General features: G+C 55.8%; 191 protein-coding genes, 11 tRNA genes, 9 rRNA genes, 1 pseudogene and 1 riboswitch (1 of these 213 cut by a window edge). Of the genes and pseudogenes, 74 read left to right on the top strand and 138 right to left on the bottom strand.

Going from position 1 to position 230,686, the window contains the following annotated elements; all coding sequences use genetic code 11:
• Positions 1-425 carry the 5' portion of a cyclic-guanylate-specific phosphodiesterase gene (gene pdeH, locus AC1VYI_RS02570; protein ID WP_023309584.1) on the bottom strand. Its footprint begins 349 nt before the window's first position, so the window shows 425 of its 774 coding nt (coding positions 1-425); the start codon lies at positions 423-425; its stop codon lies beyond the left edge, outside the window.
• 229 nt (positions 426-654) lie between these two features.
• On the opposite strand from pdeH, the gene kdgK reads away from it, so the two are divergent.
• A complete protein-coding gene (gene kdgK / locus AC1VYI_RS02565; protein ID WP_134867046.1) occupies positions 655-1,584 on the top strand; it encodes a 2-dehydro-3-deoxygluconokinase in 930 nt (309 codons plus the stop codon).
• Positions 1,585-1,647: 63 nt separating this feature from the next.
• Here the strand turns inward: kdgK and AC1VYI_RS02560 are convergent, their stop codons facing one another.
• The 9 genes and pseudogenes from AC1VYI_RS02560 to bcsR all read right to left on the bottom strand — a co-directional run bounded on the left by AC1VYI_RS02560 (position 1,648) and on the right by bcsR (position 17,523).
• Positions 1,648-3,141 carry a M16 family metallopeptidase gene (locus AC1VYI_RS02560; protein WP_134867045.1) on the bottom strand — a complete coding sequence of 498 codons (1,494 nt, stop codon included), beginning with the start codon at positions 3,139-3,141 and terminating at the stop codon, positions 1,648-1,650.
• Between the two features lie 227 nt (positions 3,142-3,368).
• A complete protein-coding gene (locus tag AC1VYI_RS02555) occupies positions 3,369-4,655 on the bottom strand; it encodes a dicarboxylate/amino acid:cation symporter (RefSeq protein ID WP_023309587.1) in 1,287 nt (428 codons plus the stop codon).
• 159 nt (positions 4,656-4,814) lie between these two features.
• Positions 4,815-6,821: a biofilm formation regulator HmsP gene (hmsP, locus tag AC1VYI_RS02550; protein ID WP_047743411.1), complete on the bottom strand. Its 2,007-nt coding sequence runs from the start codon at positions 6,819-6,821 to the stop codon at positions 4,815-4,817.
• Between the two features lie 119 nt (positions 6,822-6,940).
• On the bottom strand, positions 6,941-10,423 hold the full coding sequence (gene bcsC, locus AC1VYI_RS02545) for a cellulose synthase complex outer membrane protein BcsC (RefSeq protein WP_134867044.1): 3,483 nt from the start codon (positions 10,421-10,423) through the stop codon (positions 6,941-6,943).
• Positions 10,405-11,511: a cellulose synthase complex periplasmic endoglucanase BcsZ gene (bcsZ, locus tag AC1VYI_RS02540; protein WP_134867410.1), complete on the bottom strand. Its 1,107-nt coding sequence runs from the start codon at positions 11,509-11,511 to the stop codon at positions 10,405-10,407. The genes bcsC and bcsZ overlap by 19 nt, the downstream gene beginning before the upstream one ends.
• Positions 11,512-11,517: 6 nt before the next feature.
• Positions 11,518-13,938: a cellulose biosynthesis cyclic di-GMP-binding regulatory protein BcsB gene (gene bcsB, locus AC1VYI_RS02535; protein ID WP_134867043.1), complete on the bottom strand. Its 2,421-nt coding sequence runs from the start codon at positions 13,936-13,938 to the stop codon at positions 11,518-11,520.
• Positions 13,939-13,948: 10 nt separating this feature from the next.
• On the bottom strand, positions 13,949-16,564 hold the full coding sequence (bcsA, locus tag AC1VYI_RS02530) for a UDP-forming cellulose synthase catalytic subunit (protein WP_045404776.1): 2,616 nt from the start codon (positions 16,562-16,564) through the stop codon (positions 13,949-13,951).
• Positions 16,561-17,323, bottom strand: a pseudogene (gene bcsQ / locus AC1VYI_RS02525) (cellulose biosynthesis protein BcsQ). Before bcsQ ends, bcsA begins: the two are co-directional and overlap by 4 nt.
• 11 nt (positions 17,324-17,334) lie before the next feature.
• A complete protein-coding gene (gene bcsR / locus AC1VYI_RS02520; RefSeq protein ID WP_134867041.1) occupies positions 17,335-17,523 on the bottom strand; it encodes a cellulose biosynthesis protein BcsR in 189 nt (62 codons plus the stop codon).
• A 175-nt stretch (positions 17,524-17,698) separates the two neighbouring features.
• On the opposite strand from bcsR, the gene bcsE reads away from it, so the two are divergent.
• The 3 genes from bcsE to bcsG are packed head-to-tail and all read left to right on the top strand — an operon-like array spanning position 17,699 to position 21,124.
• Positions 17,699-19,261 carry a cellulose biosynthesis c-di-GMP-binding protein BcsE gene (gene bcsE / locus AC1VYI_RS02515; RefSeq protein ID WP_047743400.1) on the top strand — a complete coding sequence of 521 codons (1,563 nt, stop codon included), beginning with the start codon at positions 17,699-17,701 and terminating at the stop codon, positions 19,259-19,261.
• Complete coding sequence (gene bcsF, locus AC1VYI_RS02510) at positions 19,255-19,452, top strand: cellulose biosynthesis protein BcsF (protein WP_024908822.1); 198 nt, start codon at positions 19,255-19,257, stop codon at positions 19,450-19,452. Before bcsE ends, bcsF begins: the two co-directional genes overlap by 7 nt.
• Positions 19,445-21,124, top strand: a complete 1,680-nt coding sequence (gene bcsG / locus AC1VYI_RS02505) for a cellulose biosynthesis protein BcsG (protein ID WP_023309595.1) — start codon at positions 19,445-19,447, stop codon at positions 21,122-21,124. The genes bcsF and bcsG overlap by 8 nt, the downstream gene beginning before the upstream one ends.
• A gap of 48 nt (positions 21,125-21,172) precedes the next feature.
• Here the strand turns inward: bcsG and AC1VYI_RS02500 are convergent, their stop codons facing one another.
• From AC1VYI_RS02500 to pepQ, 12 genes are all read right to left on the bottom strand, one after another.
• Positions 21,173-22,165, bottom strand: a complete 993-nt coding sequence (locus AC1VYI_RS02500) for a family 8 glycosyl hydrolase (protein ID WP_047173989.1) — start codon at positions 22,163-22,165, stop codon at positions 21,173-21,175.
• Between the two features lie 16 nt (positions 22,166-22,181).
• Positions 22,182-23,144, bottom strand: a complete 963-nt coding sequence (birA, locus tag AC1VYI_RS02495; RefSeq protein ID WP_126797261.1) for a bifunctional biotin--[acetyl-CoA-carboxylase] ligase/biotin operon repressor BirA — start codon at positions 23,142-23,144, stop codon at positions 22,182-22,184.
• A complete protein-coding gene (gene murB / locus AC1VYI_RS02490; protein ID WP_134867040.1) occupies positions 23,141-24,169 on the bottom strand; it encodes a UDP-N-acetylmuramate dehydrogenase in 1,029 nt (342 codons plus the stop codon). Before murB ends, birA begins: the two co-directional genes overlap by 4 nt.
• Before the next feature lie 124 nt (positions 24,170-24,293).
• Positions 24,294-24,409: ribosomal RNA gene (rrf, locus tag AC1VYI_RS02485) — 5S ribosomal RNA — on the bottom strand.
• Positions 24,410-24,481: 72 nt separating this feature from the next.
• Positions 24,482-27,386: ribosomal RNA gene (locus AC1VYI_RS02480) — 23S ribosomal RNA — on the bottom strand.
• A 181-nt stretch (positions 27,387-27,567) separates the two neighbouring features.
• Positions 27,568-27,643, bottom strand: a tRNA-Ala gene (locus AC1VYI_RS02475).
• Between the two features lie 42 nt (positions 27,644-27,685).
• A tRNA-Ile gene (locus AC1VYI_RS02470) sits at positions 27,686-27,762 on the bottom strand.
• Positions 27,763-27,831: 69 nt separating this feature from the next.
• A 16S ribosomal RNA gene (locus AC1VYI_RS02465) occupies positions 27,832-29,373 on the bottom strand.
• The 16S, 23S and 5S rRNA genes sit together here with 2 tRNA genes alongside, the layout of an rRNA operon.
• A gap of 354 nt (positions 29,374-29,727) precedes the next feature.
• On the bottom strand, positions 29,728-30,273 hold the full coding sequence (hemG, locus tag AC1VYI_RS02460) for a menaquinone-dependent protoporphyrinogen IX dehydrogenase (RefSeq protein ID WP_134867039.1): 546 nt from the start codon (positions 30,271-30,273) through the stop codon (positions 29,728-29,730).
• Positions 30,274-30,283: 10 nt separating this feature from the next.
• Positions 30,284-31,735 (bottom strand): Trk system potassium transporter TrkH, encoded by a 1,452-nt coding sequence (trkH, locus tag AC1VYI_RS02455; RefSeq protein WP_023309600.1) that lies wholly within the window; start codon positions 31,733-31,735, stop codon positions 30,284-30,286.
• Positions 31,736-31,776: 41 nt separating this feature from the next.
• Positions 31,777-32,391: an IMPACT family protein gene (locus AC1VYI_RS02450; protein WP_023309601.1), complete on the bottom strand. Its 615-nt coding sequence runs from the start codon at positions 32,389-32,391 to the stop codon at positions 31,777-31,779.
• Entirely contained in the window at positions 32,391-33,722 is a 1,332-nt protein-coding gene (gene pepQ, locus AC1VYI_RS02445) for a Xaa-Pro dipeptidase (protein WP_032662849.1), read from the bottom strand. Before pepQ ends, AC1VYI_RS02450 begins: the two co-directional genes overlap by 1 nt.
• Before the next feature lie 190 nt (positions 33,723-33,912).
• Here pepQ and fadB point away from each other — a divergent pair, with 190 nt between their 5' ends.
• Both fadB and fadA read left to right on the top strand, forming a co-directional pair.
• Positions 33,913-36,102 carry a fatty acid oxidation complex subunit alpha FadB gene (fadB, locus tag AC1VYI_RS02440; RefSeq protein WP_134867038.1) on the top strand — a complete coding sequence of 730 codons (2,190 nt, stop codon included), beginning with the start codon at positions 33,913-33,915 and terminating at the stop codon, positions 36,100-36,102.
• 9 nt (positions 36,103-36,111) lie between these two features.
• Positions 36,112-37,275 (top strand): acetyl-CoA C-acyltransferase FadA, encoded by a 1,164-nt coding sequence (fadA, locus tag AC1VYI_RS02435; RefSeq protein ID WP_008501515.1) that lies wholly within the window; start codon positions 36,112-36,114, stop codon positions 37,273-37,275.
• 125 nt (positions 37,276-37,400) lie between these two features.
• Here fadA and fre read toward each other — a convergent pair whose 3' ends face one another.
• Both fre and ubiD read right to left on the bottom strand, forming a co-directional pair.
• Positions 37,401-38,102 carry an NAD(P)H-flavin reductase gene (gene fre / locus AC1VYI_RS02430; protein ID WP_008501516.1) on the bottom strand — a complete coding sequence of 234 codons (702 nt, stop codon included), beginning with the start codon at positions 38,100-38,102 and terminating at the stop codon, positions 37,401-37,403.
• Between the two features lie 42 nt (positions 38,103-38,144).
• Positions 38,145-39,635: a 4-hydroxy-3-polyprenylbenzoate decarboxylase gene (ubiD, locus tag AC1VYI_RS02425; RefSeq protein ID WP_161496003.1), complete on the bottom strand. Its 1,491-nt coding sequence runs from the start codon at positions 39,633-39,635 to the stop codon at positions 38,145-38,147.
• 173 nt (positions 39,636-39,808) lie between these two features.
• On the opposite strand from ubiD, the gene rfaH reads away from it, so the two are divergent.
• On the top strand, positions 39,809-40,300 hold the full coding sequence (gene rfaH, locus AC1VYI_RS02420) for a transcription/translation regulatory transformer protein RfaH (RefSeq protein WP_023309605.1): 492 nt from the start codon (positions 39,809-39,811) through the stop codon (positions 40,298-40,300).
• Here rfaH and tatD read toward each other — a convergent pair.
• From tatD to udp, 9 genes are all read right to left on the bottom strand, one after another.
• Complete coding sequence (gene tatD / locus AC1VYI_RS02415) at positions 40,297-41,079, bottom strand: 3'-5' ssDNA/RNA exonuclease TatD (RefSeq protein ID WP_134867037.1); 783 nt, start codon at positions 41,077-41,079, stop codon at positions 40,297-40,299. The genes rfaH and tatD overlap by 4 nt on opposite strands.
• Positions 41,080-41,120: 41 nt before the next feature.
• Complete coding sequence (gene tatC / locus AC1VYI_RS02410) at positions 41,121-41,891, bottom strand: Sec-independent protein translocase subunit TatC (protein WP_023309607.1); 771 nt, start codon at positions 41,889-41,891, stop codon at positions 41,121-41,123.
• Positions 41,892-41,893: 2 nt separating this feature from the next.
• The gene (gene tatB, locus AC1VYI_RS02405; RefSeq protein WP_045357155.1) at positions 41,894-42,436 is read right to left on the bottom strand and encodes a Sec-independent protein translocase protein TatB; all 543 of its coding nucleotides are present in this window, start codon (positions 42,434-42,436) and stop codon (positions 41,894-41,896) included.
• A gap of 3 nt (positions 42,437-42,439) precedes the next feature.
• A complete protein-coding gene (gene tatA, locus AC1VYI_RS02400) occupies positions 42,440-42,694 on the bottom strand; it encodes a Sec-independent protein translocase subunit TatA (protein WP_023309609.1) in 255 nt (84 codons plus the stop codon).
• A gap of 76 nt (positions 42,695-42,770) precedes the next feature.
• Positions 42,771-44,411 carry a ubiquinone biosynthesis regulatory protein kinase UbiB gene (ubiB, locus tag AC1VYI_RS02395; RefSeq protein ID WP_023309610.1) on the bottom strand — a complete coding sequence of 547 codons (1,641 nt, stop codon included), beginning with the start codon at positions 44,409-44,411 and terminating at the stop codon, positions 42,771-42,773.
• On the bottom strand, positions 44,408-45,013 hold the full coding sequence (gene ubiJ, locus AC1VYI_RS02390) for a ubiquinone biosynthesis protein UbiJ (RefSeq protein ID WP_134867036.1): 606 nt from the start codon (positions 45,011-45,013) through the stop codon (positions 44,408-44,410). The genes ubiB and ubiJ overlap by 4 nt, the downstream gene beginning before the upstream one ends.
• Before the next feature lie 13 nt (positions 45,014-45,026).
• On the bottom strand, positions 45,027-45,782 hold the full coding sequence (gene ubiE / locus AC1VYI_RS02385; protein WP_023309612.1) for a bifunctional demethylmenaquinone methyltransferase/2-methoxy-6-polyprenyl-1,4-benzoquinol methylase UbiE: 756 nt from the start codon (positions 45,780-45,782) through the stop codon (positions 45,027-45,029).
• Positions 45,783-45,848: 66 nt separating this feature from the next.
• On the bottom strand, positions 45,849-47,306 hold the full coding sequence (gene rmuC / locus AC1VYI_RS02380; RefSeq protein WP_134867035.1) for a DNA recombination protein RmuC: 1,458 nt from the start codon (positions 47,304-47,306) through the stop codon (positions 45,849-45,851).
• Positions 47,307-47,445: 139 nt separating this feature from the next.
• On the bottom strand, positions 47,446-48,207 hold the full coding sequence (gene udp, locus AC1VYI_RS02375) for a uridine phosphorylase (RefSeq protein ID WP_003860792.1): 762 nt from the start codon (positions 48,205-48,207) through the stop codon (positions 47,446-47,448).
• 255 nt (positions 48,208-48,462) lie between these two features.
• On the opposite strand from udp, the gene AC1VYI_RS02370 reads away from it, so the two are divergent.
• Positions 48,463-49,269, top strand: coding sequence for a dienelactone hydrolase family protein (locus tag AC1VYI_RS02370; RefSeq protein ID WP_023309614.1), 807 nt, complete (start codon positions 48,463-48,465; stop codon positions 49,267-49,269).
• Positions 49,270-49,353: 84 nt separating this feature from the next.
• Here the strand turns inward: AC1VYI_RS02370 and metE are convergent, their stop codons facing one another.
• A complete protein-coding gene (metE, locus tag AC1VYI_RS02365; protein ID WP_226484421.1) occupies positions 49,354-51,615 on the bottom strand; it encodes a 5-methyltetrahydropteroyltriglutamate--homocysteine S-methyltransferase in 2,262 nt (753 codons plus the stop codon).
• A 237-nt stretch (positions 51,616-51,852) separates the two neighbouring features.
• Between metE and metR the strand changes: the two genes are divergently transcribed.
• Positions 51,853-52,806 (top strand): HTH-type transcriptional regulator MetR, encoded by a 954-nt coding sequence (gene metR / locus AC1VYI_RS02360; RefSeq protein ID WP_023309616.1) that lies wholly within the window; start codon positions 51,853-51,855, stop codon positions 52,804-52,806.
• Here metR and AC1VYI_RS02355 read toward each other — a convergent pair.
• From AC1VYI_RS02355 to pldB, 3 genes are all read right to left on the bottom strand, one after another.
• Positions 52,694-53,593 (bottom strand): carboxylate/amino acid/amine transporter, encoded by a 900-nt coding sequence (locus tag AC1VYI_RS02355; protein WP_134867032.1) that lies wholly within the window; start codon positions 53,591-53,593, stop codon positions 52,694-52,696. The genes metR and AC1VYI_RS02355 overlap by 113 nt on opposite strands.
• Positions 53,594-53,675: 82 nt before the next feature.
• Complete coding sequence (gene yigL / locus AC1VYI_RS02350; protein ID WP_023309618.1) at positions 53,676-54,476, bottom strand: sugar/pyridoxal phosphate phosphatase YigL; 801 nt, start codon at positions 54,474-54,476, stop codon at positions 53,676-53,678.
• Between the two features lie 31 nt (positions 54,477-54,507).
• Positions 54,508-55,500 (bottom strand): lysophospholipase L2, encoded by a 993-nt coding sequence (pldB, locus tag AC1VYI_RS02345; RefSeq protein ID WP_029741832.1) that lies wholly within the window; start codon positions 55,498-55,500, stop codon positions 54,508-54,510.
• Between the two features lie 110 nt (positions 55,501-55,610).
• Between pldB and rhtB the strand changes: the two genes are divergently transcribed.
• A complete protein-coding gene (gene rhtB / locus AC1VYI_RS02340) occupies positions 55,611-56,231 on the top strand; it encodes a homoserine/homoserine lactone efflux protein (protein WP_045357175.1) in 621 nt (206 codons plus the stop codon).
• On the opposite strand, the gene rhtC is transcribed toward rhtB, so the two are convergent.
• The 3 genes from rhtC to pldA form a co-directional block, all read right to left on the bottom strand.
• Positions 56,228-56,848, bottom strand: a complete 621-nt coding sequence (gene rhtC, locus AC1VYI_RS02335) for a threonine export protein RhtC (protein ID WP_025757538.1) — start codon at positions 56,846-56,848, stop codon at positions 56,228-56,230. The two genes, rhtB and rhtC, sit on opposite strands and share 4 nt — an antisense overlap.
• A 61-nt stretch (positions 56,849-56,909) precedes the next feature.
• Positions 56,910-58,739, bottom strand: a complete 1,830-nt coding sequence (gene recQ / locus AC1VYI_RS02330; protein ID WP_047345452.1) for an ATP-dependent DNA helicase RecQ — start codon at positions 58,737-58,739, stop codon at positions 56,910-56,912.
• 90 nt (positions 58,740-58,829) lie between these two features.
• A complete protein-coding gene (gene pldA / locus AC1VYI_RS02325) occupies positions 58,830-59,699 on the bottom strand; it encodes a phospholipase A (protein ID WP_045357184.1) in 870 nt (289 codons plus the stop codon).
• A gap of 163 nt (positions 59,700-59,862) precedes the next feature.
• Between pldA and yigI the strand changes: the two genes are divergently transcribed.
• Together yigI and rarD are read left to right on the top strand one after the other, a co-directional pair.
• The gene (gene yigI, locus AC1VYI_RS02320; RefSeq protein ID WP_008501538.1) at positions 59,863-60,330 is read left to right on the top strand and encodes an acyl-CoA thioesterase YigI; all 468 of its coding nucleotides are present in this window, start codon (positions 59,863-59,865) and stop codon (positions 60,328-60,330) included.
• A 51-nt stretch (positions 60,331-60,381) separates the two neighbouring features.
• Positions 60,382-61,278: an EamA family transporter RarD gene (gene rarD, locus AC1VYI_RS02315; protein ID WP_047743377.1), complete on the top strand. Its 897-nt coding sequence runs from the start codon at positions 60,382-60,384 to the stop codon at positions 61,276-61,278.
• A gap of 83 nt (positions 61,279-61,361) precedes the next feature.
• Here rarD and corA read toward each other — a convergent pair whose 3' ends face one another.
• The 8 genes from corA to lptM all read right to left on the bottom strand — a co-directional run bounded on the left by corA (position 61,362) and on the right by lptM (position 68,294).
• On the bottom strand, positions 61,362-62,312 hold the full coding sequence (corA, locus tag AC1VYI_RS02310) for a magnesium/cobalt transporter CorA (protein ID WP_008501540.1): 951 nt from the start codon (positions 62,310-62,312) through the stop codon (positions 61,362-61,364).
• Positions 62,313-62,463: 151 nt separating this feature from the next.
• Complete coding sequence (gene ysgD, locus AC1VYI_RS02305) at positions 62,464-62,520, bottom strand: YsgD/CorL family protein (RefSeq protein ID WP_212743980.1); 57 nt, start codon at positions 62,518-62,520, stop codon at positions 62,464-62,466.
• 149 nt (positions 62,521-62,669) lie between these two features.
• A complete protein-coding gene (uvrD, locus tag AC1VYI_RS02300; RefSeq protein ID WP_023333805.1) occupies positions 62,670-64,832 on the bottom strand; it encodes a DNA helicase II in 2,163 nt (720 codons plus the stop codon).
• A 79-nt stretch (positions 64,833-64,911) separates the two neighbouring features.
• Positions 64,912-65,628, bottom strand: coding sequence for a 5-amino-6-(5-phospho-D-ribitylamino)uracil phosphatase YigB (yigB, locus tag AC1VYI_RS02295; protein WP_023309624.1), 717 nt, complete (start codon positions 65,626-65,628; stop codon positions 64,912-64,914).
• Entirely contained in the window at positions 65,628-66,530 is a 903-nt protein-coding gene (xerC, locus tag AC1VYI_RS02290) for a tyrosine recombinase XerC (protein ID WP_023309625.1), read from the bottom strand. Before xerC ends, yigB begins: the two co-directional genes overlap by 1 nt.
• Positions 66,527-67,234: a DUF484 domain-containing protein gene (locus AC1VYI_RS02285; protein WP_134867031.1), complete on the bottom strand. Its 708-nt coding sequence runs from the start codon at positions 67,232-67,234 to the stop codon at positions 66,527-66,529. Before AC1VYI_RS02285 ends, xerC begins: the two co-directional genes overlap by 4 nt.
• Positions 67,231-68,055 carry a diaminopimelate epimerase gene (dapF, locus tag AC1VYI_RS02280; RefSeq protein ID WP_134867409.1) on the bottom strand — a complete coding sequence of 275 codons (825 nt, stop codon included), beginning with the start codon at positions 68,053-68,055 and terminating at the stop codon, positions 67,231-67,233. Before dapF ends, AC1VYI_RS02285 begins: the two co-directional genes overlap by 4 nt.
• Before the next feature lie 35 nt (positions 68,056-68,090).
• Positions 68,091-68,294 (bottom strand): LPS translocon maturation chaperone LptM, encoded by a 204-nt coding sequence (gene lptM, locus AC1VYI_RS02275; protein ID WP_045403858.1) that lies wholly within the window; start codon positions 68,292-68,294, stop codon positions 68,091-68,093.
• Between the two features lie 135 nt (positions 68,295-68,429).
• On the opposite strand from lptM, the gene cyaY reads away from it, so the two are divergent.
• A complete protein-coding gene (gene cyaY, locus AC1VYI_RS02270; RefSeq protein ID WP_023333807.1) occupies positions 68,430-68,750 on the top strand; it encodes an iron donor protein CyaY in 321 nt (106 codons plus the stop codon).
• Between the two features lie 95 nt (positions 68,751-68,845).
• Here the strand turns inward: cyaY and cyaA are convergent, their stop codons facing one another.
• Positions 68,846-71,389, bottom strand: coding sequence for a class I adenylate cyclase (gene cyaA, locus AC1VYI_RS02265; protein WP_023309629.1), 2,544 nt, complete (start codon positions 71,387-71,389; stop codon positions 68,846-68,848).
• A 350-nt stretch (positions 71,390-71,739) separates the two neighbouring features.
• On the opposite strand from cyaA, the gene hemC reads away from it, so the two are divergent.
• From hemC to AC1VYI_RS02240, 5 genes are all read left to right on the top strand, one after another.
• Positions 71,740-72,681 carry a hydroxymethylbilane synthase gene (gene hemC, locus AC1VYI_RS02260; RefSeq protein WP_032667978.1) on the top strand — a complete coding sequence of 314 codons (942 nt, stop codon included), beginning with the start codon at positions 71,740-71,742 and terminating at the stop codon, positions 72,679-72,681.
• On the top strand, positions 72,678-73,418 hold the full coding sequence (gene hemD, locus AC1VYI_RS02255) for a uroporphyrinogen-III synthase (RefSeq protein WP_134867030.1): 741 nt from the start codon (positions 72,678-72,680) through the stop codon (positions 73,416-73,418). The genes hemC and hemD overlap by 4 nt, the downstream gene beginning before the upstream one ends.
• Before the next feature lie 20 nt (positions 73,419-73,438).
• Complete coding sequence (gene hemX, locus AC1VYI_RS02250) at positions 73,439-74,635, top strand: uroporphyrinogen-III C-methyltransferase (RefSeq protein ID WP_045357194.1); 1,197 nt, start codon at positions 73,439-73,441, stop codon at positions 74,633-74,635.
• Between the two features lie 2 nt (positions 74,636-74,637).
• Positions 74,638-75,837 (top strand): protoheme IX biogenesis protein HemY, encoded by a 1,200-nt coding sequence (gene hemY, locus AC1VYI_RS02245; protein ID WP_134867408.1) that lies wholly within the window; start codon positions 74,638-74,640, stop codon positions 75,835-75,837.
• 172 nt (positions 75,838-76,009) lie between these two features.
• Entirely contained in the window at positions 76,010-77,221 is a 1,212-nt protein-coding gene (locus AC1VYI_RS02240) for an MFS transporter (RefSeq protein ID WP_226484423.1), read from the top strand.
• 507 nt (positions 77,222-77,728) lie between these two features.
• On the opposite strand, the gene AC1VYI_RS02235 is transcribed toward AC1VYI_RS02240, so the two are convergent.
• The 17 genes from AC1VYI_RS02235 to trxA form a co-directional block, all read right to left on the bottom strand.
• Positions 77,729-77,805 (bottom strand) — tRNA-Pro (locus tag AC1VYI_RS02235).
• Positions 77,806-77,850: 45 nt separating this feature from the next.
• Positions 77,851-77,936 (bottom strand) — tRNA-Leu (locus AC1VYI_RS02230).
• A 22-nt stretch (positions 77,937-77,958) separates the two neighbouring features.
• Positions 77,959-78,034: transfer RNA gene (locus AC1VYI_RS02225), tRNA-His, on the bottom strand.
• Between the two features lie 67 nt (positions 78,035-78,101).
• A tRNA-Arg gene (locus tag AC1VYI_RS02220) sits at positions 78,102-78,178 on the bottom strand.
• A gap of 102 nt (positions 78,179-78,280) precedes the next feature.
• Positions 78,281-79,666 carry a bifunctional threonine/serine APC transporter ThrP gene (gene thrP, locus AC1VYI_RS02215; protein ID WP_158513740.1) on the bottom strand — a complete coding sequence of 462 codons (1,386 nt, stop codon included), beginning with the start codon at positions 79,664-79,666 and terminating at the stop codon, positions 78,281-78,283.
• Between the two features lie 197 nt (positions 79,667-79,863).
• Entirely contained in the window at positions 79,864-80,604 is a 741-nt protein-coding gene (gene wecG / locus AC1VYI_RS02210) for a lipopolysaccharide N-acetylmannosaminouronosyltransferase (RefSeq protein WP_045357198.1), read from the bottom strand.
• Between the two features lie 12 nt (positions 80,605-80,616).
• Positions 80,617-81,969 (bottom strand): ECA oligosaccharide polymerase, encoded by a 1,353-nt coding sequence (wzyE, locus tag AC1VYI_RS02205; protein WP_134867029.1) that lies wholly within the window; start codon positions 81,967-81,969, stop codon positions 80,617-80,619.
• Entirely contained in the window at positions 81,966-83,045 is a 1,080-nt protein-coding gene (locus tag AC1VYI_RS02200) for a TDP-N-acetylfucosamine:lipid II N-acetylfucosaminyltransferase (protein ID WP_226484425.1), read from the bottom strand. The genes wzyE and AC1VYI_RS02200 overlap by 4 nt, the downstream gene beginning before the upstream one ends.
• Complete coding sequence (gene wzxE / locus AC1VYI_RS02195; RefSeq protein WP_134867028.1) at positions 83,042-84,292, bottom strand: lipid III flippase WzxE; 1,251 nt, start codon at positions 84,290-84,292, stop codon at positions 83,042-83,044. Before wzxE ends, AC1VYI_RS02200 begins: the two co-directional genes overlap by 4 nt.
• A 1-nt stretch (position 84,293) precedes the next feature.
• Positions 84,294-85,424 carry a dTDP-4-amino-4,6-dideoxygalactose transaminase gene (gene rffA, locus AC1VYI_RS02190; protein WP_023309640.1) on the bottom strand — a complete coding sequence of 377 codons (1,131 nt, stop codon included), beginning with the start codon at positions 85,422-85,424 and terminating at the stop codon, positions 84,294-84,296.
• A 4-nt stretch (positions 85,425-85,428) separates the two neighbouring features.
• Positions 85,429-86,106 (bottom strand): dTDP-4-amino-4,6-dideoxy-D-galactose acyltransferase, encoded by a 678-nt coding sequence (rffC, locus tag AC1VYI_RS02185; protein WP_134867027.1) that lies wholly within the window; start codon positions 86,104-86,106, stop codon positions 85,429-85,431.
• Entirely contained in the window at positions 86,103-87,365 is a 1,263-nt protein-coding gene (wecC, locus tag AC1VYI_RS02180; RefSeq protein ID WP_134867026.1) for a UDP-N-acetyl-D-mannosamine dehydrogenase, read from the bottom strand. The genes rffC and wecC overlap by 4 nt, the downstream gene beginning before the upstream one ends.
• A complete protein-coding gene (gene wecB / locus AC1VYI_RS02175; protein ID WP_024907964.1) occupies positions 87,362-88,492 on the bottom strand; it encodes a non-hydrolyzing UDP-N-acetylglucosamine 2-epimerase in 1,131 nt (376 codons plus the stop codon). Before wecB ends, wecC begins: the two co-directional genes overlap by 4 nt.
• 56 nt (positions 88,493-88,548) lie before the next feature.
• Positions 88,549-89,595: an ECA polysaccharide chain length modulation protein gene (wzzE, locus tag AC1VYI_RS02170; RefSeq protein WP_047652205.1), complete on the bottom strand. Its 1,047-nt coding sequence runs from the start codon at positions 89,593-89,595 to the stop codon at positions 88,549-88,551.
• 13 nt (positions 89,596-89,608) lie between these two features.
• Positions 89,609-90,712, bottom strand: coding sequence for a UDP-N-acetylglucosamine--undecaprenyl-phosphate N-acetylglucosaminephosphotransferase (gene wecA, locus AC1VYI_RS02165; protein WP_023309645.1), 1,104 nt, complete (start codon positions 90,710-90,712; stop codon positions 89,609-89,611).
• Between the two features lie 242 nt (positions 90,713-90,954).
• Positions 90,955-92,214 carry a transcription termination factor Rho gene (gene rho / locus AC1VYI_RS02160; protein WP_008501566.1) on the bottom strand — a complete coding sequence of 420 codons (1,260 nt, stop codon included), beginning with the start codon at positions 92,212-92,214 and terminating at the stop codon, positions 90,955-90,957.
• Between the two features lie 345 nt (positions 92,215-92,559).
• Complete coding sequence (gene trxA / locus AC1VYI_RS02155) at positions 92,560-92,889, bottom strand: thioredoxin TrxA (protein ID WP_006179218.1); 330 nt, start codon at positions 92,887-92,889, stop codon at positions 92,560-92,562.
• Positions 92,890-93,033: 144 nt separating this feature from the next.
• Here trxA and rhlB point away from each other — a divergent pair, with 144 nt between their 5' ends.
• Both rhlB and gppA read left to right on the top strand, forming a co-directional pair.
• A complete protein-coding gene (rhlB, locus tag AC1VYI_RS02150; protein ID WP_134867025.1) occupies positions 93,034-94,302 on the top strand; it encodes an ATP-dependent RNA helicase RhlB in 1,269 nt (422 codons plus the stop codon).
• Between the two features lie 6 nt (positions 94,303-94,308).
• Positions 94,309-95,793 (top strand): guanosine-5'-triphosphate,3'-diphosphate diphosphatase, encoded by a 1,485-nt coding sequence (gene gppA, locus AC1VYI_RS02145; RefSeq protein WP_023309647.1) that lies wholly within the window; start codon positions 94,309-94,311, stop codon positions 95,791-95,793.
• 59 nt (positions 95,794-95,852) lie between these two features.
• Here gppA and rep read toward each other — a convergent pair whose 3' ends face one another.
• Positions 95,853-97,877 (bottom strand): DNA helicase Rep, encoded by a 2,025-nt coding sequence (gene rep / locus AC1VYI_RS02140; RefSeq protein WP_226484427.1) that lies wholly within the window; start codon positions 97,875-97,877, stop codon positions 95,853-95,855.
• A gap of 112 nt (positions 97,878-97,989) precedes the next feature.
• On the opposite strand from rep, the gene ppiC (AC1VYI_RS02135) reads away from it, so the two are divergent.
• Complete coding sequence (ppiC, locus tag AC1VYI_RS02135; protein ID WP_023309649.1) at positions 97,990-98,271, top strand: peptidylprolyl isomerase PpiC; 282 nt, start codon at positions 97,990-97,992, stop codon at positions 98,269-98,271.
• 50 nt (positions 98,272-98,321) lie between these two features.
• Positions 98,322-98,603, top strand: coding sequence for a peptidylprolyl isomerase PpiC (ppiC, locus tag AC1VYI_RS02130; protein WP_023309650.1), 282 nt, complete (start codon positions 98,322-98,324; stop codon positions 98,601-98,603).
• A 93-nt stretch (positions 98,604-98,696) separates the two neighbouring features.
• Here the strand turns inward: ppiC (AC1VYI_RS02130) and ilvC are convergent, their stop codons facing one another.
• Positions 98,697-100,172 (bottom strand): ketol-acid reductoisomerase, encoded by a 1,476-nt coding sequence (gene ilvC, locus AC1VYI_RS02125; protein WP_021242831.1) that lies wholly within the window; start codon positions 100,170-100,172, stop codon positions 98,697-98,699.
• Between the two features lie 152 nt (positions 100,173-100,324).
• Between ilvC and ilvY the strand changes: the two genes are divergently transcribed.
• Positions 100,325-101,215 carry an HTH-type transcriptional activator IlvY gene (ilvY, locus tag AC1VYI_RS02120; protein WP_109846500.1) on the top strand — a complete coding sequence of 297 codons (891 nt, stop codon included), beginning with the start codon at positions 100,325-100,327 and terminating at the stop codon, positions 101,213-101,215.
• Here the strand turns inward: ilvY and ilvA are convergent.
• The 7 genes from ilvA to ilvL form a co-directional block, all read right to left on the bottom strand.
• On the bottom strand, positions 101,212-102,756 hold the full coding sequence (gene ilvA, locus AC1VYI_RS02115) for a threonine ammonia-lyase, biosynthetic (protein ID WP_024907958.1): 1,545 nt from the start codon (positions 102,754-102,756) through the stop codon (positions 101,212-101,214). The two genes, ilvY and ilvA, sit on opposite strands and share 4 nt — an antisense overlap.
• Positions 102,757-102,758: 2 nt before the next feature.
• Complete coding sequence (ilvD, locus tag AC1VYI_RS02110; protein WP_023309653.1) at positions 102,759-104,609, bottom strand: dihydroxy-acid dehydratase; 1,851 nt, start codon at positions 104,607-104,609, stop codon at positions 102,759-102,761.
• Positions 104,610-104,669: 60 nt separating this feature from the next.
• On the bottom strand, positions 104,670-105,599 hold the full coding sequence (ilvE, locus tag AC1VYI_RS02105) for a branched-chain-amino-acid transaminase (RefSeq protein ID WP_023309654.1): 930 nt from the start codon (positions 105,597-105,599) through the stop codon (positions 104,670-104,672).
• Positions 105,600-105,617: 18 nt separating this feature from the next.
• Positions 105,618-105,881 carry an acetolactate synthase 2 small subunit gene (ilvM, locus tag AC1VYI_RS02100; RefSeq protein WP_023309655.1) on the bottom strand — a complete coding sequence of 88 codons (264 nt, stop codon included), beginning with the start codon at positions 105,879-105,881 and terminating at the stop codon, positions 105,618-105,620.
• The gene (gene ilvG / locus AC1VYI_RS02095; RefSeq protein ID WP_045357220.1) at positions 105,878-107,524 is read right to left on the bottom strand and encodes an acetolactate synthase 2 catalytic subunit; all 1,647 of its coding nucleotides are present in this window, start codon (positions 107,522-107,524) and stop codon (positions 105,878-105,880) included. Before ilvG ends, ilvM begins: the two co-directional genes overlap by 4 nt.
• A 2-nt stretch (positions 107,525-107,526) precedes the next feature.
• Positions 107,527-107,577: a peptide IlvX gene (gene ilvX / locus AC1VYI_RS02090; protein WP_166792073.1), complete on the bottom strand. Its 51-nt coding sequence runs from the start codon at positions 107,575-107,577 to the stop codon at positions 107,527-107,529.
• Between the two features lie 86 nt (positions 107,578-107,663).
• Positions 107,664-107,762, bottom strand: coding sequence for an ilv operon leader peptide (ilvL, locus tag AC1VYI_RS02085; RefSeq protein WP_001311244.1), 99 nt, complete (start codon positions 107,760-107,762; stop codon positions 107,664-107,666).
• 341 nt (positions 107,763-108,103) lie between these two features.
• Between ilvL and AC1VYI_RS02080 the strand changes: the two genes are divergently transcribed.
• On the top strand, positions 108,104-109,624 hold the full coding sequence (locus AC1VYI_RS02080) for a YifB family Mg chelatase-like AAA ATPase (protein ID WP_134867024.1): 1,521 nt from the start codon (positions 108,104-108,106) through the stop codon (positions 109,622-109,624).
• Positions 109,625-109,654: 30 nt separating this feature from the next.
• Here the strand turns inward: AC1VYI_RS02080 and AC1VYI_RS02075 are convergent, their stop codons facing one another.
• A complete protein-coding gene (locus AC1VYI_RS02075) occupies positions 109,655-109,993 on the bottom strand; it encodes a MaoP family protein (RefSeq protein ID WP_023309658.1) in 339 nt (112 codons plus the stop codon).
• A 118-nt stretch (positions 109,994-110,111) separates the two neighbouring features.
• On the opposite strand from AC1VYI_RS02075, the gene hdfR reads away from it, so the two are divergent.
• Positions 110,112-110,933, top strand: a complete 822-nt coding sequence (gene hdfR / locus AC1VYI_RS02070) for an HTH-type transcriptional regulator HdfR (RefSeq protein WP_023309659.1) — start codon at positions 110,112-110,114, stop codon at positions 110,931-110,933.
• Between the two features lie 98 nt (positions 110,934-111,031).
• On the opposite strand, the gene AC1VYI_RS02065 is transcribed toward hdfR, so the two are convergent.
• The 9 genes from AC1VYI_RS02065 to btuB all read right to left on the bottom strand — a co-directional run bounded on the left by AC1VYI_RS02065 (position 111,032) and on the right by btuB (position 119,398).
• Positions 111,032-111,107 (bottom strand) — tRNA-Trp (locus AC1VYI_RS02065).
• A 54-nt stretch (positions 111,108-111,161) separates the two neighbouring features.
• Positions 111,162-111,238 (bottom strand) — tRNA-Asp (locus tag AC1VYI_RS02060).
• A gap of 55 nt (positions 111,239-111,293) precedes the next feature.
• Positions 111,294-111,409, bottom strand: a 5S ribosomal RNA gene (gene rrf, locus AC1VYI_RS02055).
• Between the two features lie 72 nt (positions 111,410-111,481).
• Positions 111,482-114,386, bottom strand: a 23S ribosomal RNA gene (locus AC1VYI_RS02050).
• A gap of 181 nt (positions 114,387-114,567) precedes the next feature.
• A tRNA-Ala gene (locus AC1VYI_RS02045) sits at positions 114,568-114,643 on the bottom strand.
• A gap of 42 nt (positions 114,644-114,685) precedes the next feature.
• Positions 114,686-114,762, bottom strand: a tRNA-Ile gene (locus AC1VYI_RS02040).
• A 69-nt stretch (positions 114,763-114,831) separates the two neighbouring features.
• Positions 114,832-116,371 (bottom strand): 16S ribosomal RNA (locus AC1VYI_RS02035).
• 383 nt (positions 116,372-116,754) lie between these two features.
• Positions 116,755-117,606, bottom strand: coding sequence for a glutamate racemase (gene murI / locus AC1VYI_RS02030; protein ID WP_023309660.1), 852 nt, complete (start codon positions 117,604-117,606; stop codon positions 116,755-116,757).
• Positions 117,551-119,398 carry a TonB-dependent vitamin B12 receptor BtuB gene (gene btuB, locus AC1VYI_RS02025; protein ID WP_134867022.1) on the bottom strand — a complete coding sequence of 616 codons (1,848 nt, stop codon included), beginning with the start codon at positions 119,396-119,398 and terminating at the stop codon, positions 117,551-117,553. Before btuB ends, murI begins: the two co-directional genes overlap by 56 nt.
• A gap of 66 nt (positions 119,399-119,464) precedes the next feature.
• Positions 119,465-119,640, bottom strand: a riboswitch (cobalamin riboswitch).
• Positions 119,641-119,744: 104 nt separating this feature from the next.
• Between btuB and trmA the strand changes: the two genes are divergently transcribed.
• Positions 119,745-120,845: a tRNA (uridine(54)-C5)-methyltransferase TrmA gene (gene trmA, locus AC1VYI_RS02020; RefSeq protein WP_134867021.1), complete on the top strand. Its 1,101-nt coding sequence runs from the start codon at positions 119,745-119,747 to the stop codon at positions 120,843-120,845.
• 90 nt (positions 120,846-120,935) lie between these two features.
• Here trmA and AC1VYI_RS02015 read toward each other — a convergent pair whose 3' ends face one another.
• Both AC1VYI_RS02015 and fabR read right to left on the bottom strand, forming a co-directional pair.
• Positions 120,936-121,295 (bottom strand): YijD family membrane protein, encoded by a 360-nt coding sequence (locus AC1VYI_RS02015; RefSeq protein WP_045355521.1) that lies wholly within the window; start codon positions 121,293-121,295, stop codon positions 120,936-120,938.
• A gap of 9 nt (positions 121,296-121,304) precedes the next feature.
• A complete protein-coding gene (gene fabR, locus AC1VYI_RS02010) occupies positions 121,305-121,943 on the bottom strand; it encodes an HTH-type transcriptional repressor FabR (RefSeq protein ID WP_008501784.1) in 639 nt (212 codons plus the stop codon).
• A gap of 196 nt (positions 121,944-122,139) precedes the next feature.
• On the opposite strand from fabR, the gene sthA reads away from it, so the two are divergent.
• Positions 122,140-123,540 carry a Si-specific NAD(P)(+) transhydrogenase gene (gene sthA, locus AC1VYI_RS02005; RefSeq protein WP_008501785.1) on the top strand — a complete coding sequence of 467 codons (1,401 nt, stop codon included), beginning with the start codon at positions 122,140-122,142 and terminating at the stop codon, positions 123,538-123,540.
• Here the strand turns inward: sthA and oxyR are convergent.
• Complete coding sequence (gene oxyR, locus AC1VYI_RS02000; protein WP_023309664.1) at positions 123,523-124,440, bottom strand: DNA-binding transcriptional regulator OxyR; 918 nt, start codon at positions 124,438-124,440, stop codon at positions 123,523-123,525. The genes sthA and oxyR overlap by 18 nt on opposite strands.
• A gap of 490 nt (positions 124,441-124,930) precedes the next feature.
• Here oxyR and ppc point away from each other — a divergent pair, with 490 nt between their 5' ends.
• Positions 124,931-127,582: a phosphoenolpyruvate carboxylase gene (ppc, locus tag AC1VYI_RS01995; RefSeq protein ID WP_023309665.1), complete on the top strand. Its 2,652-nt coding sequence runs from the start codon at positions 124,931-124,933 to the stop codon at positions 127,580-127,582.
• A 95-nt stretch (positions 127,583-127,677) separates the two neighbouring features.
• Positions 127,678-128,526 (top strand): helix-turn-helix transcriptional regulator, encoded by an 849-nt coding sequence (locus tag AC1VYI_RS01990; RefSeq protein WP_032667980.1) that lies wholly within the window; start codon positions 127,678-127,680, stop codon positions 128,524-128,526.
• Here the strand turns inward: AC1VYI_RS01990 and AC1VYI_RS01985 are convergent.
• The 5 genes from AC1VYI_RS01985 to AC1VYI_RS01965 are packed head-to-tail and all read right to left on the bottom strand — an operon-like array spanning position 128,513 to position 133,473.
• On the bottom strand, positions 128,513-128,869 hold the full coding sequence (locus tag AC1VYI_RS01985) for a PTS fructose-like transporter subunit IIB (protein WP_023309667.1): 357 nt from the start codon (positions 128,867-128,869) through the stop codon (positions 128,513-128,515). The two genes, AC1VYI_RS01990 and AC1VYI_RS01985, sit on opposite strands and share 14 nt — an antisense overlap.
• A gap of 2 nt (positions 128,870-128,871) precedes the next feature.
• The gene (locus tag AC1VYI_RS01980) at positions 128,872-129,747 is read right to left on the bottom strand and encodes a [formate-C-acetyltransferase]-activating enzyme (RefSeq protein ID WP_063408244.1); all 876 of its coding nucleotides are present in this window, start codon (positions 129,745-129,747) and stop codon (positions 128,872-128,874) included.
• Complete coding sequence (locus tag AC1VYI_RS01975; RefSeq protein WP_134867020.1) at positions 129,713-132,007, bottom strand: formate C-acetyltransferase; 2,295 nt, start codon at positions 132,005-132,007, stop codon at positions 129,713-129,715. Before AC1VYI_RS01975 ends, AC1VYI_RS01980 begins: the two co-directional genes overlap by 35 nt.
• A 51-nt stretch (positions 132,008-132,058) precedes the next feature.
• On the bottom strand, positions 132,059-132,379 hold the full coding sequence (locus tag AC1VYI_RS01970) for a PTS fructose-like transporter subunit IIB (protein WP_023309670.1): 321 nt from the start codon (positions 132,377-132,379) through the stop codon (positions 132,059-132,061).
• A gap of 14 nt (positions 132,380-132,393) precedes the next feature.
• Positions 132,394-133,473 (bottom strand): PTS fructose transporter subunit EIIC, encoded by a 1,080-nt coding sequence (locus AC1VYI_RS01965; protein WP_023309671.1) that lies wholly within the window; start codon positions 133,471-133,473, stop codon positions 132,394-132,396.
• Positions 133,474-133,778: 305 nt separating this feature from the next.
• On the opposite strand from AC1VYI_RS01965, the gene ptsP reads away from it, so the two are divergent.
• The 3 genes from ptsP to gldA are packed head-to-tail and all read left to right on the top strand — an operon-like array spanning position 133,779 to position 138,073.
• Positions 133,779-136,280 carry a phosphoenolpyruvate--protein phosphotransferase gene (ptsP, locus tag AC1VYI_RS01960; RefSeq protein ID WP_134867019.1) on the top strand — a complete coding sequence of 834 codons (2,502 nt, stop codon included), beginning with the start codon at positions 133,779-133,781 and terminating at the stop codon, positions 136,278-136,280.
• Between the two features lie 14 nt (positions 136,281-136,294).
• Positions 136,295-136,957 (top strand): fructose-6-phosphate aldolase, encoded by a 663-nt coding sequence (gene fsa / locus AC1VYI_RS01955; RefSeq protein WP_023309673.1) that lies wholly within the window; start codon positions 136,295-136,297, stop codon positions 136,955-136,957.
• Between the two features lie 12 nt (positions 136,958-136,969).
• Positions 136,970-138,073 (top strand): bifunctional L-1,2-propanediol dehydrogenase/glycerol dehydrogenase, encoded by a 1,104-nt coding sequence (gldA, locus tag AC1VYI_RS01950; protein ID WP_045404252.1) that lies wholly within the window; start codon positions 136,970-136,972, stop codon positions 138,071-138,073.
• A gap of 83 nt (positions 138,074-138,156) precedes the next feature.
• Here gldA and katG read toward each other — a convergent pair whose 3' ends face one another.
• The 3 genes from katG to argE all read right to left on the bottom strand — a co-directional run bounded on the left by katG (position 138,157) and on the right by argE (position 142,794).
• On the bottom strand, positions 138,157-140,337 hold the full coding sequence (katG, locus tag AC1VYI_RS01945) for a catalase/peroxidase HPI (protein WP_047743346.1): 2,181 nt from the start codon (positions 140,335-140,337) through the stop codon (positions 138,157-138,159).
• A 147-nt stretch (positions 140,338-140,484) separates the two neighbouring features.
• Complete coding sequence (gene metF / locus AC1VYI_RS01940) at positions 140,485-141,372, bottom strand: methylenetetrahydrofolate reductase (protein ID WP_134867018.1); 888 nt, start codon at positions 141,370-141,372, stop codon at positions 140,485-140,487.
• A gap of 270 nt (positions 141,373-141,642) precedes the next feature.
• On the bottom strand, positions 141,643-142,794 hold the full coding sequence (gene argE / locus AC1VYI_RS01935) for an acetylornithine deacetylase (RefSeq protein ID WP_134867017.1): 1,152 nt from the start codon (positions 142,792-142,794) through the stop codon (positions 141,643-141,645).
• Positions 142,795-142,882: 88 nt separating this feature from the next.
• Here argE and argC point away from each other — a divergent pair, with 88 nt between their 5' ends.
• The 3 genes from argC to argH all read left to right on the top strand — a co-directional run bounded on the left by argC (position 142,883) and on the right by argH (position 146,118).
• The gene (argC, locus tag AC1VYI_RS01930; RefSeq protein ID WP_134867016.1) at positions 142,883-143,887 is read left to right on the top strand and encodes an N-acetyl-gamma-glutamyl-phosphate reductase; all 1,005 of its coding nucleotides are present in this window, start codon (positions 142,883-142,885) and stop codon (positions 143,885-143,887) included.
• Positions 143,888-143,893: 6 nt separating this feature from the next.
• Entirely contained in the window at positions 143,894-144,670 is a 777-nt protein-coding gene (gene argB, locus AC1VYI_RS01925) for an acetylglutamate kinase (RefSeq protein ID WP_100245666.1), read from the top strand.
• 74 nt (positions 144,671-144,744) lie between these two features.
• Positions 144,745-146,118 (top strand): argininosuccinate lyase, encoded by a 1,374-nt coding sequence (gene argH / locus AC1VYI_RS01920; protein WP_045404247.1) that lies wholly within the window; start codon positions 144,745-144,747, stop codon positions 146,116-146,118.
• Between the two features lie 60 nt (positions 146,119-146,178).
• On the opposite strand, the gene AC1VYI_RS01915 is transcribed toward argH, so the two are convergent.
• Positions 146,179-148,611 carry a bifunctional aspartate kinase/homoserine dehydrogenase II gene (locus AC1VYI_RS01915; RefSeq protein WP_134867015.1) on the bottom strand — a complete coding sequence of 811 codons (2,433 nt, stop codon included), beginning with the start codon at positions 148,609-148,611 and terminating at the stop codon, positions 146,179-146,181.
• A 2-nt stretch (positions 148,612-148,613) separates the two neighbouring features.
• Positions 148,614-149,774: a cystathionine gamma-synthase gene (gene metB, locus AC1VYI_RS01910; RefSeq protein WP_134867014.1), complete on the bottom strand. Its 1,161-nt coding sequence runs from the start codon at positions 149,772-149,774 to the stop codon at positions 148,614-148,616.
• Positions 149,775-150,050: 276 nt separating this feature from the next.
• Here metB and metJ point away from each other — a divergent pair, with 276 nt between their 5' ends.
• Complete coding sequence (gene metJ, locus AC1VYI_RS01905) at positions 150,051-150,368, top strand: met regulon transcriptional regulator MetJ (RefSeq protein ID WP_007369220.1); 318 nt, start codon at positions 150,051-150,053, stop codon at positions 150,366-150,368.
• A gap of 47 nt (positions 150,369-150,415) precedes the next feature.
• Here metJ and rpmE read toward each other — a convergent pair whose 3' ends face one another.
• Positions 150,416-150,628, bottom strand: coding sequence for a 50S ribosomal protein L31 (gene rpmE / locus AC1VYI_RS01900; RefSeq protein ID WP_003862040.1), 213 nt, complete (start codon positions 150,626-150,628; stop codon positions 150,416-150,418).
• Between the two features lie 200 nt (positions 150,629-150,828).
• On the opposite strand from rpmE, the gene priA reads away from it, so the two are divergent.
• The 7 genes from priA (at position 150,829) to rraA (ending at position 158,794) form a co-directional block, all read left to right on the top strand.
• Positions 150,829-153,024, top strand: a complete 2,196-nt coding sequence (gene priA, locus AC1VYI_RS01895; protein ID WP_047743338.1) for a primosomal protein N' — start codon at positions 150,829-150,831, stop codon at positions 153,022-153,024.
• Positions 153,025-153,143: 119 nt separating this feature from the next.
• The gene (gene cytR, locus AC1VYI_RS01890; protein ID WP_023309683.1) at positions 153,144-154,169 is read left to right on the top strand and encodes a DNA-binding transcriptional regulator CytR; all 1,026 of its coding nucleotides are present in this window, start codon (positions 153,144-153,146) and stop codon (positions 154,167-154,169) included.
• 93 nt (positions 154,170-154,262) lie between these two features.
• Positions 154,263-155,258, top strand: coding sequence for a cell division protein FtsN (gene ftsN / locus AC1VYI_RS01885; RefSeq protein WP_226484431.1), 996 nt, complete (start codon positions 154,263-154,265; stop codon positions 155,256-155,258).
• Positions 155,259-155,352: 94 nt separating this feature from the next.
• Complete coding sequence (gene hslV / locus AC1VYI_RS01880; RefSeq protein WP_008501802.1) at positions 155,353-155,883, top strand: ATP-dependent protease subunit HslV; 531 nt, start codon at positions 155,353-155,355, stop codon at positions 155,881-155,883.
• 9 nt (positions 155,884-155,892) lie between these two features.
• Positions 155,893-157,227 carry an HslU--HslV peptidase ATPase subunit gene (gene hslU / locus AC1VYI_RS01875; protein WP_023309685.1) on the top strand — a complete coding sequence of 445 codons (1,335 nt, stop codon included), beginning with the start codon at positions 155,893-155,895 and terminating at the stop codon, positions 157,225-157,227.
• A gap of 68 nt (positions 157,228-157,295) precedes the next feature.
• The gene (gene menA / locus AC1VYI_RS01870; protein WP_023309686.1) at positions 157,296-158,216 is read left to right on the top strand and encodes a 1,4-dihydroxy-2-naphthoate polyprenyltransferase; all 921 of its coding nucleotides are present in this window, start codon (positions 157,296-157,298) and stop codon (positions 158,214-158,216) included.
• A 92-nt stretch (positions 158,217-158,308) separates the two neighbouring features.
• A complete protein-coding gene (gene rraA, locus AC1VYI_RS01865; RefSeq protein ID WP_023309687.1) occupies positions 158,309-158,794 on the top strand; it encodes a ribonuclease E activity regulator RraA in 486 nt (161 codons plus the stop codon).
• Between the two features lie 83 nt (positions 158,795-158,877).
• On the opposite strand, the gene zapB is transcribed toward rraA, so the two are convergent.
• Positions 158,878-159,117, bottom strand: a complete 240-nt coding sequence (gene zapB / locus AC1VYI_RS01860) for a septal ring assembly protein ZapB (RefSeq protein WP_010436935.1) — start codon at positions 159,115-159,117, stop codon at positions 158,878-158,880.
• Between the two features lie 399 nt (positions 159,118-159,516).
• Between zapB and AC1VYI_RS01855 the strand changes: the two genes are divergently transcribed.
• The 4 genes from AC1VYI_RS01855 to fpr all read left to right on the top strand — a co-directional run bounded on the left by AC1VYI_RS01855 (position 159,517) and on the right by fpr (position 163,858).
• Positions 159,517-160,362 carry an MIP/aquaporin family protein gene (locus tag AC1VYI_RS01855; RefSeq protein WP_014885705.1) on the top strand — a complete coding sequence of 282 codons (846 nt, stop codon included), beginning with the start codon at positions 159,517-159,519 and terminating at the stop codon, positions 160,360-160,362.
• A gap of 21 nt (positions 160,363-160,383) precedes the next feature.
• Positions 160,384-161,892, top strand: a complete 1,509-nt coding sequence (gene glpK / locus AC1VYI_RS01850; protein WP_023309688.1) for a glycerol kinase GlpK — start codon at positions 160,384-160,386, stop codon at positions 161,890-161,892.
• 112 nt (positions 161,893-162,004) lie between these two features.
• Positions 162,005-163,015, top strand: a complete 1,011-nt coding sequence (gene glpX, locus AC1VYI_RS01845; RefSeq protein ID WP_063408234.1) for a class II fructose-bisphosphatase — start codon at positions 162,005-162,007, stop codon at positions 163,013-163,015.
• Positions 163,016-163,111: 96 nt separating this feature from the next.
• A complete protein-coding gene (fpr, locus tag AC1VYI_RS01840; protein WP_482876463.1) occupies positions 163,112-163,858 on the top strand; it encodes a ferredoxin--NADP(+) reductase in 747 nt (248 codons plus the stop codon).
• On the opposite strand, the gene AC1VYI_RS01835 is transcribed toward fpr, so the two are convergent.
• Positions 163,859-164,278 (bottom strand): DUF805 domain-containing protein, encoded by a 420-nt coding sequence (locus tag AC1VYI_RS01835; protein ID WP_023309691.1) that lies wholly within the window; start codon positions 164,276-164,278, stop codon positions 163,859-163,861. It lies immediately after the preceding gene.
• 112 nt (positions 164,279-164,390) lie between these two features.
• Between AC1VYI_RS01835 and AC1VYI_RS01830 the strand changes: the two genes are divergently transcribed.
• Complete coding sequence (locus tag AC1VYI_RS01830; protein WP_226484433.1) at positions 164,391-164,987, top strand: DUF1454 family protein; 597 nt, start codon at positions 164,391-164,393, stop codon at positions 164,985-164,987.
• Between the two features lie 111 nt (positions 164,988-165,098).
• Entirely contained in the window at positions 165,099-165,866 is a 768-nt protein-coding gene (gene tpiA / locus AC1VYI_RS01825; protein WP_134867012.1) for a triose-phosphate isomerase, read from the top strand.
• A gap of 99 nt (positions 165,867-165,965) precedes the next feature.
• On the opposite strand, the gene AC1VYI_RS01820 is transcribed toward tpiA, so the two are convergent.
• The 6 genes from AC1VYI_RS01820 to cpxP form a co-directional block, all read right to left on the bottom strand.
• A complete protein-coding gene (locus AC1VYI_RS01820) occupies positions 165,966-167,270 on the bottom strand; it encodes an SLC13 family permease (RefSeq protein WP_226484435.1) in 1,305 nt (434 codons plus the stop codon).
• 73 nt (positions 167,271-167,343) lie between these two features.
• Entirely contained in the window at positions 167,344-168,087 is a 744-nt protein-coding gene (locus AC1VYI_RS01815; RefSeq protein WP_134867011.1) for a CDP-diacylglycerol diphosphatase, read from the bottom strand.
• Positions 168,088-168,194: 107 nt separating this feature from the next.
• On the bottom strand, positions 168,195-169,184 hold the full coding sequence (locus AC1VYI_RS01810) for a sulfate ABC transporter substrate-binding protein (RefSeq protein ID WP_023309695.1): 990 nt from the start codon (positions 169,182-169,184) through the stop codon (positions 168,195-168,197).
• 232 nt (positions 169,185-169,416) lie between these two features.
• On the bottom strand, positions 169,417-170,379 hold the full coding sequence (pfkA, locus tag AC1VYI_RS01805; protein ID WP_023309696.1) for a 6-phosphofructokinase: 963 nt from the start codon (positions 170,377-170,379) through the stop codon (positions 169,417-169,419).
• Positions 170,380-170,553: 174 nt separating this feature from the next.
• Positions 170,554-171,447, bottom strand: coding sequence for a CDF family cation-efflux transporter FieF (fieF, locus tag AC1VYI_RS01800; protein ID WP_023309697.1), 894 nt, complete (start codon positions 171,445-171,447; stop codon positions 170,554-170,556).
• Positions 171,448-171,599: 152 nt separating this feature from the next.
• Positions 171,600-172,106 (bottom strand): cell-envelope stress modulator CpxP, encoded by a 507-nt coding sequence (cpxP, locus tag AC1VYI_RS01795; RefSeq protein ID WP_023309730.1) that lies wholly within the window; start codon positions 172,104-172,106, stop codon positions 171,600-171,602.
• A 150-nt stretch (positions 172,107-172,256) separates the two neighbouring features.
• On the opposite strand from cpxP, the gene cpxR reads away from it, so the two are divergent.
• Together cpxR and cpxA are read left to right on the top strand one after the other, a co-directional pair.
• On the top strand, positions 172,257-172,955 hold the full coding sequence (cpxR, locus tag AC1VYI_RS01790) for an envelope stress response regulator transcription factor CpxR (protein WP_006179159.1): 699 nt from the start codon (positions 172,257-172,259) through the stop codon (positions 172,953-172,955).
• The gene (gene cpxA / locus AC1VYI_RS01785) at positions 172,952-174,325 is read left to right on the top strand and encodes an envelope stress sensor histidine kinase CpxA (RefSeq protein WP_023309731.1); all 1,374 of its coding nucleotides are present in this window, start codon (positions 172,952-172,954) and stop codon (positions 174,323-174,325) included. Before cpxR ends, cpxA begins: the two co-directional genes overlap by 4 nt.
• A gap of 101 nt (positions 174,326-174,426) precedes the next feature.
• On the opposite strand, the gene yiiM is transcribed toward cpxA, so the two are convergent.
• A complete protein-coding gene (yiiM, locus tag AC1VYI_RS01780; protein ID WP_023309732.1) occupies positions 174,427-175,101 on the bottom strand; it encodes a 6-hydroxyaminopurine reductase in 675 nt (224 codons plus the stop codon).
• Between the two features lie 194 nt (positions 175,102-175,295).
• On the bottom strand, positions 175,296-175,916 hold the full coding sequence (gene sodA / locus AC1VYI_RS01775) for a superoxide dismutase [Mn] (RefSeq protein WP_004203668.1): 621 nt from the start codon (positions 175,914-175,916) through the stop codon (positions 175,296-175,298).
• 288 nt (positions 175,917-176,204) lie between these two features.
• Between sodA and rhaT the strand changes: the two genes are divergently transcribed.
• Positions 176,205-177,239 (top strand): L-rhamnose/proton symporter RhaT, encoded by a 1,035-nt coding sequence (rhaT, locus tag AC1VYI_RS01770; protein WP_023309733.1) that lies wholly within the window; start codon positions 176,205-176,207, stop codon positions 177,237-177,239.
• Here rhaT and rhaR read toward each other — a convergent pair whose 3' ends face one another.
• Both rhaR and rhaS read right to left on the bottom strand, forming a co-directional pair.
• Positions 177,240-178,088, bottom strand: a complete 849-nt coding sequence (gene rhaR / locus AC1VYI_RS01765; RefSeq protein WP_023309734.1) for an HTH-type transcriptional activator RhaR — start codon at positions 178,086-178,088, stop codon at positions 177,240-177,242.
• A 73-nt stretch (positions 178,089-178,161) separates the two neighbouring features.
• Positions 178,162-178,998, bottom strand: coding sequence for an HTH-type transcriptional activator RhaS (gene rhaS / locus AC1VYI_RS01760; protein ID WP_134867009.1), 837 nt, complete (start codon positions 178,996-178,998; stop codon positions 178,162-178,164).
• 300 nt (positions 178,999-179,298) lie between these two features.
• On the opposite strand from rhaS, the gene rhaB reads away from it, so the two are divergent.
• Genes rhaB through rhaM form a run of 5 tightly spaced genes read left to right on the top strand, consistent with a single transcriptional unit; the run spans position 179,299 to position 184,397 of the window.
• Positions 179,299-180,768 (top strand): rhamnulokinase, encoded by a 1,470-nt coding sequence (gene rhaB, locus AC1VYI_RS01755; protein WP_134867008.1) that lies wholly within the window; start codon positions 179,299-179,301, stop codon positions 180,766-180,768.
• Positions 180,765-182,024 (top strand): L-rhamnose isomerase, encoded by a 1,260-nt coding sequence (rhaA, locus tag AC1VYI_RS01750; RefSeq protein WP_134867007.1) that lies wholly within the window; start codon positions 180,765-180,767, stop codon positions 182,022-182,024. The genes rhaB and rhaA overlap by 4 nt, the downstream gene beginning before the upstream one ends.
• 36 nt (positions 182,025-182,060) lie before the next feature.
• A complete protein-coding gene (gene rhaD / locus AC1VYI_RS01745) occupies positions 182,061-182,891 on the top strand; it encodes a rhamnulose-1-phosphate aldolase (protein ID WP_023309738.1) in 831 nt (276 codons plus the stop codon).
• Positions 182,892-182,937: 46 nt separating this feature from the next.
• Positions 182,938-184,086, top strand: a complete 1,149-nt coding sequence (gene fucO, locus AC1VYI_RS01740; RefSeq protein ID WP_134867006.1) for a lactaldehyde reductase — start codon at positions 182,938-182,940, stop codon at positions 184,084-184,086.
• The gene (gene rhaM, locus AC1VYI_RS01735; protein ID WP_063408695.1) at positions 184,083-184,397 is read left to right on the top strand and encodes an L-rhamnose mutarotase; all 315 of its coding nucleotides are present in this window, start codon (positions 184,083-184,085) and stop codon (positions 184,395-184,397) included. The genes fucO and rhaM overlap by 4 nt, the downstream gene beginning before the upstream one ends.
• Here the strand turns inward: rhaM and AC1VYI_RS01730 are convergent.
• From AC1VYI_RS01730 to AC1VYI_RS01715, 4 genes are all read right to left on the bottom strand, one after another.
• Positions 184,385-185,662 (bottom strand): MFS transporter, encoded by a 1,278-nt coding sequence (locus AC1VYI_RS01730; RefSeq protein ID WP_226484437.1) that lies wholly within the window; start codon positions 185,660-185,662, stop codon positions 184,385-184,387. The genes rhaM and AC1VYI_RS01730 overlap by 13 nt on opposite strands.
• A gap of 44 nt (positions 185,663-185,706) precedes the next feature.
• On the bottom strand, positions 185,707-187,830 hold the full coding sequence (locus tag AC1VYI_RS01725; protein ID WP_134867005.1) for an alpha-galactosidase: 2,124 nt from the start codon (positions 187,828-187,830) through the stop codon (positions 185,707-185,709).
• A 104-nt stretch (positions 187,831-187,934) separates the two neighbouring features.
• A complete protein-coding gene (locus AC1VYI_RS01720) occupies positions 187,935-188,930 on the bottom strand; it encodes a LacI family DNA-binding transcriptional regulator (RefSeq protein WP_226484439.1) in 996 nt (331 codons plus the stop codon).
• A gap of 17 nt (positions 188,931-188,947) precedes the next feature.
• Complete coding sequence (locus AC1VYI_RS01715) at positions 188,948-189,496, bottom strand: helix-turn-helix domain-containing protein (protein WP_023309744.1); 549 nt, start codon at positions 189,494-189,496, stop codon at positions 188,948-188,950.
• 102 nt (positions 189,497-189,598) lie between these two features.
• On the opposite strand from AC1VYI_RS01715, the gene AC1VYI_RS01710 reads away from it, so the two are divergent.
• Both AC1VYI_RS01710 and AC1VYI_RS01705 read left to right on the top strand, forming a co-directional pair.
• Entirely contained in the window at positions 189,599-190,258 is a 660-nt protein-coding gene (locus tag AC1VYI_RS01710; RefSeq protein ID WP_023309745.1) for an AzlC family ABC transporter permease, read from the top strand.
• On the top strand, positions 190,258-190,581 hold the full coding sequence (locus AC1VYI_RS01705; protein ID WP_047174098.1) for an AzlD domain-containing protein: 324 nt from the start codon (positions 190,258-190,260) through the stop codon (positions 190,579-190,581). The genes AC1VYI_RS01710 and AC1VYI_RS01705 overlap by 1 nt, the downstream gene beginning before the upstream one ends.
• A gap of 39 nt (positions 190,582-190,620) precedes the next feature.
• Here the strand turns inward: AC1VYI_RS01705 and AC1VYI_RS01700 are convergent, their stop codons facing one another.
• Both AC1VYI_RS01700 and fdhD read right to left on the bottom strand, forming a co-directional pair.
• On the bottom strand, positions 190,621-190,833 hold the full coding sequence (locus AC1VYI_RS01700) for a YdgH/BhsA/McbA family protein (RefSeq protein ID WP_023309747.1): 213 nt from the start codon (positions 190,831-190,833) through the stop codon (positions 190,621-190,623).
• 114 nt (positions 190,834-190,947) lie between these two features.
• Complete coding sequence (gene fdhD, locus AC1VYI_RS01695) at positions 190,948-191,784, bottom strand: formate dehydrogenase accessory sulfurtransferase FdhD (RefSeq protein ID WP_023309748.1); 837 nt, start codon at positions 191,782-191,784, stop codon at positions 190,948-190,950.
• 372 nt (positions 191,785-192,156) lie between these two features.
• On the opposite strand from fdhD, the gene fdnG reads away from it, so the two are divergent.
• From fdnG to fdhE, 4 genes are read left to right on the top strand one after another with little or no spacing between them, the layout of a single operon-like run.
• Positions 192,157-195,207, top strand: coding sequence for a formate dehydrogenase-N subunit alpha (gene fdnG, locus AC1VYI_RS01690; protein WP_094935278.1), 3,051 nt, complete (start codon positions 192,157-192,159; stop codon positions 195,205-195,207).
• 12 nt (positions 195,208-195,219) lie between these two features.
• A complete protein-coding gene (gene fdxH, locus AC1VYI_RS01685; protein ID WP_008501831.1) occupies positions 195,220-196,122 on the top strand; it encodes a formate dehydrogenase subunit beta in 903 nt (300 codons plus the stop codon).
• Entirely contained in the window at positions 196,119-196,754 is a 636-nt protein-coding gene (gene fdoI / locus AC1VYI_RS01680; protein ID WP_023309750.1) for a formate dehydrogenase cytochrome b556 subunit, read from the top strand. The genes fdxH and fdoI overlap by 4 nt, the downstream gene beginning before the upstream one ends.
• On the top strand, positions 196,751-197,680 hold the full coding sequence (gene fdhE, locus AC1VYI_RS01675) for a formate dehydrogenase accessory protein FdhE (protein ID WP_134867004.1): 930 nt from the start codon (positions 196,751-196,753) through the stop codon (positions 197,678-197,680). Before fdoI ends, fdhE begins: the two co-directional genes overlap by 4 nt.
• 39 nt (positions 197,681-197,719) lie before the next feature.
• On the opposite strand, the gene AC1VYI_RS01670 is transcribed toward fdhE, so the two are convergent.
• Both AC1VYI_RS01670 and AC1VYI_RS01665 read right to left on the bottom strand, forming a co-directional pair.
• Entirely contained in the window at positions 197,720-198,091 is a 372-nt protein-coding gene (locus AC1VYI_RS01670) for a type II toxin-antitoxin system VapC family toxin (protein WP_134867003.1), read from the bottom strand.
• Between the two features lie 2 nt (positions 198,092-198,093).
• Positions 198,094-198,336, bottom strand: coding sequence for a ribbon-helix-helix protein, CopG family (locus tag AC1VYI_RS01665; protein ID WP_134867002.1), 243 nt, complete (start codon positions 198,334-198,336; stop codon positions 198,094-198,096).
• A gap of 199 nt (positions 198,337-198,535) precedes the next feature.
• Between AC1VYI_RS01665 and AC1VYI_RS01660 the strand changes: the two genes are divergently transcribed.
• Positions 198,536-199,456: an alpha/beta hydrolase gene (locus tag AC1VYI_RS01660; RefSeq protein WP_134867001.1), complete on the top strand. Its 921-nt coding sequence runs from the start codon at positions 198,536-198,538 to the stop codon at positions 199,454-199,456.
• An 8-nt stretch (positions 199,457-199,464) separates the two neighbouring features.
• Here AC1VYI_RS01660 and fabY read toward each other — a convergent pair whose 3' ends face one another.
• From fabY to AC1VYI_RS01630, 6 genes are all read right to left on the bottom strand, one after another.
• Positions 199,465-200,406, bottom strand: coding sequence for a fatty acid biosynthesis protein FabY (fabY, locus tag AC1VYI_RS01655; RefSeq protein ID WP_023309755.1), 942 nt, complete (start codon positions 200,404-200,406; stop codon positions 199,465-199,467).
• A 44-nt stretch (positions 200,407-200,450) separates the two neighbouring features.
• On the bottom strand, positions 200,451-200,888 hold the full coding sequence (gene dtd / locus AC1VYI_RS01650; RefSeq protein WP_008501836.1) for a D-aminoacyl-tRNA deacylase: 438 nt from the start codon (positions 200,886-200,888) through the stop codon (positions 200,451-200,453).
• Positions 200,885-201,766 carry a virulence factor BrkB family protein gene (locus AC1VYI_RS01645; protein ID WP_045355564.1) on the bottom strand — a complete coding sequence of 294 codons (882 nt, stop codon included), beginning with the start codon at positions 201,764-201,766 and terminating at the stop codon, positions 200,885-200,887. The genes dtd and AC1VYI_RS01645 overlap by 4 nt, the downstream gene beginning before the upstream one ends.
• A complete protein-coding gene (yihX, locus tag AC1VYI_RS01640) occupies positions 201,760-202,359 on the bottom strand; it encodes a glucose-1-phosphatase (protein ID WP_134867000.1) in 600 nt (199 codons plus the stop codon). Before yihX ends, AC1VYI_RS01645 begins: the two co-directional genes overlap by 7 nt.
• An 88-nt stretch (positions 202,360-202,447) precedes the next feature.
• Positions 202,448-202,918, bottom strand: a complete 471-nt coding sequence (locus tag AC1VYI_RS01635) for a hypothetical protein (RefSeq protein WP_196351334.1) — start codon at positions 202,916-202,918, stop codon at positions 202,448-202,450.
• Positions 202,915-203,658, bottom strand: a complete 744-nt coding sequence (locus tag AC1VYI_RS01630) for a winged helix-turn-helix domain-containing protein (protein WP_134866999.1) — start codon at positions 203,656-203,658, stop codon at positions 202,915-202,917. The genes AC1VYI_RS01635 and AC1VYI_RS01630 overlap by 4 nt, the downstream gene beginning before the upstream one ends.
• Positions 203,659-204,205: 547 nt before the next feature.
• Here AC1VYI_RS01630 and AC1VYI_RS01625 point away from each other — a divergent pair.
• The gene (locus AC1VYI_RS01625) at positions 204,206-204,823 is read left to right on the top strand and encodes a helix-turn-helix transcriptional regulator (RefSeq protein WP_196351335.1); all 618 of its coding nucleotides are present in this window, start codon (positions 204,206-204,208) and stop codon (positions 204,821-204,823) included.
• 71 nt (positions 204,824-204,894) lie between these two features.
• Positions 204,895-207,804 carry an autotransporter outer membrane beta-barrel domain-containing protein gene (locus AC1VYI_RS01620; protein WP_134866997.1) on the top strand — a complete coding sequence of 970 codons (2,910 nt, stop codon included), beginning with the start codon at positions 204,895-204,897 and terminating at the stop codon, positions 207,802-207,804.
• A 54-nt stretch (positions 207,805-207,858) separates the two neighbouring features.
• Here the strand turns inward: AC1VYI_RS01620 and typA are convergent, their stop codons facing one another.
• On the bottom strand, positions 207,859-209,682 hold the full coding sequence (typA, locus tag AC1VYI_RS01615) for a ribosome-dependent GTPase TypA (protein WP_032639914.1): 1,824 nt from the start codon (positions 209,680-209,682) through the stop codon (positions 207,859-207,861).
• A gap of 378 nt (positions 209,683-210,060) precedes the next feature.
• Between typA and glnA the strand changes: the two genes are divergently transcribed.
• The 4 genes from glnA (at position 210,061) to AC1VYI_RS01595 (ending at position 214,337) form a co-directional block, all read left to right on the top strand.
• On the top strand, positions 210,061-211,470 hold the full coding sequence (gene glnA, locus AC1VYI_RS01610; protein ID WP_023309763.1) for a glutamate--ammonia ligase: 1,410 nt from the start codon (positions 210,061-210,063) through the stop codon (positions 211,468-211,470).
• Positions 211,471-211,641: 171 nt separating this feature from the next.
• Positions 211,642-212,691, top strand: coding sequence for a nitrogen regulation protein NR(II) (gene glnL, locus AC1VYI_RS01605; RefSeq protein WP_045355570.1), 1,050 nt, complete (start codon positions 211,642-211,644; stop codon positions 212,689-212,691).
• 11 nt (positions 212,692-212,702) lie between these two features.
• Positions 212,703-214,115, top strand: a complete 1,413-nt coding sequence (glnG, locus tag AC1VYI_RS01600) for a nitrogen regulation protein NR(I) (RefSeq protein WP_023309765.1) — start codon at positions 212,703-212,705, stop codon at positions 214,113-214,115.
• A 111-nt stretch (positions 214,116-214,226) separates the two neighbouring features.
• Positions 214,227-214,337 (top strand): YshB family small membrane protein, encoded by a 111-nt coding sequence (locus AC1VYI_RS01595; RefSeq protein WP_023333898.1) that lies wholly within the window; start codon positions 214,227-214,229, stop codon positions 214,335-214,337.
• 72 nt (positions 214,338-214,409) lie between these two features.
• Here AC1VYI_RS01595 and hemN read toward each other — a convergent pair whose 3' ends face one another.
• Together hemN and yihI are read right to left on the bottom strand one after the other, a co-directional pair.
• On the bottom strand, positions 214,410-215,783 hold the full coding sequence (hemN, locus tag AC1VYI_RS01590; protein ID WP_047174089.1) for an oxygen-independent coproporphyrinogen III oxidase: 1,374 nt from the start codon (positions 215,781-215,783) through the stop codon (positions 214,410-214,412).
• Between the two features lie 188 nt (positions 215,784-215,971).
• Positions 215,972-216,487 carry a Der GTPase-activating protein YihI gene (gene yihI, locus AC1VYI_RS01585; RefSeq protein WP_023309767.1) on the bottom strand — a complete coding sequence of 172 codons (516 nt, stop codon included), beginning with the start codon at positions 216,485-216,487 and terminating at the stop codon, positions 215,972-215,974.
• Positions 216,488-217,065: 578 nt separating this feature from the next.
• Here yihI and yihA point away from each other — a divergent pair.
• Complete coding sequence (gene yihA, locus AC1VYI_RS01580; protein ID WP_047174088.1) at positions 217,066-217,695, top strand: ribosome biogenesis GTP-binding protein YihA/YsxC; 630 nt, start codon at positions 217,066-217,068, stop codon at positions 217,693-217,695.
• A 97-nt stretch (positions 217,696-217,792) separates the two neighbouring features.
• Here the strand turns inward: yihA and spfP are convergent, their stop codons facing one another.
• The 3 genes from spfP to AC1VYI_RS01565 all read right to left on the bottom strand — a co-directional run bounded on the left by spfP (position 217,793) and on the right by AC1VYI_RS01565 (position 221,400).
• Complete coding sequence (gene spfP, locus AC1VYI_RS01575; RefSeq protein WP_071892919.1) at positions 217,793-217,840, bottom strand: small protein SpfP; 48 nt, start codon at positions 217,838-217,840, stop codon at positions 217,793-217,795.
• Between the two features lie 166 nt (positions 217,841-218,006).
• Positions 218,007-220,799 (bottom strand): DNA polymerase I, encoded by a 2,793-nt coding sequence (polA, locus tag AC1VYI_RS01570; RefSeq protein WP_023309769.1) that lies wholly within the window; start codon positions 220,797-220,799, stop codon positions 218,007-218,009.
• Between the two features lie 337 nt (positions 220,800-221,136).
• Entirely contained in the window at positions 221,137-221,400 is a 264-nt protein-coding gene (locus tag AC1VYI_RS01565) for a hypothetical protein (protein WP_223825995.1), read from the bottom strand.
• Between AC1VYI_RS01565 and AC1VYI_RS01560 the strand changes: the two genes are divergently transcribed.
• The gene (locus AC1VYI_RS01560) at positions 221,297-222,148 is read left to right on the top strand and encodes an acyltransferase (RefSeq protein WP_231106821.1); all 852 of its coding nucleotides are present in this window, start codon (positions 221,297-221,299) and stop codon (positions 222,146-222,148) included. The genes AC1VYI_RS01565 and AC1VYI_RS01560 overlap by 104 nt on opposite strands.
• A gap of 23 nt (positions 222,149-222,171) precedes the next feature.
• On the opposite strand, the gene dsbA is transcribed toward AC1VYI_RS01560, so the two are convergent.
• The 3 genes from dsbA to AC1VYI_RS01545 form a co-directional block, all read right to left on the bottom strand.
• Positions 222,172-222,795 carry a thiol:disulfide interchange protein DsbA gene (dsbA, locus tag AC1VYI_RS01555; protein ID WP_032662678.1) on the bottom strand — a complete coding sequence of 208 codons (624 nt, stop codon included), beginning with the start codon at positions 222,793-222,795 and terminating at the stop codon, positions 222,172-222,174.
• Between the two features lie 27 nt (positions 222,796-222,822).
• The gene (locus AC1VYI_RS01550; protein WP_134866995.1) at positions 222,823-223,809 is read right to left on the bottom strand and encodes a serine/threonine protein kinase; all 987 of its coding nucleotides are present in this window, start codon (positions 223,807-223,809) and stop codon (positions 222,823-222,825) included.
• Positions 223,810-223,884: 75 nt separating this feature from the next.
• Positions 223,885-224,154, bottom strand: a complete 270-nt coding sequence (locus AC1VYI_RS01545) for a YihD family protein (protein ID WP_003861904.1) — start codon at positions 224,152-224,154, stop codon at positions 223,885-223,887.
• 68 nt (positions 224,155-224,222) lie between these two features.
• Here AC1VYI_RS01545 and mobA point away from each other — a divergent pair, with 68 nt between their 5' ends.
• Both mobA and mobB read left to right on the top strand, forming a co-directional pair.
• Entirely contained in the window at positions 224,223-224,807 is a 585-nt protein-coding gene (gene mobA / locus AC1VYI_RS01540) for a molybdenum cofactor guanylyltransferase MobA (protein WP_063408680.1), read from the top strand.
• Positions 224,804-225,307 (top strand): molybdopterin-guanine dinucleotide biosynthesis protein MobB, encoded by a 504-nt coding sequence (gene mobB, locus AC1VYI_RS01535; RefSeq protein ID WP_045405302.1) that lies wholly within the window; start codon positions 224,804-224,806, stop codon positions 225,305-225,307. The genes mobA and mobB overlap by 4 nt, the downstream gene beginning before the upstream one ends.
• Before the next feature lie 100 nt (positions 225,308-225,407).
• Here the strand turns inward: mobB and rrf (AC1VYI_RS01530) are convergent.
• From rrf (AC1VYI_RS01530) to AC1VYI_RS01515, 4 genes are all read right to left on the bottom strand, one after another.
• Positions 225,408-225,523, bottom strand: a 5S ribosomal RNA gene (gene rrf / locus AC1VYI_RS01530).
• Positions 225,524-225,595: 72 nt separating this feature from the next.
• Positions 225,596-228,500, bottom strand: a 23S ribosomal RNA gene (locus AC1VYI_RS01525).
• A 193-nt stretch (positions 228,501-228,693) separates the two neighbouring features.
• Positions 228,694-228,769: transfer RNA gene (locus AC1VYI_RS01520), tRNA-Glu, on the bottom strand.
• 85 nt (positions 228,770-228,854) lie between these two features.
• Positions 228,855-230,396, bottom strand: a 16S ribosomal RNA gene (locus AC1VYI_RS01515).
• Positions 230,397-230,686: the final 290 nt, after the last annotated feature.

The following is a 230,686-nucleotide window of genomic DNA, read 5'->3' as shown; positions in this document are numbered from 1 at the left end:
AGGCGGACATGCTCCACCAGCTCAAAGCGCATCCACGGCAGGGTGGCGATCAGCTCCTGCAATTTTGCGTTCTGACGCAGCGCCAGCAGGGTTGGACCATCGACGTTTACTGAGGCGAGGATATCGTGCTGTTCGAAAAAAGGTTGCTTCGTCGCCAGCATACGAAGCTGCTCTTCCAGCACGTCCAGACGCTGGCGAACGGCAACTTCGGCAAAATAGCGATCCGGCGCGATGCGCTGAGTAGGGTTTGAGGGATGCGTAACGACGGTCAAAATTTCAATTGCCATCAGTCGACCATCTGTTCGGTAGATCGGCTGATAGGTGTACGCACGCTCACATTGCAGCCAGTAGCGATGCTCCTGCAAGTTCTCAATACTTGCCTCAGGCGTAGTGCTCAGCCGCTGGATAACCTGCTCTGACTTCATTTCAGATGTCCTGTTGTTGGGATAGCCTTTCTGGACTCGTCACAGGATTATCGGCGCGACAATTGAGAACTTTATGTTCAATTCACCGGGAAAATGAAATTAAGATGACAGAAATGCGCGGGAACACGCGCTGGCTCAAATAAAATAATGGAACGTTGTTTTAATATAGTTGACCGGTTAATTCACTCAGCGCACACTGCTGATAATTCTTCTGTTCAGGTTCACGACTATGTCCAAAAAAATTGCCGTGATTGGCGAATGCATGATTGAGCTGTCACAAAAAGGCGCGGAAGTCAGCCGCGGATTTGGTGGCGATACGTTAAACACGTCCGTTTATATTGCCCGTCAGGTTGCACCTGAGGCGCTTACCGTGAACTACGTGACCGCCCTGGGCACGGACAGCTTCAGCCAGCAAATGCTGGAGGCCTGGCAGAGTGAACATGTTGAAACGTCGCTGATTCAGCGTATGGAGAACCGCCTCCCTGGGCTTTATTACATCGAAACCGACAGCACCGGCGAACGCACGTTTTATTACTGGCGTAACGAAGCCGCGGCCAAATTCTGGCTGGAGAGCGACGCGGCAGCGGCCATCTGCGAAGAGCTCGCGACCTTTGACTACCTCTATCTGAGCGGCATTAGCCTGGCGATCCTGAGCCCTACCAGCCGTGAAAAGCTGCTCTCGCTGCTGCGAGAATGCCGTGCAAACGGCGGCAAGGTTATTTTCGATAACAACTACCGCCCGCGCCTGTGGGCCAGCCGCGAAGAGACGCAGCAGGTCTATCAGCAGATGCTGCAGTGCACCGACATCGCCTTCCTCACGCTCGACGATGAAGACGCCCTGTGGGGTGAGAAACCGGTAGAGGAGGTGATTGCACGCACGCAGGCGGCAGGCGTGAGCGAAGTGGTGATTAAGCGCGGGGCGGATTCATGCCTGGTCGCGGTGGCGGGCGAAGCGCTGGTTGACGTGCCGGCGGTGAAGCTTGCCAAAGAGAAAGTGATTGATACCACGGCGGCCGGTGATTCATTCAGCGCGGGCTATCTGGCAGTAAGGCTGACGGGTGGAACGCCGGAAGCGGCGGCACAGCGTGGTCACCTGACGGCCAGCACGGTGATTCAGTATCGCGGGGCGATTATTCCGCGCGAGGCGATGCCTGTTTAAGTCAGGTGCGGGCTGATGCCCTCACACTAACCCTCTCCCACAGGGAGAGGGAATGTTTAAGCATTACTGCCCCTGCGGAATATCCGTCGCGTCCGGATGTAAATCATCGGACGTGGCGGCCTGCGCTGGCTGCGGCGCGGTAGCCATAATGGAATCCCAGGTTTTCTGAAGTTCCTTCATGTCATATTCCGGCTCGCCCTTCGGCTGCAGGAGGATCAACGCCATCTCCTGCGACAGCTGCTGACGGAGGTCCTGATTGAGCATATCGACGGTCAGACCGTTCAGGAAGTCCTGACGCAGTTTCTGGTACTGTTCCGGCGCAATGTCCACCACCTGGTTCTGCAGAGAGCGAATACGCTGGCTGATCAGAATGTCGGTATCGGCGCGAGCGTAGGTCGCAAACAGCTTCTGCAGCTCGAGTTTTTTCTGCGCCACGAGAGCGTTGAATTCCTCTTCGGAAAGCCCCTCTTTACGCACTTTTGCCAGTTCTTTTGCGACCACGCCCAGATTGGCATTCAGCTTATCGCCCGGCGACTCAACGTTGATGGCGCACTGCGCACGCTGGAACAGCACGCGGCAGTCAAAGCCAAGACCGATATTCTTCACGTTGTTCTTGCTCAGCGTCTGCTGAACGTGCCAGAACAGCGCTTCACGCGCCAGATCGGCACGCCAGTAGCGCAGCATCGCCGCGGACTCGCGGATGGGCTGCCAGGCGTTATCCCACATGACGGAGAGGCGATCCTGACGCACGGCGTCCGTCATAATGCTGACAGGCTCTGCACGCAGCGGAGAGAGCGTCGGAACAGGGGCTGGTGTTTCACGCTTGCCTTTCAAATCACCAAATGCTTTGTTGATCTGCTCCACCACCGCGCGGCTGTCCACGTTACCGACCACGATCAGCGTCATCGCATCCGGGGTGTACCACTTCTGGTAGAACGATTTTACCTGTTCGGCGTCTACCGGCTGTTTCAGCGGTTCGGCCGGGTCATGTCCCAGTAACGTTGAGCCTTTCAGGCGGTAACGCCACCAGCCCTCTTTGGTATCTCCAGGCCAGGTCGCCACCATATCGCTGTTGCTCAGCGCATAGTTGACGGTGTCCGGCGTAATCGCCAGATTGCCAGAGGCATCGGAGAGATACGTAAGTGCTTCTTTTAGCAGATCGTTACGGTTATTAGGCAGGCTCAGGTTAAACATGGTGTAGTCATACGAGACCACCGCCGGAGGGAGCGGGCGTTTCGGATCGATGGCCTGCTGCCAAAGCGAACGCACCTGAACCGCTTGCAGGCTGCCGCTCTGCGTGAGCGCCAGCCGGGGAATAAAATGGCTAAAACCGGTTTGCTGAGTGCTTTCCGCGAGGGAACCGGTATTAATGGACAGACGGATTTCTACACGGTCACTGGGACGTTGCGGAGTGGCTAAAACCTGCCACTGAAAACCGTTCGCTAATGTCCCTTGTTGCCAGGCCGGGTCTGGCTGGAGCGCATCTGCCTGCACATAACTGGCTGCTGCCATCATCAGCAAACCGCCGGTTAAGAGTCGAATTTTTGTGCCCTGCATGTGAACCCCTGATCAACATTCCTGGTTAAAAAAGAGTGTTTCGCGACGCGCTTCACTCTTAAAGATGACGATGAAAACACGTCGATTAGACCGCGCGTTCGGCAAAACGTCACGGTCAGAAGTGAAATATACCCAAAAAAAATCTTGTCGAATTATGACAGGTACGAACAGTTATTATGCGCAGGAGCCCGCATCCCGACAAGGGAATACGGGCATTTGTGACAAGATTAAGAGGTTAAGCCAGGATTTTTGCTGTCAGTTGAACGATTATTCAGAGTATCGTCGAGCTTTTTGTGATCCAGCTCTTTCACCCATTTCGCCACCACCACCGTTGCCACGCCGTTACCCACCAGGTTGGTTAACGCACGCGCCTCTGACATGAAGCGGTCAATACCGAGAATCAACGCCAGACCCGCCACCGGCAGGTGACCCACAGCGGAAATAGTAGCAGCCAGCACGATAAATCCGCTGCCCGTGACCCCTGCAGCGCCTTTAGAAGAGAGCAGGAGCACCACCAGCAGGGTAATCTGGTGGAAAATATCCATATGGCTGTTGGTCGCCTGAGCGATAAACACGGCCGCCATCGTCAGGTATATCGAGGTACCGTCCAGGTTGAAGGAGTAGCCCGTCGGGATCACCAGCCCGACCACCGATTTACGGCACCCCAGCTTTTCCATCTTGTCGAGCATACGCGGCAGCGCCGATTCTGAAGAGGAGGTCCCCAGAACAATCAGCAGCTCTTCGCGGATGTAACGGATAAATTTGAAGATGTTGAAACCCGTCGCGCGGGCGATGGAGCCCAGCACCACGACCACAAAAAGGATACAGGTGATATAGAAGCAGATAATCAGCTGACCCAGCTGCACCAGCGTACCGACGCCATACTTACCGATGGTAAAGGCCATCGCGCCGAAAGCACCAATCGGCGCCAGGCGCATGATCATATTGATGATGCCGAAAATAACCTGCGAGAAGCTTTCGATCACATTAAAGATAAGCTGGCCTTTGCTGCCCAGACGGTGCAGGGCAAAACCAAACATCACGGCAAACAGCAGAACCTGCAGGATGTTTCCGCTGGCGAACGCGCCAATGACGCTGCCCGGGATTACGTCCAGCAGGAATGCCACCACGCCCTGATCCTTCGCCTGCTCGGCATACACCGCGACCGCTTTGGCATCCAGCGTTGACGGGTCTACGTTCATCCCCGCGCCCGGCTGCACCACGTTGACGATGATCAGACCGATAATCAGCGCAAGGGTACTGACCACTTCAAAATAGAGAAGCGCCACTGCACCGGTACGACCGACCGCCTTCATGCTTTCCATGCCAGCGATGCCCGTCACGACGGTACAGAAGATCACCGGAGCGATGACCATTTTAATGAGCTTAACGAACGCGTCGCCAAGCGGTTTCATTTGCGCGCCCAGCTCAGGGTAATAGTGACCCAGCAGAATACCGATGGCGATGGCTGTCAGGACCTGGAAATAAAGACTTTTGAAGAGTGAGGTTTTCATAAGGTGTCCTTGGGAAGAAAAACCACAGGCTTTGTAAGGTTATGGTTAACCTGCGGCTTTAAAATAACACCCACATAACAGGACAGAAATAAACTCAGTTCAAATTTGAAACACAAATGTTAAGAACTTTGAGCTGGCTCGCACAAGCCAGCAACAAAATTACACTTTTGCGTTATTGTCAGCACCAGAAAGGTATCGTTCTTCAAAGACATCCGAAGGAACAGCAGGGGCAAAAAGGAAGCCTTGTCCGCTCTCCACGCCCGCCTCTGCCAGCCAGGCGCGTTGCGCTTCGGTTTCAATTCCCTCGGCAATAAGATGCAGATTGAGGCTGCGCGCCATCTGGATAATCGCCTGCACCATGCTGCTGTCGCCCGGCAGACCGTCGACAAACGCTTTATCAATTTTGAGCACATCCACCGGAAGGGTTTTCATGTGCTGAAGCTGACGCAGCCCGGCGTACCCCATGCCAAAATCGTCCAGCGCGATGCGAATGCCGGCATTACGCAGCGGTTTCAGGATCGCGACCGCCTGATTAGGGTCGTCGATGCGTCGGCTCTCCGTCACTTCAAGAGTTAACGTATCAGGCTTGATTCGGTAACGATGGATCAGCTCCAGCATCTCTGAAACCATGGTCGGGTGCATAAGCTGCAGGGCAGACAAATTGACCGACAGCGGCAGCGTCACGCCGCGCTCCTGCCAGGCGGCAAGCTGACGGCAGGACTCTTCCAGCACCCAGTAGCCGACGGTAACCATCAGGCCGCAGGACTCAATGCGCTCAATCAGCCCTTCCGGCAGCTCCCATGAGCCATCCGGCTGCTGCACGCGCAGCAGTGCCTCGGCGCTTTTCACTTCTCCCGTCAGCAAATTCACCTGCGGCTGTAGCCAGAGGGCAAACTGGCGGTTATCCAGCGCGGTCAGGATGTCGCTCTCTTCTGTCAGGCGCTGCTGCGCCTTTTCCATCTCTTCCGGCGCGAAGAACTGGATCTGATTTTTGCCTTTGCGCCGGGCGGTGAATGCCGCCGAGAACGCGCGATGATAAAGCTGCTCTGCCGTTAAATCGCCATAGTACATCGCAATACCGATACTGGCGCTTGGACGAAGCTGGATACCCTGAATGGGCAACCGCTCATTAATGACAGTGAGTACTTGCTGACCTAAAGTGATCGCATGCCAGGGTTCTTTTACGCCGTTGGCAATCACCACCAGGTCGTAACCGCTGACCTGGGTCAGCACCATGCGCGGGGCCAGGACAGACTTCACTTTTTCGACCAGAGTCAGCAGCAGCATTTCGCGCTGGCTCTCCTTGAGCACGCCAGCCGTGTCCTGCAGGGTTTCACAGGCGATAACCATCAGCGCCGTAGTTTGCTGACGAGCAACGGTCTGCTCCAGCATCGCCATCAGGAAGGCTTTATTAGGAAGCTCCGACACCGGGAAGCGCGTGGCGCTGCTGTTTAACTCATCCTGCTGGCGCTGGATGCGCTGCTGGTTGAGGTTGTAGCTGCGCACCAGCATACCTATCTCATCGTCATGATGCAGACGCGGGAGCTCAAGCTGATGCCCCATCTGATCCTGCGGCGCAAGCGTATTCAGCTCGCGGGCGATACGGCGCAGCGGATGAACAATCAGCCGGTTAATGCACCAGGTGAGCGCCACGCTGAGAATAAGCGTCATAAGTAAGCAAGTGGTCACTAACGTAACCACCCAGCTCATGACGAATTTATACATGCGGTAGGAGTCCGCCTGTAATACCAGGTAGGCCAGCGGCTGCGGGTTGGCAGGGCGTTCGAGCGAATAAACGGGCAGCGAAATTTGCACCGGCAGTTCAAACAGGCGCATCACCATCATCGGGACGGGACGCTCCGGGATAAAGCTCATCCGCAGCGCCTGAAACTGGTTGGGCAAGACCACATCGGCGCGGCTCACGACGCCAGCAGGCTGAATGCGTTTTAAAATGGTTTCCGCTTCGGGAATATCCCCTTTCAGGATAGAGGCAGAGAGCGGGCCGCGCACCGAGCGGGCGATACTTTCTAACTGCGAAGCCGTGTTATAGCGATTCTGCTGTACGGAATGAAACAGCAAAATTACGCAGAAGAGCAGTACAAACAGCATGGTGACGGCAGAAACCATCGCCATCTGTTTGATTGTTAAGGAACGGCTGACACGCAAAATGACTCTCCACAAAACTCGAAGCGCAGGGCGCGCCAGGGTGTAAACCTGGCGCGCCTGAGTATACCCGATTGCCGCGCTATTAAGAGAGACTTACAAATGGATTAAGGAAAATCCGATTACCAGTCCGCGTAAGGGATAAGCGGCTGCGGCGGTAAGTCCATATCGCCCTGCCAGCCTGCAGCAGAGTAACGCACATAGATCAGCGCATGGCTTGGGGTATAGTCTTTCGCTTCCTGAATATCCACGCCCATGCCCACAAACCAGTTGGACGTTACGCGGCGTTCGATAATGGCCCGCGCGGTATAACCCGTGCCTGAGGAGCTGCTGCCGGTTTCCATCGCGCCCCGGTCGGTATAGCGGTCTGGCTCATCGGTCGGGATCAGGTTCTGAATCGGGTAGCGCAGCTCGTCTTTGGTTTTAGAGTGAGACCAGGACACCGAGCCACCCAGTTCCCAGGACCAGTTCTCCGTGCGTTTACGCCAGGTCACCGGTAGTGCGAAGGAGACATACTCCTGCGGGCTGTAGTAGCCGCCCTGACCCAGGGTATAACCGCTCAGGTCTTTGTCATAGTGCCAGAGCATATTGGAGACGCCGACCGTCAGGCGCTCGTTGTTTTTATTAATGAGCTTGTAGTAGTAACCCGTCATCCAGCGGACGCGCCAGTTATCTTCCACATTTTTACCCGTCAGCGTTTCCGCGTTCAGGCTTGACCAGACGCCGTTCGCTTCCCCTTTGTCATAGCTCATGCTTACGCCGCCACCGGTGGCACGTACGCCGCCCCAGGTGGTGCCGGTGTTAGTATCTTTTTGCCCGGCGAACGCCAGCAGGGAGCTGGAGATTGGGCGGCGATGGGCGTTAACGGTATAGCCGATGGGGCCCAGATCGCTGCTGTAGCTGATACCGCCCACCACGTCGACGACGTCAAAGCCCATTGGCGTAGTGCCAATATCCATCGCCCAGGTTTTATTCTGCCAGCCGACGGCGACGCTTGCGCCATTGTCGGACTGATGGGTGTTGCCGCTACACGGCGTTTCGTAGCAGGTCCCCCATTTTGGATCGTAGGTCCCGTTATTGTTATCAAATGAACCGGCGTCCATGTTGACCAGATCGCTTCTGAAGAACATGCGCCCGTCAGACAGCGGGGCATCCACCTGCAGCATGGTGGTGTGCGCTTTCAGGTCGGAATAGCCGCCCGTTCCGCTGGAACCCCAGTAGTCGTGCTGCAGCGTGACGTTAACATCCTGCTGACGGTACAAGTCACCGGCATCACTGCGCACGCCGCGCTTCAGCCAGTCGTCCTTTTCATCGTTACGCGTCAGACGAGTGAAACTGTCGTTGTCGGCCGGACGCGTCGTGGTGATGCCCGTCGACACCATCGCGTCTTTATAGGTTTCCAGCGCCTGCTGAGGCTGACCGTTTTGCGCCTGGAAACGCGCGGCATCACGTAACACCAGCGCGTTTTCCATGGAGCCGGGCTGCGATTTAGCCTGCGGAATGATTTTGTTGAAGGTCTGTTCTGCGGCGGCGGAATCGCCCAGGCCTGCCTGCGCCATCGCGATCCGGCGCTGCATGTTGAGCGACAGCGGCTGGCCGTTTTGCGCGGCGGGCAATTTCGCCAGCTCTGCGCGCGCGGCATCTTTGTCACCCTGCGCGCTGTAAATCTCGGTCAGGCCGAGGATCGCGTCTTCGTTCTGCGGTTCACGCTGCAGAACGGCGCTGTACGTCGTTTTCGCCGACGCCAGATCGCCGCGCTGCTGCGCCCAGTCCGCCAGCGTCAGGTCGATGCGGGTGGAGGTCGGCTGCTGACGCAGAAGGTTTTCCGCCTCCTGCTCTTTGCCGCTGTCGCGCAGACGGTTGGCGGTTTCCAGCACCTGGTTGCTTTGCAGGCGGTCGGCAAGTTCCTGAATATTGCCGTTCCACTGGCTGCGCGGCAGCGTGTCCAGATGCGCCAGCGCGGCGCGGTCCTGATCGTTGCCGGAAAGATAGAGCCCGCTGGCGTACACCTGATCCGGGTCGGACGGTTTCTGTCTGGCAAGTTGACGCATCAGGGTATCCGCCTGGCTGCGCTGACCCGCGCTGTAGAGATCGCGCGAGAGACGATAGGTTATCCACACGTCGCCGGGAGAGAGCGCCAGACGACGACGCTGAATCTCTGCCGCCTGGGCGTATTTCCCCTGATTTTCCAGCTGTTCTGCCTGAGCGGAGAGCTGCTCGTTGGTCAGGCTGCGTTCAATATCATCAATGCTCCGGCGCTGGCTGGCGGAGAGAGACTGGATAAACTGCGAGGCCTTCTCCGGGGACTGGGCACGGTAAATATTGGCCAGGCCGCGGACCGCATTGCTGTTGCCGCTGTCCATACGCAGCGCCTGGCGATAGTAACGTTCCGCCGCGTCGTTATCTTTACGCGCCGCGGCGGCATCGCCCAGCCCCAGCACGGCATAACTGTCGGTATTGTCGATACCGCGCGCCTGCTGATAGTAACGCTCCGCCTGCGCAGGGTTATTCGCCTTCAGGGCCGCATCGCCCTGCTGGATCAGCAGCCAGTAGCGGTTGACCTTCAGCAAACTGTCCCATTTACCCCGGTTATCGCTCTGGGGATCGAGGGCTATCGCCTTTTCAAACTGCGCCACCGCGCGGGCGCGGTCGCCTTTCTGGGAATAGGCCTGGCCAAGGGCGCCTACCGCTTCACTGTCGGCATGGTTGGCGCTGACGGCTTTTTGCAGCTCAGCCACCGCCTTACTCCCCTGCCCGGCATCCACCGCCGCCAGCCCTTCCGCTTTCGCGCGGAACGCCGGGTCAGCGAGCTGTTTTTGCTGTTCTTCGAGCTGGGCACGCGCCGCCACGACGCTATCACCACTGCTGAATATGCTCAGGTATTTTTGCAGCGCGCTGACGCTGGCGCTGCTGGCAGGCTGGCCTTTGATTTGGTCATACCACATATCAGACGCCTGGCTGCGCCCGTTGGTCGATTTAGCCATCTCCTGCAATACCGCAAAGCCTTCATCACGGCGTCCGCTCTGGAACAAAAGCTGGGACAGCGTCGCCTGCAGCTGCGTATTTCCGGGGCTGCTGGTGTTGATTTTCTTGAGCTGGTTAATGGCCGCATTCCGGCGAGCAGGATCTTTCGCGACCACATTCCAGTATTCCGTCGCCACGTCGCCGCCCGGCGGGTTGCCGTCAAACAGCTTGTCATAGGCTGCAATCGCCTCCTGCGTGTGTCCCGTTGTGGCGAGCAAACGCGCCTGCTGGAGCTGCTGGCGGCCATCCGGGGTGGACAGCAGCATCGTGTTGCGTGATGACTGGTATGCACTTGAGCCCGGCGCGATCCCTTTCAGACGATCCAGCTCTTTTTGCGCACCGGCGTTATCGCCCTGGCGCAGCAGGTAGCGAAAGCGTGCGGCAATGACGTCAGGGTTGTTCGGGTCAATCAGCTCCAGACGATAAAGCGACTGACGAACCAAATCCTCACGCTGTGTCGATTCGCCCAGCCGAACCTGTTCCAGCAGCTGTTTCTGCTGCGGAGAGTTGGCGGCCTCAGCCATCGGCATCAGTGCCAGGCCAAGCGATAAAGTGAGTAGATTTACTGTGAACTTGCGCATTCCTGGCCCCAATCCGGTATTAATTCACCTTTTGCGGTGAAGCGAAAACGATGCTGATCCCATCCTTGCCCAAAGAGAGTCAGCACGTAGCTGTAATAGGCATTATTATCGGGAAAATGGTCTGCAACGCGCTGGCGCTGAACCGCCTGGGCATCACGTTGTTGTAAAAACGGCAGCATGGCGGCAGAGAACCCGACCGGACCATTCCCGGTGCGTTTACCCGTCGCCACATCCACTTTCTCCGGCGGCACACCCCGTTTCATTGTCTTTGCCACCATCGGCTGAAAGCGCGTCAGCAGCCGGGCTTTCTGAGGATCTTTATCACTCATCATTCCCACCCAGAGATAAACGCGGATGGCATCGTAGCCGCCCACCAGCGATTTATCCTGCTGTAACCGCCAGCCTTTGTTTTTCTGATACTGAACCCAGTCCGGCGAAAAACCTTTCGGCGCGCTCTCCAGCAGCAGACGCTGATTGGTTTCACGAAGCTGGGTCCACGGGGTACCAAAACGCGTGAAATAACTCGCTAGCTGCGGAGGAAGATAGCTGGGGTTAAAACGCCAGACGTTTTCATCGGCAAAACCGACTTTACCGGGAAGCAGCATTGCGCCGAGCCCCGGCACTTTCACCACTTCCTCACTGACAATGCGTTTCAGCAGCGCCTTACCCGTGCGGGTATAGTCCGGATGTTTCCACAACCGGCCCGCTTCGAGCAGAGACCAGGCGATCCAGACATCGGCGTCAGAGGCGGAGTTGGTATCAATCACCGCCCACGTCTCTTTATCTTTCTGGCCCCATAGCCAGGCGGGCAGGTTGTCGTTGAGATTGCCGCTGGCAAGATTATCTCGCGTCCAGGTCAGCAGCTGGTCAAACGCGCTGCGATCGTTCGCCGCAAGGGCAAAGAACAAGGCGTAGCTTTGCCCTTCCGAGGTCGTAATTTTGCGCGTGTCGCTGGGATCAACGACACGCCCGCCCTCACTGATGTAGTCCTTTTTAAACTGCTCCCAGGCAGGCCAGGTACAGGCGGCGCGAAGAGGAAGCGCCGCCAGCATCACCGCTGCTAATACACACCAGCGAAAGGCTTTCATCACATCTTACTCATCCGGGTTCAGACGACGACGGCTGATGATTCGCAGCAGACGCCACAGCACCCATGCCAGCAAGACCACGCTGACCGCCGCCAGGATGGCGAGCAGAACCGGATGGTTAGCCAGCGCATACCACAGGCGTTCGAACCACGGCAGATGGCCCACGTAGTACACGTCGCCCACGCGCAGGCTATTGACGCCGGACTCACGGATCACCGAAACGGAACCAAACATCGCGGCACGTTTACCGCTGTCGTTCATGGCCGTATTGAGCAGTTCATACCCGCGCGGGCTATCCGCCAGGAGAGCCACCACGCTACGCTGTTCGTTGTAAGGTGACTGGAAGCCCACCACCGCGGCCATTGCCCCCTGAGACGTTACGGTCGTCTGCGCGCTGGCCTGACGGTCGTTCACATCCGGCATAATGCTCGGGAACTCGGTCTGGCGCAGCGGCGTGTTAACCCAGGACTGGGCCGCTTTCACCAGCAGATCGATGCGTTTGTCATCCTTCAGCTTGTCCGGAATGGTACCGATCACCATGATGTCCGCGTCTTTGTTCTGAATCTGGCTGCCATCGTCCGTCAACGTGACGTTAATCGCCGGTAATCCCGTCTGTCCTCCAACGGTCGCCATGGTATCCAGCAGGGTCGTTACCTGCCCTTCAGTTGGCGCTTTTGGCATTACTACGATGGACTCAGAAAGATCGGCCATGCGGCTGAACGGGAAGCCCGCGTTAGCAAAAGCGCGCAGATCCGGCATCGCCAGGAAGTGATAGTACTTCGAGAAGTCGATGGTCGACTCATCGCCAATCACAACGTGGTTCTGTACAGGCTGGAAGGTGATGCAGTTTTCCGCCGAGCCGCCAGGCATCGGGTTCATGTACTGGAAGTCAAAGCGCAGCTGGTTTATCGCGCCGAGCTTCAGTGCCGGGATGGAGACATCCGTTTTACCGTCCAGCAGCCCCTGCAACACCGGCAGGCGAAGCATCAGGCGGTTAGTATCCTGCGTGCTTTGCAGGCTAAACGATTGCAGGAACTGGTTGTTCAGGCTGATATCCATGCGCGAGCTGTCTTTGGTCGCTGGCGCGGTATAGCGGTAGTTCAGATTGATATCAATGCCGTTGGTGCGCAGCAGATACAGATCCGGCGGCAGATTCAGTGACAGGCTAATCGGCGCTGGCTCAAGCCCCGTCGCCTGCAGCTGTTCTTCATAGGTTTTCAGCTCGCCAAATGTCACCGCACGGTCGGTACGCACCCAGTTTGGCGCATCATAAGGTTTACGCGCCAGCAGCGGTTTCACCTCATCCACCACCACGCTGTTGCCGCGGAACAGGACGTTGCCCTGGGCAATGGCTTTTGCGGCCTGCACCAGATCTTTATCGTCGCGGCCAAAGACCACCAGCAGCTTCACGTACGGGTTTTCCGGGTGGCTTATCATCTCAACGGTTGGCGCTTTGACGTCCGGATGATCGCGCAGGAAGGCCGGGCGTTTCGCGTTGGTCGCAAACACAATGGCATTTCTGTCCGGCAGTTTGTCATACATCGCCGGGAAGCTCTGTCCACGCCAGCCAGCACGTGAACCAAACCAGGACGCCACAATGGTGGCCGCCAGCTGCTCGGTCACGTCCGGGGATGATGCAAACACCATCGGCAGCGTGAGCGGACGGTTATCACGCGGATCGAAGAAAGGAACCGGGAATGCCGAGAGATCGTTTTTCAGCGCCAGCGACTGGTAGGTCATCTGCAGCGAGGAGTTACGTCCGACGTCCATCCACAGCGTGTTGCTGGCCGGGTTTTCGCAGACGTCGCGGTAGTGACCGACAAATTCCAGACGGATACGGTTAAAGTCGGTGATGAACAGCGGGTTGATCGGCACCTGAGCCTGGGTTTTCTTGCCCAGCTGCTCTTTGGTGACCGGCAGTACGTCCATCAGCTCATCATTCAGGTAAACCTTCAGCTGAGACTGCGTCGGCAGCAGGGACGGGGACGGCGTGTATTCCAGGTTCAGCACCGCATTAGAGACGACCTCATCGCTGCGCATGCCAAACTCAATGCCGCCGTTAGGGTTGATGCCGCGCAGCACCATACTGCCCGGAGGCGGTGCAATTTGCGCGAAGGTCAGCTTCACGTCCCGCGACGGCGCATTGTCCGCAACGACGGGCGCATTCGCCCCCCGGACGCCAGGCATCACCTGCCCGATGACCTGGCCGTCTGCCGGCAGGGTGTTCCCCTCCGTTGGCTGGTTCGGCACGATATTTTCTGTTTGACCAGGTGCCGCGGTGACAACCGGATCGGTTGCCTGCGCGACGACAGGTACCGTTGGCGCAGGCGTTGCCGCTGCGTTATCAGGAGCTGCGTTAGCCATTGTTGCGGGGAGGACATTCATCCCCATTGCCACTGCACATAACCAGGAAAGTTTTGTTTTCATCGCGTTATCATCATTGTTGAGCCATAACCGGGTCCGCCTGCTTCGCCTCATCCCGCTCAGGACGACGAGGAATGAACGACACGACCCAGGAAACCAGCGAAGTAAGTGACCGGAAAATTAATTTCACCGACGACGGGGCGAATTCTGCAAGGTGACGATAGCCACGGAACCCCAGCTTCAGAATATCCAGCAGGCTTTCCAGAGGTTTATCTTCCGGGAAGCTGTCCTGCCAGAGAGCCCACGTATCCGCGCGGGCAAACGTACACTGCACAAAATCGATATGTTGCTTTTTGGTCAACGGCATCAGCTGCAAACCGACTTCATTGCCCGCCACGCGCACAACCTGCGTCGGGAAGACATACTCCTGCTGGCCGCGCTTAAGCAGCAGGTTAACTTTCTGGCCTTCCAGCACCTTCGCCTGGCCGTTGATTTTGATCCCCAGACCACCGTCAGAGAAGTCGTGCACGGTACAGGAGAAGAGATGGCCATCTTCACGGGCGATCGCCGCAGGCATGCAGATTTCAACGCGATGCGCACGACGGACCTGTTTACTCTCCACCGACACCGCTACCGCGCCGCCGAGGATAATCAGGTTGTAGAAGACCCAGGCCATACTCACAAAGACGGTCAGGATTTCGTTTTCCGGGCCGTAGAAGTAACGCCAGATACCGGCGATGACGCCAACGATATTCAGCAGCACCAGGAAGATATACGGCCGGGAGATCACCCAGTCGACGTACTCTTCTTCCACCAGGCCGCCCTTCGCGGTGACGTTGAATTTCCCTTTGTGCGGGTTAATCAGCGCCACCATCGTCGGCGGCGCGATGTACCAGGCCAGCACCGTTTCGTAGATTTCACTCCAGAAGGAGTGGCGGTATTTACCCTGTATCTTCGAGTTCGTCAGGCTCGCGTGGATCATGTGCGGCAGAACAAACAGCGCAATCATCAGCGCCGGGGCGTAGATGATATAAGCGTGAAGGAGCAGGAACGCCAGCGGCGCGGTCAGGAAGATCAGCCGCGGAATACCGGATAAGAAGTGGAACATGGCGTTGACGTAGCAGAGACGTTGCGCCAGCTTGAGCCCTTTCCCAATCAGTGGGTTATCGAGACGGAAAATCTGCACCATGCCGCGCGCCCAGCGAATACGCTGACCAATGTGCGCCGACAAAGACTCCGTTGCCAGACCGGCAGCCTGCGGAATACGCATATACGCCGAGGTATAGCCACGACGGTGCAGGCGCAGAGAGGTGTGCGCATCTTCAGTGACCGTTTCGACGGCGATACCGCCAATTTCATCCAGCGGCTTACGGCGGATAACCGCACAGGAACCGCAGAAGAAGGTGGCATCCCACATGTCGTTCCCGTCCTGCACCAGGCCATAGAACAGCGTGCCTTCGTTCGGGGTTTTGCGGAAGCGGCCAAGGTTACGTTCAAACGGATCTGGCGAGAAGAAGTGGTGCGGCGTCTGCATCATCGCCAGCTCTTTCTCCTTCAGGAACCAGCCCATGGTCATCTGCAGGAACGAGCGCGTCGGCACGTGGTCACAGTCAAAGATCGAGACAAACTCTCCTGTGGCATACTTCAACGCGTTGTTGATGTTCCCGGCTTTCGCATGCTCGTGAGTCGGACGGGCGATGTACTCGACGCCAACCTCCTCTGCGAACTGGCGGAACGCCGGACGGTTGCCGTCATCCAGGATCCAGACCTTGAGCTTGTCTTTCGGCCAGTCGATGCCCAGCGCGGCATAAATGGTGTTTTTCACCACGCTCAGATCTTCGTTGTAGGTTGGTACAAAGAGATCAACAGACGGCCACTGCGCGGTGTCTTTTGGCAGCGGAACCGGCTGGCGGTTGAGCGGCCAAATGACCTGGAAATAGCCCAGCACCAGCACGATCCAGGCGTAGGTTTCGGCAAATAGCAGCACCAGGCCGCATACCAGGCTGACCGGGTCGTCCCAGTTCAGGGTTGAGGTATAACGCCACCAGATGTAGCGACAGGAGACGGTCAATGACAACACAATCAGCATCAGCGCCGAGAAGCGGCCCGGAATACGGCGGACCAGCAGCGCCACGCCCCACAGCAGGATCAGGAAGGTGAACTGCGCCAGAGGGTTGAAAGGCTGCGTAATACAGACCAGCGCCAGAATAAGCGAGAACACGACGATCACGCCGAGGATAAAACGCCGCAGGCCCGGATGAAGATGCCCGAGCTCTTTATGGTTATCCAGATGGCTGGTCTTATCACTTACGCTGTTGGGCAGTCTGTCCAGCCACTGGTGGTAGCGCTCACGTAACTGCTGGACGCGGGAGAAGCTGCGCCAGTGCGGCGTTATTTTCTCTGAGCGGGATGACGTGACCACCAGCCAGATGGCCTGAATGAGATAGCGCGCCGGATCCAAAGGACGCGGCCGGTTGGGATTAATGTGCGGATATAGCTCACCGTGCCGGGCACGTATGCGCTGCCAGCGCGGGTGTTCGAGTGGAATAAACATCCAGGCCAGAATCATCCAGAAGCAGCCGAGCGCGGCGCTAAATGCCGAAGCACCGTGCCGGCGGAAATGCCGGTAATGTTCGCTCAAACGCGAACTGACCGGTGGGATGAGTAACCAGCTGGCGAGACGACTCATACAGAACTCCCTGCATGCTCCGCCCTGTTGGCGAAGTTCAGCAGACACCAGTTAGCCAGCGTCAGGATCTCTTCTGCCGCCAGTGAATCGCTGCGGTATTCGCCGAGCGGTTGCTTAGACGCAAGGCATTCCGCCATCCCCTCATCACGATGGATGACAATAGGAAGCAGACGACGCTGGCTTTGCAGCCAGACCTGATACAGATCGTCCTGAATCTGGCTGCCAATGCGCAAATCGTTAATCAGAAGATGAGCGTTCTGAGGCAGCCCCTGCTGATGCAGGCGGATATGGCAGTTCGCATCGACGTTGACGATGGAAAGTATATGATCGCACTGGGCGATAAGCTGTCGGGTCAGCGTGCCGGCGCCGTGCGGCAGATCCAGCAGGATCCAGCAGGATCCACTTGTAGTGTCCCTTTTCTTTCAGGGTTTGCAGCGCCAGCGTGAATTGCGAAAACAGGCGCTGATACGCGGCTTCATTCTCGCGTTCCGTGGTGGTCAGTTGCCCAAACGGCAGCAGATCGAGCTGGGAGGTAGAGCGCATCCCTGCATCCTGCCAGTCTTTATCATCAAGCAGTGCCCGGGCCCAGCCCTCTTCACGAGAAAAGTCGACGTTAAACGACATACGCAACAAATTATCGGCGCAGGCGTCAATAACCAGCACCGATTCACCTAAAAGCTGTAATGACCACGCCAGCGCCGCGGTAACTGATGTGGTACCCACACCGCCACGGACACCCTGTAATCCGAGTATGGCCATCAATGGCTCCCTTATTGTTGATGGGCGAATTCAGCTAATAACGGCCAGCGTTTAATAGCCGCGGCCAACTGTTCCCGCTGGGAAATATCGGTGTAATCTATTTCAGGTAAAGAAAAGGCCTGCGTCAGCGCCAGAAAATCGTTTTGGAATGTGTAACCCAGAGTCGAGTCGACTGGGGTTACAGGTTCGTTATTATCCATTCTTTTTCCATCCCTTTAAGGAAAATCGCACGCTAAAGAAGTTGCGGAGCCTCCTGCCCTGACAAATTTCATTTACATGCTAAATCTGATGTTCTTTAATTTCAATGTTAGGTTTATTTCTATGCTTTCGCTAGTAAACTGAGATACAGATAAATTAGACGAAAAGAGGGACACCGTGGACTCCATATTTTCTATTGGCATCCAGTCATTATGGGACGAATTGAGCCACATGCCAGTCGGAGGAGTCTGGTGGATTAATACGGACCGTAATGAAGATGCTATCAGTCTGGTAAACCAGACAATTGCTGCTCAGGATAAGGATTCCCGCGTGGCCGTCATTAGCATGGGCGAAGATCCGAAGAAAATTATTACGCTCGAAAGTGGTCGCGGCCCCCAGACGGTGCGATTATTTTCCATGACATCGGAAGCCGATAGTCTATACTTTTTGTCCCGCGACGTTCAGTGCTCTATTGATCCCGATCACTATTTAGTGATTCTGAAATGCGCAAATAACGTCCTGCAAAATATGCCCGCTGAAAAACTGCTGCCGTGGCTGGAAAAAATCAATAAATGGGCAAAATTTCAAAATTGCACGCTATTGATAGTCAATCCCGGCAGTAATAATGACAAGCTGTTTTCACTTTTAATGGGCGAATATCGCTCCCTGTTCGGTCTGGCAAGCGTTCGTGACCAGGCAGGCAGCTATCTCTACGATATTGCCTTCTGGTGTAATGAAAAAGGCGTGAGTGCCAGGCAACAGCTTACGCTGAAACATATCGAGGGCGTGTGGCACCTGGCGCAGCAGGAAGAAACCGTGGTGCAGCCGCGCAGTGATGAAAAACGCATCCTGAGCCATATCGCGGTTTTAGAGGGGGCACCCGCCCTGTCGGAAAACTGGACGCTGTTTGAATCTAACGAAGCCCTTTTCCATGAAGCCCGCACAACCCAGGCGGCAACTCTTATTTTCTCGCTGATGCAGAATAACCAGATTGAGACGCTGGCACGGCAAATCCACACCTTACGCCGCCAGCGCGGAAGTGCGTTGAAAATCATCGTGCGCGAAAATAATACCAGCCTGCGCGCCACCGATGAGCGCCTGCTTCTGGGCTGCGGCGCCAATATGGTTATTCCATGGAATGCGCCGTTGTCACGCTGCCTGACGCTTATCGAAAGCGTTCAGGGCCAGCAGTTTAGCCGCCACGTACCGGAAGATATTTCCACGCTGCTCTCCATGACGCAGCCGATGAAACTGCGTGGTTACCAAAAATGGGATACCTTCTGCGACGCCGTGGGCAACATGATGAACAACACGCTTCTACCTGCTGATGGAAAAGGGGTTATGGTTGCCCTGCGTCCTGTACCGGGTATTCGCGTTGAACAGGCTCTCACCCTATGTCGCCCGAACCGTACAGGGGACATCATGACCATTGGCGACAATCGCCTGGTGCTGTTTTTGTCCTTCTGCCGGGTAAACGATCTCGATACGGCGCTTAACCACATCTTCCCCCTGCCTACAGGGGATATTTTCTCGAACCGTATGATTTGGTTCGAAGATAATACGATTAGCGCGGAGCTGGTGCAGATGCGTGCGCTCCAGCCTGAACAATGGGCCAAACCGCTCGCAATCAAGAGCGATGCCAAACCGATCCTCAATGCCAGACATGATGGACACGTCTGGCGTCGGGTTCCGGAACCCCTTCGCTTATTAACAGACAACGCGGAGAACGCATCATCATGAACATCAGCGATATCATTCAACTGGTTATATTCTGTGCGCTGATCTTTTTCCCGCTTGGCTACTATGCGCGCCATTCCATACGCCGTATCCGTGATACGGCCAGAGTGCTGTTTATTAAACCTCGCTATGTAAAACCAGCCGGAACACTGACACGGGCATCACACGTCAAGGCAGACCGAAAGCATGACTAATTCTACCTATACCGCTTCGTCACCCTCGCCGCTCTGGCAATACTGGCGCGGCCTTTCCGGCTGGAACTTCTACTTTCTGGTGAAGTTTGGCCTGCTGTGGGCAGGCTATCTGAATTTCCATCCCCTTCTCAACCTGGTGTTTATGGCCTTCCTGCTGATGCCGCTACCGAATATCAGGCTACATCGCTTGCGCCACTGGGTCGCTATACCTGTCGGCTTTGCGCTGTTCTGGCATGATACCTGGCTACCGGGGCCGGACAGCATTATGAGCCAGGGGTCGCAGGTGGCGGGCTTTAGCGCCAGCTATGTCCTCGATCTGACCGAGCGCTTTATTAACTGGCAGATGATTGGCGCGGTGTTTGTGCTGCTGGTTGCCTGGCTGTTCCTGTCACAGTGGATCCGCGTCACGGTGTTTGTCGTCGCGATTATGATCTGGCTTAACGTGCTGACGCTGGCTGGGCCGAACTTTTCGCTGTGGCCTGCCGGTCAACCGACCACCACGGTGACTACCACAGGGGGAAGCGCGGCGGCAACCGTCACAACAGCAGGCGATACGCCTGTGGTGGGCGATATCCCAACCCAGACCGCACCGCCGACCTCAACCAACCTGAACGCCTGGCTCTCCAGTTTCTATACCGCGGAAGACAAGCGACAGACTAAATTCCCGGATGCGCTGCCGGCGGATGCTCAGCCGTTTGAACTGCTGGTGATCAATATCTGCTCTCTCTCCTGGGCCGACGTGGACGCCGCCGGTTTGATGTCTCATCCGCTGTGGTCACACTTCGATATTCAGTTTAAAGATTTCAACTCTGCCACCTCGTACAGCGGCCCGGCGGCGATCCGCCTGCTGCGTGCAAGCTGCGGTCAGACATCGCATAAAAACCTGTATCAACCCGCCGGCAACCAGTGTTATCTGTTCGATAACCTCGCAAAGCTGGGCTTTACGCAGCACCTGATGCTGGGGCATAACGGCCAGTTCGGTAACTTCCTGAAAGAGGTGCGCGAACAGGGCGGCATGCAGGCACCGCTGATGGATCAAACCGGTCTTCCTGTCTCTCTGCTGGGCTTCGACGGTTCGCCCGTTTATGACGATACTGCCGTCCTGCAGCGCTGGCTGCAGACCATCGAAAAAGACAGTAATCCGCGCAGCGCGACGTTCTTTAACACCCTGCCGCTCCACGACGGTAACCATTTCCCGGGCGTGAGCAAAACGGCTGATTATAAAGTGCGTGCGCAGAAGTTCTTTGACGAGCTGGACGCGTTCTTCACGGAGCTGGAAAAATCAGGCCGTAAAGTGATGGTGGTTGTGGTGCCTGAGCACGGTGGTGCGCTGAAAGGTGACAGAATGCAGGTGTCGGGTCTGCGTGATATCCCAAGCCCGTCCATCACTAACGTGCCTGCAGGCATTAAATTCTTTGGGATGAAGGCACCGCATCAGGGCGCACCGATTGAGATTACACAGCCAACCAGCTATCTGGCGATCTCAGAACTGGTTGCCCGCGCCGTTGACGGGAAGCTGTTTGTGGAAGATAGCGTGAACTGGGATCAGCTCACCAGCAAACTGCCGCAAACGGCAGAAGTCTCAGAGAACGCTAACGCGGTCGTCATTCAGTATCAAAACAAACCTTACGTTCGCCTGAACGGCGGGGATTGGGTACCGTATCCGCAGTAACACGGTATGACGTCCCTCTTCCCATCGGGGAGAGGGACAATGTCGACATTATTGCTGGGCGATCCACACCAGCATTTTCAGACTTGCTGAATAGTAGTCGTCTTTAGCGGTGATTTCGGGTTCACCGGAAGACTGCCCCATCGTGAAATCACGTACAGCCAGCAGGCCGCCTTCCATCATGTAGGGCGCATATTCGTTGGTCGTCACGTTAACCCAGGCGGGCGTTTGTTCCCGGGGGAACTGTCCGAACCAGGCCTTCCACGGCGTCAGCAGCGGGCTTTGCTTATCAGACCAGGCAACGTACAGCGGAACACGAATCGCGTCATAGCTCATTCGCGGTGGCCAGCCTTTTGCAGGAGCCAGCTTGCCACCTGATGCCAGTGAAACCCAGTCAGTGGGCAGATTCGCTTTACCCGAACCCATTTTCCCCAGCAGGCGTTTCCCGTCCTTAATCAAATCGCGCCAGACCGGCAAATGACTGCGTCTGGAGAAGGCCTGCCAGGCCGGAAACACGAAATAGGAAGGATTGAGGACCACTTCACCCTCAAGCTTAAACCCCTGGACGCCGGGCAGCATTACGCGGTAACCGGCATAGCGGATCACGCTGTGGTCAATCAGTGCTTTTGTAATTGCATCCGATGCGGCGCTGTAGCGTTTGTCATGCCAGCGGGCGTCGGCTTTCAGCAACGCCCAGGCAATCAGCACGTCGCCATCGGCAGCGTTGTTTTTGTCGGCGACCGGGTTGGACTCTGCGGGATTATAGCGCCAGTAAAACAGACCATTTTCTTTGTTCTTCAGCTGACTGTCTGTCCATTGCCAGAGCTTATCGAACGTGGCTTTATCGTCGTTGGCCACCGCCATCAGCATGGCAAAACCCTGACCTTCCGTATGCGACACGCCGCCATTACCGGTATCAACAATACGGCCTTCCGGTTTGAAAAAGCGGGCCTTGTAACTCTCCCAGGCCCGATCCGCATGAGAGAGAGGCGAGAACAGCAGACTCATCATGACGGCCAGCGTTGCGCACACGGGTTTTCGCATAATTAACTCGATCCGGTTATTCGGCACTTCGCAGTGAAATCTCACCGCCCATCCAGGGTTTAATCACGCCATCCTGCTCCAGGAGCAGCGCGCCCTGTGCGTCAATACCGCGTGAAGTCCCGTAGATCTCTTTATCACCAATCAGCAGTTTCACCGGGCGGTTAATGAAGTTATCCAGCTTTTCCCAACGAGACAGGAACGGTGCCAGCCCTTCCTGCTCAAAAAGCGTGAGTGAACTGCGCAACTCTTTAATCATACGCACGGCAAGGGTGTTACGATCGATGACGATCCCCGCCTCCTGGAGGTTAGTCCAGGCCTGATTCACCACATCATTTTGTACATTGCGCATCACCATGTTGAGGCCTGCGCCAATGACGATTTGCGCCGCATCGCCCGTTTTTCCCGTCAGTTCGACCAGAATGCCGGCAAGTTTACGATCGTTGAGGTAGAGGTCATTAGGCCACTTAACACGTACCTTATCCGCCCCCAAATCGTGCAGCACTTCCGCCATGACGATGCCGATGACCAGACTCAGGCCAATAGCAGCGGCCGGGCCCTGATCGAGTCGCCAGTACATAGACAAATAGAGGTTAGCGCCAAATGGCGAAAACCATTTGCGACCGCGACGGCCGCGACCGGCCTGTTGATATTCAGCAACGCAGGCATCGCCGGATGTCAGCTCAGGCAAACGATCCAGAAGATACTGGTTCGTCGAATCAATCACCGGCAGCACCGCAACATTGCCGTGTCCGATCTGGCTGCGGATCGTTTCTTCATTCAGCAATTGAATCGGCTCCGGCAGGCTGTAGCCTTTTCCAGGAACCGTGAACACATCAACACCCCAGTCGCGAAGCGTATGGATATGTTTATTGATAGCAGCACGGCTCATGCCAAGCTGTTCACCCAGTTGCTCGCCAGAATGAAACTCACCGTCAGCAAGGATGCCAATCAGGGTTAAGGGAATGGTATTGTCCTTCACGCGATAGTCTCCACGGCATTAACTTCACCTGTGCAGCCAATGAAGCGAACTTCTGGCTCCAGCCAGACGTTAAATTTTTCGCCCACACGTTGACGAACATAATGAGCCAGCTGTACAACATCATCGCTGGTCGCATCGCGTTGATTAATCAGCACCAGAGCCTGCTGCTGGTGAACGGCAGCACCGCCTACTGAAGTGCCTTTAAGCTGGCATTGATCGATAAGCCATCCCGCGGCAAGCTTCACGCTGCCATCCGCCTGAGGGTAATGTGGCGCGGCTGGCCATCCTTCAAGAAAGATTTTTGCATTTTCGCTGCTGATAACCGGGTTTTTGAAGAAGCTTCCAGCGTTTCCGTTTACTTTTGGATCGGGAAGTTTGGTCATCCGCATATGGCAAACGGAATCAAAAACGTCGCGGGCGGTTACGGTAGCCGGATCGAGACGCGTTAAATCCCCGTAGGTCAACACGGGCTGCCAGTTCTTCGACAGGCACAGACCCACGGCGACAATCACGTAGCGATCCTGATATTCATGTTTGAAGATACTGTCACGATAGCCAAACTGGCACTGTTCCGCCGTTAAACGTTTAGCCGTTCCGGTCGCCAGTTCGATGCAGTCGACATATTCGCAGACATGTTTCAGTTCGATGCCGTAGGCACCGATGTTTTGAATTGGTGACGATCCGGCGCAGCCTGGAATAAGCGCAAGGTTTTCCAGGCCCGGCATCCCTTTTTCGAGGGTGAATTGCACCAGATGATGCCAGTTTTCACCGGCCCCCACGTGCAGGTGCCAGCTATCGGCACGCTCTTCAACATCAATCCCCATGATGCGGTTAACGATTACCGTTCCCGCAAAATCATCGAGAAACAGGACATTACTTCCTTCGCCCAGAATCAGTACGGGTTCGTTATTTTCAGTTGCGCTTTGCCATGCATCCAGCAGTTGCTGTGCAGTATCGGCACGTACAATTTGTTTAGCATTGCGTTGAATGCCAAAGGTATTCCAGGGCTTAAGGGAGTGGTTCATAGACGCTATCCTGATGCAAAAACGCAGGTAGTTTACCGTATAAGCAGGGCGTTGGGGGATTAGTTTGTGCAGCGTATAAACGCAAAAAGGCCATCCTTTCGGATGGCCTCTCTACTTATTTGATGCCTGGCAGTTCCCTACTCTCACATGGGGAGACCCCACACTACCATCGGCGCTACGGCGTTTCACTTCTGAGTTCGGCATGGGGTCAGGTGGGACCACCGCGCTAAAGCCGCCAGGCAAATTCTGTTAATCTGTATCAGGCTGAAATTTGATTGTGTCGTCTCTTCGCCGAAACAGCTTCGGCGTTGTAAGGTTAAGCCTCACGGTTCATTAGTATCGGTTAGCTCAACGCATCGCTGCGCTTACACACCCGACCTATCAACGTCGTCGTCTTCAACGTTCCTTCAGGACCCTTAAAGGGTCAGGGAGAACTCATCTCGGGGCAAGTTTCGTGCTTAGATGCTTTCAGCACTTATCTTTTCCGCATTTAGCTACCGGGCAGTGCCATTGGCATGACAACCCGAACACCAGTGATGCGTCCACTCCGGTCCTCTCGTACTAGGAGCAGCCCCCCTCAATTCTCCAGCGCCCACGGCAGATAGGGACCGAACTGTCTCACGACGTTCTAAACCCAGCTCGCGTACCACTTTAAATGGCGAACAGCCATACCCTTGGGACCTACTTCAGCCCCAGGATGTGATGAGCCGACATCGAGGTGCCAAACACCGCCGTCGATATGAACTCTTGGGCGGTATCAGCCTGTTATCCCCGGAGTACCTTTTATCCGTTGAGCGATGGCCCTTCCATTCAGAACCACCGGATCACTATGACCTGCTTTCGCACCTGCTCGAGCCGTCACTCTCGCAGTCAAGCTAGCTTATGCCATTGCACTAACCTCCTGATGTCCGACCAGGATTAGCTAACCTTCGTGCTCCTCCGTTACTCTTTGGGAGGAGACCGCCCCAGTCAAACTACCCACCAGACACTGTCCGCAACCCGGATCACGGGTCTACGTTAGAACACCAGCCATTAAAGGGTGGTATTTCAAGGACGGCTCCACGCAGACTGGCGTCCACGCTTCAAAGCCTCCCACCTATCCTACACATCAAGGACCAGTGTTCAGTGTCAAGCTATAGTAAAGGTTCACGGGGTCTTTCCGTCTTGCCGCGGGTACACTGCATCTTCACAGCGAGTTCAATTTCACTGAGTCTCGGGTGGAGACAGCCTGGCCATCATTACGCCATTCGTGCAGGTCGGAACTTACCCGACAAGGAATTTCGCTACCTTAGGACCGTTATAGTTACGGCCGCCGTTTACCGGGGCTTCGATCAAGAGCTTCGCGTTGCCGCTAACCCCATCAATTAACCTTCCGGCACCGGGCAGGCGTCACACCGTATACGTCCACTTTCGTGTTTGCACAGTGCTGTGTTTTTAATAAACAGTTGCAGCCAGCTGGTATCTTCGACTGATTTCAGCTCCACCCGCAGGGGCTTCACCTACATATCAGCGTGCCTTCTCCCGAAGTTACGGCACCATTTTGCCTAGTTCCTTCACCCGAGTTCTCTCAAGCGCCTTGGTATTCTCTACCTGACCACCTGTGTCGGTTTGGGGTACGATTTCGTGTTACCTGATGCTTAGAGGCTTTTCCTGGAAGCAGGGCATTTGTTACTTCAGCACCGTAGTGCCTCGTCGTCACACCTCAGCGTTAAAAGGTACCGGATTTACCTGGAACCTCCGCCTACATGCTTAAACCGGGACAACCGTCGCCCGGCTAACATAGCCTTCTCCGTCCCCCCTTCGCAGTAACACCAAGTACAGGAATATTAACCTGTTTCCCATCGACTACGCCTTTCGGCCTCGCCTTAGGGGTCGACTCACCCTGCCCCGATTAACGTTGGACAGGAACCCTTGGTCTTCCGGCGAGCGGGCTTTTCACCCGCTTTATCGTTACTTATGTCAGCATTCGCACTTCTGATACCTCCAGCATGCCTCACAGCACACCTTCAACGGCTTACAGAACGCTCCCCTACCCAACAACGCATACGCGTCGCTGCCGCAGCTTCGGTGCATGGTTTAGCCCCGTTACATCTTCCGCGCAGGCCGACTCGACCAGTGAGCTATTACGCTTTCTTTAAATGATGGCTGCTTCTAAGCCAACATCCTGGCTGTCTGTGCCTTCCCACATCGTTTCCCACTTAACCATGACTTTGGGACCTTAGCTGGCGGTCTGGGTTGTTTCCCTCTTCACGACGGACGTTAGCACCCGCCGTGTGTCTCCCGTGATAACATTCTTCGGTATTCGTAGTTTGCATCGGGTTGGTAAGCCGGGATGGCCCCCTAGCCGAAACAGTGCTCTACCCCCGAAGATGAGTTCACGAGGCGCTACCTAAATAGCTTTCGGGGAGAACCAGCTATCTCCCGGTTTGATTGGCCTTTCACCCCCAGCCACAAGTCATCCGCTAATTTTTCAACATTAGTCGGTTCGGTCCTCCAGTTAGTGTTACCCAACCTTCAACCTGCCCATGGCTAGATCACCGGGTTTCGGGTCTATACCCTGCAACTTAACGCCCAGTTAAGACTCGGTTTCCCTTCGGCTCCCCTATACGGTTAACCTTGCTACAGAATATAAGTCGCTGACCCATTATACAAAAGGTACGCAGTCACACCACAAGGGTGCTCCCACTGCTTGTACGTACACGGTTTCAGGTTCTTTTTCACTCCCCTCGCCGGGGTTCTTTTCGCCTTTCCCTCACGGTACTGGTTCACTATCGGTCAGTCAGGAGTATTTAGCCTTGGAGGATGGTCCCCCCATATTCAGACAGGATACCACGTGTCCCGCCCTACTCTTCGAGTTCACAGCCTGTGTGCTTTCGTGTACGGGACTGTCACCCTGTACCGTGCGACTTTCCAGACGCTTCCACTAACACACAAGCTGATTCAGACTCTGGGCTGCTCCCCGTTCGCTCGCCGCTACTGGGGGAATCTCGGTTGATTTCTTTTCCTCGGGGTACTTAGATGTTTCAGTTCCCCCGGTTCGCCTCGTTAACCTATGTATTCAGTTAACGATAGTGCAACGAATTGCACTGGGTTTCCCCATTCGGACATCGCCGGGTCAAAGGTTCATATCACCTCGCCGGCGCTTTTCGCAGATTAGCACGTCCTTCATCGCCTCTGACTGCCAGGGCATCCACCGTGTACGCTTAGTCGCTTAACCTCACAACCCGAAGATGTTTCTTTCGATTCATCATCGACTTGCGAAAATTTGAGAGACTCGAACACACCATTTAAGATGTGTCGTTTCAATTTTCAGCTTGATCCAGATTTTTAAAGAGCAAAACTTCGCAGTGCACCTTTTCAGGTTCACTCTGAAGTTTTCTTGGGTTCGCAGTAAAAGATGGTGGAGCTATGCGGGATCGAACCGCAGACCTCCTGCGTGCAAAGCAGGCGCTCTCCCAGCTGAGCTATAGCCCCATCGTTTATAATCTCTGTACCGCTCATCCTTTAAAAGGAGTTTGGTAGGCCTGAGTGGACTTGAACCACCGACCTCACCCTTATCAGGGGTGCGCTCTAACCACCTGAGCTACAAGCCTGCAGAGATTTTTACTGCTGTTTTTCATCAGACAATCTGTGTGAGCACTACAAAGGCAGGTTCTTTAAGGTAAGGAGGTGATCCAACCGCAGGTTCCCCTACGGTTACCTTGTTACGACTTCACCCCAGTCATGAATCACAAAGTGGTAAGCGCCCTCCCGAAGGTTAAGCTACCTACTTCTTTTGCAACCCACTCCCATGGTGTGACGGGCGGTGTGTACAAGGCCCGGGAACGTATTCACCGTAGCATTCTGATCTACGATTACTAGCGATTCCGACTTCATGGAGTCGAGTTGCAGACTCCAATCCGGACTACGACGCACTTTATGAGGTCCGCTTGCTCTCGCGAGGTCGCTTCTCTTTGTATGCGCCATTGTAGCACGTGTGTAGCCCTACTCGTAAGGGCCATGATGACTTGACGTCATCCCCACCTTCCTCCAGTTTATCACTGGCAGTCTCCTTTGAGTTCCCGGCCTAACCGCTGGCAACAAAGGATAAGGGTTGCGCTCGTTGCGGGACTTAACCCAACATTTCACAACACGAGCTGACGACAGCCATGCAGCACCTGTCTCAGAGTTCCCGAAGGCACCAAAGCATCTCTGCTAAGTTCTCTGGATGTCAAGAGTAGGTAAGGTTCTTCGCGTTGCATCGAATTAAACCACATGCTCCACCGCTTGTGCGGGCCCCCGTCAATTCATTTGAGTTTTAACCTTGCGGCCGTACTCCCCAGGCGGTCGACTTAACGCGTTAGCTCCGGAAGCCACGCCTCAAGGGCACAACCTCCAAGTCGACATCGTTTACGGCGTGGACTACCAGGGTATCTAATCCTGTTTGCTCCCCACGCTTTCGCACCTGAGCGTCAGTCTTTGTCCAGGGGGCCGCCTTCGCCACCGGTATTCCTCCAGATCTCTACGCATTTCACCGCTACACCTGGAATTCCACCCCCCTCTACAAGACTCTAGCCTGCCAGTTTCGAATGCAGTTCCCAGGTTGAGCCCGGGGATTTCACATCCGACTTGACAGACCGCCTGCGTGCGCTTTACGCCCAGTAATTCCGATTAACGCTTGCACCCTCCGTATTACCGCGGCTGCTGGCACGGAGTTAGCCGGTGCTTCTTCTGCGGGTAACGTCAATCGACAAGGTTATTAACCTTATCGCCTTCCTCCCCGCTGAAAGTACTTTACAACCCGAAGGCCTTCTTCATACACGCGGCATGGCTGCATCAGGCTTGCGCCCATTGTGCAATATTCCCCACTGCTGCCTCCCGTAGGAGTCTGGACCGTGTCTCAGTTCCAGTGTGGCTGGTCATCCTCTCAGACCAGCTAGGGATCGTCGCCTAGGTGAGCCGTTACCCCACCTACTAGCTAATCCCATCTGGGCACATCTGATGGCAAGAGGCCCGAAGGTCCCCCTCTTTGGTCTTGCGACGTTATGCGGTATTAGCTACCGTTTCCAGTAGTTATCCCCCTCCATCAGGCAGTTTCCCAGACATTACTCACCCGTCCGCCGCTCGCCGGCAAAGTAGCAAGCTACTTTCCGCTGCCGCTCGACTTGCATGTGTTAGGCCTGCCGCCAGCGTTCAATCTGAGCCATGATCAAACTCTTCAATTTAAGTTTGATGCTCGTGAATTAAACTTCGTAATGAATTACGTATGTTCACTCAGAGACTTGGTATTCATTTTTCGTCTTGCGACGTTAAGAATCCATGTCACTTTGAGTGCCCACACAGATTGTCTGATAAATTGTTAAAGAGCAGTGCCGCTTCGCTTTTCGCTGCGGCGCGGGGTGTGCATATTACGCTTTCCCGCTTCAGAGTCAAGCGATTATTTTTGCTTTTCTCTGCTGACCCGGCGGCGTGTGTGCCATTGTTCCGTGTCAGTGGAGGCGCATTATAGGGAGTTATTCCGACGTGACAAGCACAAAATACAAAAAACTTTTCGTTCGCTCACTTTTCAAACTTAACGCTTATTTATGTCGCGAATCGCCCGTTAAATGTGCGACTTCTCGCGCAAAACTGGCCACCTGCGACCAGTCGGTATAAACCACTTCTTTACGCGTATCGGTTTCACCCCCGGTCATCTTCATAATCAGGCGGATCATAAAGCGGTCATACCAGCGGTAGCGAGGGTAGCGCAGAGCGCCGGCAAAGACGGCGCACAGGTCAGGCTGCCACGGCGAGCTGAGTAAAAACTTGCGCGTGTAGCTGTTGGTCTGCGGCGTACGCTTCTCGGCTTTACGTGCGACAAGATTGACCGAGTAAAAGGCACCGGGCAATTTGTTGAGCACCGCCGTGTGCTTTTTCACAAAGCGATCCAGCGCCGGATGGAAATGCCCGTAACGAATTGACGCGCCAATTACCACGCGATCGTACTCCTGCCAGGCTATCTGCTCCGCACGGTTCAGGTTCACCACATCAGAGTAAATACCCAGCTCTTTTAATTCCGAAGCCAGATAAGCGGCAATCTCACGCGTTTGTCCGTCTCGCGTAGAGAAAAGAATCAATGTTTTCATCAACGGCTCCTTACTCGCGCCAGAATGTAGGGGTGAACAGCACCAGCAGCGTAAAGACCTCAAGACGACCAAACAGCATATTGGCGATGAGGATCCATTTCGCGACCGGGTTCATGCTGGCAAAGTTATCCGCCACAACGCCCAGACCGGGCCCGAGGTTATTCAATGTTGCTACGACGGACGCAAAGGCGGAGAAATCATCCACCCCCGTCGCAATAATAGCCAGCATACTGACGATAAAGACCAGCGCATACGCCGAGAAGAACCCCCACACCGCTTCGAGGATACGTTCCGGCAGCGCGCGGTTCCCCAGCTTAATGCTGTAAACCGCGTTCGGGTGGACCAGGCGCTTCAGCTCACGGTTGCCCTGCTTAAACAGCAGCAGAATACGAATTACCTTCAGGCCGCCGCCCGTAGAACCCGCACAGCCCCCGATAAATGCCGAGCATAACAGCAGCACCGGCAGGAACAGCGGCCAGCGCGCGATACTGTCCGTGGTAAACCCGGCGGTCGTCGCCATTGATACCACCTGGAAGAACGCCTGATTTAGCGTGGTCAGCGCGGAGTTGTAGACATCATGGAACCACAGCACCAGGGTACAGATGATTACCAGCGTAAGCTGGACGCCAATAAACATACGGAACTCCGGGTCACGCCAGTACACCTTCAGGCTGCGCCCGCTCAGTAAAGAGAAGTGCAGACCGTAGTTACAGCCTGAAATCAGCAGGAAAATGGCAATAATGGTGTTAATCGTTGGACTGTCGAAGTAGCCGACGCTGGCATCGTGGGTGGAGAACCCGCCGATAGCGATCGTCGCAAAGCTGTGTCCGATGGCGTCGAAAGCGGGCATCCCGGCAAACCATAGCGCTAGCGCACAGGCCACCGTCAGTAATACATAGATAAGCCAGAGGGTTTTCGCCGTCTCGGCAATACGCGGGCGCATTTTGTTATCTTTCAGCGGCCCGGGCATTTCAGCGCGATAGAGCTGCATGCCGCCAACGCCCAGAATAGGGAGAATAGCCACTGCCAGGACGATGATCCCCATCCCCCCGAACCACTGCAGCATCTGACGATAAAAGAGAATGGCGTGCGGGAGTGAATCCAGCCCCACCAGCGTCGTCGCCCCGGTGGTTGTTAAACCGGAGAACGATTCAAAAAAGGCATCCGTAATGCTCAGGTTAGGCTGTTCAGAGAAGATAAAGGGCAGCGAACCGACGCTCCCCAGCACCGTCCAGAACAGGACCACAATCAGAAATCCTTCGCGAGATTTCAGTTCACCTTTCTGACGACGGTTTGGCCACCACAGCAGCGAGCCGATCGCCAGCGCGACAAAGAAGGTCTGGGTAAATGCCCGCCCCGCGCCGTCCCGGTAGATAAGCGCCACCAGTCCTGGGAGAATCATCGTCCCGGAAAAGAGTATGACCAGCAGTCCAACGATTCGGGTTATGGCACGAAAATGCATCTCTGCCGCTTCCTTTGGTATTCAAAAAAGTGAGGTGGGGATTATTCTTCAATCGGCAGCAATTGCAACGAACCACGACTAAAATCAGCCAGTTTTGCTGAAAAAGCAGCCAGCTCCGCCTGCGGAAGCGCCACGCGTAATTTCACCATTGCCTGATATTCACTGTGCGCGATGACGCCGTTAAACTGTTTGAGCAGCGTTTCAATGCCCGATAGCTGAGCGTAATCGCACAACAAAGTATATTCGGTGAGCGGCGTTTTGCGGATAGTTGTGAGCATATTCAGTGCCTGCTGAACTCCGCCGCCATAGGCTTTCACCAGCCCACCCGTGCCTAACAGGATGCCGCCGTAGTAGCGCACCACCACGGCGGTAATTTCACCCACGCCGCTGCCCATCAGCTGCGAAAGCATGGGTTTACCGGCCGTGCCCGCCGGTTCACCGTCGTCGGAAAACCCCAGCTGTTGTGAATCATCCGGCGGCCCTGCCACCCACGCCACACAGTGGTGACGCGCGTCAGGATGTTCAGCCCGAACGGATTCGACAAACGCCTTTGCCGCCTCTACGCCGTCGGTATGCGCCAGCAGCGTAATAAAGCGGCTTTTCTTGATTTCCTCAACAAAGGTGACCGGTTCAGCCGGTATCAGCCAGCTTTCCATCAGGCCAGCTTCAGGTCTCGCGTCATATTCTCGATACCGTTTTCGTGAACCACCACGTTATCTTCGATGCGAATACCGCCAAACGGCTTCAGCGCGTCAATTTTTTCCCAGTTGAAGTGTTTGCTGAACTGGCCTTCACGCCACGGCGCCAGCAGGGATTCGATAAAGTAGATCCCCGGTTCAATCGTCAGCACCATACGCGGCTCCAGAATACGGGTGCAGCGCAGGTAAGGATATTTAGACGGTGCCGCCAGGTGCGTGCCGGTGTCATCCTGCATAAAGCCCGCAACGTCGTGAACCTGCAGGCCCAGCGGATGGCCGATACCGTGCGGCATGAATGGCCCGGTCAGATCGTTCTCGACCATCGCTTCTTCGCTCATGTCTTTCACAATCTGATGTTTACGCAGCAGTTTTGCGATGCGCTGATGGAACTGGATGTGGTAATCCACATAGCTAGTTCCCGCCTTCATGGTGGCAATCAGCGCCAGCTGTTCATCGTTTACGTCTTTAATCAGCTGCGCGAAATCGGTATCCGCATTCGCCGCCCAGGTACGGGTCAGGTCGGCCGCGTAACCGTTGTACTCGGCGCCTGCGTCAAGCAGGAAGCTGCGCATCTCCGACGGAACATGGTGATCCAGTTTGGTGTAATGAAGCACAGACGCGTGCTCGTTCAGCGCGACGATATTGCTGTACGGCACGTCGGTATCACGGTGGCCCGTCGCGGTCAGATAGGCCTGATTGATGTCGAACTCGCTCATCCCCGACTGGAACGCTTCGTGCGCGGCACGGTGGCCATTCACCGCCGTTTTTTGCGCTTCACGCATGCAGTAAAGTTCGTAGTCGGTTTTATAGGCGCGGTAATAGTGCAGGTAATCCAGCACGCCTTTCGGATTGAGTTTGTCTGCCGGAATATCCAGACCCAGCGCGCGCTCCGGAACAGGGCCAATGTAGCCGATGTTGCCTCGCGCGGCAGGCAGCTGGCTACCAATACCGTCCGCTTTCGGCAGTGCAATCACATCAATCTCTTCCGTCCAGAAAGAGGTCGGCAGCGGTTCTACGTTGTGCCAGTAATCGACCGGCAGGTAGAACCACAGTTTCGGCTTGTTCACGCCGTCTACCAGCAGCCAGCAATTTGGAACCTGAGTCACCGGCACCCAGGCTTTGAACTGCGGGTTCACCTTAAACGGATAAGCGTGGTCATCCAGAAAGGTATTCATCAGCTCGCCGGAGTGGATCAACAGCGCATCCAGCTTGAAGCGGGCCAGTACATCGCGGGTACGTTCCTGTAGGGTAACGATATGATTTTTATAAAGCGAAGCCAGTGAGTCCATCATTCTTCCTTTCGTTTTTTTGACCTCAAGTCATCGCATCTTAGCACACCTCACTCCGGCTGCGTGATTTCCACCGACCGTGATCAATGCAGCATTTTCTTAATGAGTAATTTGCATTTTATTAACATAAATCCCACACTCCGATTCATCTGGTATGACCAGATCCAATTGCTGGATTCAGGAGACTGACATGCTCTACAAAGGCGACACCCTGTACCTCAACTGGCTGGAAGATGGCATTGCCGAACTGGTGTTCGATGCCCCCGGCTCAGTGAACAAGCTTGATACCGCGACGGTGGCCAGTCTTGGCCAGGCGCTGGATGTTCTTGAAAAACAACCTGAATTAAAAGGGCTGCTGCTGCGTTCGAACAAAGCGGCCTTTATTGTCGGTGCCGATATCACCGAGTTTCTTTCGCTGTTCCTGGTCCCGGAAGAACAGCTGAGCCAGTGGCTGCACTTTGCCAACAGCGTCTTTAATCGTCTGGAAGATCTGCCTGTCCCGACTATTTCCGCCGTTAACGGCTACGCGCTGGGCGGCGGCTGCGAATGCGTACTCGCGACCGACTACCGTCTGGCGACGCCGGACCTGCGCATCGGCCTGCCGGAAACCAAGCTGGGCATCATGCCGGGCTTTGGCGGCTCCGTGCGTATGCCGCGCATGCTGGGTGCCGACAGCGCCCTTGAGATCATTGCCGCAGGTAAAGATGTCGGCGCAGAACAGGCTCAGAAAATCGGCCTGGTCGACGGCGTCGTGAAGCCAGAGAAACTGGTTGAAGGTGCGCTCGCCATTCTGCGTCAGGCCATTAACGGCGATCTCGACTGGAAAGCCAAACGCCAGCCGAAGCTGGAACCGTTAAAACTCAGCAAGATTGAAGCCACCATGAGCTTCACCATCGCCAAAGGCATGGTGATGCAGACGGCGGGTAAACACTACCCGGCACCAATCACGGCGGTGAAAACCATTGAAGCAGCTGCTCGTCTCGGACGCGATGAAGCGCTGAAGCTCGAAAATCAGAGCTTTGTCCCTCTGGCGCACACCAATGAAGCTCGCGCGCTGGTCGGTATCTTCCTCAACGATCAGTTCGTGAAGGGTAAAGCCAGGCAGCTGACCAAAAACGTTGAGACGCCAAAACATGCGGCGGTACTCGGCGCGGGCATTATGGGTGGCGGCATCGCTTACCAGTCGGCCTGGAAAGGCGTGCCGGTAGTGATGAAAGACATCAGCGAGAAATCCCTGACGCTGGGCATGACCGAAGCGGCCAAGCTCCTGAATAAACAGCTGGAGCGCGGAAAAATTGACGGGCTGAAGCTTGCAGGTGTGATCTCCACCATTCAGCCCGTGCTGGAATACAGCGGTTTCGACCGCGTGGACGTCGTCGTTGAAGCGGTTGTCGAAAACCCGAAAGTCAAAAAAGCGGTGCTGGCAGAAACGGAAGACAAAGTTCGTCCTGAGACCGTGCTGGCTTCAAACACCTCCACCATTCCAATCAGCGAACTGGCGAGCGTGCTAAAGCGTCCGGAAAACTTCTGCGGGATGCATTTCTTCAATCCGGTACACCGAATGCCGCTGGTCGAAGTGATCCGTGGGGAAAAAACCTCTGACGAAACCATCGCTAAAGTGGTGGCATGGGCAAGCAAGATGGGCAAAACGCCGATCGTTGTTAACGACTGCCCGGGCTTCTTCGTCAACCGCGTGCTGTTCCCTTACTTCGCCGGCTTCAGCCAGCTGCTGCGCGACGGTGCGGACTTCCGCAAAATCGACAAAGTGATGGAAAAACAGTTCGGCTGGCCGATGGGCCCGGCGTATCTGCTGGACGTGGTCGGCATTGATACCGCCCACCACGCTCAGGCGGTGATGGCGGCAGGCTTCCCGCAGCGCATGCAGAAAGATTATCGCGACGCCATTGACGCTCTGTTCGACGCTAGCCGCTTCGGCCAGAAAAACGGCCTGGGCTTCTGGCGCTATAAAGAAGACAGCAAAGGCAAACCGAAGAAAGAAGAAGATGCCGTGGTGGATGGTCTGCTGGCCGACGTTAGCCAGCCAAAACGCGACTTCACCGACGATGAGATCATCGCCCGCATGATGATTCCAATGATTAACGAAGTGGTGCGTTGCCTCGAAGAAGGCATCATCGCCAGCCCGGCGGAAGCGGATATGGCGCTGGTATACGGCCTGGGCTTCCCTCCGTTCCACGGCGGCGCGTTCCGCTGGCTGGACACGCTCGGCAGCGCCCGCTATCTCGATATGGCTCAGCAGTATCAGCACCTCGGCCCGCTTTATGAGGTGCCGGAAGGGCTGCGTAACAAAGCGCGCCATAACGAACCCTACTATCCAGCAGTTGAGCCAGCCCGTCCGGTTGGCGAGCTGAAAACGGCTTAAGGAGTCACAATGGAAAAGGTTGTCATTGTTGATGCGATTCGCACCCCGATGGGCCGTTCAAAAGGCGGCGCGTTCCGTAACGTGCGTGCGGAAGACCTCTCCGCGCATCTGATGCGTAGCCTGCTGGCGCGTAACCCGGCGCTGGATCCTGCTGCGCTGGACGATATCTACTGGGGCTGCGTGCAGCAGACCCTGGAGCAGGGCTTCAACATCGCCCGTAACGCGTCGCTGCTGGCGGAGATCCCGCATTCGGTTCCGGCCGTCACCGTGAACCGTCTGTGCGGTTCGTCAATGCAGGCGCTGCACGACGCGGCGCGCATGATCATGACCGGTGATGCGCAGGCCTGCCTGGTGGGCGGGGTCGAGCACATGGGCCACGTGCCGATGAGCCACGGGGTCGATTTTCATCCTGGCATGAGCCGTAACGTGGCGAAAGCCGCGGGGATGATGGGCCTGACCGCCGAGATGCTCTCTCGTCTGCACGGCATTAGCCGTGAAATGCAGGATGCCTTTGCCGCGCGCTCTCACGCTCGCGCATGGGCCGCCACGCAGTCTGGCGCCTTTAAGAATGAGATCATCCCGACCGGCGGCCACGACGCTGACGGCGTACTGAAGCAGTTCAGCTACGACGAAGTCATCCGCCCGGAAACCACCGTAGAAGCGCTTTCTACCCTGCGCCCTGCGTTTGATCCGGTCACCGGTACGGTAACGGCAGGTACTTCGTCGGCACTGTCCGACGGTGCCGCCGCGATGCTGGTGATGAGCGAAAGTCGCGCCCGCGAGCTGGGCTTAACCCCTCGCGCTCGGGTACGTTCGATGGCGGTCGTGGGCTGCGATCCTTCAATCATGGGTTACGGCCCGGTTCCGGCCTCGAAGCTGGCGCTGAAAAAAGCGGGATTAACCGCCAGCGACATCGACCTGTTTGAAATGAACGAAGCGTTCGCCGCGCAGATCCTGCCGTGCATTAAAGATCTGGGGCTGATGGAGCAGATCGACGAGAAGATTAACCTCAACGGCGGCGCGATCGCCCTCGGTCACCCGCTGGGCTGCTCCGGAGCGCGTATCAGCACAACGCTTATCAACCTGATGGAACGCAAAGATGCCCAGTTTGGTCTGGCAACGATGTGTATCGGGCTGGGTCAGGGTATCGCGACGGTGTTTGAGAGAGTGTAAATCAGGAAAAGTATCTCAAAGCCAATGACGTCAGAACGAACGCAGCCAACGCAGTTATGGCGTCATTGGCGAAGAGAAAGAGTTTAGTTGCCGTTCTTCCCGCCTGTCAGGGGCGGGTTTTTTATTTAAATGAAGGCAAACGCATCGCCAAACAGGCGGTCTTCACGCGCGTCACGTTCGTTACAGAACAGGTCGCGGGCAATTTTCGCCATCTCAAAACGGCCAGCAATGTAGATATCGTGCCCTGCCAGCGTGCCGTGATCCTGCAGCACCGCCGTCAGCACCGTCCCGCTACGACCACGCCAGCCCTCTTCCGGCTGCTCAACCACCGGCTCAATGCGCAGGTTAGGATGGGTTACGCTCAGCGCTTCCAGCTCTGATAGGTCGTACAGATGTTTCTCTTCGCGGCCACCCCAGTAAATGGTGATGTCGCGGTCAGGGTTACGCGCCAGTGCTGTCAACAGAATAGAGCGCACATAAGAGAAGCCCGTACCGCCAGCGATCAGGATCAGCGGACGGTCTTCGTCATCGCGAAGCCACGCGTCACCGTGCGGAATATCCACCACGATTTCACGTTCCTTCAGGATCCGATCCATCACCGCCATCGCATACAGGTTAAGCTCTGACGCACCAATATGAAGCTCAATAAATTCCTGCTCCGCTGGCGTTGAGGCCATAGAGAAAGGACGCTTATCACGCTCATCCATCACAACCATCAGGTACTGACCCGCGCGGAAAGAGAATGGCGCTTCTGGCACTAAACGGACGCGATATACGGTGTCGGTGATGGCATCTACCGAGGTCACTTTACAGCTTAAGGTTGTCATTCGCTCTCTCTGTCGGGAAGTCTATAGGGCTTAACGGTTAGCTCAGGGTTTACCGTTATTCATTATGGCCAGCTCGTCCCAGATCGCGTCAATTCGCGCGGTCACGGCAGGATCTTTTTTGATCGGGCGCCCCCATTCACGGTCGGTTTCGCCAGGCCATTTATTTGTGGCATCCAGTCCCATCTTTGAGCCAAGACCGGAAACCGGCGAGGCAAAATCCAGGTAATCTATCGGCGTGTTTTCGACTAACACCGTATCGCGCGCCGGGTCCATTCGCGTGGTAATGGCCCAGATTACGTCATTCCAGTCGCGGGCGTTAACGTCATCATCGCAGACAATAACAAATTTGGTATACATAAACTGGCGCAGGAAAGACCATACGCCCATCATCACGCGTTTAGCGTGACCAGGATACTGCTTCTTCATCGTGACCACCGCCATGCGATACGAGCATCCTTCAGGCGGCAGATAAAAATCAACAATTTCCGGGAACTGCTTTTGCAGGATTGGCACAAACACTTCATTTAGCGCCACGCCCAGCACCGCCGGTTCGTCCGGTGGACGTCCGGTATACGTAGAGTGATAAATCGCATCTTCACGCTGCGTAATGTGCGTCACGGTAAACACCGGGAAGTTATCCACTTCGTTGTAATAGCCGGTGTGGTCGCCATAGGGGCCTTCTGGCGCCATTTCACCCTGCTCGAGGTAACCCTCCAGCACAATTTCCGCACTGGCCGGAACTTCGAGATCGTTAGAGATACACTTCACGACTTCGGTTTTCGTTCCGCGCAGCAGGCCTGCAAACGCATATTCAGAGAGCGTATCCGGCACGGGCGTGACGGCTCCCAGAATGGTGGCCGGATCGGCGCCTAAGGCGACAGACACCGGGAAACGCTCCCCCGGATGCGCAGCGCACCACTCCTGGAAATCCAGCGCGCCGCCGCGATGCGACAGCCAGCGCATAATGAGTTTATTCTTGCCAATCAACTGCTGGCGGTAAATACCGAGGTTTTGCCGCTCTTTGTGCGGGCCGCGCGTAACGGTCAGCCCCCAGGTTATCAGCGGAGCGGCATCTTCAGGCCAGCACTGCATAATAGGGATTTTGGTCAGATCAACCGCATCGCCTTCCAGCACTTTCTGCTGGCACGGCGCGCCGCGCAGGCGCTTGGTAGGCATGTTCAGCACCTGCTTAAACTGCGGCAGCTTGTCGAACAGATCGCGGAAGCCCTTCGGAGGCTCCGGCTCTTTCAGAAACGCCAACAGTTTACCGACTTCACGCAGCGCAGAGACGTCTTCCTGCCCCATTCCCAGTGCAACACGACGCGGTGTACCAAACAGGTTGCACAGCACCGGCATGGAGTAACCTTTCGGATTTTCAAACAGTAATGCGGGGCCACCGGCACGCAGGGTGCGGTCAGCAATTTCTGTCATTTCCAGATAAGGATCGACAGGAAGTGTAATACGTTTGAGTTCACCCTGCTTTTCCAGCAGCGTCAGGAAGTCGCGGAGATCGTGGTATTTCATGCAGTTAATCATGGCCTCTCTGTAAGCGCTTCATTATACGGCGTAAGCCTGCTTGATGCTGTAATTTTGTTAAACAAGCGTGAACTTATGCGTTCTGTTCCGTTTTCCCCCATTATAATCAACTTAGCGATCCCGCCAGGGTTTTGATATGCTTGCGCCCCGAACTAAGGGAAAGAGTGATTATGCAGGCCTGGTATTTACTGTATTGCAAACGCGGGCAACTTCAGCGCGCGCAGGAACATCTTGAACGTCAGTCTGTCAATTGCCTGACACCCGTGATCACGCTTGAAAAAATGCAGCGCGGGAAGCGCACAACCGTCAGTGAGCCGCTGTTCCCGAACTACTTGTTTGTGGAGTTCGACCCGGAAGTCATCCATACCACCACCATCAGCGCAACGCGCGGCGTCAGCCACTTCGTTCGTTTTGGTGCCCATCCGGCAACGGTTCCGTCGACGGTCATTCATCAGCTGTCGATTTATCAACAGCCTGAGGGGATCACCGACCCCGAAACCCCTTACACGGGCGATAGCGTCGTGATTACCGAAGGCGCTTTCGAAGGCCTGCAGGCGATTTTTGCCGAGCCGGACGGGGAAGCGCGCTCTATGCTGTTGCTCAATCTGCTGAACAAGCAGGTGCTGCAGAGCGTTAAAAACACCGACTTCCGCAAGCTTTAAACGTTTATCCTGAACAGATTACGCACGTTGTCATCCGTCTGCGCCGAAAGCCAGTGCGGATCCTCTCCGCGCCACTTCGCGACGCTCTCAACAATGTGCCCCAGATACGCGGGCTCATTCCGCCGCGATGCAGGTTTGGATTTCATATCGCGCGGTAGCAGATAAGGCGCATCGGTTTCGAGGAGCAGCCGGTCAGCCGGGATTACTGGCAACAGCTCACGAAGTTCAAGCCCGCGGCGCTCATCGCAAACCCAGCCGGTAATACCCAGATAAAGCCCTCGCTTCAGGCAATCCAGCGCTTCCTGCCGTGAACCGGTGAAGCAGTGCAGTACCGCGCCGGGCAGTTTCTCCAGCCACGGATCCAGAAGCGCCAGGAAACGCTCATGCGCGTCGCGGCAGTGCATAAACACGGGCATTCCAAGCTCTGCTGCCAGCGCAAGCTGGGCAGTAAACGCCTTTTCCTGCTCTTCAGGCGTGGAAAAGTTACGATTGAAATCGAGACCGCATTCGCCGATCGCCACCACTTCTGGCATTTTCGCGAGACTGTAGAGGGTGTCGCCACTTTCCGCTGTCCACTGGCTGCTGTCGTGAGGATGCACGCCAGCGGTAGACCAACAGCGATCGTAGCCTTGAGCCAGCTGCTGCGCCTGCTCGCTCTCATGCAGGTTGGTGCCCGTCAGCAGCAGTCCTTTCACCCCGGCGGCAAACGCGCGCGCAACCACCTCATCACGATCTTTCGCAAACTGCGAGCTGGTCAGGTTGAGTCCGATATCAAACATGCAAATCCCCATATAACAACCGCCCTGACGGGCGGCTGATTTTACTCTTCAGTGGTCTTGTCGGACGTATCGTCTTCGTCATCCGCTCGACGCCCTTTACCCACGTAGAAACGCGAGAAGAATACGCCGACCTCAAACAGACAATACATCGGTATGGCCAGCAGCGTCTGGGAGAACACATCCGGCGGTGTCAGCAGCATGCCGACCACGAAGGCACCCACAAGGATATACGGACGCTTCTTACGCAGGTCATCCGGGGTCGTTACTCCTACCCAGCAGAGCAGCACAATAGCCACCGGCACTTCGAATGCCACGCCAAACGCCATAAACAGCGCCATCACAAAGCTGAGGTAGCTGGCGATATCCGTCGACACCTGGACCCCTTCCGGCGCGGTATGCGTCAGGAAGCCGAAGGCCAGCGGGAAGACGACGAAATAGGCAAACGCCATGCCGATATAGAACAGCAGCGAGCTGGACACCAGCAGCGGGATCACCAGCTTGCGTTCATGCTTATACAGCGCTGGTGCCACAAACGCCCACACCTGGTAAAGAATGACCGGTGCAGAGGCAATCAACGACACCCAAAAGGTCAGCTTGATGGGGGTAAAAAACGGAGAAGCAACGTCTGTTGCAATCATCGTTGCGCCCAGCGGCATCTGCTTGATCAGCGGCGCAGAGACCACCTGATAGATATCGTTGGCAAAATAGACCAGGCACAGGAATATGAGCAAAACCGCAATAATGCAGTTTAACAGGCGCTTACGCAGCTCAATGAGGTGCGTAATCAGCGGTTGAGTATCATCTACTGCCATGTTTACGCTTTATCACTCGACGAGGGGGATGATTCGGAAACGGACGCAGCGGGCTTCACTTCCGCCGCTTTTGCCACTGACTCTTCTGGCTGCGCCTGTTTTTTCAATTCGGTTTCGTGCGGCGTCTGTTCTGGTGCGGCAGCCTGATGTTCAGCACTGGCAGGCGTTACGCCCTCGCGCTGCTCCTCGCTGCCCTTAACCACCGGGTTATGGATGGTGTTCGCTTCATCGCTCGCTTTTTCAGGATCGTTAACGCTATAGGAACGCTTCATCGATTCCGCCGCTTCGCGCAGCTCATCCATTGACGCTTTCAGTTCCGGCGTCAGGTTATCCATGCTCGCCTTCTCGACCTTTTTCAGGCTTTCCTGAAATTCCTGCAGCTTAAGCTCCTGCGCCAGTTCATTCTGAACGGTCGATGCCAGCGATCTCAGCGCACGAACCCAGCCCGCAACGGTTTTCACTGCCACCGGCAGACGCTGCGGCCCCAGCACAATCAGGCCAATCACAAAGACCAGCAGGAGCTCACTAAAACCAATGTCGAACACGACTTACACCTGCTCTTTATCGTGGCGTTTAGCGTCTTCCTTTTTGGCTTCTTCTTGCTTGTCGGCGATGGATTTAGCAGTAAAGTCAGCGTCCTGGCTGGTTTTATCCTGCTTGCTCTCATCATCGCTCATCGCTTTCTTGAAGCCTTTGATAGACGCGCCCAGATCGGAACCAATAGAACCGAGCTTTTTGGTGCCAAACAGCAGCACGACGATGACGGCAATAATGACTAATTGCCAGATACTGATACCACCCATACATGTTCCTCAGGGATAGATGATTAATGAGTCAGGTCGCATTATACGTATGCGACCCGTCGATAGCGACGCACGCTCAGCGCGTTTTTCGCCAGCCTGCCAGCCAGACTACCACCCCGCCAGCCATCAACCAGGCGGGCATCATCTGCCAGTCCGGACGGTTGATCAGCAGCAGCGTACCGCTCAGCAGCAGCGTTGCGCCAATCCCAAAGAGATAGCGTGACTGTCCCTGGCGAACGCGGCTGGACTGAAGTTCGCGGGCGATTTTATCCATGCTGTGCTGAAGGTTCTTGCTCTGACGCAAACTGTCATAAACCAGTTCAGGAATTTCAGGCATTTTTTCTATCCAGAACGGACCTTTCTCCTTCAGCGAGCGCACCAGCGCCGGAATGCCAACCTGATCCTTAATCCAGGATTCAAGGAAAGGTTTCGCGGTCTTCCACAAGTCTAACTGAGGATAGAGCTGTCGGCCTACACCCTCAACGTAAAGTAATGTTTTCTGAAGTAAAACTAGCTGTGGCTGAACTTCCATATTAAAGCGGCGAGCCGTGTTAAACAGGTTCAACAGCACATGCCCGAAGGAGATTTCCGCCAGCGGTTTTTCAAAAATCGGTTCACAAACGGTCCGGATCGCGAACTCAAACTCTTCGACGTTGGTATCCGGCGGTACCCAGCCGGAATCGACGTGCAGCTCGGCCACCTTACGGTAGTCGCGGTTGAAGAACGCGATGAAGTTCTCAGCCAGATACCGTTTATCTTCTTTGTTCAGCGACCCCACAATCCCGCAGTCGATACCGATATACTTCGGATCCTCAGGGTGTTCGTAGCTCACGAAGATATTGCCCGGGTGCATGTCCGCATGGAAAAAGCTGTCGCGGAATACCTGGGTAAAGAAGACCTGTACGCCACGTTCGGCCAGGAGCTTCATGTTTGTTCCCTGTTTCTCCAGGGCCACCACATCCGAAACCGGAATACCGTAGATACGCTCCATCACCATCATATTCTGGCTACAGTAGTCAGAATAGACTTCAGGTACATAGAGCATCGGGCTGTTTTCAAAGTTGCGACGCAGCTGAATGGCGTTTGCCGATTCGCGCAGCAGGTTAAGCTCATCAATCAGCGTTTTTTCATATTCCCGCACCACTTCCAGTGGACGCAGGCGACGCCCGTCCGGCAGCAGGCGTGGCACCCAGCGCGCCAGACGGTAAATCAGCTTCATGTCCGCTTTGATGACTGGCAGGATGTCCGGACGAATGACCTTAATAACGACTTCTTTGCCGTTTTCTTTCAGACGCGCGGTGTGCACCTGCGCAATAGAGGCCGATGCCAGTGGGTTAATGTCGAAATCGTCAAACCAGGTCTCGACGGGTACATTTCCCATCGCCTCTTCAATTTGCTTTTTCGCGCGCGCGCCGTCAAACGGTGCGACGCGATCCTGCAGCATCGCGAGCTCATCGGCAATCAGAGGCGGGAAGAGATCGCGGCGGGTCGACAGCATCTGCCCGAATTTAATCCAAACCGGACCGAGTTCCTGCAACGCCAGGCGCAGACGCTCACCCAGCGGTTGACCTTTATGGCGATTGGGCATCCAGAAGAGCATCCGCCGCCAGATACGAAGCGGCAGCGTGATACGCATTTTGGGGATAAGCTCGTCGAGCCCGTAGCTCAAAAAGGTGCGAATAATAAAATAGAGGCGCCGAATTTCACCAGGCGTCATTTGCCCTCCAGTTTTTCCAGCCGTTTGGTTAACGCATCAACCGCACGTTCAACAGCAGCGGTCTCTTCCGCAAACCATGCAACTTCCAGTGGCCCGGGCGCCATTCGCCACTCCTCAGTCAGCACTTCCGCCGCATAGCGTTGCTGGCGCTGGAGGCTTTTACGCGCAAAGGAGGCGCCGCCATGAAGAACTTTCCCGATGCCTTCGGCGGCAATGTCGCCGATAAAAGGCGCGAGCAGCTCCGCCGGATCGAACTCCGCCAGATCGGTGAGCGCAACGAAGTTCTGCACGACCTGAATGTCGCCCTCCACTTCCAGCTCACCGCTGCGGATAAGCGCCGTTAATTGCTGGCGATCGCGCAGTTTTGGCAGCACGCTCATGTGCGTGATGACCGAGCAGTCTGCTTGACCTTCCCACGCCCCCAGAACGTCAAGCTGACGTTCGCTGAATACCAGCACAAGCGGCGTCGATAACTCTTTTAAAACAATGCGTAATACCTTCCCGTTTAGCCGCTGACGTGCAGCTTTCAGCGCCGGAGCGCGATACAGAAAAGCGTTCAGTACATTCTCGACGCCTGCGGAGACTAAGGGTTTAAAGGGCACGGGACACCTCCACTCAGAATTTGTAACCGCGATGCAGCGCGACGACACCCGCCGTCAGGTTGAAATATTCAACGTTCTCAAATTCCGCGTCCTGCATCATGGCTTTTAATGTGTCCTGATCCGGGTGCATACGGATAGACTCCGCCAGATAGCGGTAGCTTTCAGCGTCGTTAGCCACCAGCTCACCAATACGCGGCAGCACGTGGAAGGAATAGGCGTCGTAGGCTTTGCTCAGCGGCTCAATGATCGGTTTTGAGAACTCGAGCACCAGCAGACGTCCACCCGGCTTCAGCACGCGGTACATGGAGCGCAGCGCTTTTTCTTTATCGGTCACGTTACGCAGACCGAAAGAGATCGTGATGCAATCAAAGGTATTGTCCGGGAATGGCAGCGCTTCGGCGTTTGCCTGCACATACTCCACATTCCCCACCACGCCGATGTTACGCAGCTTTTCGCGTCCCATTTTCAGCATGGAGTCATTAATATCGGCGAGAACAACGCGACCGGTTTCGCCCACCAGACGGGAGAATTTCGCGGTTAAATCGCCCGTACCACCGGCTAAATCCAGCACCGTTTGTCCACGACGTACGCCGCTGCAGTCAATGGTGAAGCGCTTCCACAAGCGATGAATGCCGAACGACATCAGGTCATTCATCACATCGTACTTCGCCGCCACGGAATGAAATACGTGGGCCACCATGTCAGCTTTCTGCGCTTTGGCAACAGTCTGAAAGCCAAAGTGCGTTGTGTCTTGTGAATCGTCAGCCATCTCAGAGCCTGCTTATCAGTAAAATGTTCGTGAAGTGTAACAGATTGGGCGCGTTTGCCCTACGTTTCAACCACCGCGAAAGAAACGCGCTGGAGTCTCGTCTGGTGATAAATCCGCCGCTAACGTATTGTCTTCACTGTTTGTATTTTGTTCGTCCGCACCTTCTCGCAGGCGAAACTCGTCGTCCTGGGCGGTGGCCTGTTCGACCAATTCCGGATTAATCTCGCGTTTAACCTCAACCCCCAGGCTACGGAATGATTCGGCCTGTGCCAGCAGATTGCCACGTCCGGAGGCGAGTTTTTTCATCGCCTGGCGGTAGTTATCCTGCGCACGATCCAGGCTCTGCCCGACTGAAGACATGTCGTCCACGAAGAGGCGCATTTTGTCGTAAAGCTTGCTGGCACGATCGGCAATCTGCTGAGCGTTGCGGCTCTGGTGCTCATAGCGCCATAGGTTCGCAATGGTGCGTAACGCCACCAGCAGCGTGGTGGGGCTGACCAGCATAATGTTATTTTTGAGCGCTTCGGTGATAAGCTCGGGCTGTCTGTCGAGTGCCAGCAGGAACGCGGGTTCTACCGGGATGAACATCAGGACATAGTCCAGCGAGCGCAGACCCGGCAGCTGCTGGTAGTCTTTTCTGCCAAGCAGGCGAATATGATTACGCACGGAGGCAATGTGCTCCTGCAGCGCAGACTCGCGCGTGTAATCATCGTCCGCATTAAAGTAGCGTTCATACGCCACCAGCGTCATTTTGGCGTCAATCACCACATCTTTACCCTGCGGCAGCCGCACGATCACATCCGGCTGCATTCGCGAGCGGGCGTCGTTTTCGATACTCACCTGCGTTTCGTATTCATATCCTTCCCGCAGTCCAGAGGCCTCCAGCACGCGGGTCAGCACCACTTCTCCCCAGTTGCCCTGGGTTTTGTTATCCCCTTTCAGCGCGCGGGTCAGGTTGACCGCTTCCTGCGCCATTTGCGCATTCAGCTGCTGGAGATTGCGAATCTCATGCGCCAGCGTGTGCCGCTCGCGGGCCTCCTGACCAAAGCTGTCCTGCACCTGACGGCGAAAACCGTCCAGCTGTTCGCGCAGCGGCGTCAGCAGGCTGTTGAGGCTCTGGCGGTTCTGTTCGTCAACGCGGCGGTTGCTGTGCTCAAAAATTCGGTTGGCGAGGTTCTCAAACTGTTCGCTGAGGCGCTGCTCGCTGTTGATCATCTGCCGGATTTTGTCTTCCGCATGCAGCTGGGTGGATTCAAGGCGGGTAGTGACTTCGCGGAGATCGGCCTCCAGCGAGGTGTTGATATCTCGCAGGTTGCGCAGCTCGTTGTTAAGCAGCTCGCACTCCTCTCGCCAGTGGTTACTCAGCGCAAGCTGCTGCTTTGCCGCACTTAATTCAGCGACTATCTCTTCGCGCTCTGCCAGCTGGTCGGCCTTCTGCTGTGCATGCTGATAGCTGGAAATGAGCCAGCCTATCGCCACGCCCGCCACCGCAATTACCGCGTAAATCAGGATCGAGATATCCACAATGCCCCCTGCATCAACGTATTACCCGCACAAAATAGAATTGTGCTGTATAAACGTCCAGTTTGAAAGGGTTTTCCTGCGAGGCGCTACGCAAAAAATAAAGGCCGAACGCGTCGGCCTTTGATTTCAGAAGAGAGGATTAGATCAGGCGACGCGCGGCTTCCACCACGATTTTCACCGCATGACTTTCGGTCTGCTTCATGGTTTCGGCGTTCGGGATCTCCTGCTGGGTGCGGTTGACGATAACGCCCGCCACCATACCGGCACGCAGACCCTGGCTTGCGCACATGGTCAGCAGCGTTGCGGATTCCATTTCGTAGTTCATCACGCCCATGGACTGCCACTCTTCCATTGAGCCTTTGAAACGGCTTACCACGCGGCCTGAGAAGGTGTCGTAACGTTCCTGACCCGGGTAGAAGGTGTCGGAAGAGGCGGTTACGCCCACGTGAGTGGTTGCGCCTACGGATTTTGCGGCTTCAACCAGCGCGGTGGTGCATTCGAAATCAGCCACTGCCGGGAATTCCATCGGTGCAAAGTGCAGGCTTGCGCCGTCCAGACGAACGGACGCGGTCGTGACCAGCACGTCACCCACGTTGATGTGCGGCTGGATAGCGCCGGTGGTGCCGATACGCAGGAAAGTACGGATGCCCAGCTGTGCCAGCTCTTCAACAGCAATAGACGTAGACGGACCACCGATACCGGTAGAGCACACGATCACCGCTTTGCCATCCAGCTCTGCGCGCCAGGTGGTGAACTCACGATGGGCAGCCAGCTTGACCGGCTTATCCATCAGCGCGGCGATCTTTTCCACACGCTCAGGATCGCCAGGGACGATAGCGAGCGTAGCCCCTTGTAAATCGTTTTTGGTGAGGCCGAGATGAAAAACATCAGACTTAGACATAGGTGACTCCTCTGTGGGTCGGTTAGTCAGAAGAAGTAAAACGGTACTTTACAGAAGCAGTAAGCATATTTTCGTGACATACCTCACCATGGATGAAAATGATTACATTGAATTTCCATAAAAAAGTGATTTACATCACATTAACAAGTTATATCGCCAGGTGCTGCACAAAAGATAGACCGTTTAAGGCACTGTGAGTTGTTAACCTGGTGTCTATATTTACCTTTGCGCTAACTCATTGGTACGGAGAATGCCATGACTGAAAAAACCGGTTTTGCACCTGCTGCGGCCCCACATGCTTCAACCATCGTGTCGACGCCAGAAGCGGCAATTACCGCGGGTGAGACCTCCATTCCCACGCAGGGAGAGAACATGCCTGCTTACCACGCACGGCCAAAATCGGCGGACGGCCCGCTGCCCATCGTGATCGTGGTACAGGAAATTTTCGGTGTTCACGAACACATTCGCGATCTCTGCCGCCGGCTGGCGCTGGAAGGGTATCTGGCCGTTGCGCCAGAGCTCTACTTCCGTCAGGGCGATCCGAACGACTACAGCGATATTCCAACATTGCTCAGCAACCTGGTCAGCAAAGTCCCGGACGCGCAGGTGCTGGCCGATCTCGACCACGTCGCCAGCTGGGCGGCGCGCAACGGCGGCGATCCGCATCGTCTTCTGGTCACCGGTTTCTGCTGGGGTGGACGCATTAGCTGGCTGTATGCCGCGCATAACCCGCAGCTCAAAGCCGCTGTCGCCTGGTACGGCAAACTGGTGGGTGAAAAAACGCTGAATTCACCGAAACATCCCGTCGATATCGCCACCGAGTTAAATGCCCCCGTGTTAGGGCTTTACGGCGGTCAGGACACCGGCATTTCGCTGGATTCGGTAGAGACCATGCGCCATGCGCTCCGCGCGGCCAATGCGAAGGCGGAGATCGTGGTGTATCCGGATGCCGGGCACGCGTTTAATGCCGATTATCGTCCGAGCTATCACGCAGAATCAGCCAAAGATGGCTGGCAGAGAATGCTGGCGTGGTTTAGCCAGTACGGCGGTAAGAAAGCGTAATAAAAAAGCCCGGTGGCGGCTATGCCTTACCGGGCCAATAGGTAGGCCGGGTAAGCGTTGTCGCCACCCGGCAATCCAGCACCGCTACGCCTGACGCAGGTTCTGCGCCGCCTTCACCATGTTCGCCAGCGCCGCGCGCGTCTCCGGCCAGCCGCGGGTTTTCAGTCCGCAGTCCGGGTTCACCCACAGGCGTTCTGACGGAATGCGCTGGGCCGCTTTTTTCAGCAGGGCTTCAATCCACTCCACGCTCGGCACGTTCGGGGAGTGAATGTCGTACACGCCCGGCCCGATTTCATTCGGGTAGTCGAACTCTTCAAACGACTCCAGCAGCTCCATGTCTGAACGCGAGGTCTCGATGGTGATCACGTCGGCGTCCAGCGCGGCAATCGAATCCATGATGTCGTTAAATTCGCAGTAACACATGTGGGTGTGGATCTGGGTGTCATCCTTCGCCACCGCAGCGTTGATGCGGAACGCCTCCACGCCCCACTGCAGGTAGGCATCCCAGTCGCTGCGGCGCAGCGGCAGGCCTTCGCGCAGCGCCGGCTCGTCAATCTGGATAATGCCAATGCCTGCCGCTTCCAGATCCGCCACTTCATCACGCAGCGCCAGGGCAATCTGTTTGGCGATGGTTTCACGGGTCACGTCTTCACGCGGGAACGACCAGCAGAGAATGGTCACCGGACCGGTCAGCATCCCTTTTACCGGCTTGTCGGTCAGGGACTGGGCATACTTCGCCCACTCCACGGTGATCGCTTCCGGGCGGCTGACGTCACCGATAACCACCGGCGGCTTGACGCAGCGGGAGCCGTAGCTCTGCACCCAGCCGTTCTGGGTAAAGACGAAGCCGTCCAGGTGCTCGCCGAAGTATTCTACCATGTCGTTACGCTCGGCCTCGCCGTGCACCAGCACGTCCAGCCCCAGGCGCTCCTGCTCGATAATCGCCTGCTTGATGTGTTCCGCGATGCCGGTGCGGTAGTGATTCGCATCCAGATTGCCCTTTTTAAAGTCCAGGCGCAGGCCGCGGATCTCCGTCGTTTGCGGGAAAGAGCCGATCGTCGTTGTTGGCCACGCGGGCAGACTGAAGCGGGCACGCTGCGCTTCAGCGCGCACCTCGTACGGACTCTGACGCTGGCTGTCCCGGGCGGTGATGGCCGCCAGGCGTTTTTCCACCGCCGGGTTGTGCACGCGCGCCGAGTGACGGCGCGCCTGGATCGGGGCGCTCCATTCGGTAATTGCCGCCGTGTCGCCGCTGTTCAGCGCGTCGCGCAGCAGGGTCAGCTCTTCACATTTTTGCAGCGCGAAGGCAAACCAGCTTTTTACTTCAGGGTCGAGACGGGTTTCCACGCTCAGATCGATCGGACTGTGCAGCAGGGAACAAGATGAGGCCACCCACAGCTCACGTTTGTCGACGATGTCTTTGATTTGTGCGTATTTCTCGGTGAGATCGGCGCGCCAGACGTTACGGCCATTGATCAGCCCGGCAGAGAGCAGCCAGTCCGCTGGCAGGCGCTTGTGCAGTTCCGCGACATCGTCTTTACCGTGTACGAGATCAACGTGCAGGCCTTGAACCGGCAGCGCGGTAATGGTCTTCAGGTTCGGCGTCACGCCTTCAAAATAGGTCGTCAGCAGGAGTTTTACCTGACCGGTGAGCGCGTCATACGCCGGTTTGAAGGCATCGAGCCAATCCTGCGGCAGCTCAAGCACCAGCGCCGGTTCGTCGATTTGCACCCACTGAATGCCGCGTTTGCCCAGCTCACTCAGCACCTGTTTGTAGACCGGCAGAATATCCTTCAGCAGGCTGAGTCGGTCAAACGGCTCGCCCTTTACTTTGCCCAGCCACAGGTACGTTACCGGCCCGAGCAGCACCGGCTTCACCTGGTGGCCCAGCGCCAGCGCTTCATCCACTTCGTCCAGAAGCTCCGTCCAGGCCAGCCTGAACTGCTGGCCTTTGACGAATTCCGGCACCATATAGTGATAGTTGGTGTTGAACCACTTGGTCATTTCCGCCGCTGCCGCTGGCTCCCCCGTTGGCGCGCGGCCACGGCCGATGCGGAACAGAGTATCGATATCTACCGATCCATCGTTGTTCTGATGACGAGCCGGCACGTTGCCAAGCAGCAGGCTGGTCGTCAGAACATGGTCGTACCAGGCGAAATCGCCCACCGGCAGCAGGTCAATGCCCGCCTGTTTTTGCTGATCCCAGTGGCGGGCGCGCAGCTCGCGTCCTACCGTCAGCAGCTCTTCACGGGTGGCATTACCCGCCCAGTAGCTTTCTTGCGCTTTTTTCAGCTCGCGACGCAGGCCGACGCGAGGGAAACCGAGAGTGTGATTGCGGATTGTCATGTTTTTCTTCCTCTAATTAATTGTAAATCCTTTGGATTTTGAATTTAGGGAAGGCGGCAAGTTTGCTCATCCCCGGGAGCTTATATGAGTAAGTGACCGGGGTGAGTAAACGCAGCCAACGCACCATAAATTTAAAAGACGAAGGATTTTAGCCGTCCAGATGTTTACACATCCATAATTGGCAGTTACTGTATATTCCTCAAGCGCAAAATGTTCATGGCGAAGTGAAGGACTTTCATGATCGAGATTAAACACCTGAAAACGCTACAAGCGTTGCGGAACTGCGGTTCGCTCGCGGCTGCTGCGGCCACGCTGCACCAGACCCAGTCTGCCCTTTCTCACCAGTTCAGCGATCTGGAACAACGCCTCGGCTTCCGTCTTTTTGTGCGTAAGAGCCAGCCGCTACGCTTTACGCCGCAGGGTGAAATTCTCCTTCAGCTGGCGAATCAGGTCCTGCCGCAAATCGCCAGCGCGCTGCAGGCGTGTAACGAACCGCAGCAGACCAAACTGCGTATCGCCATTGAGTGCCACAGCTGTATTCAGTGGCTAACCCCCGCGCTTGAGAACTTCCGTCAGAAGTGGCCGCAGGTGGAGATGGACTTCAAATCCGGCGTGACCTTTGACCCGCAGCCGTCGCTGCAGCAGGGCGAGCTGGATCTGGTCATGACCTCTGACATCCTGCCGCGCAGCGGCCTGCACTATTCGCCGATGTTTGATTATGAAGTGCGCCTGGTGCTGGCGCCGGACCACCCGCTGGCCGCCAAAACGCGCATCACGCCGGAAGACCTGGCGACAGAAACGCTGCTGATTTACCCGGTCCAGCGCAGTCGTCTGGATATCTGGCGCCACTTCCTGCAGCCGGCAGGCATCAGTCCGCAGCTGAAAAGCGTGGATAACACCCTGCTGCTGATTCAGATGGTGGCGGCCAGAATGGGTATCGCGGCGCTGCCGCACTGGGTGGTGGAGAGTTTTGAACGCCAGGGTCTGGTGCAGACCAAAACCCTGGGTGAAGGACTGTGGAGCCGACTGTACGCCGCCGTGCGCGATGGCGAGCAGCGTCAGCCGATTACGGAGGCGTTTATTCGCTCAGCGCGGAACCACGCGTGCGACCATCTTCCGTTTGTGCGGAGCGCGGAGCGACCCATCGGCGATGGACCCACAGCGAAGCCAGGATCACCGCTCCCCCAATAAGGAAGCTCGGCCAGTGCGGCTGTTGCTGCCAGATGGCGAGGTTGACCAGCAACCCTGCCGGGACATGCACGTTGTTCATGATCCCCAGCGTACCGGCGTCTACCTGCGTAGCGCCGTAGTTCCACATGAAGTATCCCAACCCTGACGCCACTACGCCCAGCCAGACCAGAACGGCCCACTGCACGGCGGTGGTCGGCAGCTTTTGCGGATTACCGAGCATAAACCACGCCGCCACCGCGACAATCGCGGCGCCCATATAGAACCAGGCAAACGCGTTATGCTGCGGCATCGGGCGGGTTTCCATCAGGCGTTTGTAGCCCACCATGCCGATAGCGAAACTGATGTTGGCGAGCTGGACGAACATCAGCCCGGTCCAGAAGTGATCGCTCACTTTGTCGTAGCGAATAATCGCCGCACCAATCACAGCTAGCGCCGCGCTCAGCAGGTATCCCCAGCGCAGACGGCGTTTACTCAGCAGATCGTATATCAGCGTGATGTAGAGCGGCGTCAGCACGGTAAAGAGCAGGAATTCGGAGACGGACAGGTAGACGTAGGCCCGGAAGCTGAACAGATACATGATGCCGAGCTGCATCGCTCCCACCAGCATATACAGCACTATCGTTTTCAGCGATTGTCCGCGCGTGCGCAGAAACGGCAGGAACACCAGCGCCGCCAGCCCGACGCGCATCAGCACCGAGAAGTAGCTGTCGACCGAACCGGCAAGGTATTCGCCAATCAGGCTAAAGGAGAAGGCCCACAGGATAGTGGTGATAATGAGTAGCGCCACAATGCTTGTCTCTCAGAAAGAAGGAGAGGCATTGTAGCGAACTCTTTAGTTGACAACTGAGCAATAAACAACCGAATGAAGTTTATTCAAGGAACAGTTTACGCAGATACTTCGGTACCGCGTTGTCAGCGTTAGAACCAATCACTTCCAGCTCAGGGTGCAGATCCTTCAGACGCTGGTGCGCGTTCTGCATGATGCAGCCCTTGCCCGCCATCGAAAGCATCTCGGCGTCGTTCATGCCGTCACCGAAGGCGATACAGTCTTTCAGCCCGAAGCCCAGACGTTTCGCAACCGCTTCCAGCGCGTGACCTTTGGAGACGCCACCCGCCATTACTTCCAGACAGGTCAGGGTTGAGAAGCTCACGTTGACGCGATCGCCCCAGCGGGCGTTGATCGCCTGTTCCAGCGGGAGCAGCTCTTCGTGGCTGTCACAGGTGAAGAACACCTTGCTGATCCCTTCCGGCTCCAGCAGGCCCGGTTCGTAAAGGGAGTAGTTGAATACCGCTTCCTTGAAGAAACGCATTTCATCCGGGCGGTGGCGGTTCATAAACCAGTCGTCGTCGCGGTAAACGTTAGTAACGATAGCCGGGTTGTCATGCACCACGCCGAACAGATCGGCGGCAATATCGCGATCCAGATTGTGGGTAAAGATCAGGTTGCCGTCGGTATCATGCACGCGCGCACCGTTGGAGGTGATCATGTACGATTTGATCTCAAGATTATCGCGGATCTGCCCCACGTCCACGTGGTGGCGGCCGGTGGCGAACACAAAGTTCACGCCACGGGCAGTCAGGAGTTTTAAGGTCTCTTTCGCGTAAGGCGACAGGGTGTGGTCGGGGGAAAGCAGCGTGCCATCTAAATCAGATGCAACAACCTGGTACATAGGGATTTCAACCTCTGGTGGAAAACAAGAATCAATTATGCCTGTTGAAAAATTCAACAATGGCGTTAAGCGCGACTGAGCGCATAGCGTCCTTTTCAAAAAGGATCTCATGGAACGCGCCGTTAATGACCAGCGGTTTACCCCCTTCACAAGGGTGACCGGCTGCAGCGCGCAGTTCACAATAGCGGTCATGCATGCGGTTATCCACCACACGCTCTTCTTCCGCCTGGATCAGAAGCGTCGGCGTGTCATCATCGCCCACGCCCGCCAGCACCTGCTCACCGGCCAGAATCCCCTCCCGCACCCAGTGCCAGGTCGGGCCGCCGACGCGCAAGCGCGGTTCATCGGCATAAAAGCGCAGGTTGCGGCGATAACGCTGCCGGCTATGGGTTAAGACGTTGATGGCGAACGGCAGCGCGCGCCAGCGTCCTGTGCCAATGGCGTAACCTTCACGAATGCGCTGATGGCCCTCAGCCCAGTCAAGAAGATGGCGCACCATCCAGTCAGGAAAACGGATCACGATACCGTACATCGGCGCGGTGAGCGCAATGGCGTCGCACTCGTGCGCATAACGCTGCAAAAACAGCGTCGAAATGGCGCCGCCCATGGAGTGCGCAAGAATATACCGCTTGCGCCAGGGGCCGGGCTGAACGTCCTGCTGCCAGAACGCGGCAAAATCGTCGACGTAATCGCTGAAGCGATCGACGTGCCCACGGTGCGTGTCCGGCAGCATACGTCCGGACAGCCCCTGTCCACGATGGTCGATGATCAGGACATCGAACCCCATATGGACCAGGTCATAGGCCAGCTCGGCGTATTTAACGTAGCTTTCAATACGCCCGGGGCAGACCACAATCACCCGGTCATTTTTTTCATTTCGGAAACGAACGAAACGCACCGGGATGCCCCCGACGCCCGTAAACTCATCTTCCTCACGCTGCCGCCAGAAATCGGTCAGCGGCCCCATAGAGAAAGCAGCAAAAGCGTTTTCTCGTGTTTCCCAGTCCTTTTTCTGCTGAAACATTGGGTTTCCACTCACGTAATCCAGGGAATATCGTTTTTTTCGTCACCGGTCACAAAATGACTCAATAATAGCGTATTGTGGCATAAAAATAGACGGTTCGGGAGTTTCAAATGACCTTCGAATGGTGGTTCGCCTACCTGCTGACATCCATTATCCTCAGCCTTTCTCCGGGCTCGGGGGCTATTAACACCATGACCACCTCCATCAATCACGGCTATCGCGGTGCGGCGGCATCGATTGCCGGTTTGCAGACCGGGCTGGGTATTCATATTGTGCTGGTCGGGATCGGTCTGGGGACCCTGTTCTCCCGCTCCGTGCTGGCCTTTGAGGTGCTGAAATGGGCCGGGGCAGCGTATCTGATTTGGCTCGGCATCCAGCAGTGGCGCGCGGCAGGCTCCATCAACCTGAATACGCTGGCTCTGACGCAAAACCGCGGCCATCTGTTTAAACGTGCGGTATTCGTCAACCTGACCAACCCGAAGAGCATCGTGTTCCTCGCCGCGCTGTTCCCGCAGTTTATCGTTCCGCATCAGCCCCAGGTGATGCAGTACGTGGTGCTGGGCGCGACCACTATTATCGTCGATATCATCGTGATGATTGGTTACGCGACGCTGGCGCAGCGAATTGCGGCGTGGATTAAAGGGCCTAAGCAGATGAAGGCCCTGAATAAAGTCTTTGGCTCGCTGTTTATGCTGGTTGGCGCGCTGCTTGCGTCAGCGCGTCACGCTTAGCGAGAAATGATGAGATGAATGCCGAAGCCGGCGAACAGCGCGCCGGCGAAGCCGTCAATCCACTTCGCGATACGCTGATAGCCGCGGCGCATCGCCGGTAAGGCAAACAGGCTGGCCACGATAGTAAACCAGGCAAAGGTTTCAACGACGATCAGCAGGAAGATTCCCCAGCGTGCGCCCGCGCCGACGCTATCGCCGACAAACAGCGAGAACACCGAGCCGAAATAGATAATGGCTTTCGGGTTCGCCAGATTGGTCAGCAGCCCTTTTACAAAGCTGCGGCCGCCCGTTGCCAGCTCCACCTTTGGTTCTTGCGGTTTTTTCTCTTCTTTCTTCAACGCCCCGCGCAGCATCTGGTAGCCCATCCAGCACAGGTACAGACCGCCGCCGACCATAATGATGTTATGCAGCCAGGCCATCTTCGCCAGGATAAGGTTCAGACCGAGCAGCGCGACCGCCGCCCAGACCATAACGCCCATGGTGATACCGAGCACGCCCATCATCGCCTCTTTGCGGGAGCGGCTGACGGCCGTTTGTGATACGAAGAAAAAGTCCGGGCCGGGGCTCATCAGCGCAACGATGTGCACTAACGCCACGGTGAGAAATAGCATTAACATAATTAGCTCGCGGGGAAATAATTTAGTGAGTCATCATCCTGGCACTTTTTCGCCCGGCTGACTACTCCTCATCATCACCGTCGGCGTGAGAGCGGATGAGCGCCATAAACTCTTTACCGAAGCGCTCCAGCTTGCGTGTTCCCACGCCGTTGACGCTCAGCATCTCGCTGGCGCTGAGCGGCATCTGTTCGGCCATCTCGATCAGCGTCGCGTCGTTGAACACCACGTAAGGCGGAATATTTTCTTCGTCGGCGATGGCTTTACGCAGCTTGCGCAGTTTGGCGAACAGCTTGCGGTCGTAGTTGCCGCCGTAGGATTTCTGCATCACGCGTGGCTTCAGGGCGATGACGCGCGGCACGGCGAGCTTGAGCTCAACGTCACCGCGCAGGACCGGACGCGCCGCCTCGGTCAGCTGCAGGGCGGAGTGCTGGGCAATGTTCTGCGTGGCGAAGCCAAGGTGGATCAGCTGGCGAATAATACTCACCCAGTGTTCGTGGCTCTGATCCTTGCCAATACCGTAGACAGGCAGCTTGTCGTGGCCCATATCGCGGATACGCTGGTTGTTGGCACCGCGCAGCACCTCCACCACGTAGCCCATCCCGAAGCGCTGGTTCACGCGGTAAATGGTCGAGAGCGCCTTACGCGCGTCCATCAGGCCATCGTACTGCTTTGGCGGATCGAGGCAGATATCGCAGTTGCCGCACGGCTCCTGGCGCCCTTCACCAAAGTAGTTGAGCAGCACCAGACGACGGCAGGTTTGCGCTTCGGCAAACGCGCCCATCGCGTTGAGCTTGTGGCGCTCGATATCTTGCAGCTGTCCCTGCGGCTTCTCTTCCAGACAGCGGCGCAGCCACGCCATATCGGCCGGATCGTAAAACAGCATCGCTTCCGCAGGCAGACCGTCACGCCCGGCGCGGCCGGTTTCCTGATAGTAGGATTCGATATTGCGCGGGATGTCGAAATGCACCACAAAGCGCACGTTCGGCTTGTTGATGCCCATTCCGAACGCCACGGTCGCGACGACGATCTGCAGGTCGTCACGCTGGAATTTCTCCTGCACGTCGGCGCGGATGTGGTTCTCTAACCCGGCGTGATAGGCGGCGGCGCTAAAGCCGCGGTTTTGCAGACGCGCGGCGGTGTCTTCCACCTTCGCACGGCTGTTGCAGTAGATGATGCCGGACTTGCCGCGCTGCTCCTGGACATAGCGCAGGAGCTGATCCAGCGGCTTGAATTTTTCCATCAGCATATAGCGGATGTTTGGGCGGTCGAAGCTGCTGACCTGAATATAGGGGTCGTTCAGCCCGAGCAGGCGAACGATATCCAGCCGCGTGGTGTCATCTGCCGTGGCGGTAAGCGCCATAAACGGCAACTCGGGGAAGCGCTGACGCAGCTGGCCGAGGGCGGCGTATTCCGGGCGGAAATCGTGTCCCCACTGTGAAATACAGTGCGCTTCATCCACCGCCAGCAGCACCGGGTTCCAGTGCGCGAGATGATCGAGGAAGTTATCCAGCATCAGGCGTTCCGGGGCGATATACAGCAGGCGGATCTGTCCGGTGCGACAACCGGCCATCACCTCTTGCTGCTGCTCCCGGGTTTGCGTGGAGTTAAGACAGGCTGCCGCCACGCCGTTGGCGAGCAGCTGGTCAACCTGGTCTTTCATCAGAGAAATGAGAGGGGATACCACGACCGTCAGGCCGTTAAGCACCAGCGCGGGCACCTGATAACAGAGGGACTTGCCGCCACCGGTCGGCATTACCACCAGGCAATCACGACCTTCCAGCACCGTTTCAATGATGGTTTCCTGGCCAGGGCGGAACTGCTGGTAGCCAAAGGTTTCATGCAAAACCTGTTTAGCCAGCGACTCCTGATTCAATACTTCCGCCTGCGCCACGTTAACCCCATATGCCAGAAATGAAACAGGCGCTATTTTCAGCGCCTGAGAGAGAAACTTCAACGTTTAACGCAAAAACATTCGAACAGCCTAGAGAATATCGTTCAGCATCACGCCCACGCCGACGCGGGTCTGGTTGAAGTTGTAATCGATAAGCGACTCGCCGTAACCGCTGTACACCTGAGTATAGATGCGGACATGCTTCGTCATTGGATAGCTTAAGCCCACTTCCGCACCGCCGTAGCCGGTGTTCCAGTTGTACTGGCCTTTGGCGCTGAGCACGGCATCACCTAACTGATAGCCGACTTTAAGCTGGTAGTAGCCCATATATTTGGTGATGTCCGGGTTGTCATCCGTGCTGCCGACCACATACCACGGCTTCACTTCCACCATCCAGTTACCGTTCTGCGCCATCAGGCGCGTATAGGCACGGTTCCAGCTACGGGATGTCGGGTCAGAGCGACCGTTGGAATCATGGTTAAAGCCCACTTCGACGTCACGCAGCGTCCAGCCCGCAAACTCATAATCCGTTGCAAAACCGAGGAACAGCTGCGGCTCATAGTTGGTTTCACGGAACGGTGAGGACTCTCCGCTGTTAGAGAGCTGCCACCAGGATTTCTGAGTGTAAGACGCCCCGAGCACCGAGTTTGGCCCCAGAATACCGCGCCAGAACGGGAACGCGAGGCTGAGCTGGAACTTCACCTCATCTTTACGCGCATTATCAGACCAGTTATAGGAGCTTATCGCCTCTTTGTTGAGATCGCTGGTCTGGGTATAAATCACATAGTTGGTGTCATACGGATAGAGCGTGAACGGATTGTCATGCTCCTGAAGAAGGTTCGCGATAATGCTACCGTGAACGGCAGGTTTATCATGCACCTCTTTAATCGTCGCTTCCTGCGCATATGCTGTGAGGGGCAGCGCAACCGCCGCCAGTAACCAGGCCAGATACGTCCGCATCGGTGGTGTTCTCCTGCAAAAGAGTAAAATTAGCTGAATAGTTATGTGGCGAACATTCTACAGACTTCTGCGACAACTGCTGCATCCTCGTTTCTGAAAGTGGAATTCCTTGTTGCCGAGGCATAAAATCAACATTTCGTTAACAATAAGGATGTGATGCCTCATGTCAGCCATGCTTACCGCCGAAGAAGTGTTAAAACTCGTGGGCGAGATTTTTGTTTACCATATGCCGTTTAACCGCGCGCTGGGACTGGAGCTGGAACGTTACGAGAAAGACTTTGCCCAGCTGAGCTTCAACAACCAGCCGATGATGGTAGGTAACTGGGCGCAAAGCATTTTGCACGGCGGCGTGATTGCCTCCGCGCTGGACGTGGCGGCAGGTCTGGTCTGCGTGGGCAGCACGCTGACCCGCCATGACACCATCAACGAAGACGAACTCCGCCAGCGTCTGGCGCGCATGGGCACCATTGATTTGCGCGTCGACTATCTTCGCCCGGGGCGCGGAAATCGCTTTACCTGTACCAGCAGCCTGCTGCGTGCGGGGAATAAAGTTGCCGTGGCGCGCGTTGAATTACACAACGAAGAACAGGTGTATATCGCCAGCGCAACCGCCACTTATATGGTGGGTTGAGGCGGCAAAATCGGGTAAAATTAATTCACTTTTTTGTAACGGATTTTCCCGATGGATGCTAAACAGACGCGGCAGGGCGTTTTACTCGCCCTTGCCGCTTATTTTATTTGGGGTATCGCCCCGGCGTATTTCAAGCTTATCGCCTACGTTCCGGCCGATGAGATCCTGACTCACCGCGTTATCTGGTCATTCTTCTTTATGATTGCGCTGATGAGCCTCAGCCGTCAGTGGTCGGGCGTCAAAACGCTGCTGCAAACCCCGAAAAAGATTTTCCTACTGGCGCTCTCAGCGGTGCTGATTGGCGGCAACTGGCTGCTGTTTATCTGGGCGGTGAATAATCATCACATGCTCGAAGCGAGCCTGGGGTACTTCATTAACCCGCTGGTGAATATCGTGCTGGGGATGATTTTCCTCGGTGAGCGCTTCCGCCGGATGCAGTGGGTGGCGGTGATTCTGGCCTTCTGCGGCGTACTGGTGCAGCTCTGGACCTTCGGCTCGCTGCCGATTATTGCCCTCGGGCTGGCGTTCAGCTTTGCGTTCTACGGCCTGGTGCGTAAGAAGATTGCGGTGGAAGCGCAGACGGGAATGCTGTTTGAAACCCTGTGGCTGCTGCCCGTGGCGGCGATTTATCTCTTCGGCATCGCTGACAGTCCAACCAGCCATATTGGCAGCAACCCGTGGTCGCTGAACCTGATGCTGATGGCGGCGGGCGTGGTAACCACCATTCCACTGCTGTGCTTCACCGGTGCCGCGACGCGTCTGCGTCTCTCCACGCTGGGCTTCTTCCAGTACATTGGCCCGACGCTGATGTTCCTGCTGGCGGTGGTGTTTTACGGCGAGGTACCGGGGGCGGATAAGATGGTGACGTTCGCCTTTATCTGGGTGGCGCTGGCGATTTTCGTTGCCGATGCGATTTATACCCAGCGCAGGGTGCGCAAAGGGCTGTGATGTTGCCCTCACCCTAACCCTCTCCCACAGGGAGAGGGAATTCGATCGTAAGGCGGGTAAGCGCAGCGCCACCCGCCAGATTTTTACAGCCAGTTCCGGCGCTTAAAGTACAGATACGGCGCCAGCCCCGCGAGGATCATAAAGATAATCGCCCCCGGGTAACCAAAGCTCCATTTCAGCTCCGGCATAAACTCAAAGTTCATCCCGTAGCTGGACGCCACCAGCGTCGGCGGCAGGAACACCACGGACACTACCGAGAAGATCTTGATGATGCGGTTCTGCTCGATGTTGATAAAGCCCATCGCCGCCTGCATCAGGAAGTTCACCTTCTGGAACAGAGATTCGTTGTGCGGCAGCAGGGATTCGATATCTCGTAAGATCTCACGCGCCTGCTCCAGCTGACCGCCCGGCAGACGCGCCTTGCGCACCAGGAAGTTCAGCGCGCGCTGGGTATCCATCAGACACAAGCGCACCTTCCAGCCGATATCTTCCAGCTCTGCCAGCGTGGAGAGCGCTTCGTCGTATTCATCGCCCTGATGGCCTTCCATGATCACGCGGCTAAGCTTTTCCAGATCGCTGTAGATGTTTTCAATTTCGTCCGCCAGCTGTTCAATTTTGGTCTCGAACAGATCGAGCAGCAGCTCGTAAGCGTTACCGTCCACCATTGCCTGGCTGCGGGCGCGCATACGGTAGAGGCGAAATGCCGGCAACTCGCGCTCGCGCAGGGTAAACAGACGGCCGTCGCGAATGGTAAACGCCACGGTGGAGTTACCCGCGTGGTCTTCCGCATCTTCAAAGAAGAAGAAGGAGTGAATATGCAGACCGTCTTCGTCTTCAAAAAAACGCGCGGATGCTTCGATGTCTTCCAGTTCCGGGCGGGTTGCCAGGCTTTGCCCCAGTTCAGATTGTACGCGAAGGCGTTCATCGTCGTCCGGCTCGACCAGATCCACCCATACGGCATCAATGAGGGGCTGTGACTCTTCGGCTTCAAGCCGAGTCAGTCGGTTATTTTCGAGTTGAAATGCGCTCAACATGACCGGGACTCCCAATGCAAAAAATATCGGACAGTTCGGTGGGCACACAGAAACAAATTGGGTTTCAGACCATTAAACAGCCTGACTCAGCGCGACGGGAATAATGCAGGTCGCTGACAACCACTAAGGCCATCAGCAAGAGGAGATAGCCTTAGGAGTTGTTCCTGGATGACAGGGAATTGAGCCAGTATCTACTGGGTGTGTCCAAGGCGAATGTCCTCTTAGCGTAATCGTGCGCGCATGTTACGCCAGCTATAACTGTGGCGTCAACACGCAACGGAACGCTGAAGGGCATTAATTGACCTTCACTGTATAAGGCTAGCAGATTATTACAAAATAATGATATTTTTCTGAATGTTAGACTGTTTCCAGCTTCGCATAGGCCGCCACCAGCCATTTGATCCCCTGCCCCTGGAACGCTACCTGCAGTCGGCTGTGCTCGCCGCTGCCTTCCAGATTCACAATGGTGCCTTCGCCAAACTTCGAATGGCGCACGCGCTGGCCCAGCTTGTAACCGGTGTCGGTTTCCGCAATCGGCGAGCCCATGCGCTGATGGCTGACCGGACGGCTGATGCTCGCTCGCAGACGCACCTCTTCTACGCACTCTTCCGGCAGCTCGCCGATGAAGCGCGACGGACGGTGATAAACCTCTTTACCGTACAGACGGCGTGTTTCGGCGTAGGTTAGCGTCAGCTTTTGCATTGCGCGCGTCACGCCCACGTAGGCCAGACGACGTTCCTCTTCCAGACGTCCGCCTTCATCCAGCGACATCTGGCTCGGGAACATCCCCTCTTCCATCCCGACGATAAACACCTGCGGGAACTCCAGACCTTTGGCGGAGTGCAGGGTCATCAGCTGAACCGCATCCTGCCAGGTGTCCGCCTGCCCTTCACCCGCTTCCAGCGCGGCGTGGGAGAGGAACGCCTGCAGCGGCATCAGGTCTTCGTCTTCTTCGTTGTAGCTGAACTGGCGCGTTGCCGTGACCAGTTCCTCTAAGTTCTCAATACGGGTCTGGCCCTTCTCGCCTTTTTCCTGCTCGTACATGGTTCGCAGGCCGGAGTCTTTAATCACCCGGTCGGTCTGCACGTGCAGCGGCATGTCGGCGGTTTCCTGCGCCAGAGCGTCAATCAGCTCAAGGAAGCGCTGTAACGCGCTGGCGGCACGTCCGGCGAGCGCTTTTTCCTGCAGCAGCTCGCGGCACGCCTGCCACAGCGTCAGCTGGCGATCGCGCGAGGCCTGACGCACCACGTCCAGCGTGCGGTCGCCAATCCCGCGGGTCGGCGTGTTGACCACGCGCTCAAACGCCGCGTCGTCGTTACGGTTGGCAATGAGGCGCAGATACGACAGCGCATCTTTGATTTCCTGACGCTCGAAGAATCGCATGCCGCCATAAATGCGGTACGGCATGCTCACCTGCAGCAGCGCCTCTTCCAGCACGCGCGACTGGGCGTTGCTGCGGTAGAGAATGGCGCACTGCTCCAGCGCGCCGCCGTTGTCCTGCCAGGTTTTGATGCGGTTCACCACGAAGCGGGCTTCGTCAAGCTCGTTGAAGGCGCAGTAAATCGAAATCGGTTCGCCGTCGACGCCGTCTGTCCACAGCTTTTTACCCAGACGCCCGTTGTTGTTTTCAATCAGGGCGTTGGCCGCGCTCAGAATGTTGCTGGTTGAGCGGTAGTTCTGCTCCAGACGGATGGTCTGTGCACCTGGGAAATCGTTGAGGAAGCGCTGGATGTTCTCCACCTGCGCCCCTCGCCAGCCGTAGATCGACTGGTCATCATCGCCCACGATCATCACCTTGCCGGTATCACCGGCAAGCAGGCGGATCCACGCGTACTGAATGTTGTTGGTATCCTGGAACTCGTCCACCAGGATATTGGTGAAGCGTTCACGGTAGTGCTGCAGGATATGCGGCTTGTTGAGCCACAGCTCGTGGGCGCGCAGCAGCAGCTCGGCAAAATCCACCAGACCGGCGCGATCGCACGCTTCCTGATAGGCCTTGTAGACGTTCTGCCAGGTCTGCTCGACCGGGTTGCCGAAGCTCTGAATGTGGTGCGGGCGCAGCCCTTCGTCCTTCTGGCCGTTGATGTACCACATCGCCTGACGCGGTGGCCACTGCTTCTCATCGAGGTTCATCGCCTTGATCAGGCGTTTCAGCAGACGGAGCTGGTCTTCGCTGTCGAGGATCTGGAAATCCTGCGGCAGGTTGGCGTCCATGTGGTGCGCGCGCAGCAGGCGGTGCGCCAGGCCGTGGAAGGTGCCAACCCACATGCCGCCCTGGCTGGTGCCCATCAGCTGAGCGATACGGTGGCGCATCTCTGCTGCCGCCTTGTTGGTAAACGTCACCGCCATGATGGAGTACGGGGAGCAGTTCTCCACGCTCTGCAGCCAGGCGATACGGTGAACCAGCACGCGCGTCTTACCACTGCCCGCTCCAGCCAGCACCAGCAGGTTGGTGCGCGAGGCGGCAACCGCGTCACGCTGTTTGTCATTAAGGCTGTCGAGCAGGTAAGAAACGTCCATTGGCACCGTCACGTCATGTCGGGCGGGCAAATGTTTCCATTCGCCAAAACCCTGTTAATTTATACAGAACAATTGATGATTATATCAGCGTCGTGAGGGATGCCAACCGTGAAATTTCCACGTGCGGCAGAAGACGGCTGTCGGTTGCGGTCATTAGCTCCGCATTTTCCGGCTTGATCCAGCAGGCCTGCATCCCGCAGCGGATAGCACCGGCCACGTCCGTGGTCAGGTCATCCCCCACGTGCAGAATGTTACCCAGCGGCAGGTTAAGCTTATCTGCCGCCAGATGGTACATATCATTAAATGGCTTCGCGCGCCCGTGCGGGCCAGCGCGCAGCACAAATTCAAAGTAATCGCTGAGGCCAAACAGCTCGGGCTGGGCATTGCCGTTGGTGATGGCTACCAGCGGCCACTTCTCGGCAAGCTTCGCCAGCGTGTCGTGGGTCTCCTGCGGCACGTCGATACGGCTGCGCCATTTGGCAAAGTTTTCCATGGCCGCTTCGGCACCGATGGCCGCATCCTGCGCGCTCAGGCCGGCATTGAGCATCGCCTGCTCGACCGCACGACGACGCCATTCGGTCACGTCGTGGTAAATGTCCGGCTCGGTTTCCCGCAGGGACTGACGGAGCTTCTGAAAGTCCTTGTTCTGCATCGCTTTCAGCGCGGGATGGTAGTTCTGCACAAACGCCAGCGACTCCTGCTCGGTACGCAGGATCACCTCGCGGTTGTCGTAAAGGGTGTCATCAAGGTCAAACGTCAGGGCTGAGATCTGACCAAGTGGGCGGTAAAAACGCATTATTTCCCCCGTTTGGCGCGTGGATGCGCCGCGTCATACACCGAGGCAAGGTGTTGGAAGTCTAAGTGGGTATAGATTTGAGTGGTCGACAGATTCGCGTGGCCAAGCAGTTCCTGCACGCCGCGCAGATCGCCGCTCGACTCAAGCATGTGTGTCGCAAAGGAGTGGCGCAGCTTGTGCGGATGAACGTGGCTGTTCAGCCCCTGCTTAATGCCCCACTCCGCAAAGCGCTTCTGGACGTTACGCGCGGAGATCCGCTTGCCGAGCTTCGACAGGAACAGCGCATCCTCTTCGCTGCCAAACAGCCCGCGCAGGTCAAGCCAGTGCTCAATCCAGGAAACTGCATTGCGGCCAATCGGCAGGCGGCGCTCTTTGCTGCCCTTGCCCATTACCCACACTTCACCGGACTCCAGATCGAGGTGTTTGATATCAAGATTAACCAGCTCGGACAGACGCAGCCCGGCACCGTACATCACCTCCAGCATCGCGCGGTCGCGCACGGCGAGCGGATCGTTAAGGTCGATATCCAGCAGGCGGTTTACGTCGTCAACGTCGATATTTTTAGGCAGATGGCGCGGCGCTTTCGGCGTGGCGATCCCCTTTGCCGGGTTGGCTTTTAAGCCCCCCTGGCTGACCAGCCAGTCGAAGAAACTGCGCAGCGCCGAGAGCCTGAGCGCCAGGCTTGCCGGGCTGAGATTTTTTTTACGGCTACGCACGACGAACCCGCGTACCGTCGCAGCGTCACATTGTTGCCAGCTTTTCAGGCCGATTTCGTCGGCGATCTGCATGATGGCATCAAGCTGACGCTGGTAGTTGAGCAGGGTAATGGGGCTAAGCTGACGCTCCACGCCCAGATAGCGCAGAAAGCGCGAGACGTCAGTGGCGAGCAGTCCGTCCGTCATACGCGCTCAATCCAGCGCTCCAGCAGCTCGGGCAGCATCAGGGCGATCTCCTGCAGCAGGTGCGTCGCTTGCCCCTGCTCATAGTGATGCGCATCGCGGCTGGTAAATAACATCACACCCAAATCTCCATCGCGCCCCATCAGCGACATCGCCACCGAGCCAATCGCTTTAGCTTCCGGTAACACCACCAGCAGCTCAGGCCCGTTCAGCGGCCCCAGATAGTGGTGCTCATGGCCCAGACGCTGAATGCGCAGCGGTTCAAACGCCTGACGGCTAAGAGCCAGATGGGTGAACCCCGACGGTGCACCGATGCGCCAGCGGTCAGGGAAAAGACGAATCGTTGCGCCCGCCAGCCCCAGCTCGCGAGCCCAGCGGTGGAAGCGGCTGAGGAACTCGTCAAGACTGTGCGTCGACGCCAGACGCGCCTGCAGATGCAGCAGACGATAGAACAGGCTTTCGTTGGTGCTGGCCTGCTCCATCAGCAGCGTCATGTTCTCTTCTAGCTGATTGATGTGGTTGCGCGAACGCGCCATGTGCCATTCGACCAGCGACACGGTCCCGCGAACCGGATGCGGCACGCGCATCTCTTCGACGACGCGTGCATTGCGAATAAAGAACTCAGGATTGCGCAGCAGATAATCAACAACAGCTCTGTCGTCCAGTTCCGTCACTGTTTCCTGCAGTTCTTCCCCTGGTTGTTTCATAGATGGATAAACCCGTCATAGACATGTGCCGCCGGGCCAGTCATATACAGTGGATGACCCGGTCCTTTCCAGGCGATATCAAGCCGGCCGCCCGGTAATTCCACGCGAACCTCTTCTGCCAGTAACCCCTGAGAGATGCCAACGGCCACCGCAGCACAGGCGCCGCTTCCGCAGGCCTGAGTCTCGCCCGCGCCGCGCTCGTAAACCCGCAGGCGAATGTGCTCGCGCTTCACCACCTGCATAAAGCCGATGTTCGCGCGTTCCGGGAAACGTTCGTGGCTTTCCAGCAACGGGCCGAGCGTTTCGACCGCGGCGGTTTCCACATCATCAACCTGAATCACGCAGTGAGGGTTACCCATTGAGACGACGCCGCACAATACTGTCTGCTCGGCCGCACGCATAATATAGGTCTTTTCCGCTTTGTTTGCGCGAAACGGCACGACGGAGGGCTCGAAGTTAGGCTCGCCCATGTTCACGCGCACCAGCTCATCATCGGTGACGCTGAGCACCATGCGACCATTGGCCGTGCTGACGCGAATATCACGCTTGTTGGTCAGCCCTTTCAGACGGACAAAGCGGGCAAAACAGCGCGCGCCGTTGCCGCACTGGTTAACTTCGCTGCCGTCCGCGTTAAAAATACGGTAGTGGAAATCGAGGTCGGGATCGTACGGTGGCTCGACCACCAGCAGCTGATCGAACCCCACGCCCAGATGCCGATCCGCCAGGCGACGGATCAGTTCCGGGGAGAAAAACACATTCTGCGTTACCGCGTCGACGACCATAAAATCGTTGCCAAGGCCATGCATTTTAGAGAACTGCATCATTTGCTCCATTGCGCGGGTACAGAACGTTGTCGTCAGAGATTAACCTGAGTCGGGCCACCGTTGTCGCCACGATCGTTAGTATTTGGCGTGGTAGACTCAATGCCGCTTTGCGCGGGTTTCGTCGGCGGCGGCGCGGTTTTATCCGCCGGTGGGAAGTACAGTGGTCCCTTCAGTCCGCAGCCAGTCAGGCTAAACAGCGTGATGAGAACGGCAAGCGTTCGGAAAGCGTTTTTCATTATAAAGTTGCCCGTAAGTTCAAATCTGTTTCTATCATCGCAGGAGAAGACACAAAAGCAAGAGTTTGCCGCTTTCCTGCAACGGGAATTATTTAGGGTTATACTGCCGGCATCACGAAAAACAGGAACAAAACCATGAACGACAGTGAATTCCATCGCCTTGCCGACAACCTGTGGATGACCATCGAAGAGCGTCTTGACGACTGGGATGGCGACAGCGATATCGATTGTGAAATCAACGGCGGCATTCTGACCCTGAGCTTCGAAAATGGCAGCAAAATTATTATTAACCGCCAGGAGCCGCTTCACCAGGTGTGGCTGGCCGCGAAACAGGGCGGCTATCATTTCGATCTGAAGGACGGGGAATGGGTTTGCGACCGCAGCGGCGTACCGTTCTGGGATCTGCTGGAACAGGCGGCGACCGCGCAGGCGGGTGAGGCTGTGAGTTTCAGATAGTTTTGGTGCCGGGTGGCGCTGCGCTTACCCGGCCTACGGGTTCGAGCTGTTGTAGGCCCGGTAAGGCGTAGCCGCCACCGGGCGGGCGAAAAGGCTCAGGAGAAATACTGTTGCAGCAGCGGCGCGGTGTCCTGATTGGCAGGCGCGGCAGGCGTTACGGCCTGGGTGCGGAACGGGATCACCTGCGTACGACCGTCGACGTTCACAATCTGGTAGAACTGCGGCAGGTTAAAGTTGATAAAGCTTGAGCCGTAGGTGAAACGGTCATGCGAAGAGGAGTAGAAGCGGCTGACGTCGCGCACCAGCTCCTCTTTACTGCCTTCACAGTGGTGATACACCTCGGCGCGGTTGGTTTCATCCAGAATGTAGATGTTGAACCCGGCATCATCGCCCGACTCTTCAAAGAAGAACTGAATAATCCCTTCGCTGGCGAATCCGTCCACCACCTGCGGGAGCTTAACGTGGTTGGTTTCCACCTGCACCGACAGGCCATGCAGCTTGTTGTGTGAAATCGCGCCGTAGAACTCGATGGCGTTTTCCAGCTTCTGTACCGACACGTTCAGGCGTTCGAAGAACAGGCCCCAGGTCTGGCCGGAGACGCGCAGCGCTTTAAAGCGTCCGGTTTCCTGACGGGTGCTGGAGAGACGCAGTTCGATACACTCAGAAACCAGCTGCTGCACGCGGGTACGAATTAAACCGCGCAGGTGCTGGCTGTAGCAGAACACCTCAACGCTGTCCGGCGGTGCGGCATCCTGGTGCATCTTGCCGAGAATCGTTTTCAGCGCTTCGATCATCGCCTGCTCGCCGTTGAAATGCAGGGTACGCACTTCGTTCCACGAGTTGCGGTACAGCAGATCCACGCTGCCCACCAGGCAGTTTTGCTGCTCGCCAAAGCTGAAGACGTCCAGCTTGCGGAAGTCAAAGTGAACTACCTGATTGCGGAAGGCCGCCGTCGGGTCGTATTCCAGGTTGACGATAATCGCCAGATGGCGAATCTCGCACGGGCTGTAGAGCGCTTTCGGCGTTGGGGCAGGCAGACGCAGCGGGAAGTGGTGCGACACATCCGCGACCATCTCCTGCAGCTTAGCGAGATCAACCACCTCGTTGCCTTTGATAAACAGGCGCGTGCGCGAGGTCAGCAGGCCGTTAAACCAGGCCCAGGCCACCAGCTTGTTCAGGTAGCGGTTATACTCCAGCGGCTGATGGCTGATGATTGAGTCCATGCTTGGCGCACGGTTATACAGATACCACCCGGTGCGGTTTGCGCGGCCCGGCGGCACGTAGATAAAGGTCAGATTCGGTTCTGACAGGTCTGGCGAAATCTGCGGGTTAACCAGGGTGACTTTACCCGGCAGCGCTTCAAACGCGGCATACAGCTTACGGGTTAATACCCCGATGTCCTGCGGGCTGGCGGAAACGCTGAGGTTGTTACGGCGCGCAAAGCGGATCAGGTTACGATAGCTTTGCATCATCGCATCGAGCAGTTCGTTGTGCGCTTCACGCACCTGATCGATTTTCCAGTTGGCCCGGTTGTCGAGCATGGACAGACGCGCTTCGTCCCATCCCCACTCTTTCACTAACTGACTGACCACTTCACGACGCCAGCCCACGCAGGCGCGCTCGCGGCTCAATTTCTCACAGACTTTGAGATAGAAACATCGACGCACCAGGTCAAGACGCGTGGTGTCATCAATGGCTTTCAGGTATTCGGTCACGCGCTCCAGCATCATGCAGTAGGCGTCCAGCCCGAAGGAGACGATCTCCCCGTCGTGCAGACGTTGCTTGATATCTTTCGCCAGCAGGCGAGGCGTGGGGTATTCCCAGGAATAGGCTTCCAGCAGCAGCGTTTTCAGCACCGCTTTGTACGGCGAGTCGATACTTTTATAGAGCTGCCAGAGGCTTGCGCCAAAGTACTCTTCTGCTGACAGAGAGCTCAGACCGCCGAGGTCCAGCCATTCGTTTGGCGTCAGTACGCCCTGCGCGTAAAGCGACATGACGTAGTCATCGTAATGCTCTTCTTCTTCGCACGGGACCATATTCCACAGAATACGCTTCCCGGCCAGACGCACGGCAGTACGGTAAAATTCATCCAGCAGTAAGATGTGCTGAGTCGAGCCGCAGTCCTCACCACCCAGACTGCCGCTTTCGTTATGGCGGAAACGGTTTTCATCAATCAGGAAGAAGCTTACTTCCACGCCGAGCGAGGCCGCCCAGCTCTCCAGCAGGCTGCACTTGCGCTGCAGCAGCTGACGCTCGTCGTTATCGAGCCAGGACTGATGGCAGACCCAGATGTCCAGGTCCGAAGAACAGCTTTGCCCTACCGATGAGGTGCTCCCCATCGAGTAAACGCCGGTAATCGGTAGTTCACCTTTTGGAGACTCCTGTGGCGGCATGCCGCGGTAGAGTTCCAGTTCGTTAAGGTAATGCTGTTGGGTTTCATCAGGCGTGAAAAGGCAAATGCCCTGGGGAACGTTACCGTCAAGGTAGCCAGGCATCAGCGGATGGTGATAGTGCAATAATGTCGGCAGCAGACTGTATACCTGCTGGAAAGCAGGGCCCATGGCAGCAAGCGCGCGATCCACACGCAGTTGATTAATGGCATCCAGTCTCTGTTTCAGAGTCTCAATATAGAGGTACAAGACGTATCGCCTGATGTTTCCGGGTGTCGCAAGCTATTCAAAACACGAATAACAGCGGACCCGCAGTATTTCAAAAAGATAACCGTTACCCTTTTTCGCCCTTATCATTTTTGGTGGTACCGACGAAAAAATGGTCTAAAACGTGATCAATTTAACACCTTGCCGGTTGACCGTAAAGAAAGATGCGCTACATACAAGTGTAGCACCGTTCTGTACGTGTAAATTCCTGAATACGGCTATGGCTGACGAATACGCCGCCCTGTCCCTCTCGCGCTTCATCAACCGTAAAACTGCCATCCCAGAGTCAACAATGTTAGGATGGTTAGCGATTGATAATGACGGTAACAAGCATGTTAGACAATGTTTTGAGAATTGCCACACGCCAAAGCCCCCTCGCGCTCTGGCAGGCACATTATGTGAAGCAGCGCCTTGAAGCCTGCCACAGTGGATTGCGCGTCGAGCTGGTGCCGATGGTCACGCGCGGTGACGTGATCCTCGATACGCCCCTGGCGAAAGTGGGCGGCAAAGGCCTGTTTGTCAAAGAACTGGAACTGGCATTGCTTGAGAACCGCGCCGATATCGCCGTACATTCGATGAAAGACGTGCCCGTTGAGTTCCCGGAAGGGCTGGGGCTGGTGACCATCTGCGAGCGCGAAGATCCGCGCGATGCGTTTGTCTCTAACCACTATGATTCCCTCGACGCGCTGCCAGAAGGTAGCGTGGTTGGCACGTCCAGTTTACGTCGTCAGTGTCAGCTGGCGGAACGTCGCCCTGACCTGATCATTCGCTCGCTGCGCGGTAACGTCGGCACGCGTCTGGGCAAGCTGGATAACGGCGATTACGATGCCATTATCCTCGCCGTTGCCGGCCTTAAGCGTCTGGGGCTTGAGTCGCGCATTCGCGAGGCGTTGCCGCCAGAGCTGTCGCTCCCGGCCGTGGGACAGGGTGCCGTCGGCATCGAGTGCCGTCTGGACGATGCGCGTACCCGCGAACTGCTCGCACCGCTAAACCATGACGAGACCGCTATTCGCGTAAAAGCCGAGCGTGCGATGAATACCCGCCTCGAAGGGGGATGCCAGGTACCGATTGGCAGCTATGCTGAATTAACAGAAGGCGAACTGTGGCTGCGAGCGCTGGTGGGCGCCCCGGACGGTTCGCAGATGGTACGCGGCGAACGTCGCGGTAAAGCGCAAGATGCCGAGCAGCTTGGCGTGTCGCTGGCGGAAGAACTGCTGGATAACGGCGCCCGCGAGATCCTGGCTGACGTTTATAATGGAGAGCCCCCTGCATGAGTATTCTTGTCACCCGCCCTTCTCCCGCAGGAGAGCAGTTAGTGAGCCGTCTGCGCGCACTGGGGCAGGTGGCCTGGAGTTTTCCGCTCATTGAATTCTCCCCCGGTCGGGAGCTCTCCGCGCTCGCCGACCAGATGAATACTCTTCAAGAAGGCGACCTGCTGTTTGCGCTGTCGCAACATGCCGTGGAATTTGCCCACGCGCAGCTGCAACAGCAGGGTTTGACCTGGCCAGCCGCCCCCCGCTATTTCGCGATTGGCCGCACAACGGCACTGGCGCTGCATACCGTAAGCAGCGTGGACGTTTGTTACCCGTTAGATCGGGAAATCAGTGAAGTCTTGCTACAATTACCTGAATTACAAACTATTGCCGGAAAGCGCGCGCTCATTTTGCGCGGTAATGGTGGCCGCGAGCTGCTGGGCGAAACGCTGCGTGAACGTGGTGCAGACGTGACGTTCATTGAGTGCTATCAGCGCTGTGCAAAACACTACGATGGCGCGGAAGAGGCGATGCGCTGGCACGCGCGCGGCATTAATACGCTGGTGGTCACCAGCGGTGAAATGTTACAACAGCTTTGGTCGCTGATACCGCTCTGGTATCGCGAAAACTGGTTACTCCGCTGTCGGCTTCTGGTCGTCAGTGAGCGTCTGGCGAACCAGGCCCGGGAACTGGGCTGGCAGGATATTCGGATCGCTGATAACGCCGACAACGATGCGCTGCTGCGCGCATTACAATAACTCTCAAATGGGAAGCCATAATGACGGAACACGACAAATCCTCCGCCGTGGTTGAAGAGACCAGGGAGACTGTGGAGACGACGCCACAGCCAGAGACGACAGAGAAAACCGCTGAGAAGAAAAACGGCAGCAACAAAACGAGCCTCGCGCTGAGCGCGATTGCCATCGCCATTGCGCTGGCTGCAGGGGTTGGCCTGTACGGTCTGGTGAAGCAACAGGGCGCTAACCAGACGTCCACCAGCGATGCGCTGGTGAATCAGCTCACTGCCCTGCAAAAAGCGCAGGAGACGCAGAAAACCGAGCTGGAAACGGTGATTAAGCAGCAGGCCGCCGCGCTTGCCGAGGCGAACAGCAAACAGGAAGAGCTGGCTAAACAGCTGGGCGACGTGCAGCAGAAAGTCGCCACGATTTCCGGTACCGATGCCAAAACCTGGCTGCTCTCGCAGGCTGACTTCCTGGTGAAGCTCGCCGGACGTAAGCTCTGGAGCGATCAGGACGTCACCACTGCCGCCGCGCTGCTGAAAAGCGCCGATGCGAGCCTGGCAGACATGAACGACCCGAGCCTCATTACCGCACGTCGCGCGATCACCGAGGACATCGCTAGCCTCTCCGCCGTCTCGCAGGTGGATTACGACGGCATTATCCTCAAGGTGAACCAGCTGTCGAATCAGATTGATAACCTGCAGCTGGCGGATAATAACGACGACGACTCCCCGATGGATTCCGACGGTACCGAGCTTTCCAGCTCCCTGAGCGAATGGCGCATAAACCTGCAGAAAAGCTGGCAGAACTTTATGGACAGCTTCATCACTATCCGCCGTCGCGACGAAACCGCCGTGCCGCTGCTGGCGCCGAACCAGGATATCTATCTGCGCGAGAACATCCGTTCCCGCCTGCTGGTGGCGGCTCAGGCCGTGCCGCGTCATCAGGAAGAGACCTACAAACAGGCGCTGGATAACGTCTCAACGTGGGTACGCGCCTACTACAACACCGATGATGCGACGACCACCGCCTTCCTCGAAGACATTGATAAGCTGAGCCAGCAGAACATCACCATGAACGTGCCGGATAAGCTGGCCAGCCAGCCGATTCTGGAGAAACTGATGCAGACGCGCGTACGTAACCTGCTGGCGCAGCCGGGCGTACCGGCAGAGCCGTCGGGCGGAGCGGCACCTGCCCCGGCTCCGGCGCCTGAAAGCGCACCGCAAGGAGAGTAATGATGCTAAAAGTTCTCTTACTCTTCATCCTGCTGATCGCCGGGATCGTGCTGGGCCCCATGCTTGCGGGCCATCAGGGTTACGTCCTGATCCAGACCGATAACTACAACATTGAAACCAGCGTAACCGGCCTGACGATCATTCTGATCCTCGGCGTGGTGGTGCTGTTTGCGATCGAGTGGATCCTGCGCCGCATTTTCCGCACCGGTGCCCACACGCGCGGCTGGTTCGTTGGACGTAAACGCCGCCGCGCCCGTAAACAAACCGAGCAGGCGCTGCTTAAGCTTGCTGAGGGTGACTATCAGCAGGTTGAAAAGCTGATGTCGAAAAACGCCGACCATGCTGAACAGCCGGTGGTGAATTATCTGCTCGCAGCCGAAGCGGCGCAGCAGCGCGGTGACGAAGCCCGCGCTAATCAGCATCTGGAGCGGGCGGCAGAGCTGGCGTCCGGTGACCCAATTCCTGTGGAAATTACCCGCGTCCGCCTGCAGCTGGCACGCAATGAGAACCACGCGGCTCGCCACGGTATCGATCGCCTGCTGGAAGTTGCGCCACGTCATCCGGAAGTGCTGCGTCTTGCCGAGCAGGCGTATATTCGTACCGGCGCCTGGGGTTCGCTGCTGGACATCATTCCGTCGATGGCGAAAGCCGAGGTGGGCGACGATGAACATCGTGATGAGCTTCAGCGTCTGGCATGGATTGGCCTGATGGATCAGGCGCGCGCCGACCTGGGCAGCGACGGTCTGAAAACGTGGTGGAAGAATCAGAGCCGTAAGACGCGCCAGCAGGTTCCTCTGCAGGTCGCCATGGCGGAACATCTTATTGAATGTGACGATCATGACACGGCTCAGGCGATCCTCCTCGACGGCCTGAAGCGCCAGTATGACGATCGTCTGGTGATGGTGATCCCGCGCCTGAAAACCAATAATCCTGAGCAAATCGAAAAAGTGCTGCGTCAGCAGATTAAAAGCGTCGGCGATCGTCCGCTGCTGTGGAGCACCCTCGGTCAGTCGTTAATGAAGCATGGCGAATGGCAGGAGGCGAGCCTCGCCTTCCGTGCGGCGCTGAAACAGCGTCCGGACGCGTTTGACTACGCATGGCTTGCCGATACGCTGGACAAGCAGCATAAACCCGAAGAGGCGGCCGCCATGCGCCGTGACGGGCTGTTGCTGACGCTGCAAAATAACGGTACCCAGCAGTAAATAAAAAAGGAGGCCAAACGGCCTCCTTTTTTTATCGCCTTTCTCCTGCTACATTCTTTACACCCGCATCCGCAAACGAACCCGCCAATGTAACGATGTCTTTTCATTAACTTTTTTCCACACACGCGCATTTTCTGCAGCGTGGACTAATCGTTTTTGAAAGGAATTCGTCATGAACTCGCTTCTGTATGCGCTGATTGAAGCGCTGCGCAGCCACCGCTGGCTGCGCCTGCTTGCCTGTGCTTTTATCTTTTCATCGCTGGGGAATGGCTTAACCCAGGTGGTGGTATTCGGTTTGCTGCTAGCGTGGTCAGCCCCGCCCGCTCTGCTCACTCTCGCTTTTCTTTTCGCTACGGTACCTGGATTCATCGGCAGCATCTTAGGCGAAAAACTGTGCTCGCTCTTTTCGCCGATATCGCTGCTGATACTGACCGAGGTGCTGGGCTTGCTCGCCCTGCTCTTTCCTCTGCTTGGCGTGGGTTACCACAGCGTTGCCGCATTGCTCGCCGTGCAATCTACCGAAGCCCTGCTCAGCGGGATGAGCTGGCCCGCGCTGACATTGCTCTTTAAGCGCGGACTTAGCGAAGCAGAGCTGCCCGCTGCAACCTGTCTGGAAAATGTGATTTTCGCTTCTCAGGTGTTATTAGGGGCCGGACTCGGCGTGGTGCTGTTTCAGAAGACATCCGTGTTTACCCTACTGGCCATTGATGCCGCGAGCTTTCTGGGCTCATTAGTACTGCTATGGCTGGCTGGACGCCGGTTTTATCCGACACCGGGCCCCACCACTATGGAAAAGGGGGATTCGGCAACATTACGCTGGCAGGCGTTGACCGTTCGGCAGAAACGCAGCCTGCTCATCCTGCCGGCGCTGGCCGCCGTCGGCTCACCGGCGATGGCGCTTCTTCCGGCACTGGCCCAGCAGCTCCGTCCTCAGGATGCGGCGGGCCTTGCTTTGCCTTTGCTTTTCGCGAGGAGTCTGGGGCAGCTTTGTGGCCCCCTGCTGCTAAAAAAAGAGAGCCTGACGCGCTTTGCGGCCCACACGCCACGAATAATCGTTTGCCTGAGCATCTTTCTGGCCGCTTATGGCATGCTGCCGTTTTTGTCCGGGTGGACAGTATGTGCGCTGGGGATGATCTTTATCGCGCATCTGGCCTCGAATGTTCTCTTCGCTGCGGGCACGTTTGGGGTACTCAGTAGTTTTCCTCTCACGCAAACCGCTTCGGCCAGCGGTAAAGCCTGGCGCTGGCAAACGCTCAGCGCCTCTCTTTTCACCGGCATTGCAGCGGCGGTGGCTTCAGGGTTTGGCTCAGTACAGGCGCTCTATGCTGTCTCTGCATCGGCCCTGCTGATGGTTGCCCTGATCATGCGCTTGTATCGGGAATAAGGCATAAAAAAACGCCTGCTATAAAAGCAGGCGTCAAAACAGGTCTGTAAGACAACATATTTGGTGCTTCACTCAACGTTGTGTCCATGGTGTCTGATGAGGCCGAAGCGACATCTGTCAGTGGACGATAAGCACCGTAAATGGCTCTGCGTCATTCCTGAGTTTATGAGGCACTAAGGCGAACATAAGAGATGGAATGAGCATCTACACGCATATTATTGCACGTAACGTGCCAACATAACACCCAGAACTTTTACATGACGCAACATTTTAAGATAAAAGGAAATTATGCTGCTAAGCGCCGTCTTAAGCGCTACAACGTATCGGGAAAAGGCGGGAATATGTCGCCAGGAGGCGACAGCAAAACCCATAAATGTTTTTTTATCTAACTTTCAATGAGTTGTATGTCGCTGGATTGCGACAATGAAAAAGGACGCTGTCGGAGAATGACTACAGGGATGAGAAGCCGCAGAAAACAAAAAACCCCGCCGAAGCGGGGTTCAAAATTGGTCGGCGAGAGAGGATTCGAACCTCCGACCCACTGGTCCCAAACCAGTTGCGCTACCAAGCTGCGCTACTCGCCGATGTACTGCTTTTTGAATTTTTAGTTCAATTCATTTAAAAAGTCGTGGTGCGAGGGGGGGGACTCGAACCCCCACATCCAAAGGACACTAACACCTGAAGCTAGCGCGTCTACCAATTCCGCCACCTTCGCAATTCACAACTCTTTCAAATAATGGGGTGGCTAATGGGATTCGAACCCACGACAACTGGAATCACAATCCAGGGCTCTACCAACTGAGCTATAGCCACCACTGTATTCTTTCACGCGGTACTGACTACTTCTCAGACCACCGCAGCTCTAGCGCCGGGACTAAATTGGCGCGCCCGACAGGATTCGAACCTGAGACCTCTGCCTCCGGAGGGCAGCGCTCTATCCAGCTGAGCTACGGGCGCTTAGCGCCGTTGCGGGGCTGGATATTACGTACCTCCGTCCCCGCTGTCTAGTGCTTTTTTGAAAAAAATGCGCGTTTGGTTATGGTTTGCACATTTTGCCGCTTATTCCTCCACTTTCTGCGTGGTGCTGCGGCGACCCAGGCCAAAAAGCTTATATGCGGCCGTCACAGCCGCCAGGAAGATCATCCCGACAAACAGCGACATGCGGGTATCTTCATTAAAGTACATGCCGATTAATACGCAAATCAGGAACGCCATCGTCAAATAGTTCGCATAGGGGAACAGAATTGAGCGGAACGGATGGCTTTCGATCGCTTTTTTATGCGCATGGCGGAAACGCAGCTGGCTGATGAGGATAACAAACCACGGCACCATGCCCGGCAGTACGCTGGCGCTGTAGACGTAAACGAACACGCGCTGCGGGTTAGGAATGATGTAATTCAGGCAAGAGCCAATCAGCAGGATTACAATGGAGACCGCCACACCCGCCACCGGTACGCCGGCACGTGAGACTTTACTCATCGCCGCAGGCAGCTGGTTATTCTTCGAAAGCGCATAGAGCATACGCCCGCAGCTGTACATCCCGCTGTTACAGCCTGACAGCGCTGCCGTCAGGACTACAAAATTGATGATACCCGCCGCCGCCGTGATACCAATTTTGGCGAAGGTTAAAACAAACGGGCTACCCGTCGTGCCAATTTCGTTCCACGGGAAGATGGTCACGATGACGAAGATCGCGCCCACATAGAAAATCAGGATGCGCCACAGCACTTTGCCCACCGCGCTACGCAGCGTGACCTGCGGGTTTTTCGCTTCACCGGCGGTAATACCAATCAGCTCCACGCCCTGATACGAGGCCACAACGATACACAGCGCCGTCAGGAAGCCCTTCCAGCCGCCGGCAAAGAAGCCGCCGTTTTCGGTCAGGTTGCCAAAGCCGATAGCGTGTCCACCGTTGCCAAAGCCGAAGAAAATCACGCCCAGGCCGACGACAATCATCACGATAATCGTGGTGACTTTGATCATTGCGAACCAGAACTCAATTTCACCGTAAAGGCGCACGGCTGCCAGGTTTGCCAGCGCCACCAGCCCCACGGCAATGAGCGCGGGTATCCACTGGACCATGTCCGGGAACCAGAACTGGACGTAGACCCCTATCGCGGTGATCTCTGAGATGCCCACCGCCATCCACATAAACCAGTATGACCAGGCCGTCAGGTAGCCGAAGAAGGGGCTCATATAGCGATGCGCGTAAACGGCGAAAGAGCCGGTTACCGGCTCCAGGAAGAGCATTTCGCCCATGGAACGCATAATGAAGAAAACAAACAGCCCGGCGATAATATACGCCAGTAATACGGAAGGGCCTGCCCATTTGAGCGTGCTTGCGGAGCCCATAAACAGGCCCACGCCGATAGTGCCGCCCAGCGCTATCAGTTCAATATGACGAGCTTCCAGCCCACGCTGTAGCTCCGGTTGTTTCTCTGCCATAGATCCTCGATTGTGTTTGCTGTTTCCCGGCTTAATACCGGGTATTGTTTTTTAGGGGTACTAAAATACGGAGCGAATGGTTTCCTAAAATCTGCCAAATGGCAAACGATGCATTAAAAAAATGAATGCATTGCACAGATTATCAGCAGTTTTGCAGGCGAGTTGCAGCGCGAATAGCATATCGCGCTACATTTTGATTACATTTTCCCGGTGTAATGCCAGGCGAGGTAGCGAAGCAGACGGATCTGACGTTTAATGCGCGTCGGTTGCGATAGCAGGCGGTACAGCCACTCCAGCCCCAGATTTTGCCAGACCTTCGGCGCGCGCGTAACGTGGCCGGTAAAGACGTCGTACGTGCCGCCGACGCCCATATAGAGGGCATCAGGACAGACCAGACGGCAGTCACGCATCAGGATCTCCTGACGCGGGGAGCCCATCGCCACGGTGACAATTTTCGCCCCGCTGTCACGAACGCGTTCAAACAGAGCCTGTCGATCTTCCGGTTTGAAGTAACCATTCTGGCTGCCGACAATATTAACATTCCATTGACGACGCAGTTTCTCCTCCGTCTGGGCCAGTATCTCCGGCTTCCCGCCAATCAGGAACACGGGCGTACCCTGCGCACCTGCGCGGGCCATAAGCTGCTCCCAGAGATCGGCCCCCGCCACGCGGGATACATTAGCGTCAGGATACTTTTTACGGATAGAGCGGACTACGCTGATCCCGTCCGCGTATTTAAATTCAGCCGCTTCAATCAGGCTTTTGACTTCCGCATTATCCTCAACCGCCAGCATTTTTTCCGCGTTGATGGCCACCAGCGTACCGGATTTCATCTGGCCGTCGGCGAACAGAAAGTCCAGCGCGTGCTGCATATCGCGCCAGCCAATTAGCTGCAGGCCACGTAGCGCATAGCGCGGTGCAGAAATTTTATCAGTCATTACTATCCTTACTCAGACTTGCGACAGCGTTGTGCTGCCCTGCCGCTCGCGCTTGTGCACAAGCCCTGCGCTGTCAAACAGCCAGTACAACAGTTTGGCCAGCAACAGGCAGAGGCCGAAAACGACCATGAAGAACACCACGCGCGAAACGAACGAGTCCAGCCCTTCGCGCGCCAGAACGATCATATTGAAAATGGCACCAAAGCAGAAACTGTGCAAAATGGCGGCTTTATAGCGGTTGGTCTCTTCGTTGCCGCGCAGGTAAAGCCAGTCGAACCACTTGATAATCAGCCCCACGGCAACCGCCCCGGGCAGAATGAACCACGCCCCCCCCATCACCACCAGGGAACCAATCAGCGTTGGCGAGATTGCCAGACCGGAATGGTTGTTCAGCACTTCCCAGGTAAAGTAATTTGCCGTGTTAAGCACCACGCCAGGCCGGTCCGGCCATAGCCAGGAAGGGATAAAGACGTAGAAGTCGCGAACAATCGGCGCCAGCCCCTGGAAATCAATCTTGTCGTAGTTTTGCAGCAGCAATGCCAGATTTTCCCATGGCGAGAAAGTATCGCGCGTCAGGTAGAGGAACGTGTAAAACGCCTCATCGCCCGCCACGTTCATCCCGTAGCGCTTCAGCGCCAGCCAGAACATCCCGACAATGCCAAACACGCCTGCCGCAACCAGCATCCACAACGAGATCCAGCCGCGAATGATGCCGATAAACAGGAAGATGGCGAAGGCGATGATAATGTTCGCGCGCGTGCCGCCCACAATCATGTAGGTCAGAATGCCAAACGCGACGGTGCTGACCAGAAAAAACAGCCACGCTTTGCTGTCCTGGCGCAGGAAAAAGACCACCAGCATCGCCGGAATGAAGAAGTAGAAGAAACGCTTAAGCGCCACGCCCGAGACTTCGGCCGAAAAAATCTGGCTGTAGGAGTGGAGCTTAAACAGCAGAAAGCCGTTATGCATGAAGAAGATACCGACGCTGACCAGGGCGATGGTCATCAGCATCACCCACGTCAGGTGGGTTTCCACCCGATTCATGGTAAAAAGCAGCCGGCGCGGGGCAGCAGCCTGCGATGAACGCAGACGCGTTTTATAGGTGACGTAGTAGACGGCATAGAAGCAGGTTGCCGCCAGAAGCGCCTGGAGCAGGATTTCCGGCGGCGCGACGCTCACGTCAAACCGGAAGACCAGAATGCTGGTCAGCGGGAAGCCGAAAAAGAAGGTCAGCAGAAACAGTAACGAGAAGAAAACGTTAAAGTTGAAACGTACCCGGCGGAATTCAAACCAGGTAAGCGTGGCAATAAACAGGGTGCTCAGAAGCCAGACAACCAGTAAGCCGCTGAATTGCAACTGACTCATGCTTTGTCTCCTGAAGCGATACGCAGCGCGCGGTGCCACGGCGTGAGGTAATTCGGGCTGAAAAAATCGATGCTATTTTTATCCACCAGCGTGAGCTGGCGTTGGGCTTCCCGAACCACCTCGACATTCAGCGTGTCTGAGGTAAACAGCACCGGAATATGCTGCTCGGCCATGTCCTGCCAGAACGGATTGTCGCGGTTGAGCACGCACGGTACACCCGCCTGAATCAGCAGACACAGCGTGCCGATTCCCTGCTGTCGTGCGAAGATGAAATAGCCAAGATCGCATTTTCTCAGCAGCGCAAGATATTCATCAAATTCCAGCTTATCGCTAAGGATGTGCAGGTTTTCTGCACTAAACAGCGCAAGCCCCTGTTGGCGAACGTCAGCAATATAGGCGTCGTTGTTGGCGGGATAGCCCATCGGCACCACAACATTCACCGTGTCGCCAAACTGCTGATGCACCGCCCTGAGCGCCGCAACGTGTTCGTTACTGCGATCGCCGGAATTCCCCACCAGGATCGTCAGCTTGCCTTCACGCACCGCGTCATTCGCCATGGCGTTCAGCGCCGGATCCATGCGGGTCGGGAAATAGAGCAATTCTCCGCGTACGTTCGGGTGCTGTTTAGCAAAATAGTTGAGATCGCCGCGGCTGGCAAACACACAGCCTACGCGCCCCTGCGCCATGCGCCGCAGCGGATAGAAAAGACGGAATTTCCAGCCGCGGGAGACTTCGTAGAGATCGGCTCCCCAGATATGCCAGCTGCACTGGGAGGGTTTAATCCCCCCGCTGAGCAGTGCCAGCCACAGGCCGGTATTGAACTGCCCGTGGAAAAAGAAACGTTGCTTACGATCCGCTTTGGCTTTGGCAATGACCGCCTTCGCCAGCGCGGCCTTATCCGGCCAGAAGCGAATCGTCAGCGCCGGAAACGCCTCGCTCAGGCCCTTATCCTGACCTGCAACCATAAACTCACGCGCATCAGGATTACCCGATGCCAGCTCGTCGTTGAAGAACCGCAAAACGGTCTGGTTATGGTGTGGGATATCCGATCCCAGGATGTGAATCAGTGCAGTCATGCGCGTTTACGCCACAATAAAAATACGCCGCAACAGGCGGCGAAATAAACGATATAGGTTGCCATGTAGGCCTGAGCCGCCCCCAGCGCACCGTGCGCGGGTATCAGCCAGTGTGAAAATGCTGTCAGTAACGCAAACTGGCTAATTTCCGCCAGGATATACAGCCGCAGGGACGCTTTTGCAATCACCAGATAGCCGAAAACGTAAGCCCCCACTTTCAGCACATCACCCACCAGCTGCCATGCAAAGAGATCGCGCATGGCGGTGAACTTCGCCGAGAACAGCAGCCAGATGGCGACATCGCGCAGTAACCAGACGGTAAAGCTGGCCGCCGCGACGGCCGGCAGCACAAAGCGCAGAGCTCGGAAAATCTCGCGCGTAATTTCTTGTCTGGACGTCAGGCGCGATAAGGTTGGCAGCAAATAGACGCTAAAGGAAGCCGTTATAAATTGGAGGTATGCATCGGAAATGCTGCTCACGCCCTGCCAAATCCCGACTTCATCCCAGCTATAATGCGCCGCCAGCAGGTTTCGCATCATCACGTAGGCTACCGGCAGCGTGACGGAGGTGATGAGCGCCATCAGGGTAAATTTACCCAGCTGGCTGGCAAGCATCGTGTCCCATTGCGGTTTCAGGTAGCTCAAAGGGATGACGCCCCTACGCATCAGCATAAATGCCGCAGGCACAACAACCAGGGCCGGGACCAGCGCAAGCCCCAGCAGTGCGCCTTCATAGCCGTCCAGGCGATAGCAGAAATAATAGGCAATCACGCCGATGACGCTTCCCAGGATTAAGGCAAGCGCGTTCCCGGCGGCATCACGAAAACCTTTCATCAGCGCCAGCAGCAGGTTTGCCCAAGCAATGCCCATCTGAACCAACGCGACCAGACGCACCAGCCCCTGATAATGGGTGTGCCCGAACAATCCCTGGCTGATGGGCGCCGCCGCCAGAAGAAAAACAATCGCCATCAGGGTCGAAAAACCGGTGACCATCGCCGAAGAGGTGCCCACCACCCTGCGCAGCTGAGCCGCATCATCGTGATACTGCGCAACGTATTTGGTAACGCCGTTGAAAATGCCGGCGCCGGCCAGCACCCCAAGGACGGTAACGAGCTGGCGGAAATTACCCGCCAGCCCCACGCCAGAGGGGCCAAATGAGACGGCCAGCAGCTTGACGACCAGCAGCCCGGCGCCAATTTTTACAAGCGTGGACGCGGCGGTCCACACCGATGCTTTTGCCAGAGACATATCAGCCGAAATAACTCAGAAGGGTATTAATCACCGTACGCTGGTTAACAGGCGCGAGGTTGTAGAACAGTGGCAGGCGAAGCAAACGCTCACTTTCTTTCGTGGTGTAACGATCTTCACCCGCGAACGTGCCAAACGCTTCGCCGGCCGGGCTGGAGTGCAGCGGGATGTAGTGGAACACCGCCATAATTTCGGCCTCTTTCAGCCAGGCGATGAGCTCGCTGCGGTCGTCGTTATCGCGCAGCTTGATGTAGAACATATGCGCGTTGTGGACGCAATCTGCCGGGATGGTAGGCAGCTCAATACGCCCGGCTTTGGCCAGCGGCTCAAGCGCATCGTAATACGTTTGCCACAGGGAAAGACGCTGAAGGTTGATACGTTCCGCCGCTTCCAGCTGCGCCCACAGATATGCCGCCTGCAGATCCGCCATCAGATAGCTGGAGCCGATGTCGCGCCAGGTGTATTTATCTACCTGGCCCCGGAAGAACTGGCTGCGGTTGGTGCCTTTTTCGCGGATCACTTCCGCACGCTCCACGAGAGCCCGGTCGTTAATCAGCGTCGCGCCACCTTCTCCACCCGCCGTGTAGTTTTTGGTTTCGTGGAAGCTAAAGCAGCCAATGTGGCCGATAGTGCCCAGCGCGCGTCCCTTGTAGGTGGACATCACGCCCTGCGCGGCATCTTCCACCACGAACAGATTATGTTTTTTGGCGATGGCCATGATGGTGTCCATTTCACAGGCCACGCCCGCGTAGTGAACCGGCACGATCGCGCGCGTTTTGTCGGTGATCGCCGCTTCAATCAGCGTCTCATCAATGTTCATGGTGTCCGGGCGGATATCCACAAAGACGATTTTCGCTCCGCGCAGGACAAAGGCGTTCGCCGTGGAAACGAAGGTATAGCTCGGCATAATCACTTCATCGCCGGGCTGGATATCCAGCAACAGTGCCGCCATTTCCAGCGATGCCGTACAGGACGGGGTCAGCAGCACTTTGGCGCTGCGAAAACGCTGTTCCATCCACTGCTGACAGCGACGGGTAAAACCGCCGTCACCACAGAGTTTGCCGCTGCCCATGGCAGACTGCATATAGTCGAGTTCAGTTCCGACAACGGGTGGTGCGTTAAATGGAATCATCTTGTCACCTGTATAACCAGTAGGCGGTGGCGTCGATGTTGGCACCACTCGCAATATAACGTTTAAGCGCGGCGGTGTTGCCCAGTTGGGTCGCGACCCGCAGCGTCACAAGCTGTTGCTGCTGCGCCCAGTGCAGCGCCGCCTGCATAAGTTTCTCACCCATGCCTCGCCCGGCTAATAAGCCAATACGTGCCTCGCGCTCGTTGAGCTTACGCAGCGAGACGAACCCCTGGATTTGACCGTCGCCTGCACGGAAAACCAGGCAGACGTGGTCAAAGGTGCCTTTGACCGCATTCTCTATCCACTGGGCATAGAAACGTCCGCTATCGTCAGGTGCATACCAGGGAGCACGAAAGCGACTCTGTGAAAATGCCTGGGCCGCCATCTGACGCAGCACGGAGATGTCCTGTTCGGTTGCAATTTCCGCGCCGGACGCATCGTGCCGGGTAAGGGTAATGGAAAGGTCTACCTCACCTTCAACCAGCTGAAAGCCGTGCTGCTGGAGCGCATCAAGCAGATCGGCGCGCTCCGCCGGGATCTTAGCCTGCACCCGTTGCCAGGCGATATAATCTGATTCAGCCAGCACCGGCGCGTCATCGCGCACACGTACGATGGCCGACGGCAGGCCGAAAAAGGCACTCTCCCACTGCAGGGACTCAAGCACCCCATTCAGGCTGTTCAACGCCAGACACCTTTGGTATCCACAATATACTGCTGACGAACAGCATCGCCGGACGTCGCTTTAAACTCTTTATGATCTACCAGCAGCACCAGCACGTCCGCCGTCGCCAGCGCGTCTTCCAGCGCCGTCAGCGTGCAGTGCCCCGCCAGTTTTGCCGGTAATTCATGGATATTCGGCTCAACCACCAGCGTTTCACCCTTGTGCCATTCGGCAATCATCTCAGCAATTTCCATCGCCGGGCTTTCACGCAGATCGTCAATATTGGGTTTAAATGCCAGACCAAAGCAGGCAATTTTCAGCTCGCTGGCGCGCTTGCCGCTCTCTGTCAGACAATCCGCTACCGTCGCTTTAACCTGATTGAGCACCCAGTGAGGCTTGCTGTCGTTCACTTCACGCGCGGTGCGAATCAGACGCGCCTGCGCCGGATTCTGCGCCACGATAAACCACGGATCGACGGCGATACAGTGTCCGCCCACGCCCGGGCCTGGCTGGAGAATGTTTACACGCGGATGGCGATTCGCCAGGCTAATCAGCTCCCAGACGTTAATCCCCTGATCGGCGCAAATTAGCGACAGTTCGTTCGCAAAGGCAATATTGACGTCGCGGAAGCTGTTCTCCGTCAGCTTGCACATCTCGGCGGTGCGGGAATTGGTCACCACGCACTCGCCTTCCAGGAAAATCTTGTACAGCGCGCTGGCACGTTCGGAACAGACGGGCGTCATACCGCCAATGACGCGGTCATTTTTAATCAGTTCGACCATCACCTGGCCCGGCAGCACGCGTTCCGGACAGTAGGCGATGTTGATATCCGCCTGCTCACCCACCTGCTGCGGGAAGCTTAAATCAGGACGCGCGTCGGCCAGCCACTGTGCCATCTGCTCGGTAGCGCCGACCGGAGAGGTCGATTCCAGGATCACCAGCGCCCCTTTCTTCAGCACAGGCGCGATGGATTTTGCCGCCGCCTCAACGAATGCCATGTCGGGCTCGTGGTCACCTTTAAACGGGGTGGGGACGGCAATCAGGTAAGCATCCGCTTCAACTGGCGTCGTGCTGGCACGCAGGAAGCCCCCCTCCACCGCCTCTTTCACCACGCGGTCAAGATCGGGCTCCACAATATGAATCTCGCCACGGTTAATGGTTTCTACCGCCCGTGCGTTGATATCCACACCAACAACCTGTTGCTGACGAGAGGCAAACGCGGCCGCAGTAGGTAAGCCAATGTAGCCAAGACCAATGACAGAGATGGTAGTAAAACTCATAGCGATACCCGATTATGTTTAAGTGCATGCAAAATACGGCCACAAGCCTGCCCGTCTCCATACGGATTATGGGCCCGGCTCATCGCCTGATACGCTTCATCGTCATGCAGCAGGCGCGTGACCTCTTCGACGATGAGCTGCGCGTTGGTGCCGACCAGACGCACCGTACCGGCTTTGACGGCTTCAGGACGTTCGGTCGTTTCACGCATCACCAGCACAGGTTTGCCGAGGGATGGCGCTTCTTCCTGGATTCCGCCGGAATCGGTGAGGATCAGCCAGGCGTGGTTCATCAGCCAGACAAACGGCATGTAGTCCTGAGGTTCAATCAGAAGGACATTTTCGACATGGCCCAGGATCCGGTTAACCGGCTCGCTGACGTTAGGGTTAAGGTGTACTGGATAGACAATTTGCACATCGTCATTCTGCGCGGCGATTTCAGCCAGCGCGTGACAGATTTGCTCGAAACCCCGGCCAAAGCTCTCGCGACGGTGGCCAGTGACCAGAATGGTTTTTTTGCCGTTGTGAAGGAACGGATAGCGGGCAGCGAGCTCTTTCTGAAGATCGCTGTTTGCCAGGACACGGTCACGTACCCAAATTAACGCGTCAATGACCGTATTGCCGGTCACAAAGATTTTGTTATCGGCGATATTTTCACGCAGCAGGTTCTGACGAGAGTTTTCCGTTGGCGCAAAGTGGTACATCGCCAGATGACCCGTTAACGTGCGGTTGGCCTCCTCCGGCCACGGCGAATAAAGATTGCCGGTACGCAGACCCGCCTCAACATGCCCCACGGGAATTCGCTGGTAAAACGCGGCCAGGCTTGTCGCCACGGTAGTTGTGGTGTCACCGTGTACCAGCACGACGTCGGGCTTGAATGACTCCAGGATCGGCTTAAGCTCTTGCAGAATGCGACAGGTTATCTCCGTTAACCCTTGCCCCGGTTTCATAATATTAAGGTCGTAATCCGGGACGATGGAGAAGAGCGTTAAAACCTGATCGAGCATCTCACGGTGTTGAGCCGTGACGCAGACTTTCGCTTCAATATCAGGATCGCAGGCCAGCGCATGAACCAGAGGTGCCATCTTAATGGCCTCCGGCCTGGTGCCAAATACGGTTAGTACTTTCACATCGATTCTCTTCGATTAGGCGATGAAGGCCGCAGCCTTCATCGTAGACGGCGTTCTTAGTTTTTGCGACGACGCGTTAACGCCACGCCAGCGCCCGTCAATGCGCCTACAATCCCCCACATGATCATCAGGAATGCACGACGCGGACTGTCGCGTTTTACAGGTTCTTCAGGCGTTCGCAAATAACGATAGGTCTGAAAACGCGGGTCCAGGGATGGGCCGACATTAAGCGTATTGAGCATCGCGCGATTTTGATCGTAATCGAGGTCAAAATCAGGACCGACGGCCTTCAGGTTTTCCAGCCGCGCCTGCAGCATAGGGCGGCCAAGAAGGAACATTTCTGAATCAGGCAGCTCATCGGCCGGCACGTCCGTCTCAGTACGGGAAATATTGTGCTGTTCCGCAATTTTCAGCGCCTGCTCAATGTTATGCACGCGGCGACCGAAAATAGTATTCGCCACCTCTTCCTGACGTTTCACCTGGGCTTTCATCTGGATGGTACGAGCCGCCCAGGCACCTTTAAGCTCTTCGTTAAGATGGCTTGCGGCACGCTGGCTGGCAAACGCGACATACTGACGCAACAGGTTGTTGGCATCCGGCGCGGTTTCTGCAATCAGCTTGACGCTGTCATTCACGTTACGCAGCGCGTCGCCCGGCATAAACTGAATATTGTTAATCAGATCGTCCAGCAGGGCGGCATCGGCTTTTGTATTATCAACCCGGCGCTGCTTGTAGTAATCCGTCTGGGACCAGAAATCGCGGCGGGTATCCCACGAAGCCAGCTGCATCACAAACTCTTTATAGGCTTCATCCATAACGGAAGCCTGGTCAGGCGTAGCAAGACTGGCTTTGATGTCCAGGTTACGCAGGAATTGCTGCTGGGAATAGTATCCCCCGAGCATGTTAACCGTTGGCTTGTCTGTGATTGCCGTGGCGCTCCACTCTTGCTTTGCAAAGAACGTATAGGCCAGCGCTAACAGGGCAAACCCCAGCGCGATCCCCGCAATCCAAAGTTTGCCTGCCCATAACACGCGAAACAAACCCCGAATATCCAGTTCATTCTCAGTTACCACTGATTTCGCTCCCGCCAACGGTTGAGTCATCATAGTCCCGGTTTTACTTAGTTAATGTTGTATTTTTGCCACTGTTACGACGCATCCTGCGTTTAAGACGTTTAATAAAACGCGCCACTTTCCATGCGCGCTTAATGCAGTAGCCGTACAGGAAAAATGCCAGCAAGAATAATGCCAACATAACCCACTCAGGAATAATATGAGAATATTCTGCAGCCACACCAATTGCGGCCAAAATAGCGGCGGCCAGAGTAATCAGCACAAACGCCTGACGAGAAGTAAAACCCGCACGCATGATGAGGTGATGAATGTGTTGGCGGTCAGGAGAGAAAGGACTCATCCCTTTGCGCAGGCGGCGATACATAATCGCCACCATATCCATTAATGGAATGGCAATAATCCACAGCGCGGTTACGGGACTTATCGGATGGGTTTGACCCTGTGTGGTTTCTAGCAGGATCCAGATAACCGTAAAACCAATCAGCGTACTGCCCGCGTCTCCCATAAAGACTTTATAGCGACGGCCCAGCACACCGAGATTTAAGAGGATATAAGGCAGAATGGCGGCAATCATGGCAAAACACCACATTGCCAGACTGTACTGACCATCAAACCATAAAATAATGCCGATAGCGGCGAACGAGACGGATGACAACCCACCGAGCAGGCCGTCAATGCCATCCACCATGTTGAAAGCATTGATTGCCGCCCAGACGGCAAAGAGTGTCAGGAAGAAGCCAAATGGACCCAGGACTAACTCCCAGGGGCCAAACACATAGCCGAGGCTTCGCAGATACAGTCCACCCACAACCATCATCACCACGCCAATGGCCGCCTGAACGGTGGCGCGTATTTTCACCGCGATATCGAATCGGTCATCAAGAGCCCCAACTAACACCAGGACACCGGCGCAGGCAATGTACAGGGCGGCATGCGGAATATAATAGTCGGCAATTCCAAACGTGAAGCAAATCCCTGCGTAAACAGAAATTCCGCCGACTAAAGGAATAAGACCTTGATGGCGTTTACGAAAATTAGGTTTATCCACCAACCCTATTCGTTTTGCCACCTTGCGTGCAATGAACAAAAAACAGGTTGTGAATAAAAAAATACTGATCAGTTCAGTAACGGCAGTGAATAGATTCACAATGGATTGCTCTCAACAATTGTTAGTCCCGGAAGTATAACCATGAAGCCACAACCTCAGAAGTAATAAAGATGGCTTCTAACAACTCCCTTTGTATATTTTTCAATCAATTATTTCTCAGGATGCAGAAACGGCTCTATTGTCGCACCGACCGGTCAAAATTGGGAGTAGGTAGTACTAGCGTATAGTCCATAAAAGGAAAACGCCACGTAAAAACGTGGCGTTCGCTGGCTTTATTTGCGTTACGAGCGTTTCATCATGTCGAAGAAATCGTCGTTGGTTTTGGTCATCGCCAGTTTATTAATGAGGAACTCCATCGCGTCAATTTCACCCATTGGATGGATGATTTTGCGCAGGATCCACATTTTCTGCAGCTCTTCCTGCGTGGTGAGCAGCTCTTCTTTACGGGTACCGGAACGGTTGTAGTCGATAGCCGGGAAGACGCGTTTTTCAGCGATTTTACGAGAAAGGTGCAGTTCCATGTTACCTGTACCTTTAAATTCTTCGTAAATCACTTCGTCCATTTTAGAACCGGTATCGATCAGCGCCGTCGCGATGATGGTCAGGCTGCCGCCCTCTTCCACGTTACGCGCGGCACCGAAGAAGCGTTTCGGACGATGCAGGGCGTTAGCATCCACACCACCGGTCAGCACTTTACCAGACGCCGGAACCACGGTGTTGTAGGCACGCGCCAGACGGGTGATGGAGTCAAGCAGGATGATCACGTCTTTCTTGTGCTCAACCAGGCGTTTCGCCTTCTCGATAACCATTTCCGCAACCTGAACGTGGCGAGATGCCGGTTCGTCGAAGGTAGAAGCAACTACTTCACCTTTAACCAGACGCTGCATCTCGGTCACTTCTTCCGGACGTTCGTCAATCAGCAGCACCATCAGCACGCAATCTGGGTGGTTATAGGCAATGCTCTGCGCGATGTTCTGCAGCAGCATGGTTTTACCCGCTTTTGGCGGTGCCACAATCAAACCACGCTGGCCGCGACCAATTGGTGAGGCCAGATCCAGAACACGCGCGGTTAAGTCTTCAGTAGAACCGTTACCACGCTCCATGCGCAGGCGAGAGTTCGCGTGCAGCGGCGTTAAGTTCTCGAAGAGGATCTTATTACGCGAGTTTTCCGGTTTGTCGAAGTTAACTTCATTGACTTTCAACAGCGCAAAGTAGCGTTCACCCTCTTTAGGAGGACGAATCTTACCTGAAATGGTGTCACCAGTGCGGAGGTTGAAACGGCGGATTTGGCTGGGGGATACGTAGATGTCGTCAGGGCCGGCGAGGTAGGAGCTGTCTGCAGAGCGGAGGAAACCAAATCCGTCTTGCAATATCTCCAGCACACCGTCGCCAAAGATATCTTCGCCACTCTTAGCGTGCTGCTTCAGGATGGCGAAAATGATGTCCTGCTTGCGCATACGAGCCTGGTTTTCCAGCCCCATATTTTCGCCGAGAGTGATCAGCTCAGAAACCGGCGTATTCTTTAATTCGGTAAGATTCATAATGGTGTGGGTTCTTAAACTCGGGGTGATTCTCGAACTTAATGTTGTGAATGGTATGGCAGGGTCATCCATGCCTGTTTAGCGGCCATCGACTCATGTCTGTTCGCTGTCTGGTCACAGGGAAAGAACGCAGAACTGAAACGACAAGACGGATTGAGTGACAAGCCCGGAATTTAGCCACTTCACGCACTGTTCATGTTAACAACGGGAAGTATCGGGTAAAACAAGATTCAAACAACAAGATATGTTTAAAACGAAGTCATAGCTAACTTAGCACGACTTCAGCCGGGCGTCCAGAGTTCCACATCATTTAGCCGGGAGCCCTGAACGCACAGCGGAGAAACCTTACGCCAGGTTAGCGTCCAGGAACTCTTTCAGTTGACCTTTGGACAGCGCGCCCACTTTGGTCGCTGCCACTTCGCCGTTTTTGAACAGCAGAAGGGTTGGGATGCCACGGATACCGTATTTTGGTGCGGTGCCCGGGTTCTGGTCGATGTTCAGCTTGGCAACGGTCAGTTTGCCCTGATATTCGTCGGCGATCTCATCCAGAATCGGGGCGATCATTTTGCAAGGACCACACCATTCAGCCCAGAAATCGACGAGGATCAGCCCGTCAGCCTTAAGTACGTCCGTGTCAAAACTGTCGTCAGTCAGGTGAATAATTTTATCGCTCATATATAACTCCACAGGAATAAGCCTGGTACGTTGGTTTTGTCTCCACCAACGACGTGTTGATGTCGCATTAACCAACTAAAGGTTGACTTTATTTCACCGGATACGCTTTCGTAAAGCAATAGTAAGCTGATATTCTACCACACTATGAGCAAAACACATTTAACAGAACAGAAGTTTTCCGACTTCGCGCTGCACCCGAAGGTGATTGAAGCCCTTGAAAATAAAGGGTTTCATAACTGCACGCCCATTCAGGCCCTCGCGCTGCCGCTGACGCTGGCCGGTCGCGATGTTGCCGGGCAGGCGCAAACCGGTACCGGCAAAACGATGGCGTTTTTAACGTCAACGTTTCATTATTTACTTTCTCACCCAGCGATTGCAGACCGCAAAGTTAACCAGCCGCGCGCGCTAATTATGGCCCCGACGCGAGAACTTGCGGTACAGATCCACGCAGACGCTGAACCCCTGGCGCAGTCTACCGGCCTGAAGCTTGGCCTGGCCTATGGCGGCGACGGCTACGATAAACAGCTGAAAGTGCTGGAAAGCGGTGTGGATATCCTGATCGGTACCACCGGCCGTCTTATCGATTACGCCAAACAGAACCACATTAACCTCGGCGCAATCCAGGTTGTGGTGCTCGATGAAGCTGACCGCATGTACGATCTGGGCTTCATTAAAGACATTCGCTGGCTGTTCCGCCGCATGCCGCCGGCCAATCAGCGTCTGAATATGCTGTTCTCCGCTACCCTTTCTTATCGCGTACGCGAGCTGGCGTTCGAACAGATGAACAACGCCGAATATGTAGAAGTGGAACCGGAGCAGAAAACGGGTCACCGCATTAAAGAAGAGCTCTTCTATCCTTCCAATGAAGAGAAAATGCGTCTGCTGCAAACGCTGATTGAAGAAGAGTGGCCAGATCGCGCCATTATCTTCGCGAACACCAAGCACCGTTGTGAAGACATCTGGGGCCATCTGGCTGCAGACGGTCACCGTGTTGGCCTGTTGACCGGCGACGTGGCGCAGAAAAAACGCCTGCGTATTCTGGATGAGTTTACCCGTGGCGATCTTGACATTCTGGTCGCAACCGACGTTGCCGCTCGTGGTCTGCACATTCCGGCCGTGACGCACGTCTTTAACTACGATCTGCCAGACGACTGCGAAGACTACGTACACCGTATCGGTCGTACCGGTCGTGCGGGCGCAAGCGGTCACTCGATTAGCCTTGCGTGTGAAGAGTATGCGCTGAATCTCCCGGCCATTGAGACGTATATCGGTCACTCTATTCCGCAGAGCAAATACAATCCGGAAGCGCTGTTAAGCGAACTGCCGCCGCCTAAGCGTCTAACCCGCCCACGCTCCGGCAATGGTCCGCGTCGTTCAGGTGGCGCGCCGCGTAATCGTCGTCGTTCAGGTTAAGAAAATATGCTCAGCTCCACCTCGCTTTATGCGGCAATTGATCTCGGTTCGAATAGTTTTCATATGCTGGTTGTGCGCGAGGTGGCGGGAAGCATACAAACGCTGACGCGCATCAAGCGCAAGGTCCGCCTCGCGGCGGGCCTGAGCAGTGACAATCACCTCTCGCCTGAAGCCATGGAACGTGGCTGGCAGTGTCTGCGGCTCTTTGCCGAACGTCTGCAGGATATCCCGCACGCCCAAATCACCGTGGTCGCCACTGCGACACTCCGCCTGGCGGTTAACGCCGTGGATTTCATTGCCAGAGCGCAGGAAATTCTGGGTTGTCCGGTACAGATTATCAGCGGTGAAGAAGAAGCTCGCCTGATTTACCAGGGCGTTGCACATACCACAGGGGGTGACGATCGCCGTCTGGTGGTGGATATCGGTGGTGCCAGTACCGAGCTTGTGACCGGCACCGGCGCGCAGGCAACGTCGCTGTTCAGCCTGTCGATGGGCTGCGTGACCTGGCTTGAGCGCTACTTTACCGATCGGAATCTGGCGAAAGAGAACTTCGACGAGGCAGAAAACGCAGCGCGCGAAGTGTTACGCCCGGTGATGGACGAGCTGCGCTATCACGGCTGGAAAGTCTGCGTGGGTGCCTCGGGTACCGTGCAGGCTCTGCAGGAAATCATGATGGCGCAGGGAATGGACGAGCGGATTACGCTTGCCAAGCTTCAGCAGCTAAAACAGCGCGCCATTCAGTGTGGACGCCTGGAAGAGCTGGAAATTGAAGGCCTGACGCTGGAACGCGCGCTGGTTTTCCCGAGCGGGCTGGCTATTCTGATCGCTATTTTCACCGAACTGAACATCCAGTGTATGACCCTGGCCGGCGGCGCGCTGCGCGAAGGTCTGGTCTACGGGATGTTACATCTTTCGGTCGATCAGGATATCCGCAGCCGTACTCTGCGCAATGTGCAGCGTCGTTTTATGGTTGATATCGATCAGGCCGGACGCGTATCGCAGCTGGCGTCACGCTTCGCCGATCAGGTCGCTAACGTCTGGGATCTTGACCATCTGAGCCGGGATTTACTGCTGAGCGCCTGCGCGCTACATGAAGTGGGGCTGAGCATTGATTTTAAGCAGGCACCGGCTCATGCAGCGTATCTGGTGCGAAACCTTGATCTACCGGGCTATACGCCCGCGCAGAAAAAGCTGCTGGCAACGCTGCTGCTGAACCAGACCAATGCCGTCGATCTCTCCTCTTTGCATCAGCAAAACGCCGTACCGCCGCGCGTAGCCGAGCATCTGTGCCGCCTGCTGCGTCTGGCTATCCTCTTTGCCAGCCGCCGCCGCGATGATTTGCTGCCAGCCATTAATCTGGTGGCCGATGACGAGAAGCTTTCGCTGACGCTGCCGGAGAACTGGATTGATCGTCACCCGTTAGGGGCCGAGATGATCGAACAGGAGTGCCAGTGGCAGAGCTACGTGCACTGGGTGCTGGAAGTAAAGTAATACGCTGAACATTGCCGGGTGGCGGCTTCGCCTTACCCGGCCTACAGATCCCTACGGAATTATCCTTTCTCTTTGGCTTTTGCCAGCATGGCGCGGATGTTCGCCACGTTAGCCTGTCCCTTGTGCATCCGCTCTTCTGCGGTAATCACTTTGCGCTCCTGTTCCCAGATCAGGTCATCCTGCGGCAGTTCCAGCAGGAAACGACTCGGCTCCGGGCGTACCAGTTCACCATACTGGCGGCGCTCTTTACACAGCGTGAACGTCAGCTCTTTCTGCGCGCGGGTGATCCCCACGTAGGCCAGGCGACGCTCCTCGTCGACGTTATCTTCATCAATGCTGCTCTGGTGCGGCAACAATCCCTCTTCCATGCCGACCAGATACACATACGGGAACTCCAGCCCTTTTGACGCATGCAGCGTCATCAGCTGAACCTGATCGGCCTCTTCTTCGCTCTCGCCGCGCTCCATCATGTCGCGCAGGGTAAAGCGGGTGACCACCTGCGTCAGGGTCATTGGCTCGTCGATTTCAGAGCCCTCCAGCATTTCGGTCATCCAGCTGAAGAGCTGGTTAACGTTTTTCATGCGCATCTCCGCCGCCTTCGGGCTGGCCGAAGTTTCATACAGCCAGGACTCATAGTCGATGCCGTGAATGAGATCGCGCACTGCCGCCACCGGCTCCCGCTCCGCGAGACGCTGTACTTCGCCGAGCCAGTGGGTGAAGCGGGTTAACGAGTCATACCCGCGTCCGGTTAACGTCTGGCTCAGCCCCATGTCGAAGCTGGCGGTAAACATACTTTTGTTGCGGGTCATCGCCCACTCGCCGAGCTTTTGCAGCGTCGCCGGGCCAATCTCGCGTTTAGGCGTATTCACGATGCGCAGAAACGCGCTGTCGTCATCCGGGTTAGTGAGCACGCGCAGATAGGCCAGCAGATCTTTGATTTCTGGCCGCGAGAAGAACGACGTGCCGCCCGAGATTTTGTACGGAATGCGGTTCTGCATCAGCATCTTTTCAAAGACGCGCGACTGGTGATTGCCGCGATAGAGGATCGCGTAATCCTTATATTCGGTTTTGTTGACGAAGTGGTGAGCGATAAGTTCGCCCGTCACGCGCTCCGCTTCATGATCCTCATTGTTGGCGCTGAGCACTTTCAGCTCCGTGCCGTAGCCCAGTTCGGAGAAGAGACGCTTCTCAAATACGTGCGGGTTATTAGCAATCAGGATGTTTGCCGCCTTCAGGATACGCCCGGAGGAGCGGTAGTTTTGCTCCAGCTTAATCACCTGCAGGGCCGGGAAATCTTTGCTCAGCAGCACCAGGTTTTGTGGGCGCGCACCGCGCCAGGAGTAAATTGACTGGTCGTCGTCGCCTACCACGGTGAAACGCGCGCGCTGTCCCACCAGCAGCTTCACCAGCTCGTACTGGCTGGTGTTGGTGTCCTGATATTCATCCACCAGCAGGTAGCGGATTTTGTTCTGCCAGCGCTCGCGCACCTCTTCATTGCGCTGCAGCAGCAGCGTGGGCAGCAGGATCAGATCGTCAAAGTCCAGCACGTTGCACGCTTTCATATGCGCATCGTACAGACCGTAGCAGTGGGCGAAGATCCGATCCCGTTCACCTTTGGCGATCGCCGCGGCCTGGGCCGGCGTCATCAGATCGTTTTTCCAGTTAGAGATCGTCGAGATCAGCTGCTGCAATAGCACTTTGTCATCTTCGATCAGCCCCTCGGTGAGCTCTTTGAGCAGCGCCACCTGATCGGTGTCATCGAAGAGAGAGAAGTTGGACTTCATTCCCAGCGCCGCATACTCGCGTTTGATGATATCCAGCCCCAGCGTGTGGAAGGTGGAGATCATCAGGCCGCGCGCCTCTTTACGGCCCAGCGTCTGGCCGACGCGCTCTTTCATCTCGCGCGCCGCTTTATTGGTAAAGGTGACCGCCGCAATGTGTCGCGCCTGATATCCGCAGTTGTTGATCAGATGGGCGATTTTGTTGGTGATCACGCGGGTTTTACCCGAACCGGCCCCTGCCAGCACCAGGCATGGTCCAGTAACGAATTCGACCGCTTGTTGTTGTCCAGGGTTTAAACGCATGGGAGTGTTGCTCAATCTTCGAACGGGGTGTGGATTGTAGCAGAAAGCCGGGCGCAGATTTACCGGCTAATGATAAAGTGGAGAAATCGCGTTTAACCCGTAGAGCAGAACCATGAAAAAGACCGCAGCAGCCCTGCATATTCTGGTAAAAGAAGAGAAACTGGCTCAGGAGATCCTGGCCAAGCTGGAGCGCGGCATCAGCTTTGATCATCTGGCGAAGCGTTACTCTAAATGCCCGTCCGGACGCAATGGCGGGGATCTCGGCGAGTTTCAACAAGGTGCGATGGTCGGCCCGTTCGATCGGGCGGTCTTTAGCTGCCCGCTTCTGAAGCCCTACGGCCCGGTAAAAACCAAATTTGGCTACCATATCATTAAGGTGCTATATCGCCGCTGACGCGTGATATATTGCGCCCCGATTTATTTCAACCTATTCAAGGCACGATCATGGCAAAAACAGCAGCAGCAGTGCACATCCTCGTTAAAGAAGAGAAACTGGCTTTAGATCTTCTGGAGCAGATTAAAAACGGTGCCGACTTCGGCAAGCTGGCGAAGAAGCACTCCATCTGCCCGTCAGGCAAACGCGGCGGCGATCTGGGTGAGTTCCGTCAGGGCCAGATGGTTCCAGCGTTCGATAAAGTGGTGTTCTCCTGCCCGGTGCTGGAGCCAACCGGCCCGCTGCATACCCAGTTCGGGTATCACATTATTAAAGTACTGTATCGGAAATAAACAACAAGGCCTTCTCTAAGAGAAGGCCTTTAATGTTTGCACCCTCTCCCCGTGGGAGAGGGGCGGGGTGAGGGCATCAGCCCGCACCAGGTGTTAGCCCGCTACCGCGATACGCTTCATATCGGTCATGTAGCCACGCAGTTTGTGGCCCACTTTCTCGATCTGGTGGCTGCGAATCGCTTCGTTCACATCGCGCAGCTGCGCGTTATCCACCGCACCTTCCGCAATCGCTTTACCCAGATCGCCCGTCTGCAGGGTCGTCATAAACTCTTTCAGCAGCGGTACGCAGGCGTAAGAGAACAGGTAGTTACCGTATTCTGCGGTATCAGAGATCACCACGTTCATTTCGTACAGACGCTTACGGGCGATGGTGTTCGCGATCAGCGGCAGCTCGTGCAGTGATTCGTAGTACGCAGACTCTTCGATGATACCGGAATCCACCATGGTTTCGAACGCCAGCTCAACGCCTGCTTTCACCATCGCGATCATCAGAACGCCTTTATCGAAGTACTCCTGCTCACCGATTTTACCTTCATACTGTGGCGCGGTTTCGAACGCGGTTTTACCGGTCTCTTCACGCCAGGTCAGCAGTTTCTTATCGTCGTTCGCCCAGTCTGCCATCATGCCGGAAGAGAACTCGCCGGAGATGATGTCGTCCATATGTTTCTGGAACAGCGGCGCCATGATGGTCTTCAGCTGTTCAGACAGCGCGTAAGCACGCAGTTTTGCCGGGTTGGACAGACGATCCATCATCAGCGTAATACCGCCCTGCTTCAGCGCTTCGGTGATGGTTTCCCAGCCGAACTGAATCAGTTTTTCCGCGTAGGCCGGGTCGGTACCCTCTTCCACCAGCTTGTCGAAGCACAGCAGAGAACCGGCCTGCAGCATGCCGCACAGAATGGTCTGCTCACCCATCAGGTCAGATTTCACTTCGGCAACGAAAGAAGATTCCAGCACGCCCGCACGGTGGCCGCCGGTCGCCGCTGCCCACGCTTTGGCAATCGCCATGCCTTCGCCTTTCGGATCGTTTTCCGGGTGAACCGCGATCAGGGTCGGCACGCCGAAGCCACGTTTGTACTCTTCACGTACCTCGGTACCCGGGCACTTCGGCGCCACCATCACCACGGTGATGTCTTTACGGATCTGCTCGCCCACTTCAACGATGTTGAAGCCGTGGGAGTAACCCAGCGCGGCGCCGTCTTTCATCAGCGGCTGTACGGAACGCACAACGTCAGAGTGCTGTTTGTCCGGGGTCAGGTTAACAACCAGATCCGCCTGCGGGATCAGCTCTTCGTAGGTGCCCACTTTGAAGCCGTTTTCGGTCGCTTTACGCCAGGAAGCACGCTTCTCGGCGATCGCTTCTTTACGGAGGGCGTAGGAGATATCCAGACCGGAGTCACGCATGTTCAGGCCCTGGTTCAGACCCTGTGCGCCACAGCCGACGATGACCACTTTTTTACCCTGAAGGTAGCTCGCGCCATCGGCAAATTCATCGCGCGCCATGAAGCGGCATTTGCCCAGCTGCGCCAGCTGCTGGCGCAAGTTCAGTGTATTAAAGTAGTTAGCCATGGGTGATACCTCGTGATGTTGTGTGTCTTATTGTTCGGTTCGCGTTTCAGCGAGAATGTACCCACATTACAACAGGAAATTTATTGCGGAAATTGATATATTCACAACGTCATGTTGCAATTTTTGCAATGTAAAAAGAGGGAGTGGAATCGGTGGATTTACGCGATCTGAAAATGTTCCTGCACCTGGCGGAAAGCCGCCATTTTGGCCGCAGCGCCCGGGCAATGCACGTTAGCCCCTCCACGCTTTCACGCCAGATCCAGCGCCTTGAGGAAGACCTCGGCCAGCCGCTGTTCGTGCGCGATAACCGCACCGTCACCCTCACGGAAGCGGGTGAAGAGCTGCGCATTTTTGCCCAGCAGACGCTGTTGCAGTACCAGCAGCTGCGGCACTCGATTGACCAGCAGGGGCCGTCACTTTCCGGCGAACTGCATATTTTCTGCTCCGTGACCGCCGCCTATAGCCATCTGCCGCCCATTCTCGACCGATTCCGCGCGGCGCATCCGTCGGTTGAAATTAAGCTCACCACCGGCGACGCCTCCGACGCAATGGAAAAAGTGGTGACGGGCGAAGCGGATCTCGCCATCGCCGGAAAACCCGAAACCCTGCCAGGCGCGGTGGCATTCTCGATGCTGGAGAATCTGGCGGTGGTACTGATTGCCCCGGCGCTGCCCTGCCCGGTGCGTAATCAGGTGTCGGTGGAAAAACCGGACTGGTCGACGGTACCTTTTATCATGGCCGATCAGGGGCCGGTCCGCCGCCGCATCGAGCTGTGGTTCCGCCGTCAGAAAATCAGCAATCCGTCGATTTACGCCACGGTCAGCGGCCATGAGGCAATGGTGTCGATGGTGGCGCTGGGCTGCGGCGTGGCGCTGCTGCCGGAAGTGGTGCTGGAAAACAGCCCCGAACCGGTGCGCAATCGCGTGATGATTCTGGAGCGCAGCGACGAGAAGACGCCGTTTGAGCTTGGCGTGTGCGCACAAAAAAAGCGGCTGCATGAGCCGCTAATTGATGCGTTCTGGAAGATATTGCCGAACCACTAGCCCGCGAGGAAGAAGCGGAAGGCCGGGTTATGGGTTTCGTCGTGACATTCATAACCCAGCTCGTTCAGCCGCGTTTCGAAATCCGGCTCGTGCTCGCCCAGTTCGAACGCCGCCAACACGCGGCCGTAGTCGGTGCCGTGGCTGCGGTAGTGGAATAGTGAGATATTCCAGTGCGTGCCCAGCGTGTGCAGGAACTTGAGCAGCGCGCCCGGCGATTCCGGAAACTCGAAGCTGAACAGACGTTCCCTGAGCGGCTTTGATGGACGCCCGCCGACCATGTAGCGCACGTGCAGCTTCGCCATCTCATCGTCAGAGAGATCGACCACGCTGTAGCCGCCCTCATGCAGCAGGTTGAGGATCTCTTTGCGCTCCTCCACGCCGCGGCTCAGACGCACGCCGACAAAAATGCAGGCGTCTTTGGCATCGGCAAAACGGTAGTTAAATTCCGTCACCGAACGGCCGCCCAGCAGCTGGCAGAACTTCAGGAAGCTGCCCTTCTCTTCAGGAATCGTCACCGCCAGCAGCGCTTCCCGCTGTTCACCCAGCTCGCAGCGCTCGGAAACGTAGCGCAGACCGTGGAAGTTCACGTTCGCACCAGACAGCACGTGCGCCAGTCGCTCACCGCGAATGTTGTGCTGCGCGATGTATTTCTTCATTCCCGCCAGCGCCAGCGCGCCTGACGGTTCCGCCACCGCGCGCACATCCTCGAACAGATCCTTCATCGCCGCGCAGATGGCGTCGCTATCAACCGTGACGATATCGTCGAGATACTCCTGACACAGGCGGAAGGTTTCATCCCCAATGCGCTTCACCGCCACGCCCTCGGCAAACAGCCCGACGCGCGGCAGATCTACCGGATGACCCGCATCCAGCGCCGCTTTCAGGCAGGCAGAGTCTTCCGCTTCAACGGCAATGACTTTGATCTGCGGCATCAGCTGTTTGATCAGCACCGCCACGCCTGCGGCCAGGCCACCGCCGCCAACCGGAACGAAGACGCGGTCGAGATGGGCATCCTGCTGTAGCAGTTCCAGCGCCAGCGTGCCCTGCCCGGCAATCACCATCGGGTGGTCGAACGGCGGCACCCAGGTAAAGCCCTGCTGCTGCGCCAGCTCAATCGCTTTGGCTTTGGCTTCGTCAAAGTTGGCGCCGTGGAGCAGCACTTCGCCGCCGAAACCGCGCACCGCGTCGACTTTGATATCTGCGGTAGCAACCGGCATCACGATCAGCGCCTTCAGCCCCAGACGAGCAGACGAGAACGCCACGCCCTGGGCGTGGTTGCCCGCCGACGCGGTAATGACGCCGCGCGCTTTCTGCTCGTCAGTCAGGCCGGCCATCATCGCGTAGGCGCCGCGCAGCTTAAAGCTGTGCACCGGCTGGCGGTCTTCGCGCTTGACCAGAATGACGTTGTCGAGGCGCGAAGAGAGTTTTTCCATTTTCTGCAGGGGCGTGACCTGCACGGCTTCATAGACCGGCGCGCGTAGTACCGCTCTCAGGTATTCCGCCCCCTCAGGGGCGGCGGATAAGGGTTGTGACTCGGCCATCATTAGCCCCCAAGTTTAGATTTATCGCGCACCGCGCCTTTATCTGCACTGGTGGCAAGGCTCGCGTAGGCGCGCAGGGCGAAGGAGACTTCACGCTGGCGGTCTTTCGGCGTCCAGGCTTTGTCGCCGCGGGCCTCCTGCGCTTCACGACGGGCCGCAATTTCCTGGTCGCTCAGCTTCAGCTGAATGCCGCGATTCGGAATGTCGATTTCGATCAGGTCACCGTCTTCGATGATGGCGATGTTGCCGCCGCTTGCCGCTTCAGGGGAAACGTGGCCGATAGAGAGGCCGGAGGTGCCACCGGAGAAACGTCCGTCGGTAATCAGCGCACACGCTTTACCGAGCCCCATAGATTTCAGGAAGGTGGTTGGGTAGAGCATCTCCTGCATGCCCGGGCCGCCTTTCGGTCCTTCGTAGCGAATAACAACCACGTCGCCTTCCACCACTTTGCCGCCGAGGATGGCATCTACCGCTTCATCCTGGCTTTCGTATACCTTCGCCGGACCGGTGAACTTCAGGATGCTGTCGTCCACGCCTGCGGTTTTCACGATGCAGCCGTTTTCCGCGAAGTTACCGTACAGCACGGCCAGACCGCCGTCTTTGCTGTAGGCATGTTCCAGCGAGCGGATGCAGCCTTCGGCGCGGTCATCGTCCAGCGTATCCCAGCGACAATCCTGCGAGAATGCCTGGGTGGTGCGAATACCCGCTGGACCGGCGCGGAACATTTTTTTCACCGCGTCGTCTTTGGTCAGCATGACGTCGTACTGGTCCAGCGACTCAGGCAGCGTCAGGCCAAGCACGTTTTTCACGTCACGGTTCAGCAGCCCGGCGCGATCCAGCTCACCGAGAATGCCCAGCACGCCGCCCGCGCGGTGTACGTCTTCCATATGGTACTTCTGGGTGCTCGGCGCGACTTTACACAGCTGCGGGACTTTGCGGGAGAGCTTGTCGATGTCGCTCATGGTGAAGTCGATTTCGGCTTCCTGCGCGGCGGCCAGCAGGTGCAGAACAGTGTTGGTGGACCCGCCCATTGCGATATCCAGCGTCATCGCGTTCTCAAATGCGGCCTTGCTGGCGATGTTGCGCGGCAGCGCGCTGGCGTCGTCCTGCTCGTAGTAGCGTTTGGTCAGCTCAACGATGCGCTTACCGGCGTTGAGGAACAGCTGCTTACGGTCGGCGTGGGTCGCCAGCAGCGAGCCGTTACCCGGCTGAGAAAGACCCAGCGCTTCAGTCAGGCAGTTCATGGAGTTGGCGGTGAACATACCGGAACAGGAGCCGCAGGTCGGACATGCAGAGCGTTCCACCTGTTCGCTCTGCTCGTCAGAGACTTTCGGGTCCGCGCCCTGGATCATCGCATCGACCAGGTCGAGCTTGATGATTTTGTCGGAGAGCTTGGTTTTCCCCGCTTCCATCGGGCCGCCGGAGACGAAGATCACCGGAATGTTCAGGCGCAGGGAGGCCATCAGCATCCCCGGGGTGATTTTGTCGCAGTTGGAGATGCAGACCATCGCATCGGCGCAGTGGGCGTTCACCATGTACTCTACGGAGTCGGCGATCAGCTCGCGCGACGGCAGTGAATAGAGCATGCCCCCGTGCCCCATCGCGATACCGTCATCCACCGCAATGGTGTTGAACTCTTTCGCCACGCCGCCGGAGGCTTCGATTTGCTCGGCAACCAGCTTACCGAGATCGCGCAGGTGCACGTGGCCCGGTACAAACTGGGTGAAGGAGTTCACCACGGCGATAATCGGCTTGCCGAAATCGGCGTCGGTCATTCCGGTGGCGCGCCACAGCGCGCGGGCTCCCGCCATATTACGGCCGTGGGTGGTGGTGGCTGAACGATACTTAGGCATGCTTTATTGACTCCCGTCTGACTATTTAATGGGACGGTGCGTGCCGTCCCAAATTTATGCTTAGTGATTAACCTGATCCAACCAGCCGTATTTATCTTCTGTTTCGCCGGTGAAGAGGCCAAAGAACGCTTGCTGAATACGTTTGGTGACCGGACCGCAGCGGCCTTCGCCCACCTGGATACCGTCCACGCTGCGTACCGGCGTGATTTCAGCCGCGGTACCGGACATAAACACTTCATCTGCCAGATACAGGGATTCGCGGGACAGTACCTGCTCGCGTACTTCGATACCCAGATCTTTCGCCAGCTTGATGATGGCGTCACGGGTGATGCCCGGCAGCGCGGACGAGGTGAATGGCGGCGTGAACAAAATGCCGTCTTTCACTTCAAACAGGTTTTCACCCGCACCTTCAGAGATGTAGCCATTTACGTCGAGGGCGATACCTTCCTGATAGCCGTGGCGGCGCGCTTCGCTACCGACCAGCAATGAGGAGAGATAGTTCCCGCCTGCTTTCGCGGCGGTCGGGATAGTGTTTGGCGCAACGCGGTTCCAGGAAGAGACCATTGCGTCGATCCCCTGCTCCAGGGCTTCTGCACCCAGGTAAGCACCCCACGGGAACGCGGCAATGATCACATCTGTGGTATAGCCGGCTGGCGGGTTCACGCCCATACCGACGTCACCCACGAAGACCAGCGGACGGATATAGGCGCTGGTCAGGTTGTTTTTACGGATCACGTCGCGGCAGGCTTCCATCAGCTCATCAACGCTTTGTGAAACCGGAAAACGATAAATTTTGGCTGAGTCATGCAGACGCTGCATGTGTTCGCGATGGCGGAACACCACTGGCCCTTTGTGAGAATCGTAGCAGCGGATGCCTTCAAATACGGAGGTACCGTAGTGCAGCGCGTGGGACATCACGTGGACCTTCGCGTCCTCCCAGCGAACCATCTCACCGTTGAACCAAATGTAATCAGCTTTTTTTGTCGTCATTTTTTCGTCCTGTCACGCTTAAGCGCGGATTTGTTGTGATGTGGTTGTGCTTTGGCAGATGGCAACATGGGCAACGTCTACCAGCTTTGATAACTGACTAAACAGTAAGTCGACCGACCGCGGGCTGGCAACGGTTAATTCGATACTGATATTTCGGGCGTCAGTGGCCGCCTCCATATTCATAGAGCAAATCTGAAAACCACGATGACGCACCACACGCAAAACGCGTTCTAAGGTTTCCGGGTTGAAGCGAGCCTGTACGGCGACCTGATGCTGCATCATGATAATTTCTCCATCATTTGTGAGTTACTGGCACCAGGCGGTACCAACGGCCAGACATTCTCGAGTTCGTCGATTGAGACATGAAGCAGGTAAGGCCCATCGCTGTTCAGCATGGTGTCGAGCGCCGCTTCAACCTGATCTTTACGGGTGATGTGCTGACCAGGGATGCCAAAGGCGCTGGCCAGGGTGAGGAAATCGGGGTTATCGGTGAGAGTCGTTTCGCTGTAACGCTCCTGGAAGAACAGCTGTTGCCACTGGCGAACCATCCCTAAACGCTGGTTATCAAGCAACACGATCTTCAGCGGTAACTGCTTGCGCTTAACGGTGCCGAGCTCCTGAACGTTCATCATGAAGGAGCCGTCACCGGAGATACAGATAACGGTATCGTTCGGGCGGGCAACCTGCGCGCCAACGGCTGCCGGCAGACCGAAGCCCATGGTACCCAAGCCGCTGGAGGTGATGAAGTTTTCCGGACGGGTGTAGGTCATGTGCTGCGCGGACCACATCTGGTGCTGGCCTACGTCGGTGGTGACGACGCTGTCAGCCGGTTTACGGTCGGACAACTGCTTCAACAGCAGTGGCGCGTAGATGGCCTCGCCGGGGTGGTCGTAACGCCAGGCGTGCTCGGCGCGCATATCAGCGGTGTGCTGACGCCATGCGTTGATATCCAGCGGCTGCTGCAATGCCGGTAACAGCGCGTTGAGATCGCCCTGCAAGGCGACATGCGCCTGACGCAGCTTGTTCATCTCTGCCGGGTCGATATCCATATGGATGACTTTGGCGTTCGGCGCAAAGGTATTCAGCTTGCCGGTGACGCGGTCGTCAAAACGGGCACCTACGGCGATGAGCAGATCGCACTCCTGCACCGCCAGGTTTGCCGCTTTGGTGCCGTGCATTCCCAGCATGCCCAGGTAGTAGGGGTAATCCGCGTCGACTGCACCGAGACCTTTCAACGTGCAGGTCGCTGGCATCTGCGTTGTTGCGATAAATTCGCGCAGGGCAGGAACGGCCTGTGCCATGCCGACGCCACCGCCGACGTACAGCATTGGCTGTTTCGCCTGGGCCAGCATCTGACGGGCCTCTTCAACTTCCGCTTCCGGAAAGACATCGTCGCTTTCAACGGTAGAGAAGTGCGGTTCCAGCTCGCCGAGTGCCACCTGGATATCTTTCGGGATATCGACCAGTACCGGACCGGGACGACCTGAGTTTGCCACGTCGAACGCTTCTGCCATTACGCGCGGCAGCTCTTCCAGAGACTGGACGAGGAAGCTGTGTTTGGTGCAGGCCAGCGATAAACCGAGGACGTCGACTTCCTGAAAAGCATCGGTACCGATGAACGGAGACGCCACCTGCCCGGTGATGGCGACAACGGGAACGGAATCCAGCAGCGCGTCAGCCAGGCCGGTGATCAGGTTCGTTGCGCCCGGGCCTGAAGTCGCCATACACACGCCGGTTTTACCGGTCGCGCGGGCATAACCGATGGCTGCCATCGCTGCGCCCTGCTCGTGTCGGCACAAGAGATGTTCCACGCCGCCGTCATACAGTGCATCGTAAATCGGCATAATTGCGCCACCCGGATAACCGAATACGGTTTCGACTCCCTGCGCGCGCAACGCATGTACTACCCACTGTGCCCCATTCATAGTTAGTTCCCCGTCATAAATCGGGAGAAACAGAATTTTGTGCTAGTCGTCATTCTCTGCTCCTCATTTACGTTTTTTAGTCATAAAAAAACCCCCGGACCTTTCGGTGCGGGGGTCTTAGTTCGTTAAGGCTTGATTTCTAAGCCTTTCCTCGTCCAAGTGCAGCCCCGCACGGTGGGATAATAATCACCACCACGCTAATCACGACCAGGCTAATCACTCGTAGAAGGGCTGTCATTTTCAGTTCTTTTTGCATCTTGTTCGAAGGAATACCTAAAGAGTTATCACAGTTTTTAAATCAAACACAAGATTTATTTATGACGAATTTGATTAGGTAGCGAATCATATTTCTAAAAACCGTTGTTTTATATACGGAAATTAGAAAATGAATATTTTTCATTTTTTCCCTGCGGTTCTTACCGTCAAAACGGTGCTTTTTATATTCTGCGAGGAGGTTTCCACGGTTATGCAAGGGTTTCAGTGTGCGCTTAAAATCTCTGAACGGGCGGCGTAAATTCGCAAAATGACGCTAAACAGACAAAACCGGCGCTGGCATAGTCACACCAGGAGGTAGTGCAAATGTCACTGTCAGTTGTTTATACGCGTGCGGCTCTCGGGGTAAAGGCACCGCTTATTTCCGTCGAGGTTCATTTGAGCAATGGGCTACCCGGACTCACTCTTGTCGGGTTACCTGAAACGACGGTTAAAGAGGCCAGGGATCGCGTTCGAAGCGCAATAATAAATAGCGGTTATACCTTCCCCGCGAAGAAGATCACCATCAACCTTGCCCCCGCCGATCTGCCTAAAGAGGGGGGACGATACGATTTACCTATCGCAATTGCCCTTCTCGCGGCTTCTGAGCAGCTTAATACGACACGGCTAGGCTCGTATGAGTTCGTTGGCGAACTCGCGCTTACAGGCGCGTTAAGAGGCGTTCCCGGTGCGATATCGGGAGCGCTGGAAGCCATACGAGCAGGACGGCAAATCATTGTCGCCAATGAAAACGCATCAGAAGTGAGTCTTATCTCCGAGAAGGGGTGTCTCATCGCAGGGCATTTACAGGAAGTTTGTGCCTGGCTGGAAGGGCGTCATGAACTGTCCGAGCCGGAGGAGTGTGATGATGCTATAGCGGATGCACCAGAGGATCTCAGCGAGATTATGGGGCAGGAGCAAGGGAAACGGGCGCTGGAGATTACGGCTGCAGGTGGACACAATCTTCTGTTAATTGGCCCGCCGGGTACGGGTAAAACCATGCTGGCAAGCAGGTTGAGTGGGTTACTTCCACCGCTCAATAATCATGAAGCGCTGGAAAGTGCCGCCATATATAGCCTTATCAGTTCGACGTCGTTGCAAAAACAGTGGCGCCGTCGTCCTTTTCGTTCCCCGCATCATAGCGCTTCACTGACGGCAATGGTCGGTGGCGGGGCGATTCCGGGGCCGGGAGAGATCTCGCTGGCACACAATGGCATTCTGTTTCTTGATGAGCTGCCTGAGTTTGAGCGCCGAGTGCTGGATGCACTGAGGGAGCCCATTGAATCCGGTGAGATACATATCTCACGCACGCGAGCCAAAATAAGCTATCCCGCGCAGTTTCAGCTGGTCGCGGCGATGAATCCCAGCCCGACGGGTCACTACCAGGGAAACCATAACCGCTGTACGCCAGAGCAGACGTTGCGCTATCTGGGTAAGTTATCCGGCCCGTTCCTCGACCGTTTCGATTTATCCCTCGAAATCCCCCTCCCCCCGCCGGGTCTGCTCAGGCAAACGGGCATAACGGGCGAAAGCTCAGCGGAGGTACGCGAACGGGTGATTGCAGCCCAGACGCGGCAGTACGCTCGTCAGAACAGGCTGAATGCACGGCTGGATAACGCCGGGATCCGGCAGTTTTGTTCTCTTAACGTTGAGGATGCGGGATGGCTGGAGGAGACGTTGACGCGGTTCGGGCTGTCCATACGTGCGTGGCAGCGTTTGCTGAAGGTGGCCAGAACTATTGCTGACGTGGAGGGGTGCACTGACATTGAGAGGAAACATTTGCAGGAGGCGCTGAGCTACCGCGCTATCGATCGTTTGCTGCTGCATTTGCAGAAATTGCTGGCATAAAAAAAGGGGCCGTAGCCCCTTCTCTTTATTTTAGTCATCAGACTCGGTGTAGTCTTCTGCACCTTCCATCTGCGGCTTACCACCAGACAGCGTATGGAAGCGCTTAGGACGCTTAATGCGCGCCATGTACTTGATCCATACGCGTTCCGCTTCAGACTCCGGCTCACGCTCACCACGGCAAACAGAAACAAACTGTTTTTCGTCTTCGGTTGCAGGTTCACGCTTACCCAGATCCAGCTCGTTAAAGGCATAACCATGGCGCTCAAGCAGTTGAGCTTCTTTGATGGTGAAATCGCCGTGACGAGAGAACCCGCGCGGATAATGTTTATTGTCGAAAAAACGATTAGTCGTCGTAAAGCTTTCCGCCATCCTACACGCTCCTAATTCTTTGGCCGAGCTATTTATGGCGCGGAGTATTAGTTACGCTTGACAGAGTGTAAAACAAAACATTTAAATCATAACGACAAATAATTTTGCGGAGAAAGATGTGGATACGGAATTGCTTAAAACTTTCCTTGAAGTGAGCAGAACACGCCACTTTGGGCGAGCAGCTGAAGCCCTTTACCTGACGCAGTCAGCAGTCAGTTTTCGTATTCGACAGCTGGAAAATCAACTGGGTGTGAATCTTTTTACCCGCCATCGCAACAATATTCGCTTAACGCCTGCCGGTGAGAAACTGCTGCCGTATGCAGAAACGCTCATGAATACCTGGCAGGCGGCACGTAAAGAGGTGGCACATACTTCGAGGCACAATGAGTTCTCGATAGGAGCCAGCGCTTCTCTGTGGGAATGCATGCTAAGTCAGTGGCTTACCCGGTTGTATCATTCACATGGCCACCTGCAATTTGAAGCCAGGATTGCGCAACGGCAGTCGCTGGTTAAGCAACTTCATGAGCGCCAGCTTGATCTTCTGATCACAACCGAAGCCCCCAAGATGGACGAATTTAGCAGCCAGATTGTGGGCCAGTTTGGCCTGGCACTTTATGCGTCTGAACCTTCGATGATGAAGGCAGACCTGACCTATTTACGCCTGGAATGGGGGCCGGATTTTCAGCAGCACGAGACGGGACTGATTGCACCTGATGATGTTCCGCAGTTAACGACCAGCTCGGCAGAGATCGCCTGTCAGCAGCTGCCCCTGCTGAAAGGTTGTACCTGGTTACCTGTTCGCTGGGCAGACACTAAAGCAGGGCTGCACACCGTGATGGATTCCACCACGCTTACCAGGCCGCTGTATGCAATTTGGCTGCAAAACAGTGATAAGCAATCACAGATAAAAGATCTATTAAAAATCAATGTAATGGATTGATGCATCAGCCAGCAGGGATGCTGGCTGAAAATTAAGAAGAGAGTTTTCTGCAGTGTTTCAGGCAAAAAAAATCCTTTGCCGAAGCAAAGGATTCTATATGGCAGGGGCGGAGAGACTCGAACTCGCGACACCCGGTTTTGGAGACCGGTGCTCTACCAACTGAGCTACGCCCCTAAAGTTTTTTTTCCATTAAGCCTGCCAACAAGGCAGGCTTAATGTCTTAATAAGTGGCGGAACGGACGGGACTCGAACCCGCGACCCCCTGCGTGACAGGCAGGTATTCTAACCGACTGAACTACCGCTCCACCGAAGACTGCTGTAACCACCGGATTTATGCACCGGCTTACTACTTAATTTGATGCCTGGCAGTTCCCTACTCTCACATGGGGAGACCCCACACTACCATCGGCGCTACGGCGTTTCACTTCTGAGTTCGGCATGGGGTCAGGTGGGACCACCGCGCTAAAGCCGCCAGGCAAATTCTGTTAATCTGTATCAGGCTGAAATTTGATTGTGTCGTCTCTTCGCCGAAACAGCTTCGGCGTTGTAAGGTTAAGCCTCACGGTTCATTAGTATCGGTTAGCTCAACGCATCGCTGCGCTTACACACCCGACCTATCAACGTCGTCGTCTTCAACGTTCCTTCAGGACCCTTAAAGGGTCAGGGAGAACTCATCTCGGGGCAAGTTTCGTGCTTAGATGCTTTCAGCACTTATCTTTTCCGCATTTAGCTACCGGGCAGTGCCATTGGCATGACAACCCGAACACCAGTGATGCGTCCACTCCGGTCCTCTCGTACTAGGAGCAGCCCCCCTCAATTCTCCAGCGCCCACGGCAGATAGGGACCGAACTGTCTCACGACGTTCTAAACCCAGCTCGCGTACCACTTTAAATGGCGAACAGCCATACCCTTGGGACCTACTTCAGCCCCAGGATGTGATGAGCCGACATCGAGGTGCCAAACACCGCCGTCGATATGAACTCTTGGGCGGTATCAGCCTGTTATCCCCGGAGTACCTTTTATCCGTTGAGCGATGGCCCTTCCATTCAGAACCACCGGATCACTATGACCTGCTTTCGCACCTGCTCGAGCCGTCACTCTCGCAGTCAAGCTAGCTTATGCCATTGCACTAACCTCCTGATGTCCGACCAGGATTAGCTAACCTTCGTGCTCCTCCGTTACTCTTTGGGAGGAGACCGCCCCAGTCAAACTACCCACCAGACACTGTCCGCAACCCGGATTACGGGTCTACGTTAGAACACCAGCCATTAAAGGGTGGTATTTCAAGGACGGCTCCACGCAGACTGGCGTCCACGCTTCAAAGCCTCCCACCTATCCTACACATCAAGGACCAGTGTTCAGTGTCAAGCTATAGTAAAGGTTCACGGGGTCTTTCCGTCTTGCCGCGGGTACACTGCATCTTCACAGCGAGTTCAATTTCACTGAGTCTCGGGTGGAGACAGCCTGGCCATCATTACGCCATTCGTGCAGGTCGGAACTTACCCGACAAGGAATTTCGCTACCTTAGGACCGTTATAGTTACGGCCGCCGTTTACCGGGGCTTCGATCAAGAGCTTCGCGTTGCCGCTAACCCCATCAATTAACCTTCCGGCACCGGGCAGGCGTCACACCGTATACGTCCACTTTCGTGTTTGCACAGTGCTGTGTTTTTAATAAACAGTTGCAGCCAGCTGGTATCTTCGACTGATTTCAGCTCCACCCGCAGGGGCTTCACCTACATATCAGCGTGCCTTCTCCCGAAGTTACGGCACCATTTTGCCTAGTTCCTTCACCCGAGTTCTCTCAAGCGCCTTGGTATTCTCTACCTGACCACCTGTGTCGGTTTGGGGTACGATTTCGTGTTACCTGATGCTTAGAGGCTTTTCCTGGAAGCAGGGCATTTGTTACTTCAGCACCGTAGTGCCTCGTCGTCACACCTCAGCGTTAAAAGGTACCGGATTTACCTGGAACCTCCGCCTACATGCTTAAACCGGGACAACCGTCGCCCGGCTAACATAGCCTTCTCCGTCCCCCCTTCGCAGTAACACCAAGTACAGGAATATTAACCTGTTTCCCATCGACTACGCCTTTCGGCCTCGCCTTAGGGGTCGACTCACCCTGCCCCGATTAACGTTGGACAGGAACCCTTGGTCTTCCGGCGAGCGGGCTTTTCACCCGCTTTATCGTTACTTATGTCAGCATTCGCACTTCTGATACCTCCAGCATGCCTCACAGCACACCTTCAACGGCTTACAGAACGCTCCCCTACCCAACAACGCATACGCGTCGCTGCCGCAGCTTCGGTGCATGGTTTAGCCCCGTTACATCTTCCGCGCAGGCCGACTCGACCAGTGAGCTATTACGCTTTCTTTAAATGATGGCTGCTTCTAAGCCAACATCCTGGCTGTCTGTGCCTTCCCACATCGTTTCCCACTTAACCATGACTTTGGGACCTTAGCTGGCGGTCTGGGTTGTTTCCCTCTTCACGACGGACGTTAGCACCCGCCGTGTGTCTCCCGTGATAACATTCTTCGGTATTCGTAGTTTGCATCGGGTTGGTAAGCCGGGATGGCCCCCTAGCCGAAACAGTGCTCTACCCCCGAAGATGAGTTCACGAGGCGCTACCTAAATAGCTTTCGGGGAGAACCAGCTATCTCCCGGTTTGATTGGCCTTTCACCCCCAGCCACAAGTCATCCGCTAATTTTTCAACATTAGTCGGTTCGGTCCTCCAGTTAGTGTTACCCAACCTTCAACCTGCCCATGGCTAGATCACCGGGTTTCGGGTCTATACCCTGCAACTTAACGCCCAGTTAAGACTCGGTTTCCCTTCGGCTCCCCTATACGGTTAACCTTGCTACAGAATATAAGTCGCTGACCCATTATACAAAAGGTACGCAGTCACACCACAAGGGTGCTCCCACTGCTTGTACGTACACGGTTTCAGGTTCTTTTTCACTCCCCTCGCCGGGGTTCTTTTCGCCTTTCCCTCACGGTACTGGTTCACTATCGGTCAGTCAGGAGTATTTAGCCTTGGAGGATGGTCCCCCCATATTCAGACAGGATACCACGTGTCCCGCCCTACTCTTCGAGTTCACAGCCTGTGTGCTTTCGTGTACGGGACTGTCACCCTGTACCGTGCGACTTTCCAGACGCTTCCACTAACACACAAGCTGATTCAGACTCTGGGCTGCTCCCCGTTCGCTCGCCGCTACTGGGGGAATCTCGGTTGATTTCTTTTCCTCGGGGTACTTAGATGTTTCAGTTCCCCCGGTTCGCCTCGTTAACCTATGTATTCAGTTAACGATAGTGCAACGAATTGCACTGGGTTTCCCCATTCGGACATCGCCGGGTCAAAGGTTCATATCACCTCGCCGGCGCTTTTCGCAGATTAGCACGTCCTTCATCGCCTCTGACTGCCAGGGCATCCACCGTGTACGCTTAGTCGCTTAACCTCACAACCCGAAGATGTTTCTTTCGATTCATCATCGACTTGCGAAAATTTGAGAGACTCGAACACACCATTTAAGATGTGTCGTTTCAATTTTCAGCTTGATCCAGATTTTTAAAGAGCAAAACTTCGCAGTGCACCTTTTCAGGTTCACTCTGAAGTTTTCTTGGGTTCGCAGTAAAAGATGGTGGAGCTATGCGGGATCGAACCGCAGACCTCCTGCGTGCAAAGCAGGCGCTCTCCCAGCTGAGCTATAGCCCCATCGTTTATAATCTCTGTACCGCTCATCCTTTAAAAGGAGTTTGGTAGGCCTGAGTGGACTTGAACCACCGACCTCACCCTTATCAGGGGTGCGCTCTAACCACCTGAGCTACAAGCCTGCAGAGATTTTTACTGCTGTTTTTCATCAGACAATCTGTGTGAGCACTGCAAAGGCAGGTTCTTTAAGGTAAGGAGGTGATCCAACCGCAGGTTCCCCTACGGTTACCTTGTTACGACTTCACCCCAGTCATGAATCACAAAGTGGTAAGCGCCCTCCCGAAGGTTAAGCTACCTACTTCTTTTGCAACCCACTCCCATGGTGTGACGGGCGGTGTGTACAAGGCCCGGGAACGTATTCACCGTAGCATTCTGATCTACGATTACTAGCGATTCCGACTTCATGGAGTCGAGTTGCAGACTCCAATCCGGACTACGACGCACTTTATGAGGTCCGCTTGCTCTCGCGAGGTCGCTTCTCTTTGTATGCGCCATTGTAGCACGTGTGTAGCCCTACTCGTAAGGGCCATGATGACTTGACGTCATCCCCACCTTCCTCCAGTTTATCACTGGCAGTCTCCTTTGAGTTCCCGGCCTAACCGCTGGCAACAAAGGATAAGGGTTGCGCTCGTTGCGGGACTTAACCCAACATTTCACAACACGAGCTGACGACAGCCATGCAGCACCTGTCTCAGAGTTCCCGAAGGCACCAAAGCATCTCTGCTAAGTTCTCTGGATGTCAAGAGTAGGTAAGGTTCTTCGCGTTGCATCGAATTAAACCACATGCTCCACCGCTTGTGCGGGCCCCCGTCAATTCATTTGAGTTTTAACCTTGCGGCCGTACTCCCCAGGCGGTCGACTTAACGCGTTAGCTCCGGAAGCCACGCCTCAAGGGCACAACCTCCAAGTCGACATCGTTTACGGCGTGGACTACCAGGGTATCTAATCCTGTTTGCTCCCCACGCTTTCGCACCTGAGCGTCAGTCTTTGTCCAGGGGGCCGCCTTCGCCACCGGTATTCCTCCAGATCTCTACGCATTTCACCGCTACACCTGGAATTCTACCCCCCTCTACAAGACTCTAGCCTGCCAGTTTCGAATGCAGTTCCCAGGTTGAGCCCGGGGATTTCACATCCGACTTGACAGACCGCCTGCGTGCGCTTTACGCCCAGTAATTCCGATTAACGCTTGCACCCTCCGTATTACCGCGGCTGCTGGCACGGAGTTAGCCGGTGCTTCTTCTGCGGGTAACGTCAATCGCTGAGGTTATTAACCTCAACGCCTTCCTCCCCGCTGAAAGTACTTTACAACCCGAAGGCCTTCTTCATACACGCGGCATGGCTGCATCAGGCTTGCGCCCATTGTGCAATATTCCCCACTGCTGCCTCCCGTAGGAGTCTGGACCGTGTCTCAGTTCCAGTGTGGCTGGTCATCCTCTCAGACCAGCTAGGGATCGTCGCCTAGGTGAGCCGTTACCCCACCTACTAGCTAATCCCATCTGGGCACATCTGATGGCAAGAGGCCCGAAGGTCCCCCTCTTTGGTCTTGCGACGTTATGCGGTATTAGCTACCGTTTCCAGTAGTTATCCCCCTCCATCAGGCAGTTTCCCAGACATTACTCACCCGTCCGCCGCTCGTCACCCGAGAGCAAGCTCTCTGTGCTACCGCTCGACTTGCATGTGTTAGGCCTGCCGCCAGCGTTCAATCTGAGCCATGATCAAACTCTTCAATTTAAGTTTGATGCTCGTGAATTAAACTTCGTAATGAATTACGCATGTTCACTCAGAGACTTGGTATTCATTTTTCGTCTTGCGACGTTAAGAATCCATGTCACTTTGAGTGCCCACACAGATTGTCTGATAAATTGTTAAAGAGCAGTTGCAACGCGGCGTTAAGCTCATCGTTGCGAGGTCCCGTATATTACGTTTTCCTCATTCAGAGTCAAGCGATTATTTTTGCTTTTCTCTGCCGGCGTTCATCTCTGAACCCCGCTAACCCGGCGGCCTGTAAGCCGTTGTTCCGTGTCAGTGGAGGCGCATTATAGGGAGTTCTCAGACGTTGACAACCCCTCTTTTAAAAAAAAATTTCAACCGTCTCTTTTTTGCTCAAAACCGTGCTACAGCGCCAGTTTTTCGAGCGTTTCAAAGCCATAACGGCGTAAAACGGGTAAAAGTTGCTCAGTCTCTTTCGTGATGGCCATACAAAACGCGATATTCGCGTCGGTAGATTTCGCATCCGGCGCTTCATGCTCCAGTAGCCAGGCCGTACGACGGGCGATAGCCGCGCCGGAATCCACCAGGCGCGTCCCCTCCGGCAACACCTCTAATAGCTCTTCCTGTAATAGCGGGAAGTGGGTGCAGCCCAGCACAACGGTATCCGGAGGTTCGGGCATCCGCAGCCACGGACGAAGAATACGACGCAGCTCGTCGAGTGATACCGCTTTTCCGTGCAGCTTCGCTTCAGCCATCTCCACCAGCTCAGCCGAACCCAGCATCGCAATCTGGCATTCGTTGGCAAAACGGTCGATCAGCTCGCGGGTATAAGGACGCTTTACCGTGCCTCGCGTTGCCAGCAAACCCACAATGCCGTTCGCCGTAAGGCGCGCGGCAGGCTTTATCGCAGGAACAACGCCCACAACCGGGAACTGGAATTTTTCACGCAGGGCGGGAAGAGAAACGGTGCTTGCCGTATTACAGGCGATGACGGCCAGCGCAAGGGGATAGCGCTTTTGTACAGCGGTGACGATTTCAACCACACGCTCAACAATAAAATCTTCGCTCTTTTCCCCATACGGGAAAGCGACGTTATCGAAGGCGTAGATGTAATGGAGATCCGGCAGGAGATGCCGAATCTCATCATAGACCGAAAGCCCACCGACGCCGGAATCAAACACCAGCACGGTGGGACGCGGATTAGAAGGTGTAGCTGCCAGACAAGGTGTATTCCCGTCCTGCAGTTTGGTAGCCATAAACTGTCTCGTAATCTTTATCGAACAGGTTGGCTATTTTACCACGAACTGTGAGATGTGAGGTGACAGGATACGAAACTGCGACATCCCACAGGCTGACACCACCCATTTTTACTTTCTCAGACGGATAAGCACCAAAGTCAGTGTCGTAACGCGTACCGAGATAGTGATAAGTCAGGCTCCAGTCGAAATCATAGATCTGCGTGTCGAGCTGATATTTCACCTGCTGCTTAGCACGACGGTCCAGAAGTTCGTTGGTTGCGGCATTGCGGGCATCCACATAGTCGTAGCCTACAGTATGCGTCAACGGGCCCGTATCAAACGATGCTGTCGCTTCCACACCTTTAATGCGCGCTTTACCGACGTTGTAATATTGCTGAAGGTTATTATCGAAGTCGATGAGATTATCGACGTCATTACGGTAGCCGGAGACGCGCCAGCTCACGCCCGCCATCAGGCCTTCAAACGCACCTTCCCACTGCTTACTCTCTTCTGGATCAAGATGGTCATTGCCATAGAAACCATAGAGTTGACCCAGATTCGGAGCCTTATAGGCCGTACCATAAGAAGCAACGAAGCGGTAACCCTCCACGAACTCCCAGGCCGCACTACTTTGCCAGGTGCCATGGCGGCCGAACTGAGAGTTGTCATCGCTGCGAACCGCTCCTTCCAGAGTGAAGTCACCAAACTGCTGCAACCCGGTCAGGTAAACGCCGGTGTTACGCAGGTCGTAGCCGTTGGTCACGTAGTTTGTACCCGGCTCGGTGCTCTGCTTCTGCCAGTCAACGCCCGCGCCAATGTTTCCATGGCCAACATCAACGGAATTCAGCCACTGGACGTTGTACTGTTTGATTTCATCCAGGGTGGCAGTCGAATCGTAGCGGCCCAGATTTGGGTCGTAGTTATAGTCCTTGCTGTGGCTATAGCTGGTGAGCAGCTGTGAATGGAAGATGTCATCGTTGAAGCGCAATCCAGCATCCCAGGTCTGACTATAGAGCTGGCGGGTATCGACCAGTACATCGGGGGTAAATGAGCTGTAGTAACCGTCGTAGGCAGTACGGTTGCTGTAGCCAAAGCCGCGAACAAATCCGCTCCACTGCTCCGAGAATGCGTGATCCACTGCACCATAGAGCGTTTTATTCATAAAGCCGTCGCGATCGGTCTGGGCAAGGCCACCATTGTTGCCGTCCGCAACCACATCAAACCCTTTGGTATAGGTGTAATCACCCGCAAGCGTGACGCGCGTGCTGTCGCCCAATGTTTGCTGAGTACTGCCGCCATAATTCTGGTAACCATGCGACCCTGCACCTGCATTCAGCGTGGTACCGTCCTTCGCGCGAGTGGTAATAATGTTTACGACTCCGCCGATCGCGTCCGAGCCGTATACCGCCGAACGCGGTCCACGAACATATTCGATACGCTGCACCAGGGAGATCGGGAACTGGCTGAGATCGGACGACCCCGTAACGCCCGCCTGGTTAAGGCGGATCCCATCAACAAGGATCAGGACGTGGCTGGAGTTGGTGCCGCGTATAAAGAGAGAAGAGAGTTGCCCCATCCCGCCACTTTGCGCCGTATCCACGCCGGGCAGGCGACGCATAACATCCAGGACTGAGGTTGATTGCCAACGGTCAATATCGGCACGCGTAACAACGGAGGTTGCAGCCAGAATAGTTTTTTCAGGTTGTTCAAAACGATTTGCCGTCACCACCAACGAGTCGGCGCTATCCTGCGCCCAGCCCGAAAATGCCGTGACGGACAACGCCGTCAACAGCGATACTTTTTTAATCATTGTTAAAGCATCCACAATATAAGAAGGATGCCGCAGGCCTCATCGATAGCACGCGATGATGAAACCAAATGCGACGTGATCCCGGCAGGTCTTCGGGCTAGGTGGCTATATAAGGATGAAGACTTCCCATTTTCACAGTGTCTACAGCGCTCATCCCGCCAGACTTTACCGCTGCGCGTCAGCTCCAGATTTACACTGGATTCCCTTTTCACTCTCAGGAGACCGGAAACAGAATGCTACAATTAGACACGTATGGATGTCCAGACAGCTATTGCCCATTAAATCTGGACATCCCCTGAACAATGCCTACAATCCCCGCGTAATTCTTTATCACTCAGGACGCATCATGACCCCAGAACACCTCCCGACAGAACAGTACGACGCGCAGCTGGCAGAGAAAGTCGTCCGCCTGCAAAGTATGATGACGCCTTTCAACGCGCCCGTTCCCGAGGTGTTCCGCTCTCCCGTCAGCCACTACCGCATGCGCGCCGAATTCCGCATCTGGCACGACGGCGACGACCTGTACCACATCATTTTCGATCAGCAGACGAAATCCCGTATCCGCGTGGACAGCTTTCCGGCGGCGAGCGAGCTCATTAACCAGTTGATGACGTTGATAATGGACGGCGTGCGCAACAATCCGGTACTGCGTAACAAGCTGTTCCAGATTGACTACCTGACCACGCAAAGCAATCAGGCGATTGTCTCTCTGCTGTATCACAAAGCGCTTAACGACGAGTGGCGCGAGCAGGCAGAAGCGCTGCGCGATGCGCTGCGCGCTCAGAACATCAACGTTCACCTGATTGGCCGCGCGACCAAAACCAAAATCATGCTGGATCAGGACTACATCGACGAGCGCCTGCCGGTGGCAGGTAAAGAGATGGTGTATCGTCAGGTAGAGAACAGCTTCACCCAGCCGAACGCCGCGATGAACGTGCAGATGCTGGAGTGGGCGCTGAAGGCGACGGAAGGATCAACGGGCGATCTGCTGGAGCTTTACTGCGGTAACGGCAACTTCTCGCTGGCGCTGGCGCGTAACTTCGATCGCGTGCTGGCAACGGAAATCGCAAAGCCGTCGGTGGCAGCCGCGCAGTACAACATTGCCGCCAACCATATCGACAACGTGCAGATCGTTCGTATGGCCGCAGAAGAGTTCACGCAGGCCATGAACGGCGTACGCCAGTTTAACCGCCTGGAAGGGATCGATCTCAAGAGCTACCAGTGTGAGACGATTTTTGTCGACCCGCCGCGCAGTGGCCTGGACAGCGAAACCGAAAAGATGGTGCAGGCGTACCCGCGTATTTTGTACATCTCCTGTAACCCGGAGACGCTGTGCAAGAACCTCGAAACATTAGGCCAGACGCACAAGGTTGAACGTCTGGCGCTGTTCGATCAGTTCCCGTATACGCACCATATGGAGTGCGGCGTACTGCTCACGGCGAAGTAATGTGGGGCTTGTAGGGCAGGTAAGCGAAGCGCCACCTGCCAAAAAAGCCGGATGGCGCTTCGCTTTTCCGGCCTACAATGACGAAACCCTTTACTCTGATAACTGGCTTTTACGGCTACGCATGCGGGAGCCAATCCAGAACACCAGCGCCACAGACAGTACGGCAGGGAAGAAGTTAGAGCCGATATCCGGATATTCCGCGCGAACCACCGTGCTATACAGCAATACGCCCAGAATAAAGCAGGCAGCGGCCAGCCCCGGTAACCCCACCGGCATGGTGCGGTTCAGGTAACGTTGATGCAGGCAGTAAACCGTCAGCACCAGCGCAATAAGCGGGAAAATCGAAAACGGCACGATTGAGCTAAAAATAGCGGCAAACGTACCATTAATGGATAAGCCAGCGATCAATGCCAGCAACAGCGTCCCTTTATCCTGACCTGACTGTTTCATTACTCACCTTCACTCTTCGGTTTGATGTGCCAGTTTCTCTTGTTCACGGCGATACCAGTAGTACGCGCCTTTGGAGATCATCCTGAGCTGCAATACCAGCCGCTCTTCGAGCTGCTTGCGTTGTTCAATGCTGACATCCAGCGCTTCGGCACCCGCGCTGAAAACAATCGTCACCATCGCCTCGGCCTGTGCTTCAGTAAACGCGCGCGGCATATGGTTTTCGAGTTCAAGATAGTCGGCAAGTTCCGCGATGAAATGCTGAATTTCACGCGCGACGGCGGCACGAAACGCCGCCGATGTGCCCGAACGCTCGCGCAGAAGCAGACGAAACGCGTTGGGGTTATTGCCGATAAATTCCATAAAGGTCGATACGGAGGTGCGGATCACGCTGCCCCCTTTGGCGATACGCTGACGCGCCTGGCGCATCAGCTGGCGCAGCATCAGGCCGCTCTCGTCGACCATGGTCAGGCCCAGTTCATCCACATCACGGAAATGACGATAGAAGGACGTTGGCGCAATCCCGGCCTCGCGTGCGACTTCGCGCAGGCTCAAACTGGCAAAACTTCGCTCAGCACTCAGTTGACTGAATGCGGCTTCCACCAGCGAACGCCGGGTTTTCTCTTTTTGTTGTGCTCTTACGCCCATCACGATAGTTGAATCCTTCCAAAGGCCTGATGGCACTATACCAGAGAATAAAATTAATCTGTTTGCCTGGCTTTGTGAATGATTGTTTACGTGCGGTTTGTGCTCCACTGCCCGAAAAAAGCACAACGATAATTGGGTTACCTTGGCAATGATGTTATGATTCTGTTGCTTTTATGTATAAGAACAGGTAAGCCTTACCATGCCACATTCCTACGATTACGACGCAATAGTTATTGGTTCCGGCCCCGGCGGCGAAGGTGCTGCTATGGGTCTGGTGAAACAGGGAGCCAGAGTAGCGGTCATCGAGCGCTACCATAATGTCGGCGGCGGTTGCACCCACTGGGGCACCATCCCTTCGAAAGCCCTCCGCCACGCCGTTAGCCGCATTATCGAATTTAACCAGAACCCTCTTTACAGCGACCACTCCCGACTTCTTCGATCATCCTTTGCTGACATCCTGAATCATGCGGATACCGTTATTAACCAGCAGACACGCATGCGTCAGGGATTTTATGAGCGTAACCACTGTGAAATTTTGCAGGGCAATGCGCATTTTGTGGATGAACACACCCTGGCACTCGAATGCCACGACGGTTCGGTTGAAACCATCACGGCTGAAAAATTTGTTATCGCCTGCGGCTCACGCCCTTACCATCCGGCCGACGTGGACTTCTCGCACCCGCGCGTTTACGACAGCGACTCGATTCTGAGCCTGCACCATGAGCCTCGCCACGTCATTATCTATGGCGCAGGGGTCATTGGTTGCGAATATGCGTCGATCTTCCGCGGAATGGACGTCAAAGTTGACCTGATCAACACCCGTGACCGCCTCCTGGCGTTCCTCGATCAGGAGATGTCGGACTCCCTCTCCTACCACTTCTGGAACAGCGGCGTGGTGATTCGCCACAACGAAGAGTACGAGAAGATTGAGGGCTGTGACGACGGGGTGATCATGCACCTGAAGTCCGGTAAGAAGCTGAAAGCAGACTGCCTGCTGTACGCCAACGGTCGTACCGGCAACACCGATTCACTGCAGCTGGAAAATATCGGGCTTGAAACCGACAGCCGCGGTCAGCTGAAGGTCAACAGCATGTATCAGACCGCCCTGCCGCACGTTTACGCGGTCGGCGACGTGATTGGCTACCCAAGCCTGGCCTCAGCCGCTTACGACCAGGGACGCATTGCCGCACAGGCGCTGGTAAAAGGCGAAGCGACGGCGCACCTGATCGAAGATATTCCGACGGGCATCTATACCATCCCGGAAATCAGTTCTGTCGGCAAAACCGAACAGCAGCTGACGTCAATGAAGGTGCCTTACGAGGTGGGACGCGCCCAGTTTAAACATCTGGCGCGGGCGCAAATCGTGGGGATGAGCGTGGGAACGCTGAAGATACTGTTCCATCGCGAGACCAAAGAGATCCTCGGCATTCACTGCTTTGGTGAACGCGCGGCGGAAATCATTCATATCGGCCAGGCGATAATGGAGCAGAAAGGCGGTGGTAACACCATTGAGTACTTCGTTAACACCACCTTTAACTACCCGACCATGGCGGAAGCCTATCGGGTAGCTGCGCTGAACGGCTTAAACCGCCTGTTTTAACGCGCTGTCGAAATGGCCATCCATCGAACCACGGATGGCCTCTGCCAGCTGCTCATAGCGGCTGCGCAGCGGTGAACCCGGACGATACACCAGGCCGATAGTGCGACGCGGCTCCGGCTTAATGCACGGCAGATAAACCACGCCATCACGTTTACGCTCGCGCGGCACGGCCAGCGCAGGCAGCAGCGTAATACCGCTTCCCGCCGCGACCATATTACGCAGCGTTTCCAGGCTGGTTGCGCGGAAATGGGTATCTTCATCCGCACCCGCTTCAAAGCAAAAGCCCATCGCCTGATCGCGCAGGCAGTGGCCATCTTCCAGCATCAGCAGCTTTTCACCGGCCAGATCGGCCATCGGTACGCGATCGCGGTTCGCCCACGGGTGATCTTCATAGATCGCCAGCATCATCGGCTCATCGAACAGCGGCACTTCAATAAAGGCTTCACTCTCTTTCACCAGCGCCAGAATGGCGCAGTCGAGCTTGCCGCTGTCTAACTGCGCCAGCAGCTGATGGGTCTGCGCTTCATGCAGGTACATTTCGAGTTTCGGGAACGTCTGGTGCAGCATCGGAATGATGTGCGGCAACAGGTACGGGCCAACGGTTGGGATCAGGCCAATATGCAGCGGGCCGGACATCGCCTCCCCCTGCTGGCTTGCCATTTCCTTGAGCACTTTGACCTCGCGCAGCACTGTGCGCGCCTGATCCACCAGCAGCAGACCTGCCTGTGTGAACAGAACCTTACGACTGGTGCGCTCCAGCAGCATCACGCCCAGCTCGTCTTCCAGCTTGCGGATCTGACCGCTCAGCGTGGGCTGGCTGACGTGACAGGAATCTGCCGCGCGGCGAAAGTGACGATGCTCGGCTAACGCTACCAGGTATTCAAGATCACGAATATTCATTATTCATCCTCCGTCGCCACGATAGTTCATGGCGATAGATAGCATAGCAACGAACGATTATCCCTATCAAGCATTCTGTTGAATAATACACCACATAGACGAGGCGGCACGTGTTTGACCCTTGACGTCCCCGCTCCGTCAGCGAGTTTCTCTCAAAACTCGAACAACTAAAGCCAACGTGAACTTTTGCGGACCCCGTGGTCCGCTTTTTTTTTTGCGTAAAAAACCCCACAGATAAAAGCAAAATGGCAACCGAAGCTGCCATTTTTCGTGTTTACCCCTTTTCCCCGGTACATTCTCATAAGCATCTCTTATCTGACGCAATGGGAATTAAATTTCGTAAATTGCCCTCATTTATTCGTTTGCTGAACCGTTTTCGCAGCAATTGACGACGGGGGTTTTACGTGGCTTTATAAGGGGAGATGACAAAATAATGTCCAGAAAATTTTCGCCTGGGCATAAACAAAAATGATGGGGTGACTGGGTTTTTATGAACGAACAATATTCCGCGTTGCGTAGTAATGTCAGTATGCTCGGCAAAGTGCTTGGAGATACCATCAAAGACGCGTTGGGGGAGAACATCCTCGACCGCGTTGAAACCATCCGCAAGCTGTCTAAATCTTCCCGTGCCGGTAACGAGGCCAGTCGTCAGGAGCTGCTCACCACCTTGCAGAACCTCTCAAACGATGAGCTGCTGCCCGTTGCACGCGCATTCAGCCAGTTCCTGAACCTGGCCAACACCGCTGAGCAATACCACAGCATTTCGCCAAATGGCGAAGCTGCCAGCAACCCGGAAGTCATTGCCCGCACCCTGCGTAAACTGAAAGACCAGCCAGACCTCAACGAAGCCACCATCAAAAAAGCGGTGGAGTCGCTTTCGCTGGAGCTGGTGCTGACCGCACACCCCACTGAAATTACCCGTCGCACCCTGATCCACAAAATGGTGGAAGTGAACAACTGTCTGAAGCAGTTGGATAACAAAGACATTGCCGACTACGAACGCAACCAGCTGATGCGCCGTCTGCGCCAGCTGATTGCCCAGTCCTGGCACACCGATGAAATTCGTAAGCATCGTCCAAGCCCGGTCGACGAAGCGAAATGGGGATTTGCGGTGGTGGAAAACAGCCTGTGGGAAGGGGTGCCTAACTACCTGCGCGAGCTGAACGAACAGCTGGAAGAGAACCTCGGCTACCGCCTGCCGGTCGACTTCGTTCCGGTCCGCTTCACCTCCTGGATGGGGGGCGACCGCGACGGCAACCCGAACGTGACCGCAGAAATTACCCGTCACGTCCTGCTGCTGAGCCGCTGGAAAGCGACCGACCTGTTCCTGAAAGACATTCAGGTGCTGATCTCCGAGCTGTCGATGGTTGAAGCGACGCCGGAACTGCGCGCGCTGGCCGGAGAAGAAGGCGCCAGCGAGCCGTACCGTTTCCTGATGAAGAAACTGCGTGGTCAGCTGATGGCCACTCAGGCCTGGCTGGAAGCGCGTCTGAAAGGTCAGCGCCTGCCAAAACCAGAGGGTCTGCTCAGCCAGAACGAACAGCTCTGGGAGCCGCTGTATGCCTGTTATAAATCACTGCAGGCCTGCGGGATGGGCATCATCGCTAACGGCGAACTGCTCGACACCCTGCGCCGCGTGAAGTGTTTTGGCGTGCCGCTGGTGCGTATCGACGTACGTCAGGAAAGTACCCGTCATACCGAAGCGCTGGGCGAGCTGACCCGCTATCTCGGCATCGGCGACTATGAAAGCTGGTCCGAAGCCGACAAACAGGCCTTCCTGATCCGCGAGCTGAACTCGAAGCGCCCTCTGCTGCCGCGCAACTGGGAGCCAAGCAACGAAACCCGCGAAGTACTCAACACCTGTAAAGCGATCGTGGACGCGCCGAAAGGATCGGTGGCCGCCTATGTGATCTCCATGGCGAAGACCCCGTCAGACGTGCTGGGCGTTCACCTTCTGCTGAAAGAAGCGGGAATCGACTACGCTCTGCCGGTCGCCCCGCTGTTTGAGACCCTCGACGACCTGAACAACGCCAACGACGTCATGACCCAGCTGCTGAATATCGACTGGTACCGCGGCTTTATTCAGGGCAAACAGATGGTGATGATTGGCTATTCCGACTCCGCGAAAGATGCGGGCGTGATGGCGGCATCCTGGGCGCAGTATCAGGCGCAGGACGCACTGATCAAAACCTGCGAGAAAGCCGGTATTGAGCTGACCCTGTTCCACGGACGCGGTGGCTCGATTGGCCGTGGCGGCGCGCCTGCACACGCAGCGCTGCTGTCGCAGCCGCCGGGAAGCCTCAAAGGCGGCCTGCGCGTCACCGAGCAGGGCGAGATGATCCGCTTCAAGTACGGTCTGCCGGAAGTGACCATCAGCAGCCTGTCGCTCTACACCAGCGCGATCCTGGAAGCAAACCTGCTGCCGCCGCCGGAGCCGAAAGCATCCTGGTGCCATATCATGGACGAGCTGTCTGATATCTCCTGCGATCTGTACCGCGGCTACGTGCGTGAAAACAAAGATTTCGTTCCTTACTTCCGCTCGGCCACGCCTGAGCAGGAGCTGGGTAAACTGCCGCTGGGCTCACGTCCTGCGAAGCGTCGCCCGACCGGTGGCGTAGAGTCTCTGCGCGCGATCCCGTGGATCTTCGCCTGGACGCAGAACCGTTTGATGCTGCCCGCCTGGCTGGGTGCCGGTGCCGCACTGCAAAAAGTGGTGGAAGACGGTAAACAGAACGAACTGGAAACCATGTGCCGCGACTGGCCGTTCTTCTCCACCCGTCTGGGCATGCTGGAGATGGTCTTTTCGAAAGCTGACCTGTGGCTGGCGGAATACTACGACCAGCGTCTGGTGAAACCAGAGCTGTGGGCGCTCGGTAAAGAGCTGCGCGAACTGCTGGAAGGCGACATCAAAGTGGTACTGGACATCGCCAACGACTCACATCTGATGGCGGACCTGCCGTGGATTGCCGAGTCTATTCAGCTGCGTAACATCTACACCGACCCGCTGAACGTCCTGCAGGCAGAGCTGCTGCACCGTTCGCGTCTGGCAGAAGAAGAAGGGAAAGAGCCGGATCCGCGCGTTGAACAGGCGCTGATGGTGACGATTGCGGGCGTTGCGGCAGGTATGCGTAACACCGGCTAATGCTTTCCGCCCGGCGGCGCTACGCTTGCACGGGCCTACGATACGTAGGCCGGGTAAGCGTTAGCGCCGCCCAGCAATACCCTGGTATCCACACCATGCACCACGACATTACCCACATCCTGACTGACCTGATCAACGGCACAACGCCGCTGCGTCAGGTGCATTTTGCGAACCCAGCGATCCCCGCCCCCGAACTTGCCCTGCAGGTCGATTTCCCACGTCTGGAGATCGCGATCGAAGGTTCAATGAAAGACCAGGCTGGCTGCGTTTTACAGCAGGGGGATGTTTTATACGTCCCGGCTGGCGGCTGGAATAATCCACATTGGCAAGCACCCGCAACCACGCTGAGTATCCTGTTTGGCAAACAGCAGCTTGGGTTTAGCCTTTTGCATTGGGACGGTAAAGACGTTCGAAATCTGGCAAAGCAGCACGTTGCCCGCCGCGGTCCGCGTATTGGATCGCTACTCTTACAGACGCTCCATGAAATCCAGATGCAACCGCATGAGCAGCAAACCGCGAGGCTGATTATCGCCAGCCTGCTTAGCCACTGCGTGGACCTTCTGGGGAGTCAGATCCAAACCGCCTCCCGCAGTCAGGCTCTGTTTGAAGCGATTCGGGTCTATATTGACGAACACTACGCCACTCCCCTTACCCGGGAATCCGTCGCGCAGGCGTTCTATATCTCCCCAAACTACCTGTCGCATCTGTTCCAGAAAACGGGCGCAGTGGGTTTTAATGAATACCTGACGCATACCCGGCTGGAACACGCGCGCCAGCTGTTAAAAGGGTATGATTTAAAAGTGAAAGAGGTGGCGCATGCCTGCGGTTTTGTCGACAGCAACTATTTCTGCCGGTTATTCCGCAAGAACACGGAGCGTTCGCCGTCAGAATACCGTCGCCAGTATCACAGCCAGCTCACCGGGAAGGGTGCTAGTCCAGAATGATCTGAGTTTGCTGCGGAGCGGATAGCATTTTACGCACCGCGCCCATCACCTTTTGTGGGTCACGTAAAAAGGCGTTAATACCGCACTTCACGTAGCGCGTATGCTCGAAACGTTCACTGCCCGCCAGTTCGATATCAGTAATGAGCAATACGACATCAGCACGCCGGATGTCCTCTTCCGTAAGCTCACTCTCAACGCCCAGCGCTCCCTGCGTCTCAATGTTAACGCTCCACTTCTCCTGCTGGCAGAGCTTTTCCAGCCGTTCGGCAGCCATATAGGTATGTGCGACGCCACTGACGCACGCGGTCACCGCCACCAGATGACGTCCCGCTATCACTGTCATGTTCAGCCTCCCAGGGTAACATTGAAACCTTCGCACTCGGCCAGTTGACGCATCGCTGACACCTCATCTTCTGTCGGCGGGATCGCTTGCCGCATTCCCCACACCTGTCCCAGCAGACGGTATTTTGGCTCCCCATACTGATGGAAGGGCAATAAATGCAGCTGCCGTATTCCTGAAGGTAACAGGAAAGCCAGCACGCGCGCCATGTTCGTTTCGTTAAGCGTATAGCCAGGAATAAGCGGGACGCGGGGAATCACGTTTATCCCGTCAGCCACCAGCTGGCGGAAATTATCCAGCACCCTGGGGAGATTCATAGCCAAAACGGATTGGGCCAGCGCCGTGTCCATGATCTTCAAATCAAACAGCACTTCATCACACTGGTGAGCCAGCGGCATTAATCGGGACAAAGGCGCATCGCCTGCCGTTTCGATGGCCGTATGCACGCCGAAACGACGCAGCCTCTGTAGAAGCTGTGTCGCGAAAGGCGCCTGCAGCAACACTTCCCCGCCCGAAAGCGTCACCCCGCCTCCCGAGGAACGAAAGAAGACATCGTCTTTCATTACCTCGTTTTCCAGCTCATCCAGGGTCACATCGCGCCCGATGTGCTCGAACGCGCCGGACGGGCACTCCTCAGCGTCCCGCAGGCAGGGAGCACAGTGCAGGCATTTACTCTCCCGGCGCACCGTCTCGATTTTCGGGGAGATCGACTCCGGATTCGCACACCACGGACAGCGGTGAGGGCAGCCTTTAAAAAAAACCACCGTGCGGATGCCGCTTCCGTCGTTCAGTGAGTAGCGCTGGATGTTGAAAATACGCGCCACGTCGACGCGCGTTTCAACCACGTCACAGCTGATGTGCTGTGCGGCGGATAATGTCATCCTGGATCTCCTTCGATAACTCGACAAAGAAGGCGCTGTATCCGGCAACGCGCACCACCAGCCCGGCAAAATCCTGTGGACGCTGTTGCGCTTCACGCAATGTTTCCGCGTTCACCACGTTAAACTGGATATGCTGCAGCTTAAGCTGGGTGAAAGCGCGAAGGAAATCCGCCAGCTTTTGCAGCCCGGTATCGCCTTCCAGCGTCGCAGGGGTAAATTTAACGTTTAACAGCGTACCGTTAGATAACAGATAGTTATCCAGCTTGCTTACCGATTTTAATACCGCCGTTGGGCCCTGCATATCTTGCCCAAGCATCGGCGAGAGCCCACCGTCAGCCAGTTGCTCTCCGGCAAAGCGGCCATCCGGTGTAGCTCCCACCACCGCCCCCAGCGGCACGTGTGCCGATACGGTATAAGAGCCTGGCGTGAACTGTCCGCCGCGCGGGTTCCGGTATTTTTCGACCTCTTTACAGTAATGGCGCAGCAGTTCAGCGCTGATATTGTCGACATCATCGATATCATTGCCGTATTTTTCGAAGCGATTGATCAACCTTGCACGCACCTTTTCGCCCTCTGGGGTGGCAAAGTTCGCTTTTAACACGGCTAAGAGCTCATCAAAACTTAAGCGCTGCTGTTCAAAGACCAGCCCTTTCAGGGCGTGCAGTGAATCGCTCAGGTTGGCTATCCCGATTCCCTGAACGCCAGAAAAGTTATACCGCGCCCCGCCGTCGGTAATATCTTTCCCTGATTCAAGACAATCGCTGATAAATGAAGAGAGCAACGGTACCGGTGCCCAGTCTCGATGGCCGATATCGCAGATGTTGCTCCCCTCAACCATCAGCGCAATGTAGTGATTAATTTTGGCGCGAATATGGTCCAGCAAGCCTTCATAACTCAGCGCTGCGTTGCCTTCGTTCTCCTGCATCGCGATTTCCATCACCTTCAGCAGGTTAAACATCGCGATATCATGCAGACCGTAGGTTTTACCCGGAATTGACAGTTCTACACAGCCAACCACCGCGTAGTCGCGCGCATCTTCCAGCGACACCCCCCGATTCAGGAAAGCGGGCACCACCACTTCGTCATTGAAAATCTGCGGGATACCGGTGCCCAGGCGGATCGTCTCCGCCGTTTTAAGCAGAAAAGGACGGTCGATAAGTTCGTTAACCCGCACGCCAAGGTTCGGTTGAGGAAGCTGAACGCTCTGATAAGCATCCAGGCACAGGAAGGAAAGCACATTCACCGCGCTACGACCGTTCTCCGTCAGGCCGCCCAATAGTGCGGTATACCCGGTCGGGAATCCGGCAAAATAGCGGGCGCTGCTGGTCGAGCGTAAAAGCACCACATCATTGCACTTCACCCACAGCGATTCCAGAATCTCTTTCAGGAAAACGGGCGCTTCGCCCTGTGAGAGCGAGGCCTGATAAAAGGGCAGCATGTACTGGTCAAAGCGCCCGATGGAGAGCGAACTTGCGTTGGATTCATACTGCAAAATAACGTTCATGTACCAGAAGAGCTGACACGCCTGCCAGAACGTTTGCGGCTTATGCTGCGCGTTGTGGCGCGAGATTTCTGCCATCTTCCGTAATTCTTCACGCCGTGCTGCATCGCTGCTTGCAGCCAACTCTTCAGCCAGTGATGCATAGCGCAGTATATGACGCTGGGACGCTTCAAGCAGAATCAGCGCGGCGGCATAGAACGTGTTCTGCGCATCGCGGGCGCAGCGTTCGCGCAATTCCTCCACCAGCACACCCAGGCCGTTATTGAGCAGGCGCGGATAATCAATAATGATATGCCCCTGCCCTTTGTCCGTCTGGTTGACGCTGAAAATTTGCGTCCCCACAGCGGCTTTCACCTCATCCGTCATCTGGCTGTTAATGAAATCCTTCATTGACCGTTTTTCCCAGTAGGGATACAGCACGTCACGGTAGATCTGTTTATCCGCTTCGCCGATCTCGAAGCGGTCCTGTGGACGAGTGGAGAACTGGTCCAGCTCCTTAAGCAGCCAGTACGGATCCATCTCAGGCGACATAATGCCCGCACGCGGTTTAACGGTCCGGTTTCCGGCAATCAGTTCCTCATCACGAATCGCGATGTTCACATGGTCAAGAATGTACGCCGTGGCTTTTGCACGCCTGAGGATAACCGGCTCACCTTCCGTCTGCTGATGGCTGGCGGTATAGAGCAAAGCACGCTCAAGCGAGATTTCACGTGGGCTGGCAAAAAGTGCGTCTTTCAAACGCTGGGTACGATTCGTCATGAGGGAACTCCTGTAACGGAAAACGAGCCCGCCCCGAAGGGCGGGAGAGCGTCAGGCGGTTTGCGCCAGGTGGGCATCAATCTTGTTCATGATGGCGTCGGCGCGTTTTACCGCGTCGCTAATGTTGACGCGCACGATGGTTTTCCCGGCAAAGCGCTCTTCAAATTTAATGCCGATATCTTTGGTCAGGATCACCATATCCGCTGCGGCGATATCCTCAGCATTCAGCTCGTTCTCAAGACCAATCGACCCCTGCGTTTCAACCTTTACTTCCCAGCCTTTGGCTTTAGCGGCGCTTTCCAGCGCTTCGGCCGCCATGTAGGTATGGGCAACGCCAGACGGGCATGCTGTTACTGCGATAATTCGGGCCATCTTCTCTTCCTCACTCAGTTAATTTCAAAATCCAGATCCAGGTCGTCCTCTTTTTCCTCGACCTGTTTTGCATTCTTGCGGGCAATACTCTTCAGCACGTTGACGCTAATGGCCGTCACCACCGCCCCTACGGCAACCGCCGCGATGTAGCCCAGTTTGCCTTCCACCACAGGGAGAACAATAAGCCCGCCCCAGCCGGCATAACATTGCGCCCCCATCACGGCAGCCGTCACTGCGCCACACGCGGATCCCAGCATGATGGAGGGAATAACGCGCAGAGGATCGGCAGCGGCGAACGGAATGGCCCCTTCGGTAACCCCCACGCAGCCCATCACTAATGCAGCCTTACCCGCTTCACGCTCTTCACCGGTAAAATTCTTGCGATTAATCAACGTCGCCAGGCCTAATCCCAGCGGTGGCACACAGATACCGACTGCCGCAATCGCCACCACGGTGTAGACGCCCTGAGCAACGCAGATCAGCATGAAGGCATAGGCGACTTTATTAATCGGGCCACCCATGTCGAAGGCCAGCATCAACCCCATGATGATGGCCAACACAACGATGCTGCCCTGCTGCATCCCTTGCAGCCACTGGGTTAAGCCCGTCGTCAACGCACCAACAGGTTCGCCCAGACCCCACATCATGATGCCTGCGGTAACAAAGGTGCCGATGATAGGGATGATGAAGATAGGCATGACGGAGCGCAGGACTTTCGGGACCGGCAGTTTTTTCAGATACCAGACCACAATCCCGCCGAGGATCCCGGCAATAATGGCGCCGAAGAAACCGGCACCGAAGCTGTTACCGACCCACGCGGCAATAGCGCAGGGAGCAAGCGCGGCGCGCTCGGCAATGGAATAGCCAATATAGGCGGCCAGGAAAGGCACCATCAGCGTTAACCCCGCCACGCCGATATCAAATAGCTTTTTGAGGTTAGGATCGGTTGCGGCATCCGGTACCGCGCCCTTGCCGTACAGCATGACCGAAACCGCCAGCAAAATACCGCCCGCGACCACGAACGGGATCATGTGCGACACCCCGGTCATCAGATGCTGCCGCGTGTTCTTGAGAATATGCACCAACTCTTTCATATGTCGCTCCTGGCCTAAAACCATAAAGATGTTGTGGCAAACAATAGGCAATCAGGAAGACGGCGGACAGGAGACAAAAAGGCCATTTACTGGATTTTTGTAATATCGAAATAAAAATGCGATCCGCCTCGACATTTTGGATAGACGTTACGCATAAGACAAACCACCATAACCTGTGAGTCAAATCTCACTTTTCACCTGATATTACATTTGTCCAGCTTTTGGCAGATTTGTCACATGGCGCGCGCCATCAACACACTCGTATGCTGTTCCCCAATGAATGATGATGAGTTTCAGGAGTGTGTATGGCTCTGGTAGTGGAATTTACCTGTGAATTGCCCAACGGTGTTCACGCGCGTCCGGCAAGTCATGTAGAGACGCTGTGCAATACATTTATCTCGCAAATCGAGTGGCACAACCTGCGCACAGACCGCAAAGGGAATGCCAAGAGTGCACTGGCACTCATTGGTACCGACACGCTGGCAGGCGACGCCTGTCGTCTGGTGATCCACGGTGAAGATGAGCAGAGCGCCCATCAACAGCTGGAACAATGGCTCCGGGAAGAGTTTCCCCACTGCGACGCGCCGCTTGCGGAAGCCCCCAATACCGAGCTTGATCCGCTGCCAGAATCTCTCACGCGCCTTAATCCAACGCTTTTTCGCGCCCTGCCCGTTTGCAGCGGCAGCGCCCGGGGCGTGTTAACCTTGCTGACCTCGCTGGATCTCAATGCACTGACGGATTTACCCGACGCGAAAAACGTGGAAGAAGAGCAGTCAGCGCTGGATAAAGGCCTCACCCTGCTGGTGAAAAACATTGAGCTGCGCGCGCTGGACAGCGACAGCACCGCCAGCGCCATTCTTGAGGCACATCGTTCGCTGGCAACGGATACCTCTTTGCGTCAGCATCTCCTTGCAGGAGTGAGCCAGGGTTTGAGCTGCGCGCAGGCTATAATCGCCACAGCTAACCATTTCTGCGATGCGTTCTCTCGTTCCAGCAGCAGCTATCTGCAGGAACGCGTGCTGGATGTGCGCGATGTTTGCTATCAGCTGCTGCAGCAAATCTACGGTGAACAGCGCTTCCCCGCACCGGGCCAGCTGACGCAGCCGACCGTTTGTCTGGCGGATGATCTTACGCCCGGCCAGTTCCTGGAGCTCGATAAAACCTTGCTTAAGGGGCTGCTGTTAAAAAGCGGTGGAACAACCTCGCACACCGTTATTCTTGCACGTTCCTTTAATATTCCGACGCTGGTCGGCGTCGACAGTGAAAGCCTGCTGCAGTGGCGCAATAAACCCGTATTTATTGATGGCAATGCCGGTGCGGTCGTGGTCAACGCCAGCGATGCGGTGGCACGCTACTACCGCCAGGAAGCACGGGTACAGCAGGCACTCCGCGAGCAGCAGCGCATCTGGCTTGACCGGGAAGCCAGAACCGCCGATGACCTGCGCATTGAGATCGCCGCAAACATCGCCCACGCGGTGGAAGCGCAGGCAGCATTCGGGAACGGCGCCGAGGGCGTTGGCCTGTTTCGCACCGAAATGCTGTATATGGACCGTACCAGCGCGCCCGGCGAAAACGAGCTGTACAACATTTTCTGTCAGGCGCTGGAAAGTGCAAACGGGCGCAGCATTATCGTGCGCACCATGGATATCGGCGGCGATAAACCGGTGGCGTACCTGAATATCCCGGCCGAAAACAACCCGTTCCTCGGCTACCGCGCCGTACGTATTTACGAAGAGTATGCCGCCCTTTTCACCACTCAGCTTCGGGCGATCCTGCGCGCCTCTGCTCACGGCAGCCTGAAGATCATGATCCCGATGATCTCTTCCATGGAAGAGATCCTGTGGGTGAAAGAGAAACTTGCCGAAGCGAAACAGCAGCTTCGCGCTGAACACATTCCGTTTGATGAGAAAATCCCGCTCGGCATCATGCTGGAGGTGCCTTCGGTGATGTTCATTATCGATCAGTGCTGCGAAGAAATTGATTTCTTTAGCATCGGCAGCAATGACCTGACGCAGTATCTGCTGGCCGTCGACCGCGACAACGCCAAAGTCACACGCCACTACAACAGCCTGAACCCGGCCTTCCTGAGGGCGCTGGATTATGCGGTACAGGCCGTCCATCGCCAGGGGAAATGGATTGGCCTGTGCGGAGAGCTGGGCGCAAAAGGTTCAGTGCTGCCGTTGCTGGTGGGTCTGGGACTGGACGAGCTGAGCATGGGGTCGCCCGCTATTCCGGCAACCAAAGCGCGACTGGCACAGCTTGATAGCCGCGCCTGCCGCCAGCTGCTGAATCAGGCCATGGCGTGTCGCACTTCGCTTGAAGTGGAACACCTGCTGGCGCAGTTCCGCATGAATCAGCAGGACACACCGCTGGTCACACCTCGCTGCATTTCACTGGATAACGACTGGAACAGCAAAGAAGAGGTCATGAAAGGGATGACCGATAACCTGCTGCTCGCAGGACGTTGCCGCTACCCCCGCAAGCTGGAGGCCGATCTGTGGGCGCGCGAAGCCGTTTTCTCCACCGGGCTTGGCTTCAGCTTCGCCATTCCGCACAGCAAGTCTGAGCATATTGAGCAATCCACCATCAGCGTTGCGCGCCTGAAATCCCCCGTCATGTGGGGAGATGAAGAAGCACAATTCATCATCATGCTGACGCTGAACAAACACGCCGCTGGAGATCAGCATATGCGTATTTTCTCCCGCCTGGCCCGCCGCATCATGCATGACGATTTCCGCAGTGCGCTGGTCAACGCCAGCTCAGAAGAGGCCATCGCCTCCCTGCTGCAACACGAATTAGAACTCTGAAACGAGGAAGAGTAATGGAACTGTATCTGGATACCGCCAACGTGGCGGAAGTTGAACGTCTGGCCCGCATCTTCCCTATTGCGGGCGTTACCACCAACCCGAGCATCATTGCCGCTAGCCGTGAATCCATCTGGGACGTGCTCCCGCGCCTGCAAAAAGCCACTGGACCGGAAGGCACGCTGTTTGCTCAAACCATGAGCCGCGATGCAGAAGGCATGGTAGCGGAGGCAAAACGTTTGAGTAACGCCGTCCCCGGCATCGTGGTGAAAATCCCGGTGACGGCTCAGGGGCTCATCGCGATTAAAGCATTGAAAAAAGAGGGTATAACCACGCTGGGGACCGCCGTTTATAGCGCGGCACAAGGTTTGCTTGCCGCGCTGGCAGGCGCGAAATATGTCGCGCCGTATGTGAACCGCGTTGACGCTCAGGGCGGTGATGGCATTCGCATGGTCCAGGAGCTGCAGTCCCTGCTGGAACTGCACGCACCGGAAAGCAAAGTGCTGGCCGCCAGCTTCAAAACGCCGCGGCAGGCGCTGGACTGCCTGCTGGCGGGATGCGAGGCAATCACGCTTCCCTTAGACGTAGCGCAACAAATGCTCGGCACGCCAGCGGTAGAGTCAGCCATAGAGAAGTTCGAGCAGGACTGGAAAAACGCGTTTGGTAACCTCAACCTCTAAGGGAGAACTGTTATGGACCGTATCATTCAATCGCCGGGAAAATACATCCAGGGCGCTGATGTGCTTACCCGTCTCGGCGACTATCTGAAACCCCTGGCCAATCGCTGGCTGGTTGTCGGCGATAAATTTGTTCTGGGTTTTGCCGAAGAGACCCTGCGCCAGAGTTTTAAAAAAGCCGAACTGCATGCCGAAATCGCGCCGTTTGGTGGCGAATGTTCACAAAATGAAATCGATCGTCTGAAAAAGCTGGCCGACAGCGCCGACTGTCTGGCGGTGCTGGGCATTGGCGGCGGTAAAACGCTGGATACCGCCAAAGCGCTGGCCCATTTTATGGACGTTCCCGTGGCTATTGCCCCGACGATTGCCTCCACCGATGCGCCGTGCAGCGCCCTTTCCGTTATTTACTCCGACAGCGGCGAGTTCGACCGCTATCTGATGCTGCCGCACAACCCGAACATGGTTATCGTCGACACCAAAGTAGTCGCGGGGGCGCCGGCACGTCTGCTGGCCGCCGGGATTGGCGATGCGCTGGCGACCTGGTTCGAAGCACGCGCCTGCTCGCGCAGCGGCGCGACCACCATGGCTGGCGGCAAATGTACGCAGGCTGCACTCGCGCTGGCCGAGCTGTGCTACAACACGCTGATTGAAGAAGGTGAAAAGGCCATGCTTGCAGCGGAACAGCATGTGGTTACGCCGGCGCTGGAACGCATTATCGAAGCCAACACCTATCTCAGCGGCGTGGGCTTTGAAAGCGGCGGACTGGCCGCAGCGCACGCTATTCATAACGGTATGACGGCGGTACCGGACGCGCACCACTTCTATCACGGTGAAAAAGTGGCGTTTGGTACGCTGACGCAGCTGGTACTGGAAAACGCGCCGGTAGATGAAATAGAGACCGTCGCGGCGCTTTGTCACAGCGTTGGGCTGCCGATCACGCTGGCGCAGCTGAACATCAAAGAGGATATTCCGGCCAAAATGCGTCTGATCGCGGAAGCCTCCTGTGCCGAAGGGGAAACTATCCACAACATGCCCGGCGGCGTAACGCCGGATCAGGTGTATGCGGCGCTGCTGGTGGCCGACCAGTATGGGCAGCGGTTCCTGCAGGAGTGGGAGTAAATAGCGTGAATAAAAATCCCCGCATCAGCGGGGATTTTTTTGCCCGTAAGCCGGGTAAGCGTCAGCGCTACCCGGCACAGGGGTTACTGCAGGTCAAACCGGTCCAGATCCATCACCTTCGCCCATGCGGCAACGAAGTCACGGACGAACTTCTCATGCGCATCATCACTGGCATAAACTTCTGCCAGCGCGCGCAGAACGGCGTTAGAACCGAAGACCAGATCGGCGCGGGTGGCGGTGTATTTCACTTCACCGCTGGCGCGATCGCTTCCGGCAAACAGTTCATTAGATTCGTCGGTCGCCTTCCACTGGGTGTTCATGTCCAGCAGGTTCACGAAGAAATCGTTGCTCAGCACGCCCTCGCGGTCGGTGAACACGCCATTCTTGCTGCCATCAAAGTTGGCACCCAGCACGCGCAGGCCACCGATCAGCACCGTCAGCTCAGGCGCGGTCAGCGTCAGCTGCTGGGCTTTATCAATCAGCAGTGACTCTGTCGTGGACACATCCACCTGCGCACGGTAGTTGCGGAAGCCGTCGGCAATCGGTTCGAGCAGGTTAAACATCTCGATATCCGTCTGATCCTGACGCGCATCGACGCGGCCCGGGGTGAACGGAACGTTGACGTAAACGCCTGCCGCTTTCGCCGCCTGCTCAACGCCCACCACGCCCGCCAGCACGATGATATCCGCCAGAGAGGCTTTGTTGGTGGTGCGCTGGATAGCTTCCAGAGCCGGCAACGCGCGAACCGCTGCGGCGTTCACATCCCAGTCGCGCTGAGGGGCCAGCGCCAGACGCGCGCCGTTGGCGCCACCGCGCTTGTCGCCGCCGCGGAAGGTTGAAGCTGACGCCCAGGCAACGGAAATCAGTTCGCTCACGGAGAGGCCAGAGGCAGCGATTTCCGTCTTCAGGCTTTCAATGTCTTCTTTCGACGGATTGAACACCGCCTGCGGCAGCGGGTCCTGCCAGATCAGATCTTCTTTCGGCACTTCCGGGCCAAGGTAACGCGATTTTGGCCCCATATCGCGGTGGGTCAGCTTGTACCACGCGCGCGCGAAGGCTTCGTTGAAGGCCTGCGGATCGTTCAGGAAGCGGCGGGAAATTTTCTCGAATTCCGGGTCAAAACGCAGCGTCAGGTCGGTGACCAGCATGGTAGGTTTGCGTTTTTTCGACGGGTCGAACGGGTCAGGCATGATTTCCGGCGCATCCACGGCTTCAAACTGAATCGCTCCCGCCGGGCTGCGGGTCTGCACCCATTCGTATTTGAACAGGTTCTCGAAGAAGTAGTTGCTCCACTGGGTCGGGGTTTGCGACCAGATGACTTCCAGACCGGAGGTAATGGCATCTGCGCCAACGCCCGTGCCGTGCGTGCTGGCCCAGCCCAGGCCCTGCGCTTCAATCGGCGAGGCTTCCGGGTCGGTGCCGACGTGCGTGGCTTCACCCGCGCCGTGGGTTTTGCCGAGGGTGTGGCCGCCCGCGATCAGCGCAACGGTCTCTTCGTCGTTCATCCCCATGTTGCCGAAGGTCGCGCGAATTGCCGCCGCAGCAGACAGAGGTTCACCGCTGGCGTTTGGCCCTTCCGGGTTAACGTAGATCAGGCCCATTTCGGTGGCGGCCAGAGGACGCTTGGCCAGCGCTTCCGGGTCACGGTGGGTCAGCCAGGCTTTTTCATCACCCCAGTTCACGTCCAGGTCTGGTTCCCAGACGTCTTCACGCCCGGCACCAAAACCAAACGTACGGAAGCCGGAGTTCTCCAGCGCCACGTTACCCGCGAGGATAAACAGGTCGGCCCAGGAAATTTTTTGTCCGTATTTTTGCTTGATGGGCCACAGCAGACGGCGCGCCTTATCCAGGCTCACGTTATCCGGCCAGGAGTTCAGCGGCGCAAAGCGCTGTTGACCGCGTCCGGCACCGCCGCGTCCGTCAACGGAGCGATAGGTACCCGCGCCGTGCCAGGCCATACGGATAAACAGGCCCGCATAGCTGCCCCAGTCGGCAGGCCACCACGGTTGAGAGTCGGTTAAAAGGGCTTTAAGGTCGCCTTTAAGGGCGGAGTAATCAAGTTTGCTGAATTCTTTGCGGTAGTCGAAGTCTTCACCCAGCGGGTTCGAACGATTGGAATGTTGATTAAGAAGATCGATGCGGAGTTGTTTTGGCCACCAGTCGCGGCTGCCTGTACCTGCCCCCGCGCTGTGATCGACGCCGCCCTGGTGGAACGGGCATTTGCCGACCGATGCCGCTTTATTGGTCTCGTCTGACGTGCTCATCGCTATGCTCCCTTTTACAGTGTTACCGTTACGATATACACCACTAGCAATAAGTTATAGTTGAATTAATCCACAGATTCGATAGCTAATACCTTTTAACTATTCGCGTGATAAAAAAGCCCTCGTAAAACGAGGGCTTTGTGCTTGTTACGCCGGACGAACGCCCAGCGTATGGCAAATGGCGTAGCTCATCTCCGCGCGGTTCAGCGTATAGAAGTGGAAATCTTTCACCCCTTCACGGCTTAAAATTTTCACCATGTCCATCGCGATATTGGCCCCCACCAGCTTGCGGGTTTCCGGATCATCGTCCAGCCCTTCGTACATTTTGGACATCCACAGCGGAATGCGAACATTGGTCATATCAGCAAACTTCTTCGCCTGTTTGAAGTTAGAGACCGGCAGAATACCCGGAATAATTTCAACGTCGATGCCCGCGGAGACGCAGCGGTCACGGAAACGCAGGTAGCTTTCCACATCAAAGAAGAACTGGGTAATGGCGCGGTTCGCGCCGGCGTCCACTTTACGCTTCAGGTTAAGCAGATCGGCCTGGGCACTTTTCGCTTCCGGATGCACCTCAGGATAAGCGGCAACGGAGATATCAAAGTCGGCCACGGCTTTCAGCAGCGCGACCAGATCGGCGGCATACATGTCCGGCTTACCGCTGCCCGGCGGCAGGTCACCGCGCAGTGCGACGATATGACGAATGCCATTATTCCAGTAATCCTGGGCGATGGCCCGTAACTCGTCGCGGGTCGCGTCGATACAGGTGAGATGCGGCGCCGCTTCCAGACCGGTACGATCTTTGATGCCTTTAATGATGCTGTGCGTACGGTCACGCTCGCCGGAGTTAGCACCGTAAGTCACGGAGACGAACTTCGGCTTCAGGCTGCTAAGACGATCGATAGAGCTCCACAGGGTTTGCTCCATTTCACTGGTGCGCGGCGGGAAAAATTCAAAAGAGACGTTAATCTGGCCGTTTACTTCGGCCAGGCTCTGATTCAGTGCTTCCCGCTGGTTGGCGTGAAAAAAGCTCATACCTTACCTCTATCAATCGCATGTCGTTATTTGTTGTGTTGTGAACTTCTATACGTTTAGACGTCCAGATGTAAAAATGACGGAAAAGCGGAGGGACGTCAACATAAATAATCAACAATAACGGTGAGGTTTGCTCAGGAAAGATGAAGAAAGTTCATGATGGGTGGTAGGGAGTGAGACATCGCCTCCCCAGGACCGTACACCCCTTTGGGTAAAGGGGAAAAAACCGCATCGCGCAGTCCTCTCCCCTATGGGATGTACGGTGCGGTTTTAATGCCAGCAGAAGTGATGCACAACCTGGGTAATCAGTTCGCGGGTTGGCTTGATGAAGCGGGTTTCCAGATATTCATCCGGCTGGTGCGCCTGGTTGATGGAGCCGGGGCCCAGGACCAGCGTAGGGCAAAGCGTCTGAATAAACGGCGCTTCGGTGCAGTAGTTCACCACGTCGGTTTTCTCACAGAGCAGCTTTTCCACCACCTCAACCAGCTGATGGTCCGGCGGGCATTCGTAACCCGGGATCGGCGGATGCAGTTCGGAGACCGTCAGGCGGCCCGGCCAGCGCTCGCTCACCGGAGCCAGCGCTTCATTCAGCAGGCCGTCGAGATCGCTGAGGGTCATGCCCGGCAGCGGGCGAATGTCCATATGCAGTTCGCAGCAGGCGCAGATGCGGTTCGAGGCATCGCCGCCGTGCAGGCTGCCGAGGTTCAGGGTCGGATACGGCACGGTGAACGCGTCGTAGTGGTAGCGCTCTTTCAGATCGTCGCGCAGGGTCATGATACGGCCGATGGCGTCATGCATCAGCTCAATGGCGTTCACGCCGCGCGCCGGATCGCTGGAGTGGCCGGACTGGCCCAGCACGCGCACGGCCGTAGAAATATGGCCTTTGTGCGCGCGGATCGGCTGCAGAGACGTCGGCTCGCCGATGATCGCGCAGTCCGGGCGAATCGACGTGTTTTCAGAGAAGTAGCGCGCGCCCGCCATGCTGGTTTCTTCATCGGCGGTCGCCAGAATGTAGAGCGGTTTTTTCAGCTTCGTCACGTCCACGTCACGCAGCGCGTCGAGGATAAAGGCGAAGAAGCCTTTCATGTCGGCGGTGCCCAGACCATAAAGCTTGTTGTCGTGCTCGGTCAGGGTGAATGGATCGCGCGTCCAGCGGCCGTCGTCAAACGGCACCGTATCGGTATGACCGGCCAGCAGCAGGCCGCCCGCACCGGTTCCGGTGCTGGCGAGCAGGTTAAATTTGTGGCGGGTTCCGGGGACGGGCTGAACCTCAACGTTAAACCCAAGATCGCTAAACCAACCCGCCAGCAGATTGATTAAAGACTCATTGCTCTGATCCAGCGCTTCTTCCGTTGCGCTGATGGACGGTGTGGCAATCAGGGCGCGGTAGATCTCGATAAATGGCGGTAAGTTCATTTTCATTGTTGACACACCTTAGGTCGTGATAGTATCAATATTCATGCAATAAATGTGAATAAAAATACACTAACGTTGAGCATAAAGGAACCCGATGTTGAATACGCTGATTGTAGGCGCTAGCGGTTATGCGGGCGCAGAGCTTGTAAGCTACGTGAATCGCCATCCACATATGACCATAACCGCTTTGACCGTGTCAGCGCAAAGCAATGATGCAGGAAAGTTAATTTCCGATTTGCATCCGCAGCTTAAGGGCCTGGTCGATCTGCCGCTGCAGCCCATGTCTGACATCAGCGAGTTTACCGACGGCGTCGACGTGGTGTTTTTAGCCACCGCGCACGAGGTCAGCCACGACCTGGCGCCGCAGTTCCTGGCGGCCGGCTGCGTGGTCTTCGACCTTTCCGGCGCGTTCCGCGTGAATGACGGCGCGTTCTACGAAAAATATTACGGTTTCACCCATCAGCATCCGGATCTGCTGGAAACAGCGGTGTACGGCCTGGCGGAGTGGAGCGCAGACAAACTGAAAGAAGCGGACCTGATTGCCGTTCCGGGCTGCTACCCGACGGCGGCGCAGCTTTCCCTGAAGCCGCTGATCGACGCGGGCCTGCTGGATCTGAGCCAGTGGCCGGTGATCAACGCCACCAGCGGCGTGAGCGGCGCAGGCCGCAAGGCGGCTATCTCCAACAGCTTCTGCGAAGTGAGCCTTCAGCCGTATGGCGTGTTTAATCACCGTCATCACCCTGAAATCACGACGCATCTGGGCGCGGACGTCATTTTCACCCCGCACCTGGGTAGCTTCCCGCGTGGGATCCTCGAAACCATTACCTGTCGCCTGAAACCGGGCGTGACCAAAGAGCAGGTGAACGAGGCCTTCAAGCAGGCGTATGCGGACAAACCGCTGGTGCGCCTGTACGACAAAGGCGTGCCGGCGCTGAAAAACGTGGTCGGCCTGCCGTTCTGCGATATCGGCTTTGCCGTTCAGGGTGAGCATCTCATCGTGGTGGCCGCAGAAGATAACTTACTGAAAGGCGCTGCCGCACAGGCAATGCAGTGTGCAAATATTCGTTTCGGCTTCCCTGAAACGCAGGCTCTTATTTAAGGTGTGATGATGAACCCATTAATTATCAAACTCGGTGGTGTACTGCTGGACAGCGAAGAAGCGCTGGAGCGTCTGTTTACCGCGCTGGTGAACTATCGCGAATCACACCAGCGTCCGCTGGTGATTGTGCACGGCGGCGGCTGCGTGGTGGACGAGCTGATGAAAGGGCTCAACCTGCCGGTGAAAAAGAAGAACGGCCTGCGCGTCACGCCTGCTGACCAGATTGACATCATTACCGGCGCGCTGGCGGGCACGGCGAACAAAACGCTGCTGGCGTGGGCGAAGAAACACCACATCGCGTCCGTGGGCCTCTATCTGGGCGATGGCGACAGCGTAAAAGTGACCCAGCTCGACGAAGAGCTCGGTCACGTTGGACTGGCGCAGCCAGGTTCGCCTAAGCTAATTAACACGCTGCTGGAAGGGGGTTTCCTGCCGGTGGTGAGCTCTATCGGCGTGACCGAAGAGGGCGATCTGATGAACGTCAACGCTGACCAGGCGGCGACGGCTCTGGCGGCAACGCTGGGCGCGGATCTGATCCTGCTTTCCGACGTGAGCGGCATTCTGGACGGCAAAGGCCAGCGCATTGCGGAAATGACGGCTGAGAAAGCCGAGCAGCTGATTGCTCAGGGTATTATTACCGACGGCATGATCGTCAAAGTGAACGCCGCGCTGGATGCCGCACGCACGCTGGGCCGTCCGGTGGATATCGCCTCCTGGCGTCACGCGGAACAACTGCCGGCGCTGTTTAACGGCACGCCGATTGGCACGCGTATTTTAGCGTAAGTTTTTATTGAATGACCGTAGGCCGGGTAAGCGAAGCGCCACCCGGCAGAACTAACGAATAAAGGAATCATGTTATGGCACTTTGGGGTGGGCGTTTTACACAGGCAGCGGATCAGCGGTTCAAACAGTTCAACGACTCTTTGCGCTTCGACTACCGCCTGGCCGAACAGGATATTGTCGGCTCTGTGGCCTGGTCCAAAGCGCTGGTGACGGTGGGCGTACTGACCGCAGACGAACAATTACGGCTGGAAGAAGCGCTGAACAATCTGCTGGAAGAGGTACGTCTTAATCCGCAGCAGATCCTCGAAAGCGATGCTGAAGATATTCACAGCTGGGTGGAAGGCAAGCTTATCGACAAAGTCGGCCAGCTGGGTAAAAAGCTGCATACCGGCCGCAGCCGTAACGACCAGGTCGCCACCGATCTGAAGCTGTGGTGTAAAGATACCGTTGGCGAACTGCTGGCGGCTAACCGTCAGCTGCAGAGCGCGCTGGTCGAGACCGCGCAGAACAACCAGGATGCGGTGATGCCGGGTTATACCCACCTGCAGCGCGCGCAGCCGGTGACCTTCGCACACTGGTGTCTGGCCTACGTCGAGATGCTGGCGCGTGACGAAAGCCGTCTTCAGGATACCCTGAAACGTCTGGACGTCAGCCCGCTGGGCAGCGGCGCGCTGGCCGGTACGGCGTATGAAATCGACCGTGAGCAGCTGGCAGGCTGGCTGGGCTTTGCCTCAGCCACCCGTAACAGCCTGGACAGCGTGTCTGACCGCGACCACGTGCTGGAGCTGCTATCCAATGCGTCTATCGGAATGGTGCACCTTTCGCGCTTTGCCGAAGACCTGATCTTCTTTAACTCTGGCGAAGCGGGCTTCGTCGAGCTGTCTGACCGCGTGACCTCAGGCTCATCCCTGATGCCGCAGAAGAAAAACCCGGACGCGCTTGAGCTGATCCGCGGCAAATGTGGCCGCGTGCAGGGCGCGCTGACCGGCATGATGATGACCCTGAAAGGGCTGCCGCTGGCGTACAACAAAGACATGCAGGAAGACAAGGAAGGGCTGTTCGACGCGCTCGACACCTGGCTGGACTGTCTGCATATGGGCGCGCTGGTGCTGGACGGCATTCAGGTGAAACGTCCGCGCTGTCAGGAAGCGGCGCAGCAGGGCTATGCGAACTCTACCGAACTGGCGGATTATCTGGTGGCGAAAGGCGTACCGTTCCGTGAAGCGCACCATATTGTGGGTGAAGCGGTGGTGGAAGCCATTCGTCAGGGTAAACCGCTGGAAGATCTGCCGCTGGCCGACCTGCAGAAGTTCAGCGCGGTTATCGGGGATGATGTGTATCCGATCCTTGCGCTGCAGTCTTGCCTGGATAAACGTGCCGCGAAAGGCGGCGTGTCGCCTAAGCAGGTGGCGCAGGCGATAGCGGATGCGAAAAACCGGTTGGTTTAATCTGTCCTGACAGGTGCCCTCTCCCACTGTACGGTCCGGGGAGAGGGCCAGGGTGAGGAGTTACAGCAGCTTAGCCAGACGGTTGATGTCGGACTGAATGGCTCCAGCGGTGACATCGCGCCCCGCGCCAGGACCACGGATCACCAGCGGGTTATCGCGATACCAGCGGCTTTCGATGGCGAAGACGTTATCGCACGGCAGCAGCGCCGCCAGCGGATGTTCAGGACGCACCGCCTCGACGCCGACTCGCGCTTTTCCGTTGGCCTCGAAACGCGCCACATAGCGCAGCACCAGCCCCATCTCGTTCGCCGCCTCCAGACGCTGTACCATCTGCTCGTTCAACTCTTCACCATTTTCAAAGAAATGGTCCACAGAACCTTCTTCACAGCCGGCAGGCACCAGCGATTCGACGCGTACGGCATCCGGTTCAATGTCGTAACCGGCCTCACGCGCCAGGATCACCAGCTTACGCATCACGTCTTTGCCGGAAAGGTCAACGCGCGGATCGGGCTCGGTTAAGCCCTGCTGCCATGCCTGATCCACCAGGTCGGTGAAGGGTACGGTGCCGTCAAACTGCAGGAAAAGCCAGGAGAGCGTGCCGGAGAAGATACCGCTCAGCGCCAGAATGCTGTCGCCGCTTTCAATCAGGTCACGCACGGTGTGGTTAACCGGCAGGCCAGCCCCAACGGTGGCGTTATAAAGCCAGTGGCGCCCCGTTTTTTCAAACGCGTCGTGGATCTGGCGGTATTTATCGGTGCTGCTCGCCCCCGCCAGCTTGTTCGCACTAATAACGTGGAAACCGTGGCTGGCGAAATCCAGATACTGATCCGCAAGCTGTTCGCTGGCGGTAACGTCCAGCACCACCAGATCGTCATACGGGTGCGCGCGCATCCACAGGAACAGCGACTCTTCATCCTGCTCTACGGCTTCATCATTAAAGAAGGCAAGCGCGCGGCTGGCGTCCAGCCCTTCGTAGTTCAGCAGGCTGCGGCGGCTGTCCACCACGCCCGCAAGAACGAATTCGAATCCGGTACGCGCCGAGAGCGTCACCTGTTCGCGGGCAAACAGCTCCAGCCAGCGGGAACCGATGTTGCCTTTCCCGAACAGCACCAGACCGATGCGCTTTTCCGCGCGGAACAGAGAGGTATGCAGGCCCTGGATCAGGCTCTCGGTTGGCCCTTTACGCAGAACGGCGACCAGGCTGATGCCCTCCTCCGACTGCCAGGTGAACTCCACCGGCTGGCCTTTCAGCTGCTGCCAGAATCGGTGGCAGTGCAGCGGGTTACGGGTGACGCCCGCGCCCACCATCGCCACCAGCGCCAGCCCCTGACGCAGGCGAAGCTCGCCCGGCAGGCCAGCTTCATCCAGAATTTTCAGCGCGCTGTCCGCCACTTCAGCGGTGTAGCAGAACTGCAGCAGCTGACGATCGTTATGCACGCCAACGGCCAACGGACGCACCTGGGCGCGTTTCAGGATCGTGTCGATATCTTTATGCGCCAGCTTGAAGTCCTGGCCCGCAGGCACCTGGAACTCAATCAGGCAGATGTCGTCGTGGCTGGTGACAATACGCGCCCCGGTACCGGACGCCAGCACGCGCTCAATGCGCGTGGAGCCTTGATCCGGAGTGTAACTGCAGCGCAGCTGGAGGTCGATATCGCTGCCGGAAACCGGCTGCAGCGTGCGCGCGTGCAGTACCGGCGCGGCCAGACGCGCCAGCTCGCTGGCTTCGTCGAGACGCAGCAGCGGCAGCAGGCAGGCATCTTTTACTTTGCGCGGATCCGCGCTGTACACACCGGCCACGTCGCTCCAGATGGTGACGCGGGAGACGCCCGCCAGCGCGCCAATCTGCGTTGCCGAGTAGTCGGAGCCGTTACGGCCCAACAGCACGGTTTCGCCCGCGTTGCTGCGGCTGATAAAGCCGGTGACGACAATACGTTTGCCCGGGTGCTGCACCAGCAGCTGTTGCAGCAGCGGGTAGGACAACCCTTCATCCACCTGTGGCTGCGCGGCGCGTTCAGCGCGCAGAAAATCACGCGCGTCGAGCCAGGCTGCGTCCACGCCCAGGTGTTGCAGCACGGCGGCCATCAGGCGCGCGGACCACACTTCACCGTGGCCCACCACTTCGGCATACACCGCGTCGGTAATCCCGCTGTCCAGCAGGGCAGCCAGACGCTCAAGGTCATGCGTGAAGGCGCCGATCAGCCCGTCCGCCACGTCCGCAGGCAGCAGGCCGGCAATCAGCTCGCTCTGGTAGCGGCGTAAGGACTGTTGCACCTGATGCGCAGAAAGGCGATCGGTCTGGCTCAGTTTCAGCCAGCTAATCAACTGGTTGGTGGTGCTGCCCGCCGCCGAGACAACCATCATGTCACCCGGCTGTGAATATTCCGTCATGATGCCTGCAACGCGCAGGTAACATTTCACATCAGCAAGACTACTACCACCAAACTTGTGCAGCTGACGACCCTTCGCCCCTGCCTGCGCTATCACACTCATGATTACCCCTTGGCTGCGACCCGGAAGCCATTTTCCAGATCGGCAATTAAATCTTCAGAATCTTCAATGCCGGTTGAGATACGCAGCAGCGTCTCGGAAATTCCGGCGGCGGCACGAGCTTCCGGTGCCATACCTGCGTGCGTCATGGTCGCGGCGTGGGAGATCAAGCTTTCAACCCCACCTAAGGATTCCGCCAGCGTAAACAATGACAGCCCGCTCAGGAAGCGACGCAGCGTTTGCTCGTCACCGTCCAGTTCAAAACTTAACATCGCGCCAAACCCTTTCTGCTGACGCGCGGCAATCTCGTGCCCCTGATTTTCCGGCAGCGACGGGTGATAGAGCTTCTTCACCAGCGGCTGGGTTTTCAGGAAATCGACAATCGCCTGGGCATTGCGCTGCGCCAAGTCCATGCGCGGCGACAGCGTGCGGATGCCGCGCAACAGCAGATAGCTGTCGAAGGCCCCCGCGGTGACGCCAATATTATTGGCCCACCATGCCAGTTCGGTGACAACGTCGGGATCTTTAGCAATCACCACGCCCGCCACCACATCAGAATGGCCGTTCAGATATTTAGTGCATGAATGCAATACCAGATCGGCACCCAGTGCGAGTGGGTTCTGAAGGGCCGGACTGAGGAACGTATTATCCACTACACTTATCGCTCCCGCATCCCTTGCGAGCTGACAAATTTTCGCAATATCGACAACGCGCAACAACGGATTGCTTGGACTTTCCACCAGAACCAGCTTCGGCTTCTCTGCCAGGGCCTGTTTCAGCGCCTTTTCATCGTTTTGATCGACAAACAGCACGCGATAGCAGCCGCGTTTCGCCAGGCTGTCAAACAGACGATAGCTGCCGCCGTAGCAGTCGTGCGGCGCGACCAGCAGATCGCCCGGCTTCAGGAACACCGTGGTCACCAGGTGAATGGCGGACATCCCCGTATTGGTTAATACTGCACCTGCGCCACCTTCCAGCTCGGCCAGCGCGCGCTGGGTCACGTCACGCGTAGGGTTGCCACGACGCGAATAATCATGCGCGCGGGGTTCATTAAATCCGGTGAAGTTATAAGTACTGGAAAGATGAATCGGCGGGACAACGCAGCCGTACTGCTCGTCATCATTTAATCCGCTACGCACTGCAATAGTGGCCTGTTTACGCGTCATGGTGAGGGCTTCCTGGCGAATGAGGTGAAAAGTCAGGCACCAGAGTAAACATTGAAAGTATGGACGTCAATACATCTGGACATCTAAACTTCTTTGCGTATAGATTGAGCAATGCGCAAATAGCCGTTAAAATTATATGCTTTAGTGCACGCTGCAGCGGCAATATCCGTGCCACGGTATCGTCTCTACGGTAAACTAGACAAGATTGCGGTTCAAAACGGGTGGTTACAGGTTTTGCACCTTTAAATAAATGACTGAGAGGATTAAAGGTATCTCATGGCTGAATGGAGCGGCGAATATATCAGCCCATACGCTGAGCACGGTAAGAAGAGTGAGCAAGTAAAGAAAATTACGGTTTCCATTCCTCTGAAGGTGTTGAAGATCCTCACCGATGAACGTACGCGTCGTCAGGTGAACAACCTGCGCCACGCGACCAACAGCGAACTGCTGTGCGAAGCGTTTCTGCATGCGTTTACCGGTCAACCGTTGCCGAACGATGAAGATCTGCGCAAAGAGCGCAGTGATGAAATCCCGGAAGAGGCGAAGGTGATCATGCGTGAACTGGGTATTGACCCGGATACGTGGGAATACTGAGAAGCGGATACAAAAAAGGCACCTTGCGGTGCCTTTTTTCGGGAAACTTATTTAGCGCCCGGGATGCTGAAACGCTTGTTGAAGCGGTCAACACGGCCACCGGTTGCAACGTCACGCTGCTTACCAGTGTAGAACGGGTGGCATTTGCCGCACACGTCCAGGTTCAGATCGTGACCCACGGTAGAGCGGATCTGGATAGAGTTACCGCAAGAACAGTTTGCAGTAATCATTTCGTATTTCGGGTGAATATCTTTTTTCATGGGAGAACCTCAGTTAAGGCCGCGTCGCTCTTCCAGCCCTAACGCCAGACACCACGCGATGTTGATTGTAAGTTCTTTGGCGTAAAGTACACCAAAGGCGGCGAATCATACAGAATTTGACCAACGTATGCAAACTGATCCGCACGCCGCTTTTACTAATGTGTATACTAACGCGCCACTTTTCAAGTCAGGAAGATTCGATGCCCGTCGCTCACGTTGCCCTGCCCGTTCCGCTTCCCCGCACCTTTGACTACCTGCTGCCCGACAGCATGAGCGCCAAAGCGGGCTGCCGCGTGACCGTGCCGTTTGGCAAACAGCAGCGCGTGGGGATCGTCGTCTCCGTCAGCGATAAAAGCGAATTGCCGCTTAACGAGCTGAAGTCGGTCGTTGAGGTGCTGGACAGCGAGCCGGTTTACTCTACCAGCACCTGGCGACTGCTGCTGTGGGCGGCGGATTATTATCATCACCCGATTGGCGACGTCCTGTTCCATGCCCTGCCAATTATGCTGCGTCAGGGCAAGAGCGCCAGCCACGCGCCGATGTGGTACTGGTTTGCCACCGAGCAGGGCCAGGCGGTGGATATCAACAGCCTGAAGCGATCGCAGAAACAGCAGCAGGCGCTGGCGGCGCTGCGTCAGGGAAAAATCTGGCGACATCAGGTCGACGAGCTTGAGGTCAGCGAAACGGCGCTACAGGCCTTAAGAAAGAAAGGACTGAGCGAACTGGCCAGCGAAGCTCCCGCTCTTTACGACTGGCGGGAGAGTTTCTCCGTTTCAGGGGATCGCCTGCGTCTGAATACCGAGCAGGCCACCGCAGTGGGCGCGATTCATAGCGCCTCCGATCATTTTTCTGCCTGGCTGCTGGCGGGAGTCACCGGTTCCGGCAAGACCGAAGTCTACCTGAGCGTGCTGGAAAACGTGCTCGCGCAGGGCAAACAGGCGCTGGTGATGGTGCCGGAAATTGGCCTGACGCCGCAAACCATCGCCCGATTCCGCGAGCGCTTTAACGCGCCGGTTGAGGTGCTGCACTCCGGCCTGAACGACAGCGAACGCCTCAGCGCCTGGCTGAAAGCGAAAAACGGCGAAGCGGCGATTGTGATCGGCACCCGCTCGTCGCTGTTTACGCCGTTTAAAAATCTTGGCGTTATCGTGATCGACGAAGAGCACGACAGCTCCTATAAACAGCAGGAAGGCTGGCGCTATCACGCCCGCGACCTGGCGGTTTATCGCGCGCACAGTGAGCAGATCCCTATTATTCTCGGCTCCGCCACGCCGGCGCTTGAAACGCTGCACAACGTGCGCCAGCGTAAATACCATATGCTGCGCCTGACGCGTCGGGCGGGGAATGCCCGCCCGGCCATTCAGCACGTGCTGGATCTGAAAGGCCAGCAGGTTCAGGCCGGGCTTGCGCCGGCATTGATTACCCGCATGCGCCAGCACTTGCAGGCGGGGAACCAGGTCATTCTGTTTCTCAACCGCCGCGGATTTGCCCCCGCACTGCTGTGCCACGACTGCGGCTGGATTGCCGAGTGTCCGCGCTGCGACCACTACTACACCTTCCATCAGGCCCAGCGGCATTTGCGCTGCCACCACTGCGACAGCCAGCGCCCGGTGCCGCGCCAGTGCCCGTCATGTGGCTCAACGCATATCGTGCCGGTCGGTCTGGGGACGGAACAGCTGGAACAGGCGCTTGGCCCCTTCTTCCCGGACGTGCCGATTTCTCGTATCGACCGGGACACCACCAGCCGCAAGGGCGCGCTGGAACAGCAGCTGGCGGAAGTGCATCGCGGCGGCGCACGCATTCTGATTGGTACGCAGATGCTGGCCAAAGGCCACCACTTCCCGGACGTGACGCTGGTTGCCCTGCTGGACGTAGACGGCGCGCTGTTTTCGGCAGATTTCCGCTCAGCCGAGCGCTTCGCCCAGCTTTATACCCAGGTGGCAGGGCGTGCCGGTCGCGCCGGTAAACAGGGCGAAGTGGTGCTGCAAACGCACCACCCTGAGCATCCGCTGCTGCAAACCCTGCTGCATAAAGGCTATGACGCCTTTGCCGAACAGGCGCTGGCCGAACGCCAGACCATGCAGCTGCCGCCGTGGACCAGCCACGTCATCATCCGCGCGGAAGATCACAACAACCAACAGGCGCCGCTTTTCCTGCAGCAGCTGAGAAATCTCCTGCAGGCCAGCCCGCTGGTGGATAATCAGCTGTGGATCCTGGGCCCGGTGCCGGCACTCGCACCAAAGCGCGGCGGGCGTTTTCGCTGGCAAATCTTACTTCAGCACCCCTCGCGCATTCGTCTTCAGCACATCGTCAGCGGCACGCTGGCGCTCATCAACACGCTGCCGGAAGCGCGAAAAGTGAAGTGGGTACTGGACGTCGACCCCATCGAAGGCTGAAGACGGATCGAAAAATTTAACGCTCCTCACACTTTTTATGAAAATTCTGTAACCGATTCCATTAACTATCTGTAAAAATGGTGATGTCAGAAGTTCGGTGTTCAGGCGAGGAGAAGACGTTGAAGTCCAGGAAAGAGGTTGCACCGGCGACCATGAAAGACGTTGCCCAGAAAGCACAAGTCTCTACGGCAACCGTGTCCCGCGCATTAATGAACCCGGATAAAGTCTCCCAGGCGACCCGTAACCGGGTAGAGCAGGCTGCGCTTGAAGTGGGCTATTTCCCACAGGCGATGGGGCGTAACGTCAAACGCAATGAGTCGCGCACCATTCTGGTGATTGTGCCGGACATCTGTGACCCCTTCTTCAGCGAGATTATCCGCGGTATTGAAGTCACCGCAGCGGAACAGGGTTACCTGGTGCTGATTGGCGACTGTGCTCATCAGAACCAGCAGGAAAAAACCTTCATCGATCTCATTATCACCAAGCAGATCGACGGCATGCTGCTGCTTGGCTCTCGCCTGCCGTTTGATGCCAGCATTGAAGAGCAGCGTAATTTACCGCCGATGGTGATGGCCAACGAGTTTGCGCCGGAGCTGGAGCTGCCGACGGTCCACATTGATAACCTCACCGCCGCGTTCAACGCCGTAAACTATCTCCAGGAACTGGGGCACAAGCGCATTGGCTGTATTGCCGGGCCGGAAGAGATGCCGCTGTGTCACTATCGCTTACAGGGCTACGTTCAGGCGCTGCGCCGTACCGGCGTCACCGTCGATCCGCACTACATTGCGCGCGGTGACTTTACCTTCGCCGCGGGTGGACAAGCGCTGGAGAAACTTCTGGACCTGCCTGAACCGCCAACCGCCGTATTTTGTCACAGCGACGTGATGGCGCTGGGCGCATTATCGTACGCCAAACGCCGCGGCCTGCGGATACCGAAAGATTTATCGATCATCGGATTCGACAATATTTCGCTTTCAGAATTTTGCGATCCGCCGCTCTCAACGGTCGCTCAGCCGCGCTACCAAATCGGCCGCGAAGCGATGCTGCTTCTGCTGGATCAGCTTCACGGTCAAACAGTTAGCAGCGGCTCGCGGTTGCTGGACTGTGAACTGATTGTCCGCGGCACTACCCAGGCATTGACTTAAAGTAAACGTCTTTCGGATACCCTTATCTGGTCAAAGCCCCGCCGCTTAAGTAACATGGCGGACTGACGAACGAATAAATACAGCGAAACGATAGTGGCACAACGAGATTATGTACGTCGCGGCCAGCCGGCACCTTCGCGACGCAAAAAGAGTAGCTCAAGGAAAAAGCAACGTAACCTGCCTGCTGTCTCGCCAGCAATGGTCGCTATTGCTGCGGCTGTAGTCGTCGCCTTTATTGGTGGCCTGTACTTTATCACGCACCATAAAAAAGAAGAGTCTGAGGCGCTTCAGGCCAGTAAAGTTGCCGGAAACGGCCTTCCTCCGAAGCCTGAAGAACGCTGGCGCTATATCAAAGAGCTGGAAAGCCGTCAGCCCGGGGTGCGTGCGCCAACCGAACCTTCTGCGGGTGGTGAAGTGCAGAATGCGAATCAGCTGACGGATGAACAGCGTCAGCTGCTGGCCCAAATGCAGGCCGATATGCGCCAGCAGCCTACGCAGCTGAACGAAGTACCGTGGAATGAGCAGACGCCGGCACAGCGCCAGCAAACGCTGCAGCGACGTCAGGCGCAACAGCAGATCCAGCAGCAACAACAGCAGCAGTGGGCGCAAACCCAGCCGGTGCAGCAGCCGAAAGCACAGCCGCGGGTAACGGAACAGCCATACCAGCAGCAGACGCGTACGGCGCAGTCTCAGCCTGTCCAGCAGCAGCCGAAAACGCAGCCGCCGAAACAGGCCGCTCAGCCGTATCAGGATCTGCTCCAGACGCCAGCGCATACCACCGCGCAGCAGCCGAAAACGCAGCAGGCCGCGCCGGTGACCAAAGAGACCGAAGCGCCGAAGCAGACGGCAGAGAAAAAAGACGAGCGCCGCTGGATGGTGCAGTGCGGTTCGTTCAAAGGCGCAGAGCAGGCGGAAACGGTGCGCGCGCAACTGGCCTTTGAAGGGTTTGATTCGCGTATTACCACCAATAACGGCTGGAATCGCGTGGTGATTGGGCCGGTCAAAGGCAAAGAAAACGCCGATGGCACCATTTCGCGTCTGAAAATCGCCGGCCACACAAACTGCATTCGACTCGCTTCCGGGGGTTGAAACCCCCAAAATCCCCCCCATCTATCATTTAATTCAGCCCTGAGCACAGGCTCAGGGCTTCTGTTTCCCGATTCTGTAACCAGGGGGTCTGCTCGTGACAACAATAGTAAGTGTACGCCGTAACGGCCATGTGGTAATCGCCGGTGATGGCCAGGCCACGCTGGGTAATACCGTCATGAAAGGCAACGTGAAGAAAGTGCGCCGTCTCTACAACGACAAAGTGATCGCCGGTTTTGCTGGCGGCACGGCGGACGCCTTCACGCTGTTTGAACTGTTTGAACGCAAACTGGAAATGCACCAGGGTCATCTGGTGAAAGCTGCCGTTGAGCTGGCGAAAGACTGGCGTACCGACCGCATGCTGCGCAAGCTCGAAGCGCTGCTGGCCGTGGCCGATGAAACCGCCTCGCTGATCATCACCGGTAACGGTGACGTCATTCAGCCGGAAAATGACCTGATTGCTATCGGCTCTGGCGGCCCTTATGCCCAGGCTGCAGCCCGCGCGCTGTTGGAGAATACCGACATGAACGCGCGTGATATCGCGGTGAAGGCGTTGGATATTGCAGGCGATATCTGCATTTATACCAACCACAACCACACCATCGAAGAATTGACCTCCAAAGCGTAAGGATCTCCCATGTCTGAAATGACCCCACGCGAAATTGTCAGCGAACTGAACAAACACATTATCGGCCAGGATAACGCCAAGCGTTCCGTGGCTATTGCTCTGCGTAACCGCTGGCGTCGTATGCAGCTTGACGAAGAGCTGCGCCACGAAGTGACGCCAAAAAACATTCTGATGATCGGCCCGACCGGCGTCGGTAAAACCGAAATTGCCCGTCGTCTGGCGAAGCTGGCTAACGCGCCGTTCATCAAAGTTGAAGCCACCAAGTTCACCGAAGTGGGCTATGTGGGTAAAGAAGTGGACTCCATCATCCGCGATCTGACCGACTCGGCGATCAAGATGGTGCGCGTCCAGGCGATCGAGAAAAACCGCTATCGCGCGGAAGAGATGGCCGAGGAGCGCATTCTCGACGTGCTGATCCCACCGGCAAAAAACAACTGGGGCCAGGCAGAGCAGCAGGCGGAACCGTCCGCTGCGCGCCAGGCGTTCCGCAAAAAACTGCGTGAAGGCCAGCTGGACGACAAAGAGATTGAGATCGATCTCGCTGCCGCGCCAATGGGTGTGGAAATCATGGCGCCTCCGGGCATGGAAGAGATGACCAGCCAGCTGCAGTCCATGTTCCAGAACCTGGGCGGCCAGAAGCAGAAAGCGCGTAAGCTGAAAATTAAAGACGCGATGAAGCTGCTGATTGAAGAAGAAGCGGCGAAGCTGGTGAACCCGGAAGAGCTGAAGCAGGACGCTATCGACGCGGTTGAGCAGCACGGTATCGTGTTTATCGACGAAATCGACAAAATTTGTAAGCGCGGCGGCAACAGCTCTGGACCGGACGTGTCCCGCGAAGGCGTTCAGCGCGACCTGCTGCCGCTGGTTGAAGGCTGCACCGTCTCCACCAAGCACGGCATGGTGAAAACGGACCACATCCTGTTTATCGCTTCCGGTGCGTTCCAGGTTGCGAGCCCGTCGGATCTGATCCCCGAACTGCAGGGGCGTCTGCCTATCCGCGTTGAGCTGCAGGCGCTGACCACCGAAGATTTCGAACGTATCCTGACCGAGCCAAACGCCTCTGCTACCGTACAGTACAAAGCGCTGATGGCGACCGAAGGCGTGAACCTCGAGTTCACCGAAGACGGTATCAAGCGTATTGCCCAGGCCGCATGGCAGGTCAACGAAACCACCGAGAACATCGGTGCGCGTCGCCTGCATACCGTGCTGGAACGCCTGGTTGAAGATATCTCTTACGACGCGAGCGACCTTAACGGTCAAACCGTTACCATTGACGCAGAATATGTGAGTAAACATCTGGATGCGTTAGTGGCAGATGAAGATCTGAGCCGTTTTATCCTATAATCGCGGTTACTGGATTCTCATCACGTTTAATGGGGGCTAATGCCCCCATTTTTATTGGCTAAATACTTATGACTGACATCAGCCGTACTCAGGCGTGGCTCGAAAGTCTGCGCCCTAAAACGCTTCCTCTGGCCTTTGCCGCAATTATCGTCGGCACCGCCCTTGCCTGGTGGCAGGGTTATTTTGATCCGCTGGTCGCCGCGCTGGCACTGATTACCGCCGGCCTGCTGCAAATTCTCTCTAATCTTGCCAACGACTACGGCGACGCGGTAAAAGGCAGCGACAAGCCGGACCGCATAGGGCCACTGCGCGGAATGCAGAAAGGGGTGATTACCCAGGCGCAGATGAAACGCGCGCTGATTATCACCGTAGCGCTGATCTGCGTATCCGGCCTGGCGCTGGTGACGGTGGCGTCTAAGACCACCAGCGATTTCATTGGCTTCCTGGTGCTGGGCTTACTGGCCATTATCGCGGCCATCACCTACACCGTCGGCACGCGTCCTTACGGTTATATTGGGCTCGGGGATATCTCCGTACTGGTGTTCTTCGGCTGGCTGAGCGTGATGGGAAGCTGGTACCTGCAGGCGCATACGGTGATCCCTGCCCTGTTCCTGCCCGCGACCGCCTGCGGCCTGCTGGCGACGGCGGTGCTCAACATCAACAACCTGCGCGACATCGACAGCGATCGCGAGAACGGCAAAAATACCCTGGCGGTTCGTCTGGGGCCGGTCAATGCGCGCCGCTATCACGCCTGTCTGCTCATTGGCGCGCTGGTTTGCCTGGCGCTGTTTAACCTGATTTCCTTGCAGAGCCTGTGGGGCTGGCTGTTTGTGCTTGCCGCGCCGCTGCTGATTAAGCAGGCCCGCTTTGTGATGCGTGAACTCAGCCCGTCCGCCATGCCGCCAATGCTGGAACGTACGGTAAAAGGCGCGTTGCTGACTAACCTGTTGTTCGTCATCGGGATTGTTTTAAGCCAGACGCTGCGTTAGCTGACAAATATCAATTAACAATTGATGATTTTGCCAACAACGCATTTCGCACGATATACTGAACACATTCGCAGCAACTGAGCGTTAAACCTATGAAATACGATACCTCCGAGCTTTGTGACATCTACCAGGAAGATGTCAACGTCGTTGAACCGCTGTTCTCCAACTTTGGTGGGAGGTCGTCGTTTGGCGGTCAAATCGTCACGGTGAAATGTTTCGAGGACAACGGGTTGCTGTACGATCTGCTCGAACAGAATGGACGCGGCCGCGTTCTTGTGGTCGACGGCGGCGGTTCCGTGCGCCGTGCATTAATAGATGCTGAGCTGGCCGGCATTGCCGTTCAGAATGAGTGGGAAGGCCTTGTGGTGTACGGTTCCGTACGTCAGGTGGACGATCTGGAAGACCTGGATATCGGGATTCAGGCCATCGCGGCCATACCGGTAGGGGCGGCAGGTGACGGCATCGGCGAAAGCGACGTGCGCGTCAATTTCGGCGGCGTGACCTTCTTCTCCGGGGATCATCTCTACGCCGATAATACCGGCATTATCCTTTCCGAAGATCCGCTGGATATCGAGTAGTAAAAAGTCAGCGAGAACCATAAAAAAGCCGGGTGGCGGCGACGCCTTACCCGGCTTATTTCATCTGTATTTCCCGAGAGAAATTAAACTTCTTCCATACGTCCCAGCAGCGCCTGCAGGCGATCCTGCCAGCCGTTCTGCTGTTCACGCAGCTGGTTGTTTTCGCGCTCCAGCTCTTCGCGGCCGTGCTGAGCGTTCTGAACTTCCTGCGCCAGGCTGTTGTTCTTTTCTTTCAGCTCTTCAATTTCCATCTGCAGCAGGGTGATGGTGTCAATCGCCTGCTGTACTTTCGATTCCAGTTTCTCAAACACTTCTAAAGACATGATGCTACCTCTCCTGAATTGCAAGGCGACGCTTTAACATAAACGCGCACGACATATACCGTCGATTGTATGGAGCGCGGCGCTCTGTGTCCAGCGACACACCGCGCAGATCGCGGTTTGCAACACTTTTAGGTCTGGTCCTGGTGTGTTCGCGTCATATACCCCTAAATTGTTAACTGATTCGTTAATGAAATGATTCAGCTCACATTCCTGTACTGATGCAAAAATGTGCTTTATGGCGCGAAAACGCTCATTTTATTGACACAGACCACACATTTTGATTTCGATATTTCTCGTTTTTGCTCGTTAACGATAAATTAACACTATGTCTACAGGGCATCGTGGCTGTCACGGGCGGCCATGCTAACAATAAACATCAATTTCTTCAGGATTCCGATTATGAGTCAGACATCAACCTTAAAAGGCCAGTGCATTGCCGAGTTCCTTGGTACCGGGTTGTTGATATTCTTCGGAGTGGGCTGTGTTGCTGCACTGAAAGTGGCGGGTGCCAGTTTTGGTCAGTGGGAAATCAGTATCATCTGGGGTCTGGGCGTGGCGATGGCCATCTACCTGACTGCAGGGGTTTCTGGTGCACATCTTAACCCGGCGGTGACAATCGCACTGTGGCTGTTCGCGTGCTTTGACGGACGCAAAGTTGTTCCTTTCATTCTTTCTCAGTTTGCCGGCGCGTTTTGCGCAGCGGCGTTAGTTTACGGGCTTTATTACAATCTTTTCATCGACTTCGAACAGACGCATCATATGGTACGCGGCAGCGTCGAAAGTCTGGATCTGGCAGGCATCTTCTCAACCTACCCTAACCCGCATATCAATTTTGTGCAGGCGTTCGCAGTTGAAATGGTGATTACCGCTATTCTGATGGGCGTTATCCTGGCGCTGACCGACGACGGAAACGGCATTCCGCGCGGCCCGCTGGCACCCCTGCTGATTGGTTTGCTGATTGCGGTGATTGGCGCATCCATGGGCCCGCTGACCGGCTTCGCGATGAACCCGGCACGTGATATCGGACCAAAAGCCTTCGCCTTTATCGCCGGCTGGGGCGACGTCGCTTTCACCGGTGGCAAAGACATTCCTTACTTCCTGGTACCGCTGTTTGCGCCGGTTGTCGGGGCTGCGCTGGGTGCGTTTAGCTACCGCAAATTAATTGGTCGCCACTTACCGTGCGACACCTGTGTGGAAGAGGAGAAGGAAACGACTTCTACCGCACAACAAAAAGCTTCGCTGTAATCTGACTACGGGACACATACCATGACCGAAAAAAAATATATCGTTGCGCTCGACCAGGGCACTACCAGCTCCCGCGCTGTCGTAATGGATCATGACGCGAACATCGTCAGCGTGTCACAGCGCGAATTTGAGCAAATTTATCCTCGTCCAGGCTGGGTAGAACACGACCCGATGGAGATTTGGGCGTCACAAAGCTCCACGCTGGTCGAAGTGCTGGCGAAAGCCGATATCAGTTCCGACGAGATTGCCGCGATTGGTATTACCAACCAGCGTGAAACGACGATTGTCTGGGAACGTGAAACCGGTAAGCCCATTTACAACGCTATCGTCTGGCAGTGCCGCCGTACATCCGAGATCTGCGAACAGCTGAAGCGCGACGGTATGGAAGAGTACGTGCGCAGCGCCACCGGTCTGGTGGTTGACCCGTATTTCTCCGGCACCAAAGTGAAATGGATCCTCGACCACGTAGAAGGTTCACGCGAGCGTGCTAAACGCGGCGAGCTACTGTTCGGTACCGTCGATACCTGGCTTATCTGGAAGATGACCCAGGGACGCGTTCACGTCACCGACTACACCAACGCCTCGCGTACCATGCTGTTCAACATCAATACCCTGGAGTGGGATGACAAGATGCTGGACGCGCTGGACATTCCGCGCGCGATGCTGCCTGAAGTGCGTAAGTCTTCAGAAGTGTACGGTCAGACCAACATCGGCGGTAAAGGCGGCACCCGTATTCCTATCGCTGGTATCGCCGGTGACCAGCAGGCGGCGCTGTTCGGCCAGCTGTGCGTCAAGGAAGGGATGGCGAAGAACACCTACGGCACCGGCTGCTTTATGCTGATGAACACCGGCGAGAAGGCGGTGAAATCAGAAAACGGCCTGCTGACCACCATCGCCTGCGGTCCGCGCGGCGAAGTGAACTATGCGCTGGAAGGTGCGGTGTTCATGGCGGGTGCATCCATTCAGTGGCTGCGCGACGAAATGAAGCTGATCAGCGATGCGTTCGACTCCGAGTACTTCGCGACCAAAGTGAAAGACACCAACGGCGTGTACGTGGTGCCTGCGTTCACCGGTCTGGGTGCACCGTACTGGGACCCGTATGCACGCGGCGCAATTTTCGGGCTGACGCGCGGTGTGAACTCTAACCACATTATTCGCGCTACCCTGGAATCCATCGCCTACCAGACGCGCGACGTGCTGGAAGCGATGCAGGCTGACTCCGGTATTCGTCTGCACGCCCTGCGCGTGGACGGCGGTGCGGTAGCGAATAACTTCCTGATGCAGTTCCAGTCCGACATTCTCGGCACCCGCGTTGAGCGCCCTGAAGTGCGTGAAGTCACGGCGCTGGGCGCGGCGTACCTTGCCGGTCTGGCGGTAGGCTTCTGGCAGAACCTGGACGAGCTGCAGGAAAAAGCGGTTATCGAACGCGAATTCCGTCCGGGCATCGAAACCACCGAGCGTAACTTCCGCTACAGCGGCTGGAAAAAAGCGGTGAAACGCGCCCTGGCGTGGGAAGAGCACGAAGAGTAATCCCCCTCACCCCGGCCCTCTCCCCAAAGGGGAGAGGGTGTTTTAGGCCCCCTCTCCCCTCCCCACTCTGTGATAAACTTCGTGCAATTCCTTTTGATTGCACGAGTACCTCATGAAACGTGAACTTGCTATCGAGTTTTCCCGCGTCACCGAAGCGGCCGCCCTTGCAGGCTATAAATGGCTGGGCCGTGGCGACAAAAATACCGCAGACGGCGCTGCCGTCCATGCCATGCGCATAGTACTTAACCAGGTCAACATTGACGGCACCATCGTGATCGGCGAAGGCGAGATCGACGAAGCGCCGATGCTCTACATCGGTGAAAAAGTCGGTACCGGCAAAGGCGATGCCGTGGATATCGCCGTCGACCCGATCGAAGGCACCCGCATGACGGCGATGGGTCAGGCCAATGCGTTAGCGGTGCTGGCCGTCGGCGATAAGGGCTGCTTCCTGAACGCGCCGGACATGTACATGGAAAAGCTGATTGTCGGCCCAGGCGCGAAGGGCGCAATCGACCTTAGCCTGCCGCTGGAAGAGAACCTGCAAAACATCGCCAAAGCCCTGGGCAAACCCCTTAGCGAACTCACCGTCACCATTCTGGCGAAACCGCGCCACGACGCCACTATTGCGCAGATGCAAAAGCTCGGCGTGCGCGTGTTTGCTATCCCTGACGGTGACGTTGCCGCCTCGATCCTGACCTGCATGCCGGACAGCGAAGTCGACGTGCTGTACGGCATCGGCGGCGCGCCGGAAGGTGTGGTCTCTGCGGCGGTGATCCGCGCGCTGGATGGCGATATGCAGGCCCGTCTGCTGCCCCGCCATGAGGTAAAAGGCGACAGCGAAGAGAACCGCCGTATCGGGGAAAACGAGCTGGCGCGCTGCGAAGCGATGGGCATCGAGGCCAATAAAGTGCTGCCTCTGGACGAGATGGCGCGTAGCGATAACGTTGTCTTCTCGGCGACCGGCATCACCAAAGGCGATCTGCTGGACGGCATCACCCGCAAGGGTAATATGGCCACCACTGAAACCCTGCTGATTCGCGGTAAATCACGCACCATTCGCCGCATCCAGTCAATCCACTATCTCGACCGCAAAGACCCGGACGTGCAGACGCACATTCTGTAAAACCGTTTGATCGATAGAGCTTTCCGGCCCTGACGGGCTGGAAATTATCACCACAAGTACGGAAGATAGAACAGAGAAACAGCACAGGAGAAGATCATGGCGGACTGGGTAACAGGTAAAGTCACAAAGGTACAGCTCTGGACCGATGCGCTATTTAGTCTCACCGTACATGCTCCCGTTCACCCGTTTAAGGCCGGGCAATTTGCGAAGCTGGGGCTGGACGTCGACGGCGAGCGCGTGCAGCGCGCCTATTCTTACGTTAACGCGCCTGATAACCCGGATCTCGAGTTCTATCTGGTCACCGTTCCTGACGGTAAGCTCAGCCCGCGCCTTGCCGCCCTTAAGCCCGGCGACGACGTGCAAATTGTGAGTGAAGCGGCAGGCTTCTTTGTGCTCGAAGAGATCCCCGACTGCGACACGCTCTGGATGCTGGCAACGGGTACGGCCATCGGCCCTTATCTCTCTATTTTGCAGTACGGCAAAGATCTCGAGCGCTTTAAAAACATCGTGCTGGTGCACGCTGCGCGCTACGCCGCAGACCTGAGCTATTTGCCGCAGATGCAGGCGCTTGAACAGCAGTACGGCGGGAAGTTAAAGATTCAGACGGTGGTCAGCCGCGAAACCGTAGCAGGAGCGCTTACCGGCCGCGTGCCGGCGTTAATTGAGAGTGGAGCCCTGGAAGACGCGGTGGGTTTGCCGCTGAACGCTGAAACCAGCCACGTCATGCTGTGCGGCAACCCGCAGATGGTGCGGGACACGCAGCAGCTTCTGAAGGATACCCGGCAGATGACGAAACATCTTCGCCGCCGACCGGGCCATATGACCGCCGAACACTACTGGTGATCAGCGGTATTTCACCTCAAGGGTGTCTTTACCGTATTTGTTTTCGCTCTGGGTGCCAATAAACGCGCCCAGATCGACAATCATCATCACGAAGATGACCGACGGCAGCAGCCTGCCTACGACCCACGGCAGGATGGACGGAAGCATCGCCCAGTTTCCCGCCACCAGCATCCACGCCAGAATAATCAGAAATGCCCACGCGCCGGAACGTCCGCGATCGTGCAGCCGTTTTACGACAACCGCCGCCGTTGGCCATAGCAGACAGACCAGCGCGAAGGCCGCCGTTTGCGTGCTCAGCCAGGCGTTGTAAGCAACGAAAAACAGAAGCAGCATGGCGACAACCCACGTCACCATCCAGATCCAGAAATCACGGCGTCCAATACGCCCTTTGAATGAAAACAGCCACTGCTGTATGGTCATGTAAGGTTCCTTATTATCGTATAGCGCGCATTTTACCCTGGAGTTGTGACCTTTTGACAAGCCGACCAGATATCGTTTTAATCATGAGCACTTACGGCCAGGGGCAATGTTGATGAAAAGTTCGGCACGTTCTCTTTTCCTGTGTTTAGCGCTGCTCAGCGCGGGTTATCCCCTGCACGCCGCCGAAACCACAGCCCCGACCACAGCACCCTATCTGCTGGCGGGCGCACCGTCCTTCGATCAGTCCATCAGCCAGTTTCGTGAAACCTTCAATCAGACCAATCCCACGCTGCCGCTGGATGAGTTTCGTGCCATTGATGGCTCCCGCGATACCCCCACACTGACCCGTGCGGCAAGCAAGATTAACGAGAATTTGTATGCTTCCACGGCGCTGGAGCGCGGTACGTTAAAAATCAAAAGTATGCAAATCACCTGGCTGCCGATACAGGGGCCAGAGCAGAAAGCCGCTAAGGCGAAAGCGCTGGAGTACATGAGCGCGGTACTGCAGGCCTTTACCCCTGCGCTGACGAAAAAACAAAATCAGCAAAAGCTGCAAAAACTCCTTACCGCCGGGAAAAACAAGCGTTACTACGCTGATACCGAAGGCGCGATCCGCTATGTTGTTGCGGACAACGGCGAAAAAGGACTGACCTTCGCTGTTGAACCGATTAAGCTGGCACTATCTGACACCCTCGGCGGGGCGAATTAATGACAAAAAGCAAAGCCTTTCGAGGGAAAATCTCTATACTGATTCACAGACCATGCTGCCCGACAGGGTGGCCATATTCCTTAATTCGCTTATTTAGCGTGGAGAATTGAAATGCGACATCCTTTAGTGATGGGTAACTGGAAACTGAACGGCAGCCGCCACATGGTAAACGAGCTGGTTGCGAACCTGCGTAAAGAGCTGGCTGGCGTGACGGGCTGCGCGGTTGCTATCGCTCCGCCGGATATGTACCTGGATCTGGCTAAAAACGCCGCTGACGGCAGCCACATCATTCTGGGCGCGCAGAACGTTGACGTTAACCTGTCTGGCGCGTTCACCGGTGAAACCTCCGCTGAAATGCTGAAAGATATCGGCGCAAAATACATCATCATCGGCCACTCCGAGCGTCGCACCTATCACAAAGAATCCGATGAGTTCATCGCGAAGAAATTCGCCGTGCTGAAAGAGCAGGGTCTGATCCCGGTTCTGTGCATCGGTGAAACCGAAGCGGAAAACGAAGCGGGCAAAACCGAAGAAGTATGTGCACGTCAGATCGACGCAGTGCTGAAAACCCAGGGCGCGGCAGCGTTCGAAGGCGCGGTAATCGCTTACGAGCCAGTCTGGGCGATCGGTACCGGCAAATCTGCAACCCCTGCGCAGGCTCAGGCGGTTCACAAATTCATTCGTGACCACATTGCTAAAGCCGACGCGAAGGTCGCTGAGCAAGTGATTATTCAGTACGGCGGTTCCGTAAACGCCTCCAACGCTGCTGAGCTGTTCACCCAGCCAGACATCGATGGCGCGCTGGTTGGCGGTGCATCCCTGAAAGCTGACGCTTTCGCGGTGATCGTTAAGGCAGCAGAAGCGGCTAAACAGGCGTAATTGCCTTTGTGGCGGGTGGCGCTTGCGCTTGCCCGCCGCTCTTCTCCTCCCTCTCCCTTTGGGAGAGGGTTGGGGTGAGGTGAAACCGCTCGCACCGAACTACACTTTCCCCAGCAAACTAAACCACAGATAATCCAGCGGCAGCAGCACCAGATACGTTGCGATAGCCAGCGCCAGACAAAGCACCATCCCCGCCCTGGCAGGCACCTTTCCTAGCCCCATCGCCACCACGATCGGCGACGCCTGATACGGCAGCAGCGGCGTGGAATAGCCCAGCACCTGAATCATGATCACCGACAGCAGCGGAAAACCGGTCGCGTCCGAAAAACTCTGCGCCAGGGTGGTGTAAAGCGCCGGCACGCCGTTGGCGGTCATAATGAAGTTGAGCGCCGTGGTAATACCGGTCAGCGCCAGGAAGCTGGTGAACGGTCTGTCTGCATCCAGCGGCATAATGCGAAGCAACGCCTCGCCCATTGCCGTTCCGATACCGGTTTGCGTCACGACGATCGCAAGCCCAAGAATCCCCGCGACGTAAATACAGGTGCGCATGTTCACCCCGGCAGAAAACTCTTCCCCGGTAATGAAACCAATGCGCGGCAGCATGACGATGATCGACGCCGCCAGCCCCGTCCACGCCGGCCCAACGCCGTGCCAGCTCTCCGTGACCCACATCCCCAGCACCACCGCCAGGAGCCAGGCAAGACGCTTTTCATCCCGCCCCATAGGCTCAGAGGGCGCCTGTTCCTTCGGCGGTTTTGGGCTACCGGGAAATAGCCAGCAGATGAGGCCAATCAGGATCAGGCCTTTGAGAATACCGAGCACCGGCGTGTGCAGCAGCAGATACGGGACATAGTTCAGATGGATGCCGTACGAGCCTTCGGCCGCACCGCTCATCACCAGGTTAGGGACGTTAGCAGGCAGGATCGTCGCCGAAAGCTGGAAAGTCCCGAACCCCACCGCCAGCGCCAGCCCGAACCAGGCGCGGGAGCCGTCGGCGATACCGGCGCGTTTTGCCATCGCCGCGACAATCGGCATCAGCAGCGCAATACGTCCCATGTTCGACGGCATCACAAACGCCAGCGCGTAGCTCAGCAGCACCACGCTCGCCACCATCAACACCCAGGAGTCGGTGAGTCTTGCCGACAGCGCCCGGGCGGCCCTGTCCGCCAGTCCGGTTTTACGGATCGCCACGCCGAGCACAAAGCCGCTGAATACCAGCCAGAAAGCCGACGAGGCAAAACCGCCGAAGATGACCTCCGGCGGGGCGATCTTCGCAGTCATTGCCGCCGTGAAGAACAGCAGCGCGGTGATGAATTCCGGCAATAGCGACGTCGCCCACAGCACGATGGTGACGCCAACGATCAGTGAGGGCAGCAGCAGAGGATACGTTAACCAGAGCGACATACCTGTCTCCTGTAGAATTTTTCAGCAAGTCTACGGTGACAGGTAGCCCGAGTAAACGCGATTTATGGTGGGGTTACTTCAGGATAGCGCATTGATGATCCTGCAGTTCCTCCGCAGACGCGCGGTTAAGCGTGAGCAGGTTACGCTCGGTCGCCAGCAAAACAAAGGAGCCATCCGACTGCTGCGCCATTGCCAGCGCGAAACGCCCCATATGGTCGCGCGCTTCCGGCAGCTCTTCCGCCAGCATCATAAACGGGCTGCGCTGGACCAGCTCATTCTCCGTCACGCGGCGAGCAAGATACTCATGTCCTTCCAGTCCCCCGGGCAGAGGCAGCCACTGTGTGCTGATTTCTCCCTGTGCCGCGTTGAGCTTCTCGCGCACGTCCGGGCGCAGGCAGGAGATATGAATATGAAAATGGTTCTGCGTGCGGCCAGTCGGCGAGTTAATCGTCAGCGAAATGGCGCTATCAGGCACCTCGGATCCACGCTTCAGGGTCATAAAGCTGCGCGACTGCCACGGCAGCCAGAAAAAGTTCGGCGTATGAGCGTCGGTCAGCAGCGGGCTCTCGGTACCGTTGATGCGATATGTTGGCATCAAAAGGTATTGCAGCGGCCCGTTGCGATCTTTAAATACCACATAGCCTGCATCCGTTTTCACCTGCGCACAGGGTGTCGGGTTACGGTTCTGGATCTGATTCGGCACACACTGGTCGAGAACGATATGGCGCAACGCATTCGGATTACCCGCTTTCATCCAGTACACGCCGCCAGCGGCAAGGGCGATGACAATGAGGATCAATAAGATAATTTTTTTCACAACGCGTTCCCTGTTTTCAATAGAGGCAAAAGAGTAACGCAAAATGATGACCAAATAAAAAACCCGGCGGATTTCTCACGCCGGGTCACCGTGTCACAGGCTAATGGTTAGCGCTGGCTAATTTGGTCGAAGGTACCGCCATTGGAGAAGTGCTCTTTCTGCGCTTTCGTCCAGCCGCCGAACACATCGTCAATAGTGAATAGCTTCAGTTTAGGGAACTCCCCTTCGTATTTCTTGGCGACCGCCGCATCGCGTGGACGATAGAAGTTTTTCGCCGCAATTTCCTGGCCTTCTGGCGAGTACAGATACTTCAGGTAAGCTTCCGCCACCGCTTTGGTATCTTTCTTCTCAACCACTTTATCGACCACGGAAACGGTCGGCTCAGCCAGAATCGATTCGCTCGGGGTCACGATCTCGAATTTGTCTTTACCCAGCTCGTGGGTCGCCAGCAGAGCTTCGTTTTCCCAGGCAATCAGCACGTCGCCAATCCCGCGCTCAACGAAGGTGTTGGTGGCGCCACGCGCGCCGGAGTCCAGCACCTCAACGTTTTTATACAGCGCCTTCACGAATTCCTGAGCTTTGGCCTGGTCGCCATTGTTGTGATGCAGTGCATATCCCCACGCGCCGAGGTAGTTCCAGCGAGCGCCGCCGGAGCTTTTCGGGTTCGGGGTAATCACAGAAACGCCCGGTTTGATCAGGTCGTTCCAGTCTTTAATTTGTTTCGGGTTGCCTTTACGCACCAGGAAGACGATGGTCGAAGTGTATGGCGCAGAGTTATCCGGCAGGCGTTTGATCCAGTTTTTGTCGATACGGCCACGCTCGGCGATCGCGTCGACGTCGTAGGCCAGCGCCAGGGTCACCACGTCGGCTTCAATACCGTTTATCACGGACGTCGCCTGCTTGCCGGAGCCGCCATGCGACTGGCGAACCACCACATTATCGCCGGTTTCCTGTTTCCAGTGCGCCGCAAACGCCTTGTTGTATTGCTCGTACAGTTCACGCGTCGGGTCGTATGACACGTTCAGTAACTGGATATCCTTAGCCAGAACGCTGGTCGATGCCAGCAATAATGTTAAACCCACGCCCCATTTATTCATCGCCCAGCTCTCTTGTGTAGTGTTTTGATGAATGCAGCGTGCCAGAAAGCGAATCGAGGATTAAAGAATAAAAAAAGATTGGCTATAACGTAGTGGAATAAAAGAAGTGGATGAGCGGCCTGATGCCCTCACCCCAACCCTCTCCCATGGGAGAGGGAGCAACCATAAAAAAACGGTAACCCAAGGGCTACCGTTTTGCATTTACCTTGCCGCCACCGGGCAACAGAGCCGCTCAGTACAGTTTTTTCGCGCAGTCCAGCCAGTCACCTTTGAACGGACGCTTCATGTTTTCAATCGCGTCGATGATGTCGTGGTGAACCAGTTTTTCGTTCTGAATACCGACGCAGCGGCCGCCGTGGCCCTGCAGCAGCAGATCGATAGCGTACGCGCCCATACGGGACGCCAGAATACGGTCGTAAGGGCCTGGGGAACCGCCGCGCTGGATGTGACCCAGTACGGTCGCGCGAGTTTCGCGTTTGGTTTCGGCTTCGATGTACTTCGCCAGCTCGTCAACGTCACAGATGTGCTCGGTGATAGCCACGATTGCGTGTTTTTTACCTTTCGCGATGCCTGCTTTGATTTCAGCCACCAGATCTTCACGGCTAAATTCGACTTCTGGCACGACGATAAATTCACAACCGCCCGCAATGGCTGCCGCCAGCGTCAGGTCGCCACAGTAACGGCCCATCACTTCAACGATAGAGATACGCTGGTGAGAAGACGAGGTGTCACGCAGACGGTCAATCGCTTCAACAACGGTACCCAGCGCAGTAAAGAAGCCGATAGTGTAGTCAGTACCTTTGATGTCGTTGTCGATGGTGCCCGGCAGACCGATGCACGGGAAGCCCATTTCGGTCAGACGTTTTGCACCCATGTAGGAACCATCACCACCGATAACCACCAGGGCGTCCAGGCCGCGTTTCTTCATGTTTTCGATAGCCACTTCACGAACGTGTTCATCACGGAATTCCGGGAAGCGCGCGGAACCGAGGAAAGTACCGCCACGGTTGATCATGTCAGACACGCTGTAACGGTCGAGCTGAACCATACGATCTTCATACAGGCCCAGATAACCGTCATAAACGCCAAAAACTTCCAGGCCTTCCGTCAGCGCTGCACGGACAACACCACGAATTGCCGCGTTCATGCCCGGCGCATCACCGCCGCTTGTCAACACACCGATTTTCTTAATCATGACTACCTCTGAACTTAGGAATGCAAAATTGAAATCTGTTGCCGGAAGAAACTTATCGACCAACGAATACTGCAAATAGTATATCAATCCCTTCCAGCTGAATTGATTCAGGTCAGACCAAACGGCGGTAATTTATACACAAAATGCTGGCCTGGCTCACTTTTTTACAACGAATTACGAAAGCCCAACATGACCGGGTACAACCGAGCAGGGATCCTGGTGAATGATGACGTCTGAACCAGGAAAACGCTGCAAAATCGCCTGCTCGACCTGCTCAGCAATAACGTGAGCCTGAACCAGTGGCAGGTTGTCTTCCATTTCAATATGAATCTGAATAAAGCGGGTCGGCCCTGACTGCCGCGTTCGAAGATCGTGTGCACCGCTGACGCCGGGCCAGGAGGTCACGATAGAAAAAATTTCATTACGTTCTGAGTCCGGGAGGGCGCGGTCAAGCAGTGATTGCACCGCTTCATACCCCATCCGCAGGGCGCTATATAAAATATAGATACCAATCCCTAACGCAAATAACGCATCGGCGCGATGCCAGCCATACCAGGCCAGACCGAGCGCAATAAGAATAGCCCCATTCATCATAACATCAGATTGATAATGAAGCATATCCGCCCGTACGGCCTGACTTTGCGTTTTGCGAACGACCCAGCGCTGGAACGTTACCAGAACAAGTGTGCAAATAAGCGCAACGATCGTCACAACGACGCCTACGCCGGGATCGTTCATCGGTGTCGGCGAGACGAGATGCTGAATGCCGGTGAGAAACAGGAACAGCGCAGAACCGGATATAAACATACTTTGCGCCAGCGCGGCCAGCGACTCCGCTTTACCGTGCCCAAAGGTGTGCTCTTCATCCGCTGGCTGCAGCGAGTAACGCACCACCAGCAGGTTGGTCAACGAGGCGGCAATGTCCATTAGCGAGTCCACCAGCGCCGCCAGAATACTGACCGAACCGGTATACCACCAGGCAAAGATTTTAATCAGCAAAAGGCTGGAGGCCATGACGGTCGCCGCAATGGCGGCCCGGCTTACCAGTCTTCCATAGGATTGATTCATAAACGCTCCTGTCATGTCATGCCGCTATTATAACGGAAGCATGGGGAGTCTAAGGATGAATAAACGGTTAACAGGGCGGATGCGGGGCAAAAAAAACCCCCACATCATGTGGGGGAAGACAGGGATGGTGTCTATGGCAAGGAAAACAGGGTTTACTGGTTACTACGGGTACTGCTATTGCTACTGAAAAACGACGTTTCTGAGCTTCGCTGCATCCGTGCAACCTCACGCAGCTGGTCCATTCGCTGCTGATGTTTAGTGTTCAAAACCGCTTGCTGCTCGGGCGTTAGCAGATGGAACATCTGGTTGCGGACCTTCGCCATCTCTACCTGGCGGGCAACCTGTTCCTGTGCCATTTTTTCGGCCTGAGCGCGTACAGCGCTTTCGTCAAAATTTTCTGCGGTGACAAGGCGATGCATTGTCTCCATTTCGCTAACATTAACAGGGGGCTGGTCGTGTCGTGCCCTCTGCATCAGATCTCGCATCTGTTGACGCTGATGTTCGGTTAAACTTATGCCGTCAAACATATGGCTTTGGCTGCTGTTCTGCGTTGCACCCTCTTGTAAGGGACTGTTATCGCTGATGATAGCTTCAGCAGCCTGGCTAAACGCACTGAACGCCAGCGTTGAGGCCATGACGGCAGCGGTAACTTTGCGCATCACTTGCTCCCAAAATCTTTCGTGTCGCGATTCAACGAGAGACAGTCTACGATTCAGGCTGCAAACATGCGTCAGGGGGTGTAAAACAACGTAAAGTCATGGATTAGATAGCCTTGATGTCGTAATTTCTGCCTCGGAGGTATTTAAACAATGAATAAAATCCTGTTAGTTGATGATGACCGAGAGCTCACATCCCTTTTAAAGGAGTTGCTCGACATGGAAGGTTTCAACGTCCTGGTTGCCCATGATGGCGAGCAGGCGCTGAGTCTCCTTGACGACAGCATCGATTTACTTTTGCTCGACGTGATGATGCCGAAGAAAAACGGTATTGATACGTTGAAAGAGCTTCGCCAGACACACCAGACTCCCGTAATCATGCTGACCGCACGCGGCAGCGAACTTGACCGCGTACTCGGCCTTGAGCTGGGCGCGGATGACTATTTACCGAAGCCGTTTAACGACCGTGAACTGGTTGCCCGTATTCGCGCTATCCTGCGCCGTTCGCACTGGAGCGAGCAGCAGCAAAATACCGACAACAGCTCACCCACCCTTGAAGTCGATTCCCTGAGCCTGAACCCGGGCCGTCAGGAAGCAAGCTTTGATGGCCAGACGCTGGAACTGACCGGCACGGAGTTCACCCTGCTGTATCTGCTGGCGCAGCACCTCGGCCAGGTGGTTTCGCGTGAACATCTAAGCCAGGAAGTGCTGGGCAAACGCCTCACCCCGTTTGACCGCGCCATCGACATGCACATCTCTAACCTGCGCCGTAAGCTGCCGGAGCGTAAAGACGGTCACCCATGGTTTAAAACCCTGCGTGGTCGCGGTTATCTGATGGTTTCTGCTTCATGATAGGAAGCTTAACCGCCCGCATCTTCGCCATCTTCTGGCTGACGCTGGCACTTGTTTTAATGCTCGTACTGATGTTGCCAAAACTCGACTCACGCCAGATGACGGAGCTTCTCGACAGCGAGCAACGTCAGGGCGTGATGATCGAGCAGCACGTGGAAGCCGAGCTGGCAAACGATCCGCCGAACGATTTAATGTGGTGGCGCAGGCTGTTTCGCGCTATCGACAAGTGGGCGCCGCCCGGACAACGCCTGCTGCTGGTAACCAGTGAAGGCCGCGTGATTGGGGCCGATCGCAATGAAATGCAGATTATCCGCAACTTCATTGGCCAGGCGGATAACGCCGATCATCCCCAGAAGAAGAAATATGGCCGCGTAGAGATGGTGGGGCCTTTCTCCGTCAGGGATGGAGAGGATAATTATCAGCTCTACCTGATCCGTCCGGCGAGTAACTCCCAGTCTGATTTTATCAACCTGCTGTTTGACCGCCCTCTCCTGCTGCTGATTGTCACCATGCTGGTCAGCTCGCCGCTGCTGTTATGGCTGGCGTGGAGCCTGGCAAAACCGGCGCGTAAGCTGAAGAATGCCGCCGATGAGGTGGCGCAGGGTAACCTGCGACAGCACCCTGAGCTGGAAGCAGGTCCGCAGGAGTTCCTTGCCGCCGGAACCAGTTTTAACCAGATGGTGAGCGCCCTCGATCGCATGATGACAGCGCAGCAGCGTCTGCTGTCGGATATCTCGCACGAGCTGCGTACCCCGCTTACGCGCTTGCAGCTTGGCACTGCGCTGCTGCGCCGCCGCAGCGGTGAGAGCAAAGAGCTGGAGCGTATTGAAACGGAAGCGCACCGCCTGGACAGCATGATCAACGACCTGCTGGTCATGTCGCGCAATCAGCAGAAAAATGCGCTGGTCAGCGAAACGGTGAAAGCGAATCACCTCTGGCACGAGGTGCTGGACAATGCGGCGTTCGAAGCGGAACAGATGGGTAAATCCTTCACCGTCAACTTCCCGCCGGGCCCGTGGCCGCTGTACGGTAACCCCAACACGCTGGAAAGCGCGCTGGAGAACATCGTGCGTAACGCCCTGCGCTACTCGCATACGAAGATTGAGGTGGCGTTCTCGGTGGATAAAGACGGGATCACCGTCATTGTCGATGACGACGGTCCTGGCGTCAGCCCGGAAGACCGCGAGCAGATTTTCCGTCCGTTCTATCGTACCGATGAGGCGCGCGACCGGGAATCAGGTGGTACGGGACTGGGTCTGGCGATTGTTGAAACTGCCATGCAGCAGCACCGTGGCTGGGTGAAAGCCGATGACAGTCCGCTGGGTGGACTACGGTTAACGCTGTGGTTACCGTTGTATAAGCGTTCTTAGTTTTCCCCTCATCCTACACCTCTCCCCATAGGGGAGAGGTGACTGCTCAGTGAGGTTTTTTCACCCTCGCCCTTTGGGGAGAGGGCCGGGGTGAGGGGCAGTTATTTCCCCCACAACCTCCGCGAATTGTCCTCGATCTTGCTGCTTAAACGCCGCTTCTGCATCGTTCTCGTCCAGCTGGTTGATAGCCCCGCCGCCGACAGCAGGCGGTGATACTGTTCGTCGTCAAACGGCATATGCCAGGCAATGGCGCAGGCGTCATAAACAGACACATCGCTCAGGCGCGACGCCAGTTCAAGCGGGGCGTCCGCTGAAATCTGCCCAGCCAGCACCACGCGATACAGCCAGCCGGTTTTACCCGCCTTTTGCAGCTGGGCCGACATATCCTGAATACCGAAATGGTAGTTGAGCTTGAAGCACGGCGAGCGCGGCTGCGTCACCTGAATCAGGGCATCGCCCCAGCGGTAGATATCACCGATAAACACGTTCTTTTCGGTGAGCCCTTCGGTGGAGAGATTCTCGCCAAACGCGGGGGCGACGAAGAGGTCCGCCTGCTCGGGGAATTCGGTTTTCCAGTGCTGGTAGTGTTCGCGCGGGTAGTGGCACAGCGCGCGATCGGGCCCACCGTGGATTTTCTTTTCGGCCTGCTCGTCACCCGCAAGCCCGAGGTCGGTTAACGTCAGCTCACCGTCGACCTGAATTTTGGCGATGGCACTCGGGCGGCTGCCGTCGTACTCCCTTACCTTGCCTGTAAATACATTCACCGGATAATGCATCGCTGCTCCTTTTATGCCCTAAATAATTCGAGTTGCAGGAAGGCGGCAAGAGAGTGAATCCCCAGGAGCTTACTCAGGTAAGTGACTGGGGTGAGCGAACGCAGCCAACGCACCTGCAACTTGAAGTATGACGGGTATACAGATACAAAAAAAGCGAGTCATAAGACTCGCTTCTCACAGGCGTCAATGCAACCTTATTTTTTAGCGGCGAAACGCGCTGCTGCTTCGTCCCAGTTCACCACGTCCCAGAAGGCTTTGATGTAGTCCGGGCGACGGTTCTGGAATTTCAGGTAGTAAGCGTGTTCCCACACGTCCAGGCCCAGGATTGGGAAGCCGGATGCGCCAGAGATTGCTTCACCCATCAGCGGGGAGTCCTGGTTAGCAGTAGACACTACCGCCAGCTTGTCGCCTTTCAGAACCAGCCACGCCCAGCCAGAGCCGAAACGGGTTGCAGCGGCTTTTTCGAATTCCGCTTTGAAGTTGTCTACGGAGCCGAAGTCGCGCTCGATAGCCGCTTTCAGGTCGCCCTGCAGGGTGGTACCGGTCTTCAGGCCTTTCCAGAACAGGCTGTGGTTAGCGTGGCCGCCAGCGTTGTTACGCAGAACGGTTTTCTTGTCCGCTGGCAGCTGGTCCAGCTTGGTGATCAGCTCTTCAGCAGACAGGTTAGCGAACTCTGGCAGGCTTTCCAGCGCGGCGTTCGCGTTGTTCACATAGGTCTGGTGGTGTTTAGTGTGATGGATTTCCATCGTCTGCTTGTCGAAATGCGGTTCCAGTGCGTCGTAGGCATACGGCAGGGATGGCAGTGTATAACTCATAATCCTCTCCATTATTGTCGGGCGGCACAGCTGTTAATGCCGCGTAAGCAGTTGGTTCATTATAGTTAATTAAATGATATTGAAAATGATTATCAATGCCGTAGTTTTTATAAGGTTATTTGATTTTTGCCTTATCACAAAATTGTGAGTCTGCTCACCCGGTTAACGTGCTGATTGCCATCCAAAACTAAATTGCGGCAACAGTCTGAAGGTTCCTGAACTGCCTAATTTTTACACTCATCAAGCCGGGGGGAAGCCACCGGCTATAAAAACGATGAGGACGTAAAAATGAATCATGCGATTACGATGGGTATCTTCTGGCATTTGATAGGCGCGGCCAGTGCAGCCTGTTTCTATGCCCCGTTTAAAAAGGTGAAAGGGTGGTCGTGGGAAACCATGTGGTCAGTTGGCGGTACCGTGTCCTGGCTGATTTTGCCGTGGACCATTAGCGCCATGCTGCTCCCGGATTTCTGGGGCTACTTTACTTCCTTCAGTGCCTCCACCCTCCTGCCAGTGTTTCTGTTCGGGGCGATGTGGGGCATCGGCAACATCAATTACGGCCTGACCATGCGCTACCTCGGGATGTCGATGGGTATTGGCATCGCAATTGGCATTACGCTCATCGTCGGCACGCTGATGACGCCCATTCTTAACGGCAATGTCGACGTGTTGATCAACACCAAAGGCGGGCAAATGACGCTGCTTGGCGTGCTTGTTGCGGTGATAGGCGTGGGTATCGTCACCCGCGCGGGACAGTTGAAAGAGCGCAAGATGGGCATCAAAGCCGAAGACTTTAACCTGAAGAAGGGGCTGCTGCTGGCAGTGATGTGCGGCATCTTCTCGGCGGGCATGTCGTTCGCCATGAACGCCGCAAAACCCATGCACGAAGCGGCCGCCGCGCTGGGCGTCGACCCGCTGTACGTGGCGCTGCCAAGCTACGTGGTGATCATGGGCGGCGGCGCGTTGGTAAACCTCGGCTTCTGCTTTATTCGTCTGGCAAAAGTGAAGGATTTGTCGGTAAAAGCCGATTTCTCACTGGCAAAATCCTTAATCATCACCAATGTGCTGCTGTCGATGCTGGGCGGCCTCATGTGGTATCTGCAGTTCTTTTTCTACGCCTGGGGCCACGCCAGCATCCCACCACAGTACGACTACATAAGCTGGATGCTGCATATGAGCTTCTACGTGTTGTGTGGCGGACTGGTTGGGCTGGTACTGAAGGAGTGGAATAACGCCGGGCGTCGTCCGGTGGGCGTGCTGAGCCTGGGCTGCGTGGTGATTATTATCGCGGCCAATATCGTGGGCCTCGGCATGGCGAACTGATTACGCTGCCTTTCGACTGCGATGACGCCACTGAACCGGCGTCATCCCCACCTCGCGGTTAAACACCACCGAAAAGTAATTACTGTCCTCAAATCCGCTGCGCATCGCCACTTCACTGACCATCAGCTCGGTATGCTGCAACAGGTACTGGGCGTGGCAGATGCGCAGCTGACGCAGGTAGTGGTTGACCGTCATCCCCGTCTGGGTGCGGAACTGCTGGCGCAGCGCGCGCTCGCTGCACTGCTCCTGCTCGCAAAACTTTTCCAGAACGAAACTTTTGTTCAGGCTGCCCGCAAGCCGGGCAATCAACTTGTCCAGCAGCGCTTCCTGGACGGTTGCGGAGGGGTTATCGGTCGCGTAACGATGACGTTTGAGGGTCATCACCAGCTGGGCGAACAGCAGTTCCGCCATCGGATTTGCCACGGGATCGTGCTTCTGGCTCTCCTGCTCCAGCTGGGCGATCGTCTGGCGCACCTGAGCCATGCCGTTGCTGCTTAAGCGCCAGTGGGGTTCGCCTCTGGCATTGAGAAAACCGGGGATATGGGCCGGCCAGTCGACATTCAGTTTAAGCCTGTCCGGACAGTAGATAACGTTCTGCAACACCAGATCGTTAACCGAGGCGTAAGCGTGTTTGTCTTCGGCGCGGATGTAAAACAGATCGCCACGCGTGATGCGGTAGGGCCGGTCGTTGAGGATGTGTAAGCCGTTGCCGCGCCATACCAGCACCAGCTCGCAAAACTCGTGGGTATGCTCGGCAAAGACATTTTGCGGGTAGCGGTCGGCCACCGCGACGGCCTGACTCGCGGAGGCAAAAAAATCATCTTTGCGAAGAATTAACTGAGCGGCCACACCACCACCTCTACGGTGAATAACCGGATATTATTAGCCTTTTTGCGGCAATAAAACGGTGATTGCATTCGCGTTACTGGAGTGAAGCATCCTTTCCCTGACGGATATCGCGCGGCGACCAGCTAAATTCCCGGCGAAACAGCGTTGAAAAGTGATTGCTGTCGCCAAAACCACAGCAGTAGGCAATATCCGTGACGCTTTCGTCGGTGTGACGTAAAAGATGACGCGCTTTGATCAGGCGCAGACGGTTAAGGTAGCGCTGCGGCGTCAGCCCGGTGTGCTGCTTAAGCTGGCGATGCAGGGTGCGCAGGGACAGTGAAAAATCATCCGCCAGCGTCTCCCAGCAGACATCCTCGGTGAAATGATCTTCCAGCCAGGCCATCAGATGGTTCAGGCGCGCGTCGTTATTTTCCAGCCCTTCCACAAGGCTGCTGCGACGCAGCAGCACCAGCAGTTGCATAAACAGCAGTTCGCGGGAGGCAATAGCATACGTCTCCTGCCCGCCCTCGCTCTGCGCCAGTTGATTCACCAGCTGGCGCACCTGCTGCAACGTGGACTGATTGACCCGCCAGTGAGACGGGTAGTGTCCATCCTGCTCCTGGGGCAGTAGCTTGTTCAACCCCGACAGAAACTGGAACGCGTCCGGCGAACGATAGAGCACGTTGGTCAGGCACAGGTTGTCGGTATGTTCATACAAATGCCTGTCGTGATCGCGCACGAAGCACACCATACCGCCGCTGATGGTGTAGGGCTGGCCGTTGAAGACATGAATACCCGTTCCATGCTCGACAATCACAATTTCATGAAAATCATGATGATGTTCAGGAAACGCAGCCTGCGGGAGCCGGGGCTCTATCGCAACCGGAGACGTTCCCGACGGGAAAAAATCGACGCTGTGCAATACGGTCATAACGGCCCCCACCAATGAGGAAAGTTCTCGAATAGTAATTAAGGCCTTCCGCACTCACCTTAAATTTTTGACAGCAAACGGCGCAAAAGCCGTCAGTTTTTCAAGAAACAGACGGAAAAACCGGGAAATGCGGTCAGCGTCACATTGCCAGAAACCCCTGCCATAACAGGAAATTGTGAACTTCCTCACGATCATCTTTGCTTTCTTGCCAGCGCGAGATTCGTGCTGTCAGTGACGAGAAGGTGGTCTTTTCGTCCCTTTTTTACACTCAGCACCAATGACTTAAGAAGGGACCTGACCATGACTTTTCGCCATTGTGTGGCTGTCGATTTAGGCGCATCCAGCGGCCGCGTAATGCTCGCCACCTGGGACTGCGATCGGCGCATACTTACGCTTCGCGAAATGCACCGTTTCGCCAACTGCCTGCAAAAACAGGACGGTTTTGATACCTGGGATATTGATGCCCTGGAAGCGGAGATCCGCACCGGGCTGAACAACGTCTGCAATGACGGCATTCGCATCGACAGCATCGGCATCGATACCTGGGGCGTGGACTACGTTCTGCTCGACAGCCGCGGCGAACGCGTCGGCCTACCCGTCTCGTATCGCGACAGTCGCACCGACGGGCTGATGACACACGCCATCGCACAGCTTGGCAAGGACAACATCTATGGCCGCAGCGGTATTCAGTTTCTGCCGTTTAACACGCTCTATCAGCTGCGCGCGCTGGTTGAGCAGCAGCCGGAGCTGGTCAAAAAGGTGACGCATGCGTTACTCATTCCGGACTACTTAAGCTATCGGCTGACCGGCAACATGAACTGGGAATACACCAACGCCACCACCACGCAGTTGGTCAACATCAACACCGATAGCTGGGATGAAACCCTGCTGACCTGGACGGGCGCCTCTCCCTCCTGGTTCGGCACGCCAACGCACCCCGGAAATGTGATAGGTCGGTGGATTTGCCCGCAGGGGAATGAAATCCCCGTCGTTGCCGTCGCCAGTCACGATACCGCCAGCGCAGTAATTGCATCCCCGCTGGCCAGTAGAGACGCGGTCTACCTCTCGTCCGGCACCTGGTCGCTGATGGGTTTTGAGAGCAAAACGCCGTACACCAGCGACGCCGCGATGGCGGCGAACATCACTAACGAAGGCGGTGCCGAAGGGCGCTACCGCGTTCTGAAGAACATCATGGGCCTGTGGCTGCTTCAGCGCGTGCTGAAAGAGCAAAACGTTAACGACCTGCCCGCGCTTATCGCAGAAACCGAAAAGCTGAAGGCCTGTACGTTCCTGATTAACCCGAACGACGACCGCTTTATTAACCCGGTGCATATGAGTGCCGAAATCCAGTCCGCCTGTTTCGAAGCCGGGCAGCCGGTGCCTTCCCGTCCTGCCGAGCTGGCGCGCTGTATTTTTGACAGCCTCGCCCTTCTCTACGCGGATGTACTGAGCGAGCTGGTCGACCTGCGAGGCGCACCGTTCAGCCAGTTGCATATCGTGGGCGGAGGCTGCCAGAACCAGCTGCTGAACCAGCTCTGCGCCGATGCCTGCGGCATCACCGTGGTGGCGGGTCCGGTGGAGGCTTCGACGCTCGGCAACATCGGTATTCAGCTGATGACCCTGGACGAACTTTCTGATGTCGATGAATTCCGTTCGGTGGTCACCGCGAATACCTGCCTGACCACCTTAACCCCCAATCCCTGCCATGAAATAGCCCGCTACCGGGCGCAGTTTCAGCAAAAACGACTGACTAAGGAGCTTTGCGCATGACCACTCAATTAGAACAAGCCTGGGAGCTGGCTAAACAGCGTTTCGCCGCCGTCGGCGTGGATGTCGAAACGGCGCTGCGCCAGCTCGACCGTCTGCCCGTCTCTATGCACTGCTGGCAGGGTGATGACGTCGCCGGCTTCGAGAACCCGGGCGGTTCTCTGACGGGGGGGATTCAGGCGACGGGTAACTATCCGGGCAAAGCGCGCAACGCCACCGAACTGCGTGCCGACCTGGAGCTGGCGCTGAGCCTCATCCCGGGGCCAAAACGCCTGAACCTGCATGCGATTTATCTGGAGTCCGACGCACCGGTAGCGCGTAACGAGATCAAACCGGAACACTTTAAAAACTGGGTGGAGTGGGCGAAAACCAACAAGCTTGGTCTGGACTTTAACCCGTCCTGCTTCTCGCACCCGCTGAGCGCCGACGGTTTTACCCTCGCGCACGCCAACGACAAAATCCGTCAGTTCTGGATCGACCACGTGAAGGCCAGCCGCCGCGTTTCGTCGTATTTCGGCGAGCAGCTCGGCACGCCGTCAGTAATGAACATCTGGATCCCGGACGGCATGAAAGACATCACCGTCGACCGCCTGGCCCCGCGTCAGCGCCTGCTGGCCGCGCTGGATGAGGCCATCAGCGAGAAGCTGGACCCGGCGCACCACATCGACGCCGTGGAGAGCAAGCTGTTCGGCATTGGCGCCGAGAGCTACACCGTCGGCTCGAACGAGTTCTACATGGGGTACGCCACCAGCCGCCAGACCGCGCTGTGCCTGGATGCCGGTCACTTCCATCCGACCGAGGCGATCTCCGACAAAATCTCCGCTGCCATGCTCTACGTGCCGCGCCTGCTGCTGCACGTCAGCCGCCCGGTGCGCTGGGACAGCGACCACGTGGTGCTGCTGGATGACGAAACCCAGGCGATTGCCAGCGAAATTATCCGTCACGACCTGTTCGACCGCGTGCACATTGGCCTCGACTTCTTCGATGCCTCCATCAACCGCATCGCGGCGTGGGTTATTGGCACCCGCAATATGAAAAAAGCCCTGCTGCGTGCGCTGCTGGAGCCAACCGCAGTGCTGAAAAAGCTGGAAGAAAACGGCGACTACACCGCGCGCCTGGCGCTGCTGGAAGAGCAGAAATCCCTGCCGTGGCAGGCCGTTTGGGAGATGTACTGCCAGCGTAACGACGCTCCGGCAGGCAGCCAGTGGCTGGAAAACGTGCGCGCGTACGAGAACAACGTGTTGAGCAAGCGCGGGTAATTTTGCCCTCACCGCGATAACTGGAAAATAAAGACTATGCAGACTATCACCCACTCCTGGTTCGTTCAGGGCATGATCAAAGCCACCTCCGACGCCTGGCTGAAAGGCTGGGACGAGCGCAACGGCGGCAACCTGACGCTGCGTCTGGACGACGCGGATATCGCGCCTTACACCGGAGATTTTCACCAGAAGCCACGCTATATTGCCCTGAGCCAGCCCATGCCGATGCTGGCCAACACGCCGTTTATCGTCACCGGTTCCGGCAAGTTCTTCCGCAACGTTCAGCTTGATCCACAGGCCAACCTCGGCGTGGTGAAAGTGGATAGCGACGGCGCGGGCTACCACATTCTGTGGGGCCTGACCGATGAGGCGGTACCCACGTCTGAACTGCCGGCGCACTTCCTCTCTCACTGCGAGCGCATCAGGGCGACTAACGGCAAAGATCGCGCGATCATGCACTGCCACGCCACCAACCTGATCGCCCTGACCTATGTGCTGGAAAACAGCGCCGATTTCATCACTCGCAAGCTCTGGGAAGGCAGCACCGAGTGTCTGGTGGTGTTCCCGGATGGCGTGGGCATTCTGCCGTGGATGGTGCCGGGTACCGACGAAATTGGCCAGGCAACCGCCAGAGATATGCAAAAACATTCGCTGGTGCTGTGGCCGTTCCACGGCGTGTTCGGCAGCGGTCCGACGCTGGATGAAACTTTCGGCCTGATCGACACCGCCGAGAAATCGGCTGAAGTGCTGGTGAAAGTTTATTCCATGGGAGGAATGAAGCAGACCATTACCCGCGAAGAGCTTATTGCGCTCGGCAAGCGCTTCGGCGTGACCCCGCTACGGTCAGCGCTGGAAATCTATGCATAAACCCTCGCTGACCGGACGGTACGGGCGATAGTTAAGGAGAATTATCATGAGCTTTATGTTGGCACTTCCAAAAATCAGCCTTCACGGCGCGGGCGCTATTGGCGATATGGTTAACCTGGTGGCGAACAAGCAGTGGGGAAAAGCGCTGATTGTCACCGACGGTCAGCTGGTAAAGCTGGGCCTGCTCGACAGCCTTTTTGCCGCGCTGGACACCCATCAGATGTCGTATCACCTGTTCGACGAGGTGTTCCCGAACCCGACGGAAGCGCTGGTGCAAAAAGGATTTGCGGCATACCGGGACGCGGAGTGTGATTACGTGATCGCCTTCGGCGGCGGCAGCCCGATTGATACCGCCAAGGCGATTAAAATCCTCACCGCCAACCCCGGTCCGTCCACCGATTATGCCGGCGTCGGCAAGGTGAAAAACGCGGGCGTGCCGCTGGTGGCGATCAACACCACCGCAGGCACGGCGGCGGAGATGACCAGCAACGCGGTAATCATCGACTCTGCGCGCCAGGTGAAAGAGGTGATCATCGATCCGAATATCATTCCGGATATCGCCGTGGACGATGCCAGCGTGATGCTGGATATTCCGGCCTCCGTGACCGCCGCAACCGGCATGGACGCGTTAACCCACGCCATAGAAGCCTACGTGTCCGTTGGCGCGCACCCGCTGACCGATGCCAACGCGCTGGAGGCAATCCGCCTGATCAACCTCTGGCTGCCGGAAGCGGTCGAAGACGGTCATAATCTTGAGGCGCGCGAGCAGATGGCGTTTGGTCAGTATCTGGCGGGCATGGCGTTTAACAGTGCGGGTCTCGGCCTTGTGCATGCCCTGGCGCACCAGCCGGGCGCGACGCACAACCTGCCGCACGGCGTGTGCAACGCCATCCTGCTGCCGATCGTTGAAAGCTTTAACCGCCCGAACGCAGTTGCCCGCTTCGCCCGCGTGGCGCAGGCGATGGGCATCGATACTCGCGGCATGAGCGTTGAAGCCGCCAGCATGTCCGCCATTCAGGCGATTCGCGACCTGAGCGCTCGCGTCGGCATCCCTTCCGGCTTCAGCCAGCTCGGCGTGACCAAAGCCGATATTGAAGGCTGGCTGGATAAAGCTCTCGCCGACCCGTGCGCGCCATGCAATCCGCGCACCGCCAGCCGCAACGAGGTTCGCGAGCTGTATCTGGAGGCATTATGATCCGCAAAGCCTTTGTTATGCAGGTTAACCCGGACGCGCATAAGGAGTACGCGCATCGCCACAACCCCATCTGGCCCGAGCTGGAAGCGGTACTGAAAGACCACGGTGCGCACCGCTACGCCATCTATCTCGACAGAGAACGCAGCCTGCTCTTTGCCACCGTGGAGATTGATTCGGAGGAGCGCTGGAACGCGGTCGCGACTACTGACGTCTGCCAGCGCTGGTGGAAACACATGCGTGATGTAATGCCGTCGAACCCGGACAACAGCCCGGTGAGTACCGGGCTGGAAGAGGTGTTTTACCTGGACTGACCGGTTAACGCTGCCGCACCCGCGGCAGCGGCTATCTCCTGCCTGCTGCTCAGCGTAAACGCCGACACTACCGTAATCGCCAGCACGAAACAGCCCAGCATCAGATACGTCTCCTGGAAGCCGATCCGGTCATACATATTCCCGGCAAAAGCGGAGAGGAAAATGGCCGCCGACTGCTTGGCGAACTGGAAGCCGATCAGATAGATAGTCGCTGACAGTCGGGTATCAAACACCCCGGTGATGTACTTGAATGCCCCCACCAGCAGGAACGGCACCTCCAGCGCGTGCAGCATCTTCAGGGCAATCACTTCTACAGCGGTGGTGGCAAATGACGAGCCAATGATGCGCGTCGCCATAATCACCCCGGCGATCAGCAGCGTGTTTTTCGCGCCGATGCGGTTAATGATCCACGGCGAACAAAACATGATGATCGCGTTGCAGATTTCCCCCGCCGTGGTAGCGAAACCAAAGGCGCGAGTACCTTCCTGCGGCGTGGCGAAGAACGTTTTGAAGAAAGTGGCAAACTGCTGGTCAAATACGTCATAGACGCAGGCTACGCCAATCACGTACAGAATAAACATCCACATCCTGCGCTGACGGAACAGGCTAAAGACCGTTTTCGCAGTGATCTGCGGCTGGTTGGCACCCAGCGCATTCATCACATGCGCCGTCTGGTTGGGTTTTGGCTTCGCGACCACCAGCAACAGCATCAACAGCAGCGCCGCCGCAGACCCCATCCAGAAAACATATGACGGATCGATGCCGAACAGGATCCCGCCCGTGGAGGCGCATAGCCCCCAGCCGAGGCAGCCAAACATGCGCGCCTTACCGTATTCAAAGAAACTGTTACGGCTCACGCGTTCAATGTAGGCCTCAATTGCCCCCGAGCCCGCCGAAAAGACAAAGCCGATATACAGGCCACCGCTCAGCGCGCCCAGCCAGATGTTGGCTTTCAGCAACGGCGCAAAGACGTAGAGGAAGAAAGGGGCAAACAGGAACAGCAGCACGGAGATGATCCACAGCAGGTGTTTTTTCAGCCCCAGCTTGTCCGAGATCACGCCAAGCACCGGCTGGAAGGCGATAGCCGACAGCGAGATGCAGGAGAAGACAATCCCGGTATGGGTTTTATTCAGGCCGATGATGTCCGACAGCCAAATCGGCAGGAACGGAAAGCAGGTGGCCATGATGAAGAAGTAGAGAAAGAAGAACAGCCCAAAGATCCAGAAGTTAGGGTTGTCTTTGTGGGTACAGGTTGTTGTGTTCATTATTTTTATCCTCAACGGAGGGCCGGCTGCCCGGCCCGTCACCCTTACACGCGTTCAACGCCAATCAGAATGGCGGTTTCCGGATCCAGAATCGGCAGCGCAATGCCCGCCTGCATTAGCCACTCGCCGCTCACCGTTTGCGGCGTTTCCATCCACACCGGTAGCTTACGCATGGTGTGCCCTCCCTTGCCCGTAATCTGAATATTCGGGTGATCGAGCAGCGTGACGCGGTACCGCGCGCTGGACTCCAGCCCCGCCATGCGCAGCGGCATCATCAGGCTGTAGTCCGGCATCGCGAGCTGGCTGACCATAAACAGCCCCTGCGCCTTATCTTCGCTTACAATCCCCTGCGCCAGCGTGGTGGCGTCCGGCATATCAATTCGCCACTGGGTGCCGTGATGAATGACGTCGCGCCACTGCTTGTGTAGCGCAGCGTAATGGCGATAGCCTTCGCGCTCCTGTTCGTCCACGGTGAGCGGATCCAGCTCTAGCCCCATATGGCCAAACAGGGCCGTCAGCCCCCGGAAGGCGATGCCGTGCTGGCGGAAGGTGGCGTGGCATTGATGATGACCGATATGCGCGCCCATCACCTCCGGTGGGAAGAAGTAGCTCATGCCGCGCTGGATGGTGCTGCGCTCCAGCGCGTCGTTGTTGTCAGACGCCCAGAAGCGGTGGCTGCGGGTCAGTACCTCATAATCAATGCGACCGCCGCCGGAGGAGCAGGATTCAAACTCAATATGCGGGAAGCGCTCGCCCAGCACGTCCAGCAGGCGGTAAAACTGGCGGGTCTGGGCGTCGGCGGCGGCTTTACCGTTGTGTCCAGGCTGCACCAGCTCGCGGTTCATGTCCCACTTCACGTAGTCGACCGCATGCTCGCCCAGCAGCCAGCTCATACGCTCCACAAGGTAATCAAAGGCCTCCGGGATGTTGAGATTGAGGACCAGCTGGTGTCGTCCGGTCGCCTGGGGATAGCCCGGCAGCGCCAGTACCCAGTCAGGGTGCGCGCGGTACAAATCTGAATCCGGGTTGATCATCTCCGGCTCAACCCAGATGCCAAACTCCATGCCCAGCCGTTTGACGTGGTCGATCACCGGCGTCAGGCCGTTCGGGTATTTTTTCTCGTCCAGATACCAGTCTCCCAGCGCGGCATGGTCGTCATTGCGGCCTTTGAACCAGCCGTCATCAATGATGAAGCGCTCCACGCCCAGCGCGGCGGCCTCGTCGGCCATGCGCTTGATGTACTTCGGATCGTGGTTGAAGTAGATCCCTTCCCAGGTATTGAGGTGCACCGGGCGAGGTTTGTTTTCCGGGAAGCGGATGATGTTGTCGCGCAGGTAGCGGTGGAACGGCTGGCTCATGCCGTTCAGGCCCTGCGTGGAGTAGCTGGCATACAGGCGCGGCGTCCAGAGCGTATCGCCCTCCTCAACCACCATTTCACCCGGCAGGTAGAGCGCTTCGGCCTGGAGATAGCGACGACCGTCGGTTTTCGCTTCCGCGCGCAGGCGGTGATTACCGCTCCAGCCCAGATGCACGCCCCAGACGTCACCCTGCATTTCGCTGAACGACGGCGTACCGGCAATCAGCGCCGGGAAGTGCTCGTGGGAGGTTTTACCCCGACGGTTTTCAATCACGAAGCTGTCATGTTCAAGCTTTACGCGGTGCGGCTGAAACTCCCTGATCCAGCGACCGTGGAAGGCCATTACCTCCTGCGCGCGCTCGGCCACCGGCAGCGTGACGGCAAAACGGTCCACCTGCCAGGGGATCGCTTTCAGGTTCGTTAAACCGTGACGAACCACCAGCACGCCGCTGGCATCCAGCGCCAGCTCGCTGGTCAGGCGCAAGCCCGCATGCTCATCTTCGGCGGTAATCGTCAGGGTATTAACGCCCTGCTGCACCTGCGTGGTTTTGAACACCGGGGAACCGTCCAGCCCCTGGCGATGCCCCTCAATGCCAGGCGAACCAAACAGACCATGCCCCAGCTCGGCCATCAGCGTGACCGGGGAGTCGACGTCAAGCCTGCCGTTGGCAACGGGACGCGCGAGCGTAGCAACATCCTGCGACGAAAAGTGCTGAAGGTGCGGCCCCCAGTAGAGAATTTCGGCGAACGGATGGGTTTTGATCACCACGTCTACCGTATTGCTTTCAAGTCGTAAAACGGAATCTTGCATCAGACATCTCCTGTCATCGGGAAGATCTGAGTGTTGATCCGAAACGTTTCGGATACAAACCAAAACGTTTCGGTTTTGTGATCGACTTTAGAAAATGGAGAGATTCAGGCCGTCTTGCCGGGAGAGAATTCGGGCTGCCAGAGCACCTGAAGTTGTTCAATATCGTCGCCGCTAATCAGCTGGCGCACCATATCGGCAATCTGTTTCCCGACGCCCTGGCGGGTGGACTGGATCACCGACGCCACGTCAATATCGACGATGCTATCCTGCGGCAGGCCGTCATAGACCACCAGCGAGACGGCGTTGTCGCCGGATAAACGCCCCAGCTGCGCCAGCGCCATCGCCGCGCCGTCGCCGTGGGTGTTACAGTCGGTGATGATGGCCGTGGGCGGCTGCGGCAGGGCAAGCAGTTCTATGGTGGTGGCATACCCGACTCGGCGCGAAGGCGGCATGGCGCGCAGCCATTCGCTGGAAAGCCCGGCTTCCCGCAGGGCGTCCAGATAGCCCTGACGGCGCTGGGTGATAAACGCCTGATTGTTGCTTTCGCCCAGTAGGGCAATGCGCTGATGGCCTTTCCCGATCAGCCAGCGGGTAGCATTGTACGTACCGGCATAGTTGTCGAAGTCAAACCACGCATACGGCTGCGGGAGGTGGCTGCGCCCAAGCGCCAGGAAAGGAAAACCGGCGGCCTGAAGCTGCACAAGACGCGGATCGTGATCCAGCGTGTGCGCTACGATCAGCGCGTCGACGCGGCGGCTTTGCACCATGCGCATATAGCTGTGCTTATCCGCCAGATCGTCGTCGGCGATGAGCAATAAGTCGATCTCATGTCGCGCCAGTTCGTGGCTAATTTCGCCGACCATGTCCATAAATACGCTGTTATTGAGCGGAACAGGATGTACGGGAAACACCAGCCCGACGGCGTCAATTTTGCCCATCTTCAGGCGGCGGGCGAAGGTGTTAGGCCGATAGCCGCGTCGCTGGGCTTCCGCTTCAACGCGAGCGCGCGTCTCGTCAGAAACGTCGTCATATCCGTTGAGGGCGCGGCTGACGGTGGTAACAGAGAGCCCCAGTTCTTTGGCAATGGCTTTAAGCGACATGATTTTCCTTATCTTCGTTAGTTTTGTTCCGCCACCAGCAGCGCGTAAGTGTCTGGCTCCAGGGCCTTGAAGATATGCGGCTGGTCGGCGGGATAACAAATGTAATCTCCTGCGCCGAGCTCTTCTGCCGCGTCGAGCAGGCCGACCAGCGCCCGTCCCTGCGTCACGATAATATGCTCAACCGAGCCCGGCGGATGCGGCTGGGAAATACGGTCTGCGCCCGGTTGGGTCATCAGAAGATAGACATCGCGGCGCGCGCCCGGAGGGCATGCCGCCAGCAAAATGGCTTCATAATTAGCCTGTCCGGCAACCACTTTCGTCCCTTCACCACGGCGGATCACCTGCGTGGTCGGCAACTGCGGCTCCAGCAGGCGGGCGAAAGGAATATCCAGCGCCACGCAGAGCGACCACAGCGTTTCCAGGCTAGGGTTACCGTTGCCGGACTCCAGCTGGGAAAGCGTAGATTTTGCGATCCCGGCACGGCGGGCAATTTCCGCCAGTGAAAGCCCGGTTCGCAGGCGTTCTCGCACCAGACTTTTGGCGATCAGGCTGATCGGCTGCGTCATATAACGGCCTCTTGTTCTATAAAACGAACGAATCGTTCGTCTTGAAAATCAGTTTCGTTGCGTTCATTATAATGGATACACGTTCGATATGGCTAAAATTGTATGAAGCATCATCTCTCTTGCCTGAAAGGCGACACCATAAAAGCAATCATCCTGGTCTGCCTCGCGGTCGGCGTGGTCGGGATGTCATACGGCTCCCTGGCGATGGCCTACGGTTTCCCGGTCTGGGTACCGTTTGTACTCTCCATCACCGTACTCGCGGGCGCGTCAGAGTTTATGTTTATCGGCATCGTGGCAAGCGGCGGTAACCCGCTGGCGGCTGCGGCCGCGGGGTTGCTGGTCAACGCGCGGCACGTGCCGTTTGGCGTGACGGTCCGTGAGCTGGTCGGCAAACGTGGTCTGAGCCTGTTGGGCTGCCACATCATGAATGACGAAAGCGTGGTGTTTGGCCTGTCTCAAAAAACGCCCGAACAGCGCAAAGCGGCGTACTGGCTATGTGGTTTAGGCGTGGCGATTGTCTGGCCGCTGGGGGCCCTGCTGGGCGCTATGGTCGGTAAACTGCTGCCGGACCCGGAAACCATCGGGCTGGATGCAGTATTCCCGGCCATATTACTGGCGCTGGTGGTGCCCGCGTTTAAAAACCGCACCACGCTGATCCGCGCCTGCAGCGGAGCCGCGCTGTCACTGGCCGCCGTGCCGTTTGCCCCGGTGGGATTACCGGTGCTGCTCTCCTTACTGGGTCTCGCTGCGAGGAAAAAATGATGGGAAATATGACGTTTTTTATTCTCGGCATCGCCATTTTGTCTGCGGGAACGTATCTGATGCGTCTTGGCGGGGCAAAACTGGGCAGCAGGCTGGCATTGTCAGAACGTTCACAGGCGCTGCTGTCAGATGCGGCAACGGTATTGCTGTTTTCAGTGGCGCTGGCGACCACGTTTTATGAAAGTGACCACTTTGCCGGAATGGCGCGCGTGCTGGGCGTGGCGTTTGCGGTATTTCTGGCCTGGCGAAAGATGCCGTTAATTGTGGTGATCGTGGCGGCGGCAGTGGTAACCGCGCTGCTGCGCGTGGCGGGCATAAACTAAAAAAGCGCCCCGGGGGCGCTCTTTCGACGGTGTGACAGCTTATTTAGTCAGTTCAGCAGTCATGTGTACGCGGTTACCTGAGAACGCCTGGGTAATTTTGTAAGATGACGCGCCGGCTTCCTGAGCCTGAGCCGCGATTTTCGCTTCTGCGCCGTCAATGGTTGACGCGGTTGCGGTCACGGTCTGAGCAGCGAAAGAACCGAAAGAAGTAGCCAGAGCGATTACAGCGACAAAAGTTTTGATGCTTTTCATAATATAAACCCTTTCATTAAGTTGTTTAGGTAAGGCACCGTGCCTTGATGAGATAAATACTAGACCTCATCATGAACAACTAAAAGCGGAAGGATTTGCTATTATCATTCAAAATTATTGATCAACTATTAATCGCTGAGGATGGGTATAAACGGTCGCCCTTCCCGGCTTGCAGAAGCCCACCAGCGTCAGGTTGCAGCGCTCCGCCACCTCCACTGCCAGCGTGGTCGCCGCCGATACCGCAAACAGAATTTCCACACCGCACATTGCCGATTTTTGCACCATCTCATAGCTGGCGCGGCTGGAAACGAGTGCCGCCCCCTGCTTCCACACGTCACTTTCACGCGCCCGGCGACCGAGCAGCTTGTCCAGCGCCACGTGGCGGCCCACGTCCTCGTGTCCCCCGGCAATATCGCCCGACGGCAACACCCATGCCGCCGCGTGCGTGCAACCGCTCAGCTGGCCGATGGGCTGTACATCGTTCAGGTGCTCGAGCGCATGGTCGAGGTGAGCCAGATCAAAGGTCTGAGTAAACGGCAGTGGCGCAACGGGTTTACCAATATCATTGAGCTGCTCAACGCCACAGACGCCGCAGCCGGTACGCCCGGCCAGCGCGCGGCGGCGCTCTTTCAGCCCCATAAAGCGGCGGCTGGAGAGTTCGATTTGCACTTCAAGGCCGTTGCAAGCCTGCACCACGTCCATGCCGTAGATCTCCTGCGGATGGTCAATGATGCCTTCCGAGAGGGAAAAACCGATGGCGAACAGCTCGAGATCTTTCGGCGAAGCCATCATCACCACATGGGAGATACCGTTGTAAACGAGCGCAACGGGCACCTCTTCCGCCAGATAATCGGGCGTGGCATGGGTAATGTGGGGCGGTCTGTGTACCGACAGTTCCACAATACCCGCAGGCAGTGGCGACAAGTGGGGAGCACGGTTTTGTTTAGACACAGCGGTATTCCTGAACAACCACGGAGGTGAGCCTGCTATTGCATCACAAACAACAGGGCTTACGCATAGTATGGATCAACTTTTCGACAACCATTCTCCTACTCATTTAGCAGGGGTGCAACCTGCCACCCGCTACACCGCTTTAACATGCAGAGCTGTTAATGTGATCAATATCACACTTTATAATCAACATGGTGATAATACGTTCACTTTGTATTAACGCCATTAGAACAGCGGTACCGACAATGTGGTATTCTGATGATATCCCTCGTGGAATTGAGGGATTAACGCAAATTTTTCTCCTTTGCGGTCAATTCTCAACCGCGAAGTTAAAACTACATATGTAAGCAATGTCGAAACAAGGAGTGACCCATGCAGGTCAGCAGAAGGCAGTTCTTTAAGATCTGCGCTGGCGGTATGGCAGGCACCACGGCAGCGGCACTGGGCTTTGCGCCCGGCGTAGCGCTGGCGGAAACGCGGCAGTATAAACTGCTGCGCACCCGTGAAACCCGTAATACCTGTACGTACTGCTCTGTCGGTTGCGGGCTGTTGATGTATAGCCTCGGCGACGGTGCTAAAAACGCCAAAGCGTCTATTTTCCATATCGAAGGCGACCCGGATCATCCGGTCAACCGCGGCGCATTGTGCCCGAAAGGGGCCGGTCTGGTGGACTTTATCCACTCCGAAAGCCGCCTCAAATTCCCGGAATATCGCGCGCCAGGCTCCGACAAATGGCAGCAAATCAGCTGGGAAGAGGCGTTCGACCGCATCGCAAAACACATTAAAGAAGACCGCGATGCCAACTTTGTTGAGAAGAACGCCGACGGCGTTACGGTCAACCGCTGGCTCTCCACCGGGATGCTGTGTGCCTCTGCTTCCAGCAACGAAACCGGTTATTTAACCCAGAAATTTACGCGCGCACTCGGTATGCTCGCGGTCGACAACCAGGCGCGTGTCTGACACGGACCAACGGTAGCAAGTCTTGCTCCAACATTTGGTCGCGGTGCGATGACCAACCACTGGGTCGACATCAAGAACGCCAACCTCATTGTGGTGATGGGCGGTAACGCCGCTGAAGCGCACCCTGTCGGGTTCCGCTGGGCGATGGAAGCCAAAATCCACAACGGTGCGAAACTGATTGTGATCGATCCCCGCTTTACGCGAACTGCGTCAGTGGCGGATTTCTACACCCCTATTCGTTCAGGTACTGACATCACTTTCCTGTCAGGCGTATTGCTGTACCTGATGACCAACGAAAAATATAACCGCGAATACACCGAAGCCTATACCAACGCCAGCCTGATCGTGCGTGAGGATTACCACTTCGAAGATGGCCTGTTCAGCGGTTACGACGCCGAAAAACGCAAATACGACAAAACCAGCTGGAACTACGAGCTGGATGAGAAAGGCTTTGCGAAGCGCGATACCACCCTGCAACACCCGCGCTGCGTGTGGAACCTGCTGAAAGAGCATGTTTCCCGCTATACGCCGGAGGTGGTTGAGAATATCTGCGGTACGCCGAAGGCAGACTTCCTGAAGGTGTGCGAGCTTATCGCCGAGACCAGCGCGAAGGACAAAACCGCGTCGTTCCTGTACGCCCTCGGCTGGACGCAGCACTCCATCGGTGCGCAGAACATCCGTACCATGGCGATGGTTCAGCTCCTGCTCGGCAACATGGGGATGGCAGGCGGCGGCGTGAACGCCCTGCGCGGTCACTCCAACATTCAGGGTCTGACCGACCTCGGCCTGCTGTCTCAAAGCCTGCCGGGTTACATGAACCTGCCAAGCGAGAAACAGACCGATCTGCAAACCTACCTGACGGCCAGCACGCCTAAACCGCTGCTCGAAGGCCAGGTAAACTACTGGGGCAACTATCCGAAGTTCTTCGTCTCAATGATGAAAGCCTTCTTCGGGGATAAAGCAACGGCGGAAAACAGCTGGGGCTTTGACTGGCTGCCGAAGTGGGACAAGGGTTACGACGTTCTGCAGTATTTCGAGATGATGCATCAGGGCAAAGTGAACGGCTATCTGTGCCAGGGCTTTAACCCGGTTGCCTCGTTCCCGAATAAGAACAAGGTTGTTGAGTCTCTGTCGAAGCTGAAGTTCCTGGTGACGATTGACCCGCTCAATACCGAGACTTCAACTTTCTGGCAGAACCACGGTGAATCGAACGACGTCGATCCGTCGAAGATTCAGACCGAAGTGTTCCGTCTGCCGTCGACCTGCTTCGCGGAAGAGAATGGTTCTATCGTCAACTCCGGACGCTGGCTGCAGTGGCACTGGAAAGGTGCGGACGCCCCGGGCATCGCCATGAACGACGGCGAGATCCTGGCCGGCATCTTCTTACGCCTGCGTAAGATGTATGCGGAAGAAGGCGGCGCGAACCCGGAACCGGTGCTGAACATGACCTGGAACTACTCGACGCCGGAAAACCCTGCGCCGGAAGAAGTGGCGATGGAGAGCAACGGTAAGGCGCTGGCGGACGTTATCGACCCGGCCACCGGTACCGTGCTGGCGAAGAAAGGCGATCAGCTCAGCACCTTCGCGCACCTGCGCGATGACGGTACCACGTCAAGCGGCTGCTGGATCTTCGCCGGTAGCTGGACGCCAAAAGGCAACCAGATGGCCAACCGCGATAACGCCGACCCGTCGGGCCTTGGCAATACGCTGGGCTGGGCATGGGCGTGGCCGCTCAACCGCCGCATCCTCTATAACCGCGCATCCGCTGACCCGCAGGGCAACCCGTGGGATCCGAAGCGTCAGCTTCTGAAGTGGGACGGTGCGAAATGGGGCGGCGTGGATATTCCGGACTACAGCACTGCCGCACCGGGCAGCGACGTTGGGCCGTTTATCATGCAGCCTGAGGGGATGGGACGCCTGTTTGCTATCGATAAGATGGCGGAAGGTCCGTTCCCGGAACACTACGAGCCCTTTGAGACGCCGCTGGGTACCAACCCGCTGCACCCGAACGTGGTCTCTAACCCGGCAGCCCGTATCTTTAAGGGCGATTTCGAAGCGCTGGGTAAAAAGGACAAGTTCCCGTACGTGGGTACCACCTACCGTCTGACCGAGCACTTCCACTACTGGACCAAGCACGCGCTGCTTAACGCCATCGCGCAGCCGGAACAGTTCGTGGAGATCGGCGAGAAGCTGGCGGGCAAGCTCGGCATCGCCCATGGCGATACCGTGAAGGTTTCCTCTAACCGGGGCTATATCAAGGCCAAGGCGGTGGTGACCAAGCGTATTCGCACGCTGAACGTTCACGGTCAGCAGGTGGATACCATCGGTATTCCGATCCACTGGGGCTATGAGGGCGTGGCGAAGAAAGGGTTCATTGCAAACACCCTGACGCCGTTCGTCGGCGATGCGAACACGCAGACGCCGGAGTTTAAGGCCTTCCTCGTGAACGTGGAAAAGGTGTAACGGAGACGACTTATGGCTTATCAATCTCAAGACATTATCCGTCGTTCCGCGACTAACGGTTTCACGCCCGCGCCTCAGGCGCGGGACCACCAGCAGGAAGTGGCGAAGCTTATCGACGTGACCACCTGTATCGGCTGTAAAGCCTGTCAGGTGGCCTGCTCTGAGTGGAACGACCTGCGTGACGAAGTGGGTCACAACGTCGGGGTGTATGACAACCCGGCGGACCTGACCGCCAAGTCCTGGACGGTGATGCGTTTCTCGGAAGTGGAGCAGAACGACAAGCTGGAATGGCTTATCCGCAAAGACGGCTGTATGCACTGTGCGGATCCGGGCTGCCTGAAGGCATGTCCGTCAGAAGGGGCTATCATTCAGTATGCCAACGGCATCGTCGACTTCCAGTCTGAACAGTGCATCGGCTGTGGCTACTGCATCGCCGGCTGCCCATTCGACGTACCGCGCCTGAATCCGGAAGACAACCGCGTCTACAAATGCACCCTGTGCGTTGACCGCGTCACCGTCGGCCAGGAGCCTGCATGCGTGAAGACCTGCCCAACCGGCGCGATCCACTTTGGTTCTAAAGAGGATATGAAAACTCTGGCGGCAGAGCGCGTAGGCGAGCTGAAAACCCGTGGTTACGACAACGCGGGCCTGTACGATCCGGCCGGAGTTGGCGGTACGCACGTAATGTACGTGCTGCACCACGCCGACAAGCCGAACCTGTATCACGGCCTGCCGGAGAACCCGGAAATCAGCGCCACCGTGAAGTTCTGGAAAGGCATCTGGAAACCGCTGGCAGCGGTCGGTTTTGCTGCCACCTTCGCAGCGAGCATCTTCCACTACGTCGGCGTTGGTCCGAACCGCGCGGAAGAGGAAGACGACAACCTGCATGAAGAGAAAGACGAGGTGCGCAAATGAGAAAACGTGACACCATCGTGCGCTACACCGCGCCGGAACGCATCAACCACTGGGTCACCGCCTTCTGCTTCATGCTGGCGGCGATAAGCGGGCTGGGGTTCTTCTTCCCGTCCTTCAACTGGCTGATGCAGGTACTGGGTACGCCACAGCTGGCGCGCATCCTGCACCCGTTTGTGGGCGTCATCATGTTCGCGTCGTTCATCATTATGTTTTTCCGCTACTGGCACCATAACCTAATCAATCGGGATGATATCTTTTGGGCGAAGAATATTCGTAAGATCGTCGTCAACGAGGAAGTGGGTGATACCGGGCGTTATAACTTCGGCCAGAAATGCGTATTCTGGGCGGCGATTATCTTCCTGGTCCTGTTGCTGGTGAGCGGCGTGATCATCTGGCGTCCGTACTTTGCGCCTGCTTTCTCAATCCCGGTGATCCGATTCGCGCTGATGCTGCATTCATTTGCCGCAGTGGCGTTAATTGTGGTTATCATGGTGCATATCTACGCCGCCCTTTGGGTGAAAGGCACCATTACCGCGATGGTGGAAGGATGGGTAACCAGCACGTGGGCGAAGAAACATCACCCGCGCTGGTACCGTGAAGTCCGCCAGAAACAGGAAAAGTCATCTGAATGAGTATTCGCATAATCCCGCAAGATGAGCTGGGGTCGAGCGAGAAACGCACGGCGGATTATATTCCGCCGTTGTTATTCCCCAGACTCAAGAACCTCTACAACCGCCGCGCAGAGCGTCTGCGCGAGCTGGCAGAGAACAACCCGCTGGGCGATTTTCTGCGCTTTGCCGCGCTGGTTGCCCACGCGCAGGAAGTGGTGCTGTACGACCACCCGCTGCAAATGGATCTGACCGCGCGCATCAAAGAAGCCAGCGCACAGGGCAAGCCGCCGCTGGACATTCACGTCCTGCCGCGCGACAAGCACTGGCAAAAGCTGCTGCATTCGCTCATTGCCGAGCTGAAGCCGGAGATGAGCGGTACCGCGCTGGCTGTCATCGAGAATCTGGAAAAAGCCTCTGATCTGGAGCTGGAAGAGATGGCGAGCGCGCTGTTTGCCTCCGACTTCGCTCTGGTCAGCAGCGATAAAGCGCCGTTTATCTGGGCTGCGCTGTCGCTCTACTGGGCGCAAATGGCAAGCCTGATCCCCGGTAAAGCCCGCGCCGAATACGGCGAGGCGCGCCAGTTCTGCCCGGTCTGCGGCTCCATGCCGGTATCGAGCATGGTGCAAATCGGCACGACTCAGGGGCTGCGCTACCTGCACTGCAACCTGTGTGAAACCGAGTGGCACGTGGTGCGCATCAAGTGCAGCAACTGCGAGCAGACCCGCGATCTGAATTACTGGTCGCTGGAAAATGAAGAAGCGGCGGTGAAAGCCGAAAGCTGCGGCGACTGCGGCACTTACCTGAAGATTCTGTATCAGGAAAAAGACCCGAAAGTCGAAGCCGTGGCCGACGATCTCGCCTCGCTGATTCTGGACGCGAAGATGGAGCAGGAGGGCTTTGCCCGCAGCTCGATCAACCCGTTCCTGTTCCCGGGTGAAGGGGAGTAATTTCCTCTGACAGTGCCGGGCGGCGCGAGCTTGCCCGGCCTACAGCTGGTAAGGTGAAACGACTCCAGTAATGCCCGAAAAGTCTTTCGTGTTTCGAGAAATCAACGGACAATTTCTGCTCTGAGCTGTGGCCAGAATGATAGCATCAGGCAGTTTCATTCCATGCTTCTCGCGCAGAATTACACTTCTTTCAGCGATATCTCGGGTGATATCAATAATCTCAAATACGCCCATCACTGTCGCAGTTTTCGCTTCGTGACCATGTTTGCGGGCACCCACTATGACTTCCATCCATGTGATCAGGCTAATGGCTCGATGCGAAGCTGTGCGATCAATTGCATCCGCAGCCTCAACGCGATTATTAAATAGATCAATGAGTATATTGGTATCGAACACCGCCATGTGCTCCATAATTACCACTCCTCACGCAGCTTGCGTTCATACTCAAGCCCATCTTCCTGCTGGTTTCCCCACAAGCCAAGCGCATCGCGGATAACCGATGAACTCTGCTGGTCGAGATATTGCTCAATGGCTTCCCGAAGCAATTCGGCACGAGGCCGGTTACGCAGCTGCTTCAGATTATCCAGTCGTTGAATTACGTCATCAGACAAATCGATCAGAATTCTGCGCATATCAAGATCCGCGGAAAGACTCATATATCACCTTAGTATATCACCATAGTCTATTTTTAAGGCAACATACGCTTTTATTCAGAAGGGTTAAAGCACGTAGCTATAGTTTTCCTGCTATTTGCGAAGCGCTTTCCAGATTTTTAGTACTCGACAATTTTCTTATTTTCTTTTGAATTAAACCAGGCTATAAAGCTGTATATCCATACAGTTAAAGGGAATTTTCATGGCACTGGAACAGGGTATTGCGCAGCTGGTTCAGGGATTTATCGCTGCAGGCCGGCCTTCGTCACGTCGACAGACCATTGAGGTACGACGAGCAGGGTACATTGCCAGCGCGGGGCTTGCCGGGAAGATAGAAACGCGCGTTCAGGTGGAGACGCTAGTGCTTGAGGGCCTTACCATTCGAGTATTTTCACCTCTTGATGCCCCTGAAATATTGCCTGCTGCCATCTACTATCACGGCGGATGCTTTATCAGCGGCGGCTTTGATACCCATGACAACCAACTCCGCCAGTTAGCCTGCTACGGCAATTGTCGGGTGATCGCCGTTCAGTACAGGTTAGCGCCGGAGCATACCTTCCCCGCCGCACATGACGATGCTGAAAGAGGTGCAGATCTGGTCTGGCAGTATGCGGACAAATTAGGCGTGGATAAGAACCGGCTCACCCTCTGTGGAGACAGTGCAGGAGGGCATCTGGCGCTGGTAACGGCGCTGAGGCTTAAGGTTAAAAAGCTGTGGCAACCTGTGCAGCTTATTCTTATCTATCCCATGCTCGACGCCACGGCCAGCTTTGGAAGTTATGCCCTTAATGGCACGGATTATATTATCACCCGCGATACCCTGCTCAGCGGGTATGAAATGTATCTCGCAGAGACTGACCGCCAGCATCCGGAAACCAGCCCGCTGTGGCGCGATGATTTTTACGGACTTCCGCCAGTGCACATCATTACCGCAGAGTACGATCCGCTGTGCGATGAGGGAGAAATGTTGTATCAGCATCTGACTGAGCAGGGTGTGAAGTGTACAGCTCAGCGCTGGCTGGGCGTCATCCATGGCTTCTTTCAGCTTGGCGGCGTCAGCCAGTCAGCGCGAGACGTTATGTGGGATATCGCCGGACGAATTAAGCACGCCCGAGGAGAGTGAACAGAAGATTACTCCTCCTCGTTCCCACCCTCTTCATACGCACCGAAGGGCTTCGCTGGAAGAACAATGTAGGTGCCTTCAAACACCGCCCCCGGTGTTTTATCGCCAAACAGTTCAACCTGCATTTGCACGCGGGCTTTGCGGCCGCGTGCCAGGCGGTCGAGATCGCCACCCAGTGACCCCAGATCGGCCACGGCGCTCGGCTTGCCGCTTATCGGTGCGCTATAGCGAATGTGGGCATCAGCGAGAATGATCGTGCCACCCAGATGACGCTCGCGAAGCATCAGCCAGATCAGACCCCACCCAGTGAGCGTCGCGAGGGAAAACAGACTTCCGGCAAACAGGGTGTGGTGCGGGTTCTGATTGCCGGTTTCCGGCATGGTGGTAATAAATTTTTGTCCGGTGTACTGCTGAATGCGCACGCCCATTTTTTCGCTGAGCGGAATGTGCTGATACCAGGCCTGCTGCAGCTGTCCACACCAGTCGGCGCGATGAAGAATATCATCCAGCGTGGCGATGGGTTTGATCATCAAAAAATGACGAATCGGCGTGGTTTGCGGGGTCGTGATCTCCCCCTGATTCACAAAACCGAGCTTGGCGAAGAATTCTACGGCATCTTCGCGGGCGCTACAGGTGACGCGCTTAACGCCTTCCTGACGGGCGACGGACTCAAGGGTCATCGCCATTAGCGTTCCCAGACCTTTGTCCTGAACGGAGGGATGAACCGCCATAAAGCGAATCGACGCTTCGTTATCGGCGTTGATATACAAGCGCCCGACGGCGACGAGGTTACCCTCTTCGTCCATCACCATCTGATGGTGGGCCATCGCATCCCAGGCGTCTCGTTCAGATCCTTTTGGCTGATGCAGTGGCTTGCGCAGCATTTCCCAGCGGAACTGGTAATAAGCGTCTAACTCTTCTTCCGTTTGCGGTACTCGAAGGTGATACATAGCTGTACTCTCTCTTGTTACCCGCGGCCACGCCGCCAGTTGGCTCATACCTGGAGCCAGAATGTGACGGGGCCATCGTTCACCAGCGAAACCTGCATATCTGCAGCGAATCGTCCGGTTTGCGTATTCATTTCCTGCTGGCGACAACGCTCAACAAAGTACTCGTAAAGTGCTTCCGCACGATCCGGCGCGGCGCCTTTAGAGAAGCTCGGGCGCATGCCGCGCTCGGTATCCGCTGCCAGCGTAAACTGGGAAACCACCAGCACGCTGCCGCCCGCCTGCTGGACGTTCAGGTTCATCTTGCCTTCCGCATCGCTGAAAATACGGTAGCCCAGCACGCGCTCACACAAGCGGTTGGCTTTTTGTTCGTCGTCATCCTTTTCGACACCTAACAACACCAAAAGTCCTGGGCCAATTTCACCCGTCACCTCTCCCTCCACGGTGACGCTGGCACGGGTTACGCGCTGTATCAATGCAATCATGGTTGGTCTGCTTCTAATTGTTTTTCAGCTTCTGCTGCTTTTTTAAGTTCGCGGTATACACCGAGAGTGACAGTTATTTCAGCACCAAGCAAGACGATACACCAGGTCCAGTAGACCCAGACAAACAAAATGGGGATCACCGCCAGCACGCCGTAAATCAGCTGATAGGACGGAAACATGGTGATGTAGAGGGCAAACCCTTTTTTACCGAGCTCAAAAAGCAACGCCGCCACCAGCGCCCCCAAAACCGCATCTCGGTTAGGCACGCGCGTGGTCGGCACGACGCTATAGAGCAGCCAGAACGAGAGCCACGACAGGATCAGCGGAAAGATGCGAAGCACATTATCGATCACACCGTTTAAATCACTCGCCCACCGTAGGGAAAGCAGATACGAACTGATCGCCAGACTCGCCCCGGCCAGCAACGGTCCCAGTGTGAGAATCATCCAGTACACGGCAAAGGAATATACCTTTGGCCGCGCTTTTTTACTCCGCCAGATCGTGTTCAGCGCGTTATCAATGGCATACATCAACAGCAGCGCCGTGACGATAAGACCGCATGCCCCCACTGCCGTCATCTTGCTGGAATTGGCAACGAACTGCTCAATGTAGTTCTGGATGACATCCCCGGTTGCAGGAATGAAATTCGCGAAGACAAAATGACGAAGCTGCAGGCTGACGTCCGCAAACATCGGAAAGGCGGAAAACAGCGCAAAAATGACCGCCACCAGCGGCACTAATGAGAGCAACGACACGTAGGCGAGGTTACCCGCCAGCGTGGTCATGTTGTCCTCATCAATACGGTGCCAGAGCAGTTTCAGCCATGCCCTCAGCGGGCGAGTATGATGCGTGGCTTTTTGATGAACGGTTTTTAGCATAGTTGCTTCGCAAAGTAGTTTGGTATCGTCTCTTTTCCGGTCACCAGAATTGACGTTATACCTAACTGGTTAGCTCCCTCTACATTATCGGCGTTGTCGTCGAAAAAGACCGCATTGGCCGCGGTGAATCCCTCTGACTGCAGAACAGCCTGATAAATTCGCGCTTCAGGCTTACGCATACCCATCTCCTGCGAAAGATAGATCTTGTCGGCCGCCCCCTTAACTTCAGGGTATTCCTCAGGCCAGAACGTGGTGTGCAGACGGTTGGTATTGGACAACACAACGACCCGATGGCCCTGCTCGCGAAGCTTATGCATGATGTCGATCACTTCAGGCCGGATGGCGACAAATACTGCCTGCCAGCCGTGGGAAAACTGCTCGTAGCTCAACGGTAGATCCATCTCCTGACAGAAACGTTCAGCGAATTCTTCATCACCGATCTCGCCGCGTTCATGCTGATGGAAGGTCTCGCCCATCGCGAAATTCTGCTTTAAGGTCGCCAGCGGCACGCGGCTAAAGTCGCTCCATGCGCCCAGCACGCGATTAAAATCGATATCGACGATGACGTTTCCTAAATCAAAGATATAAAGCATGTTTATCTCCTGCTCGCCGTGGAGAGGTAACTGTAGCGGGAATAAAGAGATTTGACTATGCATGCGGTCTAAGGTGTGCGATCGATTTTTACGGCGCGTTTTTACGACAGTAAAGCGAAGGGACGTTTGACGCGGCAAAAATCCAGGCCCCCCGATACTCATCGATCATCAGGCTCAGCTCTCTACCCGGCGTGCGGTAAAAACCCGGTAGCGTTGCGTTGATATCAGCTTCATCCGCATTATCGGCGAAGGTTTTAACAATACGATCGTTATTTAATACGCGCGCGTTCTGATGATAACTGTAATGAAAATAGATGGTCCGGTTAACTTCAGAAACCGTCTGACCAAATAATTTACCGTTAATGACGGTGGCCCCCTCCCGATGCTGCATTCGCCAGGAAACCGTACCCACAAATCGATTTTTACCAATCGTCCATTCAACATCACCCGTACAGCGTATCGGCGAACTCGAGAAATGCGAATACGCTAACCAACCGCTGGTCATAGCGGCCCCCAGAAACGCCGCCAGCAAAATAATACGGTTCCGGAGTGTCTTCATTGCTCATGCGCCCAAAAATAATGCGTGGTACATAATGCTGCCGCGTCTCGTCGCGCATCGTTGTTACAGACAAACGCCGCGATTCGCTCCGTTTTACTATAGCCAATGAGAAAAACGTATCGTTTTTCGGCGCACAAACCAGGATAGTTTCTTAACAGGTGCAAGTAATGATCCTGAACAGGTTCATTAGGTGCATAAAAAAGCTGGCAGCCGCTGGTCATGCTGCCCGTTGAAAGTGGAATGTAGTGGCTAAACGGCATTTTCTGGTGATGTTTATATATTATCACCCCATTGATAAGCGCGATCAGCAAAAGCGTAGCGGTGAGGATTATCAACCATGCAGGCTTCTGTCTCGCGGTGCCATCGGTTATGACCACGTCTTTATTGACAATGGCCGGATCTGCGTTTGGGGTAAATTCTTCAACCTGAGTGGTTTCGGAAAGCATCAGCCCACGGCGAGAAATGGTTTTTACCGTGTCGCGCGGTAACCCCACCTCAGCAAGCGCATTGCGTAATGTCAAAATGGCCTGGTAAAAGGTATTCGGTGTGGTGACGTCATTTCGCTCCCCCCATCCCACCACCATTAATTTATTTTGCGAAATGATGTCTCCTGGATGGGTGATGAGATAAAGAAAACAGAGATTGGCTGGAAGCTGCAATTGTATCGTTCGCCCGGTAATATGATTAACCAGGGTTTTGTTTTCTGGGTCATACTCGACCAACTTGTTAATGAGATACAATTTTCCTTTCCTCTGCAATAACAATGCTTAACTTCATACACTAAAAACATATACTTATATTTAACAACATTATAGGTCAGATGGATTAGGACGCGATACCACCTCATCTAAGATTAAAAACACCGTGTTAATTTTCAATCGGTTACAAGGCTGTTTTCTTAGGTTTTCCTCATCTAAAACGACATAATGAGATTTCATTACACTTCGCCAGGCCAAATAATTATATTGAGCCGCAGCCAGAGAAAAGACTGTCGTTACGGCAGTTCCAGGAAACAAACTTTTAGCTATTAGTGCTATTTACTACATCTCCTTTTCAACTTTTTTGTGTCAAATAATCTTAAAGGATTGATGGATATTCCTGGTTCACTTTTGCCGGCTGATGTTATTTCGCTGTGACGACGGCCTGACGGAATAGAGTCCACCAGGAATTTATATTCCCTGCCATTATTTTTGGAAAATAAGACAGGATTACGAGATATGTTTCAAGATTGACACATTTGAACGGCAGTGAAATATTGACAATGAAAATAAGACAGGAGTGGACTGGATGATAACATCGTCGCAAAAGGTTGTCCGCTGTATAAGCTGTGAATTGTCCTGTCAGTTATATCCAGATAACGCAGTACGATCACAATACTGTGGCAACGCCTCGTTCGCGGTTTGGCCGGTTGGTAATCATTATCTGCTGACTGCGGTTAAAAATAAGATATTATATGGAAACACGAATCACTTATCACGTGGGTTTATTTTTGTAGATTTTTCGATGTACAACTTGCGCATACTGGCCGATCCGCAATGGATTGAACGTTTGGCGCTAACCAACATGAATATCGTTATTATCACGGACCGCTGGCTGGAGGCGCTAGCTAATTATTTATTTAATCATCGTGATGAAATAAAGGGTGTTATTTATTCGGATGATAATGACGCTATATTACAGGAAAAAATTAACCATCTTTTCTCTGGTAGAAGAGTGAATAACAGACGAGGAAGTATATTGAATACTGTCGAATTCACTTTACTTAATCGGTTTTTATCAGGAGCGTGCCTCCAGGAGATTATAAAAACAGACAGCATTGATGTGAAAAAAATTTATGTCCATAAAATACGACTTGAGAGGAAATTAGGCACCAGCATTCATAAAATTCTCGTTTCTATTTTGTAATTTCAATCACTTAACATACCCACATTTAATGCTGTGGAGGATGTTTTACGCCTGAAAGAAAGGGGCTAGCTATGCCATATTTAATGAAACACTCACCTGTCGCAGCTGCGATTTCTCTGGCGTTATCGTCAGCGCTATTTACCGCGCATGCAGCGGTAATCGATTTTTCTAATTTACCTGCCTCCGGAGCAGTAACGGATTTGCCTGCAGAAATACAGGCGCTGATACCTGCAACGGCAAACGCGAACTTTAGCAAAAATACCGGCGATCCTAACTATGTCTACCAGTACAGCCCGGGGAATATCCCAATTTACGGAGATGGGATCACCCTCGAAGGGCCTGGGGCGGAAGCCTTTGAGCATTCCGTTACCGTTATTCAGAACTCCACGTCCGGCAGCCCGGGGGTGATATTTGGTGACGATCTGACTATTCGCACCCAGTCAAAAGTGGCTGCCAATAATGGTAAAGACGTCGACGGTATTCGTACCCACGGGATGAACACGCCGGACAACCCGGTGTTTATCATTACCGGCGACCGCACCCATATCTACGTTAACGGCCAAAGCGGTGACGGTATTAATGCCGGGTACAGCTCCTTCAGTCAGGGTTCTCTCGGCTCCGCCAATATTTATGTGGGTGACGATCTCTATATCGAAACCACGGGCAGCACCGGGCGCGGAATTAGCGCTTATGCACTGAATGATGCGTCGAAGGCAAAAAATAACGTTATCGTTGGCGATCGTGCGCATATTGTGACGCACGGTACTTACGCTGAGGGAATTCGTACCAACCAGAGCGGCTCATACGTCCGGCTGGGAGATGTGGCGACCATCGAAACGTTCGGCACATCGGCCTATGGCCTGTATGCAGGCTCTGCGTCAAAAATTGAGCTAGGCAAAAGCGCGACGATTACCACCGACGCGGCCAGTGCCTCCGGGGTTTATTCTACCGGCTCGTCAACCATCACCCTTGATGAAGGCGCCACCATTACGACCAACGGTGCCAGTGCGCATGGCGTCTACGCTTACACCGGTGCGGTGAATCTGGGAGATAACGTCACCATTGCGGTAAACAGCAGCGAGAAAACCAGCAGCTCCGCGCAGGCGCCGCACGGGATGTATGCCTGGTCGCGCGGCATGATAGCGCTCGAGGGTGGTGCCACCATTACCACCGCAGGCCAGCGCGATAACGGTAGCTATGCCCTGAACGCCAGTAACGGCGGGGTGATTGATGCGTCCACAGGAGGCAAGTTCATCCTCAACGGCGATATCCTTTCCGCAGGCGGCGTCGCGGCCACCAGCACGCTTCCGGCACAAAACAGTACTATTACGCTGACTATGGATGACAACTCCCTGTGGAACGGGGCTTCCTTCATTGAGAGCAACGCCGCGGGTACCGGTACTATCGCACTAACGATGAATGATGCCGTCTGGAATCTGCGCGACAGCTACACGCTGACCAGCCTGACGCTGAATGCGGGCGGCACGATTAATTTCCAGCATGCAGAGGACGCGGCGTGGCAAACGCTGATCATCAAGGATGATTTTATCGGCAACGGCGGCAAGCTGGTTTTCAATACCGTGCTGTTTGACGACACTTCGGAAACGGACAAACTGATCGTTGAAGGCAACACCTCCGGTCAGACCGGGGTGGAAGTGAACAACATTGGCGGTGCCGGCGCGCAAACCGTAGAAGGGATTGAAATTGTCAGCGTTGGCGGCAACTCAGAGGGGACGTTTGAGAAGGCCAGCCGTATCGTGGCAGGGGGCTATGACTATAACGTTGTGCAAAAAGGTAAAAACTGGTTTTTGACCAGCCTGGTTGAACCTGTTGACCCGCCAGTCGACCCGATAGACCCACCTGTTGACCCTGTAGACCCGCCTGTTGACCCTGTAGACCCACCTGTTGACCCTGTAGACCCGCCAGTCGACCCGGTCGATCCGCCCGTTGATCCGGTGATTCCGCCGCAGGAACCGATCCCCCCTGCCGCACCACCGAAAAGCGAGCATCAGTATCGCCCGGAATTTGGAAGCTATCAGGCGAACAGCTATGCGGCAAATACGCTGTTTATGACCCGCCTGCACGATCGTCTGGGTGAAACGCAGTACACCGACATGCTCACTGGCGAGCATAAAGTAACGAGCCTGTGGATGCGTAACGTCGGCGGTCATACGCGTTTTAAAGACAGCAGCGGCCAGTTAAATACCACCGCCAATCGCTACGTGCTGCAGCTGGGTGGTGATGTCGCCCAATGGAGCACCGACGGTCTGGACCGTTGGCATCTTGGCCTGATGGCGGGCTACGGCAACAGCCAGAGCCGGAGCGCTTCCAGCCTGACCGGATACCACTCGCGCGGTGAAGTGAATGGCTATAGTGTCGGTCTGTACGGTACCTGGTACGCAAACGACGCGGATAAAAGTGGCACCTACGTTGACAGCTGGGTGCTGTATAACTGGTTCGACAATAAGGTGATGGGGCAGGACCAGGCGACCGAGAGTTATCGCTCCAGCGGGGTGACCGCCTCTGTAGAAGCTGGCTATAGCGTTAAGGTGGGCGAAAGCGGCCGCAACAGCTACTGGATCCAGCCGAAAGCGCAGGCCGTTTGGATGGACGTGCATGCTGACGACCATCGCGAACGCAACGGCACGCGGGTGAAAGACGAAACCCAGGGGAACGTGATGACACGCCTCGGCGTGAAGGCCTACATCAGCGGACATAACGCGATTGACGACGGTAAGTCACGGGCCTTCCAGCCGTTTATTGAAGCGAACTGGATCCACAATACCCAGACCACGCGCATCCGCATGGATGACGTTAGCAATGAAATGCGTGGAACGCGCAATATCGGTGAACTCAAGACCGGCGTAGAGGGGCAGATTACGCCGAAGCTTAGCGTATGGGGCAACGTGGCTCAGCAGATAGGCGATAAAGGCTACAGCGATACGCAGGGAATGCTGGGGGTGAAATACAGCTTCAAATAACAACAAAAAAGCCGCTGAGAAATCAGCGGCTTTTTTTATTACGGATTAACCGTATTAGTCTTCTTTCGCACCGCGCATAGCACGTTTACGATCGTTCTCGGTCAGGTGACGTTTACGGATACGAATTGACTGTGGAGTCACTTCTACCAGTTCATCATCATCGATGAATTCCAGAGCCTGCTCCAGAGTCATCTTGATCGGTGGAACCAGAACCGTTGCTTCGTCAGTACCGGACGCACGCATGTTGGTCAGTTTCTTACCGGTCAGGCAGTTTACGGTCAGGTCGTTAGAACGACTGTGAATACCGATGATCTGGCCTTCATAAACTTCAGCACCGTGACCCAGGAACAGCTTACCGCGATCCTGCAGACCGAACAGCGCAAACGCAACAGCTTTACCCTGACCGTTGGAGATCAGTACGCCGTTGTTACGCTGGCCCACTTCGCCCGGACGAACGTCGTCGTAGTGGCTGAAGGTGGAGTACAGCAGGCCGGTACCGGAGGTCATGGTCATGAACTCAGAACGGAAGCCGATCAGGCCACGGCTTGGGATCACGTAGTCGAGACGTACGCGGCCTTTGCCATCTGGATTCATGTTTTTCAGGTCGCCTTTACGCTCACCCAGAGCCTGCATCACAGAACCCTGATGCTGCTCTTCAACGTCCAGCGTTACGTTTTCGAATGGCTCTTGTTTACGGCCGTCGATCTCGCGGAAGATTACTTTCGGACGGGAAACCGCCATTTCGAAACCTTCACGACGCATGTTCTCAATCAGAACAGACAGGTGCAGCTCGCCACGACCAGAAACGCGGAATGCATCAGCATCTTCGGTTTCTTCAACGCGCAGCGCAACGTTGTGCACCAGCTCTTTGTTCAGGCGGTCAAGGATCTGACGAGAGGTAACGAATTTACCTTCTTTACCACAGAACGGAGAGGTGTTGACGTTGAAGAACATGGATACGGTTGGTTCATCAACGGACAGGGCTGGCAGCGCTTCGACGTTCTGCGGATCGCAGATGGTGTCGGAGATGTTCAGTTCACCCAGACCGGTGATAGCGATGATGTCGCCCGCTTCCGCAACGTCACTCTCGATACGCTCAAGACCCAGGTGAGTCAGTACTTTACCGACTTTACCGTTACGGGTTTTGCCTTCGCTATCGATGATAGTAACCTGCTGGTTAGGCTTCACTTTACCGCGCTTGATACGACCAATGCCGATTACGCCAACGTAGTTGTTGTAGTCGAGCTGAGAGATCTGCATCTGCAGGGTGCCGTCGAGATCGACGTTTGGTGCAGGAACACGGTCAACAATCGCCTGATACAGCGGGGTCATGTCTTCAGCCATGTCTTCGTGGTCCAGACCTGCGATACCGTTCAGCGCAGATGCGTAAACGATAGGGAAGTCCAGCTGCTCGTCGGTCGCGTCGAGGTTAACGAACAGGTCGAAGACCTGGTCAACAACCCAGTCAGGACGCGCGCCAGGGCGGTCAACTTTGTTGATAACAACGATTGGCTTCAGACCATGGGCAAAAGCTTTTTTGGTCACGAAGCGCGTCTGTGGCATTGGGCCATCCATTGCGTCAACGACCAGCAGAACGGAGTCTACCATGGACATTACACGTTCAACTTCGCCACCGAAGTCGGCGTGCCCTGGGGTATCAACGATGTTGATACGGTAGTCATTCCATTTAATCGCGGTGTTTTTCGCGAGGATGGTAATCCCACGCTCTTTCTCCAAATCGTTGGAGTCCATCACGCGTTCTTGGGTTTCGGCACGCGCATCAAACGTACCGGATTGCTGCAGCAGCTTGTCGACCAGGGTAGTTTTACCATGGTCTACGTGCGCGATGATGGCGATGTTACGCAAATTTTCGATCACAACTTTGCCTCAGGCATTTAGAAATAGCGCGTTATTGTACACGGATTAATCGCACTACAAAACAGGATCACAAACATCCCCCGCAAACAAGTATCGCAGAGATGCTTTGTGATCGCTTTCACGGAGCGGTAAAAGGGCACTTTAACGTAAATTGCACCAATATGGTGCTCAATGTTCACATTGAAGCACTATACTGGTGCAACAAATCCATTGTGGTGCAGCCCTTTTGCACTATGGTGCGCATGATAACGCCTTTTTGGGGTGATTTAAAAGTTGGCACAGATTTCGCTTTATAAAAAATACATGGCATCAGCCAGTACAAACAGAAATTGAAGACCTCGTTACCACGACGACAATGACCAATCTGGAGAGTTAAGTATGTCCGCTGAACACGTTTTGACGATGCTGAACGAACATGAAGTGAAGTTTGTTGATCTGCGCTTCACCGATACCAAAGGTAAAGAACAGCACGTCACAATCCCTGCTCATCAGGTGAACGCCGAATTCTTTGAAGAAGGCAAAATGTTTGACGGCTCCTCCATTGGTGGCTGGAAAGGCATTAACGAATCCGACATGGTTCTGATGCCAGACGCGACCACTGCGGTCATTGATCCGTTCTTCGAAGAACCAACCCTGATCATCCGTTGCGACATCCTCGAGCCAGGCACGCTGCAGGGCTACGACCGCGACCCACGTTCTATCGCGAAACGCGCTGAAGAGTACCTGCGTTCTACCGGCATCGCAGACACCGTTCTGTTCGGGCCAGAGCCAGAATTCTTCCTGTTCGATGACATCCGCTTCGGTGCCTCTATTTCTGGCTCCCACGTGGCTATCGACGACATCGAAGGTGCATGGAACTCCTCCACCAAATACGAAGGCGGTAACAAAGGTCACCGTCCTGGCGTGAAAGGCGGTTACTTCCCGGTTCCTCCGGTCGACTCTGCACAGGACATTCGTTCCACTATGTGTCTGGTGATGGAAGAGATGGGTCTGGTTGTTGAAGCTCACCACCACGAAGTGGCTACTGCTGGTCAGAACGAAGTGGCAACCCGCTTCAACACCATGACCAAAAAAGCGGACGAAATTCAGATCTACAAATACGTTGTGCACAACGTTGCGCACCGTTTCGGTAAAACCGCGACCTTCATGCCAAAACCAATGTTTGGCGATAACGGTTCCGGTATGCACTGCCACATGTCTCTGTCCAAGAACGGTACCAACCTGTTCTCTGGCGACAAATATGCCGGTCTGTCCGAGCAGGCGCTGTATTACATCGGTGGTGTTATCAAACACGCTAAAGCGATCAACGCCCTGGCGAACCCAACTACGAACTCCTACAAGCGTCTGGTCCCGGGCTACGAAGCGCCAGTGATGCTGGCCTACTCTGCACGTAACCGTTCTGCTTCTATCCGTATCCCGGTGGTGGCTTCTCCTAAAGCGCGTCGTATCGAAGTTCGCTTCCCGGACCCAGCGGCTAACCCATACCTGTGCTTCGCAGCACTGCTGATGGCCGGTCTGGACGGTATCAAGAACAAGATCCACCCGGGCGAAGCGATGGACAAAAACCTGTACGACCTGCCGCCAGAAGAAGCGAAAGAGATCCCACAGGTTGCTGGCTCTCTGGAAGAAGCCCTGCAGGCGCTGGACGCAGACCGCGAGTTCCTGACTGCAGGTGGCGTATTCACTGACGACGCTATCGATGCTTACATCGCCCTGCGTATGGAAGAGAACGACCGCGTGCGTATGACTCCACACCCGGTTGAGTTCGAACTGTACTACAGCGTTTAATAAAAGTTGTTTTACCCGGCGTGATAAACGCCGGGGGTAGTTGCCGTGGAAACTTTTAGCCCATCTCCGGATGGGCTTTTTTCTCCACCAACAACCTGATCTCACGCGCTTTTTACGCCGAAAACGCTATACTGCACTAAATTAGTGCAAACGACTCCAGGAGACTGCTGAATGGCAACTGGCACGCTGCCCGATGCTGGGCAGATCCTCAATTCTTTGATTAACAGCATATTGCTGGTCGATGACGAGCTGGCCGTTCATTACGCCAACCCGGCCGCGCAGCAGCTGCTCGCCCAAAGCGCACGTAAACTGTTCGGCACCCCGCTTCCTGAACTCCTGAGCTATTTTTCGCTGAATATTGGCCTGATGCAGGAAAGTTTGCAGGCTGGCCAGGGGTTTACCGATAACGAAGTCACGCTGGTGATCGACGGGCGCTCGCACATTCTGTCGTTAACCGCGCAACGTCTTCCCGATGGTCTGATCCTGCTGGAAATGGCGCCGATGGATAATCAGCGTCGACTTAGCCAGGAGCAGCTTCAGCATGCGCAGCAGATTGCCGCCCGTGATCTGGTGCGCGGTCTGGCGCATGAAATCAAAAACCCGCTGGGTGGATTACGCGGCGCGGCGCAGCTTCTGACCAAGGCGCTGCCCGATCCCGCGCTGGCGGAATATACCAACGTCATCATTGAGCAGGCGGACCGTCTGCGGAATCTGGTAGACCGTCTTCTCGGTCCGCAGCAGCCGGGAATGCACGTCACGGAAAGCATCCATAAAGTGGCTGAGCGGGTGGTGAAGCTCGTCTCAATGGAGCTGCCAGAGAACGTCACGCTAGTACGTGATTACGACCCAAGCCTGCCGGAACTGGCCCATGACCCGGACCAGATTGAGCAGGTCCTGTTGAATATTGTGCGTAATGCCCTGCAGGCGCTGGGGCCTGAAGGCGGTGAGATTATTTTACGCACCCGCACCGCCTTCCAGCTCACGTTACACGGCGTGCGCTACCGGCTGGCCGCCCGAATCGACGTTGAGGATAACGGGCCCGGCATTCCATCGCATTTGCAGGACACCCTGTTCTACCCGATGGTAAGCGGTCGCGAAGGCGGAACCGGCCTGGGCTTATCCATTGCCCGCAGTTTGATCGATCAACACTCCGGGAAAATTGAATTTACCAGTTGGCCGGGACATACCGAGTTTTCGGTTTTCCTGCCGATTAAAAAATAAAGGTGACGTTTATGCAACGAGGGATAGTCTGGGTAGTCGATGACGATAGCTCCATCCGTTGGGTGCTTGAACGCGCGCTCACAGGGGCAGGATTAAGCTGCACGACGTTTGAGAGCGGCAGCGAAGTGCTCGACGCACTCACCACCAAAACGCCAGATGTTCTGCTTTCGGATATTCGTATGCCGGGCATGGACGGGCTGGCGCTGTTAAAGCAGATCAAACAACGCCACCCTATGCTTCCGGTCATCATAATGACCGCGCACTCCGATCTGGATGCCGCAGTGAGCGCCTATCAACAAGGGGCGTTCGATTACCTGCCCAAACCGTTTGATATCGACGAAGCGGTGGCGCTGGTTGAGCGCGCGATTAGCCATTATCAGGAGCAGCAACAGCCGCGCCACGCGCCCGATTTTGGGCCAACGACAGATATCATCGGCGAAGCGCCGGCGATGCAGGACGTGTTTCGCATTATCGGTCGTTTGTCCCGCTCGTCCATCAGCGTATTGATTAACGGTGAGTCGGGAACCGGTAAAGAGCTTGTGGCGCATGCATTGCACCGCCACAGCCCGCGGGCAAAAGCGCCGTTCATCGCCCTGAATATGGCGGCGATCCCGAAGGATTTGATTGAGTCCGAACTGTTCGGCCATGAAAAAGGGGCATTCACCGGCGCCAATACCATTCGCCAGGGGCGGTTTGAACAGGCTGACGGCGGTACGCTGTTCCTGGATGAGATCGGCGATATGCCGCTGGATGTCCAGACCCGCCTGCTGCGCGTGCTGGCCGACGGGCAGTTTTATCGCGTGGGCGGCTATGCGCCTGTGAAGGTGGACGTGCGTATTATCGCCGCGACCCACCAGAACCTGGAGCAACGCGTTCAGGAAGGAAAATTCCGTGAGGATTTATTCCACCGTCTGAACGTCATCCGCGTTCATCTGCCGCCGCTGCGTGAGCGTCGGGAAGATATTCCCCGCCTGGCACGCCATTTTCTGCAGGTAGCCGCCCGCGAGCTGGGTGTGGAAGCCAAGCAGCTTCACCCGGAAACCGATGCCGCTCTGACGCGTCTCGCGTGGCCGGGCAACGTGCGTCAGCTGGAAAATACCTGCCGCTGGTTAACCGTGATGGCTGCCGGGCAGGAGGTGCTGATTCAGGATTTACCGGCCGAGCTGTTTGAAGCGACCGCGCCTGAAAGCAGTACCGGGCACGCGCTGCCGGACAGCTGGGCGACGCTTCTGGCGCAGTGGGCCGACCGTGCGCTGCGTTCCGGTCATCAAAATCTGCTGTCTGAAGCTCAGCCAGAGATGGAGCGTACGCTGTTAACTACCGCGCTTCGTCATACGCAGGGTCATAAGCAGGAAGCCGCTCGCCTGCTGGGATGGGGACGTAATACCCTGACGCGCAAGCTTAAAGAGCTGGGAATGGAGTGATCGCACGCCGCTGTGTAAAGGTTATTAATTGAGCGCAAATTGCCGTTATTTTGCGCTTTACTGTTCCGATGAGTTTTGTATGATCGTGCCCGGAAATTGGGGGTGAACATCATGCTGGAAACAATCGTGAATATGCTCTCTAGCGGAGCCGCTGAAAGCCACACGCCACAAACAGCCGTTGCGGCTATGTTGTGTGCGGCGCTGGTTGGGCTGTTTAGCTAGCGAGTTGAACGTAAAAGCCGGGTGGCGGCTTCGCCTTACCCGGCCTACGTTTAGTGCTTTTGGCAATGCGCCTTAAATCACCCGCGAGAACTGCTGCAGTCGCGCTTTCTGACGCAGATACGCGTCAAAGCACATGCAGATATTACGGATCAACAGACGCCCTTTCGGCGTGACCTCAATCGCGTTCTCCGACACATCCACCAGCCCGTCTTTCGCCAGCGGTGCAATCAGCTTCAGGTCTTCCGCAAAATAATCGCTGAAGTGCAGATCCCACTGCGACTCAACGTCGCTGAAATCGAGACGGAAGTTGCAGATTAGCGCCTTAATCACATCGCGCCGGATGCAGTCGTCGCGCGTTAACGCGATGCCTCGCCACAGCGCGTTGCCCGTTTCATCAACCTGCTGATAGTAAAGCTTCAGCTCTTTCTGATTCTGCGCGTAACAGTCACCAATCATGCTGATAGCAGAGACGCCCATCCCCAGCAAATCGGTATCGCCCTGGGTTGTGTAGCCCTGGAAGTTACGGTGCAGAACGCCTTCACGCTGAGCAATCGCCAGCTCGTCATCCGGACGAGCAAAGTGATCCATCCCGATAAACTGATAGCCGGTTTCGGTCAGCGAGGTAATGGTTTCCTGCAGAATATCCAGCTTCTGCTGGGCAGAAGGAAGATCGGCATCTTTTATTTTGCGCTGAGCGGCAAAGAGCGTCGGCAGATGCGCATAGTTAAAGACGCTCAGGCGGTCCGGGTTGAGTTCGGCCACGCGCTTCAGGGTGAAGGCGAAGCTTTCCGGCGTCTGCTTTGGCAGGCCGTATATCAGGTCAATATTGGTCGAGGTGAAACCAATCTCACGCGCGTGATTGAGTAAGGCAAAGATAAATTCTTCGTCCTGCTCGCGGTTCACCAGACGCTGAACCTCTTTATTGAAATCCTGCACGCCCATGCTCAGACGATTGAAGCCTTCGGCGCGTAAGTGATCCAGTACATCGAGCTCAATTTCACGCGGATCGACTTCGATCGAGATTTCAGCGTCGGCGTTAAAACTGAAATTGCCGCGCAGCAGGGTCATCAGGCGGCTTATTTGCGCTTTATTCAGATAGGTTGGCGTACCGCCGCCCCAGTGAAGCTGGCTGACGTGACGGCCAGCAAACAGCGGCGAGCGATGCACAATTTCTTGTTCGAGCGCATCAAGATACTGGTCGGCTTTGTGCTGCTGACGGGTAACGATTTTATTGCACCCGCAGAAGTAGCAGAGCTTGTGGCAGAACGGAATATGGACGTAGAGCGAAAGCGGACGCTCAGGATAGCGCGCGACAGCCTGCTGGAAATCAGCCTCGCCGAAGGCATCGGAGAACTCCAGCGCGGTGGGGTATGAAGTATAACGCGGCCCGGAATAGTTATATTTCTGGATTAGGGCCAAATCCCAGTCGATAGTTGGTGCTGACATGCTCACTCCTTCCGTTGGTGTCGCGTTCGTATACGGCGGCCCGTTCTGGCCCCATCGCGGGCCATCATTCGGGTGCGCAGCCACTTCTGTCGCCGCGACAACCGCCGTAGTTTAACGAATAACCACACCAGATAACATATAACCGGAAGGGTTATAAGCAGGACTATCGTGCCTGCCGGGTGCAAATGTTAGTTTCCACCCTTCAGAAGACGCATCATATCTTCCTGCTTCTCGTCTTCTTCTTCATCTTCGTCATCGTCGTATGACAGGCCCAGCTTCTGCATCAGTTCATCGATACGATCCAGTTTGGCATCCACCCATGACTGCTCTTCAGCGGTCAGGGTTTCACCCTCTTCAAGACGTTCCAGCAGCGCGTCCAGGCGCTCATCGTTCTCCAGCAAATCCAGCTCAGCCTGCGGTGAAAGCATAGGTTTCTCGCTCTTTGGTTTGTGCTGCTTAGTGACCGGGGTGTCTGTCACGCCCAGTGGAATGGGAGTTTTACTGCCGATACGAGGGTCTTTCTGCTGTTTGCCTTTTGCAGAAGCACCCGCTGCACCACCACCGTTGGCACGGCTACCCGCAGCATGACCGCGATGTTTTTTATCGCGTTTGCGATCGCGCGCTTCCTGGTTCAGTTCTTCGCGCGTTTTGCGGCGTGCTTTTACAGGGCGTTTCGCGCCTGCAGCGGAGGTTGGTTTTTTCATGATGTTTTATCTTTAAGTCGTTTTCTTCAGTATAGAATTGCGGCGAAATCTAGCAGAAAGCAAGCAAAGAAAAAAGGCGACAGAGCAATCTGTCGCCTTTTTTCCTGACTCACAACCCTTAGCGGGTCAGACATTCCGTGTTTGCCAACAACAAACCCTGTTTATCCCTTGGCTAATACCGTCCGTGATACGGTTCCATTTCCTGTAAAAAACGCCTCCAGGCGCTGGTCATCCTGACAATCCTGCGTCTTCGCCTCCTGGCGCTCCTGACCCTCATCCTTAAGTCGATTTCCTGTTGGCTTCCTCGCCCTGACGCACACTTTACCTTGTTCGGTTAAACTAACAAGCAACGAAACGGTACAAAAAGGGATTTTCAGATAATTACCTGGAAATAAGCTTATGATTTAAAACAGTTTGAATTTTTTTACGCCTGCGAATTCTCTGAAATCTCGCATAGCATTACTGGCCGATCTCTCACACCGGTTGTGGCATTCGTCTACTGCTCATAGCAATCAGAAAAGCCTTTTGCCTGCATTCGGGTATAATCCCCTTCAGATTACGATTTTGGAGACGACCACGTGACTACCTGGAACTACCAACAGACGCATTTTGTCACCAGTGCGCCCGATATTCGCCACCTTCCTTCTGATACCGGTATTGAAGTGGCATTTGCTGGCCGCTCCAATGCGGGGAAATCCAGCGCCCTGAATACGCTGACCAATCAGAAGAGCCTGGCGCGCACCTCAAAAACACCTGGCCGTACCCAGCTGATCAACCTGTTTGAAGTCGCAGAGGGCAAACGCCTGGTCGACTTACCGGGCTACGGTTACGCGCAGGTACCGGAAGAGATGAAAATCAAGTGGCAGCGTGCGCTGGGTGAATACCTGGAAAAACGCATGTGCCTGAAAGGCCTGGTGGTGCTGATGGATATTCGTCATCCCCTGAAAGATCTGGATCAGCAGATGATCGACTGGGCTGTAGCAAGCGATATCGCCGTGCTGGTGCTGCTGACGAAAGCCGATAAGCTGGCGAGCGGCGCGCGCAAAGCGCAGGTGAATATGGTTCGCGAAGCGGTGCTTGCGTTCAACGGTGATGTGCAGGTTGAGCCGTTCTCCTCGCTGAAAAAGCAGGGCGTAGACAAGCTGCGTCAGAAACTCGACGCCTGGTTTAGCGAGCTGGAACCCGCGACGGAAGCGGAAGAAGAGTAATACCGAGCGCGGCGATAGCCGCGTTTTTTTTGCCTGAATTTTTCTTTGCCGCAATAAAAAACGCCCCAGTCATTACTGACTGGGGCGGCTAAAATATTCAGCCAAATCCGATTACGTGAAGTAAAAGGTCTGAAAGATAGAACATCTTACCTCTGTACCCTACGCCGACAACTCTACCCCTTTTTGTGCTGCAGAAAAAGCACTTTTTGTAGTTTTTTTTCATTCTTTACATAGGGAATTCTAATGATTGTCACAAAACGCGCGTTGTTATGTTGCAAACTTACATAAAAAGCGCGTTATGCGAAGAACCGTTAGTGAGCCTGATCCCAGTTTTCTCCACTTCCCACTTCCACCAGCAACGGCACGTCGAGCGTCATGCTGCTTTCCATCAGTTCGTGGATCTTCTTCGACACGGCGTCGAGGTCGTCTTTGTGCACTTCAAATACCAGTTCATCGTGTACCTGCATGATCATTTTCACGCGAGGCTTCTCTTTTTCCAGCCAGGCATCAACGGCGATCATTGCACGCTTAATAATGTCCGCCGCGGTACCCTGCATCGGGGCGTTGATCGCCGCACGCTCTGCGCCAGCGCGACGCGCCGCGTTGCTGGATTTGATGTCCGGTAGGTAGAGACGGCGGCCATCCAGGGTTTCGACGTAACCTTTTTCCTTCGCCTGCGCGCGGGTGCGTTCCATATATTCCAACACCCCCGGATAACGCTCGAAATAGAGATCCATATACTTCTGCGACTCTTTGCGTGGAATGTTGAGCTGGCGCGAAAGACCAAATGCGCTCATGCCGTAAATCAGACCGAAGTTGATCGCCTTAGCACTGCGGCGCTGCTCGTTGGTCACGCTGTCCAGCGGCAAGCCGAAGACTTCCGCCGCGGTTGCCCGGTGGATATCCTTTCCTTCGGCAAACGCGGTCAGGAGGCCTTTGTCGCGGGACAGATGCGCCATAATGCGCAGTTCGATTTGCGAGTAGTCAGCAGAGACAATCAGATAATCCTCTGGTGCGATGAAAGCCTGGCGAATACGGCGGCCTTCTTCGTTACGTACCGGGATGTTCTGCAGGTTGGGGTCGGTTGATGAGAGACGACCGGTCGCCGCAACAGCCTGATGGTACGACGTGTGCACACGACCCGTTTTCGGGTTGATCATCAGCGGGAGCTTGTCGGTGTAGGTAGACTTCAGCTTCGCGAGGCCACGGTACTGCAGAATCACTTTTGGCAGCGGGTAATCCAGCGCCAGCTCTTCCAGCACCTCTTCAGAGGTTGAAGGCGCGCCGCCAGGGGTCTTCTTCAGCGGCTTGATGCCCTGCTTTTCAAACAGAATGGTTTGCAGCTGCTTCGGTGAAGAGAGGTTAAACGGCTCGCCTGCAAGCTCATGCGCTTTTTGCTCGAGCTCGGTCAAACGCTGCGCCAGCTCCCCGGAGTGGTTATGCAGCACCGTTGGGTCAATCTTCACGCCGTTGCGTTCAATGCGGGATAGCACGGGCACCAGCGGCATCTCGATATGCTGGAACACGTTCAGCGGACCTTCATGCTTCTGCAGTTTTGGCCACATCTTCAGGTGCAGCTGCAGCGTGACATCAGCGTCTTCCGCCGCGTAGCGCCCCGCTTCTTCCAGAGCGATCTGGTTGAAGGTGAGCTGATTTTTCCCTTTACCGGCAATCTCTTCAAAGGTGATCGTTTTGTGCTTGAGCCAGCGGTCAGATAAGGAATCCATATCATGGCGGCCCGCGACGCTGTCCAGAATGTAGGATTCAAGCATGGTGTCGAAGGCAATCCCGCGCAGTTCAATGCCGTAATTTTGCAGAATGCCTCGGTCGTACTTGAGGTTTTGCCCAACCTTGAGCGCCTTTTCGTCTTCCAGGATCGGCTTCAGCAGTTCGAGCACGCGTTCACGGGAGATCTGCTCCGGCGCATCCAGGTAATCGTGCGCCACAGGGACGTAGGCGGCAATACCCGGCTCTGTCGCAAATGACAGGCCAACCATATTGGCAGAGATGTTATCGAGGCTGTCGGTTTCGGTATCAAAGGCGAAGACCGGCGCCTTTTTCAGTTTATCGATCCAGGCGATCAGCCGTGACTCTTCAAGAATGGTTTCGTAGTTGTCGAAGGAAAGCGCCACGGCTTCTTCTTCCGCCTGCTCTTCTGCGTCAACTACGATTGTCTCCTTCGGCTTTGCAGCAGGTTTAGCCCCTTTCGCCTGCAGCCATTTACCGGCTTCCACGTCAGCGGTCCAGCGCTTGAATTCGTATTTCTTAAACAGGCTCAGCAGATCGTCAGCGGAAGGCTGTTGCACTTCAAGCTGCTCACAGCCCAGCTCCAGTTCGACATCGGTTTTGATTGTGGCCAGCTTATAGGAGAGATAAGCCACCTCTTTGTTCTCTTCCAGTTTTCCGGCCATGGTTTTTGCGCCACGGAAGGAGAGCCCGGCGATTTTGTCTGGCTCCGCGTAGAGCGTATCCAGACCACCCAGCCCCTGGAGCAGCGCCTGCGCGGTTTTTTCACCGACGCCAGGGACACCCGGGATGTTATCCGAGGAATCGCCCATCAACGCGAGGAAGTCGATAATCAGCTCAGGCGGCACGCCATACTTTGTGACCACTTCTTCTGGCCCCAGAATGGTGTTGGTCATGGTGTTAATCAGGGTGATGCCTGGCGTCACCAGTTGCGCCATATCTTTATCACCGGTGCTGATCAGCACAGGACGACCCATCTTTTCTGCTTCACGCGCCAGCGTGCCGATAACGTCATCAGCCTCAACGCCAGAGACGGCCAGCAGCGGCAGCCCCATCGCTTTTACCATGGTATGCAGCGGCTCAATCTGCGCGCGCAGATCGTCAGGCATTGGCGGACGGTGAGATTTGTAATGCTCAAACAGCTCATCGCGGAAAGTTTTACCTTTCGCATCAAAGACTACAGCCGCATGGGTTGGCTGATACTGAAGGATCAGGCTGCGCAGCATGTTCAGCACGCCGTACATTGCGCCGGTAGGTTCCCCTGCGCTATTGGTCAGAGGAGGAAACGCATGGTATGCCCGATACAGGTAAGAAGAGCCATCGACGAGAATAAGAGGGTTTTCTGGGATCTGAACCATAATGTCCGTGCCTTTAATCAATTTATGGGTAAAGGATGCCACAGAAGGATGAAAACATCAGGTATTAGCACCAGATACAGGAAAAGATTTTGCGATCGTGAGGATCGCTCGCAAAAATCAAACTGTGGATAAGTTTGTGCATATTTTCACTTCATATGAATAACAGACGTAAAAAATACATATGAGTTAATTTTTAGATCTTAATTATCATGCTGTTATCACCTTAGATCTTATCTATATGGCCAACCGATGGCAATTTAGTCTATGTGGATATAAGCCTTGATAAGCGCGGAATCACAGTGAAATCGTCTACGGCAGGGTAAAAGCGGCCAAATCATCACATGAAAGCGCCATTAATTTGTCCGTTTTCTGGTAAAATCAGCGCCCAGCGTCGAATAGCCGGCCGCTCACTTACAGCTAACCATTTGAAAAAGCTCATCATGTCGAGATTGCTCGCTGCAATAACATTACTGTTAAGCATCATTTTAACTATCCTGGTGACTGTCGCCTGCTCTGTGCCGATCATTATCGCCGGGATCGTTAAACTGCTGTTGCCTGTCCCTGTGGTGTGGCGAGCCGTGTCCGCATTTTGTAATTTCATGATGTACTGCTGGTGCGAAGGACTGGCGATCCTGCTGTGCCTGAACCCGCATCTGAAGTGGGATATCAAAGGGCTGGAGAGTCTTAGCAAGAAGAACTGGTATCTGCTGATTTGCAATCACCACAGCTGGGCGGACATCGTGGTGTTATGCGTACTTTTTCGCAAACACATCCCGATGAACAAATACTTTCTGAAACAGCAGCTCGCCTGGGTGCCTTTTATCGGGCTGGCCTGCTGGGCGCTTGATATGCCGTTTATGAAACGCTATTCGCGCAGCTATTTGATTCGTCATCCCGAGCGTCGCGGCAAAGATGTGGAGACCACACGCCGTTCCTGCGAAAAGTTTCGCGCGCATCCTACGACCATCGTAAACTTTGTTGAAGGCTCCCGATTTACGGAGGAGAAGCACCAACAAACCCGCTCTCCTTACCAGCATTTGCTGCCGCCAAAGGCTGCGGGTATTGCGATGGCGCTTAACGTGCTGGGATCGCAGTTCGATAAACTCCTGAACGTCACGCTCTGCTATCCGGAAAACGATAAGACGCCGTTCTACGATATGCTCAGCGGCAAACTGACGCGCATTGTTGTGCGTGTCGATCTGGTCCCGATAGATGCCGGGCTGCACGGTGATTACGTTAACGATAAGAGTTTCAAGCGTCGTTTCCAGCAGTGGCTTAATACGCTCTGGAAAGAGAAAGACGAACAGATAGACAATATTAAATCTTTATACAAAAACGCCGGTCAGTGACCGGCGTTTTTACATCAGCGAAATTACTTCTTCTCAACCAGGTATTTCACGGTATCTGCATACTGCTGTACGAAGATATCCATGCTGCTGGTGTCCATGCCCTGCATGTTCAGCTGGTATTTGCCGTTAACAAACATCGCCGGAACGCCCTGAAGCTGGAGGTCAGCAGCCGCTTTTTCCTGCTGAGCAACCAGAGATTTCACCACAAAGCTGTTCCATGCAGCGTCATACTCTTCACCTTTCACGCCGGCATCAACGAACACTTTACGGATATCCGCAGTGGTCTGAACGGTCTGGGTTTTCTGTACGGCTTCAAACATTGGCGCAGTGATCTTATCTTCCACGCCCAGTGCCATCGCAACCGCCCACGCCTGGGTCAGGTCTTTACCCAATGGGCCCAGGAACTCGACGTGGTACTTGGTCATTTTGGTGCCTTCTGGCAGCTTTTTCTTTACGCTATCCGAAACATGCAGCACCTGCTCGAACTGATAGCAGTGTGGGCAGTAGAACGAGAAAAACTCCAGAACCTGTGGCTCGCCAGCGACCGGTTTGTCCAGCGTGGTGTACTGTTTGCCGTCGGTAAACTGCGCAGCAGAAGCGCTAAATGCCAGAATCATACCTGCCAGCGCCAGCCAAATTTTTTTCATGATTAACTCTCTCCTGGGTGTGTCCAATTAATACATCGGCGTTAATTGCAGAGGGGGTTCCTGAAGAACCTTGACCTGCTCAGTAAATGTAGATATCTGGCTACGCCAGTAATCCTCTCCGGTAAGCCACGGGAAATTCCGGGGAAATGCGGGATCGTCCCAACGCCTGATTAACCATGCGAGATAATAAACAAAACGCATCGCACGTAAAGGCTCAATCAGGGCAATTTCGTCTGAATTAAACGGGCTAAATTCTTCATAAGCTTCAATAATGGTTTCAAGCTGCATGCGTTGCTCGGCTTTGTCGCCATTGAGCAGCATCCACAGGTCCTGAACCGCGGGCCCCATACGCGCATCATCGAGATCGACAAACAGCGGGCCATCACGCCAGAGGATATTTCCGGCATGACAATCGCCATGCAGGCGCAGGACGGAAATATCGTCACGCCAGCAGGTTTTAACAGCTGCAATGAGCTTATCGGTGGCGTTGAGGAAATCATCCTTTAACGCAGTGGGGATCATGGCAGACGTTTCGAATATTTCGCGTGGCTCAAGAAGGTATTCCTGAATTCCGATAGTCGGGCGGGCAATAAAGACTTTTTTGCGTCCCGTCTGGTGTATGCGCCCAAGATAGCGGGCAACCCACTCCATCTGATCGATATTATCCGCTTCAAACTGGCGGCCACCCAGGCTCGGGAATACAGCGTAGTAAAACCCTTCGTGCGTGAGGAGCGTTTGATTATTGAATTTTAGCGGCGCGGCAACGGGAACATCGTCATCCAGCAGATCGTGAGCAAACTGATGCTCTTCCTGAATTTGTTCTGCGGACCAGCGTTCTGGACGATAGAACTTTACGACGAAGCGCTGACGATCCTCGTCCTGGAATTGATAGACGCGGTTTTCGTAGCTGTTTAACGGGGTTAGCCCGGAGTCCACCCGAATACCCTGTTCAAACAGGGAATTCATAATGGTGTCCGGGTGTAATGTCTGGAAAGTAAAAGCCTGGTCGTTCATCCGATCATCCGGAAATTATACGAATGATTCAGGATATCATCTTGTGGCGATTTCGGTGCCGCCGCTTACAAGCTTTTACTCTTTAATTACGCCTCGGGCGCGCAGTAATGCGGTCTTAAAATCTTCCTCATAATCCTTCTGAATACCCGGAATAACAGCATCTTTGGCAGAGTCACGCATTTTAAGGTGGTAGATCAGGATGTCGTCAGAAAGGTCTGCCAGTTCGCCGTCAAAACCTGACTCTTTCGCCAGTTTCTGTAAAAATTGCATCAGATTTAGCTCTGGCTCTTTTTGCCAGGCGGGCTGGAGGAGTTCAATAACTTCATTCAGACGTTTACATTTCATGGTGGTGCTCCTTTCATTTAGAGTGACACGTTAGCAGGGTCAATCCCACAATAAAAGAGGCGATATTCGTGAATCTTAGCCAGGAAATCATTGGGGTCGTTCTGGCAGGTGGCAGAGCGACGCGAATGGGGGGAAAAGATAAGGGGCTTCAACGCCTGAACGGCAAACCCTTATGGCAATGTGTCGCTGATACGCTCGCAGGCCAGGTGTCGACAATGGTCATCAGTGCTAACCGGCATATCGACACTTACCAGCTCAGCGGGTACGCCGTTTACCAGGATATCCTTGAGGATTACCCGGGACCGCTGGCTGGTATGCTTTCGGTCATGCAACAGTCTCACGGAGAGTGGTTCATCTTCTGTCCCTGCGATACCCCGTTTATTCCGTCCTGTCTTGTCGAACGTTTGTTGCTGCTTCGGGGTACGGTTCCTGTGGTTTGGGTACATGACGGCGAGCGTGATCATCCTGCTATCGCATTGATGCACCGATCCCTGGCGCCAGCCCTGCAGTCCTATCTGGCTGCGGGAGAGCGCAGGGTGATGGCTTTTATGCGCGAGTCTGGCGGTCATCCCGTTGATTTTAGCGATTTAAAATCAGCTTTTGTGAATGTGAATACGCCTGACGATTTGCAGATGATGCAGGAGAAAAGATGATACCTGTTGTCGCCATTTCCGCCTGGAGTGGGACCGGAAAAACCACGCTGCTGAAAAAGCTCATTCCTGCGCTTTGTGCCAGAGGTATCCGTCCAGGATTGATTAAGCACACCCATCATAATATGGATGTCGATAGACCGGGCAAAGATAGCTATGCATTGCGTAAAGCGGGTGCAGCGCAAACGATGGTGGCAAGTACTCAACGCTGGGCGCTGATGACAGAAACGCCGGATGAGGCGCCGCTGGATCTCGCTTATCTGGTCAGCCGGATGGATCATACCACGCTGGATCTGGTGCTGGTTGAGGGATTTAAGCATGAGGCAGTGCCTAAGATCCTACTGTTCAGAAGCGATGCCGGGCATGATTTCAGCGAATTAACGCTGGATGAGCATGTGATTGCGGTGGCCAGTGATGTTGTATTGCCGCTTGAAGTTCCGACGCTGGATTTAAATGATGTGGAAGGGATTGCGGAGTTTATAGTGGAGTGGAGTGCGATCTGACTTACCGGGTGGCGGTTTCGCCCTACCCGGCCTACAAATCTCTGTGATGCTAAAACGCAAAAAGGCCATCCTTTCGGATGGCCTCTCTACTTAATTTGATGCCTGGCAGTTCCCTACTCTCGCATGGGGAGACCCCACACTACCATCGGCGCTACGGCGTTTCACTTCTGAGTTCGGCATGGGGTCAGGTGGGACCACCGCGCTAAAGCCGCCAGGCAAATTCTGTTAATCTGTATCAGGCTGAAATTTGATTGTGTCGTCTCTTCGCCGAAACAGCTTCGGCGTTGTAAGGTTAAGCCTCACGGTTCATTAGTATCGGTTAGCTCAACGCATCGCTGCGCTTACACACCCGACCTATCAACGTCGTCGTCTTCAACGTTCCTTCAGGACCCTTAAAGGGTCAGGGAGAACTCATCTCGGGGCAAGTTTCGTGCTTAGATGCTTTCAGCACTTATCTTTTCCGCATTTAGCTACCGGGCAGTGCCATTGGCATGACAACCCGAACACCAGTGATGCGTCCACTCCGGTCCTCTCGTACTAGGAGCAGCCCCCCTCAATTCTCCAGCGCCCACGGCAGATAGGGACCGAACTGTCTCACGACGTTCTAAACCCAGCTCGCGTACCACTTTAAATGGCGAACAGCCATACCCTTGGGACCTACTTCAGCCCCAGGATGTGATGAGCCGACATCGAGGTGCCAAACACCGCCGTCGATATGAACTCTTGGGCGGTATCAGCCTGTTATCCCCGGAGTACCTTTTATCCGTTGAGCGATGGCCCTTCCATTCAGAACCACCGGATCACTATGACCTGCTTTCGCACCTGCTCGAGCCGTCACTCTCGCAGTCAAGCTAGCTTATGCCATTGCACTAACCTCCTGATGTCCGACCAGGATTAGCTAACCTTCGTGCTCCTCCGTTACTCTTTGGGAGGAGACCGCCCCAGTCAAACTACCCACCAGACACTGTCCGCAACCCGGATCACGGGTCTACGTTAGAACACCAGCCATTAAAGGGTGGTATTTCAAGGACGGCTCCACGCAGACTGGCGTCCACGCTTCAAAGCCTCCCACCTATCCTACACATCAAGGACCAGTGTTCAGTGTCAAGCTATAGTAAAGGTTCACGGGGTCTTTCCGTCTTGCCGCGGGTACACTGCATCTTCACAGCGAGTTCAATTTCACTGAGTCTCGGGTGGAGACAGCCTGGCCATCATTACGCCATTCGTGCAGGTCGGAACTTACCCGACAAGGAATTTCGCTACCTTAGGACCGTTATAGTTACGGCCGCCGTTTACCGGGGCTTCGATCAAGAGCTTCGCGTTGCCGCTAACCCCATCAATTAACCTTCCGGCACCGGGCAGGCGTCACACCGTATACGTCCACTTTCGTGTTTGCACAGTGCTGTGTTTTTAATAAACAGTTGCAGCCAGCTGGTATCTTCGACTGATTTCAGCTCCACCCGCAGGGGCTTCACCTACATATCAGCGTGCCTTCTCCCGAAGTTACGGCACCATTTTGCCTAGTTCCTTCACCCGAGTTCTCTCAAGCGCCTTGGTATTCTCTACCTGACCACCTGTGTCGGTTTGGGGTACGATTTCGTGTTACCTGATGCTTAGAGGCTTTTCCTGGAAGCAGGGCATTTGTTACTTCAGCACCGTAGTGCCTCGTCGTCACACCTCAGCGTTAAAAGGTACCGGATTTACCTGGAACCTCCGCCTACATGCTTAAACCGGGACAACCGTCGCCCGGCTAACATAGCCTTCTCCGTCCCCCCTTCGCAGTAACACCAAGTACAGGAATATTAACCTGTTTCCCATCGACTACGCCTTTCGGCCTCGCCTTAGGGGTCGACTCACCCTGCCCCGATTAACGTTGGACAGGAACCCTTGGTCTTCCGGCGAGCGGGCTTTTCACCCGCTTTATCGTTACTTATGTCAGCATTCGCACTTCTGATACCTCCAGCATGCCTCACAGCACACCTTCAACGGCTTACAGAACGCTCCCCTACCCAACAACGCATACGCGTCGCTGCCGCAGCTTCGGTGCATGGTTTAGCCCCGTTACATCTTCCGCGCAGGCCGACTCGACCAGTGAGCTATTACGCTTTCTTTAAATGATGGCTGCTTCTAAGCCAACATCCTGGCTGTCTGTGCCTTCCCACATCGTTTCCCACTTAACCATGACTTTGGGACCTTAGCTGGCGGTCTGGGTTGTTTCCCTCTTCACGACGGACGTTAGCACCCGCCGTGTGTCTCCCGTGATAACATTCTTCGGTATTCGTAGTTTGCATCGGGTTGGTAAGCCGGGATGGCCCCCTAGCCGAAACAGTGCTCTACCCCCGAAGATGAGTTCACGAGGCGCTACCTAAATAGCTTTCGGGGAGAACCAGCTATCTCCCGGTTTGATTGGCCTTTCACCCCCAGCCACAAGTCATCCGCTAATTTTTCAACATTAGTCGGTTCGGTCCTCCAGTTAGTGTTACCCAACCTTCAACCTGCCCATGGCTAGATCACCGGGTTTCGGGTCTATACCCTGCAACTTAACGCCCAGTTAAGACTCGGTTTCCCTTCGGCTCCCCTATACGGTTAACCTTGCTACAGAATATAAGTCGCTGACCCATTATACAAAAGGTACGCAGTCACACCACGAAGGTGCTCCCACTGCTTGTACGTACACGGTTTCAGGTTCTTTTTCACTCCCCTCGCCGGGGTTCTTTTCGCCTTTCCCTTACGGTACTGGTTCACTATCGGTCAGTCAGGAGTATTTAGCCTTGGAGGATGGTCCCCCCATATTCAGACAGGATACCACGTGTCCCGCCCTACTCTTCGAGTTCACAGCCTGTGTGCTTTCGTGTACGGGACTGTCACCCTGTACCGTGCGACTTTCCAGACGCTTCCACTAACACACAAGCTGATTCAGACTCTGGGCTGCTCCCCGTTCGCTCGCCGCTACTGGGGGAATCTCGGTTGATTTCTTTTCCTCGGGGTACTTAGATGTTTCAGTTCCCCCGGTTCGCCTCGTTAACCTATGTATTCAGTTAACGATAGTGCAACGAATTGCACTGAGTTTCCCCATTCGGACATCGCCGGGTCAAAGGTTCATATCACCTCGCCGGCGCTTTTCGCAGATTAGCACGTCCTTCATCGCCTCTGACTGCCAGGGCATCCACCGTGTACGCTTAGTCGCTTAACCTCACAACCCGAAGATGTTTCTTTCGATTCATCATCGACTTGCGAAAATTTGAGAGACTCGAACACACCATTTAAGATGTGTCGTTTCAATTTTCAGCTTGATCCAGATTTTTAAAGAGCAAATATCTCAAACGTCACCCGAAGATGAGTTTTGAGATATGACGGCAGGTGACTTTCACTCACGAACCAGCAAGTGGCGTCCCCTAGGGGATTCGAACCCCTGTTACCGCCGTGAAAGGGCGGTGTCCTGGGCCTCTAGACGAAGGGGACGTGTAAGTCTCAATCGCAAGACGCCTTGCTATTTACTTTTCATCAGACAATCTGTGTGGACACTACAAAGGCAGGTTCTTTAAGGTAAGGAGGTGATCCAACCGCAGGTTCCCCTACGGTTACCTTGTTACGACTTCACCCCAGTCATGAATCACAAAGTGGTAAGCGCCCTCCCGAAGGTTAAGCTACCTACTTCTTTTGCAACCCACTCCCATGGTGTGACGGGCGGTGTGTACAAGGCCCGGGAACGTATTCACCGTAGCATTCTGATCTACGATTACTAGCGATTCCGACTTCATGGAGTCGAGTTGCAGACTCCAATCCGGACTACGACGCACTTTATGAGGTCCGCTTGCTCTCGCGAGGTCGCTTCTCTTTGTATGCGCCATTGTAGCACGTGTGTAGCCCTACTCGTAAGGGCCATGATGACTTGACGTCATCCCCACCTTCCTCCAGTTTATCACTGGCAGTCTCCTTTGAGTTCCCGGCCGGACCGCTGGCAACAAAGGATAAGGGTTGCGCTCGTTGCGGGACTTAACCCAACATTTCACAACACGAGCTGACGACAGCCATGCAGCACCTGTCTCAGAGTTCCCGAAGGCACCAAAGCATCTCTGCTAAGTTCTCTGGATGTCAAGAGTAGGTAAGGTTCTTCGCGTTGCATCGAATTAAACCACATGCTCCACCGCTTGTGCGGGCCCCCGTCAATTCATTTGAGTTTTAACCTTGCGGCCGTACTCCCCAGGCGGTCGACTTAACGCGTTAGCTCCGGAAGCCACGCCTCAAGGGCACAACCTCCAAGTCGACATCGTTTACGGCGTGGACTACCAGGGTATCTAATCCTGTTTGCTCCCCACGCTTTCGCACCTGAGCGTCAGTCTTTGTCCAGGGGGCCGCCTTCGCCACCGGTATTCCTCCAGATCTCTACGCATTTCACCGCTACACCTGGAATTCTACCCCCCTCTACAAGACTCTAGCCTGCCAGTTTCGAATGCAGTTCCCAGGTTGAGCCCGGGGATTTCACATCCGACTTGACAGACCGCCTGCGTGCGCTTTACGCCCAGTAATTCCGATTAACGCTTGCACCCTCCGTATTACCGCGGCTGCTGGCACGGAGTTAGCCGGTGCTTCTTCTGCGGGTAACGTCAATTGCTGAGGTTATTAACCTCAGCACCTTCCTCCCCGCTGAAAGTACTTTACAACCCGAAGGCCTTCTTCATACACGCGGCATGGCTGCATCAGGCTTGCGCCCATTGTGCAATATTCCCCACTGCTGCCTCCCGTAGGAGTCTGGACCGTGTCTCAGTTCCAGTGTGGCTGGTCATCCTCTCAGACCAGCTAGGGATCGTCGCCTAGGTGAGCCGTTACCCCACCTACTAGCTAATCCCATCTGGGCACATCTGATGGCAAGAGGCCCGAAGGTCCCCCTCTTTGGTCTTGCGACGTTATGCGGTATTAGCTACCGTTTCCAGTAGTTATCCCCCTCCATCAGGCAGTTTCCCAGACATTACTCACCCGTCCGCCGCTCGCCGGCAAAGTAGCAAGCTACTTTCCGCTGCCGCTCGACTTGCATGTGTTAGGCCTGCCGCCAGCGTTCAATCTGAGCCATGATCAAACTCTTCAATTTAAGTTTGATGCTCGTGAATTAAACTTCGTAATGAATTACGTATGTTCACTCAGAGACTTGGTATTCATTTTTCGTCTTGCGACGTTAAGAATCCATGTCACTTTGAGTGCCCACACAGATTGTCTGATAAATTGTTAAAGAGCAGTGCCGCTTCGCTTTTCGCTGCGGCGCGGGGTGTGCATATTACGCTTTCCCGCTTCAGAGTCAAGCGATTAATTTCGCTTTTCTCTGCTGACCCGGCGGCGTGTGTGCCGTTGTTCCGTGTCAGTGGAGGCGCATTATAGGGAGTT

It is taken from the genome of Enterobacter sp. QK-SA4 (genome assembly GCF_056856775.1).
Note: the sequence above shows the minus strand (reverse complement) of the source record. Positions and strands in the feature narration are given on the sequence as shown.

Bases quoted from the DNA above. Each gene is read 5' to 3' on its own strand.
- kdgK (WP_134867046.1), top strand. From the start codon at position 655: ATGTCCAAAAAAATTGCCGTGATTGGCGAATGCATGATTGAGCTGTCA.
- AC1VYI_RS02560 (WP_134867045.1), bottom strand. From the start codon at position 3,141: ATGCAGGGCACAAAAATTCGACTCTTAACCGGCGGTTTGCTGATGATG.
- AC1VYI_RS02555 (WP_023309587.1), bottom strand. From the start codon at position 4,655: ATGAAAACCTCACTCTTCAAAAGTCTTTATTTCCAGGTCCTGACAGCC.
- bcsC (WP_134867044.1), bottom strand. From the start codon at position 10,423: ATGCGCAAGTTCACAGTAAATCTACTCACTTTATCGCTTGGCCTGGCA.
- bcsZ (WP_134867410.1), bottom strand. From the start codon at position 11,511: ATGAAAGCCTTTCGCTGGTGTGTATTAGCAGCGGTGATGCTGGCGGCG.
- bcsB (WP_134867043.1), bottom strand. From the start codon at position 13,938: ATGAAAACAAAACTTTCCTGGTTATGTGCAGTGGCAATGGGGATGAAT.
- bcsA (WP_045404776.1), bottom strand. From the start codon at position 16,564: ATGAGTCGTCTCGCCAGCTGGTTACTCATCCCACCGGTCAGTTCGCGT.
- bcsR (WP_134867041.1), bottom strand. From the start codon at position 17,523: ATGGATAATAACGAACCTGTAACCCCAGTCGACTCGACTCTGGGTTAC.
- bcsG (WP_023309595.1), top strand. From the start codon at position 19,445: ATGACTAATTCTACCTATACCGCTTCGTCACCCTCGCCGCTCTGGCAA.
- AC1VYI_RS02500 (WP_047173989.1), bottom strand. From the start codon at position 22,165: ATGCGAAAACCCGTGTGCGCAACGCTGGCCGTCATGATGAGTCTGCTG.
- murB (WP_134867040.1), bottom strand. From the start codon at position 24,169: ATGAACCACTCCCTTAAGCCCTGGAATACCTTTGGCATTCAACGCAAT.
- hemG (WP_134867039.1), bottom strand. From the start codon at position 30,273: ATGAAAACATTGATTCTTTTCTCTACGCGAGACGGACAAACGCGTGAG.
- trkH (WP_023309600.1), bottom strand. From the start codon at position 31,735: ATGCATTTTCGTGCCATAACCCGAATCGTTGGACTGCTGGTCATACTC.
- AC1VYI_RS02450 (WP_023309601.1), bottom strand. From the start codon at position 32,391: ATGGAAAGCTGGCTGATACCGGCTGAACCGGTCACCTTTGTTGAGGAA.
- pepQ (WP_032662849.1), bottom strand. From the start codon at position 33,722: ATGGACTCACTGGCTTCGCTTTATAAAAATCATATCGTTACCCTACAG.
- fadB (WP_134867038.1), top strand. From the start codon at position 33,913: ATGCTCTACAAAGGCGACACCCTGTACCTCAACTGGCTGGAAGATGGC.
- fadA (WP_008501515.1), top strand. From the start codon at position 36,112: ATGGAAAAGGTTGTCATTGTTGATGCGATTCGCACCCCGATGGGCCGT.
- fre (WP_008501516.1), bottom strand. From the start codon at position 38,102: ATGACAACCTTAAGCTGTAAAGTGACCTCGGTAGATGCCATCACCGAC.
- rfaH (WP_023309605.1), top strand. From the start codon at position 39,809: ATGCAGGCCTGGTATTTACTGTATTGCAAACGCGGGCAACTTCAGCGC.
- tatD (WP_134867037.1), bottom strand. From the start codon at position 41,079: ATGTTTGATATCGGACTCAACCTGACCAGCTCGCAGTTTGCGAAAGAT.
- tatC (WP_023309607.1), bottom strand. From the start codon at position 41,891: ATGGCAGTAGATGATACTCAACCGCTGATTACGCACCTCATTGAGCTG.
- tatA (WP_023309609.1), bottom strand. From the start codon at position 42,694: ATGGGTGGTATCAGTATCTGGCAATTAGTCATTATTGCCGTCATCGTC.
- ubiB (WP_023309610.1), bottom strand. From the start codon at position 44,411: ATGACGCCTGGTGAAATTCGGCGCCTCTATTTTATTATTCGCACCTTT.
- ubiE (WP_023309612.1), bottom strand. From the start codon at position 45,782: ATGGCTGACGATTCACAAGACACAACGCACTTTGGCTTTCAGACTGTT.
- udp (WP_003860792.1), bottom strand. From the start codon at position 48,207: ATGTCTAAGTCTGATGTTTTTCATCTCGGCCTCACCAAAAACGATTTA.
- AC1VYI_RS02370 (WP_023309614.1), top strand. From the start codon at position 48,463: ATGACTGAAAAAACCGGTTTTGCACCTGCTGCGGCCCCACATGCTTCA.
- metE (WP_226484421.1), bottom strand. From the start codon at position 51,615: ATGACAATCCGCAATCACACTCTCGGTTTCCCTCGCGTCGGCCTGCGT.
- metR (WP_023309616.1), top strand. From the start codon at position 51,853: ATGATCGAGATTAAACACCTGAAAACGCTACAAGCGTTGCGGAACTGC.
- yigL (WP_023309618.1), bottom strand. From the start codon at position 54,476: ATGTACCAGGTTGTTGCATCTGATTTAGATGGCACGCTGCTTTCCCCC.
- pldB (WP_029741832.1), bottom strand. From the start codon at position 55,500: ATGTTTCAGCAGAAAAAGGACTGGGAAACACGAGAAAACGCTTTTGCT.
- rhtB (WP_045357175.1), top strand. From the start codon at position 55,611: ATGACCTTCGAATGGTGGTTCGCCTACCTGCTGACATCCATTATCCTC.
- rhtC (WP_025757538.1), bottom strand. From the start codon at position 56,848: ATGTTAATGCTATTTCTCACCGTGGCGTTAGTGCACATCGTTGCGCTG.
- pldA (WP_045357184.1), bottom strand. From the start codon at position 59,699: ATGCGGACGTATCTGGCCTGGTTACTGGCGGCGGTTGCGCTGCCCCTC.
- yigI (WP_008501538.1), top strand. From the start codon at position 59,863: ATGTCAGCCATGCTTACCGCCGAAGAAGTGTTAAAACTCGTGGGCGAG.
- rarD (WP_047743377.1), top strand. From the start codon at position 60,382: ATGGATGCTAAACAGACGCGGCAGGGCGTTTTACTCGCCCTTGCCGCT.
- corA (WP_008501540.1), bottom strand. From the start codon at position 62,312: ATGTTGAGCGCATTTCAACTCGAAAATAACCGACTGACTCGGCTTGAA.
- uvrD (WP_023333805.1), bottom strand. From the start codon at position 64,832: ATGGACGTTTCTTACCTGCTCGACAGCCTTAATGACAAACAGCGTGAC.
- yigB (WP_023309624.1), bottom strand. From the start codon at position 65,628: ATGCGTTTTTACCGCCCACTTGGTCAGATCTCAGCCCTGACGTTTGAC.
- xerC (WP_023309625.1), bottom strand. From the start codon at position 66,530: ATGACGGACGGACTGCTCGCCACTGACGTCTCGCGCTTTCTGCGCTAT.
- AC1VYI_RS02285 (WP_134867031.1), bottom strand. From the start codon at position 67,234: ATGAAACAACCAGGGGAAGAACTGCAGGAAACAGTGACGGAACTGGAC.
- dapF (WP_134867409.1), bottom strand. From the start codon at position 68,055: ATGCAGTTCTCTAAAATGCATGGCCTTGGCAACGATTTTATGGTCGTC.
- lptM (WP_045403858.1), bottom strand. From the start codon at position 68,294: ATGAAAAACGCTTTCCGAACGCTTGCCGTTCTCATCACGCTGTTTAGC.
- cyaY (WP_023333807.1), top strand. From the start codon at position 68,430: ATGAACGACAGTGAATTCCATCGCCTTGCCGACAACCTGTGGATGACC.
- hemC (WP_032667978.1), top strand. From the start codon at position 71,740: ATGTTAGACAATGTTTTGAGAATTGCCACACGCCAAAGCCCCCTCGCG.
- hemD (WP_134867030.1), top strand. From the start codon at position 72,678: ATGAGTATTCTTGTCACCCGCCCTTCTCCCGCAGGAGAGCAGTTAGTG.
- hemX (WP_045357194.1), top strand. From the start codon at position 73,439: ATGACGGAACACGACAAATCCTCCGCCGTGGTTGAAGAGACCAGGGAG.
- hemY (WP_134867408.1), top strand. From the start codon at position 74,638: ATGCTAAAAGTTCTCTTACTCTTCATCCTGCTGATCGCCGGGATCGTG.
- AC1VYI_RS02240 (WP_226484423.1), top strand. From the start codon at position 76,010: ATGAACTCGCTTCTGTATGCGCTGATTGAAGCGCTGCGCAGCCACCGC.
- thrP (WP_158513740.1), bottom strand. From the start codon at position 79,666: ATGGCAGAGAAACAACCGGAGCTACAGCGTGGGCTGGAAGCTCGTCAT.
- wecG (WP_045357198.1), bottom strand. From the start codon at position 80,604: ATGACTGATAAAATTTCTGCACCGCGCTATGCGCTACGTGGCCTGCAG.
- wzyE (WP_134867029.1), bottom strand. From the start codon at position 81,969: ATGAGTCAGTTGCAATTCAGCGGCTTACTGGTTGTCTGGCTTCTGAGC.
- AC1VYI_RS02200 (WP_226484425.1), bottom strand. From the start codon at position 83,045: ATGACTGCACTGATTCACATCCTGGGATCGGATATCCCACACCATAAC.
- wzxE (WP_134867028.1), bottom strand. From the start codon at position 84,292: ATGTCTCTGGCAAAAGCATCGGTGTGGACCGCCGCGTCCACGCTTGTA.
- rffA (WP_023309640.1), bottom strand. From the start codon at position 85,424: ATGATTCCATTTAACGCACCACCCGTTGTCGGAACTGAACTCGACTAT.
- wecC (WP_134867026.1), bottom strand. From the start codon at position 87,365: ATGAGTTTTACTACCATCTCTGTCATTGGTCTTGGCTACATTGGCTTA.
- wzzE (WP_047652205.1), bottom strand. From the start codon at position 89,595: ATGACTCAACCGTTGGCGGGAGCGAAATCAGTGGTAACTGAGAATGAA.
- rho (WP_008501566.1), bottom strand. From the start codon at position 92,214: ATGAATCTTACCGAATTAAAGAATACGCCGGTTTCTGAGCTGATCACT.
- trxA (WP_006179218.1), bottom strand. From the start codon at position 92,889: ATGAGCGATAAAATTATTCACCTGACTGACGACAGTTTTGACACGGAC.
- rhlB (WP_134867025.1), top strand. From the start codon at position 93,034: ATGAGCAAAACACATTTAACAGAACAGAAGTTTTCCGACTTCGCGCTG.
- gppA (WP_023309647.1), top strand. From the start codon at position 94,309: ATGCTCAGCTCCACCTCGCTTTATGCGGCAATTGATCTCGGTTCGAAT.
- rep (WP_226484427.1), bottom strand. From the start codon at position 97,877: ATGCGTTTAAACCCTGGACAACAACAAGCGGTCGAATTCGTTACTGGA.
- ppiC (WP_023309649.1), top strand. From the start codon at position 97,990: ATGAAAAAGACCGCAGCAGCCCTGCATATTCTGGTAAAAGAAGAGAAA.
- ppiC (WP_023309650.1), top strand. From the start codon at position 98,322: ATGGCAAAAACAGCAGCAGCAGTGCACATCCTCGTTAAAGAAGAGAAA.
- ilvC (WP_021242831.1), bottom strand. From the start codon at position 100,172: ATGGCTAACTACTTTAATACACTGAACTTGCGCCAGCAGCTGGCGCAG.
- ilvA (WP_024907958.1), bottom strand. From the start codon at position 102,756: ATGGCCGAGTCACAACCCTTATCCGCCGCCCCTGAGGGGGCGGAATAC.
- ilvD (WP_023309653.1), bottom strand. From the start codon at position 104,609: ATGCCTAAGTATCGTTCAGCCACCACCACCCACGGCCGTAATATGGCG.
- ilvE (WP_023309654.1), bottom strand. From the start codon at position 105,599: ATGACGACAAAAAAAGCTGATTACATTTGGTTCAACGGTGAGATGGTT.
- ilvM (WP_023309655.1), bottom strand. From the start codon at position 105,881: ATGATGCAGCATCAGGTCGCCGTACAGGCTCGCTTCAACCCGGAAACC.
- ilvG (WP_045357220.1), bottom strand. From the start codon at position 107,524: ATGAATGGGGCACAGTGGGTAGTACATGCGTTGCGCGCGCAGGGAGTC.
- ilvL (WP_001311244.1), bottom strand. From the start codon at position 107,762: ATGACAGCCCTTCTACGAGTGATTAGCCTGGTCGTGATTAGCGTGGTG.
- AC1VYI_RS02080 (WP_134867024.1), top strand. From the start codon at position 108,104: ATGTCACTGTCAGTTGTTTATACGCGTGCGGCTCTCGGGGTAAAGGCA.
- AC1VYI_RS02075 (WP_023309658.1), bottom strand. From the start codon at position 109,993: ATGGCGGAAAGCTTTACGACGACTAATCGTTTTTTCGACAATAAACAT.
- murI (WP_023309660.1), bottom strand. From the start codon at position 117,606: ATGGCTACCAAACTGCAGGACGGGAATACACCTTGTCTGGCAGCTACA.
- btuB (WP_134867022.1), bottom strand. From the start codon at position 119,398: ATGATTAAAAAAGTATCGCTGTTGACGGCGTTGTCCGTCACGGCATTT.
- trmA (WP_134867021.1), top strand. From the start codon at position 119,745: ATGACCCCAGAACACCTCCCGACAGAACAGTACGACGCGCAGCTGGCA.
- AC1VYI_RS02015 (WP_045355521.1), bottom strand. From the start codon at position 121,295: ATGAAACAGTCAGGTCAGGATAAAGGGACGCTGTTGCTGGCATTGATC.
- sthA (WP_008501785.1), top strand. From the start codon at position 122,140: ATGCCACATTCCTACGATTACGACGCAATAGTTATTGGTTCCGGCCCC.
- oxyR (WP_023309664.1), bottom strand. From the start codon at position 124,440: ATGAATATTCGTGATCTTGAATACCTGGTAGCGTTAGCCGAGCATCGT.
- ppc (WP_023309665.1), top strand. From the start codon at position 124,931: ATGAACGAACAATATTCCGCGTTGCGTAGTAATGTCAGTATGCTCGGC.
- AC1VYI_RS01990 (WP_032667980.1), top strand. From the start codon at position 127,678: ATGCACCACGACATTACCCACATCCTGACTGACCTGATCAACGGCACA.
- AC1VYI_RS01985 (WP_023309667.1), bottom strand. From the start codon at position 128,869: ATGACAGTGATAGCGGGACGTCATCTGGTGGCGGTGACCGCGTGCGTC.
- AC1VYI_RS01980 (WP_063408244.1), bottom strand. From the start codon at position 129,747: ATGACATTATCCGCCGCACAGCACATCAGCTGTGACGTGGTTGAAACG.
- AC1VYI_RS01975 (WP_134867020.1), bottom strand. From the start codon at position 132,007: ATGACGAATCGTACCCAGCGTTTGAAAGACGCACTTTTTGCCAGCCCA.
- AC1VYI_RS01970 (WP_023309670.1), bottom strand. From the start codon at position 132,379: ATGGCCCGAATTATCGCAGTAACAGCATGCCCGTCTGGCGTTGCCCAT.
- AC1VYI_RS01965 (WP_023309671.1), bottom strand. From the start codon at position 133,473: ATGAAAGAGTTGGTGCATATTCTCAAGAACACGCGGCAGCATCTGATG.
- ptsP (WP_134867019.1), top strand. From the start codon at position 133,779: ATGGCTCTGGTAGTGGAATTTACCTGTGAATTGCCCAACGGTGTTCAC.
- fsa (WP_023309673.1), top strand. From the start codon at position 136,295: ATGGAACTGTATCTGGATACCGCCAACGTGGCGGAAGTTGAACGTCTG.
- gldA (WP_045404252.1), top strand. From the start codon at position 136,970: ATGGACCGTATCATTCAATCGCCGGGAAAATACATCCAGGGCGCTGAT.
- katG (WP_047743346.1), bottom strand. From the start codon at position 140,337: ATGAGCACGTCAGACGAGACCAATAAAGCGGCATCGGTCGGCAAATGC.
- metF (WP_134867018.1), bottom strand. From the start codon at position 141,372: ATGAGCTTTTTTCACGCCAACCAGCGGGAAGCACTGAATCAGAGCCTG.
- argE (WP_134867017.1), bottom strand. From the start codon at position 142,794: ATGAAAATGAACTTACCGCCATTTATCGAGATCTACCGCGCCCTGATT.
- argC (WP_134867016.1), top strand. From the start codon at position 142,883: ATGTTGAATACGCTGATTGTAGGCGCTAGCGGTTATGCGGGCGCAGAG.
- argB (WP_100245666.1), top strand. From the start codon at position 143,894: ATGATGAACCCATTAATTATCAAACTCGGTGGTGTACTGCTGGACAGC.
- argH (WP_045404247.1), top strand. From the start codon at position 144,745: ATGGCACTTTGGGGTGGGCGTTTTACACAGGCAGCGGATCAGCGGTTC.
- AC1VYI_RS01915 (WP_134867015.1), bottom strand. From the start codon at position 148,611: ATGAGTGTGATAGCGCAGGCAGGGGCGAAGGGTCGTCAGCTGCACAAG.
- metB (WP_134867014.1), bottom strand. From the start codon at position 149,774: ATGACGCGTAAACAGGCCACTATTGCAGTGCGTAGCGGATTAAATGAT.
- metJ (WP_007369220.1), top strand. From the start codon at position 150,051: ATGGCTGAATGGAGCGGCGAATATATCAGCCCATACGCTGAGCACGGT.
- rpmE (WP_003862040.1), bottom strand. From the start codon at position 150,628: ATGAAAAAAGATATTCACCCGAAATACGAAATGATTACTGCAAACTGT.
- priA (WP_047743338.1), top strand. From the start codon at position 150,829: ATGCCCGTCGCTCACGTTGCCCTGCCCGTTCCGCTTCCCCGCACCTTT.
- hslU (WP_023309685.1), top strand. From the start codon at position 155,893: ATGTCTGAAATGACCCCACGCGAAATTGTCAGCGAACTGAACAAACAC.
- menA (WP_023309686.1), top strand. From the start codon at position 157,296: ATGACTGACATCAGCCGTACTCAGGCGTGGCTCGAAAGTCTGCGCCCT.
- rraA (WP_023309687.1), top strand. From the start codon at position 158,309: ATGAAATACGATACCTCCGAGCTTTGTGACATCTACCAGGAAGATGTC.
- zapB (WP_010436935.1), bottom strand. From the start codon at position 159,117: ATGTCTTTAGAAGTGTTTGAGAAACTGGAATCGAAAGTACAGCAGGCG.
- AC1VYI_RS01855 (WP_014885705.1), top strand. From the start codon at position 159,517: ATGAGTCAGACATCAACCTTAAAAGGCCAGTGCATTGCCGAGTTCCTT.
- glpK (WP_023309688.1), top strand. From the start codon at position 160,384: ATGACCGAAAAAAAATATATCGTTGCGCTCGACCAGGGCACTACCAGC.
- glpX (WP_063408234.1), top strand. From the start codon at position 162,005: ATGAAACGTGAACTTGCTATCGAGTTTTCCCGCGTCACCGAAGCGGCC.
- fpr (WP_482876463.1), top strand. From the start codon at position 163,112: ATGGCGGACTGGGTAACAGGTAAAGTCACAAAGGTACAGCTCTGGACC.
- AC1VYI_RS01835 (WP_023309691.1), bottom strand. From the start codon at position 164,278: ATGACCATACAGCAGTGGCTGTTTTCATTCAAAGGGCGTATTGGACGC.
- AC1VYI_RS01830 (WP_226484433.1), top strand. From the start codon at position 164,391: ATGAAAAGTTCGGCACGTTCTCTTTTCCTGTGTTTAGCGCTGCTCAGC.
- tpiA (WP_134867012.1), top strand. From the start codon at position 165,099: ATGCGACATCCTTTAGTGATGGGTAACTGGAAACTGAACGGCAGCCGC.
- AC1VYI_RS01820 (WP_226484435.1), bottom strand. From the start codon at position 167,270: ATGTCGCTCTGGTTAACGTATCCTCTGCTGCTGCCCTCACTGATCGTT.
- AC1VYI_RS01810 (WP_023309695.1), bottom strand. From the start codon at position 169,184: ATGAATAAATGGGGCGTGGGTTTAACATTATTGCTGGCATCGACCAGC.
- pfkA (WP_023309696.1), bottom strand. From the start codon at position 170,379: ATGATTAAGAAAATCGGTGTGTTGACAAGCGGCGGTGATGCGCCGGGC.
- fieF (WP_023309697.1), bottom strand. From the start codon at position 171,447: ATGAATCAATCCTATGGAAGACTGGTAAGCCGGGCCGCCATTGCGGCG.
- cpxP (WP_023309730.1), bottom strand. From the start codon at position 172,106: ATGCGCAAAGTTACCGCTGCCGTCATGGCCTCAACGCTGGCGTTCAGT.
- cpxR (WP_006179159.1), top strand. From the start codon at position 172,257: ATGAATAAAATCCTGTTAGTTGATGATGACCGAGAGCTCACATCCCTT.
- cpxA (WP_023309731.1), top strand. From the start codon at position 172,952: ATGATAGGAAGCTTAACCGCCCGCATCTTCGCCATCTTCTGGCTGACG.
- yiiM (WP_023309732.1), bottom strand. From the start codon at position 175,101: ATGCATTATCCGGTGAATGTATTTACAGGCAAGGTAAGGGAGTACGAC.
- sodA (WP_004203668.1), bottom strand. From the start codon at position 175,916: ATGAGTTATACACTGCCATCCCTGCCGTATGCCTACGACGCACTGGAA.
- rhaT (WP_023309733.1), top strand. From the start codon at position 176,205: ATGAATCATGCGATTACGATGGGTATCTTCTGGCATTTGATAGGCGCG.
- rhaS (WP_134867009.1), bottom strand. From the start codon at position 178,998: ATGACCGTATTGCACAGCGTCGATTTTTTCCCGTCGGGAACGTCTCCG.
- rhaB (WP_134867008.1), top strand. From the start codon at position 179,299: ATGACTTTTCGCCATTGTGTGGCTGTCGATTTAGGCGCATCCAGCGGC.
- rhaA (WP_134867007.1), top strand. From the start codon at position 180,765: ATGACCACTCAATTAGAACAAGCCTGGGAGCTGGCTAAACAGCGTTTC.
- rhaD (WP_023309738.1), top strand. From the start codon at position 182,061: ATGCAGACTATCACCCACTCCTGGTTCGTTCAGGGCATGATCAAAGCC.
- fucO (WP_134867006.1), top strand. From the start codon at position 182,938: ATGAGCTTTATGTTGGCACTTCCAAAAATCAGCCTTCACGGCGCGGGC.
- rhaM (WP_063408695.1), top strand. From the start codon at position 184,083: ATGATCCGCAAAGCCTTTGTTATGCAGGTTAACCCGGACGCGCATAAG.
- AC1VYI_RS01730 (WP_226484437.1), bottom strand. From the start codon at position 185,662: ATGAACACAACAACCTGTACCCACAAAGACAACCCTAACTTCTGGATC.
- AC1VYI_RS01725 (WP_134867005.1), bottom strand. From the start codon at position 187,830: ATGCAAGATTCCGTTTTACGACTTGAAAGCAATACGGTAGACGTGGTG.
- AC1VYI_RS01720 (WP_226484439.1), bottom strand. From the start codon at position 188,930: ATGTCGCTTAAAGCCATTGCCAAAGAACTGGGGCTCTCTGTTACCACC.
- AC1VYI_RS01715 (WP_023309744.1), bottom strand. From the start codon at position 189,496: ATGACGCAGCCGATCAGCCTGATCGCCAAAAGTCTGGTGCGAGAACGC.
- AC1VYI_RS01710 (WP_023309745.1), top strand. From the start codon at position 189,599: ATGAAGCATCATCTCTCTTGCCTGAAAGGCGACACCATAAAAGCAATC.
- AC1VYI_RS01705 (WP_047174098.1), top strand. From the start codon at position 190,258: ATGGGAAATATGACGTTTTTTATTCTCGGCATCGCCATTTTGTCTGCG.
- AC1VYI_RS01700 (WP_023309747.1), bottom strand. From the start codon at position 190,833: ATGAAAAGCATCAAAACTTTTGTCGCTGTAATCGCTCTGGCTACTTCT.
- fdxH (WP_008501831.1), top strand. From the start codon at position 195,220: ATGGCTTATCAATCTCAAGACATTATCCGTCGTTCCGCGACTAACGGT.
- fdoI (WP_023309750.1), top strand. From the start codon at position 196,119: ATGAGAAAACGTGACACCATCGTGCGCTACACCGCGCCGGAACGCATC.
- fdhE (WP_134867004.1), top strand. From the start codon at position 196,751: ATGAGTATTCGCATAATCCCGCAAGATGAGCTGGGGTCGAGCGAGAAA.
- AC1VYI_RS01670 (WP_134867003.1), bottom strand. From the start codon at position 198,091: ATGGAGCACATGGCGGTGTTCGATACCAATATACTCATTGATCTATTT.
- AC1VYI_RS01665 (WP_134867002.1), bottom strand. From the start codon at position 198,336: ATGAGTCTTTCCGCGGATCTTGATATGCGCAGAATTCTGATCGATTTG.
- AC1VYI_RS01660 (WP_134867001.1), top strand. From the start codon at position 198,536: ATGGCACTGGAACAGGGTATTGCGCAGCTGGTTCAGGGATTTATCGCT.
- fabY (WP_023309755.1), bottom strand. From the start codon at position 200,406: ATGTATCACCTTCGAGTACCGCAAACGGAAGAAGAGTTAGACGCTTAT.
- dtd (WP_008501836.1), bottom strand. From the start codon at position 200,888: ATGATTGCATTGATACAGCGCGTAACCCGTGCCAGCGTCACCGTGGAG.
- AC1VYI_RS01645 (WP_045355564.1), bottom strand. From the start codon at position 201,766: ATGCTAAAAACCGTTCATCAAAAAGCCACGCATCATACTCGCCCGCTG.
- yihX (WP_134867000.1), bottom strand. From the start codon at position 202,359: ATGCTTTATATCTTTGATTTAGGAAACGTCATCGTCGATATCGATTTT.
- AC1VYI_RS01635 (WP_196351334.1), bottom strand. From the start codon at position 202,918: ATGAAGACACTCCGGAACCGTATTATTTTGCTGGCGGCGTTTCTGGGG.
- AC1VYI_RS01625 (WP_196351335.1), top strand. From the start codon at position 204,206: ATGATAACATCGTCGCAAAAGGTTGTCCGCTGTATAAGCTGTGAATTG.
- AC1VYI_RS01620 (WP_134866997.1), top strand. From the start codon at position 204,895: ATGCCATATTTAATGAAACACTCACCTGTCGCAGCTGCGATTTCTCTG.
- glnA (WP_023309763.1), top strand. From the start codon at position 210,061: ATGTCCGCTGAACACGTTTTGACGATGCTGAACGAACATGAAGTGAAG.
- glnL (WP_045355570.1), top strand. From the start codon at position 211,642: ATGGCAACTGGCACGCTGCCCGATGCTGGGCAGATCCTCAATTCTTTG.
- glnG (WP_023309765.1), top strand. From the start codon at position 212,703: ATGCAACGAGGGATAGTCTGGGTAGTCGATGACGATAGCTCCATCCGT.
- AC1VYI_RS01595 (WP_023333898.1), top strand. From the start codon at position 214,227: ATGCTGGAAACAATCGTGAATATGCTCTCTAGCGGAGCCGCTGAAAGC.
- hemN (WP_047174089.1), bottom strand. From the start codon at position 215,783: ATGTCAGCACCAACTATCGACTGGGATTTGGCCCTAATCCAGAAATAT.
- yihI (WP_023309767.1), bottom strand. From the start codon at position 216,487: ATGAAAAAACCAACCTCCGCTGCAGGCGCGAAACGCCCTGTAAAAGCA.
- polA (WP_023309769.1), bottom strand. From the start codon at position 220,799: ATGGTTCAGATCCCAGAAAACCCTCTTATTCTCGTCGATGGCTCTTCT.
- AC1VYI_RS01565 (WP_223825995.1), bottom strand. From the start codon at position 221,400: ATGAAATTACAAAATGCGGACACGGCTCGCCACACCACAGGGACAGGC.
- dsbA (WP_032662678.1), bottom strand. From the start codon at position 222,795: ATGAAAAAAATTTGGCTGGCGCTGGCAGGTATGATTCTGGCATTTAGC.
- AC1VYI_RS01550 (WP_134866995.1), bottom strand. From the start codon at position 223,809: ATGAACGACCAGGCTTTTACTTTCCAGACATTACACCCGGACACCATT.
- AC1VYI_RS01545 (WP_003861904.1), bottom strand. From the start codon at position 224,154: ATGAAATGTAAACGTCTGAATGAAGTTATTGAACTCCTCCAGCCCGCC.
- mobB (WP_045405302.1), top strand. From the start codon at position 224,804: ATGATACCTGTTGTCGCCATTTCCGCCTGGAGTGGGACCGGAAAAACC.